The organism is Agrobacterium radiobacter, assembly GCF_040801995.1.
Classification (GTDB): Bacteria; Pseudomonadota; Alphaproteobacteria; order Rhizobiales; family Rhizobiaceae; genus Agrobacterium; species Agrobacterium radiobacter.
The window spans coordinates 907,840-1,087,500 of record NZ_JBEGHX010000002.1 but is presented as its reverse complement, the minus strand read 5'-3'; the positions used below and the strand labels follow the sequence as shown (position 1 = coordinate 1,087,500).

Here is a 179,661-nt window from a genome sequence, read left to right as displayed (position 1 = left end):
GAAACGATCCGGCCCTCGATGTCGCTGAGGATACGCTGGTGCAGGGTTTGCCCGGCCGATGCTTTCGTCACGTCCGCAATGCCTTTCCCCACTGGCTTTTTTCCGTTTCTGCCGAGCCCATATCAGCTATCGAGAAGTTCGGCCATGACCTTGTTGAAACGATCGGATATTTCACGACGGTGGATATGCCGGCCGGCTTGCACGCGCTTTTTGCCGCGCACCCAAACGGAATCGACGCCAACACCACCCGCAAATATCCACTGATCGAGAATCTGGGATATCGGAAGATAAGAAACGGCGGAAACATCAAGAGCGACAAAATCCGCACTTTTCCCGCTTTCCAGACCATTTGGCGACGCCAGAGCCCTGCCGCCGCCTTCGAGCGCCTGCCGGAAGAGTTTTTCTCCCGTGGAATGGCCGGCATCGGCGATGACATTACGTGCCCGATGCGAGAGGCGTTGTGAATATTCGAGGGTTCGCAATTCTTCCGGCACGGAAATCAGAATGTTGGAATCGGATCCGACACCGTAATGGCCGTTTTCGCCAAAGAAAGCCGGAGCCGGGAAGATACCGTCGCCGAGATTGGCCTCGGTGATCGGGCAGAGACCGGCCACGGCACCGCTTTTCGCCATATGCCGCGTTTCGGTTTCCGTCATATGTGTCGCATGGATAAGGCACCAGCGACCATCGACCGGCGCGTTTTCAAGCAGCCATTCCACCGGTCTCGCACCGGAAAAGGCGAGTGAATCCTCCACTTCCTTCGTTTGTTCCGCCACATGAATATGGATCGGCCCACCCTTTGCCAGCGGCTCGATGGCTGCCAGCTCGTCGCCGGTTACGGCACGCAGGCTGTGTGGCGCAATGCCGAGGACCGCACCCGGCAATTTGTCTGCCACCGCCTGTGCACCCTGCATCAGCTTTCCATAACTGTCGAGCGAATGGATGAAGCGTTTCTGCCCATCGATCGGAGCCTGGCCGCCGAAACCGGAATGAGCGTAAAAGACCGGCAGCAAGGTGAGACCGATGCCCGTCTGCGACGCGGCCGCGCCGATGCGTTCGGCCATTTCGGCGATATTGCCGTAATGCGAACCGTCCCTGTCATTATGCAGATAGTGAAATTCGCCGACCCTTCCGAAACCGGCCTCCAGCATTTCCATATAGAGCTGGGCGGCAACGGCCTCGACATGGTCAGGCGTCATGGAGAGCGCGAATTTATACATGACGGTGCGCCAGCTCCAGAAACTGTCATCACCCGGGCCGCGGATTTCGGCAAGCCCCGCCATGGCCCGCTGAAAGGCATGGCTGTGGAGATTGGGCATAGCTGGAACGATGACGGCATGACGCTCATCCTGCGGCTGCGGGGAAACGCCGGTTTCGACGGATGAAACAATGCCGTCATCGCAGATGATGCGAACATCCTTCGCCCATCCGCCCGCCAGAAGCGCTGCGCCCGCGTGAATTGCCGTCATGCCACCCTCTCCTTTGGTTCTGTCCGGCAAGGCCATTTCAAACACGAAATTGCAGCTTGCCAAGCCGATTATTATGTATATACATTTAACTCACAAAGGAAAGGCGAAAAGCAAATGCCAGGGAACAAATCTGCAAACGGAACGGCGACGGGGAACGCCACGGCTTTGTGGCGCAACGCCCGGCTGGCAACCTTCAACCCCGACGTGGATGGCATCGGCGCCGTCGAAAACGCCGTGATTGCCGTGCGTAACGGCCGCATCGCCTTTGCCGGTCCCGAAAGCGATCTGCCTGCCGATCTGGCGACAGCCGATGACACCACCGATTGCGGCGGCCGCTGGATCACCCCTGCCCTGATCGACTGCCACACCCATCTTGTCTTCGGCGGCAATCGCGCCATGGAATTCGAGATGCGGTTGAATGGTGCGACCTATGAGGAGATCGCCAAAGCGGGCGGCGGCATCGTTTCTTCGGTGCGCGATACGCGCGCGCTTTCGGAAGAGGTTCTGCTGGCGCAGGCGCTTCCGCGTCTCGACACCCTTCTTTCCGAAGGCGTTTCCACGGTCGAAATCAAATCCGGTTACGGTCTCGACATCGAAACCGAACTGAAGATGCTGCGCGTTGCGCGCAGGCTTGAGACATTACGGCCGGTGCGCATCGTCACCAGCTATCTCGCCGCGCACGCGACACCTGCAGACTATAAGGGCCGCAACGCCGATTATATTGGCGACATTGTTCTGCCGGGGCTGGAAAAGGCGCATGCGGAAGGACTGGCGGATGCGGTTGACGGCTTCTGCGAAGGCATCGCCTTTTCCGTCGCGGAGATCGACCGGGTTTTCAAGGCCGCTAAACAGCTCGGACTTCCTGTCAAGCTGCATGCGGAGCAGCTTTCCAACCTTGGCGGTTCCGAGCTTGCGGCATCCTATAATGCGCTGTCGGCCGATCACCTGGAATATCTTGATGAAGCCGGTGCGAAGGCGCTGGCGGAAGCAGGAACCGTGGCCGTGCTTCTTCCCGGTGCCTTTTATGCGCTGCGCGAAAAGCAGCTGCCGCCGGTACAGGCACTGCGCGATGCCGGAGCCGACATTGCGCTCGCAACGGACTGCAATCCCGGCACTTCGCCGCTCACCTCCCTGCTGCTGACCATGAATATGGGCGCCACGCTTTTCCGCATGACCGTGGAAGAATGTCTGACGGCGACGACACGCAATGCGGCAAAGGCGCTCGGCCTGCTTGCGGAAACCGGCACGCTGGAGGCCGGAAAATCGGCTGATTTTGCCATCTGGGATATCGAGCGTCCGGCCGAGCTTGTCTATCGCATCGGTTTTAATCCGCTCCATGCCCGTATTTTCAAGGGACAGAAGGTTTCCCCATGACCATAAAAGCCATCACCCTTCATCCAGGCGCCGTGACGCTTGCCGAGCTTTCCACCATATACTGGGAAAACGGTACGGCAAAGCTCGACCGCAGCTTCGATGCCGGCATTGAAAAGGCAGCAGCCCGCATCGCGGAGATTGCTGCCGGCAATGCGCCGGTCTACGGCATCAATACCGGTTTCGGCAAACTTGCCTCCATCAAGATCGACGCGGCCGATGTGGCGACGCTGCAGCGCAATCTCATCCTGTCGCATTGCTGCGGGGTCGGCGCACCGCTTCCTGAAAATATCGTGCGGCTGATCATGGCGCTGAAGCTGGTTTCGCTCGGCCGCGGCGCATCCGGCGTGCGGCTGGAACTGGTGCGGCTGATCGAAGCCATGCTTGAGAAGGGTGTCATTCCCGTCATTCCCGAAAAGGGTTCGGTCGGCGCTTCCGGCGATCTCGCGCCGCTGGCCCATATGGCCGCCGTGATGATGGGCGAAGGCGAGGCCTTTTATGAGGGAGCGCTTCTGCCCGCCGGCCAAGCACTTGCGAAAGCCGGATTGACCCCGGTGGTTCTGGCAGCCAAGGAAGGGCTTGCACTTATCAACGGCACGCAGACCTCGACGGCGCTGGCGCTCGCCGGTCTTTTCCGCGCCCATCGCGCGGCACAGGCGGCGCTTATCACCGGCGCGCTTTCCACCGATGCCGCGATGGGGTCGTCTGCCCCTTTTCATCCCGATATTCACAGCCTGCGCGGCCATAAGGGCCAGATCGACGCGGGAGCGGCGCTTCGTAATCTGCTGGATGGTTCGGAAATCCGCGTCAGCCACATCGAGGGCGACGAGCGGGTGCAGGACCCCTATTGCATCCGTTGCCAACCGCAGGTGGATGGCGCCTGCCTCGATCTTCTGCGGCAGGTGGCCCGCACACTGGAAATCGAAGCCAATGCCGTAACCGACAATCCGCTGGTGCTTTCAGACAATTCCGTCGTCTCCGGCGGCAATTTCCACGCCGAACCGGTTGCATTTGCCGCCGATCAGACGGCGCTTGCCATTTGCGAAATCGGCGCGATCGCCCAGCGTCGTGTGGCGCTTCTGGTCGATCCGGCCCTTTCCTATGGGCTGCCGGCCTTTCTTTCCAAGAAGCCAGGGCTGAATTCGGGCCTGATGATCGCCGAAGTCACCTCCGCCGCGCTGATGAGCGAGAACAAGCAGATGGCGCATCCGGCCTCGGTCGATTCGACGCCGACCTCCGCCAATCAGGAAGACCATGTGTCCATGGCCTGCCACGGTGCACGACGTCTGCTGCCGATGACGGACAATCTCTTCGCCATCCTTGGCATCGAGGCGCTTTCGGCCATTCAGGGTGTGGAGTTGCGTGGGCCGCTGAAAACCAGCCCCGAATTGCAGAAGGTGATTGCCGCGCTACGCGCCACGATCCCGTCGCTGGAAGAAGACCGTTATATGGCGCCGGACCTGAAGGCGGCGGCAGAGCTGATCGCTTCCGGCGCTCTGGTCTCGACGATTTCAGGCGGCATTCTGCCGAAGCTGGAGGTTTGAGATGCGTGTCTTTGACGTCAAGGAAGGTTCATCGCCGATCATTCTCGGGCTACCCCACACCGGCACGGATGTGCCGGCGGATATCTGGCAACGCCTGAACGAAAACGGAAAATTGCTGGCCGATACCGACTGGCATATTCACGAGCTCTATGCGGATCTGATCCCAGAAGCGACGACGGTGCGTGCCACCTTTCATCGGTACGTGATCGACGCCAACCGCGACCCCGCCGGGGTGAGCCTTTATCCGGGCCAGAACACAACAGGGCTTGTTCCGGAGACCGATTTCGACGGCAAGCCGATCTGGAATGAAGGGCAGGAGCCCACTCAGGACGACATCGCATACCGTCTGGAAACCTTTCACGCGCCCTATCACGCAGCGCTTGCGGCGGAAATCGAACGGGTCAAATCCATTCATGGCATTGCCATTCTCTATGATTGCCATTCGATCCGTTCGCATATTCCCTTCCTGTTCGAAGGCAAGCTGCCGGATTTCAACATCGGCACGGATATGGGCGCAACTTGCGACCCCGCGATCGAAAAAATCGCTGTCGAAGCGACCGCCGCTGCAGAGGGTTACGACAGCATCCTGAACGGTCGCTTCAAAGGCGGCTGGACGACGCGCCATTACGGAAAACCGCAGAGCAGCGTGCACGCCATCCAGATGGAGCTGGCGCAGTCCACCCATCTTCAAAGCGAGACGCCGCCTTTCGCCTATGACGCGGGCAAGGCCGACCGGCTTCGCTCCCATCTCAAAACCATTCTCACGCGCATGGAAAAATTTGCGCTCGACACGAAACGATAAGGGGAAAACACATGAACAATCCACGCCATAATATTCGCGATGTCCGCGCGCCGCAGGGCACTGAACTCAATGCCAAGAGCTGGATGACGGAAGCCCCGCTGCGCATGCTGATGAACAATCTCGATCCCGATGTCGCCGAGCGCCCGCATGAGCTGGTGGTTTATGGCGGTATCGGCCGCGCCGCCCGCACCTGGGACGATTTCGACCGCATCGTCGCGACGCTGAAAGATCTGAACGAGGATGAAACCCTCATCGTCCAGTCCGGCAAGCCGGTCGGTGTATTCCGCACCCACAAGGATGCGCCGCGCGTCCTGATCGCCAACTCCAACCTCGTGCCACACTGGGCGAACTGGGATCACTTCAACGAGCTGGATAAGAAGGGTCTTGCCATGTACGGCCAGATGACGGCCGGTTCGTGGATCTACATCGGTACGCAGGGCATCGTGCAGGGCACCTATGAAACCTTCGTCGAGGCCGGCCGCCAGCATTATGACGGCAACCTGAAGGGCAAGTGGATACTGACCGGCGGTCTCGGCGGCATGGGCGGCGCACAGCCGCTGGCCGCCGTCATGGCCGGCGCCTGCTGCCTTGCCGTCGAATGCGATGAAACCCGCGTCGATTTCCGTCTGCGTACCCGTTATGTCGATGCGAAGGCGCATACGCTCGATGAGGCGCTGGCGCTGATCGACCAATGGACCAAGGCGGGCGAGGCGAAATCCGTCGGCCTGATCGGCAATGCGGCGGAAATCTTCCCGGAACTCGTCCGTCGCGGCGTTCGTCCCGATATCGTCACCGACCAGACCTCGGCGCATGATCCCGTCCATGGCTATCTTCCGGCCGGATGGACCGTTGCCGAATGGCGCGCCAAACAGGAAAGCGACCCGAAGGCCGTTGCCGCCGCAGCGCGCGCCTCGATGAAGGTGCATGTGCAAGCCATGGTCGATTTCTGGAACGCCGGCGTTCCGACGCTCGATTACGGCAACAATATCCGCCAGGTCGCCAAGGATGAGGGGCTGGAGAACGCCTTTGCCTTCCCGGGCTTCGTGCCGGCCTATATCCGCCCGCTGTTTTGCCGTGGCATCGGCCCGTTCCGCTGGGCGGCCCTGTCAGGTGATCCGGAAGACATCTACAAGACCGACGCCAAGGTGAAGGAACTGCTGCCTGACAACAAGCATCTGCACAATTGGCTCGACATGGCGCGCGAGCGCATCGCATTCCAGGGCCTGCCGGCACGTATTTGCTGGGTCGGCCTTGGCGACCGCCATCGTCTTGGGCTTGCCTTCAATGAAATGGTCAAGAACGGCGAGCTGAAGGCGCCTGTTGTCATCGGCCGTGACCATCTCGACAGCGGCTCCGTCGCCTCGCCCAACCGCGAGACCGAAGCCATGAAGGACGGCTCGGACGCCGTTTCCGACTGGCCGCTCCTCAATGCGCTGCTCAACACGGCATCCGGCGCGACCTGGGTTTCGCTGCATCACGGCGGCGGCGTCGGCATGGGCTTCTCGCAGCATTCCGGCATGGTCATCTGCGCCGATGGCACCGACGATGCGGCCCGCCGGCTGGAGCGCGTGCTCTGGAACGACCCGGCAACCGGCGTGATGCGCCATGCGGATGCCGGTTACGACATCGCCGTGGAATGCGCCAAGGAACAGGGCCTGCGCCTGCCCGGCATCCTCGGCAATTGATCCTGCCACGGCCGGAAATGGAGAACACCGTTTCCGGCCGATCTTTCAAAAGTGGACAACCATGACCCTGCTGCGCGCAAGCGACTACAAGCGAATGCCCTGGAAAAACGGTGGCGGCGAGACCGTGGAAATCGCCATCTTTCCGCCAGGCTCTTCCGTCGATGATTTCGACTGGCGTATCAGCATGGCGACGGTCGCAAGCGACGGGCCGTTTTCGATCTTTCCCGGAATAGACCGCACCCTGTCCATTCTTGAGGGAAACAGCATGGCGCTGGCAATTGCGGCCGCCGATCCACTGATGCTGACCGTGGAAAGCCAGCCCCTGCCCTTTCCGGCCGATGTTCCCGTCAATGCGATCTTATCCGACGGCGCGATCACCGATCTGAACGTCATGACCCGCCGTTCGACCTTTCGCCATGTCGTCAGGAGGCACTTCGGCCTGTTTGCGGGGAAAGCAGGCGGAAACGCGACACTTATCCTGGCAGTCGATCCACTGACGGTTTCCACCGGTGACGGCAAGGAGCAGCTGGGGAAGCTGGATGGTCTGCTGATCGAAGGCGGCTTACCGTTCACAGTCGAAGCAGGTCAAAACGAAAGCGCGTTTTTCCTGATCACGCTTGAGCGCCTCTGAAGCCTTTCCAGAAAAAGGCTTCAGAGTTCCGTCCCGATAATGCTCGAACGGCTGCCGCTCAATCCAGGCCCAGCGGATCAGCCACCCGTGGCCAAAGCTCGAGGCTCGCCTTGCGATAGGGCGTTTTTGCCGGATCGGTCGGATAGGACGTCGGGGCCGCGATATAAACGATCTCGGAGGCGACCGGCGCAAAGCCGGCATGAAAATGGTTGGTCGACTTGACCAGCAGCACGTCTTTTTTCGCGAAATCGATGCCGAGATTGGAAAAGATATCCGGCTCATAAGTCTGCGTCCGGCTGGTAATGAGGATGATATCGATCTCCGTGCCGAGCGGCCGCACGACAGCGGCGCGGCCGAGTGTTACGCGGCTGTTGCGGAAACTCTGCCAGCCGGCCTCGGCCGTGCGCATCACCTTTATACGGAAATCGAGCGGTTCGCCGCCTTGCGGGCTGGATTTTCCGCCGATGCGCAGGTCAATCTCGGCACCCTCCCCCGCCGCGTGACAGAAAGACACGGCGATCGGGTCCCAGATCGTCGCGACAGCGAAATTGTCCATGCCGCGGTCCACCATGCGCCGCAGAATATGGGTGGCATCACCGGCAACACCGCCACCCGGATTGTCCCAGATGTCCGATACCACGACCGGCTTCTCCTGATTGCCGCTGCGAATGGCGAGAACCCGGTCGAGACCCGTTTCCGTATCCAGCATTGGCATGGCTGTCAGCTTGCGCATGGCATAGAGCTCGCGGCCGAGCTTTTCAGCCAGCGCCTCACCCTTCGCCCTGTTATTATCGGTGACGACAACGATGCGCGTTCCCATATCCGGTACGTCGCCGGCCATGAAACCATGAATGACCGAAATCGACAGGATGCCGTCCCTGCCCTCCATTGCCTTCAGCCGGTCGACATAAGAACGCATCGGTTCGCGGCTGGTGGGATAAATAGTGATCATGCGGCAATCGAAAGTCGAGATGACCGGATTGATCTCTCCCCGAAGCGTGCGCAGCGCCATCTGCACTACATGTTCGCCGCGCTCTTCGAAATCCGTGTGCGGAAACTCCAGAAACGTCGCCATGATGTCGAGATTTTTGACCCGGAGCGCCGTCAGGTGGCTGTGGGGATCGAATTCCGCTGCGATCAGCACTTCCGGTCCAACCATCGCGCGGATGCGGGAGAGGAAATCGCCTTCCGGATCGTCATAACCCTGCGCCACCATGGCTCCATGCAGGCCAAAGACCACGGCATCGACGGGCATGGCGGCGGCGAGTTCGGCAAGAATCGTGTCCCGCAGCGTTTCATAAGTCTGGCGCTGGATAAGTCCCGCCGGTTCCGCCCAGCAGGAGGTTCCCTCAATCACCGTGAACCCTTCCGCCTTGCCGCGACGACGCAGGATCGGCACGGGCGACGAGCAGAGCGTCGGCGTTTCGGGATGCTCGCCCGGCCCGGCATAAAAAGCCGCACGAAAAGCGTCCATATCCGTCGGCACGGGGGAAAACGTGTTGGTTTCAGTGGCGAGCGACGCCGTGAAGATGCGCATATTTCCAGATTCTCGTTGCCGGTATCTGCATTTTCGCAGCTTCCGATTCCAATTTAATTAGCCGGGTAACTTTACCAGACGGTACCGCGCGCTGTGACCTTCTCAACGCGTGTTACGACACCGTTTCGATGGAAAACCATCCTGTCGAAAAGATTGCTGACGACGCAGGTGTGGTTCGGCACGACCTTTACCACATCACCGATTTCAGGCCGCCCGGAAGCGCAGCCGGACAGATCAACGACGGCGTGTTCTTCCGAAAGCGAGACGATTTTTGCGCCCTCATAACCTTCGATCAGCCCATAATCGCTGAAACCCAGGAGATCCGAGGTCAAGGCCTTGGATCCGCTGTCCAGCACCGCCCGATCGGCCGTAGGCCTCGAAACGACGGTGGCGAGAACATGCATGGCGAGATCGCCGGTCGTGCAATGTCCCGCGCGCAGCATGGCGCGATCATTATAGACATAGGTGCCTGCCCGATGTTCGGTCGCGGAAGGAACGAGATGGGCGGAATAAAAATCGGGCGAACCGCCGCTGGAACGGACCGGGCAGTCAATGCCCCTTGCCGCAAGCAACGCCATGGTTTTGCGAAGGAAGTTTTCCACCGTCTCGGCCCCATCCGGTGCCGGATAGGTCAAAATGCCCTTGAATCTGAGGCCCGGGGCCGCAACAATCTTTTCCGCAAGCGCCAATGCCGCTTCCGGCGTCTGCACGCCGCAGCGCTTGCCGCCCGTATCGCATTCGACAAGCACGGCAAGCGGCATTACTGCCTCGAATGTATCGGCAAGACCGGCAATCGTGACCGCGCTATCGGCAACCACGCTCAGCCCGCCGATGCGCGCATTCAACGCCTTCAGCTGCGAAAGCTTTGCTGCACCGAGAATATTGTAGGTGATCAGGATGTCATCGAAACCGGCATCCGCGAAAACTTCCGCCTCACTGACTTTCTGGCAATTAATGCCGATCGCACCAGCCTGCAGCTGCTGTTTTGCGATAGCCGGTATCTTGTGCGTCTTGATATGCGGCCGGAAAGCCTTACCGTGTTCATCCAGATAGGATTGCGCCCTGAGGATATTGGCACTGAGCCTGTCCTCGTCAATGACGGGCATTGGCGTTGAAATCGCATTGAGGGGTGTGCCCGCATCAGGCCAGGGATAGGTCATCATCTACTCTCAAAAATAGGCAAATTGGGCTTCAAGCCAGCGGCTTATAAGCGATAACGTCCATTTCCACCTTGGCATCGACCATCAGCGGTGATTGCACGGTCGAGCGCGCGGGTGGATGATCGATGAAATATTTCTGGAAAACGGCGTTGAAGCTCGAAAAATCCCGCGCATCATCCAGCCAGACATTGATCTTGACCACATCGGCAAGCGTACAATCCGCCAGCGCCAGAACATCCCTGATATTCGCGACCACCTGCTCGGTCTGCGCCACGATGCCGCCGGTCACGACCTCGCCATCAACAGTCGGCACCTGCCCCGAAACATAAACGAAATCACCGGCGCGAACGGCCTTGGCAAATGGCCGACGCTGTCCGCCGGCCTGACTGTCCGCCGTCTCGTATCTTGCCAGTTTCTGTTTCTGCATTGGTCCTCGCAAATTATTTTCATAATTTCAGAAATTTACAGGGTTTATAGCCTCTTTTATGACGAACTTCCATAAGCTATGTAAATTATTTAGCAATCGCGGACATTACCCCGCAAAGACGGTCTCGGTCTTTTACCCCAGTTGATTGCGGGAATACGCACTTTGAAGGCAAAAAGCGGTACTTCACCAAAGAACGTTCGTTGCTATCGTGCGGAAAGCCCACGCGACATTCATCAGCCGCCTCGAATCCGCGAATTCGGCCTCCAATGAATAGTCAGCACATTCATTCAAAGAAAAAGTTTGCCGCGGCTAACATCAAAATCAAGAGGCGCCGAGAATGTCTGTTATGACGGCACCTCTCGCTATGGTCGATTCTTCGGCCGGATCAGCCCTGTGCAGCAACCCGATCATTCGCGGTCACTCTCCGCGTAATCTCCCGCGCGATCTTCTGTGCCTGCACACGAATATCCGGAACAGCGGTTATCTCCCAGAACCGGCCTGCCGTCAGCGCACCCGCGGCGAAAAGACCGGGCCAGCTTCGTCCGTCCGTCCGCAGCAAATGGGAGTGGTCGTCAACCTCGACCCCGAGCCCGAAAGGGTCCAGTGAAATAACACCCTCGCCGCACATGGCTTCAAGAAGCCGCGAATGACCGATGCCGGCCCGCTCCATGCCCGTGCAATTGACGACCCAATCGACCTGAAGTTCCCTCACCACTTGTGTATGTCTGCGGCGGTAGCGCACGGCAATCCCCTCCTCCCCTTCGTCTATGGACCGGAGGTAACCCGCATGAATTTCCAGAATGCCGTCCGAGAGCAACTTCTCGAAAGCACCAGAGACCTCAGGCGCGATGCGGTGCCGATGGATATTCCACCAAGGCAAGGCATGCCGAAGAAACCGGCTGCGCTGCGCAGGTGTAAGGCGTTGCCACAGCAATTGTGTTTTCGGCCGCAAACCATCCATAACGGTGCGCCACGGTGCGCCATCGCTGACCTGTTTGCGTAGAGACTGCAGCAATAGGCTGATCTCCGTCGAGCCATCAGGCAGCTCGGGCTCCGTGGGGGGAGCAGGCGGGCTGACATGCGGATGCGGCACCAGGCCGCGTCGGGAGAGAACATGGATCGGGCCTTGATACCCTTTTCCCCGCAGGGTCAGAACCTGATCGATCATCGTCAGACCCGAACCCAGAATACAGATGCGATCTCCGGCCTTGACTTTGGACAGCCATCCCGGCTGCCAGCAGTGACCGATGATACGTTGTGGCCCCTCTTCTTCCCTCGCGACAGTTTGCACAGGCAAACTCGCCGCGCCGACACCGAGACACAAAACGACATTTTGCGCGCGCAGCTGCTCGCCATTCTCCAGAGCGAAAGAGAATCCACCCTCGCCATCCGGGCGACAGGCCGAAGCCTTGGCCCGAACGAAATCCACCCGCGCCCGTTGCTCCCTACTTCTAAGCAAACCCGCCAGCCTGTCGCGAAGATAAAGACCATAGTCTCCACGCGAGGCGAACAGCAGAGGATCCTCCGCTATCCCATTTTCCGCCAACCAGTCGACAAAATCACCGGGGCGGTCAGGGAAGACACTCATTCGCCCGGCTGGCACATTCAGCCGATGATAGGGAAGTTCGGTACGATAGGCGGTGCCGCGCCCGAAATCCGATTCATCGCCCACGATAGCGATCGAGGCTTCCGCCGGCAGGGACGATAAAAGATGAGCGGCAGTACAAATGGCCGAGAAACCCGACCCGACGAGAGCGACATCATAGGACATTCATTCCTCCAACCTGCGACAGCTTGAACGGCCAGACGACGGGCGTCGAACCCAACGATACTCTAGTCAATGAGTAGAGATTAAACATCCGCGAATGTCCACCCTTCACTTTTTACCGCGGGATGATCGGATGTGCTGTGGGTCAAAACCAAAAAGTTAGCCGCGGCAAACTTCTGCGCGGGCATGCATTCCTTGTGTGAAAAGACGCGATCCGCGCCCGTCTGTCTGATCGTCAGGGCGAAGTTAGCCGCGGCTAACCGTCAAACTGTCACAAAAAACAAAAGTGATTCTTCCACAATGCCTTAGCGGCACTTTCGCACCTGAGAAAAAAGCCTATTGCGCCAAAAAGAGAATCGGCGCTTATATCTCAGTTGCGGAAAAAACCGCCTTTTTCGAAAAAAACCGCTACTGCAATTTCGAGCGAAAGAAGACCGATGACACAGAGTGCCAATTTAAGACGTGCCGCAGGAGCACCCGACCTGACGAGTCTTATACAACAGCATTCGGCTGCGTTGTCAGCCCAATTGCAGGCTCATAATGCAAATACATTTTCACCACACACCGAAAAGAGCATGCGCCATTTCTCACCGGCAGAAACCGCGCGGCTGATCGGTATCGGCGAGGCCTATCTTCGTCAGATCGCCGCCGAACGCCCGGAACTCGATGCGGCCCAAGCCTCCGGCCGCCGTTCCTATTCGGTTGAGGATATGGACGAGATCAGAAAATTCCTTGATCAGGGCGCTCGCGGCACCCGCCGTTATCTGCCACACCGCCGTGATGGCGAAGAGTTGCAGGTCATCGCCGTCATGAACTTCAAGGGCGGTTCTGGAAAAACCACGACGTCTGCACATCTGGCGCAATATCTGGCGCTGCGCGGTTACCGGGTGCTCGCCATCGATCTCGATCCGCAGGCCAGCCTGTCGGCGCTCTTCGGTCATCAGCCGGAGATTGATGTCGGTCCGAATGAAACGCTTTATGGCGCCATCCGTTACGATGACGAACGCAGGCCGATCGCTGAAATCGTTCGCGGCACCTATATTCCTAATCTCCATATCGTTCCGGGCAATCTGGAACTCATGGAATTCGAACATGACACGCCCCGCGCTCTGATGCGCCGCGCGCCCGGCGATACACTGTTTTTCGCCCGCATTGGCCAAGCAATTGCCCAGGCGCAGAACTTCTATGATGTCGTGGTCATCGATTGCCCGCCGCAGCTTGGTTATCTGACGCTTTCGGCGCTGACCGCCGCCACATCCGTCCTCGTCACCGTTCATCCGCAAATGCTGGATGTGATGTCGATGAACCAGTTCCTTGCCATGACCGGCGACCTTCTCGCCGAAATCGGCAGGGCGGGCGCACGTTCCGACTATAACTGGATGCGTTATCTGATCACCCGTTTTGAACCGAGCGACGGACCGCAGAACCAGATGGTCGCCTTCCTGCGCTCGATTTTCGGTGAAAACGTCCTCATCCACCCGATGCTGAAGAGCACGGCCGTCTCGGATGCCGGACTGACCAACCAGACACTTTTCGAAGTGGAAAGAACCCAGTTCACCCGGTCCACCTATGACCGTGCGCTGGAAGCCATGAACAACGTAAACGCTGAAATCGAAGGACTGATTAAAAAAGCGTGGGGTAGGGCAGCATGAGCAGAAAACAGATATTCGCCAATCTTGGTACTCCGGCCGCCGACAGCAATGAGGCCGCATCCGAGCGGTCGCGTCCGCGTATCAGGCCCATCCTTGGCTCTCCGGAACTCGTGACCGATGTTCTGAATTCCCCGGTGGGAATGATCGGCCAGTCGCTCAGCGAGGTATCGGAACGCGCCAAGCGTGCGGAAGAAATCGAAAGGCAGCTCGCAGAAGGTCTCACGATCGTTTCGCTCAATCCTGCCGATATCGATCCTTCCTTCATACCCGATCGCATGCCAGCCTCCGAAGAGGCGGATGCAGGTCTCGTTGAAGCCATTCGTGAACAGGGCCAGCAGGTTCCCATTCTGGTGCGCCCGCATCCCGAGTTCCCCGGCCGTTATCAGGTCGCCTTTGGTCATCGTCGCCTGCGCGCCGTCTCCAGCCTCGGTATTCCGGTCAAGGCCGTCGTACGTGATCTCAGCGATGAGCAGCTCGTCGTTGCCCAGGGACAGGAAAACAACGAGCGTCGGGATCTCACCTATATCGAAAAGGCGCGCTTTGCCCAGAAACTGCAGATACGGTTTCCGCGGGATACGATCATGGCCGCCATGTCGCTGCACAAGGGCGATCTCTCCAACATGCTGTCGGTTGTCGGCCGCATTCCGGAGGATCTTGTCGATCTTATTGGCCCCGCCCCGACTGTTGGCCGTCGTAACTGGATGGACCTCGCCGATCAGCTTTCCTCTTCTCAGGTCAAGGAAGCGGCCCGTGCCTACGTGAGGGATGCCTCGGTTGCTGCCCTGTCGTCGGAAGACCGTTTCAAGTCGCTTCTGGATTTTCTGAAGCCCAAGGCGCAGGCAAAAAAAACCGGTGTCTGGTCATCCGAAACCGGCGGCCGGCTGGCAAAGGTGGTCGAGAGCGACCGCAAGCTGGATATCTCTATCGACAAGAACGAAGCACCGGAATTTGCCGAGTTCGTTCTGGAACATCTTCAAACGCTGTTTGCCGAATACCGGTCCAAGCAGTGAGTTTTAACTCGAACGACTAACAGGAGACGCATCACAAAAGAAAAAAGCCCCCGAACGTTGCCGCGCGGAAGCCTTTCTTTGATTTAAGCACCCGAAGAATCTCATTTCCGCGAATCATAGTCAAGAGTCTTGGCATCGAATTTTTCGGTGAGCGATTTTCTTTTGCCTTGTGAAAGGTGAAAGACATGGACAGCACATGTGTAACGACGCCCTTTGGGCGGCGAGCGATGTCGTTTGGCGTCCTCGCGACCCAGTTTGCCGCGCAGAAAAACAAGAAGATAGAAGCGGTCGATAAATGGAAACTCTATCGTTCGGTCTGTGAAGCCCGGCCTTTGCTTGGCGTGACCGATCGCTCGCTTGCGGTCCTGAACGCGCTTTTGAGTTTTTATCCCAAGAACGAACTTTCCAGCGAAGCCGGTTTGGTCGTCTTCCCGTCGAATGCGCAATTGTCACTCCGTGCCCATGGCATGGCCGAACAGACATTGCGCCGGCATCTTTCGGCTCTTGTCGAAGCCGGCCTCATCATTCGCAAGGACAGCCCGAACGGAAAACGATACGCCCGCAAACACCGGGGAGGGGAAATCAGCGAGGCTTACGGTTTTTCGCTGGCACCGCTTCTTGCCCGCAAAGCGGAAATTGAGGAACTCGCCGAACGCATCGTCAGCGAGCGGCTCGATCTTCAGCGGCTTCGTGAAAGTATCAGCCTTTGCCGCCGCGATATCCAGAAACTCTGCGACATGATTGCTGCGAGCGGTCAGGTCGAAGCCTTCGAAGGGTTTCAGACACGTTACAACGCCATTGCCCGCTCTCTCGGTCGCAATTCCAAGCCCGCGGAACTCAAAGAAATCGGCGGTTTTTTGGCCTCTTTGCGTGCTGAAGTAACCAACTATCTGGAAAATATTGAAAAATCGGAAACTTTGGGCGGCAATGACTGCCAAAATGAGCGCCTCATAAAGAATTCAGAATCCGAATCCATATCTAAACGGCAGGATTTGCACGAGCCGGTAACCACTGCACCTGCCAGCACGGTAAGCGCCCAGCCGGCATATGCGGCACCCGTCAGTGCAAAACCTTCACAGCCATCGCCAAAGCCTGTTCTTCATAAGCAATTTTTTGTTCCTGATATTGTTTTGGTTTTGAAGGCTTGCCCTGACATCACGCTCTATGCCCCAAGCGGAGCGGTTACAGGCTGGCGCGATCTGGAAGTGGCGACATCGGTGATCAAAACCATGTTCAACATCAGCCAGTCCGCCTATCAGGATGCGCTTGCCACATTTGGCCGACAGGGAACCGCAGCCATTCTCGCCTGCCTTCTGCAGAAAGCAGACCAGATAAGTTCGCTTGGCGGGTATCTGCGCAATCTGACCCGTAAGGCGCAGGAAGGCGGCTTCGACATGCAGACAATGCTTCTGGCGCAGTTGAGAGGGCGTAAGGACACTATGGAGGCCAGCATGCCCTGCTGAGTTAACGGAGCGTGGAAAACGGTCTCGGCTTGCGGAAAAAGCAGACCGAAGTTACATTAACGCCGTTTCCGCAAGAAAAAGAGATTCGCATGAGGCTGCTGATATCAACAGTGCAGCCAAGGGGTTTCTATGGTTAATGCAGGGTAATGAAAACTAAGTCCGAATTAGCTTTCGTTTGCGTTTTTCCGTGATTGCTTTCAAACGCTTGAGTCGGGCATACTTTTCGTCGGAAAAGCGCTGGCAAGGGCAGAAAAGTGCAATCTGTATACACCGATCACCTGCCAAAGTGGGCGTGTAGCACCGGATAAAAGGCATGTCCGGCTGCTGTAAAACCCGGGATGAGTTCCACGGGAATGCACATTTGAAAGACGACGGGCCTCGGGTGGAGGCGGGCGACGTTGAACTTTCGGCAAGGTCCCGCGTTTGCGCTTCATTGCTTAAACGGATGGCTGAGCCGATGAATTTTCCGGATGATATGGAACTCTCCGTCGCTCTCTATATGGCGGACAACGCTTTGCCCTGGGACAGGGCCATTGAAAAGCTTCTGAGGGCGGAGCTCGAAAACGCCGGCCATCTTCCCGGCGGTCAAGGTCGGCCGCCCGAAGTCGTCGATGGGCAACCGAGCGCGGACTATGTCCAATATCGCTCCTACCTCGATGAGGACATCTGAAAGGGGCGGAACCAAAGCGGGCGAGGGCTGTTTATGGCGCAAACAATTGTGCCAGGATGCGTCCCATGTTTCCAAGATCATTTTTTCTCGCAGCCGCGCTCGCCACTATGACGGGCTTGCCGGTATTTGCCCAACCTATCGAGGTCAGCACGCTCGAGGTTTCCAGGGCAGATAGCACCCCACTTCCGCCAAAGGTCTTGGCCCCGAACTACATTACCGACGTGTCGGGAAAAAAGGTTCGTCTGGTCGGGCCGCGTTTTTATCCCGACAGTGCGCGGGCGCTGGAGTTTCCCGGTCAAAAATTGAACCCGGTCGAAGCGGGCAGCGAAGAGATTTTTTCCCAACGGTGAGAGGCCATTGGTGAGCGGACGTATCGCGACGACCAATATCTGACGGGGGTGGCATGAGAGCCAAGGGCGAGACTTATTCACGCAAGGCGGATGGGGAAAGCTGGATAAGGCGGGAGGGGCAGGATGCCGGAAAAGCCAGTTTCCCCGAATTGTTCTTCGATCTGGTCTTCGTTTTCGCGCTGATCCAGCTCTCTCACGCCCTCGCCAAAGATTTTGGGCCGACGGCCGCGCTTGAGGCGGGCATCCTGATATTATCGCTTTGGTGGCTATGGATACACACCACCTGGATCACAAACCTGTTGAACACGGAAAAGGAGCCGGTCAGGATTTTGCTGTTTGTCCTGATGTTCGGTGGCGTTTTGCTCGCCATCGCGCTGCCGGAGGCTTTTGCGGAACAGGGCCTTGTCTTCGCCCTGATCTACAGCGCGATGCAGGTGGGGCGAAGCCTCTTTGCGCTGTATGCTTTCAAGGATGAAGACCGGCAGTCTTTTCTGGTATTTGTGCGCGTGACGATCTGGCTCGCGGTATCAAGCCTGTTCTGGCTGGCCGGTGGACTGGTCGATCTGGCGGATCGCATTCTTCTGTGGGGCATCGCGCTTGCAATCGAATATGCCGGCCCCGCCTGCCGTTATGTCGTGCCGGGCTTGGCCTCAAGCGACGAGGACCGGCTGCATCTTTCCGGCGAGCATCTGGCGGAGCGATGTGCGCTTTTCGTCATCATCTGCCTTGGGGAAACGATCCTCACCACGGGGCGCACGGCCACGGAATATATGAATTCGGGTCTGACATTCATCGTCTTCTGCTCGGCTTTCGTCAGCACCGTGGCGATGTGGTGGATCTATTTTCATCACGGGCAGGAGGAGGCTTCGAGAAAAGCCGAGAACGCCGAAGAAAAAGCGAAGATTGCCCATAATCTTTTTAACTACGGGCATTTGCCCATCGTGGCCGGCATTATCCTGACGGCGGTAGGTGAGGATTTCAGCCTCTCCCACGCGCGCGAAGGCGCGACCATGCGGGAGGCGATCGCCATTCTCGGCGGTCCCGTCCTGTTTCTGGCCGGCAATATCGGCGTCAAGATTGCCGCCGCCTATCAGCGGCCGGTTTCGCATTTTGCCGGCGTGGTGGCGCTCTGCCTGCTTTTGCCGGCGCCGGGTATTCCGCTTTTTGTGCTGCAACTGGCAAGCACGGGAATTCTCCTGCTCGTCGCCCTCTGGGAATATTTGGCACTGAAAAAAGCAGGCACCAATGCCTGACTGCTAGTCACGCATTGGTCAGATTACGCGCCCTGTCGTTCCAGAGCCGAAGGCTACGTGCATAAGCTTCCTCAAAGGGCAGAGTCATATCATTGACCAGCATCAGCGCGATGGCGGCGGTGGAAATGATGATGGTTTCGGCTCTTTTGTCCCTCGCCGCCCCCGTCCAGACCGCCCGCCAATATTCGAAGGTGGTGAACATGGTCGGCATTTCGGCGGGCGGCGCCTCGCGGGCGGGAATGAGGAATTCGACATCCCTGCCCTTTGAAAGGCCAAAAATCCGGGTGGTGCGGAAAGGGGTGAATTGCGCAAAATCCCGCGTATTGCCGAGAATGGCGAGGTTTTCCACCGAAAGCAGCCGAGCCGTGTCCCGGTGAAGTTCCTGATAGGATGGCCGGGCCACGCCGATGATAGTGCTTCGGGCGCGAAGCGGGTTGAGAAGATGGACGACCGTGTTGAGCGGCAGGCGCATCTCCAGAATGCCATGCAGGCCGAGCAGGCTCTGAAATTGCAGGGACAGGCCACCGATCGGCAGATAGGCGATGCGCTCTGAGGATGTGGCTTCGGCCGCCTGTGAAAGCGAATGGCAAAGGGGAATGCCGCAGGCCTGTGCGGCAAGTTCAAGCTTGCCGCCATTTTCGCCCTGACCCACATGGCCGTGCAACAGAACGCTGTATCCCGCCATGGAAACCAGGCGGGCTGAATGCAGGAACCACGGTGCATCGCGATGTTTCGGCGACATGTAGGCCGGCCAGTCAAGATCCGCCGCCGCCGGCTGCTGCCGATCTCTTTCGATATGTTGCCACATGGCCTCGATGAAGCCGGCAAGTTCGGCCGCGGTCACGCCGCGATAATGCATGGTGGCGAGCAGTGCGCCGATCTGTATGGGATCGGCATCGCCCTCGAGAATGATCGACAGCGCATCCATTGCCTCGTCTTGGGCGAGCGGACGGCTGTTGCCGATGCCCATTGCCGAGGTCGCGATATATTTGGCAAGCCGGTGCTGCGGATCGGCATTGTGCCCGATGCGGGCGAGACGGTCGGCAATATTTTCCGGTGTCGGCTGGCCTTCCAGAAGAACGCTGGGGCGAAGGGAAAGCGGCGGCGCCTTCATCAATACCGGCTGTTCCCAACCGCTTTTATCGAGGGCGGCCGGCGCCTCCGGTCTGCCCTGCGAATAGTCGATCAGGTTCTCGGCCTCCGCCGCCAGCGATCGAATGCGCAGCCGCATATTCTCCGCAAAGGGGGTAGGGCGCAGGCCCTGGCCAGTACGCAAAAAAAGCTGGTCTCCGTATCTTTCCCGGAGCTGTTGCAGAATGCGGCTCATCGAAGATGTCGGCAGTCCCATGCCCGCCGCAGCCCGGCTTACACTGCCTTCCCGCAACAACGCATCAAAAGCGACAAGTAATTTCAGCTGTCCGAGCCTGTCGGGTTTTGTCGTGGAGGCTGGTTCTTCTTTTCTCTTGCCGGTTGTCATCTTGCGATTTTTTTACTCCGCCGCTCATTCGGGGAGCCCTTTTTGCAATTTCTGGAATTTAGAACTGTTCGAAAACAAACGCGTTGCGCCCGCACCCCCTCCTAAATAAGTGGGGTTAAATTCTCAAGTTAAATGCGGGGGCGTAACATGGAATTGAAGTACCGCGGTCAGAACAGGGCTGCGACAACAATAAAGACCGGTGTTTCTGCAGCAATGGCGGGCACGGCTTTGGGCCTTGCTATGCCGGCTTTCGCGCAGCAGGCCCCCGAGGGAACTACGGTTCTCCAGCAGATTGTGGTCACCGCATCCGGCTTCGAGCAGAATGTGAAGGATGCTCCGGCCAGCATCACGGTTGTCACGCGGGAAGATCTGGAAAAAGGGTCCTATCGCGATCTGACCGATGCATTGCGCGAAGTTCAGGGCGTGTCCGTCACCGGCATTGCCAATGAAAAGGATATTTTCATTCGCGGATTGCCCGGCGCTTACACGCTGGTTCTGGTTGACGGCAAGCGACAGAGCACACGCGATGCCCGCACAAACGGCAATTCCGGCTTCGAACAGAGTTTCGTGCCGCCGGTTTCGGCGATCGAACGCATCGAGGTAGTGCGTGGGCCGATGTCCTCGCTTTACGGTTCGGATGCCATGGGCGGCGTCATCAACATCATCACCCGCAAGGTCGGCGATGTCTGGTCCGGCTCGGTCACGACCGAAGGCACGGTTCAGCAACATTCCAAATTCGGCAATAGCGGTCAGGTCTCCTGGTATGCCAACGGACCGATCCTGAAGGACCAGCTCGGCCTGCAGGTCTGGGGCAGGGGCTTCACGCGCGGCGAAGACGGTATTCTGAACGGCACCACGGGCGCCAAGGAATATGATTTCAACGGCCGCCTGACATTCACGCCGAATGAAGATCATGACATCTATCTCGAAGGCGGCAAGACGCGGCTGCGTCGCGACGCCGAACCCGGCGAGACGCTGGCAGCGACGGATGCCAACGGCACCTACAACACCAATACGCGTGACCATTGGTCGCTGTCGCATACCGGCCGCTGGGGGCCGACCACATCCGAGTTCTCGTTCCAGCAGGAATGGGCGGAGCGCACCAACTTCACCAGAAATATCCGCACGGGCCGCGTGACCGAAAACCCGCGCTCGCCGGAAGTGCGCAATACCGTTCTCGACGGCAAGTTCACCACGCCCTTCGAATTGTTCGGCAACCACACGCTGGTCACAGGCGGACAATATTTCGAGGCGCGGCTGACGGACCAGAATCCGGGACGCCGCACCGGTCGCGATGAGACATTTTCGGCGACGCAATGGGCGCTCTTCCTCGAGGATGAATGGCGCATTGTCGATAATTTCGCGCTGACGGGCGGTCTTCGTCTCGATAATCACGAGAAGTATGGCAATCACTTCAGCCCGCGCCTTTATGGCGTCTGGAGTGCGACCGAAGAGCTGACCATCAAGGGCGGCATTTCCACCGGTTTCCGCGCCCCGGAAATCCGCCAGATCGCGCCGGGTTACGCCTATACGACGGGTGGCGGCGGCTGCAGCTATGGCCCAAGCGGCACCTGCGGCGTGATCATCGGTGATCCCAACCTCGAAGCGGAAAAGAGTACGAGCTACGAAGTCGCCGCCCTCTGGGACAATGGCGACGTCGCCCTCGGCGCTACCTATTTCTATACCGATTTCAAGGACAAGATCTCCAACGCGCTGGTGCTCAATCCGGATGGAACACCGGCCCGCTGGAGCGAAGACCGCAACTATCGTCTCTGGTATAACTACAACATCGACGATGCGGTCATTCAGGGTGTGGAACTGACGGCGACCTGGTATGCGACGCCGGAACTGACGCTGCGCGGCAACTATACCTATACGCATTCCGAACAGAAAACCGGTGACTATGAGGGTTTCCCCCTGGCGCGCACACCTGAGCATATGGCCAATCTGCGCGGCGACTGGGTGACCCCGATTGATGGTCTGGAAGCCTGGGCCTCGCTGAATTACCACGGATCGGAAATCAACACCGGCCCGCGCATCGGCACGAATGGCACGCCGGTGACGATCAATGGCAAGGCCGGTCGCAAATATGACGCCTACACCACGCTGGATATCGGGGCGAAATACGCGGTCGCCGAAAATGTCGACCTCAATGCCGCCATCTACAATGTCTTCGACAAGGATGTCGGCACCGACGATTTCAACACCGTCATGGAAGGCCGACGTTTCTGGATCAGCATGACAGCGAAGTTCTGATCTGGACACAGTCACGAAATTCAGAGGCGCCTTCGGGCGCCTCTTTTTTTGAACGTTCGTCTATTGACCTCAACTATGGTTGAGGAATTATACAGGCTGCTCTTCAGTGTGTTTCCGCGTTTTCCGAGCGGAAATCGTCCGGAAGCAGGAGCCAGAATGGAAAATACCATATTTAAACACAGCCTGACGGTCGGGGAGGTTGCCCGTCGCAGCGGTATTGCCGTCTCCACAATCCATTTTTACGAGGCGAAAGGATTGATCGAGGGCTGGCGCACCGCCGGTAATCAACGTCGTTATCATCGCGCCGTTCTGAGGCGCATCGCCATCATCCGCATCGCGCAGCGGGCCGGTATACAGCTCAGCATCATCAGGGATGCGATGGCCGATCTGCCGCAAGACAGGGTAGCGACGACGGCCGATTGGCGCAGGTTTTCCCAATCCTGGCGGGAAATGCTCCAGCTTCGCATCAACAACCTGATCATGCTGCGCGATCAGCTTACCGGCTGTATCGGTTGCGGGTGCCTTTCGCTGGATGATTGTCCGTTACGCAACCCGAATGATGTTCTGGCCGATGACGGCGCGGGTCCGCGCCGTCTCGTATCCGCAGAGTGAGCAGAATTTTCGGACCGGGACGGTTATTCCTCACTCGGATTCGGCTGGAACCCAAACGCTGACGCTGCCGCCATTGGTGGAAAAGACGCCCTTGCCGCTCTCATCAAGGGTAATCCGTTCTTCACGGTGCCCGAGAAAGTCGCGCCAGACCGCTCCGGCGTGATCGGGACCGAGATCGATCTGCTTTTCCGCCGGCTCGCCATTCGACATCACCACCACGCAGCCCGGCGCGTCGGCAGTGCCGTGGCGAATAAAGGCAATGCAGCTCGGGTCGTCGAAAATATCCGTCTGGGCTCCGTTGGCGAAAAGGCTGCGGGCCTCGATAAGCGCCGGCAGGCATTCGATGGCCGGAATGATGATCTCGTGTTCGTTGCCGTCATTTCCGGTGTCGGTATAACGGGTGCCGAACAGATCGGGATAAAAGACGCAGGGCACGCCATCTTCGCGCAGCAGAATGATAGCGTAGGCAAGAGGCTTGAACCAGGGTTCCACCGGCGCTTCCAGCGATTGCAGCGGCTGGGTGTCGTGATTATCGACCAGCGTGACGGCGTGGTCGGGAACGGCGGAGACAAGCGAGCCATCGAAGATGTTGCGCATGTCGAAATCACCACCCTGTTTCGAGGCGTCATGGAAGCTGTGGTGAAGGGCGACGTCAAAAAGCATGAGCTGCTTGTCGACCAGTTCGAGATAACTTTTCAGCGCCTCGAGATCGGGGTGCCAATATTCCGCCACGACGAAGAGATCCGGATCGACCGTTTCGCGCATATGGCCGACCCAGTCACGGAAGAACCAGGCCGGGATATGTTTTGCGGCGTCCAGGCGGAAGCCATCAACCTGCACCTGCTCGGAGAGCCAGCGGCCCCAATATTTGAGTTCCTCGTAAACCGCCCGGTTCCTGAACTCGACATCCGCACCCATCAGATAGTCGAAATTGCCGTTTTCCTGATCGACTTCCTCATTCCATTCCCCATCGCCATATTCGTTGACGAGGCGGAAAATGCCGTCTTCGGTCGGCTCCTCGATATGGTCGACACCGCTGAAGCACTTCAGGTCCCATATGAATTTGGAATGTTTGCCGTTGCGACCGGGAAAGGTGAAGCGTGTATAGGCAAGCGCCGGAAAGTCTTCATCATCGATCTCGGTACGGTCCTCAGGATTGACGCGGCGAACCCGCACCTTTTCCTTCTCGTCGGCACCCATCTTGTGATTGAGAACAACATCGTGAATGACACGGATGCCGTTTTCCTTCAGCGTTCGTCCGGCATGTTCGAGGGCGGCGCGATCACCATATTTGGTGGCGACGGTGCCCTTCTGGTCAAATTCGCCGAGGTCGAAGAGATCGTAGGTATCATAACCTACAGAATAACCGCCGGCGGCGCCCTTGTAGGCGGGCGGCAGCCAAACGTCGGTGATACCCATTTTCGCAAGGCTTTCGGCCTTTTCGGCCACCTCGCTCCATAATTTCCCTCCGTCCGGATAATACCAATGGAAGAACTGAAGCAAGGTGCGTCCGGCCATATTTCCCTCACAGTAGTTAGCAGGTCGCGCCATAAACGGCCCGGCGGCGAAAGGGTTCCGCCGCCGGGGATGCGCGATCTGCAATTGTGAGGCCCGATGGCCCGTCCGTATATTAGCCGGCTATGTCGAGAAGAGCAGCGCCCGCCTGCAGATAGTCGCCTTCCTTGACGATCAGACGGACTTTGCCGGCCTTGGGGGCGACAATCTGCGTCTCCATCTTCATGGCTTCCATCACGGCCAGAAGATCGCCTTGCGAAACCGTGTCGCCGTCTTCCACCTTGAAGGACTGCAAGGTGCCGGAAACCGGGGCGAGGATTTCACCTTCCTTTTCCTTGGTGGCGGCGGCGCCCGGAACAGCCGCGCTGCTGCCGCTAACCGCACCGAGACTGGAGAGCAGCAGGCTGGGCAGGCCAACCGATACGCGCTTGCCGTCGATTTCCAGAAAAGTGCGAGTAACGGAAGGGTCGTCGGCCGGTGCCGGTCGTTCCATCGCATCCGGCATGGCGGCAAAATCGGTCTCGATCCAGCGGGTATGAACCTTGAACCCATCCGTGCCGATGAAGTCTTCGGTTTCGATCGCTGCGCGATGAAATGGCAGCGCCGTGGCGATGCCTTCGATGCGGAACTCCTTCAGCGCGCGGCGGGCGCGACGCAGGACCTGATCGCGGTCGGCACCGGTGACGATCAGCTTCGCCATCAGCGAGTCGAATACGCCAGGCACGCTGGAGCCGCTGACGACACCGCTATCCACGCGAATCCCGGGACCTGAAGGTGCGTCGAAAACCGAGATCGAGCCGGGTGTGGGCAGGAAACCCCGGCCGGGATCTTCGGCATTGATGCGGAACTCCATGGAGTGGCCACGCGGCTCCGGCGTTTCAAGCACCCGTAGCTTGTGGCCTTCGGCAATGCGGAACTGTTCGATGACGAGATCGATGCCTGTGGTTTCCTCGGTAACCGGATGTTCCACCTGCAGGCGCGTATTGACCTCGAGGAAAGAAATCGTGCCGTCGACGCCGAGAAGGAATTCGACGGTGCCGGCGCCGGAATAACCAGCGGCAGCGCAGATCGCCTTGGCGGCCGCATGGATTTTCTGACGCTGTTCGGCGGACAGGAAGGGGGCAGGGGCTTCTTCGATCAGTTTCTGGTTCCGGCGCTGCAGCGAGCAGTCGCGGGTGCCGAGTACCAGCACATTGCCGTGCTTGTCGGCGAGAACCTGCGCCTCGATATGGCGCGGCCGGTCAAGGAAACGTTCGAGGAAGCACTCGCCGCGGCCGAAGGCGGCCGTCGCCTCGCGCACGGCGGATTCGTAGAGATCGGCGATCTCTTCCATCTTCCAAGCAACTTTCAGGCCGCGACCACCGCCGCCATGCGCTGCCTTGATGGCGACGGGCAGGCCGTGTTCTTCGGCAAAGGCTGTGACTTCGGCGGCGGAAGAGACCGGGCCGTCGCTGCCGGCGACCAGCGGTGCGCCGACGCCGGTGGCGATGCGCCGCGCCTCGACCTTGTCGCCCAATGCTTCGATAACCTGCGGGTCCGGGCCGATCCAGATCAAGCCGGCATCAAGCACGGCCTGCGCGAATTCAGCACGCTCGGACAGGAAGCCGTAGCCGGGATGCACGGCATCCGCGCCGGCACGTTTGGCAATCGCGATCAGCTTGGTGATATCGAGATAGGTCTCGGCCGGGCGCACGCCTTCCAGCGCATAGGCTTCATCCGCCAGCCGGACGAAAAGCGCATCCTGATCGGGATCGGCATAAACGGCGACCGATTGCAGGCCATAATCGCGACATGCGCGGATGATGCGCACCGCGATCTCGCCGCGATTGGCAATCAGCACTTTTTTCATCGCTCTTCTCCTCGGAATTCTATGTTCTTGGCCGCGATTTCGGCGAATAGGCCGATCGGGCGGAATTTGATTTTGGCGTTGACGGGGATCTGCCCGGCAAGATCGAGATGATATTCCGCCACCGCGCCGATGACGGGATAACCGCCGGTCAGCGGGTGATCGGCAAGGAAGAGAACCGGCTGGCCGCTATGCGGTATCTGGATCGCCCCTGTCGCCGTGCCTTCACTCGGCAGTTCGGCGCTGTCCTTGCGTTCCACCGGCACGTCGCCGGCAAGGCGGATGCCGACGCGGTTCGATTGCGGCGTGACCTGCCAGAACTGGCCGGTCAGCGTCTCGATACCCTTCTGCGTGAACCAGTCGGTGCGGGGGCCGAGAACGACGTCCAGTGTCACGACCTCACCGGTTGCCGGAGGTTCGAAGGCCGGAACTTCGTTGATCGATACGCTGGAGAGGCCGGACTTCTCACCCTTGAGCGAAAGGACGGCGCCAGCGCCCACCGGTTCGGGACCGACAACAGCGAGCGTATCGGTTGCGAAACTGCCGAGTACCGGCTCAACATCAAAGCCGCCGCGTACCGCAAGATAACAGCGCATGCCCTTCGGCGGCTGGCCGAAAGTCACGACATCGCCGGGTTCGAGGGATACCGGGCCATCGGTCTTTGCCGCGAAGCTGCCATCCGCCGTGGTAATGGTGACGGGGCAGGGCGCACCGGCAATGCCGATGACAGTGCGGCTTGTGCTCCTGAAGGAAAAACCGCCGAGCGTCAGTTCAAGGCACGGCGTATTAACCGGATTGCCGACGATGCGGTTTGCGGCGTTGAACGCACCGCGATCCAAGGCGCCGGAAGCCGATACACCCTGCCCTGTCTGGCCGAAGCGGCCGAGATCCTGAAAGATGGCGGGCATGGGTGCGGTGAGCACCTCGAAATGTGGGCCGTCCTTTGTCGGTTCTTTTTGCGAACTACGCGGTGCCGAGACGGGAATATCGACCGTCTTGCCGGCCTTGTTCATGTCGAAGAAACGCACCCGGTAACCCGGCTGGAAAAGTGCGCCGGGATCGCGGTCAATATCCCACATTTTCACCGGCGTCGTGCCGATGATCTGCCAGCCGCCGGGGCTGTTTTGCGGATAGACGCCGCTGAAGGCACCAGCCAATGCCACTGAGCCGGCGGGAATGCGGGTGCGCGGGCTTTGCCGGCGCGGCACATGCAGGCCCGGATCGCCGCCGACCAGATAACCGAAACCGGGAGCGAAACCGCAAAAGGCCACGGTGAATTCGCTTTCGGTGTGGCGACGGATGACCTCTTCTATGCTCATGCCGGTCAGTTCGGCAACATCGGCGAGGTCCTCGCCATTATAATGGACTGGGATTTCGACGAGATTGTCCGAAGGTGCAATTTTCGCCGAAAGATCACGGCTTGCGAGCTGCGCGGCCAGCGTCTCCGCACCGATCTTTTCGGGGCGGAAACGGATCATCAACGTGCGGGCCGCCGGCACCGTCTCTTCGATGCCCTCGACCGGATCACTCTGAAGCGAGGCGAAAAGCGCCAGCGTTTCATCGAGATCGGCAAGTTCGACAAGAATGGTGGTGAGGCTGACGGGGAGAAAACGCATCATATCCTCACGCGTGATAGGCGGAATCGGGAATATCGGTGATGAACATGTGGCCCGGCGCATGGGTGATCGCAAAAGGCACGCCGGATGCCATGACCGCGGCCTGAGGGGTCACACCGCAGGCCCAGAAGACCGGAACCTCACCCGGCTCGATCCGCACCGCATCACCGAAGTCGGGTTTGGCAAGATCGATGATGCCGATTTCTTCCGGCGCGCCGACATGCACGGGCGCGCCATGCACCGCCGGAAAACGTCCCGAAATGGTTGCCGCATCGGCAACACGCGACGCCGGGATCGGCCGCATGGAAACGACCATATTGCCCTTCAGCCGACCCGCCGGACGGCAGGGCCGGTTGGTGAGATACATTGGCACATTGCTCTTGTCGGTCATGTGGCGGATTTCGATGCCCGCTTCCACCATCGGCGTTTCGAAGGTGAAGCTGCAGCCGATCAGGAAAGCGACGAGATCGTCACGCTCAGCCCACGCAGCGGTGGCATCAGCCGTTTCCTCGGCAAGCTTGCCGTCCCGCCAGATGCGGTAGAGCGGTAGATCAGTTCTGAGATCGGCACCGGGCGCGAGAAGCGTGGTGGGCGAGCCGGGATCGGAGACATCAAGCACCGGGCAGGGTTTGGGATTGCGCTGCGCATAAAGCAGGAAATCGAAAGCCCAGTCGCGCGGCAGCACGATCATGTTCGCCTGCGTGAAGCCGGGTGCGATGCCAGAGGTTGGGGCGACGAGGCCGTCGCGATAGATGGCGCGGGCCTTTCGCGCGGCGTCCGCGTCCGTGTGGTTGAGATAGGATGTCGGTATCGTCATCGGCTACCCTTTCAGCGATTGGATGCGAAGGAGCGGATGTCGATGCCATCAGCCTCGAAACGGCGGCGGATTTCCTGGGCGATGGCAACCGCGCCGGGGCTGTCGCCATGCACGCAGATGGATTGCGCCTCGATTTTTATGATGCTGCCATCGATTGCCTCCAGCGTGCCTTCGCGGGCGAGCTGCACCATGCGGTCGGCGATCTTTGCCGCATCATGCAGGACGGCACCGGCTTCCCGGCGGGAAACGAGCTGGCCCTGAGGCGTATAGGCACGATCCGCAAAGGCTTCGGCAACGACGGCAAGACCGGACTTGCGGGCGAGATCGAGGATGGGGGCATTGGCAAGGCCCATCAATACCAGCGACGAGTCTATCGCCTTGATGCCGTCGATAACGGCCTGCCCCTGTTTCGCGTCATTGGCGATGCGGTTGTAGAGCGCGCCATGCGGTTTGACGTAACGCACCGTGGTGCCGGCAGCGGCGGCGACGCCTTTCAGCGCGCCGATCTGATAGATGACATCGGCAATCAGCTCTTCCGAGGTCGCGTCCAGATCACGGCGGCCGAAGCCGACGCGGTCCGGATAGGAGACATGGGCGCCGACAACCACGCCTTTTTCGGCAGCGGCCTTGACGGTGCGGTAGATGCCGGCCGGATCACCTGCGTGAAATCCGCAGGCGATGTTGGCGCTGGAGACGATGGCGAGCATCGCCTCGTCGTCACCCATGCGCCACGCGCCGTAACTTTCGCCAAGATCGCTGTTGAGATCGATAGCGGCCATGTTTGCCTCCCTTGAATTTATCAGTAGCCGAGCAGGGCGAAGATCGCGCCCGCCGACTTATAGGCCATATACCAGGTGAGTGCGCAGGTCAGCACGCCAAGCACCAGCAACCAGCGCGGGTAGTGATAACCGTGCATCAGATCGGCGCGTTTCCAGGCTGCATACATGAAGATCGAAAGGCCGATCGGCAGAACGAGACCGTTGAGGCCACCGACGAAGACGAGCATGGCTGCTGGCGGTGTGGTGATGATGACATAGGCAATCAGCGAAATGGCGATGAAGCCGACGGTTGCCAGGTTTCGCTGGCGCTCCGTTATGTCAGGCTTGAAAGCCGTCAGGAACGACACGGAGGTATAGGCCGCACCAATGATGCTGGTCATGGCGGAGGCGAGGAAGACCGCGCCGAACAGGCGGAAGCCGATATCGCCGGCGGCGGCATGGAAAGCCTGGCCGGCGGGGTTTGCCGCCTTGCCGGAGAGATCGATGACCACGCCGCTGGCGACGACACCGAGGATGGCAAGGAACAGGATGTAGCGCAGCACGCCGGTAATCGCGATGCCGCTCAGGGCCGCACGATTGACCGCGTTGATATTTTCAACGCCCACCATGCCCTTGTCCAGCAGGCGATGCGCGCCGGCATAGGTGATATAACCACCGACCGTGCCGCCGACGATGGTGGTGATGGTGACGAAATCGATGGTATCGGGCAGGAAGGTCTGGCGGAAGGCTTCCGCCACGGGCGGGCCGGAGACGTAAGCCGCATAAACGATCAGCGCGAGTTTGACGAAGGCGGCCACGAAAACCACGCGGTCCATGGCGATGCCCGCCCGGCGCGACAGGAAGATGCCGATGGCCGCCAGCGCGCCGATCGCGCCGCCGATCTTCGGGTCGAGATCGATCATGGCGTTGAAGCCGAGGCCAGCGCCGCCGATATTACCGATATTGAAGAACAGGCCGCCGATGATGACGAGAATGGCGAGCAGATAACCCGAGCCCGGAATGGCGGCATTGGCAATCGCCGGCGCGCGCATGCGGGTGATGGTGACGATGCGCCAGATATTGGCCTGCACGACGAAGTCGATCAGTATGGAAATAATGATGGCGAATGCGAATGCGGCGCCCAGTTTCACCGTGAAATTCGCCGTCTGCGTGATGAAGCCCGGTCCGACGGCCGACATCGACATCAGGAACATTGCCGAAAGCAAGGCATAACGCTGATTCTTCGCCTTGCGCGCAACCTCGTTAGGGTCGGCGGGCGAGAGCTTGTTCTGCTCCATGGATTTTCTCCGCTCCAATCGCAATCCGCCCCTCGCGGATGCTTTATGCGGCCGATCTTGTCGTGTTCCGCGAAATTGTCAATATTGTTCAACAATAAATAATAATCGTTCTCTTATTCTGTTCATTTGTTGGACGTTATGCGCAGGAATTCATCACGTTTTTTTCGTGCTTTGCTAATGCTTTGTGCTATGGGCAATCATGCCGTGTCCGAACATGCCTGTCACGGAATTCCCGATGCTGCATTGCTCTTACGGAAAGGAGCGTCATGACGGAAACGATAGAGGGTCTGCCGCTTGCGGATCGATTGGCCAAGGGTATCCGCACCCTGCTGATATCAGGCGAGCTGATGCCGGGGCAGCGCCTTTCAGAGGCAGCCTTCAGTGAACGTTTCGACGTCTCCCGCAATTCGCTGCGCGAAGCTTTCCGGCTGCTGACCAAGGACGGCCTGTTGCGCCACGAGGCCAATCGCGGCGTGTTTGTCGCCGTTCCCACCATGTCTTCGGTCATCGATATCTATCGGGTGCGGCGCATGGTGGAATGTGGCGCGCTGCGCCAGGCCTGGCACAAGCACCCCGCGATCAAGGCGATGCGGGCAGCCGTCGAAGATGCCAAGGTCAAGCGTGACGAGGCCGACTGGCTGGGCGTGGGCAGCGCCAACATGAAGTTTCATGCCGCCGCCGTCGATCTTCTAGACAGCGCCCGTCTCAGCGACTTTTACGAGCGTATCGCTGCTGAGCTCAGGCTTTGTTTCGGTTTGCTGAAGGATCCCGAACAGCTTCATTCCCCCTTTGTGGACATGAACAGCAAGATTTTATCGCTGATGGAAGAAGGAAAGGCGCAAGAGGCTGGCGACGAGATGGAAATCTATCTCAATCTTTCCGAGCGGACGGTTTTGAAGGCGCTCGAACGCGCCGTCGAACACCCATCCTGATATGATGGGCGGCAGGGGAGAAAACGGCCCTTGTCGCTTCATCCATTTTTTGCATCCGCAGCCGATTGCCAAGTTTGCTGCGCTGCGTCATCAATGCTGACATGACGCTTCGCGACCTGACCATTCTCGTTTTAGACGAAAACGCGATCCGCGCCTCCATCATTGAAGAGGGGCTGCGCGAAGCCGGTTATAGTCGCGTCACTGTTATCCATGAGGTGAACGGGGTCGCGCGTACCATCGAGACGCTGCAGCCCGATGTCATCTTCATCGATCTCGAAAATCCCAATCGTGACATGATGGAGCATCTGTTCCAGCTCACCCGCACGGTCGGCCGGCCTATTGCCATGTTCGTCGATCGCTCCGATACGGCCTCCATCGAGGCTGCCGTCGAGGCGGGCGTTTCCGCCTATGTGGTGGACGGGCTGAAGAAGGAGCGGGTCAAGCCCATTCTCGATATGGCGGTCAGCCGCTTCAATGCTTTCAGCCGATTGCAGCGGGAACTCGCCGATGCCAAATCGGCGCTGGAGGAGCGCAAGGTCATCGAGCGCGCCAAGGGCATCCTGATGAAGATGCGCGGCCTTTCCGAAGAGGAGGCCTTCGCGCTTCTGCGCCAGACGGCGATGAATGAGAAAAAGAAGATTTCCGAGATCGCGCAAAGCGTGGTCACCGCGGCCGGTTTGTTGATGTGACGAACCGCCGGTCGGACAGTCAAGGAGTGCATGATATGGCGGCACCGGAAAAAACGGCCGGATCAGACGGCGGAGTAACGAAAGCCCCGGGCGCGCCGGCAATCGTCGGCGGCGACCGGCAGAAAATCCTGCGTGCCGGCTTTATCCCGCTTGTCGATGCATCCGTCCTGATCGCCGCTGCCGAATTCGGTTTTGCCGAACGCGAAGGCCTTTCGCTCGATCTCGTCAAAGATGTCTCCTGGGCGAATGTGCGCGACCGGCTGGCGTTCCGGCAATTCGATATCGCCCATATGCTGTCGCCGATGCCCGTCGCCTCCATGCTCGGGCTCGGTTCCAACCCGTCGCCGACGATCACGCCTTTTTCGCTCGGACGCGGCGGCAATGCGATCACGCTTTCGACCCGCCTGTTTGCCCGGATGAAGGCTTTGACAGGGCTTTCCGAAACGGCGGGCGCACTCGAAAATGCCCAGGCGTTGAAGCGGGTGCTCGATGATATGCGGGCGCGCGGCGAACCGCCGCCGACACTCGGCATGACCTATCCGTTTTCATCGCATAATTACGAATTTCGCTATTGGCTCGCCGCCGGCGGCATTCACCCCGATCACGACGTCAAGCTTGTGGTGGTGCCGCCGCCATTGACGTCGGACGCGTTGGCCGCAGGGGCTATCGATGGTTTCTGCGTCGGAGCGCCTTGGAACATCGTCGCCGCCGAGCGCGGTGTTGGGCGGATCGTTGCCGCCAAGCAGGACCTGTGGCCTTCTGCGCCGGAGAAGGTTATCGGCATGCGACCGGAATGGGCGGAAAACCAGCAGGAAACGGTCGGGCGGCTGCTGACGGCGCTCGATGCGGCCGCGCGCTGGTGTGACCTTGCCGAAAATCACGACCAACTGAGCCGTGCACTCGCCGATCCCCGTTATATCGGCGCGCCTGAGGGTATCATCCGCCGTGTGCTTGCCGGTGAATTCAGCATCGACAGCAAGGGCAACCGCCGGGTGATCGACGATTATTTCATCTTCCACGGCGGTCACGCCAATTATCCGCGCCAGAGCCAGGCATTGTGGATTTACAGCCAGATGATCCGCTGGGGGCAGGCCGAATTTTCGCGAGGGGGCGTGGAAGCCGCCTTGTCTGCCTACCGTCCGGATATCTACCGGGCGGCGCTGGGCGACGCCAATGCACCCGATGATGCCGATATCCGCATCGAAGGGCAGGAAGAGCAGGACCGTTTCGTGGACGGCCTCGTGTTCGATCCCGCCGACATCGAGGGCTATGTGAACGGCTTTTCCGTGCGCACATCAGCGCCTTTTTCTTCGGCTTCAGGAGAGGCATAAGCGGCGTCATGCTTGGCAGGCTGCGCAAATTTCAAGCGCGGAATTCCTCTATTTGCACAAATTGAAGACAAAAAACGCGCTGATTAAAATTTAATCAGCAAATTGGTCTCCCAAAATACCCCTTTATTTTCAGTGTTATGACCCAGTTTCGATAAACTGGCACGCCTCTTGCTTCTCATCTTGTGCACCGGTCAACGGCGATCGGGGCAAGCAGGGCGCGGCATAGGCGCTTTCAAAGACACAGACGTCGCAAGGTTTTGCTGCCCGGAACACCTCCCGTTCCGCCGGTGCAAACACCGAGCGGCGTTTTTTATTTTCAGGTTTTTTCGCAAGCGAAAACGTCACCCGCAGAGGTGGCCCAATAAGGGGAACATGCGAATGAAAAAGATATTCTCCGGCGCTGTCAGCCGCCGCACGATATTGAAGACAACAGCCGCCGCCGCCCTTGTCAGCGCCGTGCGCGTGGCCTTTCCATCGGGTGCTTTCGCAGCCACCGCCGAGCCGGAAGTAAAAGGTGCGAAAATCGGCTTTATCGCGCTGACCGATGCCGCCCCGCTCATCATCGCGGCGGAAAAGGGGCTGTTCGCCAAGCATGGCATGCCTGATGTCGAGGTTCTGAAGCAGGCCTCCTGGGGCGCGACGCGCGACAATCTCGTGCTTGGTGGCGCATCCAACGGCATTGATGGCGCGCATATTCTGACGCCGATGCCCTATCTCATGCACACCGGCAAGGTGACCCAGAATAATGTGCCGGTGCCGATGACCATCCTCGCCCGCCTCAACCTCGACAGCCAGGGCATTTCCGTCGCCAAGGAATATGCCGAAACCGGCGTTCAGCTCGATGCTTCCAAATTGAAGGCTGCTTTCGAGAAGAAGAAGGCCGAAGGCAAGGAAATCAAGGCCGCGATGACCTTCCCCGGTGGCACCCATGATCTCTGGATCCGCTACTGGCTCGCCGCCGGCGGCATCGATCCGGACAAGGACGTCTCCACCATCGTCGTTCCGCCGCCGCAGATGGTTGCCAACATGAAGGTCGGCAATATGGACGTCTTCTGTGTGGGCGAGCCGTGGAATGAACAGCTCGTCAATCAGGGCATCGGCTTTACTGCCTGTACCACCGGAGAGCTCTGGAAGGGCCATCCGGAAAAGGCGCTCGGCATGCGCGCCGACTGGGTGGAAAAGAACCCCAACGCCACCAAGGCGCTGCTGATGGCCGTAATGGAGGCGCAGCAATGGTGCGATGAGATGGCGAACAAGGAGGAAATGTCCACCATCCTCGGCAAGCGCCAATGGTTCAACGTGCCGCCGAAGGACGTTCTTGGACGCCTCAAGGGCAATATCAATTACGGCAACGGCCGCGTGCTCGAAAATACCGGTCTGCAGATGAAGTTCTGGCAGGACCATGCGTCCTATCCCTTCCGCAGCCATGACAGCTGGTTCATCGCGGAAAACATCCGCTGGGGCAAATTCGCGCCCGATACGGACGTGAAAGCGCTGGTGGAGAAGGTAAACCGCGAGGATATCTGGCGCGCGGCGGCCAAGGATCTCGGCGTTGCGGATCTTCCCGCTTCCACCTCGCGCGGTAAGGAAACCTTCTTCGATGGCAAGGTGTTCGATCCTGAAAATCCATCCGCCTATCTCGAAAGTCTGTCCATCAAGGCGGCCTCCTGAGGAGGAGACCCGGGCGTCGCTCCTCATCCGCCAGCAGCTCTGCCCAACCGGCGCTGCTGAAGACCGGATGAGGGGCGAGCCCAGACCGCAACCGAAATCAAGAGGAAATGCCCATGTCCGCATTGGCCCGAAAATTCAACGAAGAGCCGCAGCAGCCGGTGGCGCAGAAGGCAAACGTCGTGGCGCTTGCACCGAAACAGTCGCCGCGGATCGATCTGCGCAAATGGGGTGCTGCGGCGGCTCGTAACATCATACCGCCGCTTGTCGTTCTCGCCATGCTGCTCGGCGTCTGGCAGCTGCTCTGTTCCGCGCCCGGCTCCTCGCTGCCGCCGCCGAGCCAGGTCTTCGAGGAAAGCTACGATCTCATCGTATCGCCGTTTTTCCAGAATGGTTCGCAGGATATCGGCCTTGGGCTGCGCGTTCTGGTCTCGCTTGAGCGTGTGGCCTATGGTTTCGGCCTCGCCGCCGTTGCCGGCATCATCCTTGGCGCGGTGATCGGCCAGTCGGTCTGGGCCATGCGCGGCCTTGATCCGATCTTTCAGGTGCTACGCACCGTGCCGCCGCTCGCCTGGCTGCCGCTTTCGCTGGCTGCCTTTCAGGACAGCAATCCATCGGCCATTTTCGTGATTTTCATCACCTCCATCTGGCCGGTCATCATCAATACGGCGGTTGGCGTACGCAATATTCCGCAGGATTACCGCAATGTCGCGCAGGTGCTGCGGCTCAATCAACTCGAATTTTTCTTCAAAATCATGCTGCCATCAGCCGCTCCTTACATCTTCACCGGCCTGCGCATCGGCATCGGTCTTTCATGGCTCGCCATTGTTGCGGCTGAAATGCTGACCGGTGGCGTCGGCATCGGCTTCTTCATCTGGGATGCGTGGAATTCCTCGCGCCTGCCCGACATTATCGTGGCGCTCGCCTACATCGGCGTTGTCGGCTTCATGCTCGACAAGCTCGTGGCGGCGCTCGGCAAGGTCATCACCCGCGGCGCTGCGGCGAATTGAGAGGGCCAATATTATGAACGCTTATCTGAAGCTCGATCACATCGACAAATATTTCGACAAGGGCGGCTCGCGCGCCGAGGTGCTGAAAGGCATCAATCTCACCATCGAAAAAGGCGAATTCGTCTCCGTCATCGGCCATTCCGGCTGCGGCAAATCCACCATGCTGAACCTCATCGCCGGGCTGACGAAGGTTTCCGCCGGTGCGGTGCTTCTCGAAAACCGGGAGGTCAACGAACCCGGCCCGGAACGCGCCGTCGTGTTCCAGAACCACAGCCTGCTGCCCTGGCTTTCGGTCTATGAAAACGTCAATCTTGCCGTCGAAAAGGTGTTCCGCAACACCAAGACCCGGGCCGAGCGGCATGACTGGGTCATGCGCAATCTCGATCTCGTGCAGATGGCCCATGCCAAGGACAAGAAACCTTCGGAAATTTCCGGCGGCATGAAACAGCGCGTCGGCATTGCCCGCGCGCTCGCCATGGAGCCGAAAATCCTGCTGCTGGATGAGCCCTTCGGCGCGCTGGACGCGCTGACCCGCGCTCATCTTCAGGACGCGGTGATGGAAATTCACGCCCGTCTCGGCAATACCATGGTCATGATCACCCATGATGTGGACGAGGCGGTGCTGCTTTCCGACCGCATCGTGATGATGACCAACGGGCCCGCCGCCCATATCGGCGAGGTGCTTGACGTGCCGCTGGCACGCCCGCGCAACCGCATCGAGCTTGCCTCCGACAAGACCTACCTCAAATGCCGCGAAGCCGTGCTGAAGTTCCTTTACGAACGTCACCGCTTCGTCGAAGCCGCGGAGTAACGACTATGGCGCAAAAACTCGTCATCATCGGCAATGGCATGGCGCCGGGGCGCATGCTGGAGAACCTGTTCGAAACCGCCCCCGGCCTTTACGACGTCACGATTTTCAACGCCGAACCGCGCGTCAATTACGACCGCATCATGCTCTCGCCGGTACTCTCAGGCGAAAAGAGCTATGAGGACATCGTCATTCATAATGACGAATGGTATGCGGCTAATAATGTGACGCTGCACAAGGGCGCGAAAGTCACCGGCATCGACCGTGACAAGAAAACCGTGACCAGCGAAAACGGCATCACGGCCTCTTACGACAGGCTGGTGATCGCCACCGGTTCCCTGCCCTTCATCATTCCCGTTCCCGGTCATCAATTACCCGGCGTGCTCGCCTATCGCGATCTCGACGACGTGACGAAGATGCTGGAAATCGCTGAAGGCAAAGGCCGCGCCATCGTCATCGGTGCGGGTCTTCTCGGGCTGGAGGCGGCTTACGGGCTGAAGCGTCAGGGCATGGATGTCACCGTCATCCATCTGATGCCGACGATCATGGAGCGTCAGCTCGATCCGGCAGCGGCCTATCTCTTAGAAAAGGCGCTGAACGAGCGCGGCATCGACATCATCACCAAGGCCAACACCAAGTGCATTCTCGGTGAGGACAAGGTCGAGGGCATCGAGCTCGAGGACGGCCGGATCATCAAGGGCGATATGGTGGTGATGGCGGTCGGTATCCGCCCGGCCTCGGGTCTCGCCAAGGAAGCCGGCATCGCCGTCAATCGCGGCATCGTGGTGGATGACGGCATGATGACGTCGGACGCCTCGATCTACGCGCTCGGCGAATGCGCCGAGCATCGCGGCATGTGCTATGGCCTCGTTGCGCCGCTTTATGAATCGGCCCGCGTGCTGGCTGACCGGCTTTGCGGCGGTTCGGCCGAATATCACGGCTCTGTCACCAATACGAAGCTGAAGGTGACAGGCATCAACCTGTTTTCCGCCGGCGACTTCGCCGAAGGCGATGACCGCGAGGAAATCGTGCTGCGCGATGCCACCGCCGGCGTCTACAAGCGTCTCATTCTCAAGGAAAACCGCATCATTGGCGCGGTTCTTTATGGCGAGACGGCGGATGGGTCGTGGTTCTTCGACCTGATGAAGAAATCGACCGATATCTCGACCATGCGCGAAACCCTTATCTTCGGCCAGGCCTATCAGGGAGGGTCTCCGCTGGACCCTATGGCGGCCGTTGCAGCCTTGCCGGATGATGCGGAAATCTGCGGCTGCAACGGCGTCTGCAAGGGCAAGATCACTTCGGTTATAACTTCCAAAGGGCTGACCTCGCTGGACGATGTGCGCGCCCACACCAAGGCGTCCGCCTCCTGCGGTAATTGCACCGGTCTTGTCGAGCAGTTGATGACGATAACGCTGGGCGACAGCTACAATCCCGCCGCCGTGCAGCCCATGTGCAAATGCACCGATCTCGGCCATGACGATGTGCGCCGTCTCATCAAGGCCAAGGGCCTGAAGACCATTCCCGCCGTGATGCAGGAGCTGGAATGGAAAACCTCCTGCGGCTGCGCCAAGTGCCGGCCGGCGCTCAATTATTACCTCGTCTGCGACTTTCCGGATGAATATGCCGACGATTATCAGTCGCGTTATATCAATGAGCGCGTTCACGCCAATATCCAGAAGGACGGCACCTATTCCGTCGTCCCGCGCATGTGGGGCGGCGTCACCTCTTCCTCTGAGCTCCGGGCAATTGCGGATGTGGTCGACAAGTTCGAAATCCCGATGGTGAAGGTGACCGGCGGCCAGCGCATCGATCTTCTCGGTATCGAGAAGGAGGATTTGCCGGCGGTCTGGGCCGATCTCGGCAAGGCCGGTTTTATCTCCGGTCAGGCCTATGCCAAGGGGCTGCGTACCGTAAAGACCTGCGTGGGCCAGCAATGGTGCCGTTTCGGCACGCAGGATTCCACCGGTCTCGGCATCCGCATCGAAAAATTCATGTGGGGCTCGTGGACGCCGGCCAAGCTTAAGCTCGCCGTCTCGGGCTGTCCGCGCAACTGTGCGGAGGCCACCTGCAAGGATATCGGCGTCATCTGCGTCGATTCCGGTTTTGAAATCCATTTCGCCGGTGCCGCCGGTCTCGATATCAAGGGCACCGAAGTGCTCGGTCTCGTGAGGACCGAGGATGAGGCGCTGGAGCATATCGTGGCGCTGACCCAGATGTATCGCGAACAGGCGCGTTACCTCGAGCGTATTTACAAATGGGCCAAGCGTATCGGCTACGACGAAGTCCGTCGCCAGATCATGGACGATGCTGAAAAGCGTAAGGGCTATTTCGACCGCTTCGTCTTCAGCCAGAAATTCGCGCAGGTTGATCCATGGTCCGAACGTGTATCCGGACACGACAAGCATGAGTTCAGGCCCATGGCGGCAATCGGTTTCAGTGAAGCGGCGGAGTGAGAACGATGGACAGCAACTGGATTGATATTGGCGACATCTCCGACATCCCGCTGCGCGGCGCACGTTGCGTGAAAACGCCGATGGGCAAGATCGCCGTATTCCGCACGGCGGAAAATCAGGTCTTCGCCATCGAGGATCATTGCCCGCACAAGGGCGGGCCGCTGTCTCAGGGCATCGTGCACGGGGCTTCGGTGACGTGTCCGTTGCACAATTGGGTGATTTCGCTGGAAACCGGCAAGGCCTTGGGGGCGGATGAGGGTGAGGTGAAGACTATCCCCGTCCGCAATCTCGACGGCCGGCTTTCCATCGCGCTTGAAACTCTGATGATTGCGGCGGAGTGAATTGCGATGGCGGCGATTTTACCCCCCTCTGTCCTGCCGGACATCTCCCTCTCAAGGGGGGAGATCAATTGCGGCACGCGCTTCCGTTCCCAGCTGGCCGCGCCGCCCGTCGATATAGAGCGGGGAGCCTTACGCTTGTCGACCTCCCCCCTTGAGGGGGAGATGTCCGGCAGGACAGAGGGGGGAAGCGCCACGCACTGAGAGGGCAAACCCATGCCCGTTGAAACAAAAACCACCTGTCCCTATTGCGGCGTCGGCTGCGGTGTCATCGCCACCGTCAACGACAATGGCGCCGTTTCCGTCAAAGGCGATCAGGACCACCCCGCCAATTTCGGCCGGCTGTGTTCCAAGGGTTCGGCTCTGGCCGAAACCATCGATCTCGATGGCCGCCTTCTCCATCCCGAAATTGACGGCAGACGGGCGACGTGGGACGAAGCCCTTGATCTCGTCGCCACCCGCTTTTCTGAAGCCATAGCCGAGCATGGCCCGGATTCGGTGGCCTTTTACGTCTCCGGCCAATTGCTGACGGAGGATTATTACCTCGCTAACAAGCTGATGAAAGGTTTCATCGGCTCGGCCAATATCGATACGAATTCAAGACTTTGCATGTCGTCTTCGGTCGCCGGCCATCGCCGCGCTTTCGGGGCTGACACGGTGCCCGGCACCTATGAGGATATGGAGCTCGCCGATCTGGTGATTCTCACCGGTTCCAATCTCGCCTGGTGCCACCCGGTTCTCTATCAGCGCCTTGCCGCCGCAAAATCGGCGCGGCCGGAGATGAAGGTCGTCGTCATCGATCCGCGCCGGACGATGAGTGCCGATATTGCCGATATGCATCTCGCCATCCGCCCGGATGGAGATGTGGCGCTGTTTGTCGGCTTGCTGGCGCATCTTGCCGATAGTTCTGCAATCGATCAAGGCTATGTGGAAAACCATACGGTCAGCTTTGGCGCTGCGATGCAGGCAGCAACCGAATACAGCCTGCCCGATATCGCCGAGACCACCGGCCTGACAATCGCCGAACTGATTTCCTTTTACGAATTGTTCGAACGCACGGAAAAAACCGTCACCTGTTACAGCCAGGGCGTCAACCAGTCGCAGAGCGGCACGGACAAGGTCAACGCCATCATCAATTGCCACCTTGCCACCGGCCGCATCGGCCGGCCGGGTATGGGCCCGTTTTCGCTGACCGGGCAGCCGAACGCCATGGGCGGACGCGAGGTCGGCGGACTGGCCAATATGCTGGCCGCCCATATGGCTATCGAAAATGCTGACGACCGTGATCGCGTGCAGCGCTTCTGGACCTCACCCGCCATTGCGCAAAAGCCCGGCCTCAAAGCGGTGGATATGTTCAGGGCGGTGGCCGACGGCCGCATCAAGGCGCTGTGGATCATGGCGACCAATCCGGTGGTTTCCATGCCGGATGCCGGTGCCGTCGAGGCGGCCATCAAGGCCTGTCCTTTCGTTGTGGTCTCCGAGGTCATGGCCAGTACCGATACGGCCCGCCATGCCGATGTCCTCCTGCCCTCGCTCGGCTGGGGCGAAAAGGACGGCACCGTCACCAATTCCGAACGACGGATTTCGCGTCAGCGCGGTTTTCTCGATGCTCCGGGTGAAGCGAAGGCTGACTGGTGGCAAATGGCGGAAGTGGGTCGGCGCATGGGTTTTGACGCAGCCTTCGCCTTTGGCCAGGCATCGGAGATTTTCGCCGAACACGCCGCTCTTTCCGGCTTTGAGAATGCGGGCAGTCGCGATTTCGATATTAGCGGTGTCGAACGGGATTCCTATGATGCGATGACACCCTTTCAATGGCCGAGAGCCGAATCCAGTGACGCCACCGTTACCCGCTTTTTCGCGGATGGCCGGTTTTATCATGGCGATGGCAAGGCGCGGTTCATAGCCACCGCCTTGCCGGACACCCGCAGGACGTCACCCGACTATCCGCTGACACTGAATACCGGCCGCATCCGCGATCAATGGCACACCATGACCCGCACCGGCAAAAGCGCGCGGCTTACCGCCCATATCGCCGAACCCTTCGCCGAGCTTCACCCGCGCGATGCGCAGGCGCTGGGAATTGAAAGCGCCGATCTAGTGGAGCTGGAAAGTCCCCATGGCAAGGTTCTGCTGCGGGCGCTGGTCAGCGAAAGGCAGGCGCGCGGTTCGGTCTTCGTACCGATGCACTGGAACGATCAGTTTGCCTCGCGGGCGCGCATCGATATGGTTGTGGCACCTGTTACGGATCCGCATTCCGGCCAGCCCGCTTCGAAAAACGTGGCGGTGAAGGCAAGGCGTTTTGCGGCGAAGGCCTATGGTTTTGCCATTTCCCGCACCCGGCCCGATGCGCCGGATTGCGCCTACTGGGCCATCGCCAAAGCCGATGGCGGCTATCGCATGGAGCTTGCCTTTGCCGAAGAGCCGCAGGACTGGACGCTCTGGGCGCGGCAGGTTTTCGGCATCGATGCCAGGATCGAGCCGCTGGGTTACAGCGACCGGCAGACGGGCGATCTGCGTCTCGCCTTTTTCGACGGCGAAACACTGCTTGCGGCACTGTTCATTGCCAATGAACCGGTGGCCGTTGCCCGCAACTGGGCGATCTCGCAACTTACTGAGCGCCACGAGGATTTGCGCATGCGCTTTGCGCTGGTCGCCGGGCGTCCCGGTGCGGGCCGGGCTGATCCGGGTGCGACGGTCTGCTCCTGCTTCAATGTCGGGGTGAACCAGATCACGGCCGCTATCCGTGATGGCTGCCACAGTGTCGAAGCCATCGGCAAGGCGTTGAATGCCGGAACCAATTGCGGCTCCTGCCGCGCTGAAATCAGGGGGATCATCGATGGATGCCTTAAAACCGCAGCGGAATGAACCGGCTCGTATGGAGAAGCTCGCCAAGTTGCCTGTCTTCTGGGGACTTGAGGGCAAGCGCGTGGTTTTGGCGGGCGGATCGGATGGGGCGGCCTGGAAGGCGGAACTGCTGCTGGCCTGCGGGGCGGAACTTCATCTTTATTGTGAGGAAAGCGAGCTTTCGGAAAGCTTCGCGACGCTCGTCGCAAAAAGCCCGATGCTGATATGGCATGACCGTTCATGGGGTGCGGATATTTTCAAGGGCGCGGAACTAGCGCTGGCGGATTGCGAGACCGATGAAGAGGCGGAAAGATTTTACCATGCCGCACGAGCGGCTGGCATTCCCGTCAATGTCATCGACAAGCCGGAGTTCTGCCAGTTCCAGTTCGGCTCCATCGTCAATCGCTCGCCGGTGGTGGTGTCGATTTCCACCGATGGCGCCGCACCCATCCTGGCGCAGGCCATCCGCCGGCGCATCGAAACCTTGCTGCCGCTGGCCCTCAAGGACTGGGGCGCGCTTGCCCAGACAATTCGCGAGCGCGTCAATCTGCGACTCGTGCCGGGTCCGGCGCGACGCTCTTTCTGGGAAAAATTCGTCGATCGGGCGTTCACCGAAAGGCTGGATGAAGGCAGCGAAGAACGGCTGCTTGCGGATATCGGAACGCAGGCCGGTCGGGTGGGTTCGCGCGCCGGGCTGGTGACGCTTGTAGGCGCCGGACCGGGCGATGCCGAACTGCTGACTCTGAAAGCGGTGCGCGCTTTGCAGGCGGCCGATGTCATCCTGTTCGACGATCTTGTTTCAGCCGAAGTGCTGGAACTGGCGCGGCGGGAGGCGAAGCGCATGCTGGTTGGCAAACGTGGTGGCCGGGAAAGCTGCAGGCAGGAAGACATCAACGAGATGATGATCCGCCTCGCCAAGGCCGGAAAACGGGTGGTGCGGCTGAAATCCGGCGATCCGATGATTTTCGGGCGCGCCGGCGAGGAGATCGCCGCGCTGGAGGCCGAAAATATCCCGGTCGAAGTCGTGCCCGGCATCACTGCCGCAAGCGCCATGGCCTCGCGCCTAGGCGTGTCCTTGACCCATCGCGACCATGCCCAGTCGGTACGCTTCATCACTGGTCATTCCCGGCAGGGGAAGCTGCCGGAGAATATCGACTGGCAGTCCCTGTCGAACCCCTCCGTCACCACTGTCTTTTATATGGGCGGACGAACCGCCGGCGATATTCAGTCCTGCCTGCTTGCCCAGGGAATGCCCGCATCGACACCCGTGGTGGTGATGATTTCCGTCAGCCGCGCCAATGAGCGACGATGGTGCGGTTCGCTTGCGCAACTGGCTGCCGCGGTCGAGAGACTGGGCGTGAACGAACCTGTGCTGATTGGCATCGGTGATACGTTCCATAACGCCTCCGCGGCATTTTCCGTTACCCGCAACGAGGAAGCCGATGCTGGGCCTGTTCAAAAAGCCGGCTAACAAGATTTTTGATGGTTTCCGCTAACCGGCGATCCTTCTCACCGTAAACCCTCCCTTGACATTGGTTTTTCGTTCGCTCTTCAATAAAACGAAAAAATTGAAAGAGGAGGGAGGGTGAAATGCTGCTCACACCGCGTCAGGATGAAATCGTTGCGCTGGCGAAAGCGAACGGCCGGGTGCTGGTCGATGAACTGGCGGCGCGGTTTTCGGTGACCCCCCAGACGATCCGCAAGGATCTGAACGATCTCTGCGATACGCGGGTGCTGACCCGCATCCACGGCGGCGCGCTCTTTCCAAGCGGCAATGAAAACGTCAAATACGAGGCGCGCCGCGCCATCGCATCCTCCGAAAAACAGGCGATCGGCGCCGCTGCCGCCGCCCTCATCCCCAATAACTCGTCGCTTTTCATCAATATAGGCACGACGACCGAGGCAGTTGGTGAAGCGCTCGCGGATCATCACGAGTTGATGGTTATTACCAACAACATCAATGTTGCCAACAGGTTGAGGGTTTTCCCCGGCATCGAAGTGGTGATTGCCGGCGGTGTCGTGCGCGGTTCCGATGGTGGTATCGTCGGCGAGGCGGCTGTGGATTTCATCCGCCAGTTCAAGGTTGATTTTGCCGTCATCGGCGTTTCGGCCATCGATGAAGACGGGGCTTTGCTCGACTTTGACTTCCGTGAGGTCAAGGTGGCGCAGGCGATCATCTCCAATGCGCGCCATGTCATTCTGGTGTCGGATTCGCTTAAATTCGAGCGCACGGCCCCCGTGCGTATCGGTCATCTTTCCCAGGTGCACACCTTCATTACCGATCATTGTCCTGTTGATTCCATCCGTACCATCTGTGCCGATCACGATGTCCGGCTGATCGAAACCGAGGGTCGCGACGCCTGATTCAAGGGGCTTTTTGATTTCGTTTGACATTCGTTTTGTCTTCGAATTAGATGGCTGTGCTTTCAATATATCGATGAGGAGAGCGTCGATGAAAGCACGGGAGGGTCCATGTCTGACGAGGCAATTCACGATATTTTCGTGATCGGCGGCGGTATCAATGGCTGCGGCATCGCGCGTGACGCCGTTGGCAGGGGCTATTCCGTGGCGCTTGCGGAAATGAACGATTTTGCCTCCGGCACCTCGTCCGCCGCGACCAAACTCATCCATGGCGGTTTGCGTTATCTCGAACATTACGAATTTCGTCTGGTGCGCGAAGCGCTTATGGAGCGTGAGGTGCTGTGGGCCATGGCGCCGCACATCATCTGGCCGATGCGCTTCGTACTACCGTTCCAGAAGGGTGGCGTGCGCCCGGCCTGGCTCGTGCGTCTCGGGTTATTTCTTTACGACCATCTCGGCGGCCGCAAGCTTTTGCCCGCCACACGCTCGCTTGATCTGCGCCGTGATCCCGCCGGAAAGCCGCTGAAGCCGATTTTCGCCCGCGCCTTTGAATATTCGGATGGCTGGGTGGACGATGCCCGTCTTGTGGTGCTGAATGCCCGCGATGCCGCTAATCGCGGTGCTTTGATCCTCAATCGTACGCAGGTGGTTTCGGCCCGGCGCGAAGGCGCCTTCTGGCGGATTGAAACGAAAAATGTCGCCGGAGAAGCCAAGACCCACCGGGCGCGCATGCTGGTGAATGCCGCCGGCCCCTGGGTGGACAAGGTGCTGTCTTCGACATTCGGTAAAAACAATGTCCACAATGTCCGCCTCGTGCAGGGCAGCCACATCATCGTGCGCAAGAAGTTTTCCGATCCGCGCGCCTATTTTTTCCAGAATCCTGATGGCCGCATTATCTTCGCCATCCCTTACGAACAGGACTTTACGCTGATCGGCACGACGGATCGCGACTATACCGCCGACCCCCGTGCTGTTAAGATCAGCGACGAGGAGATCAGCTATCTTTGCAATGCGGCGAGCGAATATTTCGCTGAACCGGTGGGGCCGGCGGATATCGTCTGGACCTATTCCGGCGTGCGGCCCTTGTTCGATGACGGCGCGTCAAAAGCGCAGGAAGCGACCCGCGATTATGTGCTGAAAACCGAAGGGGCGGAAGGCGAAGCGCCGCTTCTCAATATTTTCGGCGGCAAGCTCACCACCTATCGGCGGCTTGCCGAACATGCTCTTGAAAAAATCGGCGATGCGCTGGGTGAAAAGGGTGCGCCATGGACCGCGGGCTCGCATTTGCCGGGTGGAGATTTCGGTGCCGAAGCCTACGTCGCGGAAGTTTCGGCGCTGCGTTCACGTTACCCCTTTCTCGAAGAGCGTCATGCAAAGCGGCTTGTGCGCTGCTACGGAACGGATGCGACGGCGCTGATCGGCAATGCGACTGAGACGGCGGCGATGGGGCGGTTTTTCGGCGGCACGCTCTACGAGGCTGAGGTTCGCTGGCTGATGGCGAGGGAATGGGCGCTGACGGCGGAGGATATTCTGTGGCGCCGCACCAAGCAGGGGCTGTTTTTAACCCCCGAAGAGGTGCGTGGGCTGGAGGATTATATCGAAGATATTGCGGGTGAACGCTTGAAGGCAATCTGACGATCCGATCGAAAAGCGGAGGAGGCTTTGGATCACCATGCTTGAATTGCGAAACGTCTCGAAGATGGTTGGCGGTGAGTATCATATTCACCCGATCGATCTGACGTTGCAGCGCGGAAGCCTGAACGTCCTGCTTGGACCGACACTTTCGGGCAAAACGACGCTGATGCGGCTGATGGCCGGGCTGGACAAGCCGAGCGCCGGCGAGATCTTTTTTAATGGCGAGGACGTGACGGGCTTTCCGGTGCAGAAGCGTAATGTCGCCATGGTCTATCAGCAGTTCATCAACTATCCGGCGCTCTCGGTTTATGAAAATATCGCTTCGCCGATGCGGGTTGCCGGCAAGGATCAGGCGACCATCGACAGGGAGGTCAGGAAGGCGGCCGAGCTTCTGAAGCTGACGCCCTATCTAGACCGCACGCCCCTCAATCTTTCTGGTGGCCAGCAGCAGCGCACCGCGCTTGCAAGAGCCATCGTCAAGAACGCCAATCTGGTGCTGCTCGACGAGCCGCTGGCCAATCTCGATTACAAGCTGCGCGAAGAATTGCGTGAGGAACTGCCGCGCATTTTTGCGGAATCCGGTGCGATCTTCGTTTATGCCACGACCGAACCGTCAGAAGCGCTGCTGCTGGGCGGCAATACCGCGACGCTTAACGAAGGGCGGGTGACGCAGTTTAGCCGCACGATCGAGGTCTACCGGCGTCCGGTGGATATCGTGACCGCGGAAATCTTCGCCGACCCGCCGCTCAACACCATCGAGGTCATCAAGACGGGTGGGGCTTTCACCCGTGCCAATCAGGCCGTTGTCACGGTGCCGGCGCATCTTGCGGCCGTGCCGGACGGACCTTTGACCATTGCTTTCCAGCCGCATCATCTTTTCCCGCATGCGAAGGGTGAGGCGCGGCAATCCATCCGGGCGCGGACGCTGATTTCGGAAATCGCCGGATCGGAGAGCTTCGTGCATGTGGAATTTTCCGGCAGGCGCTGGGTCATGCTGGCGCATGGCATCCACGACATCGAACCGGACAGAGATATCGAGCTCTTTCTCGATACAAAACACCTGATGGCCTTTGACGCGAATGGCCGCGCCATCGGCGAAGCGGCGTAAGGGAGATCGGTCATGGCACGCATCACGCTCGATCATATCCGCCACGCCTATAATGCCAAGGCGCAGGCTGCCGGCGAATATGCCCTGAAGGAAGTTCATCACGAATGGGAGGACGGCGGCGCCTATGCGCTGCTCGGGCCTTCCGGCTGCGGCAAGACCACGCTGCTCAACATCATTTCCGGCCTGCTGCGTCCGTCGGAAGGCCGCATCGCCTTTGACGGAACTGACGTGACCGATTTTGCCACCGAAGACCGCAATATTGCGCAGGTGTTTCAGTTCCCGGTCGTCTACGACACGATGACGGTCTACGACAATCTCGCCTTTCCGCTGCGCAACCGGCATGTGCCGGAGGCCGAGGTGGACCGCCGGGTGCGGGAAATTCTCGAAATGACCGATCTTTCCGGCATGGCCAAACGCCATGCGCGCGGATTGACGGCAGACCAGAAGCAGAAGATTTCGCTGGCGCGCGGCCTGGTACGTTCCGACGTCAATGCCATTCTTTTCGACGAACCGCTGACGGTGATCGATCCGCATATGAAGTGGGTGCTGCGCTCGCAGCTGAAGCGCCTGCATCGCCAGTCCGGTTTCACCATGGTCTATGTGACCCATGACCAGACCGAGGCTTTGACCTTCGCGGACAAGGTGGTCGTCATGTATGACGGGCAGATCGTCCAGATCGGCACGCCCGCCGAGCTTTTCGAACGGCCGGGACACACTTTCGTCGGTTATTTCATCGGCTCACCGGGCATGAACGTGCTGCCCGCCAGCATCGAAGGGGCGACGGCGGTTGTCGGCGGCCTCGGCGTGCCGCTGGCAGGTGCGCCGAAGGTTGATGGAAAGCAGCGGATCGAGATCGGCATCCGCCCGGAATTCGTCCGGCTGGAACGGGGCGGTATGCCCATCACTGTTGACAAGGTCGAGGATATCGGCCGGCAGAAGATCGTGCGCGCCCGGTTTGCCGGCCAGAAGCTCGCGATCGTCGTTGCGGAAGACGAGGAAATTCCGGCGGAAGCGGGTGTTCGCTTCGATCCGGCCGCGATCGGTGTCTTTGCCGATTCCTGGCGCGTGAAGATGGGAGCCTGACCATGGAAAAGAGCTGGAACAACAAGGCGTGGTTCATGGTGCTGCCGGTGCTGGTGCTGGTCGCCTTTTCTGCCGTCATTCCGCTGATGACCGTCGTGAACTATTCGGTGCAGGATACGTTCGGCAATAACCAGTTCTTCTGGGCGGGAACGCAATGGTTCGAGGAAATCCTCAGTTCCGATCGCTTCTGGAACGCTCTCGGACGCAACCTGGTGTTTTCCGGCATCATATTGGCGATCGAAATTCCGCTCGGCATATTCATCGCGCTCAAGATGCCCAAATCCGGCATCGGCGTGCCGGTCTGCCTCGTGACGATGGCGCTGCCGCTGCTGGTGCCTTGGAATGTTGTCGGCACGATCTGGCAGGTGTTCGGCCGCAGCGATATCGGACTGCTCGGTTATTACGCCAATCAGCTTGGTCTTGACTATAACTACGTCAACGATCCGGTTGACGCATGGATTACGGTCATCATCATGGATGTGTGGCACTGGACAAGCCTTGTCGTGCTGTTGTGCTACGCCAGCCTTGTCTCCATTCCGGACGCCTATTATCAGGCGGCAAGGATCGATGGCGCGTCACGTTTTGCGGTGTTCCGGTACATCCAGCTGCCGAAGATGAAGCGGGTGCTGCTGATCGCCTTCCTGCTACGCTTCATGGACAGTTTCATGATCTATACCGAGCCTTTCGTCGTCACCGGCGGCGGCCCCGGCAATTCCACGACCTTCCTGTCCATCGATCTCGTGAAGGTCGCGCTCGGCCAGTTTGACCTCGGGCCTGCGGCAGCCATGTCGCTGATCTACTTCCTCATCATCCTGCTGCTGTCCTGGGTGTTCTACACCGTCATGACCAGCCACGACGCGGAGACTTGAGACATGAGTGCTTCGAACGTCACGACCGGTGTGGAACGTAATGGCATGGGTACTGGTTCTGCGGCAGTTGCTGCCTCGGTACGGCCTGGTTTTGCCGCAACGGCAAGGTCACGCCGTCACCATGGGCCGTCCAGGTTTTCCTGGCTGGTGCCGACGATCTATATCGTGCTGTTGCTCGTGCCAATCTACTGGCTCATCAATATGAGCTTCAAGACGAATTCGGAAATCGTGTCGTCCATGACGCTTTATCCGCACCAGCCAACGTTGCAGAACTACAGGACGATCTTCACGGATTCATCCTGGTATTCGGGTTACATCAATTCGATTACTTACGTCGTGATGAATATGGTGATTTCGGTCGCGGCGGCGCTTCCAGCGGCTTATGCCTTCTCACGTTACCGTTTTCTGGGCGACAAGCACCTGTTCTTCTGGCTGCTGACAAACCGTATGGCGCCGCCCGCCGTCTTCGCGCTGCCTTTCTTCCAGCTTTATTCGGCATTCGGTCTGATCGACACACATATCGCGGTGGCGCTGGCGCACTGCCTGTTCAACGTGCCGCTGGCGGTGTGGATTCTCGAAGGTTTCATGTCCGGTGTGCCGAAGGAAATCGACGAGACCGCCTATATTGACGGCTATTCCTTCCCGAAATTCTTCGTGAAGATCTTCATGCCGCTCATCGCTTCCGGCATCGGTGTCGCCTGCTTCTTCAGCTTCATGTTCTCGTGGGTCGAGCTTCTGATCGCCCGCACGCTGACGACGACGGACGCCAAGCCGATTGCCGCGACCATGACGCGAACCGTTTCCGCCGCCGGCATGGACTGGGGCCTGCTTGCCGCCGCCGGCGTGTTGACACTGATCCCCGGCGCGCTGGTGATCTGGTTCGTGCGTAATTACATCGCCAAGGGCTTTGCGCTGGGGAGGGTTTGACCATGACGAAGATGCCCGATTTTACCTGGATGGCCTGGACCTGGCAGACGGCTGCGTTTTTCGGCGCCATTGCCGTGCTGCTCGTCGGCATGTGGTTCTGGGAATATCTCTCGCCCGGCGGCAATCCCCGCTTCGGCATCTTGCGCTTCGAGACCACGCGCGGCGACCGGTTGTTCATCTCGCTGCTCGGCAGCGCCTTCATTCATCTCGCATGGCTCGGGCTGGTCGGCCCGAACCTGTGGTGGGCTCTCGCTCTGTCTGCGGTCTACGCCATCGGCGTTTTCCGTTTTGTCTAGAGCAGGAAAAAGGTGCGGCGGAGGAAAACCGCACCAGCAGACTTCATGCAATCGCAAACCCTTGGGAGGACTGATATGCGACGGCATCTGATGACGACGACGGCGGCCATGCTGCTGGCAATGACGGGTTCCGCTTTCGCCGGAATGGAGGAAGCAAAGCAGTTTCTGGACAAGGAAATCGGCGATCTCTCGTCGCTTTCGCGTGGCGATCAGGAAAAGGAGCTGCAATGGTTTGTCGATGCCGCGAAACCTTTCGCGGGCATGGAGATCAAGGTCGTTTCCGAATCGCTCACGACCCATGAGTATGAATCCAAGGTTCTGGCTCCGGCCTTCACCGCCATTACCGGTATCAAGGTCACGCACGACCTGATCCAGGAAGGTGATGTGGTCGAAAAGATCCAGACCCAGATGCAGACCGGTCAGAACCTCTATGACGGCTGGGTCAATGACAGTGACCTCATCGGCACCCATTGGCGTTACCAGCAGGTGCGCAACCTGACCGACTTCATGGCCAATGAAGGCAAGGACGTCACCAATCCCGGTCTCGACCTCAAGGATTTCATCGGCAGCGCCTTTACGACGGCGCCGGACAAGAAGCTCTACCAGCTTCCCGACCAGCAATTCGCGAACCTCTACTGGTTCCGTTATGACTGGTTCAACAACGAAAAGAACAAGGCCGATTTCAAGGCCAAATATGGTTATGACCTCGGCGTGCCCGTCAACTGGTCGGCCTATGAGGATATTGCCGAATTCTTCACCGGCCGCGATGTCGATGGCAAGAAGGTCTTTGGCCATATGGACTATGGCAAGAAGGACCCGTCGCTCGGCTGGCGCTTCACCGATGCCTGGCTTTCCATGGCCGGCAACGGCGACAAGGGCCTGCCAAACGGTCTGCCGGTCGATGAATGGGGCATCAAGGTCAACGACAAGTCGCAGCCGGTCGGTTCCTGCGTGGCGCGCGGCGGCGATACCAATGGTCCGGCTTCCGTCTATTCCATCGAGAAATATCTCGAATGGCTGAAGAAATATGCGCCGCCCGAAGCGCAGGGCATGACCTTCTCCGAATCCGGCCCGGTGCCGGCGCAGGGCAACATCGCCCAGCAGATCTTCTGGTACACGGCCTTCACGGCAGATATGGCCAAGCCCGGCCTGCCTGTGGTGAACGAGGACGGTTCGCCGAAATGGCGCGTCGCACCTTCGCCGCATGGCGTCTACTGGAAGGACGGCATGAAACTCGGTTATCAGGATGTGGGTTCGTGGACGCTGATGAAATCCACCCCCGACGACCGCGCCAAGGCCGCCTGGCTTTACGCGCAGTTCGTGACCTCCAAGACCGTGGATGTGAAAAAGAGCCATGTGGGTCTGACCTTCATTCGCGACACCACCATCCACCACAAGAGCTTCACGGACCGGGCCACCAAGCTCGGTGGTCTCATCGAGTTCTATCGTTCACCGGCCCGCGTGCAGTGGTCGCCAACCGGCACCAACGTTCCTGACTATCCGAAGCTGGCACAGCTGTGGTGGCAGGCGATCGGCGATGCGTCTTCGGGCGCAAAGACGGCTCAGGCCGCAATGGACTCTCTCTGCGCCGAGCAGGAAAAAGTCATGAGCCGTCTGGAACGTGCCGGCGTGCAGGGCGATATCGGTCCGAAACTGGCGGAAGAGCACGATATCGAATACTGGAACAAGGATGCCGTTTCGAAGGGCAATCTGGCGCCGCAGTTGAAGATCGCCAACGAAAAGGAAAAGCCGGTCACCGTCAATTACGACGAACTGGTCAAAAGCTGGCAGAAGTAATTTCTGCATGAAATCTTAAACCGGGGCGGCTTTGCCGCCCCGTCATTGCGTCTGAAAGGGAGTAGCATAATGGGCGGTTATATTCTGGCGATCGATCAGGGAACGACATCGACAAGGTCGATGGTCTTTGATCGCGACATGCGGGTCATCGGTGTCGGGCAGCGAGAATTTCCGCAACATTTCCCGGCCTCCGGCTGGGTCGAACACGATGCAGAGGATATCTGGAAAAGTGTGCTGGAAACCATCCGGTTGGCGCTTGCCGATGCCGGCATCGCCGCATCCGATATCGCGGCGATCGGCATCACCAACCAGCGCGAAACGACCGTGCTTTGGGACCGTAATACCGGTGAGGCCGTGCATCGCGCCGTCGTCTGGCAGGATCGGCGCGCCGCGCCTGTCTGCGAGGATCTGAAACGCCGGGGACTCGAGCCGCTTTTTTCGAAAAAGACCGGGCTGCTGCTCGATCCCTATTTTTCCGGCACGAAGTTGAAATGGCTTCTCGACAGCGTCAGCGGCCTTCGCGAAAAAGCCGTGAAGGGGGAAATCTGCTTCGGCACGGTCGACAGTTTCCTGATCTACCGTCTCACCGGTGGCCGCCGCCATGTGACCGACGCCACCAATGCCTCGCGAACGCTGATCTACAATATCGAAGACAACGCCTGGGATGATGAACTCCTGTCGATCCTCGATATTCCGCGCGCCATGCTGCCGGAAGTGCTGGATTGCGCCGCCGATTTCGGCGAGACGGACAGGTCGCTGCTGGGTGCGGAAATCCCGATCCTTGGCGTCGCCGGCGATCAGCAGGCGGCCGTGATCGGCAACGCCTGCTTCGAGCCGGGCATGATGAAATCCACCTATGGCACCGGCTGCTTTGCGCTTCTCAACACCGGCACTGATCGCGTCGCCTCCACCAATCGCCTGCTGACGACGATCGCTTACCGCCTCGATGGCGTCACGACCTATGCGCTCGAAGGCTCGATCTTCATCGCAGGTGCCGCCGTGCAATGGCTGCGTGACGAGCTTGGCTTCATCTCGGTTGCATCAGAAGTCAGTGCGCTTGCCGAAAAGGCCGATCCAAGGCAGCGTGTTTATCTCGTACCGGCCTTTACCGGTCTTGGCGCGCCTTACTGGGACGCCGAGGCGCGGGGTGCGATCTTTGGCCTGACACGCGGCACCGGCCCGGCGGAATTTGCGCGCGCGGCGCTGGAAAGCGTGGCCTACCAGACCTTTGATCTGCTGGACGCCATGCGCAAGGACTGGGCGGGTGATAATGGCAAGACGGTGCTGAGGGTCGATGGCGGCATGGTCGCTTCCGATTGGACCATGCAGCGGCTGGCGGATATTCTTGCAGCACCCGTCGATCGTCCTGTCTTTCTCGAGACGACCATTCTCGGTGCCGCATGGCTCGCAGCATCGCGCGCTGGTATCTGGCCGGACCGCAAGGCCTTTGCCGACCATTGGCGGCGTGATCGCCGTTTCAGCCCGGATATGGAAGAGGGCGAGCGGAAAAACGCTATTGCCGGCTGGCGCGACAGCGTCGGCCGCTGCCTCTCGAAACGGGAAAACTAGAGTATTTCCAGCAAAAGTGTGAAGCGGTTTTGCTTTCGGAAATGCGCTAGGAAATCTATACGAAGCTGCCAGGTGCGATGCTCTTGCTCGACACAAGATCGGAAAGGGCGCGCACCAGCTTCGTATCCGCGCCCTTGCTGGGCTGAAGCACGAATTCCACATCCTCCAGAGCCGGCAGCACACCCGCCGCAATCTCCTTGAGGCCTGCCGGCGCCATGCTGCGTGGCTGCACCAGAATGCCCATGCCCGCTCTTGCAGCAGCGGTAAGTCCGCTGAGGCTGCCGCAGGTGCAGACGATCCGCCAGGAGAGGCCGGCCCGGTCCAATGCTTCCTGCGCCGCCTTTCGGGTGATGCTGGGCGGCGGAAAGGCGATCAGCGGCAGGGCGTCCGGCTGGTTCAGCATGCGTTCCGGGTCGCGCGCCAGCCAGACCAGCGGTTCGCGGTAAAGGAAGTGACCCAGCTTGTCGCCGAGGCGGCGTTTGGCGAGCACCACATCCAGCTCACCATTATCCTGCATCTGGTAAAGCACGCCGCTCAGCGAGACCGTCAATTCGAGATCCACCAACGGATAAAGGCGGATGAATTCCTCCAGAATGGCCGTCAGCCGGCTGGCGACGAAATCCTCCGAGACGCCGAGCCGCAGCCGCCCGCGCAGACGGTTTTCGCTGAAGAGCGATGAGACCTTGCTGTCGATCTCCAGCATGTTGCGGGCATAACCAAGCAGCGCCTCGCCCTCGCCAGTCAGTTTCACCTGATGGGTGCTACGGGCGATCAGCCGGCGGCCAAGGGCTGCCTCAAGCCTTTGAATATGCTGGCTGACGGTGGATTGGCCAATACCCAGCCGATCGGCAGCAAGCGTGAAACTGCCGGTTTGCTGAAGCATGACGAAGCTGGCAAGATGTTGAAGGTTCAGCATTATCTCAAATCGTGATAACTGTTAATCTTTGCATCCGAAATCATGATGAGCGATAGTGACGCCCGTTTCAAGCAAAACCGATGCCGGAAAGACTCCCATGACCCGCTTCCTGCCCGATCGTTTCACCATGATGCTGGTGGCCACCGTGATTTTGGCCTCCATCTTGCCGATTAGCGGCGAGCCGGCGGAGTATTTCGGCCTTGCGACGAAACTGGCGATCGCGCTTCTCTTCTTTCTGCATGGTGCGCGGCTTTCGCGGGATGTGGTGATTGCGGGCATCCTGCACTGGCGCCTGCATCTGGCGATCCTGCTCGTCACCTTCGGCCTTTTCCCGCTTCTCGGCGTGGCAATCGGTTTCATTCCCGAAAGCATCCTGCCGGCGCCGCTTTATATGGGTGTGCTGTTTCTCTGCGTGCTGCCATCCACCGTACAGTCTTCCATCGCCTTCACCTCCATGGCGGGCGGAAACGTGCCAGCGGCGATCTGTTCGGCCTCGGCCTCGAATATCTTCGGCATGTTCCTCACGCCATTGCTGGTTGGCCTGCTGTTTACGGTGGGCGGCCATGGCGGCGGCTTTTCGCTGGACGCGTTCCTGCAAATCTTCCTGCAGCTTCTGTTGCCGTTCATCGTCGGGCAGGCTCTGCAGCCCTGGATCGGCGACTGGATCCGGGCGCGCAAGAAGCTGCTGTCCCCGGTCGATCGCGGTTCGATCCTGATGGTGGTCTATCTCGCATTCTCCGACGCTGTCATCGAGGGCATCTGGCACACGTTTTCGCTCAGGGATATCGGCGTTGTCATCCTCATCAACATCGTGCTTCTGGCGCTTGTTCTGTGCGTAACCATGTTCGGCAGCCGTCTGCTCGGTTTCGAGAAGGCCGATGAAATCACCATCACCTTCTGCGGATCGAAGAAGAGCCTCGCAAGTGGTGTTCCCATGGCGGGCGCGATTTTCGCCGGCCAGAGCATTGGCGCGATCGTTCTGCCGATCATGCTCTTCCATCAGATACAGCTGATGGTCTGCGCGGTTCTTGCTCAGCGTTATGCCCGCAAGGCGCATGAAAAGGCAGCGATCGCGGAAACGGCTGCTGCAGAGGGTGCGGCGGCATCCGCTCGCTGACAGGATTTCCGCAAACAAAAACGGCCCCCTAAGGGGCCGTTCTTTTTGCATGTCAGAAAAGCTTAGTTGACCTGAGCCGGGGAAATCTGGGCTTCGATCGTCTTCGGCGCGTCGGCGCTGTCGGACGAGATCGCGATGCGGCGCGGCTTCATCGCTTCCGGAATATTGCGGACAAGGTCGATATGAAGCAGGCCGTTCTTCAAGGAAGCGGTCTGGACTTCGACGTGGTCGGCAAGCTGGAAGCGGCGTTCGAAAGCGCGCGTGGCGATGCCGCGATACAGGAATTCTCCCTCGGTGGTTTTTTCATCCGTGGCCTTCTCGGCCTTCACCATCAGCGCATTGGCGCGGGATTCGATGCTGAGTTCGTTCTCATCGAAACCGGCAACGGCCATGGTGATGCGATAGGTGTTTTCGCCGGTCCGCTCGATATTGTAGGGCGGATAGGACTGGGCCTGTTCGGGCTGGCCGAGGCCGTCAAGCATCGAAAAAAGACGGTCGAAGCCGACGGTGGAACGATAGAGGGGGGAAAAATCAACGTGACGCATGGTGTCCTCCTTAAGAAGCGACTGTTTGCGGTTAAGTCCGGCGTCCCGTTCTGGCTACGGCCGGACATATGGCGCGGTCCCGTTCTGGCGACCGCATGAATGAGATGGGAATGGCTTGCCGCCGCGTCAAGGGGCGTGAAAAGGTGAAAGCAATATGAACCATGGCTGAACGTCAGGTTCCGGCATCGTTCAGTTTGAGAGCCATAAAACATCGGTCATCGGAGACATTCTCCGTGGACAGAAGCAATAACGTCCCTTCTTCTTCTGTCTTATTCGCCGGAACCGCGACTGCTTTAACCGACGGTTCCGGCAATTTTTTCTTTGACCTTCCCGCGCCGCCGACCTATCCCGAAAAGGCACAAAAGCCGGAAAAGACCGATGATCGAAGCCACATTGCGCGCCAGTGAAGACAACCCGGTTCCCGGCAACCATACCGTCGGATATTTTACCGGCCATGGCGGCAAACAGCTTCGATATGCGATCTTCCGCACCAGCCGCCATATTGCCCGCGGAACCGTGGTTCTGCTGCATGGCAGGAACGAATGTATCGAGAAATATTTCGAAACGGTTGGCGATCTTACCGCCATGGGTTTCTGGGTTGCGACCTTCGATACACGCGGGCAGGGCGGTTCCGAGAGGCTGTTGAAGAAGCCGGGTGCCGGGCATGTGCGGCGGTTCTCCGACTACCAGCATGACATCAGCCTTTTTCTTGAGCAGGTGGTGCTGCCGGATACGCGGCTGCCATTCTTCATGATCGCGCATTCCACCGGCGCGCTTGCAGCACTTGCAGCTGCTCCCGGCCTGTCGAACCGCATTGACCGTCTGGCCCTTTGTTCGCCCTTCATCGAGCTGGATAGCCAGCAATCGGTTCCCTCACCCGTGATCCGGATTGTTGCTACGGTCTTGAGTCTTGTCGGTCTCGGCAGGGTTCAGCTCGGAAGAGACCAGCGCGAGCGGGATTTCGACGGCAATCCGCTGACCTCGGACGCCAGGCGTTTTGCCAGAAATCTGACCCTGCACCGGCAGTTTTCGGAATTGTTCATCGGCGCGCCGACGGCGCGCTGGGTCTATGAAGCGCTGAAGACCATGGGCCGGGTGAAACGCCAGGATCACCTGACGAATATTACCGTACCGACGCTTATTCTGGCGCCGATGCTGGATACGATCACGCCCTATAAGGCGCAGGAAGAACTCTCACGCAATTTCCGGGCGGCGCAGCTTCTCCCGATAACCGGCGCGCGCCACGAATTGCTGCATGAGCGCGATGTTTTCCGCAAACAGGTGCTGGCGGCCGTCGACGCGTTTTTCGCGCCGGAGTGATGGCCGCTCAAGCGGGTTGCCTAGAGTTTGGACAGAATGGCGAGCGCTTGTTCGTGCACCGCTTTTGAGCCGGCTGCGAGAATGCGGCCACCATTTTCCGGGCGCCCGCCATCCCAGGTGGTCATGATGCCGCCGGCCTGTTCGATGACGGGGATCAACGCGCCGACATCATAGGGCTTCAGGCCGGATTCGATCACCAGATCGACATGGCCGGCCGCAAGCAGGCAATAGGCGTAACAATCCACGCCGTAGCGGAAAAGGCGGACCTGATCCTGCACTTCTTCGTAAAGGGGCTTTTCTTCCGCAGTAAAGATGTGGGGAGTCGTGGTGAACAAAACGGCGTCCGATAGCGAAGCGCAATTGCGCGTGCGGATCTTCCGCTCGCCATCCGGCCCGAAATACCACGCCGCCTCACCATCGGCGAAATAACGCTCTTTGGTGAAGGGCTGGTCCATGATGCCCATCGTGGCGCGGCCGGCCGACTGGAAGCCGATCAGCGTGCCCCAGACAGGCACGCCCGAAATGAAGGCGCGGGTGCCGTCGATCGGGTCGATGACCCAGATATGGTCGCGGTCGAGACCGACATTGCCGTGTTCTTCGCCGAGAATACCATGCTGCGGAAAATGTGCTTCAATCAGGGTGCGAATGGCGGTTTCTGCTGCCTGATCGCCTTCCGTCACCGGGTCGTAGCCACCATCCTGCTTATTGGTGACGGCAATGCCCGTGCGGAAGCGGGGAAGCGTCTCGGCGCTGGCGGCATCGGCAAGTTTGAAGAAGAAATCCCGGTCGGGCAGCATGCGAAACCTCATCGCCTGAATATTGGGTCTGAATTCTGTGGCGCAATGCATAGACCGGAATCACATCCGCCGTCCACTGATACGGATGACGGGACCGGTGTTTCCATATTTTCAGCAGAAGCCTAAAAAATATGCATAAAATAAAATGATTGACAATTGTGCAGATACTGCGTAGCGTGACCCTGCAGTCTTTGACTGTAAATACCCTCCTTGGGTGTTTCCTCCCTAGACTTGACCGCGCCAAGGCGCGGTTTTTTTTGCCCGGCAAGCCGCCAGGTGATCCGGGATAAAGATTGAATTAGTGGGTGATTCGAGCTGCTACTCGGCAGCGAGCGACGTTTCGATTGCGTATTCGGAAACGAAGACGCCGAGCTGGCGCATGAAGATTTCAAGCGATGCCTGAATGGCCGGAAAATCGGCTTTTTTCAGAAGCGTCTTCTCATCGACGTAAAGTGCGCGATTGACCTCTATCTGCAGCGCATGCAGCGAGCGGATCGGCCGGCCATAATGTTCGGTGATGAAGCCGCCGGCATAGGGTTTGTTACAGACCGCGACAAAACCCAGTTCCTCGAGAAAATGCAGGGCGGCGCGGGAGACTTCCTGGGATGCGCTGGTGCCGTAGCGATCGCCGATGATCACATCTGGCCTGAGATTTGAACCGGCGACACGGATATTGCCCGGCATGGAATGGCAATCGATCAGCACCGCCATTCCGAAATTGGCGTGGGTGCGTGACAGCAGGCGGCGCAGGCAGGCATGGTAGGGCTTGTAGATCGTCTCGATCCGCGAAAGCGCCTCGTCGACCGGCAGGCGATGGGCATAGATATCCATATTCTCGGCGACGATGCGCGGCACCGTTCCCAGACCGCCGGCGACCCGCATGGAGCCAATATTGGCGTAAGGCGGCAACGTGCCTTCGAACATGCGAGGATCGAGTTCGTAGGGTTCGCGATTGACGTCCAGATAGGCGCGCGGGAAATTCGCCTTCAGAAGCGGTGCGCCGATCTCCGGTGCTGCCGCGAACAGCTCGTCGACGAAGTGATCTTCGGAGCGGCGGATCTCGTGCGAATCGAGCCGTGCCGATTCCAGGAAGGAAATGGGGTAGCAGCGGCCGCTATGGGGGGAATTATAGACAAATGGCAGGGTTTGAACGGCAGGTTCCGTTACCTCAAAAAGCTCATATTCACCCGTTACCCAGTCCATTCAGTGCCATTTACCATGTCGCAAACAATCGGGATGTTCATGTTGCCAGTTACGGTGCGGCAAGTCCATACTATCGCCTAAGCAGCGCTATACCGATTCACGTGTTCACAGGATATTTACCGTGAAAATCCTATAATCGGGCTAGGGTATTTCAAACATTGAGTAGTTACGGTCACTTATGATGAATCAGAAAATTCTTCTCGCTGAAGACGACAACGATATGCGCCGCTTTCTCGTCAAGGCGCTGGAAAAAGCCGGTTACAAGGTTTCTTCCTTCGACAACGGCGCCAGCGCCTATGACCGGCTTCGCGAAGAGCCCTTTTCGCTCCTGCTGACCGATATCGTCATGCCCGAAATGGATGGCATCGAGCTTGCACGGCGCGCGACCGAACTCGACCCGGACCTGAAAGTCATGTTCATCACCGGCTTTGCAGCCGTTGCACTGAACGCCGATTCGAAGGCTCCGAAGGACGCCAAGGTGCTTTCCAAGCCGTTCCATCTGCGCGATCTGGTGGATGAGGTCAACAAACTCCTTGTGGCGTAAGGCCTCTCAAAAAACCTTCACAAAACCGAAAAAAAGCAGTTGACGCATCAACCGGTTTTGTGGTCTATCCGCCGCCACGGAGGGCGTGTAGCTCAGCGGGAGAGCACTACGTTGACATCGTAGGGGTCACAGGTTCAATCCCTGTCACGCCCACCATCCGAATTCATGAAAAGGGTTTCTGAGCAATCAGAAACCCTTTTTTCGTTTCTGGCCTGCGCTTACCGCAACCTCCTTTCTCAAGCTTAAGAATTCTTCGGGACCTGGTCGACATCAGGAAATCGACAAGGCGGGAATCGTTTGCGCTGGTTTCAATCTTGGCCGCAATCGTGTCTCGCAATAAATTTCACGATACAAAATAAAATTCAAACCACGTTGACGTGACCTCGGTTTCCGGCTATCTCAAGTGACATGCAATAAATTACATCATATAAAATTTATTGCGGACTAAGTCATTGTCCTTGGGAGGGGAATATGTTGGCTTTTCTGAAATCGACCGCTGCCGCGGGTGTTTTAGCCGTGGCGATTTCCGCTGGTGCCGGTTCTCAGGCCGTCGCTGCGGGCAAATTCGCCTGCGAGCCGGGCGAGACCTATGTGATGAACGTCATGGTTTCCAGCCACCCCTATTGGGTGCCGGTCTTTGAGGGCTTCAAGCAGGCAGCAAAGGCGCTCGGCTGCGAGGCCGTTTTTACCGGTACGCCGGAATATGACATCACCAAGCAGATCGCGTCCTTCGAGCAGGAACTCGTGAAGAAGCCGAAAGGCATCCTGCTGCACCCGATGCAGGCCGATCCATTTATCGAACCCATCAACAAGGCGATTGGCTCCGGCGTTTCGGTGACGACTTTTGCGGCGGATTCTCCGAAGTCGAAGCGCACCGCCTACATCACCTCTGATAATGTCGCCGAGGCGAAATTCGCGGCTGACGAAATCGTCAAGAAGCTTGGTGAAAAAGGCGAATATGCCGTTCTGGAAAATCCGGGACAGAGCAATCACGATCTGCGCGTCACCGCCCTCATCGACTATATGGGGCGCACCTATCCAGGAATGAAGCTGGTCGGCCGCCAGGCGACCAACCAGGATGCGAATGTCGCCTATCAGGCAGTTGGCGCCCTGCTGCAGGCCAATCCAAATCTCGGCGCATTATGGATACCCGAGGCCGGTTCGGCTGAAGGCGCGACCACCGCTGTTCTCGAGGCAAAAAAGAAGGTCCTGATCCTGCATGCGGATATCACGCCTGCAACGCTGGAACATATCAAGCAGGGCAATATCTACATGTCCATCAATCCCAATCAGGGCGTTCAGGGTTTCATGGGTTTCATGAATACCTTTCTCGGCGCCCATTCGGACCTGATCGACCCATTCAACGACTACAAGGTTTCCGGCTTCAACCCGATGCAGGTTCCTTCGATGGACAATGGTTTCGCCGTCATCACCAAGGCGAACGCCGCTTCCTTCGATCTCAACGACTATATGAAGGGGCGCTGACGCGTCGCTCTGGACCCGGCGAGGTTTGCGCCTCGCCGGCCATAAGGGAAGCAGGTTCGGGAGGGCGTTATGGGTGAGGTCATCCTCAGCATGACGAATATTCACAAGGCGTTCGGCCCCGTGCGGGCGCTGCGCAATGCGGCATTTGAGCTGCGGCGTGGCGAAATCCACGCACTGGCGGGTGAAAACGGCGCCGGCAAATCAACGCTGATGCATATCATCGACGGCATTCTGCAGCCGGATGGTGGGGAAATCCTGCTGGATGGAAAACCGGTCAAGATATCCTCGCCCAATGCGGCGAACCGGCTTGGCATCGGCTTCGTGCATCAGGAGATCGCGCTCTGCCCGGAGATTTCGGTCGCCGAAAACATGTTCATGTCGCAGACCGGCCAAAGCCGTTCCTGGTTCATGAACTATCGCGACCTCGAAAGGCAGGCGGCAATCGTGCTGCGGGAAATCGGCGATATCGATCCCACCCGCCGCGCCGGCGACCTTTCGATTTCGCAACAGCAGATCGTTGAGATCGCCAAGGCGCTGACGCTGGATTGCCGCATCCTGATCCTTGACGAGCCGACGGCGGCTTTGACCGAGACCGAAGCCCAGACGCTTTTCAGGATCATGCACCGGCTGGCGGAACGGGGCATTGCCATCATCTATATCTCGCATCGCATGGCGGAGATTTTCGACCATTGCGACCGCATCACCGTCATGCGCGACGGCTGCCATATCAGGACGGAGAATATTGCCGACATTTCCCCCGAGGAGGTCGTCAACAGCATGGTCGGACGGGTGCTCGACAAGCTCTACCCGCCAAAGCTTTCGGACGACGAGAAATCCGATGACATCATTCTTTCGGTTCGGGGCTTGAATGAAGGAAAGCGCGTTTTCGATGTCAATTTCGATCTGCGTCGGGGCGAAATCCTGGGGTTGGCAGGGCTGATCGGTGCGGGAAGAAGCGAGATCGCCCGGGCGGTCTGCCGGTTGGAGGGAAAACCGAGAGGCGAGGTTACGCTGCGTGGCCGGCCGCTGAGGCTGAAAGACTACCGTGACAGCATCCGCGAGGGGCTGGTCTATCTGTCCGAGGACCGCAAGGGGGACGGGCTGTTCCTCAATATGTCCATCGCCTCGAATGTCTCCGCGCTCGATATCGGCAGGGTATCGAACGGCATGGGCTTCATCGAACGGCGCAAGGAGATGAAGCGGGCCGATGAGCTGGGACGTCGGCTGAAATTGCGGGCGAACAGTGTTGGCGATGCGGTGTCGACCTTGAGCGGCGGCAACCAGCAGAAGGTAGCGCTGGCGAAGATGCTGTCGGTAGAGCCGGAGGTCATCTTTCTGGATGAGCCGACACGCGGGGTGGATGTGGGCGCGAAGGCGGAAATCCACCGCCAGATCCGGGAACTGGCGCGTGAGGGGGTCGGCGTGGTCGTCATTTCCTCGGAACTGCCGGAACTCATCGGCGTCAGCGACCGCGTGCTGGTGGTGCGCGAGGGGCGGATCACGGGTGAGGTCGAGGGCGAAGACATGACGGAGGAAAAGATCATGCAGCTTGCATCGATCAATATTGTGCATAGCCCGGAAAGGGCCTGAGGGAGCGGGAAAATGGCAACATCGGAAACACCTTCAAGCCTTGCCGAAACGGCGGTTCGCCGCACCGCCTGGTGGGAGCCGGCGCTCAAGGCGCGGGAAACCGGGCTGATCGTCATCATCCTTGCGCTTTTTGCAGTGATGTCCTTCATATCTCCCTATTTCCTGACCGTGGACAATCTGCGGGCCATGGCCATGGTCTTCGCCATTGAAAGCATTGTCGTGGTTGGCATGACGATCCTCTTGATCTCGGGCGGCATCGATCTTTCGGTCGGCTCCGTCACCGCACTGGCGATGGTGGCGGCCGGCTGGCTTTTCCTTAATGGCGTCGATCCCTGGGTGGCGGCGGGGCTGGCGATCTGCCTGACGACATTGGTCGGCATGGCGATGGGATTTCTGACCACGGTCATCGGCCTGCATCATTTCATCGTGTCGCTGGGCGTCATGGTGATTGCGCGCGGTGTTTGCCTGCTGGCAACCGGCGGGCGGCCACTGGGGCTCTATTCCCTGCCGCCCGAATTCAAATTCATCGGTCAGGGTGTGATTGGCGGCATTCCGCTGGTGCTGATCATATTTGCGGTGGTGGTCGTCTCTTTCGATCTGCTGCTGCGGCGCACGACCGCCTTCCGTAAGGTGTTCTATACCGGCAGCAATCCCAAGGCCGCAGCCTATTCCGGCATCCGCGTCGGCCGGGTCGTGTTTGCCACCACCACGCTTTGTTCGATGCTGTGCGGTGTGGCAGGCGTTATCTACATGGCCCGCTTCGGTTCTGCCCAGCCGAGCTTTGGCGTCGGCATGGAACTCAACGTTATTGCGGCGGCGGTTATCGGCGGCGCGAGCCTTTCGGGCGGCTCGGGCACCATTCTCGGTGCAATCCTTGGGGCGATCCTTCTCTCGGTCGTTTCCAGTTCGCTTGCCTTGCTCAATGTGTCTGTCTACTGGCAGGACATCATCAGGGGAAGCATATTGCTGACTGCGGTTCTGTTCGACCACTATCTGGTCAGGCGTCGCCGCTGAGCGCCCATTGAACGCCCATGGGTAACTGGAGAAAGACGATCATGCTGGATATCAAGGACGATTTCGATCAACAGAGACAGATGTATTCCGTCCTGGTGCTGCATTTCATCGAGGGGGTGAAGCAGTCAGAGATCGCCGAGCGGCTCAATCTTTCCCATACCAAGGTGAACCGCATGATTGCGGCCGGCCGTAAGGCGGGCATGGTGAAGATCACCATCGCCAGCCCCTATCAGAGGCTGGTGGATCTTGAGAGCGAGATCACCCGCCGTTTCGGCCTCAGGCAGTCGGTGGTCACACCAACGGTATCCGATAATCCGGAAACCGCCTTGCAGATGGTGGGTCGGGTGGCCGCCAACCATTTGCTGGAGACCATCCGTGACGGCGACGTGATTGCGATTACGGGCGGCAAGGCGGTGAGCGCGGTTGTCGACAATCTGCAGGCGGAGCGTCGTTTCGATGTGCGGGTGGTGCCTTTGACGGGCGGCGTGCAGGGCAAGCACTATACGGATGTCAATCATCTCGCCACGCAGCTGGCGGAGAAACTCGGCGGCAGCGCCTCGCTCGTGCATGCGCCGCTGTTTGCCGAGGATGAGGAACAGCGCGATTTGCTGATGAACGTCGCATCGATCCGCGAGGTCTTCGATCTGGCGCGGCAGGCGCAGGTGGCGCTGGTCGGCATCGGTTCGGTGGAGGCGCCGGGCTCAGGCTATTACGATCTTCTGCCGGATGCGGCCCGTGGCGGGCAGGCGCTGGTGGATGCGGGCATTGCCGGGGAATTTCTTGCCCACCTCACCATGGCGGACGGGCAGCTGGCGCGGATCGATCTCAACTCGCGCGTGGTGGCGCTGGACCCCGGGCAGCTTGCCCGGTGCCCGAATATCATTGGCGTGGCGGCAGGCGCCATCAAGGCTGGACCGGTGGCTGCCACGCTTGCCGGCCGTTATCTGACCTCGCTCGTCGTGGACGAGGCAATAGCCGGCTATTTACTGGATCATGAAGGAGGGGAAACCTCGTGACGGACAATTCAATATTGACCCGGACGATCGGCGGCAGCGCCATCAGCGCATCCGCCGTGGGGCTTGGCACCTGGGCCATCGGCGGCTGGATGTGGGGCGGCACCGACGAACGGCAGTCCATCGCCGCTATCCAGGCCTCCATCGATGCGGGCATTTCCCTCATCGACACCGCGCCGGCCTATGGCATGGGGCTTGCAGAAACCATCGTTGGCAAGGCAATTGCCGGCAGGCGTGACAAGGTGGTGCTGGTCACCAAATGCGGGCTTGTCTGGCATGTGAATGAGGGCTCTTATTTCTTCCATCAGGATGGCAAGCCGGTTCACCGTTATCTCGGTGCAGCATCCATAAGGCACGAGGTCGAAGAGAGCCTGAAACGGCTCGGAACCGACTATATCGACCATTACGTCACCCATTGGCAGGACGCCACGACACCGATTGCCGAGACGGTCGGGGCTTTGGTGCGGCTGAAGGAGGAGGGAAAGATCCGTTCCATCGGGGCAAGCAACGTTTCGCCGGACGATCTCGAAGCCTATATCGCAACCGGCGCGCTGGATGCCATTCAGGAAGAATATTCCATGGTGAAGCGCGGTATCGAGACGACGCTCCTGCCGCTTTGCCTGGAGAATGCCGTCTCGGTTCTCAGCTATTCGTCGCTGGCGCTCGGTCTCCTCTCGGGCAAGGTTGGGCCGGAGCGGGTTTTTGCGGAAGACGACCAGCGTCACGGCAACCCGCGCTTCAGTCAGGCGAACCGCCAGAAAATCGCGCGGTTGATCGACGTGCTGAAACCGGTGGCGGCCACCCATGGAGCTTCGGTCGCGCAGGTGGTGATTGCCTGGACGATTGCGCAGCCGGGCATAACATTTTCGCTGTGCGGCGCGCGTGATCCGGCTCAGGCGGTTGAAAATGCCGCGGCGGCGCGTCTTCGCCTCACGGAGAGTGAGCTGGCGCTCATCAGTGCCGGCGTCGCGGAGCATCTTGTGGGGCTCGATACCTGATTATGTAAGCTGAGACGGGACTTCAGGCGAACAGCGTATCATTTTCGTCCCGTCTCTCACGTCGCTTTAAACGGTCAACAACATTGGGACGCTGGTCATCAGCCAGCGAACGGTATTTCTATGCCCAGTTTTCGCGAGGACGCTCTGCGCCGCATCCGGCACGATGGTGATTTTGATGCCGTCGTTATCGGCGGCGGCATCAACGGAATTGCCGCCTATCGCGATCTCGCCTTGCAGGGGCTGCGGGTGCTGCTGGTCGAGCGCAACGATTTCTCCTCAGGCTGCAGCGCCGCACCCTCGCGCATGATCCATGGCGGCCTGCGTTATCTCGAAAACGGTGAATTCAGCCTCGTGGCAGAGTCTTTGCGGGAGCGGGACGCACTTCTGAGGCTCGCGCCGCATATGGTTCGTCCGCTGCCGACCACGATCCCGATTTTCTCGACTTTCAGCGGCCTTTTCAACGCGGCAGCAACCTTTGCCGGCTCAGGCGGAAAACCCGCAAGCCGGGGCGCTCTCGCCATCAAGGCGGGTCTCATGCTCTATGATTTTGTCACCCGCAAAAACCGTATTCTGCCCCGTCACGCGTTTCGTGGAGCGCCCGGGACTTTGCAGCATTGGCCGGATCTGACGCCGGAAATCAGATACTCCGCCACTTACTACGATGCGTGGATAAGCCAGCCCGAACGGCTTGCGCTGGAGCTTCTGATCGACACCCGTACCGATGCGCCGCAAAGCATTGCGCTCAACTATGCCGAACTTGTCCGTCTTGGCGATGAGTACCGTCTTCGGGTGGAGGGCGCGGATGAAACCCTACCCATCCGCCCAAGGATCATCGTCAATGCGACCGGCGCATGGATCGACGAGACGATTGGCACGCTGACCGCCGGGCCAGTGGCGGAGAAAGCAAAGCCGACCGTCTCCGGAACCAAGGGATCACATCTGATCATCGCCAACGACGCGCTTCTCAACGCCCTGAACGGCCATATGATCTTTTTCGAGAATGCCGATAATCGCGTTTGTATCCTCTTTCCCTATCTCGGCCGGGTTCTCGCTGGCTCGACCGACATCAAGGTGGATCGTCCCGAGCGGGTGCGCTGCGAGCCCGAGGAGCGGGACTATATTCTGGACGCGATCCGGCAGGTCTTTCCGCAGATTGACATCGACCATTCCGACATCGTCTTCAGTTTCAGCGGCATACGCCCGCTGCCGCGCAGCGATGCCGCCTTTACCGGAAAAATATCCCGCAGCCATTTCATCCACCGCGTTGCGGGCGATCCGCCACAGCTCTGCATGATCGGCGGTAAGTGGACCACCTTCAGAGCCTTTGGTGAGCAGGTGACCGACGAGGTTCTGGCCTTTCTTGGACGCAGACGACTGACCGGCACCATGGATCGCCCAATCGGCGGCGGCAGGAATTTTCCCACCGGCGCAGGCAGCCTGCCGGCCTTGCTGTCGGAGGAGTTCTCGATCGCCGGAGACCGGGCGGAGCATCTGGCTCTGGCTTACGGCTCCCGCGCCTTCGATCTGATGGGCTTTTGCCGGGACCGTGCAGATGATGCACCGCTTTCAGAAAAATCGCCGATAACGGCCGCGGAGGTGATCTGGCTGATCCGCTGTGAACACGTGCGACACCTGACCGATCTCGTGTTGCGGCGTACGACGCTCGCCATCACCGGCGTCATCGATGCCGAACTGATCGACGCGATCTTGAACGTCGCGGCACGCGAGCTGGGCTGGCCGACCACCCAGGCGGCAGCGGAACGGCAGCGGCTTACCGATGAGCTGGAGACTTTTTACGGCGTCACGCCGGCAATGCTTCAACACAGATGCAAGGAGAATGCATGATGATGCGGATTTCGAAAAAGGCGCGCATGAACCGGCTGTTTCGCAATGGCGGCTGCCTCGATGTGGCCATTGATCACGGGGTTTGCAACGAGCCGAGCTTCCTTGTCGGGCTGGAGGATATGGCGCAGACCGTGGGCAGGCTGGTCGAGGCCGGTCCCGATGCTATCCAGATGGCCTATGGGCAGGCCGATCTGCTGCAGCAGCGGCCGGAGCGCGACAAGCCGGCCCTCGTCATGCGTATCGACATGGGCAATCCCTATAATTCCACGCGCCACAGAACGATGTGGTCGCAGTTACAGAACCATCACGATCCGATCATCGGTGCGCTGGAAATGGATGCCGCCTGCGTCGTCGTGAACCTGTTCATGCTGCCGGACGAGCCGGACCTGTTTCGTCAATGCGTCGAAAACATCAGTCGCGTGCGGGCAGATTGCCATCGTTTCGGCATGCCGCTGATGATCGAACCTCTGGTGATGCTGCCCAATGATATCAGGGGCGGTTATCAGGTGGATGGCGATGCCGAAAAGATCGTCACGCTGGTGCGTCTTGCCTCGGAAATGGGAGCCGATATCATCAAGGCCGATCCGACCAGCGATCCGCGCGATTTTCACAAGGTGATCGAAGCCGCGCGGTGCCCGGTGCTGGTGCGGGGCGGGGGACGTGAGGACTTGCGCAATGTACTGGCAAAATCGGCGGCTCTGGTGGCCGAAGGCGCGAACGGCATGGTCTATGGGCGCAATATCTATCAGCACGACAATCCCAAGGCCGTCGTTGCGGCGTTGATGGCCATCATCCATCAGGGTGCAGGTGGTGAGGAAGCATGGGATATCTATAATCGTGGCTGACAAAAATTACATATTGGGTCTCGATGTCGGCAACACGGTCATCAAGGCCGTGCTGTTCGACACGGCGGGCCGGCAGATCGCGCAACACGCCATCGATGGACATTCGACGTTCCCCCAGCCCGGCTATGTCGAGCGCGATCTCGAGGAATTATGGCGGAACGGCTGCGAGGCGATCCGCCAGCTTCTGGTAAAATCCTCTGTCGATCCCCGCAGTATTCTGGCGGTGGGCTGCGCCGGCCACGGCAATGGTCTTTACCTTCTGGACAAGAACCAGAAGCCCCTGATCGGCATCCAGTCGCTCGACAGCCGCGCCGCCGATGTGGCGGCCGAGCTTGACCGGAAAAGCGGAGCGCAGTTGCAGGCTCGTTGCCTGCAGCGGCCATGGCCTGCGCAAACACCCAGCCTGCTTGCCTGGGTCAAACGGCATGCGCCCAATCTATACGGGCAGATCGGCACGGTCCTGTTCTGCAAGGATTTCGTCAATTTCCGCCTGACGGGTTGCCTTGCCAATGATATTTCCGACCTCAGCGGCGCGGGGCTGCTGGCCTTGCCGGAAGCGCACCTCGACCGCGAGCTTCTGTCACTTTACGATCTTGAGGACGCGTTCGCGTTTTTCCCCCGTCTCGTGGAATCGGCCGACATCGTCGGCCATGTGACAAGCGAGGCTGCTGACATCACGGGGCTGCCCGAAGGCACGCCCGTCATTGGCGGTTTCTTCGATGTGGTCTCCAGCGCCATGGGGTCGGGCGTCATCAATGCCGGGGAGGCTTCCATCATCGCTGGCACCTGGAGCATTAACCAGGTTTTCGCAGACAAGCCGGTCATCAGCCCCGATGTCTTCATGGTCACGGCCTTTGGCCGTGACCGCTATGTCAATATCGAATCCAGCGCCACTTCCGCTGCCAATCTCGAATGGTACGTGCATCGTGTTCGCGGCGACCATGGTGACCATGCCTTCGAGCGCTGCAACGAATTGGTCGGTTCCGTCACACCGCGCGCCGACGATCCGTTTTTTCATCCGTTCATTTTCGGATCGAGGCTGGGTGCGGAATTTCGGGGCGGCTTTTATGGCCTCGCCGGATGGCATGGCGAGGGCCATATGTTGCGTGCCCTGTTCGAAGGTGTGTGTTTCGAACATCGTCGCCATATCGGTGTCCTGCGCGAAGCGGGATTGCCGGTGGAAAGCGCCGTGATGTCTGGCGGCGGTTCCCGCAGCCAGCATTGGCCGCAGATCATGGCTGATGTTCTGGAAATTCCGCTGCGTGTCGCGGAGGCGCGCGAGACGGGCGCACTCGGCGCGGCCATTGGCGCGGCCGTGGCGATTAGGCTTTATCCTGATTATGAGGAGGCGGTTGCGGCGATGACACGGGTTGCGAATGCTTATCAGCCGGATGCTGCGCAAGTCTCGCACTATGGGCGGCGTTATGGTCTCTATGCAGAATTGACCGCACAGTTGCGTGGCTTCTGGAGCGCCTTGAGGTTACCGCAATAGTCTCCGGCTTCGGCAGAGCGCAATTCCGCGCTGCATCAAGCAGAGCCCCTGCGCAGTGAAGTATCTGTGCAGGGGATAAAATATCGCGTAATAGTTTGTATATACTTAAATATTGCAACTTTATAAAGTATTGATGTTTTTTAATTGCGCGTGAAAAATAGAATTGAAAGTAAATCTTAAGCTTAACTTCTTAAGCTCACTCTCCAGCCCGGTCGCCAACAGTTGCGCACGCACCCGTAACTCCCGCTACCGTCGCAGCATAGTTTTGAGGGATGGGACATGCTTTTTAAATCGACAACGGGCCGGAATATTTTTGCGGTCGCCGCATGTGGTGTCTTTGCGACGATCGCGGCTTCGGCCGTGCTGTTTTATCGGTCCATGGAGGATACCAGGGCCAACAATCTCGAGCGTATGCGGCAGATCGCCCATGCCGAAGCGCTAGTGACCGAAAAGAATATCGGCGGTACCATTCACATCGTCAACAGCCTCGCCTCGGTTCTGGAATCGATGAAACAGTCAGGTGATGCCGACCGGGGCAAGGCCGATCAGATCATTCACCAGATGCTGGCCAATAACCCCGATATCCTTGGCCTCTGGACCGGATGGGAGCCCAATGCGTTTGACGGTAAGGACGCGGATTTCGCTAACAGGGAAGGCCATGACGCGACCGGCCGGTACATACCCTATTGGGTGCGCAGCGGCGGCAAAATAAGCAATACCGCTTTGACCGACTATGCCACCGCAGGCCCGGGCGATTATTATCAATTGCCCTTTACCCTGAAGAAAACGGTCGTCATCGAACCCTATTCTTATGCAATCGACGGCAAGGAGGTTCTGATCACCTCGATCGCCAAGCCGGTTATGGTCGATGGCAAACCTCTGGGCGTTGCTGGCCTCGACCTGTCGCTTGATGAAACAGGCAAGGCGCTTTCGACCGTGCGGCCCATGGGAACGGGTTTCGTCAGTCTCGTCAGCGGCGGCGGCAAGATCATCAGCCATCCGGATGCGGCGATCATGGGAAAAAGCCTTGCGGATGGCGGTGCGCAGACCGCTGGCTGGGATCAGCTGATTGCAAATCCCGGTGCGGAGCGGGAGATTACCACACAGGACGGAACGAAGTCCTTCGCCATCGCCTTGCCCGTCATGCTTACCCAGGACATGAAATGGTACGCAATCATCTCGGTGCCGGAAGAAACAGTGCTTGCGCAGCTGCATGCCATGATGCGTGACGCCGCTGTGACGATCGTGACGGCCACCGTGCTGCTGGCGCTGGCGGGATGGTTCATCGCGCGGCGGTTCATCGGGCGCATCGCCAATATCATCGATGAGACCGCCCAGATTGCGCAGGGAAATCTTCAGCTGACACTGAAGGATATCGAGACAAGGGACGAGATCGGCGATCTTGCCCGCTCGCTTGACGTTCTGCGCGAAAACAATCGACAAAAGGCCTCGCTGGAACAGCAGGCGGAGAGCAACCGCGCGCTTGGCGAAGAAGAGCGCACGGTCCGGGAACGCAGGGCCGCCGATGAGGCGAGCAGCATCCGCTTTGCCGTCGACAGCCTGGCCTATGCGCTGGCAAAGCTCGCCGACGGCGATGTGTCCTGTCGAATAGACGATCCCTTTGTCGAGCAGCTCGATGCGGTGCGGAGCGACTTCAACGGCTCGGCCGGGAAATTGCAGGACGCGCTTCTGCGGGTATCGGAAAATGCCTCTGGCATCGATGCCGGCGCCAATGAAATCAAGGCGGCGTCCGATGATCTGGCGCGGCGAACGGAGCAGCAGGCGGCGGCCGTTGAAGAAACCGCTGCCGCCCTTGAGGAGATCACGATAACGGTAAAGGATGCCGCGAACCGTGCACATGAGGCGGGCCGGCTCGTTTCCCGCACGCGCATCGGCGCGGAACGGTCGGGTGAGGTCGTACGGCAGGCCGTGCTGGCGATGGAGCGGATAGAGAAATCGTCAAACGAGATTTCCAGCATCATCGGCGTGATCGACGAGATCGCGTTCCAGACGAATTTGCTGGCGTTGAATGCCGGGGTGGAAGCGGCGCGTGCCGGCGAGGCGGGCAAGGGTTTTGCCGTGGTGGCGCAGGAAGTGCGTGAGCTTGCCCAACGCTCCGCCGCCGCGGCGAAGGAAATCAAGTCGCTGATCACAAAGTCGAACCAGCAGGTCGAAGACGGCGTGCATCTTGTCGGCGACACCGGCAAGGCGCTCGATGTCATCGTTGCCGAAGTGCAGGAGATCAACCAGCACGTCGCCGCGATCGTGGAATCCGCGCAGGAACAGTCGTCCGGCCTCCAGCAGATCAACGTTGCCGTCAACCAGATGGATCAGGACACGCAGAAAAATGCGGCAATGGTCGAGGAGATGACTGCCGCAAGCCACACCCTGGCAACAGAGGTCGATGCGCTGAACCGGCTGCTCGGCCAGTTCGAACTCGGTCAGGGAACGGGTGTCCATCGGGGTTCTCTCAGGGCGGCCTGATTGGACGCCTTCGCCATCGGCGCTGTTGGGGCCGGCGGGGAAATGGAAGATGGACTTTGTCTGCAAATTGAGCATCTTATTCCTGCAAGCAGTAATGGGATGATCAACAGCAGATGGATATCAGGCGCCTGAAATCGTTTATCACGATTGTCGACATGGGTAGCATAACCAGGGCGGCCGATGTGCTGCATATTGCCCAGCCGGCGCTTAGCCAGCAACTGGCGAGTATCGAGGAGCATTTCCGCCAGAAACTGCTGACACGAAGCCAGCAGGGCGTGGTCATGACCGATGCCGGCAAGGTCGTCTACAGGCATGCGCAGGTCATTCTGCGACAGATGGAGCAGGCGCAGGCGGAGGCGCTGGAAGCGGGCGCGGTGCTTTCCGGCAAGGTGTCGGTGGGGCTTGCGCCTTTCAGCAGCGCCGCCACGCTCTCGCTGCGTCTGATGGAAGAAACCAAGCGGCTTCATCCCGGCATTCTGCTGCACATCACGGAAAGCGTCAGCCAGCCCTATAGTCAGATGATCATGAATGGCCGTTTGGAAATGGGCCTGATTCACGGCACCGGGCCGATCAGGGGCGTCAAGTTCACGCCGCTATTGCGTGAGGAATTCGTGCTGGTCGTGCATCGCAGCTTCGGCGTGGAACCGGGCGATGCGCCGATCACGGTTGCTGATCTGGCGTTTCTCCCTTTCCTTCTACCGCCGACCTATAATTTCGTACGCCGCGCCATCAATCTCGCTTTCACCCGCAGCCGCAAGGATCTGATCGTCATGGCGGAGCTGGAATCGGTAAGGACCATCGCGCGCGGCGTGGATGCCGGGCTTGGCGCGACCATAACGCCCAAGGCCATCGCTGACCGTATCGTGGCGGAATCCAATGAAGAAATCGTCGTCAGGCAGATCGCCAGCCCGATGATCGAGGAAACGCTGTCCTTCTGCGTATCGGACAATACGCCGCTCTCCGAGCCTGCGCTGGCCGTCAAGGAGATATTGCTGCAACTGGCGGAGACCCTGAAATAAAAGGATCAGGCCGAGTTTAAAACTACGCGCGGCACAGTCATTCTGTACCGCGCGCAGAAAAGATTAAAGCATTGATTCCTTGCGGCAATTCACCAGTAGTTCGGCCACCGAAAGGTTGTTCGGCAGGCAAAGCAGGGTTTCCACCATTTCAGCGAGATCCTCCGGCTGGGTCATATCCTCGCGGCTGACTTCCGTTTCGCCTGCTGTCATGTCGGTTGCGATATAACCGGGGCAGAGGGCGGTGGCGCGCACGCCGCTGTCCCACAACTCCTGGCGGATTCCGTGGGTGAGGGCGACGACGGCGAATTTCGTCATTGCATAACCGACATTGGAGCCAACGCGGCGTCCCGCCAGCGAGGCGACATTTATGACCCTGCCCTTTCCGGACTTGACGAGATGGGGAATGGCGGCGCGTGTTACCCTCAGGGGCCCCTTGACGTTGATGCGCCACATCTGGTCGAGGCTTTCTTCGCCCGCATCCATGACCCGGACCTTCGGGTTGATGCCGGCGCAATTTACCAGACCATCGATTCGGCCATATCTTGTTGCGACGGCTTCAACCCAGGCCTCGGCCGAGCCCGTCTCTTCCGCATCGTATCGATCAGCTGAAAGCCGGTCCTTTACCGCAACAGCGGCCGGATTTCGCGCTCCCGCCGCGACGGTGAAACCGGCTTCGTGAAGCCTCTTGGCGATCGCAAGGCCAAGGCCTCGCGATGCGCCGGAAACCATGATGACACGGCCACTTCCTCCCAACATGCTGCTCTCCCTATTTCATTCCATTGCAGAATTCGGCGATGCGGGCGCAGCCTTCGGCCAGGTTCTCCATGCTGGTGGCATAAGAAAGCCGGAAGAAGGGGCTCAAGCCATAGGCCGCACCCTGCACAGTCGCAACGTGATGTTCGGCGAGAAGCGCCATGACGAAATCGGTGTCGTTCTCGATCTTCTTGCCGCCCTTTGTCGTCTTGCCGATCAGCGCCCCAATGTTCGGGAAGATATAGAAGGCGCCTTCCGGCTTGTGGCAGCGGATGCCGTCGATTTCGGCGAGCTTGTCGAGCACGAAATCGCGGCGCGTCTTGTAGATATCGGCGCGTTCCTTCAGCAGATCCTGCGGGCCGTCGAGAACCGCGACGGCGGCAGCCTGTACGATGGTTGCGACACCGCCGCTGTTCTGGGTGTTGACGTTGCTGATGGCCTTGATGAGGTCCTTCGGGCCGCCGCAGAAGCCGAGACGCCAGCCGGTCATGGCATAGGCTTTCGATGCGCCGTTGACGGTCAGAACCCGATCATAGAGCCGCGGTTCGACTTCGGCGATGGTGCAGAATTCGAAGTCGTCATAGATCAGATGCTCATACATGTCGTCGGTCATGATCCAGACATGCGGATGCCGCAGCATGACTTCGGCGATCTCTTTCATTTCCGCTCGCGAGCAGGCGGCGCCGGTGGGGTTGTTTGGGAAGTTGAAAAGCAGCCATTTGGTTTTCGGGGTGATGGCGGCTTCGAGATCTTCGGCCCGCAGGCGGAAACCGTTATTTTCGGGGCAAACCACCGGCACCGGCACGGCGCCCGAGAACTTGACGATATCGGCATAGCTGATCCAGGACGGCGCGGGGATGACGACTTCGTCGCCTGGGTCGCAGGTGGCCATGATGGCGTTGAAGATGATCTGCTTGCCGCCGCCCGCCACCAGAATCTGGCTTGGATCGTAGTCGAGATTGTTATCACGCTTGAACTTCCGCTGGATGGCGGCGCGCAGGGCAGGCGTTCCGTCGGCGGGCGGATATTTCGTATCGCCGGCAAGGGCCGCCGCATGCGCTGCTTCCACCGCGTGGGCAGGGGTCGGGAAATCCGGCTCGCCGGACGACAGGCTGATGACCTTGATGCCCTGAGCCGCGAGGTCGCGGGCTTTCTGGGTCATGGCAAGCGAGGCTGAAACGGTGACGTTGTTAAGGCGTTGGGCGATAGCGGGCATGGATCATTTCCGATTGTAACGGTGAAGGCAGGCATCTTCGTGGTGCCAGTGCATGACAAAGAGGTTACGGGAAATTTCCGCCGTTTCCCCAATACGACTTCGATGTGAGGTCATACGGGATTTTGATGCATCGCTCTGAGAGGGCGCAGGTCCATACTCGTATGCGATGACCTAAGAGCAATAAACTATTATGCAGCGCGTCGGCTTAGCCCCTAAGCTCCTGACAACAACAAGGGAACGACGCATCGGACAATATTACCCAAAGAGGTAACCGGCGCGAAAATGCAGAAACATGCGACAGGGGCCGGCAAAAGACCGGATACCTCGACAGGGAGCACACCCAGCAAATTCTAGTCATAGGGCCTGGACGATTTCGTTCGGCTCAACGCGATGCCTCGTGCCGTATTCAACGCGACGGGAGTATAGATGTCGGATATTGCGATCATGGAACCACATGCCCCGCCACGCCGTGGAGTTTCCGGCTGGAAAGCCATCGAGCGCCGGCTGTTTTCGCCCGGCATACTCATCCTGCCGCTTCTGATCTTTCTCACGATCTTTTTCTTCTGGCCGGCAATTCGGTTGATGACCTTCAGCGTCATGACGCAGAATTCGCAAGGGTTGATCGGTGCGCCCTTCACGCTTGCCCACTATGTGAGGTTTTTCGAGGTCGATCTTTACCAGAAAGTGCTCTGGGCGACGATCCGCATCAGCCTGATCACTTCGGCTCTCGCGGCTATACTCGCCTATCCGGTCGCGACCGTTCTCGTGCGCGGCAATATCGTCACGACCCGCATCATCACGCTGATCGTCATCGCACCGCTGGCCGTCAGCGTCGTGGTTCGCGCTTACGGCTGGCAGCTCATTCTGGGCAATGGTCCGACCGGTCTCTTGAACTACATCCTGATGAATCTGGGCATCATAGATAGCCCGTTGACGCTGCTTTTTTCGGACGCCGCCGTCATCATCGGCTCTCTGCACATCTTCTTCCCGATGATGGTGCTGCCGCTGTCGTCCGCGCTTGGCAAGATCGATCCCAATCTGCAGCAGGCCGCGCGCACGCTCGGCGCGCCAGCGTGGAAAGTTTTCCTGCGGATCACTTTCCCGCTCAGCCTTCCCGGCCTCGTGGCGGGTTTCACGCTGGTGTTCTCACTCGCCTCCGCATCCTATGTCATTCCTGCTTTGATCGGCGGTCCCGGCTCGCAAATGCTCGGCAACATGGTCGAACAGCAGGTTCTCGCGGTCTATGACTGGCCGTTCGGCGCCACCATCGCCACCATCCTCGTCTTCATCGTCATTCTGATCAACGCCGTCTCGATGAGGTTGCTCGGCGGGCGTCGTATCAAGGCAAGTGCATCATGAACAACAAGCTGACCGGCACACCCGCCATCGTCCTTTATGCGATCACCGCTGCCATGATGGTCTTCATTCTGGCTCCGATCGTCCTTGTCGTCGCCATCTCGTTTTCCGACAGCTATTTCGTCACCTTCCCGCCGCAGGGTTTCACCTTCCGCTGGTATGCGGCGGTAATGCAGAACGAGGAATTCACCGCCGGCCTCACCTTCAGTGCGGCGCTTGCGGTGGCGACCACCATTCTGTCGCTGGCACTTGGCGTTCCCGCAGCCTTCGCGCTCTCCCGGGGTAAATTCATCGGCCGCTCGCTGATGAAGGGGCTACTGCTTTCGCCGCTGATCTTTCCCGTGCTGGTGACCGGCCTTGCGCTGCTGCAGCTCTTTTCCGGCTACGGCTGGATGGATACCAAGCTGAAGCTTCTCATCGCCCATACCGTGGTGACGTCGCCCTATGTGATCCGCACGGTGCTGACCAGCCTCCAGCTCGTCAATGTCAGCCTCGAGGAAGCGGCGCGCACGCTTGGCGCCACCCGCTGGAAAACCTTCACGCGGGTGATCTTTCCGCAGATCGCGCCCGGTGTCGCCTCCGGCTCGATCTTCTGCTTCATGGTTTCTTTTGACAATTATCCCGTTTCGATGTGGCTGGCCGATTCCGCGAACCTGCCCGTGCCCATCGTTCTCTATCGCCAGATCGGTACGGTCTTTGATCCTTCGGTCGCGACCATGTCCACCATCATCATCGTTCTGGCGGTTACCGTCGTGCTCGTCCTCGACAGGCTGGTTGGTCTGCGCCGGGCAATGGCAATGTAAATCAACAACAAGAGGGGTACCGGAAATGACAGACAAGACCATCATCATGAAACGGCGCAGTTTCCTCACAGTCACCGCAGGCGCGCTCGCCACACCCTATTTTTATACCGCGGCTTCCGCGCAGGACCGCACCATGTATGTCGGCGTCTATAATTCGGCACAGGGCGGGCTGATCAAGAAGGAAGTGATCCCGGCCTTCGAAAAGGAATATAAGTGCCGGGTCCTGACGACTGAAGGCGCAACGCTTGCCAATATCGCCACGCTGCGCGCCACCCGCGAAAATCCGCAATATAGCGTGATGTCGATGGACGATGTCGGCGTTCCCCAGGCCAAGGAGGAAGGCCTGATCGAGCAATTGCCGATCGATGAAATCCCCAACCTCAAGAACGTCTATTCCCGTTATCTTTTCGAAGACAATTTCGGCGTCGGTTTTGCAATTTCGATTGCCGGCCTGTTCTACAATCCGACAACGGGCAAGCCGTTCGAAAGTTACGAACAGATGTTCGACAAGAAATATGCCCGCCGGATGCTTCTGAATACGCCGAAGAATACCCAGAGCGTTCTGATGCTGATGGTGGCGGCCGCACTTGCGACCGGCAAACCGCTGAAAGAAGCGCAATATGCCACCGATGCAGGCTGGGCGAAACTTGCCGACCTGAAGCCGAACGTCCTTTCCATCTATGATGCGGAAGCGCAGACCATGATGGTTGCGCAGGGCCAGGCGGATTTCGGCGGCATCGAATATTCCAAGGCCGTTTATCCACACACCAAAAAGGGCGTGCCGCTGGACATGACCTTCCCGAAGGAAGGCGCTTTCACCGGCATCAACTCCATCGCGCTGGTCAAGGGCGGGCCGCACCGCGATCTCGCTCTCGCCTATATCAACCGCATCCTCGACCCCGGCGTGCAGAAGATGCTGTCTGAAGCCACGCTCAGCGCCCCCTCCGTCAAGGGCATCGAGTTCGGCGCGGATACGGCGAAATTCCTTGCCTATCCGGAAGCGAAGATGGAATCGCTGAACCTCTTCACGCCGGACTGGAAATACATCATTCCGCGCCGCGCGCAGTGGCTCGAAAAATACAACCAGACCTTTAACGGCTGAGGAACGCAGATGAAATCCGTAGAAGTCCGCCTGGAAAGACTGACCAAGCATTACAGCGGTCAGGTCGTTGCCGTCGATGATGTTTCGCTTACCGTCAAGGCAGGGGAAATCCTGGCGCTTCTCGGTCCGAGCGGATGCGGGAAAACGACCTGCCTTCGCATGATTGCGGGGCTCGTCGATCCCACCTCGGGTGAAATCGTGGTCGGCGGCAAGCCGACCACGCGCACCCCGGTTCATCGCCGCAATGTCGGTATGCTGTTTCAGAACTACGCCCTGTTTCCCCATATGACCGTTGCCGAAAACGTCGCCTTCGGTCTCGAGATGCGGGGCGTTTCCAAGGCCGATCGGGAAGGGCGTGTGAAGCAGGCGCTCGATCTCGTTCAGCTGCACGCCTTCGGCGACCGGCTGCCGGCGCAGCTTTCCGGCGGCCAGCAGCAGCGTGTCGCACTGGCGCGCGCTCTGGTGATCGAGCCTTCGATGCTGCTGCTGGACGAGCCGCTTGGCGCACTCGACAAGGGCCTTCGGGAAAGCATGCAGGTTGAAATCCGCAGCCTGCAGCAGCGGCTTGGCCTCACCACCATCATGGTGACGCATGATCAGGACGAGGCCCTGACCATGGCGGACCAGATCGCCGTGATGCGGGACGGCAATCTCGAGCAGATCGCGCCGGCAGGTGAAATCTACCAGAAGCCGCTGACGCGCTTCGTCGCTGGTTTCATCGGCGCCTCGAACTTCTTCGAGGCGAGTGTGGTGGAACGCAACGGCCGCGCCGCACGGCTTGTGACCGGTGCCGGGGTGCGGCTGGATGTGGATGACATGGGTACGGTCCAGGGCGACAAGGTTGTTGTCACGGTTCGCCCGGAGGCGATCTCGGTTTCGCCGCTTGCGGCCGACGCGGGTGAAAACGCCAGCAATTCCACGACGGCAAAAGTGGAGCAGGTCGTCTATCGCGGTTTTATGCTGCACTACTACCTGCGGCTGGATAGTGGCGAGCCGATGATCGCCTACAGGCAGACCCAGACGGAAGGGTTCACCAATGCCGTCAGCGTGGCCGGCGACCGGGTGAAACTGAGCTGGACAAACGACAGCAATCACGTGATCCAGCTGAATTGATACTTCCTCTGCCGGATCGGTTCACCGTTCGGCCGACGAAAAATACCTGAAAATGTAATGGCACCGTGCTCCAGAAATGATGCACGGTGCCGTAATTGTTTGATTGTCAATGATAAGGGGAAAGCGGGCCGCCCTCAGACGACTACTTCGCGGGCCGGAACGACGCTGCCCCCGCAGGCTTCCACTTCGCTGCGCACCGTGCGAGCAAGCTCCAGCGAACCGGGTGTATCGCTGTGAACGAGGATCGATCTGGCGCGAATGGGGATGATCTCGCCCTCGATTGTCGTGACGGTGCCTTTTTCCAGAAACTGGCGCACGCGCGCGCGCACTTTCGTCTCTTCCTTGATGACGGAATTGGGCAGCTTGCGCGGCACGAGCTGCCCCTTCACATCATAGGCCCGGTCGGCGAGGAAAAGATTGAGCACCTTCAGCCCGCAATCCAGCGCGGCCTTTTCGATCAGCATGTCCGGCATCGAAAAGACGATGAGATTGGGATCGACCGCTTTGATCTTTTTCATAATCCGTTCGGCAAGGGCCGCGTCGCGGTTGATCATGTTGCCCATGGCAGCATGGAAGCTGATGTGAGAAAGCGCGACATCCTGCGCCCTCGCAATCGCCGATAGCGCGCCGAGCTGGTAGAGAACCTGCTGTTCCATTTCTTCCGCGTCGACGGGAATTTCGCGGCGGCCAAAGCCGAGACGGTCGGCAAGGCCCGGATGCGCGCCGACGCCGACGCCGTTCTGTTTGGCCAGACGCACCATGCGCGCCATCATTTCCGGATCGCCCGCATGGAATCCGCAGGCGATATTTGCCGAAGAGACGACTTCCATAAGTTTCTCGTCGTCGCAGACCTTATAGACGCCGAAACCTTCGCCCATATCGGAATTAACATCGATCTTCATGGTTCCCTCTCCTTGTTTTTCAGGATTATCGTTTTGTGAACGTGCCGAGTGCGGCGGTAACCAGCGGCAGGGTCTTGCGGATATCCGCGAAATAGGCGTCGATCGCCTGTTCGACTTCCAACGCCTCGCGCACCGTCGCCTGCACGAAGCGGATGCGACTGCCGATGCGCGCCTGTCCGAGCCGCCACAGATCGCTGTCGATGATGCCAGCCATCTTGGGATAACCGCCGGCCGTATTGGCGTCGCTCATCTGGATGATCGGCTCGCCGCTTGGCGGCACCTGAACCACACCGGGAATGACGCCGTAAGAACGCAGCTCCACCGGGGCCGAAAGTGTCATCGGCGTTCCGGCAAGCCGGTAACCGGTGCGGTCGCTCTGTGAGGTGATTTTCCAGGCCTCCGACCAGAAACGTTCGGCGCCTTCGCCGAAAAGATCGTGCTCGGCGGCCGGAATGGCTCTCAGCAGCAATTCGCCATTGTCAGACACCGGAAACATGTCCGGCATCGCATCGGCAAGCGCCATGACACCAAGACCGTTTGAGGGCAGTGGCGAGGCCTCGGATGGCAGAACGGCAAGCCTGTCGCCGGTCGCGAGATGGCGTCCTTCGTGGCCGCCGAAGGAACCGCGAAGCGAGGTGCTGCGCGATCCCATCACCACCGGAACGTCGATGCCGCCCTGAAGGCAGAGATAGGCACGCGCATTCTTCTGCGGTGTCGAAAGCTCGAGTATTTGACCTTTTTCAGCCCGAGTGCACCAGTAGGGTGGCAGGTCCGCACCATCAAGCCGTGCCGCGCAATCTGCGCCGGTCACGGCGAAGGTCAGGGCCTCTTCGAACTCGATGCGGAAAGGGAAGGTCTGGATTTCAATCGCGGCGGCGTCTTCGCCGTTGCCGACGAGGATATTGCCGACCCTGAGCGCAATGGGATCCATCGCGCCCGTGGCGGTGATGCCGATATTGCGGTAACCCGCGCGGCCGAGATCCTGGACGGTGTTCAGCGGTCCGCAGGCAAGAATATGGATCATAGTTCGATCCTTTCAGGAAGGAAACGAACCCGGTCGCCGGGCGCAAGCACCGCCGGCTGCTCGGCCGCGGCGTCGAACATGGTGATTTCGGTGAAACCCAGCGAATTCCAGCCATTAGGCCCGGTCAGGACCGAGATGCCAGACTGCATACCGCCGATCGTCACCATGCCTTTCAGCATGCGCAGCGACGGGACTTTCTTGCGTGGCATGAAAATGCGTGGATCGAGACCGCCGAGATAACCAAAGCCCGGCGCGCTGCCGACGGCGAAAACCGTATAGGTCTGCTCGAAGTGCAGGCGCACGACTTCCTTGTCCGGCAGACCCGAATAATCGCAGATCGCGGCAAGGTCGATGGCGTGCTCGCCGCCATAGGTCGTCGGCACCTCGATGGTCTTGCCCAGAAGATCGAGTTCGGTGGTGCGTTGCCAGATGTCGAGAAGCTCGTCCTGCAAACGCCCGGCATCTTCAGGCGTACCACGCAGCACGATCAGGAGGTTGGTCATGCCGGGTATCAGTTCCAGCACATCGGGGCGGTCCTTCAGCGCGCGTGTCAGCGCCCAGATGCGCCGCTGTGCAGGCAGGTCCAGCTCGCCGGGCGCTTCGATCAGAAAGGTCTTGTTGCCGATCATCGAGATTTTCGGCAGGCCCAGATGGGCGGGGGAAAGGTGGGGCGTTTTCAGCGGGAGGTTGCTCATTGACGTCACCATCATGCTTCGGTCTTGAGAAGGGTGGAGCCATATCCGACAAGCGCACCGGCTTCTGCCACCACTTCGGTGACGGTGCCGGCTTTGTCGGCGATCACCGGAACGATCACGGGTCCGACTGTCACGAATGCAACGATTTCGCCCTTCACTACCGATTTTCCAGTCTGGATCGGGCGGTCGGGGCGCTGCGGATACGCTGGGGTGAAGATGCCGGCAATCGGTGCGCGGGCAAGGATGTCTCCGGTCTTTGCCGGCGCCTTGGCCGTCTCGGCGGGGCGCGGTGCGGCAGGAGCCTGGCCCCCTGCCATGGCGACGATCTTCAGTGACCCATCCGGCGTCTCTATTTCGATGGCGGATACGTTGTTGCGCTCAAGGTAAGCGGCAAGATCGGCAATGATGTCGGGCTCGCTATAGCGGGATATCGAAACAGACTGTCGCTTCATTTTGACCTCCGCGCTGCAAGCCAGTGTTCGAGGTAATGGATGTCAGTGCCGCCTTCGGAGAAGGCCGGGTCTTCCAATATTTCCCGATGCAGCGGCAGGTTGGTGGAGACGCCTTCTATGCGCATTTCGCCAAGCGCGCGGCGCATGCGCATGATCGCCTGCTCGCGCGTCGACGCATGGACGATGAGCTTGGCGATCAGGGAATCGTAATGGGCGGAAACCCGATAGCCCGCTGTTACATGGGTATCGACCCGCACGCCGGGGCCGCCCGGCAGGTGGAGAGCCGTGATCAGACCGGGGCAGGGAACGAAGCTGTAGGGATCTTCGGCATTGATGCGGCACTCGATCGAGCGTCCCTCGCAGACGATGTCCTCCTGCGAAATTTCCAGCGGATGGCCGAGAGCGACGAGAAGCTGCTGGCGCACCAGATCCACGCCCGAGGTCATTTCCGTGACCGGATGTTCGACCTGCAGACGGGTGTTCATCTCGATGAAGTAGAATTCACCGTTTTCGTAGAGAAACTCGAAGGTGCCGACGCCGCGATAACCGATCTGGCGGCAGGCTTCCACGCAGCGATTGCCGACAAAGGCGGCAACATCAGGCGGGATGCCGATGGCCGGACCTTCCTCGACAACTTTCTGGTGCCGGCGCTGCATCGAGCAATCGCGCAGGCCAACCCAGACGCCGCCGCCCTGACCATCGCAGAGAACCTGAATTTCGACATGGCGCGGATGTTCGAGGAATTTTTCGATATAGAGTTCCGGCGTTCCGAAGGCACGGCTTGCCTCTTCGCGCGTAACGAGAACGGCGTCGTGAAGGGTGGAGGCATCATGAACGACGCGCATGCCACGTCCGCCGCCGCCGCCGGCTGCCTTGACGATGACGGGATAGCCGATCTCAGTGGCGATTTTCGAAACCTCCGCCATGTCATCCGGCAGGGCGGAATCGGGGCCGGGAACGCAGGGCACGCCGGCCTCCATCATCGCCCGTTTTGCCGCGATCTTGTCGCCCATGGTGCGGATGGCGTCGGCACGTGGGCCGATGAAAACCGCACCCGCTTCCTCAACCGCTTCCGAAAACGATGCCCTTTCGGAGAGAAAACCATAACCGGGGTGAACAGCGCCTGCGCCCGTCAGCTTCATGGCAAGCAGGATAGCCGGCACGTTGAGATAGCTCTGGCCGGGAGAAGCCGGGCCGATGCAGATGGCGGTATCGGCCGCCTTCAGATAATCCGCATCCTTGTCCGCTTCCGAATAGACCATGATGGTCTTCAGGCCGAGTTCACGGCAGGCGCGCTGCACGCGGAGTGCGATTTCGCCGCGATTGGCGATGAGGACGCTGTCGAATGCCCTTTGCCCGGCTGCTTCCTTTGGAAGTGTTGCATCCATCATTCGAACTCCAGCACTGGCTGTCCAAGTTCGACGTCTTCGCCGTCATTGGCGATGAATCTGGCGATCCTGCCGCTTCGTTCGGCTCTCACGGTGTTGAACACTTTCATCGCTTCGATGATGAAGAGTTCCTGCCCTTCCCTAACCTCGTCTCCGGCTTCAGCGAAAGCTGCCAAGCCCGGGCTCGGAGCGCGATGGAAAAGACCGAATGAGGGTGCCGCGACGATGCCGGAGGGCGCCGGTGCCGCTGTGGCGGATGCCGGTGCCTGTTCTTCGGCGCGGGGTGCCTCGTCGGGTGCCGCTTCCGCCACCGGAACGGTGCGGGGCTGCGATGATGTCGCGTGCTGTGAAACGGCATTGTTTTCGCGAATGATCCGGACCGTGGTTCCCGCCTGGCTCACGGTCAATTCGGACACTCGCGAAGAGCCGACAAACTCGATCAGTTTCTTGATCTTTTCCAGATCCATATTGGTTTCCAACGTCTTTTTTGTCCCCACGGCGGCGGGCAAGCGGAGCGGAATCCGCACCCTGTCCATCAGCAACAGCTACCATGGAGGCGGGATTGATGGGGTCAGACGAAGTTTCTATGGACACGGGTTTGAGGTTTGATATCCCGCCGCCGCGTGGTGAAACGGTTCGAAGACGTCCGAAGGAACGAACCATGGATTCCCGCAAAGGCATTCTCCTCAAAATCTCTGCAGCGCTCGCTCTTGTGCTGATGGGCGCCTGCATCAGCGGTCTCAGGGGTGAAATACCCATCGGGCAGGTCGTTTTTTTCAGGTCGGCGGTGGCCATGCTGCCGCTCTGTCTGTGGATGGCCGTGCAGGGAGGATTTCGGAAACAGGTGGCGACCAGCCACATTGGCGGGCATCTGGTGAGGAGTTTTTCCGGAACCGGCGGCATGGTCTTCAGCTATCTGGCGCTGGCTTACATTCCGCTCGCTGATGCGATGGCCATCAGCTATGCCACGCCGCTTTTTACCGTCATTCTGGCGGTCTTTCTTCTGAAGGAGGTCGTGAGGATTTATCGCTGGACGGCGGTGGTCTTCGGGCTGTGCGGCATCGTGCTTATCCTGTCGCCGCATTTTTCCTTCGATGTTTCGGATGTCGCCTCCGGGTCGGGTGTTGCCATGCTCGGTGGTCTGTTCGGTCTGGCAGCGGCTTTTTTCTCCGCCATATCGATGATCCAGATCCGGCATCTGACGCAGACGGAAAATACCGGTGCGATCATTTTCTATTTCACACTGCTCACAACGGTCATCGGTTTTGCCAGTATCGGCATGGGCTGGACAATGCCGACCGCGTGGCAATGGACCCTGCTGATCGGTACCGGTCTCATTGGTGGGATCGCGCAGATACTGGTGACGCTGAGCCTGCGTTATGCCGAGGCTTCGCTGCTGGCTCCGTTCGATTACACGACGATGATCTGGGCGCTATTGATTGGTTATGCCTTCATGGATCAGGTGCCCGCACTGACGACCATTCTCGGAGCCTCGATCGTGGTTGCCGCCGGCTTGTTCACGTTGTGGCGGGAAAGGCGGCTGCACAAAAAGCGCGTCACGGAACAGCTTACGCTGTCGGCTCCCTGACGGCCTGTTTCGTCAGCCGGTTTTCGCGCCACATGGCGAACAGCCCGGCGGCGATGACCGTCAAAGCGCCAATGATGGTCGCACCTGTCGGCACTTCGGCCATGAAGAGATAACCGAGGGCGATCGCCCAGATCATCGTCGTGTAATCGAACGGCGCCAGCAGGGAGGCCTGGGCATGGCGCAGGCTGAGCGTCATGGTGATCTGGCCGATGCCGCCGGCAAGCCCGCCGCCGGCGAGCAGCAGAAACTGGTTGAAATCCGGCATCTTCCATCCAAATCCAAGCGTGGCGAAGCCGGCGACGACACCCGTCAGCGTATAGATGAGCACGATGCGCGACGGCTTTTCGATGCTGTTCAGGTGGCGGACGGCGATGGAGGAAAAGGCCGCGCAAAGCGCGCCGGTCAGCGCCAGCGCCGTTCCGATCATCGCAATGCTGTCGATCTGCGCGGGGCCTGACACGGCGTCAAACACCAGGTTGGGCGAGAGCGTTATGAAGACGCCGATGAAGCCCGTCAGTACGGCGGACCAGCGATATATCCGCAATTTTTCGCGCAAAAGCAGCGCGGCCAGCATGATGGTGAAAAGCGGTGTCGTGTAGCTCAGCACCGTGACATTCACCAGCGGCAGATAGGCGAGCGCCAGAAAACCGAAGAACATGCCGCCCAATCCAGCCGAGCTGCCCGCAAGCAGGCGGCCGATATTTTTCGCGGCCGGCACGGTTATTCGCTCGGAGGAGGCGATGAACCAGAGACAGAGGGGAATGAGGGCAAAAAATCCCCGGCAGAAGACGACTTCGCCGACCGGAATCGCCCCCTCCAAACCCTTCACGCAGGCGGACATGACTGTGAATGCCAGCATGGCCGCCAGCTTGAGCAAAATACCGGTCTTAGGATCCATCCCGCTCCCCATCGCAGCAAAGACCGTGTCATGGGGAAGAGGCGGAGAAAAGCGATGGTCGCTGGCCATAAGAATCTTGTCTTACCCCATCATGCGCAGTCGGGTCCTTTGAAAACCGGTGGAACCACTTGACGGTGCTTTTGCTCTAGGCCCCGGCGGCGATTTGGTGTCATGATCGCATCTCGAACCGGTGGGAGGTTTAAGCCGACATGTTGGATTTGCGCAGGCTGCGATATCTGGTCGCGATTGCTGATTGCGGCTCCATGTCGGCGGCGGCGCGGCAATTGGGGATCGCCCAGCCGGCGCTCAGTCACCACATCACGGAACTGGAGCGGCTGGTGGGTTTCCCCGTGCTGCACAGGCTGGCGCGCGGCGTGAAGGCGACGGAGAAGGGTGAAATACTCCTTATTCATGCCCGGGAGATTACCGAGAGGGTCCGGCAGGCGGAGGCGGAAATCCGGGCCATGGCCTATCTGGATGAACGGGTGATCCGGCTGAGCCTTATTCCCTCCTGGGCCACGGCCTTTGCGCCGAACATCATCAGTGAGGTTGCCGCTTCTATGCCAAAGGTTTCGCTGCGGCTGATAGAGGCGCGCAATGACGAATCTCTGCGCCTCATTCGTCTCGGCAAGGTGGATATGGCTGTCGCGCTGGTCGGCGCGGAGGACAAGGCCGATGATCTTATCATCAAGGAGAGCCTTTTTGCGGTGTCTTCCCGACCCATCGGTCGGTCGATGCCGCTCGAGGCTGTGGCGGGGCTCAACCTTATCCTGCCGCCGAAGGACAACCCGCTGCGCGTATCGATCGACGAGGCCGCCGCCCGCGCCGGCATCACGCTGAACGTGACCATGGAGATCGACGGGCAGGATACAATCAAACGCGCCGTCAGCGCCGGTATTGGCGCGACGATTCTGTCATGGAATTCGGTGCAGCAGGAACAGGAGGCCGGTCAGCTTCAGGCCGCTCATATTACCGATCCCGTCATTTATCGCTCCATCCATTTGCTGAGGAACAGGGAGGTGGACGAGCGGACGTTCAGGCTGTTCCGAGACCTGTTGCGGGCCGTCGCAAGACGCGAGTCGGCATTCAACCCATAAACGATTTGTATGGGTAAGTTGAAAACTCGGTATTTGTATTGTTGATGGCTTCTTCCTAGCCTCCCCGGTGAAAGTATATCGGGGAGGAAAAGATATGCGTTTGAAGACATCTCTGTTCGGCATGCTGGCGGCTGCGGGAGTTCTGGCTGCCGGAGGGGCGGCGGCGGAATATCCGGAGCGGCCGGTGACGCTCGTCATCGGTTATCCGGCCGGCGGCGGCACCGATATACAGTCGCGGGCGCTGGTGCCCTATCTCGAAAAATATCTCGGCACATCGGTCGTGGTGGAAAACCGCGAAGGTGCTGGCGGGCTGATCGGCGCGACCTATATCGCCAATGCGAAACCAGACGGATACACGATCGGGGCGTTGAATTTCCCGTCCATGTATTCGCCGATCGTGCAGGGCAATGCCAGCTATAAGCAGGACGCCTTCACGCCGCTCGCCAACCAGATCGGCGGCGATCTGGCGTTGACGGTCAACAAGGTATCGCCGATCAAGACAGCCAAGGAATTCGTTGAAGCGGCCAAGGCGAACCCGGTCGTCGTTGGCGTGACGGGTATCGGCCATCCAAGCCAGATCACCGCCCTGCTGTTCGAGGAAGCGGCGGGCGTGAAGCTCAATTTCGTCCCCTTTAATGGGGGCGGACCAGCACGGCTCGCCATGCTCGGTAACCACGTCACACTCGGTTTCATGAACTTGAACGAGGTTTTTGCCGACAATCGTTCGGGTGCACTTCGTGTTCTGGCGACATCAGGCACTGAGCGTTCGCCGCTCTCGCCAGATGTGCCGACCTTCAAGGAAGCCGGTTACGACGTTCAGTTCAGCCTTCTTGCAGGTTTTGGTGCACCGAAAGGCCTGCCGGCGGATGTCGAGGCCAGGCTGGTCGATGCATTCCAGAAGGCGCTGAAGGACCCGGATTATCTTGCCGAGGCCAAAAAGCGCGAACTGACCATGCTGCCGCTGACCCAGGCGGAATTTGCCGAGGCACTCAAGAAGGGCAACGCCAATCTGGCCGAGCTCTGGAAAAGCAAGCCCTGGACGAAATAAGCGGCGCTTCTCTCACCACTAACCGAAATGACGCTTGGGCCTGTGCGTGGCCCGGGCATGACCCACTGTTGAAAGGAATCCGGCCAATGGCCCATGTCATCCGCAATTTCCAGCGCCCCTCAAGGGCTGATATTGAGGCGATCAGCAAATTCAGCCCCGCAACCATTCACGAGGCGCAGGGCAAGCTTGGCGCTCTCGATTATCGCATCAAGCCGATCAAGCCCGGCCTGAAAATCTGCGGCCCGGCAATCACCGCAAAATGCCATATCGGCGATAATCTGATGATTTTCGAAGCCATTAATCTCGCAAAGCCCGGCGACGTGCTGGTCATCGATGGCGGTGACAATCCAAATCAGGGCGGCTTTGGCGATGTGCTGGCCGCCGCCTGTATCGGCAAGGGCATTGTCGGCTTCGTGGTCAGCGCCGCGGTGCGTGACGGCAAGGGGCTGCGCGAAATCGGTTTTCCGGTTTTCTCGCTCGGGCTTTGCATGAAGGGCACGTCCAAGGACACGCTCGGCACCATCAACCATCCGGTCGTGGTGGGCGGTGAACTGATCAGCCCCGGCGATATCGTCTGCGGCGACGATGACGGCGTTGTCGTCGTGCGTGAGAAGGATATCGCGAAACTCGTCAAGGCCTGCCAGGAGCGCGACGACCACGAGAACCACATGATGGAACTGCACCGTCAGGGCAAGATGGATATCGAGGATCGTTACGACATGATGCGCTCGAAGGGGTGCGTCTGGGCGGATTGAGCCGGATATTCGATATTTGGATACGCCGTGTCGGGAGGCACGGCGTATTCCTCAATGAGGAGGGGAGAAAAACATGGCCGAACACAAAAATAGCTCGAAACTGACGGCGAATATTCTGTCCGGGGTCTTCTTTCTGGTGGCCGCCGCCGGGCTTTATTACGGCGCGCGGCCGCTGAGCATGGGCACCAATTTCCAGCCCGGGCCGGGCTACATGCCAACGGTCATCGCGGCATTGATGTTCGCGCTCGGTATCGCACTGCTCTTGCAGGATCTGTTGGGAAAGACACCGTCCGAAGCCTGGGCGGCTCCGAAGATGCGTCCGTTTCTGGCAGTGGCCGGCATTGCCGCTTTTGCGCTGCTGATCGAGCCATTGGGCTTCATCGCTGCCGCTTTTGTGCTGATCCTGCTCGCCTGCATCGCCTATGGCAGAATCCGGCCGGTTGAGGTGCTGCTGCTTTCCGCGGTGCTCATCCTCGCCTGCATCCTCATTTTCGTCGTCGGCCTCGGACAGAGGATATCCCTGCTGCCATGACCGATCTTCTTGCCAATATCGCCCTCGGTTTCGGTGTTGCTGTCACGCCGGTCAACCTTTTCTATTGTCTGCTGGGCGTCACGCTCGGCACGATGATCGGCATCCTGCCGGGCATCGGCCCTTCCGCGACCGTCGCGCTGCTTTTGCCCATCACCTATACGATGCCGGACACGGCGGCGTTGATCATGCTTGCGGGCATTTTCTATGGTGCACAATATGGCGGTTCGACTACGGCGATCCTCGTCAATCTGCCGGGCGAATCCTCATCCGTCGTCACCTGCATCGATGGTTATGCTATGGCCCGACAGGGCAGGGCGGGGGTGGCGCTGGCCACTGCGGCGCTGGGGTCGTTTTTTGCCGGCACGGTGGCGACCATTCTGATCGTCGTGGTCGCAAAGCCACTCTCCGCCATTGCGCTTGCCTTCGGGCCGGCTGACTATTTCAGTCTGGTGATCTTCGGGCTTCTGTTTGCCGTGTTTTTATCCAGCGGATCGCCGGTCAAGGCGGTCGGCATGGTCGCCTTCGGCATTGCGCTGAGCCTCGTCGGCATCGATCCGACATCGGGTGAGCAGCGTTTCACCTTCGGCATGGCGGAACTGTTCGATGGCATCGATTTCGTCGTGCTGGCCATCGGGCTGCTCGGTGTCAGCGAAATCCTTTTTAACCTGCAGCAGGGTGTGGAGCGTGATACAGGAACAACAAAGACCGGATCGCTGATGCCGACCCGGCAGGATTTCAAACAGGCATTTCCGGCCGTCCTGCGCGGCACGGCGCTCGGCTCCTTCCTCGGCGTATTGCCCGGCGGCGGTGCAATCATGAGTTCTTTCGCCAGCTACGCGCTGGAGCGCAAGATCGCCAAGGATCCATCCCGGTTCGGCAAGGGTGCGATCGAAGGGCTGGCGGGGCCGGAAAGCGCCAATAATGCCGGCGCGCAGACCTCTTTCATTCCGCTCCTGACGCTTGGCATTCCCGCCAACGGCCTGATGGCGCTGATGGTCGGGGCGATGATGATCCAGGGCATCACCCCGGGACCGGAGGTCATGCAGTCGCGGCCCGATCTCTTCTGGGGGCTGATCGCCAGCATGTGGGTGGGCAATCTGCTGCTCCTGGTCCTGAACCTGCCGCTGATCGGCATCTGGGTTCGGCTTCTCGGCATTCCATACCGCTTCTTGTGCCCCGCCATTCTGATGTTTTGCGCCATCGGGGCCTATGGGCTTTCCTACAGCGTTGTGGACGTTCTGTTCTGCGCGGTCTTCGGCATCGTCGGCTTCTTTCTGCGCAAGATCGGCTGCGAGCCGGCGCCTCTGGTTTTGGGCTTCGTTCTCGGTCCGCTTCTGGAACAGAACATGCGCCTCGGGCTGCTGATTTCGCAGGGCAGTTTCTCAACATTCGTCACCCATCCGATCAGCGCAACGCTGCTCGCGCTGTCCGGCATGGTCGTCATCATGATGGCGATGCCCGCGATCATGCGTCGCCGCGAGGTCGTGTTTCAGGGTGATGACGATTGACAATCAATCGAGCCGGTCTCACCGGCCAAGCAAAGGTGAAATAATGCATATTCTGATAATCGGCGCGGCCGGAATGATCGGCCGCAAATTGACACAACGTCTCGCTTCCGACGGAACGCTTGATGGTGCGAAGATTACCGAAATGACGCTGACGGATGTTTTCGAACCGGCCGCGCCGAAAGGCTTCGGCGGTGCACTGACCATCGAGCGCAGTGATCTGTCGAATGCCGGCGTGGCCGAAAAGCTGATCGCAAAACGGCCGGATGTGATCTTCAACCTCGCCGCCGTGGTTTCGGGCGAGGCGGAAGCGGATTTCGAGAAAGGTTATCGCATCAATCTCGATGGCGGGCGCTCGCTGTTCGAAGCCATTCGTCTGGAGCACGAAAAGGACGGATATCGGCCGCGCATGGTCTTCTGCTCATCGCTTGCCGTGTTCGGTTCGCCATTCCCCAAGGTGATCGGCGACGAGTTCCTGACGGCGCCATTGACCAGCTATGGCACGCAGAAGGCGATCGTGGAGCTGTTGCTTTCGGACTATAGTCGCCGCGGTTTCTTTGATGGCGTCAGCATCCGTCTCCCCACCATCTGCATCCGCCCCGGCAAACCGAATGCGGCCGCCTCCGGCTTCTTCTCCAATATCCTGCGCGAACCGCTGGTGGGTCAGGAAGCGGTGCTGCCAGTTGCCGATACCGTGCGTCACTGGTTCGCCAGCCCGCGCTCGGCGGTCGCCTTCCTGCTGCGCGCCGCGACGGTGGATCTCTCCGGGCTTGGCGTTCGCCGCAATCTCATCATGCCGGGGCTGTCGGCCACGGTTGCGGATGAAATCGAGGCGCTGCGCGCCTTTGCCGGGCAAAAGGCTGTAGCGCTTATCAAACGCGTTCCCGACGAGCGGATCATCCGGATCGTCGACGGCTGGGCCGAGGATTACGATCCGCAACTAGCGCTGTCGCTCGGCTTCAGGGCGGAAACCTCCTTTGCCGAAATCATTCAAGCGCATGTGGAAGATGAGCTGGAGGGGAAAGCAGCATGAGTGATGGAAAGATCGCGCTCGTCACGGGTGGAGGAACAGGGGTCGGCAAGGCGATTGCCAAAGCGCTTCTGGAAGATGGTTACAAGGTCGCGATAACGGGCCGGCGGCGGGAGGTTCTCGACACTGCCGCCGCCGAATGGAGCGAACATAAAGACTGTGTTCTGGCCGTCGCGGCTGATATTTCCGCTCCGGCCGATGTCGAGCGGCTGTTTGCGGAAATCATCGGGCGTTTCGGTCGCCTCGATCTTCTGGTCAATAATGCCGGCATGTCCGCACCGGCGGTGTATATCGAAGATGTGCCGTTCGAAACCTGGAATGCCGTGGTCGGGGCTAACCTCACAGGGGCTTTTCTCTGCACCCAGGCGGCGTTTCGCCAGATGAAGACGCAGTCGCCGCAGGGTGGCCGCATCATCAACAATGGCTCGATTTCCGCCACCACGCCGCGGCCGCGGTCTGCGCCATATACCGCGACCAAACATGCGATCACCGGACTTACAAAATCGGCCGCGCTGGATGGCCGGCGGTTCAACATCGCCTGCGGACAGATCGATATCGGCAATGCCAGCACCGAAATGACGCGCGCCATGGCAACCGGCGTGCTGCAGGCGGATGGCAGCACCGCCATCGAACCGACCATCGATGCCGGCATCGTTGCCAAGGCCGTGGTGCATATGGCCTCGCTGCCGCTCGAGGCGAACGTGCTGACCATGACGGTGATGGCGAGCGGCATGCCTTTCGTCGGTCGCGGGTAAGGAGCGCGCATGAAGCCCGATCTTCTGCAAACCTATCCGCTTCAGCCGCAGATCGAAGCCGAACTGCAAAAGCGCTTCAGGGTCCATCGCTGGCACGAAATATCCGACAAGCAGGCGTTTCTCCAGGCGGAGGCGGCGTCGATAAAGGCTGTCGTCACCGGCGGCCATATCGGGGTTGCTCCTGAACTCGCTGCCGGTCTGCCCGCTCTCGAAATCGTTGCCATCAATGGCGTCGGCTTCGACAAGGTCGATCTCGACCAGGCCCGCGCGCGCGGTTTCAGGGTGACGAACACGCCTGACGTGCTGACCGAGGATGTGGCCGATCTTGCCATCGGTCTCTCCGTCATGCTGCTGCGCCAGCTTGTGCGCGCCGATCATCATGTCCGCTCCGGGGAGTGGAAAAGAGGCGAAATGCCGCTGGGTAACAAGGCCTCGCGGCGGCGTTACGGCATTTACGGGCTTGGCCGCATAGGCCGCGCCATTGCGGTGCGGCTGGAAGCTTTCGATGCGGAGATTTCCTATTTCAGCCGGCAGAAACAGGACGTGGTCTATGAGTATCATTCGACGGCCATGTCGCTCGCGAGGGACTGCGACGTCCTGATTGTCGCGGCGGCGGCAACGCCGGAGACAAAACACGCGATCAACCGCGAGGTGCTGGAGGCGCTGGGACCGGACGGTGTTCTCGTCAACGTCGCCAGAGGGTCTCTGGTGGATGAAAAGGCGCTGGTTGATGTTCTTGTGGCAGGCGGGCTGAAGGGTGCAGCGCTCGATGTCTTCGAGAACGAACCGCATGTTCCCGAGGCGCTGATCGGCATGCGCAATGTCGTTCTCGCTCCGCATATCGGCGCTGCGACGCATGAGACGCGGCTTGAGATGGGCGCTCTGGTTCTCGCCAATCTGGATGCACATTTCGCGGGACGGGACCTGCCGACCGCAGTGGTCTAGAATGTGCTGGTGGCTGGCATCGGCAACGTACGCCCCATCGGCCGGGTTGCCGCATCGCCGAATTTGGCGCATTCGCCATCCATACAAGTTGCTTATTACTCCAAAAAAAATCGGTCTTAGGCAAGCGATGAAAGCTTCACTACTGTTTGCTCAACGATAGGGGACAAACATGCCATTCTCAGACTACAAGACCGCACTCGTAACCGGCGCATCTTCCGGAATTGGCGCCGCTGTCGTCGAGCGACTTTGCCGTGAAGGGCTGGAAGTGCATGCGGTTGCCAGAAGTGTGGGCGCTCTCAACCAGCTGGCGAAGCGCACGGGCTGCTTCGCACATGCCATAGATGTGACAGACCGGGCGGCGCTCGCGAAGCTCACCAGTGAGGTGGCGTTCGATGTCCTCGTGAACAATGCCGGTGTCGACCGCCCGAAGAAATTTCTGGAAGCGGATGAGAGTGACATCGATCTCCTGATCGACGTCAACCTGCGCGCCGTGCTGCATCTCTGCCGCATGGTGGTGCCGGGCATGGTGGCGCGCGATCGCGGCCATGTCATCAACATCTCCTCCATTGCCGGCAATTATAATTTCGGTGGCAATTCCACCTATCACGCCAGCAAGGCAGGCGTGGCGATGCTGTCCAACCAGCTGCGCATCGATGCTTTCGGCAAACGCGTGCGGGTGACGGAAATCTGCCCCGGCCGCGTCGCAACCGACATCTTCAACCATGTTCATGGCGATGATCCGAGCATTCGCGAACGTTTCATCGATGGTTTCGAGCTGCCGCAGGCCTCCGATATCGCCGATGCGATCGCGTTTGCCATCGCTGCGCCCGTGGCCATGAATATTGGCCACATGGAAATTACCCCGACGCTTCAGGTCATGGGCGGTCTGCAGACGGCCAAGCCCCAAACGGTTGAAAATCGACCGACTGAAAATAAGGCTGCGGCGGGTGGAGCCGGAGGAAGAGTCGCGTGAGCGGTTTTGACCTCTGGGCAATTCTGAACAATGCGGACTACGTCTCGATGTTTTTGCATGGCATCCAGATGACGTTCATCATCTATGCCGGCTCATGGCTGCTTGCCATGTCGCTCGCCATCGTGCTGCTTGCCATCCGCCTGTCGCCTTTCCGCTTCGGTGATCCGCTGGTGGCGGCCTATGTGTCCTATCACCGCAACGTGCCGACGCTGGTGCAGCTGATGCTGTGGTATTTCGGCGTGTTCACGCTGCTGCCGAGCGGACTGGCCAGCTGGCTTTCGAGCCATAATGCCGAAGCGATCTTCGCCATTATCGGTCTCGGTCTTTGTCAGGCTGCATATTTCAGCGAGGATCTGCGCTCCGGCGTTCGTTCGATCAATCCCGGCCAGATGGAGGCCGCACGTGCGCTCGGGCATAGCTATGTCTCGGCCATGCGTTTCGTCATCATGCCGCAGGGCGTTCGCAATGCGCTGCCGCCGCTGATCAATCACAGCACGTCCCTCTTCAAGAACAGCAGTCTCGGCGTTCTGATCGGTGCACCGGAACTGACCCATGCCGTCAAGGAAGTCGAGAATCTGAGTTTCCGGACATTTGAGGTCTATCTGGTCGCCACCGTGCTTTATCTGTTCTTCTCGCTGCTGATCATGGGTCTTGGAGCCTATATCTCCATGCGCGCCGATCCTCTCCGGAGGGCACGGGCATGATCCACGACATGATCGCAATCATCCAGGATTACTGGCTGCTGCTCCTCATCGGCCAATATCCCAACGGGCCGCTCGGCGGGCTTGCCAACACGCTTATCCTGTCGGCGCTCAGCATCGCGCTCGCCTTTCCCGTCAGCATCCTGATGGCGCTCGCACGGCTGTCGAAATGGCGGCTCCTGCGCTGGCCGGTCACTGCCGTGGTCTATTTCACCCGCGGCGTGCCGCTGCTGATGCTCATTCTCTGGAGCTATTTTCTCGTTCCGCTCTGGACCGGCGCCGACGTGCCGAGCTTTGTCACCATGCTGACCACGCTCGTCATCTATCAGGGCGCTTTCATGAGCGAAGTCGTGCGCGCCGGCATCGTATCGCTGGGCACGGGGCAGATGGATGCGGCGCGGGCGCTCGGCCACGGTTATTTCAGCGCGATGCGTTACATCATCCTGCCGCAGGCGCTCTACAACATGATCCCGAGCCTGATCTCGACCTTCGTATCCACCATCAAGGACACGACCCTCGGCTACGTCATCAATGTGCCTGACCTGACCTTTGCGGCGAACCAGGTGAACAACCAGCTCCTGACCCAGCCCTTCCAGGTCTTCCTCATTCTGGCGCTGGTCTATTACATCATCTGCTGGTCGCTCACCCAAGTCGCCAATCTTCTCGAGCGCCGCATCGCCCGCCGGCGCGCCGGCCCGCGCGGCAAGCTTGCCGTTGACACCGCACCGGCCCCCGCCAATATCGTTACGGAGCAGCTATGACCGCGCCAGTTTCCGCCACTCAGGACTACACCATCACGCTTTCGCAGGTCTGCAAAAGCTATGGCGATTATCAGGTGCTCAAGGATGTCAACGAAAACGTCACCCGTGGCGAGGTCGTGGTCATCTGTGGGCCGTCGGGTTCCGGCAAGTCCACCCTTATCCGCACGATCAACCGTCTGGAGGAGATCAGCAGCGGCTCGATCATGCTGGATGGCAGGAACATCCATGCCCAGATGCGCGCCAAGGAGCTGAATGCGCTGCGCAGCCGGGTGGGCTTCGTCTTCCAGAGCTTCAACCTCTTCCCGCATCTTTCGGTGGTGGAAAATGTCTCCATGTCGCCGATCCGGGTGAAGGGTGTTTCCCCGGCGGTTGCGCATGAAAAGGCGCTGAAGCTTCTCGATCGCGTCGGCCTTGCCGACAAGGCCGGTTCCTATCCCGCCCAGCTTTCCGGCGGCCAGCAGCAGCGCGTCGCCATTGCGCGGGCGCTCGCCATGGAGCCGCCGGTCATGCTGTTCGACGAGCCGACCTCAGCGCTCGATCCGGAAATGGTCGGTGAGGTGCTCGCCGTCATGAAGAGCCTCGCTGCCGAAGGCATGACCATGCTCTGCGTCACCCATGAAATGGGCTTTGCCCGTGAAGTGGCCGACCGCATCTGGTTCATCGATGCCGGGCGCATTCTCGAAACCGCGAAACCGGACGAGTTTTTCAAAAATCCGCAACATCCGCGTGCCCAGCGGTTTCTTGCCGATCTGAGACACTAGGACCCAACCTCTATAATAACAGGGAGAACTGAAATGAACTGGAAGTGCATTACTCTTACCGCCATATTGGCGACCTCGGCTGCGGTCATTCCGGCCAAGGCGGATCAACTCGATACGATCATTGCAAACAAGACGCTGCGTTGCGCGACATTCGCCGACGTCCCGCCTTTCGCCTCGCCGGACCCGAAGACGCGTGAAATGGCAGGCTTCGACGTCGATTTGTGCGGCGCTATCGCCAAGGAACTGGGCGTCAAGGCCGAGATCAAGCCGGTGTCGGTCGAAGCGCGCGTTCCAGAAGTCAAGCTCGGCCGCGTCGATCTCTCGGTGGCGAACCTTGCCTATACCCAGAGCCGCGCGGAACAGATCCAGTTCAGCGATCCCTATTATCTGGCTAAGGAAATGCTGATCGTTCCGGTCGACGACCCCGGCACCAAGAAGTCCGATTTCGTCGGCCAGCGCATCGCTTCCAGCAAGGGCTCGACGTCGGAACTCTCCGTCAAGCTCAACAAGTCCGAGCCGCTGACGTTCCAGGATACGGCGTCCGCCTATCTCGCCGTGCAGCAGGGCAAGGCGCGCGGCATCGTTGGCAACACCATGACGATGACCAAGTTCGTCAACGAATCCAAGACCAAGGGCAAGCAGATGCGCATGATCGAAGAGCCGATGCTCTTCCAGCCGATCGGCATTGGCATGGCCAAGGACAATCCGGCGCTGACGGCCAAGATCAACGAGATTCTCCGCAAGCTCGATGCGGATGGCGAGATCAACCGTATCTGGGACAAGTGGCTCGGCCCGAACACCGAATACAAGATGACGCGCACCGACAAGGTCGTGCCTCTGTCCGAACTGAAGTTCGATCCGATCCCCTGAGCCTCGGCTCAGCCTCGGCCATCATTCCATCCATTCAACACCATCATCGGTCGGCGAGACGTTCTCGCCGACGGTTTCAACGTGGGAGGTTTTCATGATCCACATTAAAGATATCGCGCAGCGTCCGGCCAAGGCGGATGTCGAAGCCCTAGCCAAATTCTCTCCCGCCACGATTCATGAGGCGCAGGGACGTCGCGGCGCATTGTCATCCCGGCTGAAGCCGGTCGATTATCGCATGAAGCTCTGCGGTCCGGCCTTCACGGTCAAATGTGCGCCGCGCGACAACATCATGCTGCAGCTTGCCATCAACTATGCCAAGCCGGGCGACATCATCGTCGTTTCCGCCGGCGAATATGAAGAAGCCGGTTCGTTCGGCGACGTTCTCGCCAATGCCTGCCTCGCAAAGGGTATTGGCGGCCTGGTGACCGATACCGGCGTGCGCGACACGCTGCAGCTGCGAGACCTCGGTTTCCCGGTCTTCTCGCTCAGCGTCTGCATCAAGGGCACGGTCAAGGAGACCATTGCCGCGGTCAATGATCAGGTGATCGTCGGCGGCGAGATCATCAATCCGGGCGATATTATCGTCGGTGATGCCGATGGGCTGGTGGTCGTCAGACGCGATGAAGCGCAGGAAGCGGCCAAGCTTTCGCAGGCGCGCGAAGATGCCGAAGCCGGTTACATCGAAGCCTACAAGCAGGGCAAGTCAGTGATTGAGGTCAGCAAGCTCGAGGCTGTGCTGAAAGCCAAGGGCCTTGTGGTCGATATCTGAGAAATCCGGGGAATGGCCTGGCGGCATTAGCCGCCATGCCGAACCCTCATGGGAGGAGAGACTATGAAAGCGGTTGTCATCCACGCGGCGAAGGATCTGCGGATCGAGGAACGGCCGGACGAACAGCCCGGCCCGGGACAGGTCGAGGTCGCCATCGAGGCGGGCGGCATCTGCGGCTCCGACCTGCATTATTACAATCACGGCGGTTTCGGCACCGTGCGCGTGCGTGAGCCGATGATCCTTGGCCATGAGGTGGCCGGTACCATCAAGGCTTTGGGAGAGGGGGTTTCCGGTCTGGCTGTTGGCGACCGTGTTGCCGTATCGCCGAGCCGGCCCTGCAACCATTGCGAATTCTGCCTGAAGGGTCAGCAGAACCAGTGCCTGAACATGCGCTTTTATGGCTCCGCCATGCCCATGCCGCATATTCAGGGTGCATTCCGCCAGCGCCTCGTCGCCGAAGCATACCAGTGCCACAAGGTGCGGGATGGCGTCTCCATCCATGAAGCGGCCATGGCCGAACCCTTCGCGGTAACGCTGCACGGCGTCAACCGCGCTGGCGCATTGACCGACAGACGTGTTCTGGTCACCGGCTGTGGGCCGATCGGTGCGTTGGCGATCATTGCCGCCCGTGCTCATGGCGCCCGGGAAATCGTCGCGACCGACATCATGGATGCGGTTCTGCAAAAGGCGCTCGCCATCGGCGCCGACCGCGTCATCAATGTCGCCAGCGACCCGGATGGGCTCTCCGCCTATTCGGCGAACAAGGGTTATTTCGACGTTCAGTTCGAGGCGTCCGGAAATGAAAGAGCCGTCCGTTCGGGTCTCGAAGCGCTGAAACCCCGCTCTACCGTGGTTCAGCTTGGCCTCGGCGGCGATGTGTCCATTCCGCAGAATATGGTGGTTGCCAAGGAAATCGAGATGAAGGGCACGTTCCGGTTCCATGAGGAATTCGGACTTGCCGTCGATTTCATCAATCAGCGCCGTGTCGACCTGAAGCCCCTGCTGACTGGAACCTTTCCATTGGAAGAAGCGGTTGCGGCATTTGAAGCCGCCGGTGACAGAAGCAGGTCGATGAAGGTTCAACTCGCCTTTTAACGGGCGCCGTTCCCTGGTTTCGAAACGGTCGCAGGAAGATTTCGATTGCGGCCGTTTACGCGCGGTTGAAAGATCATTCGGGCCGTGGCCGGACGAAGCGCTGTTCTAGCACCTCGCTTCCCCATTGGCTGCCCGGATGTTCCTCAACACATGCGAAACCATGGGCTTCGTAAAGGTGTCGCGCGGCCAAAAGGCCGTTGAATGTCCAGAGGTGGGTCTCGGCAAACCCTCTTTCATCAACGAAGGCCAACGCAGCCTCCAGCAGCCTGCGTCCCACACCGCCACCGCGTACGCCGTCATCAACGATGAACCAGCGCAGATGCGCAATATCCGCTCCGAGATCTTCACCATCGATAGCGACGGAGCCGATGATCTCCTGTCCGCGCATTGCGACCCAGATCGCATTCTTCGGGCTTTCGAGCCGGTTGCAGAAAGCCGCGAGGCCTTCGGCCACGACGGATTCGAAACGCTGGCCGAAACCGGATGTCCGGGCGTAATAAAGCGCATGCATCTGCGTGATACGGGCAATGATACCCGGCCTGTACCCCTCCTGGATCTCTATGGAGGGAGCAACGGTATCGGTCCGGTCTCCCAGCGCATCGGCATAAAGACGGAGCCCTTGGAGGATCGTGTGGGCATCCGCCGACGTAAGCTGCGTCAGGGCGTCGGAGACCTGCCGGTTCGCAAAGCCGTGAATGGCGCCCACCTTCTCCTGCCCTTTCCCCGTCAGACGCAACCGCTTGATACGGCTATCCTCCTCATCCGTTTCTTCGCGAACATCGCCGGACAGCACGAGCTTGCGCAGCATGCGGCTGACACTCGATTTTTCAAGCCGCAGCAGCTTTCCCAGATCCCGCGCCGTGATGTTGGGGCATGTCTCGATCTCGATCAGTGCATGCACGGCGGAGGGCGGCAGATCGGTGCCGGCAAAATCTCCGCCCATGAAGCCGAGTTCGCGGACGAGCCGGCGCGAGGTGGAGCGGATATCGCTTACGGGGAAAGGTTGCTGGGACACGGTCGATCCATTATGGTTGCATCATGCAACCATAATCACATTCTGCTTCGCTTGCCAAGATTGCTGCCAACGTAAAAGGCTGGCTTTCTCAGCAAAAGCGGGCAATCTGCTCTCCCGGCCGCCGACAATGGTGGCTAAACCGATATCATCGGCAAGATGGATGGTCGCTGAGACCGTACGGTGGAATTTCCCGGCCGCGTTCGCGGCAGTTGATTATCCGGCTATGGAGCAGGCATGCCCGACACGCCCCGATTTTTCCGTTATGCGGTTTTAGCCGCCATGTTTCCCGTGGCCGTCCTCGGCCTGGTGGCGACTCCGAACGAATATCGCGCCATCGGCATGAAGGCTGTCGATTGCGATGGCCCCATATCCGTTCTGATTGCCGCCGTGCCGGCGCTTGCGGTCTATGCAATTATCGGCTGGATGTTTCTCTCCGGAGCCAAACGCCATCGGTCGCTGATTTCAGCCTGTTTTTGTGGACTTGTTTGCCTGGCGCTCGTCTGGAATATCGGCATGGCGCTTCAGGAGCAGCGACGAAACGCGGCTGAAATGGCATGCGGTTTCAGTGGTCGATTGTGACCGCGCTCCGCTCAAGTCCTTCTGTAACCGTCCTGCCTGCTCAACGGAACCGAAGGTTTCGGCGTGTGAGCTGATCGACGGAGGTGCAACCCATCAGCTTCATGCCGCGCTCGATTTCGATACGCATCAGCTCAAGCGCCCGTTCCACGCCCGGTTGTCCGGCGGCGGCAAGGGGGAAAAGGTAATAGCGGCCGAGCCCCACGGCTTTCGCGCCGAGAGACAGTGCTTTCAGAACATGGGTGCCGCGCTGCACGCCGCCATCCATCATCACGTCGATCCGGTCGCCGACCGCATCGACGATCTCGGCCAGTTGATCGAAGGCGCTGCGGGAGCCATCGAGCTGGCGCCCGCCGTGATTGGAAAGCACAATGCCGCTGCAGCCGATTTCCACGGCGCGTCTGGCGTCATCCACCGACATGATGCCTTTAAGGCAGAACGGCCCGCCCCATTCGCGCACCATCTGCGCCACATCGTCCCAGTTCATCGAAGGGTCGAGTATGTCGGTGAAATAGCGGCTGATGGAAAGAGCGCCGCCGTCCATTTTGATGTGGTCATCGAGCTGCGGCAGGCTGAAGCGCTCATGTGTCAGGTAATTGATGCCCCAAGCCGGCTTGATGGCGAATTGCGCGATGCCGGAAAGATTGAGCTTGAACGGAATGGCAAAGCCGGTGCGCTTGTCGCGCTCGCGGTTGCCGCCGGTGATGCTGTCGACGGTCAGCATCATCGTCTCGACACCGGCGCTCTTGGCGCGCGCCATCATATCGCGGTTGAGGCCGCGGTCCTTGTGGAAATAGAACTGATAGACCTGTGGGCCGCCGCTGATCCGGCGCGCTTCTTCCAGGCTCGTGGTGCCGAGCGAAGAGACGCCGAACATCGTGCCGTATTTCCCTGCCGCTGCCGCAACCGCCCGTTCCCCTTGATGATGGAAAAGGCGTTGCAGCGCCGTCGGGGAACAATAGACCGGCATGGAGAGCTTCTGCCCCATGACGGTGACCGACATATCCACATCGGCCACGCCCCGCAGCACATCGGGAACGAGATCGCATTTTTCGAAGGCGGTCGTGTTTCGCCGATACGTCACCTCGTCATCGGCAGCACCGTCTATGTAATTGAAGATCGGTCCGGGAAGACGCTGTTTGGCCATGCGGCGAAAATCGTGGAAATTATAGCAGTCTTTGAGTTGCATCTGTTACCCGACCGGTCCGGTTTGAAAGCTTTCAAAAGAGTATCGGAAACCTATACCGGAGATTTAGGGCGGGCAATCATGCCATGGACGATTTCCGCAGGCTCAAAGCGATGGATGCCGCGAGGTCGGAACGGCAAGAGCTGTTCTGCACCGAGAAGCTTCGCTGAAAGCCAGAGAACCGACATCCACATTTCCGTGCCCTGCAGCCCGGCCGGGTGCCCCTCTGCGAAGGCAAAGCCCTTGCCTCTTTGCCAGCGCCCCTCATTTCGGCGCAGAATTTCCCGGGCTATCTCCTTTGCCTCATCTTGCCGGTGATCCGTCTGTTTCAGGCAGAGAAGAAGGGGATGGATCGTATCGAGCAGGTTGCAGGCATTAAAATTCCCGCCATGAAAACCGCCATAGGCATGATAATTGGCGATGACGGAGTCTATTGCTGCTGCCGGATAGGGAACGGGCAGGCCGAACTGGGCATGGGAGCCGCGGGTAAGTCGGTAAAAGCCGTTGACCGGTTGCAGTAGGCCCTGTGTGGAGGTCGGCTCACCCCAAAGCCCGGTGGTTTTCTCCACGTTCATGGCCAGCCAGCCGAAGAGAACGGTGAGATTGTCGCCGGATGTGAAATAGCGCCTGTTGAAATAAAGCGCGGTGGCGATGGCGTCTATGGTGGCGCCGCAATGCCATGCCCGGCTTTGCCACGGCAGTTTTTCCAGCAACAGGATGAGTTCGTCGGCACGGAGATGCTCGACGAAAGCGATCGGCTGTTTCGGCGCGGCGCTGAAACATTCAAGCGCATATCCGACCGCCAGAATATTGTAGAGGACGGCAGGGTCCTTCTCGGGCGGCGTTAACGGGCGGTGGTCACCGGCGAAAAACAGTCCGGTTTCCTGATCCTGCAGGGCCTGAAGGCTGGCCACGGTTTCTCCGGCATCGAAAGCGATATCCTCCTGTCCGAAGGCCGCCGCGATCTCGATCGCATCGCACAGATGCCTGACGCTTTCGACCTCATGTCCGGATGCATCGGCGGAACGATAGATGCCATCTTCGCCATAGGAGCGGATGGCGGCAAGCCAGTCGCCGGCAATCTCCTTGCCGAGTTCTTGCAGCAGATGATCGGGCAGCTTCGGTGCGGCCGCTTTTCCTCCGCGGTATCGCAGAACCCGGGCGGGAACGCCGCCTGCAATGGCCATGGCGGGAATGTTTTTCGCCACCACCGCGCCTGCGGCGATAACAGCGCCGCGTCCTATCTTCACGCCATCAAGCACAACCGCATTGGCGCCGATCCAGACGTCGTCACCAATCTCTATCCCGAGCGAGGTCAGCGGTTGGCGATAGATCGGAGTTTCAATGTCGTCGAAACCATGGTTGAAGCCGACGATGCTGACATGTGAGGCGATACGCACGCCGTTGCCGATCGTCACCTTGCCGGAAAGACAGGCATAGGGATTGATCGAGACATTTTCACCCAGTTCGATATTGCCGCGCACGATTGCATAACCGGCGACCCACGACTGCGCACCCATCAATAACCTGTCCGTATGCACCTCGGCCTTGTCGGCAATGTAAACGCCCTGCCCGAAAACGGCGTTGGCGGAGCGCTCAAGGCCGCGCAGCCGCGCCTGATGGTCGGGGCTGTCGATATCCTCCTGCTTCCGCTCCCAGGTCAGGATGTTCAGCCGATCCGGCCTCTGGGAGACACCCGGTGTGTCGTGGGTCATCTCCGTCAGCCTGCGCGGTTTTCATCGAGAGCATGGGCGGGAACGCGCCGTCCTTTCCGCTTGAACATCTTTTCCAGCCCTGCGAGATCAGGAATATCGGGAAGGGCAGCCAATGCGGCCTCGGCCTCTTTGCCAGCCGGCAGTGCCATGGCCGCCGTCACCAGCAGCGTTTCGCCGGAGGCGATGGTGCCGCGCAATTGCGGAACAAGGGTTCTGGCGTGGATAAGGTTGGTATTGGCGATTGCCTGATGGCATAGGCCTTCGCGCCGAATACCGGCCGAAAGATCGGCGATGATGCTGGTGTCAGTCTGTCCGTAACAGACGGCGCGACCTTCGCCCGCCTCGGTGCGGTCGCTATTGAAATCGGCCCGCTCTATGGCAAATCCGCCTTCTGATGTTTGCAAGGGGCGTGGGGTGCGGATGCGGTGCAGCCTTATGTGCCAGGGGTTTTGCGGCACGAGCCAGGTCTCGATCTCGACATCCGCCCATGGCCGCCAGCGGGAATAGAGGCAGTCTTTGGCAATCAACGCCTCTTCCATCGTCTCGCGGGTGCGGAAGTGCACCCCATCGTCGGAAAGGCCGAGCATGCCGTCGAAACTCGCGGCGGCAAAATGCCGGTCATCCGCTTCGATATTGAAGGCATAACGGGTGGAATAGACGAATTTCGAGTATTTTTCCTGCGCGCCGCGCATCCTCTCGTGCTGTTGCCCGGAGGACAGGACCACGATGTTGCCCGGCGTATGAAAGGCCACCATGCCGGGCTCTGCTAGGGGAACCGGTTCGGCAAACTCCTGCGGTTCGGCCTCTTCCGCGGCCCAGAAGGGGTGATCGGCGGGCAGCGCCAGCGGCAGGAAAAATTTAAGCGCCCAATAGGGCGAACAGGGAGAATTATAGCTCTCGCTCATCAGAAGGTTCGGATAGGCGTATCCAACTGACAGGACGCCATCGCGATCGGCGATAGGCCGCTTCGACCACCAGCGGATATGGCGCATGTAATAACCCTTGATTTCCGGCCACGGCAGGGCCTTGAGACCGGAAAAGGCAAGAGCGCCCCAGAAGCCGCCCGCCGCAAACCGGTAGGTCTGGCTGCGCCCGAAGGCGAGCGATGCCCCGTCGGGCCCGAACCAGTGGCGCATGTCGCGAGCGAAAATGCGCGAGCGTTCGAGGAACCGCGCTTTTCGTGCCCCGTCCCCTTTCGCCAGCGCCGTATAGATCAGACCGTAAAAATGCATGGCGAAGGGAATATAATGATCGACCCGGCGCACCGGCCCGTCTCGATACCAGCCATTGCCGATATCGAAAGCCTCGAGCTCATCGAGATAGGCCTGGGTTTTGGTCCGGTCGAATTCCACATCCACCCGCTCCAGCCCGAGATCGATCAGGACTCGAAAGAATTTCCAGTTATTGTCGACGAATTCCCGCTCGCGGGCGGCCAGAAGATAGGCGGCGACAATCTGTTTGTCCGTTTCGGCGAGTGGCTCCCAGATATGCTCGGGAACCATGGCAAGCGCAAATCCTATGGCCGCCAGTTCGACCAGCCGTTGGTGACGGTCGGCGGTATCGCCCCAATATTCGGGGTGAGCCGGGTTGGCGCCATTGGCCAGTCCACGTCTGTAGAGATCCCAGTGCGGAAAGTCATAACCACCGGCGGCAAGCGGGACGATGCCCCATAATGGCCGGGCAAAACCCTCCAGTTCCGCCGCAGGAAAATCGAAAATCGCCCCGGTTGCACCGAGCCGTACACGCGCGCCGCCGGGCGAAAAATAGGCAAGCAGCGGGTTGAAGAGATCGATCACCGCCTTTGCGAGATCGTCCCTGCTGCGAAGCGGGTTGTGAAAGAGTGGATTTGCTTTGGCGGTCTCGTGAGGCACGGTTACGAATGTCCGGAATTCATGATCAAAGGAAAGGGCCGCGGGCTTATCGCCCGCGGCCCCCGCGATAATTATTTGATGGCTTTGACGCCGTCATTCATGTCCTTGATGCCGTCATCGATGGAGATATTGTCGGTCATCAGCGCGTCATGCACGCGGTTCAGAACGACCTCGATCTTGGCTGCATTCGGGTTGACCGCCATTTCCAGATAGGCCTTGCCCGCCTGCAGCGCGTCCTTGCTGTTCTGATCCTGCGGAAAGCCCGGCAGCGCTGCGATCTTCTGAGCCACATCGTCGGTTCTGAGTGCAGGGAAAGTGCCGGTGGAGGCGATGATCGCCGCACCCTCAGGTCCGGTGACGAAGTGGATGAAATCCAGCGCCGCTTCCTTGTGGCCGGAATTGGCATTCACCGACAATCCGGCAATCTGCGCGGCCGTCGCGCCTGCCGCGACCCCATCCGGATGGGGGAATTTCACGATGCCCCAGTTGGCGCTTTTCGACTCGCCGGATTTTACCTTGGCGATCTGGGTTCCGACGAACCATGTGCCCATGGGCAACATGCCGATCGTTCCGTTGAAGAACAGGGCGGAATAGTGGGTGTTGGATGTTTTCAGCGAGGCATAGGACGGTATCGCGCCGCTTTTCTGCAGGGCAAGCGCACGCTCATACCAGGGTTTCAGGAATTCATAATTGCCGTCCACCAGCGTGTGTTTGCCATCCTGAATGCCCGGCAGCTGCACCGTCGAACGCCAGGTGTGCAGCAGCGCGCCATAGGTGCGGTTGGCACCCATGCCGCTCTTCAGCTTGCCGGCGATTTCATCGAATTGCGCCCAGCTCATGTCATTGCTGGGGTAAGGCACGCCCGCCTTGTCGAAAATATCCTTGTTGTAATAGACCACCCAGAAATCCGAGCGGAACGGCAAAGCATAAATCTTGCCATCGATGGTCAGTTCCTCGATCAGGCCGCCATAGGGGGCCGTCTCGATCTTCTGGTCCTTGATGAAGCCGCTGAGATCGGTGATGTTGCCGGCGCGCACCAGATTGGCGTAGCCGGGCACATCCTTGATGGTGACGACGTCGATATCCTTGGAGCCGCCGGTCAGCTGCGTGGATATCATCTGCGTATAGTCCTGCGAGCCGAGGTCCACCACCTCGAACGTCACATTCGGATGCTTCTGCTTGTAGGCCTCCATCAAGGGCTTGAAATAAGCGCCCTTGTCCAAATCCCACAACGCCCATTTAAGCGTGACGGGTGCATCACCCGCAGCGTGTGCCGTTACTCCCATTCCCATGGCAATGCCGAGACCGGCGGTTGCGAGAGCAAATGCACGTCTGGTTGTCTTAAACTCCATAGCCCGTTTCTCCTTCCCTGACTGATGTCGTTTTGATTTTGGTCTGCCTTAAGTGCCGCTCCCCGCCGGTTCGGGCATCCGCACGCGCGTTTTCGCGGCGGCGTTTCTCGCCGCGAAACACAGGGCGAACATGCCGAGCGAAAAATTGATGGTGGCCGGCATGAACACGGATACTGGATAAAAGAGGATATGTGTGAGCCAGAGCGCTGCGACGAAACCCAGCGCCGCCAGCATCGGCAACGGTTTCGTGAGTGCAAGAAATGCCGCCTGTCGCAGGGTTTCCGAAAGCGGCAGGTCCTGCCTGGCCAGAATAACACTGGCATAGGCGCTGAGGAGGATAAGGAATAACGTTACCGCCAGGCTGATCGCAAAAGGCAGGCTGTAAGCGAGCTGAAGCCGGGCGGCCCCGGCATAGCTGACAGTCGTATAAGTACCAGCGCTCACCAGCAATGCGCTTAAGACCACAAGCGTGGTGCCGCGCAGGGCGAATTTTGGCAGGGCTTCGAGAAAGTCGCGCAGCAAATAGGTATTTTTGTCGTCCGCGAAGGAAACACAGATGCGGGCCACGGCGAACATCGCCGCCGGCATCGTCACCACTGGCAGACTGGCGATGAGGAACAGGAGATTGAGCTTCACCATCTCCCACCATTCGCGTTTGAGGATATCCAGGAAGAGCGCAAGGCCGGTCAGCGGCGGGGCGTTCTTGTCGATCCCGGCTCCTTCCTTCGTCCATAACCCTGCCAGCCATTGCATCGCGTTTCTCCCGGCCGCGTCAGTAAAGGATCGATCGTTCGGTGACAGGATCGAAGAGCTGCGCATTCGTCAGATCGGCCACCAGGTCGACGGGATCGCCGATCTTGGCCCTGAAACGCGGTGAGACGCGCGCAACGAGGTTTCTGCCGCCGGAGACGAGATTGAGATGCACTTCCGATCCCATTGGCTCCGCCAGTTCCACCGTCGCACTGAAGGGCGCGACGTTGGCGGCATCGATATCTGCGGGGGCGAATTCGTGGAAATTTTCCGGTCGGATGCCGAGAATGATGTCCTTTCCCTCGTAAGGTCGCAGACGCCCGGCATCGATATCGGCTGGCAGCGGCAGGGGAGTGCCGTCGAACAGGGCGGTGAAACGGTCGCCGTCACGGCGCAGCGTCACGGGGAGCATGTTCATCTGCGGCGCGCCGATGAAGCCCGCGACGAACGTGTTGATTGGCCGGTCGTAGAGGTTCTGCGGCGTATCCACCTGCTGGATATGGCCGTCCTTCATCACCACGATGCGATCCGCCATGGTCATGGCTTCCACCTGATCATGGGTCACGTAAATGAAGGTGGCGTCCAGCCGCTTGTGCAGCTTGGAAATTTCCGACCGCATGGTGCCGCGCAGCTTGGCGTCCAGATTGGAAAGCGGTTCGTCGAGCAGGAAAACTTCCGGATTGCGCACCATCGCCCGGCCGAGAGCGACACGCTGTCGCTGACCGCCGGAGAGCGCCTTGGGCTTGCGGTTCAGCAGATGGGTGATGTCGAGAATTTTCGCCGCTTCCTTGACCTTGGTATCGATGATCTCGCGCGGCGCTTTCCTAAGTTCCAGACCGAAGGCCATGTTCTTGTAGACGGTCATATGCGGATAAAGCGCATAATTCTGGAACACCATGGCGATGTCGCGGTCCTTGGAGGGCACGTCATTCATAACGTCTTCGCCGATGCGCAATTCGCCACCGGAGATTTCCTCCAGCCCGGCAATCATCCTGAGCGTCGTGGATTTGCCGCATCCGGAAGGGCCGACCAGAATGATGAATTCCTTGTCGGCAATATCCAGATCGATATCGTGAACGACCTTGAGTGCACCGAAGGTTTTGTTGAGTTTTTTCAGGGAAATACTAGCCATCTGTTCCTCGCGCTCACCAATAGGAAGACCAGTTGCGCGAAAGCCGGATCAGCGCTTCCAGATAATAATAATCGCCCCAGGAGACGCATTCATCGACGCCTTCGCCCCGGCAGGTGTTATGGGGCGTCTTCTTGGAATAGGTGCCGTGCAGAAGCTGCCCGTTGGAGGTCGCGGGATCGCGAACCGAATAGATATCGGCGAGGCTTTTCACCATGCGCCTCGCCAGATTGCGGTATTCTTCTGCCTTTTCCGGCGTCTCCAGCTCCGCCATCTCCAACAGGCCACAGGCGACGATGGCGGCTGCCGAGCTGTCGCGCGGTTCACCGTCGCCATCGACAAAGATCAGGTCCCAATAGGGCACGAGATCGTCGGGCAGATGTTTGAGATAGAAGGCCAGAAGCCGCTCGAAAGTGTCACGATAGGCAGGCAGGCGCTCATAGCGATAGGAGATGGCCATGCCGGCGATGCCCCAGGCCTGTCCGCGCGCCCAGTAGCTCTCATCGCTGTAACCCTGCTTGGTGACGCCCCGCACAGGCGCGCCGGTTTCCGGGTCCATGTAGAATGTATGATAGGTGGAATCGTCAGGCCGGATGGAATGGGCAAGTGTGGTGCGGGCATGGGCGAGTGCGACGGTCCGGTAGTCTTCCCGGCCCGTTTCGCGGCTAGCCCAATAAAGCAGCGGCAGGTTCAAAAGGCAGTCGATGATGTAGCGATATTCGTTGGGGTTGTCCCTGCGGCCCCAGGCCTGAATGAATTGCCCGACGGGCTGGAACCGCTCCATCAGCTGATCGGCCGCCATAAGCGCCGCGCGCCTGCCGTCTTCGTCTCCCACCAGTTTCCATGCGGCGATGCAGGAGGGCGAATAGAGAAAACCCATATCGTGATGGTCGGTCTCGATGCGGTTTTCGATACGGTGCAGAAAGCTCTGCACCTGTATTTGCGCCGCATGCTGAAAGGTCCTGTCGCCGGTATGTTCGAAGGCGAGCCATATCTGGCCTGGCCAGAAACCGGCGGTCCATTGGTCGTTGGCGACTGCGGGGTAAAAATTCTTCACGCTCGAATGGTTCTGCGCCGCGTAGGTGAATTGCGGCAGATTGCGCCTGACCTGCGCGATGGCGGCCGTCAGCGCAGCATCGATTTCCGCTATGGTGATCGGGGTTGGAAGGGACGTGGTCAAATCGAGCATGAAATCAACCCTTGAGGCCAGTGGAAGCGACGCCTTCGACGAAGAAGCGCTGCAATGCCAGGAAAACGACGAGAACCGGGATGAGGGCGACGACCGAGGCGGCCATGATCAACCCGTATTCGGCCGAATATTGCGAAATGAACATGCGCAGGCCGATCTGGATGGTCTTCAGCTCGGTTTTGGTGAGATAGATCATCGGCCCGAGAAAATCGTTCCAGGTTGTGACGAAGGTGAAGATCGTCAATGTGGAAAGCGCCGGTTTGGAAAGCGGCAGCATGATCTTCGCCCAGATCTGGTACTCGTTCATGCCGTCGATGCGGGCCGCTTCGCATAGCTCGTTCGGGATCGACATGTAGAACTGCCGCATCAGGAAAACGCCGAAGGCGGTGAAGGCTTGCAGGAAAATCAGGGCGAGATGGGTGTTGTTGAGCCCGAATTCTCGCATCAGCAGGAATTGCGGCACCATATAGACCTGCCAGGGCATGGCGATGGTGGCGATATAGCCGAGAAACAACGTGTTCTTGTAGGGAAAATGCAGCTTGGCAAAGGCATAGGCCGCAAAGCTCGATGTCAGCAATTGCAGCAGCGTGACGATGATCGTCAGCTTCGACGTGTTGTAGATGAACAGCGCCAGCGGGATCTTCGTCCAGATTTCCACGTAGTTCTCCCAGCGCGGCTGAGAGGGTATCCATTCGATCGGGAAGGCGAAGACATCACGGCTGAGCTTCAGCGATGCCGACAGCATCCATGCGAAGGGCAAAAGCATGACGATGGTGACGACGATGACGGTCAGATAGATGCCGATCGTCGCGGTGGGGATTTTACGGTCCATGATGCGCATGGATCAATCCTCCCGCTGCCGTTTGAACTGGACGATGGTGACGACAAGGACCAGGAAAAACAGGACGAGGGCGATCATGCTGGAATAGCCGAGATCCCAGGAAATGAAGGCCTCATTGTAGATGTGGTAGACGAGAACGAGCGTCGAGGTGCCGGGGCCGCCCTGCGTGATCATGTAGACCTGATCGAAAACCTTGAAGGACTGGATCGTCAGCATGACGGTGACGAAAAAGGTCGTCGGCGCGAGTTGCGGCAGGGTGACGTGGATGAATTTCTGCCAGGCATTGGCGCCATCCAGCCCTGCGGCTTCATAAAGCTCCGAATTGATGCCCTGCAACCCGGCGAGATAGATGACCATGTAATAGCCCATGCTCTTCCACACGCCGAAGAGAATGACCGTGACCATGGCCCAATGCCGGTCGGCCGCCCATCCCGGCATGTCGGCGGGATCGAGGCCGAGCGTATAGAGCAGCATGTTGACCGGACCCATTTCCGGATTGAAAATCATGTTCCAGACGACGGCCACGGCGACCAGCGATGCGACATAGGGAAAGAACATCGCGGTACGAAAGAAATTGCGGCCGCGGATTTTCTGGTTGAGCAGGATCGCAAGCCCCAGCGCACAGGCGAGCGTCGCCGGCACCGATGCGACCGTGTAGATGACCGTGTTCCAGAAGGCAGCGATGAAGGCCCTGTCTTCGAAAAGCCGCCAGAAGTTATCGAGGCCGGCGAAACGCATTGCATTGGAGCCATCCCAATGCATGAAGGCCAGCGCAAAGGCGAAGAGGATCGGCCCGAGCGTGAAAATCGCAAAGCCGATAAAATTGGGTGCAATGAAGGAATAGGCGACGAGCGCATTTTCAATCCTGCGCCGCCGCTTGGAGACGACCCGGACTTTCTTCTTCCCATACGGAACCGCCTGCTTGTCGGACATGGTCGCGGTTGCGATTGCCACAGCCTACCTCCCATTGCTGCCGTTTCACCGCGTCATCGGTGTCGGCTGCTGCGTTTTCCATTACGGCCGGGGTCTTCACCCTGCCGCCTCCCGCGCTCTGGATAACACAATATCAATATTGGTCAAACAACTTTGCATTAAGTCAGACAAATTTCTGGTTTTCTAGAAATACGTATGATAGGAGCCGCATATCGGATTGCGGAACGCGCGGGAGGTTTGAGGGCGTGTTTGTCGAAATGATGCGGCTCCTGCCCGAACGGCTCGCCGATTTCGGTGTGGAACTGACGGTGGAAAAAATACGGTCTTCAGCGCCCGATACGGTCTACCGCGGCCTCGTCGAGGCGGCGGAAAAGGCGCTTGGCGAGCCATGGTCCGTCATTCTGGCGGGCGATTACCGGGAATATAGCCGCACCGGCAATCGCGATCGTTTCGAGGCGCTTTATTTTTCCCGACGACTTAAGCTGAACGCGCTGGTTCTGGGGGAATGCGCCGAAGGGCAGGGCCGTTTTCTCGATGCCATCATCGATGGTCTCTGGCTGATATGTGAGGAAAGCGGCTGGCAGTTGCCCGCCCATAACTCCCATATTCGCGGCGGTCCACGCGACCCGCTGCCCGACCCGGAAAATCCTGTCATCGATCTGTTTGCAGCTGAAACGGGCGCCAGTCTGGCGCTGTGTCTGCACCTGCTGGCACCGGAGCTGGAGCGGGCAAATACAAATCTCGTTTCGTGGGTCCGCGCCGAGATCGATCAGCGTATAACAAAACCCTATCTCGCCCGGCATTTCTGGTGGATGGGGAATGGCGACGAGCGGATGAACAACTGGACGGCCTGGATCACCCAGAATGTTCTTCTCTCGACCATGCTATCTCCCATTGACCAGCCGACGAGACGTTCGGTCGTCGAAAAGGCGCTCAAGAGTCTAGATGCCTTTCAGAAGGATTATGCAGAAGACGGTGCCTGCGAAGAGGGTGTTCTTTATTACGGTCATGCGGCACTTTGTATGTTCGGGGCGATGAGCATTCTCGAAACCTCCGCGCCCGGCTCCATGGCGCCGCTCTTTCATGCGCCGAAGCTTCGCAACATGGCCGAATTCATCGTCAACATGCATGTGGCGGGGGACAGGTTTTTCAACTTCGCTGATGCGCCGGCGAAGATCGAGACATCCGGCGTGCGGGAATATCTTTTCGGCAAGGCCGTTTCTTCGCCGTCACTCCAGACTTTCGCTACCGCCTGCTGGGACCGCTCGCCGGACCGGCTTATGCACAAGGAGTGGAACCTCTGGTATCGTGTCCAGGCGGTTCTGGCCACACAGGAATTGTCTGCGCTCACTGCTGCCGACCCCGCAAAGACCGACATCGCCTATCCCGGCATCGGTCTGGCGATTGCCCGCGACGGGGTTTTTGATCTTGCCGTGAAGGCGGGCAATAATGGCGAGAGCCATAACCACAACGATGTCGGCAGCTTCACGCTTTATAAGAACGGCAGGTCGTTCATCATCGATGTCGGGGTGGAAACCTACACTGCAAAAACCTTCTCGCCGCAGCGCTATGACATCTGGACGATGCAGTCGGCCTTTCACAATCTGCCGACTTTCGGCGGCGTCATGCAGGTCGCCGGGGCAGAGTTTGCAGCTGCAGATTTTGTGACCAGGTTTTCTGAAGAAGAGGCGGAATTTTCTCTCGATATGGCCGGGGCTTATCCCAGCGTCGCGGGTGTTGAACATTATCGTCGCCGTGTCCGACTGCTGCGCGGCCGCCATGTGGAAGTCCTTGACGATTATCAGGGTGGCCGGGAGGCGGTTCTGTCGCTGATGGTCGCCGAAAAACCTGCCCTCATGCCGGGTGGCCTGGTCTTTGCGGGGCTGGGAGAGATAGCCTGCGAAGGCGCAGGAGAGCCTGTCATCGAAGCCATAACAATCAACGATGCCCGCCTTCGCCAGTCCTGGTCGCCGGAAATCTATCGCGTTCTCATTCCCATCAAAGCCAAACGTCTGTGCCTGACGATCAGTTAAGGAAGTGCCGATGAAGCTCACACTCAAGGTCGTCAATGCGGCGGGAGATGTTCTGGCGGAAGCCGGAGCGGAGGATGAAGCTTTGCTGGTCTATCGCGCAGAATATTGCGAGGGAGACAGGCTTATCGTCGCGGTTTCGCAGCCAGGCCACATCTGGCTCGCGCTCGATGCCGGCATGCCGCCGACGCTGGTTTTCTTGCACGGGAACGAGTTCATCCTGCCTGTTCCTTCCGCTGCAAAGCGCAAATCCTATCCGCCGCAGGCCTTCAGCGGTAACCTTCACCGGATCGCTGCCCGCCGCACACTTGCCGGCGAGATTGGAGTTCGCAGGAATCTGGCCCTGAACCCGTTTGATGATCATGAAAACACCTCGCTGTTTCCGCATGTCTATGCGAGCACCGAAACGCGTGGGGAGGCGGCCTTTGCAGCCCGCAACGTCATTGATGGCGAAAAGGCAAGCGCTGGTCATGGTTTCTGGCCCTATACCAGCTGGGGCATCAACCGCGATCCCGAAGCCTCGTTGACGCTCGTATTCGGCCGCGCAGTCCTCATCGACCAGCTGACCTTTTATCTGAGAGCGGATTTCCCCCATGATGCCTGGTGGGAGAAGGCGAGCGTCACCTTTTCTGACGGTGAAAGCGCGAGCTTTTCCCTGCAAAAAACCGGGGCTGCCCAGAGTTTTCCGGTCGTGCCGCGCCGGGTGGAGTGGATCCGTCTGCACGATCTCAAGAAAGCGGACGATCCTTCGCCCTTTCCCGCACTGACGCAGATCGAGGTCTGGGGTGCGGATCTGCGGGAAGCGCCGTAGTTCCTGATCGCGCCCTTCAGAGCATAGAGCGACGACGCAGTTTACCGGAAATCCCTTAGCTGTGCGCGATGCCGCGCAGGTCTCGCATCATGTCGCGGTAGCGGTGCTGGCTGCCCCGCAGATGCGCCTGCATCGCCAGCTTCGCGGCCTGTTCGTTTCGGTCGGATATGGCGATGACGATGGCTTCATGCTCCTTGTGGATCAATCGCCGGTAAGCTGTCTGGTCGTTCTCCGCGGTTTCGGAAACCACGCGCGATTGTGGAATCACGGCCTGGCCGTGCAGTTCGAGAAACTGTGTGAAGAGCGGATTGTTGGTGGCGGCCGCAATGGCCAGATGCAGCGCGAGATCGGCTTCGCGAATGGAGCGGTTTTCTTCGATACATTGCAGAAGCCGGGCGTGACAGTCGAAAATCGCCTCCTCCTGCGATGGCGAGCGGCGAAGGGCGGCGAGCCCCGCCGCTTCGATTTCGAGCGGCGTCCTGATTTCCAGCACTTCCAGATCGGAAGAGAGGCGGGCGCGGTCGATACCGGGCGTGGGTGACGCTTCCTTTTCACGCTTCAGCACGAAAATGCCTGCCCCCTGGCGAACTTCTACCAGCCCGTCGCAGCGTAGCGCCGTGACCGCCTCGCGCACGACGGTGCGGCTGACACCATGGGTTTCCGTCATCTCGATTTCGCTGGGCAAGCGGTCACCGGGTCCGTATTGCCCTGAGGCAATCGCGTTTCTCAGGCTGAGGCTAACTCTGCTGACCAGAGAACCGGAGGATTTGCTGCGCTGTTTTTGCTGTTCAGGCACGTCGGTCACCATGCATTAAAATCGAGGCAGGCGTGGAGCCTGTCAAATATGTATGATGAATTTCAATAAAACTCAATGATCATACCAATTTTACCCGCTTTCCTGCAGAAGTCGGGCAGGATGGCATTAAAATCTTCCCGACTCTGGCAGGAGATACTAGGCTGGGCCGGCAAACTGTTCCGTGGAAACGGCATGCAACGCCCTGCCGGTTCTGAAAAAGCTCTCGATATTGCCGATCGTGGTGTCCGCGATGTTCGTGAGGGCTTCCTGCGTGAAGAAGCCCTGATGGCCGGTCACCAGGACATTGGGGAAGGTCAGCAATCGGGCGAAAACGTCATCGCGCAGCACGTCATTGGAAAGGTCCTCGAAAAAGAGATCGGCTTCTTCTTCATAGACATCGATGCCGAGGCTGCCGATCGTGCCGTCTTTCAGACCCGCAATCGCGGCCTGCGTGTTGATGATGGCGCCGCGGCTGGTATTGACGAGCATCACGCCCTTTTTTAGCAGCGGCAGTGTCTCCCTGCGAATGAGGTGACGGGTCTCCGGTGTGAGTGGGCACATCAGCGCCAGAATGTCCGATGTCTGGAACAGTTCCTCGCGCGTGACATATTCCATGCCCAGCGCCTCGCAATCGGGATTTGGCCGGAGATCGTGGCCGACGAGACGGCAGCAGAAACCGGCCACAATGCGCGCGAAAATCGCCCCAATCTTCCCCGTACCCACAATGCCGACGGTCTTGCCGTGAAGATCGAAGCCAAGCAGCCCATCAAGGGCGAAGTTTCCTTCACGGACACGGTTATAGGCGCGGTGAATCTTGCGGTTGAGCGACAGGATGAGCGCCATGGTGTGTTCGGCAACCGCATAGGGCGAATAGGCCGGGACGCGCGCAACGGTCAGGCCGAGCTTTTCGGCAGTGGCGAGGTCGACCTGATTGAAACCGGCGCAACGTAGAGCAATGAGCCGAACACCCATTTCCGCCAGCTTCTCAAGCACCGGTCGCGACAGGTCGTCATTCACGAAGGCGCAGATCGCCGTCGCTCCCTCCGCCAGCGCCACGGTCTCGGGAGACAGGCGTGCTTCGCAATATTGCATCCGCATGCCAGGGCGGGCGGCGGCGTCAAGGAACTGCCTGTCATAGGGTTTGGCGCTGTAGACCACGATCCGCATCTGTTTCTCCAGTCTCCAAACGAAAGCTGCCGTTACAGGGCGGTGGGTCCGGCAGGTGGCTTAGCTGCGAAGGCCCGGCGCTTCCTGTCCCGTGCTTTCGACATATTCGGTATAGCCGCCGCCATATTGGTGGATACCATCAGGCGTCAGTTCTAGCACCCTGTTCGAGAGCGCAGCCAGGAAATGGCGATCGTGCGAAACGAAGAGCATCGTGCCTTCATAACCCGACAGGGCCTTGATCAGCATTTCCTTGGTGTCGAGATCAAGGTGGTTCGTCGGCTCGTCCAGCACGAGGAAGTTCGGCGGATCGAACAGCATGGCGGCCATGACGAGACGGGCTTTTTCACCGCCGGAAAGAACACGGCAGCGTTTTTCCACGTCGTCGCCGGAAAAGCCGAAACAGCCAGCAAGGGCGCGCAACGGCGCTTGACCCGCCTTCGGAAAACGCTCCTCCAGCCATTCGAGAATGGTGCTGTCGCCATCCAGCACATCCATGGCATGCTGGGCGAAATAGCCAAGCTTGACGCTGGCGCCGAGGGTGACATTGCCGGAATCCGGTTCCGCCGTGCCGGTCACCAGTTTCAGCAGCGTCGACTTTCCAGCGCCGTTGACGCCCATGATGCACCAGCGCTCCTTGCGCCGCACCATGAAGTCCAGCTCACCATAGATCGTGCGGCTGCCATAGGCCTTGTTGACCTTCTTCAGCGCCACGACATCCTCGCCGGAGCGAGGCGCCGGCGCGAATTCGAAAGCAACTGTCTGACGCCGTTTTGGCGGCTCGACGCGGTCGATCTTCTCGAGTTTCTTCACACGGCTCTGCACCTGCGAAGCGTGAGAAGCGCGGGCCTTGAAGCGTTCGATGAACTTGATTTCCTTGGCGAGCATGGCCTGCTGGCGTTCGAACTGCGCCTGCTGCTGCTTTTCGTTCTGCGCGCGCTGCTGTTCGTAAAAGCCGTAATCACCGGAATAGGTGGTGAGGTTGCCGGCATCGATTTCGATGATCTTGGTGACGATGCGGTTCATGAATTCGCGGTCATGCGAGGTCATCAGCAGCGCGCCGTCATAATTCTTCAGGAAGTCCTCGAGCCAGATCAGGCTTTCAAGATCGAGATGGTTCGAGGGTTCGTCGAGCAGCATCACATCCGGGCGCATCAGAAGAATGCGGGCAAGCGCCACGCGCATCTTCCAGCCGCCGGAAAGCTTGGAAACATCGCCGTCCATCATCTCCTGGCTGAAGCTCAGCCCGTCCAGCACCTCGCGGGCGCGGCCTTCCAGTGCGTAGCCGTCCAGCTCCTCATAACGCGCCTGCACTTCGCCGTAGCGTTCGATGATGGCGTCCATCTCGTCCATCCGGTCGGGATCGGACATGGCTGCTTCCAATTCGCGAAGTTCGGCTGCCACTTCACTGACCGGGCCTGCGCCTTCCATGACTTCGGCGACGGCAGAGCGGCCGGACATTTCACCGACATCCTGATCGAAATAACCGACCGTCATGCCCTTCTCGACAACGACCTGGCCCTCATCGGGCTGCTCTTCACCCGTTATCATCCGGAACAGCGTGGTCTTTCCGGCGCCGTTCGGACCGACAAGACCGATCTTCTCGCCGCGATTGAGCGCGGCGGAGGCCTCGATGTAGAGAATGCGGTGACTGTTCGACTTGCTGATATTTTCGATGCGGATCATGACAGGGCCTGTGAATGGGAGCGGCCCTCCTATGCCACGGGCCGCCGCCGCTGTCACCTGCCGTGCGTGTCTTGCCAGCCATGCAGTCTGGCAACATCAGCCCCGAAGCAATATCGCCCCGGGGATTTCCTTGTGCGCTTGTCAGTTGGTCAGCGTGGCCATGCTGCCGGCTGCCTTGCGGGCGATTTCACCAAATGCGGTGACGATCTGCTCCATGTTTTCAGGGGCGTAATAATTGTCGATGCTGGATGCGCAATATTGCAGCAGCGACTTACCCTTGTCCGGCGCCATGAAAGCGACGCTGAAAATCTTGATCCCATCTTTCTTGGCAGTCTCGCAGGTGGTGCGTACCGACTGGTCGATGCTCGAATTCCACGCGGCGCTGTTTCCCGTCATTTCACCGTCGGTCATGAGAACGATATAGCGCTCGAAGGATTCACTCCCCTTCGTTTTATGTGCTTTCGCTTCATCCGGGTTGGCTTTTTTAAGGGCGTTATATGCGGCGTTCAGGCTGCTGCGGGCGTCGGTGCCGCCGGACGGAAATTCCGGGATTTGTTTGTCGACATAGCTGGCAACGCTGCTGGTGCCCCAGCTGATGGTCTGCGCGGCATAGGTCTCATGTGTATAGACCGACGCACCCGTGCGAACGAGCTCGGAACCGCCGTTGGCGGTATAGGTCGGATCGGCCTTGTTCAACGTCGCGACCAGAAACCCGACGGCGGTTTTGAGCGACGTGGCCTTGTTGACATAGCAGGGCGATGTCTTGCCCAGATTGGGATATTTATTCCAGTTGTCAGCCGTATAGTTCTGGCATGACGTTTTTTTCGTATCGATGGTATCCGTCTTGAATGACATCGAACCGGAACGGTCAAGTGCCAGATACATGGAGATCGGTGCGCCCTTGTTGACGGTGCTCTTTGCGGTACCGGTTACCGAAAGATCGAGTGTTTTGGCGCCAATGAACCCCAGCAGTGGGTTGAGCTGTACCCGGTGGTTGATCGTCGTCTCGACGGTGTAGGTCTTGCCGCGGGCATTTTCCGTCGTCGTGATAGCGGTTGGAGAGTTCTGCTCCAGTTCCTTTTTCTCTTCCACGGTCAGGTTCTTTTCCATCTGGGCCGCAATGAAGTTCTTGGCGATTGCCCTGATCTGCTCGTCCGTCAGGTCGCCCATTTTCAAACGGGCCTCGGTCGCCGCCGCAAGGGCTGCAGAATCCGCGGTATTCTGCAGATCGGCTTTCACCTGCATCACATTCGCCAACTCCATGCCGGCGCCGGCAAAACCCAGCAGGACCGGCAGCAGAATGGCCGTCATCATGCCGAAATTGCCGCTCTTATCGGCAAGGAAACGGCGCTTCAATTTGTGAGGTGCGGAGGCGGTCATAGTGGTGCTCACCGATTAGAATATTCGATTGAGCGCAGGAAACCCGCAAACGATGTAGAATCCGCTAACGTGATCGGTTCAATTTTACGCAGCGTTCAATTTGGTGCAGTTTTCAAAGTATTTTCAAGAATTGTTTCGCGCGATGGCCGCAATAATACACATCGTATCATTACTGGACGGGGATGACGTCGACGGCCTGTTTTATCTGCTGGTTGCCATAGCTCTTCAAGACACCGATGACCGGGGCGACATCGGAATAATCCCGGCCATAACCGACGACGATGTGGTCGCTTCCCGCGACGATATCATTGGTGGGATCGAGCTCCAGATAACCGGCTGCCTCGCCGCACCAGATGCGAACCCAGGCATGCATGGCATCGGCGCCTTCCAGCCGTTCCTTGCCCGGTGGAGGAATGGTACGCAGGAAGCCGCTGACATATCCGGCGGGAATGCCGAGGCTGCGCAGCGCCATGATCATGATATGCGAAAAATCCTGACACACGCCGCGCTTCAGCTTGAAGGCTTCCGATGGCGTCGTATCCACCGTCGTCGCCTCGCCATCATAGGTGAAATCCCTGTGGATGCGTTTGCACAGAGAGCGCGCGATTTCGCGAATGGTCATTCCGGGTTTCAGCAACTCCCGGGCATAGGCGGATATCGCCGCGTCCATTCCAATCCTCGGGCTTGCGCCAATGAAATGGTGCGGCGACTGGGAATCGAGCGACCAGACATCGGCAAGCTCCTGCGGCAGGCGGTAAAGCTCCGGAGAGAAATCCGCCGTCAGCGCCGGTGCCTCCACCATCACGCGGGCCTGCATGCGGATGTCGAGTTTTTCATGCGGCGCGCGCAGATGCACCGAGGTCGCCGATTGATGAAAGAAATCATCGAAGGCGACACGTTCTTCCGGCGTCGGCGAAACATCGATGGAACCGGCGACAAGCCGCTGCCGGCCGGGAATGGAGAGCGGCAGAACGCGGATGATGTGGCGCGCGCCGTGGGCCGGTGTGTCGTAGGTGTAACCCATATGCAGGGAAAGGTCGTAGAGCATAGGATTATCCGAGATAGGTTCGGGCAAGAACATCGGAGAGATGTTCCATATCGGTTTCGAGCTGACGATAGATCGCGCCGTTCATGTTTTCAGGCGTCATGACCGCCAGCCCGGAATGCAGGCGCATCGCCTCGCGGTAGAAGGGCGACATCTGGCCATTGACGAAGGCGTTCGGAAGCTGCTCCACCTCGGTGCGGATCTCGTTCAACTGGAACAGGATCGAACGGGGATTGAGCGGGTCGAGCGCCAGAAGATCGGTCACGGTCAGGCCGGCCGTGCTGACATTGTAGCGGCGGCGATGGGTCATGACGCTGTCACCGATTTCGAGCAGCATGTCATAGGAACCGTCAGGCGCATCCGGGCCGGTCATATGGCCGAGAAGACGTGTCATATGCAGGCCGCGTTCGAGATAGCGGCCGATCGACAGGAAACGCCAGCCGGTGAAGCGATACATGTTTTCGTGCACGAGACCGGCAAAGCCCGCAAGTTTGCGCAAGAGGATCGTCATGGCATGGGTGGCGTCGTCGCCCGGCGCGACTTTCGCGTGGAAGCGGCGGGCGGTCTTGGCAAGGTCGTTCAGTGCCAGCCATCCGTCAGGCGAAAAGCGGTCGCGGATATTGCTGGCGGAATAAAGCGCGCTGTTGATGTTGTTCAGCAGGCTTTCCGGCACGGCATCGTTCATCTCCACGTCCAGCGCTTCGAGATAATGCGTCACATGGGCGAGCAGCGGCTGGCGCGGATCAGCGGATTCGGCATAACGCCCATGCCAGGCGCGCAGGATGCGCAGGGCGCCTTCCGAGCGTTCGATATAACGGCCGAGCCAGAAGAGATTGTCCGCCGCACGGCTTGGCAGGCTTCCCGGCATGTTGCGGGTGAAGCTCTCCTCTGCGGGCAGAAGCGTGGTGCGTTCCACCGGCTTGTCGCTGACGATCCAAACATCCGCCGCACTCCCGCCAGATTGCATGGCGATTGCGGAAACGTCGTCGCCGCTTCCAATCCGTGCGAAGCCACCCGGCATGATCTGCCAGCCATCCTGAGTGCGGGCGGCAAAAACGCGTAGGCTCATCGGGCGCGGCACGAGCTTGTTCTCGATATAGGCCGGGGTGGTTGAAAGCTTCACCACTTCCTGACCCACCAGCCTGTGGCCGTCAGAGGCAAGCCAGTCGCTTATCGATTCCTTTGCCGTTTCACGCAGCGAAGAGCCGAGTACGGATTGGCCGTTATCGTCAAAGAAAGGCATCCGCGAATAGGCCGGGCCGATGACCATGCCTTCAATATTGCCGGCAACATGGCGACGCTCGGCTTCCTGCCCGCACCACCAGGTGGCGATGGAGGGCAGCTTCAGTTCTTCACCGAGAATGTGGCGGCAGATGCGCGGCATGAAGGCGAGCAGCGCCCGCGTTTCGAGAATGCCGCTGCCAAGCGCGTTGACGATGGTCAGCGCTTCATTACGCAGCGCCTGCACCATGCCCGGCGTGCCGATATGGGATTGCTGGTTGAGTTCCAGCGGATCGGAATAGGAAGCGTCCAGACGCCGCCAGAGAACGCCGACGGGTTTGAGCCCCGCCACGGTTCTGACCATGACGCGGCCGTTGACGACGGTCAGGTCCTCGCCCTCCAGCAGCATGAAGCCGAGATAACGGGCGATATAGGCGTGTTCGAAATAGGTCTCGTTGGCGGGGCCGGGCGTCAGCACCGCGATGCGGTCGTCAGGGTGTTTCCGGTGCGCCTGCAGCGTATCGCGGAAAGCGCCGAAAAACGACGCCAGACGGTGCACATGGGTTTCCGCGTAGATGTCGGACAGTGCGCGGGTGGTCGCCACCCGGTTTTCAAGCGCGAAACCCGCACCGGAAGGCGCCTGCGTCCGGTCGGCCAGCACCCACCAGTTTCCATCGGGGCCGCGGCCGATTTCAAACGAGCAGAAATGCAGATAATGGCCGCTTGCCGGTTTTACGCCGACCATGGGCCGCAGATATTCCGGATTGGAAGCGATCAGTGCCGGCGGCACGTAACCTTCCTTCACCAACCGGTTTTCGCCGTAGAAATCGGCGACCATGGCTTCCAGAAGATCGGCGCGTTGTTTCAGCCCTTCGGAAAGGACGGCCCATTCCCTGTCGTCGATCAGCACGGGAATATGGGAGATCGGCCAGTTTCTTTCGCTGCTGCCCTTGCCGTAATCGCGGTAGAACACGCCGGCATCGCGCAGATAACGGTCTGTGCGGGCAAAACGCTCGTGTAGTTCCCGTTCAGACATGCGCGACAGGGCATCGAGCAGGTTTTTCCAGACCGGCCTCACCTTGCCGTTGGTATCGAGCATTTCGTCAGCGACGCCCGGCAAGGGGGAATATTCAAGCCCGCGCGGTTGCGCGCTCGTTTCCGTTTTGCGTTCCGTTGCCGGGGCTTTGGACAATTTACACTCCGTAAGGCCGACGCAGATCGAGCGTCAGCGGAAATTCTGGCGACACGGTTTCCGCCTGTAGCGGATATTGCCCTGCCGTATGCCCCCATGGTTCGAAACGGGCGAGGCGGCGTGCCTCGGCCTCATTGCCGTTGACGGGAAAGGTCTCGTAATTGCGCCCGCCCGGATGAGCAACATGGTAGATGCATCCGCCGATCGATCGCCTCGACCATGTATCATAAATGTCAAAGGTCAAGGGTGAATTGACGGGCAGAACGGGATGCAGGCCGGAGGCGGGCTGCCATGCCTTGAAGCGGACGCCGGCCACCGCAACGCTGCGGTTTTCCGTCGGCGTCAGCGGAACGGCGCGGCCGTTGCACGCCACGGTGTAGCGGGCGGGATTGGAGGTCTCCAGCCGCACCTGCAGGCGCTCGACGGAGCTGTCGACAAAACGCACGGTGCCGCCAATGGCGCCCTGTTCGCCCATCACATGCCAGGGTTCCAGCGCCTGGCGCAGTTCCAGCTTCGCGCCCTCATATTCCACCTCGCCGAAGAAGGGGAAACGGAACTCCTGCTGGGCGGTGAACCATTCCGGTTTCACGTCGAAGCCGTTTTCCCTGAGATCGGCGAGCACATCCAGAAAATCCGCCCAGATATGATGCGGCAGCATGAAACGATCGGCGAGCGCTGTGCCCCAGCGCACGAATTTGCCGGCGACCGGGTTTTTCCAGAAGCGGGCAATGAGGGCACGCACCAGCAATTGCTGGGCAAGCGACATGCGTGCGTTCGGCGGCATTTCAAAGCCGCGGAATTCCACAAGGCCGAGGCGGCCGGTCGGCCCGTCAGGCGAAAACAGCTTGTCGATGCAGATTTCGGCGCGGTGAGTATTGCCCGTCACGTCTGTCAGCAGGTTGCGGAACAGGCGGTCGACCAGCCACGGCAGCGGCGGCACGCCCTCGCCGGGTGCGGGCACCTGCGCAATCGCGATTTCCAGCTCGTAGAGACTGTCATGGCGCGCCTCGTCGATGCGCGGTGCCTGGCTTGTAGGGCCGATGAACAGGCCGGAAAAGAGGTAGGAGAGCGACGGATGTCGCTGCCAGTGCAGGACGAGACTCTTCAGAAGGTCAGGACGGCGCAGGAAAGGGCTGTCATTGGGGTTAGCGCCGCCCACGACCACATGGTTGCCACCGCCGGTGCCGGTGTGGCGGCCGTCGATCATGAATTTGTCGGCGCCGAGACGCGACTGGCGCGCTTCTTCATAAACGGCGGTGGTGATATCGACACAGTCCTTCCAGCCCGCGGCGGGGTGGATGTTGACTTCGATGACACCGGGATCGGGCGCGACGCGGATGACATTGATACGCTCGTCATGGGGCGGCGCATAACCTTCGATATGGACGGGTAAGCCAAGATTGGCTGCTGCCGCTTCCGCAGCGGCGATCAGTTCCAGATAATCCTCGATGCGCTCGACCGGTGGCATGAAGACGCACAGCCGGCCATCGCGCGGCTCGACGGACAGGGCAGTGCGCACCGCGCCGCCGATTTCGCCGAGCGTCTGCTCTATGCGCTCCTGTCCCGCCCCCTCGCTCGCCTGGAAGGAAGCCTCAGGCATGGCGCGGCCCGATGGTGTCAGGACATCGGGAAGCGGACCTCTCGGGATCGAAGGGTCGGCCTCATGAATATAGGGATAGGCGGATGGCGGCACATGAGGCAGGGTGCCGAGCGGCAGGCGGTAACCCACCGGGCTATCACCGGGAACGAGGAATATTTTACCGCGTCGCGTTTTCCATTTTTCGCTGATCCAGCGCTTGCCGGCGGCGCGTGCATTCCACGCCTGAACGGGAAGAATATAGCCGGTCGGTGTCGTCAGTCCCCGCTCGAAGACGCGGGCAATGCGGTTTCGCTCTTCCGGGTCTTTCAGTCTGGAATTGGACGGGTCGACATTGTCGGGAAGGCTGCCTTCCTTGATGATCCATTCGGCCGGATCCTCATAGGCCGGCAGCACCAGCTCCGGCTCGATGCCGAGGTGGCTGGCTATGCCGTCCAGCAGTTTCTGCGCATCCTCCGCCCTGACGCCCGTATTGGCGCCCTCTTCGGCGATCAGCGCCGGGTTCTGCCAGATCGGCAGGCCGTCCTTTCGCCAATAGAGCGAGAAGGTCCAGCGGGGCAGACTTTCGCCCGGATACCATTTTCCCTGTCCGTAATGCAAAAAGCCGCCCGGTGCGAAACGCTCACGCAGGCGGCGGATCAGGGCGTCAGCCTTTTCACGCTTTGTCGGCCCGACCGCGCCGGTGTTCCACTCTTCGGATTCGAAATCGTCGATGGAAACAAAGGTCGGCTCGCCGCCCATCGTCAGCCGGACATCATGTCTATTCAGAACCTCGTCGACCTCCTGGCCGAGCGCATTGAGTTCCTCCCAGCTTTCATCCGAAAAAGGCTTGGTGATGCGCGGCGTTTCGGCAACCCGGCGGACCTGCATGTCGAAGGCGAATTCCGTGTTGGCATGGCCGTAATAGCCGCCGGAAATCGGTGCGGCATTGCGATAATGTGGCGTTGCCGCCAGCGGAATATGGCTTTCGCCGGTCAGAAGACCTGAGGTGGGGTCGAGGCCGATCCAGCCTGCGCCGGGCATATAGACTTCCGCCCAGGCGTGAAGATCGGTGAAATCCACCTCGGTGCCGGATGGGCCGTCCAGCGCCTTGAGGTCTGGCGTCAGCTGGATGAGGTATCCCGACACGAAGCGGGCGGCGAGGCCAAGATGCCTCAGAACCTGAACGAGCAGCCAGCTTGTATCGCGGCACGACCCCTTGCCGGAGGCAAGCGTTTCCTCAGGCGTCTGGACGCCGGGTTCCATGCGGATGACGTAGCCGATCTCCTGTTGCAGTCGGGCATTGAGGCCAACAACCATGTCCACAGTCGGTTGCCCCGATGTGCGGTCGACGGTGGCCATGAAGGCGGCGAGCAGCGGGCCGGTCGGTTCCGGCTTCATGTAGATGGAGAGATCGTCACGCAATTCCTGCGGATAATCGAAGGGCCACTTTGTCGCTTCTTCCTCCACGAAGAAATCAAACGGATTGTAAACCGTCATATCGGCGACAAGATCGACCTCGATCTTAAACTCCGTGGCCGGTTCGGGAAAAACGAAACGGGCGAGGTAATTGCCGTAGGGGTCCTGCTGAAGGTTCACGAAGTGATTGGAGGGTGAAACCTTGAGCGAATGGCTGATGACGCGGGTTCTGGAGTGCGAGGCGGGCTTTAGTCTTATGATCTGTGGTCCAAGGCGAACCGGGTTGTCGTATTTATAATGCGTCAGATGATAAATGCTCGCTTTGATCGCCATTAATCTGCCTTGCCCGGTTTTTCCGGTTTATGCGGTTTGTCCGCCCCTCTGAAATTATTCGGATTTTGTGCAATGCAGGAAAAGAAAGCAAGGATCATTTCCGGGGGCAATCGCATTGTTGGTTGAGACCACGATGTTTGCCCGAACGAAGAATTGCCCGGGCTTTTCAATCACCGTCGCGGAGATTTCGCCGGGATTGTGGACAAGGTTAAACAGCATGTTATTGCTTGGCATCGCAAGGCGCAGAATCGCGATCCGCTTTCTTTGCCGACTGACGTTTCGGAATGGAATGAATGGCAACAACCGTGACCGACGATCAGCGCAAGAGCGCGGCTAATCTTTCGGGTTTCGATCTCGATTTTCCCGCCCAGCTGCGGATGATGGGGCGTGCCTTCTGGACATCGCCGGTGCGCACCCGGCTGATATTGCTGTCGATCGCGCTGCTCACGGTGATATTGCTCACCGCCTATGGGCAGATCAGGCTCAATGAATGGAATGCGCCGTTTTACAATGCCCTGGAACGGCGCGATCTTGATGCATTCATTCATCAGCTCGAGGTCTTCGCCATCATCGCGGGACTGCTGCTGCTGCTCAACGTCATCCAGACCTGGCTGAACCAGATGACGGCGCTGAACATGCGCGAAGGTCTTGCCAAGGATATGGTGGATCAATGGCTGAAACCGGGTCGCGCCGCCCGTCTTGCCGGTTTCGGCACGATCGCCATCAACCCCGACCAGCGCCTGCATGACGATGTCCGCAACCTTGCGGAAAGCAGTACGGCGCTTTCTATCGGTCTCGTGAACGCGACGATCCTGCTCGTCAGCTTTATCGGCGTCCTCTGGTCGCTCTCGGCCGGTTTTACCATCACCATCAGCGGCGATACCTATGCTATCCCCGGCTATATGGTCTGGGCGGCGATCTTTTATGCCGGTTCCGCCTCGCTTCTCAGCAATCTCGTCGGTTATCGGCTGGTCGGGCTGAATGCCGAACGTTATTCCAAAGAAGCGGAACTGCGTTTTTCATTGATGCGGGCGAGCGAAAATCTTGCCGCCATTGCCCTTGCGCGCGGTGAGAAGAACGAAAGGCGTCGGATCGGTATCGATATTGACGCGGTGCTCGGCGTCATCCGGGGCCTTGCCATGGCGCTGACGCATCTCACATGGGTCTCGGCAGGGTATGGCTGGCTGGCGGTGGTGGCGCCGATCCTGATCGCGGCGCCGGTTTATTTTTCCGGCAACCTCACCTTCGGTGGGCTGATGATGGCCGTCGGCGCCTTCAACCAGGTCAATACGGCGCTGCGCTGGTATATCGACAATTTCGGCCCTATCGCCAGCTGGAAGGCGACATTGCAGCGCGTTTCCGTCTTCCGGAATGCCCTTATCCAGATGGACAGCGTTGAACAGCACGGCCTGACGATTGATCTGCAACGCAGCGCGGAGAATGAGAGGGTTCGTTTGCAGTCGGTCACGATCTGCCGTGATGCGGGCGGACAGGATATGGAGCGTGGGTTCAGGTTGCGCGAGGCCGAGATCGAGGTCGGGCCGGGCGGACGGCTGATGATAAACGGCGAGCAGGGCGTGAACAGGCGGCTGCTGTTTGCGGCCATGGCGGGGCTCTGGCCCTGGGGGCAGGGCAGGATCGAGATGCCCGAACAATCCGACACGCTTTTCATCGCCCAGCACGGCTATCTGCCGTCGGGTTCACTGCGCGAAATCCTCGCCTATCCGCGCGCGCCGCACCGGTTTACGGATGCGGATTATCTCGCGGTGCTCACCGCATGCGGGCTTGGAGAAATGGCCTCGTGTCTCGATGAGAATATCCGTTGGGACAAGAAACTCGATTCGGATGAGCAGGCCAGCATCCGTGTTGCCAATGCCCTGCTTTTGAAGCCGAAATTCCTCGTGATCGACGATTTGCTGGAAGGGCTGGAAAAACAGACGCAGGATACGCTGGCGGAGGTTTTGAACGGGATCGACGGCGCGGCGATCATCTATATCGGCCGGTCGGAAACATTCCTGTCGATCCTCACGCCTCAAGTGGCCCATCTCGACCACACCTTTCCGAAGGAAAATACTTCCAGGCCCGATAGTGCTCCGCAGTAAATCGTCGGGCCCTGAGCCTGATGGGAGCGGATCAGAGCCGCAAATGCCAGCTGTCTGAAGCGAGCCGTTGCTGTTTGACGAGGCTTATCGCGGATTCCGGCTCCACCTGCGAGCGCAGGGCAAGTGTGCCCGTCGCCAGGCTGATGGCGACGACGCTTGCGACCGCCAGAACAATACGGTCGTAGCGCTGCTGTATTGTGTTGTTTCCACTCCAGTCATAGGCCATTCGCACGCCCTCGCGTTTTTTGGAATCGTGCCCCATCATGGTTAACCGAAGCTTACGATGGCCCTGTGATTCCTTGCTGTTTTGGAAGGGCTGCCGCGAAAAATCGGCTATTGGCGGATAGGGCGCGGTTGTTTAAGTCCGGCAGCGGGAGGTTTGTGAAAGGATTTTGAGACATGGACCAGCAACCGCCCGCCGACATGGAACTCACGCTCAGAACGCTTGCAATGCCCGCCGACGCCAACCCGGCCGGTGATATTTTCGGCGGCTGGGTCATGTCGCAGATGGACCTTGCCGCTTTCGTTCGCGCCAATGATGTGGCCGGCGGCCGCACCGTCACCGTGGCAGTCAATGAGATCGTCTTCAAGAAGCCGGTCAAGATCGGCGATACATTGTGCGTCTATACCAGGATCGAAAAGATCGGCCGCACCTCCGTCACGCTCAAGATCGAAGCCTGGACCCGCAGGCATTATCAGGATTCACGCGAAAAGGTGACGGAGGCCGTCTTCATCATGGTCGCGGTGGATGACAATGGTGAGCCGCGCCCCGTCCGCAAAGAGGCTTGAAGGTCGCCGTCTTTTCAAAGCAACGACAAAGCGCCTGCCAAAGGAATAAAGAGCACAGGCGCTTTGGCCTTCCGCGCCATTCGATATCTCTCCGCTCAATACTTTCGAAATATCGAATTTATTTATCAATTTTTGCGATCAAGATATGGAATAGGACGGGGATCAGGCTTTGACCATTCCAGGTGTTGTTATTGTCGGCGGCGCTCACGGCACGCTAGCCCTTGCGCGCAGCCTCGGCGTCCTGAATGTGCCCGTCTATTATCTCACCCACGATTCCCCCTTGCCGGGCTGGTCGCGCTTCGTGCGGGAAACAATTCGCTGGGCTGGCCCGCATGATGCCGGGGCGATCGTGTTCCTGCGTCAAATGGCCGAGAAGCACGGTTTGAAGGGCTGTCTGCTGGTGCCGTCCGGCGATGGTGAGGTCCAGCTCATTTCGCAGCACCGTGAGGAGCTTTCCGCTCTTTACAAAATCGTTCTGCCGGATTGGGCGGCTCTGCAATGGCTGTGTGAAAAACCGCTGCTTTACAAGCGTGCGGCGGAGCTTGGTGTCAGCATTCCCCGGACCTATGCATTGACATCGGACGCCGATATCGATGCGATGGATGTGATGTTTCCCGTCATTCTCAAGCCCAACATGGGGGGCGGTGATACCACGATTGCCCGGGCGAAGGTGATCCGGGCGGATGATCGCCAGGCGCTGAAGACCGCTTTCGCCGATGCGAGTGGAGAGATCGGCGCTGGCAATGTCGTTGTGCAGGAACTCATTCCCAGCGGCGGAGAAAGTCAGTTTTCCTACGCGGCACTGTGGCTCAATGGAGAGCCGGTGGCCGAATTCACGGCCCGGCGCGCCCGGCAATACCCCGTCGATTTCGGTTATACCAGCACCCGTGTCGAGGTTGTCGATAACGGGCAAGCGATCGATGCGGCCCGAAAAATGCTGAAATCCGCGGGCCATAGCGGGCTTGTCGAGGTCGAGTTCAAGCTCGACGGCCGGGATGGCGAGTTGAAACTTCTCGATGTCAATCCGCGCCCATGGTCGTGGTTCGGCCTCTGTTCGGCCGCAGGCGTCGATCTTGGTGCTTTGCTGTGGCGGGTCGCGAATGACGAACAGACTGGCCAGCCCGTCAGCGCGCGGCAGGGCGTTTCCTGGTCTTATCTTGTCCGCGATACCGTTGCGGCTTTCACCCTGGCCCGGAGGGGTCAGACGAGGATTGGAGACTATTTCGCCTCTTTGGGCAAAATCCGCAGCTGGGCCTCTTTCGCGCTGAACGATCCCTTGCCGGGCCTGATCGATCTGCCATTGACGGTCTTGCGGGTCATAAAAAAACGCATCCTTCCCGGTCTGGCGTCAGGGCAATCGAAAACGGGATTTTTACCGCCGCTCAAACGCCTCGGAAAATATGGGGCCATAAGGGCGGGGCTGGAAGTGAGTTCTTTCCCGCCTGTCCGGTCGGCGTTTCCGTCCTTGGCGGGGCGTGGTGTGATTTTTACACTTCACCATGTGCGCCCGGGCAGGGCTGTTTCGGCCTTTGCACCGAACGTTCAATTGTCAGTTACGCCGCAATTTCTGGAAGAGGCGATACAGGCCGCGCTCGAATGTGGCCTCGTTCCGGTCCATCTGCACGATCTGCCGGCTCTGCTTGCCGATAACCACGAAGGTCGGTCGTTCTGCGCCTTCACGCTTGATGATGGCTATCGCAACAATGCCGATCATGCAGCGCCGATCTTCCGCAAATATGCCGTGCCTTACACGATTTTCATCACGCCGGGTTTTGTCGAGCGAACACGCAGCCTTTGGTGGGAAACCGCCGCTGCCCTGACGCAGAAGGCCGCGTCTTTCGAATTCGATTTCGGGGCGGGGCCGGTGCAGGTGGCATGCGCCAACCCTTCGCAGAAAGCGGAGGCATTCACGCGGCTTGAAGATTTCGTCCAGAACTTTTCGGAAGACGAGGCGGTGGAAAGAATCGACCGTGCCGCGAGGCAACATGGCGTCGATCCCATCGCGATCGTGGACGAACTCGTCATGGATACGGATGAGCTCAGGACGCTGTCGGAAGATCCTCTGGTTCATTTTGGTGCCCATACCATGACGCATGTGAATATGCGCAAGGTCGATGCGGCGCGCCTGGCTTATGAGATCGCAGAATCGGCACGCCGGGTGGAAGCCTATGTCGGCCATCGGCCACGGTCCTTTTCCTATCCCTATGGCTGGGTAAGGGCGGTGGGAGAACGCGAAGCGAAAGCCGTTCACGACGCAGGATTTTCTGCGGCCGTGACCACGCAGGCCGGCGTTATTGGTCCCCACAGCCTCGAAAAGCCGACGCAGTTGCCGCGGGTATCGCTGAACGGACGCTTTCAGAAAAAACGTTTTGTCAAAGCGCTCATCTCGGGCCTGCCCTTCCGGTTCATCTAGCAACCTCGGCGGTTTGTCATCTTTGCCCCGTCCAGCCATGTGTGGCTGCGGTCCCCTGCCACTATTTCCGAATTCTGCCGTCGCTCTGCGGGCCTCTTCGCAACCGTTTGGTCAATTCGAAATGGCGTGTTACAATTTTTGTTATTCACATCCCATTATCTATTGATTATAAATCAATTTATCGACGTAAAACATTACAACTTTTATGAAGGCTTCGTTCGTGCTGCTGATTTTTGCCGATGATCTGACCGGAGCGCTCGACGCCGCCGCCCCCTTTGCCGGGCGCGGGCTGGCGACCGAGGTTGCGATCGGGCTTGACGGTGTGCGTGCAGCGCTCGCGGATGCGCCTGCCGTCCTCAGCCTCAATCTCGGCTGTCGCGATGGCGAGGCAGATGAAGCCCGCCGCCGCACGCAGGAACTGTTGGCGCTGGTTCCGGCCGGTACAATTTTGTTCAAGAAGATCGATTCCCGCCTGAAGGGGCATATTGCAGCGGAAATGGATGCGATTTCCTATCGCCACGCGCTTGTCGCGCCCGCCATTCCGGACTTTGACCGTGTCGTTGTTGACGGAGCCGTTTCCGGCTTTGGCGTCGAAATTGCCATTCCTGTTCATGACAGACTGGGCGGACACGCCGGCCGCTGCACGGTACCCGATACGCGATCGAAGGGCGATATCAGGGAAGCTCTCGCCGCCGCGCAGGCGGAGGGGGCAGATCTTCTGGTCGGCGCGCGTGGGCTTGCCGAGGCGCTGGCTGAGGCGATGACGGGCCAGACTGTCCCTGAGGCGGCGGCCGTTCCAGCCGGCAAGGGGCTTTTTGTCATCGGGTCCCGCGATCCGATCACGGTGGAGCAGATTGACGTACTTGGGAGTGTTGGGCCTGTCTCGATCGTTGAGGCGCCGAATGGTATCGTGCCCAGTCATGCAGATGGGGGTGCCGGCCTGACGCTGGTTCAAGCAACGCAGGGTGCGGAAAATCTGTCGCCGCTTGCGGTTTCAGACCGGCTGGCGGAAGGCGTCGTGCCGCATTTTACCGACAGGGCGGCAAGACTGCTGTTATCGGGGGGAGCCACGGCCGAAGCCGTGCTGCGAGCCATGGGCATTTCGCGCTTGCGTCTTGCCGGCGAATGCCTGCCGGGTCTCGGCGTCGGCTGGTCCGGAGACCAATGCATCATTGCGAAGTCCGGCGGTTTTGGGCAAGCTGACACGTTGAAACGGATCGCGAAAATGATGCTTGGCGACAATGACGCTGGAGAGAGCTGACCAGATGGGGCTGATGAAAGAAACGGCGCGCAAGGCACTTCCGGACATTATTTTCGAGAGAATGCACCGGGCGATCAAATCCGGCGCCTACAAGCCGGATGAGCGGCTGCCGACCGAACATGAACTCGCCATGGAATTCGAAGTATCGCGACCGGTGGTGCGTGAAGCACTCCGGCGGCTGCGCGAGCAGGGTTTCATCTATTCCCGCAGAGGCTCCGGCAGCTATGTCAGGGCCTTTGGTCTGCGTGAACCGCTCGGCTTCGGGCAGCTCGAAAACGTTGCTGATCTTCTCAACTGTTACGAATTCAGGCTGACGCTGGAGCCGGCGGCGGCCGCAGCAGCGGCATTGCGGCACGATGGCGAAAGGCTTGCGGCGATCAGGAAGGCGCTCGAACTGATGCGGGACGCGACCAATCGCCAGTCTCACCGCGAGGATGCCGATTATCAGTTCCACCTTGCCATCGCGCGGGCGGCGCGAAACAGTTATTTCTCCACCGCGATGGAAGCGCTGAAAGACCATATTGCAGTGGGAATGAAGTTCCACGGCATGTCGGTGAAGCGGGAGGCATCCGGTCTGACGCGTGTTTTTGCCGAGCATGAGGCAATCGCTAAGGCGATCGCCGATGGGGATGCAGAGGCGGCACGCCAGCTTATGCTCCAGCACCTGACCGGATCGCGCGACCGCCTGTTTGAGTCTTCGCATACGGATTAAGCGGAAGGCCGATGCGCGTGTCCGCGTACCGGATTTTTGCTCAGAAGGCGTGGCGGTAAATCCCGAGCACGTCTTCGACGCTCATATCGACGGGGTTATTGTCCATCAGCCGGCGGATGGCGTGCGCATCCTCAGCGTAGCGGGGAAGATCGGCTTCAGTCGCGCCGTGCCGTGCGAGCGACATTTCGATGCCGAGCTCGGCACAGAAATCCGTTGCCGCCTTGCGCAGATCATCCGGCGAAAGATGTTCGCGAAGCCCGAGCGCTCCCGCCACTTCCGCCGTCTTCGCAGAAACCGCAGGCTGGTTGAAGGCCAGAACATGCGGGAAGACGATGGCGTTCGCCAGCCCGTGCGGCAGGTTGAGAAGCGTGCCGAGCGGATAGGCAATGGCGTGACCGGCCGCCGTATTGACCGGGCCGAGACAGATGCCGCCATAATAGGAAGCGAGCATCATGCCTTCTCGCGCTTCGGTATCCGCGCCATCGCGGACGGCGCGCGCCAGATATTTGCCGACCAATGCAAACCCCATGCGAGCGAAACCGTCGATCATCGGATGGGCCTTGCGGTTGGTGAAGGCTTCAACGCAATGGGCCATGGCATCCACCCCCGTTGCCGCCGTAACCGCTGAAGGCACGGAATAGGTCAGCTCCGGATCGAGCACGGCGAAATCCGCGATAAGATAAGGGCTTTCGACCGCGATCTTGTTGCCTTTGACGGGATCTGTGATGAGCGAACGGATGCCAGCCTCCGAACCGGTGCCGGCGGTGGTGGCGATCTGTACCAAGCGCGTGTCGCGCCCGGCAACCCTGTTCGGCCCCGCCACACCCTCAAGCCTCTGGTCGGAATTCCAGAGCGCCGCGACCAGCTTTGCCACATCCATCACCGAACCGCCGCCGAGGCCGATGACGAGATCCGGTTTGGCGGCGCGGGCCGCGGCAAGGGCGGCATCGAGCGTTGTGGTGTCCGGCTCGCCGGGAATGGCATCGAATATGGTGAAAGGGCCTTGCAATTGCAGCCGGTCGGCAAATTTCGCCGTCAGCGGTGTGGCGATAACCAAGGTGGATGCGGTTTTTCCTGCCCAGGCGCCGACCTGTGAAATGGCGCCTGCGCCAACGGCGAGCCGGCGTGGCTGGTGGATGAGAATGGGAGCTGTAGACATGGTACTCATCCCTTCGGTTCTTTGCCCGCCACGAGCTTGCGCGCATAGGCAATGGCCGCATTCATGTTGCCGTGATTGGCGATGCCTTTGCCGGCGATATCGAAAGCCGTGCCGTGATCGACGGAGGTGCGGTCTATCGGCAGATCGACGGAAACGTTGACGGCGGTATCGAAAGCAACAAGCTTGATCGGGATATGGCCCTGATCGTGATATTGCGCGACGACAAGATCGAAAGCGCCGGAATAAGCCCGGTGAAACACGGTATCGGCGGAAATCGGTCCCTGCACCTCGATGCCTTCGGCGCGGGCAGCGGCGACCGCAGGTGCGATCTGGTCGTCATCCTCGGTGCCGAACAGCCCGTTTTCACCACAATGCGGATTGATGCCGGCAACCGCGATGCGCGGCCGCTCGTAACCGATGCGCTTCAGATGCGCGTTGCCGGCGCGGATGGTCGCCAGTACCCGCTCCGTCGTTGCCCGGCGAATGGCCTCCTGCAGGGAAACATGGGTCGAGACGTGAATGACTTTCAGCCGTTCCGAGGCGAGGAGCATATAGGCCGCCGAGGAGCCGGTCAGGCTGCGCAACATGCCGGTGTGCCCATCATAATGGTGGCCGGCGAGATTCAAGGCTTCCTTGTTGATCGGCGCGGTGACGATGCAGCCGATTGCGCCCGCTTCGGCATCGCGAACCGCCTTTTCGATGAAACGGAAAGCGGCGTCTCCAGCCACCGGCGACAATGTACCCCAGGGCAGTGGCGCGCCTTCCACGGCCAAGTCGACGACATGCTGAGAGAGATCGATATCAACGCCAAGCGCATCCCGCGCCGCTTCCAGCGTGGCGAGATTTCCGTAAATCCGCGTCGCCGCGCGATCCGGCGCGGACATGTCCGCCAGCGCCCGCACCGTGATTTCTGGGCCGACGCCGCAGGGGTCACCCATGGTGATGCCAATGATATTGCTCATCTTTGTCTCCCGTCGTTCTCGTCAGCCCAGCCGGGCGCCAGCCGGACATATTTGATTGCGCGGCGATGATAGGTGTAGCTCGCATGCAGCGTACCGTCCGGCGCTTCCAGAAGCCATGGATAGGACATTTCCTGATTGCGGCCATCCGTCGAATCGTTCGACAGGCAGGTGCCCGGCCCGTCTTCGATCAGAATCCGGGTGGCAAAACTGCGCCCGTCATCATTGGAGAGGCAGATCGAAACCGGCGCGCGCGGCACGCCCCAGACCGGCACACAGCCACCGCTCGGATCGGCATCCGGCCTGTCGTCTTCCTCTCCCAGCTCGTCATAAAGCGAGGCGCGGCGATCACTCGACTGCGCGGCGTTGATGGGGTTGCAGATCATTGCCAGCCTGCCATCGCCGAGCCTGATCACGGCAATGGAGGAATTATTGTTTGGCACATCGGTCGGCTGCGGCTTTGACCATGAGCGGCCGCCATCGGCGCTTTCCGTGCGGTAAACGAAATCGGCCTGACGACGGCGGAAGAAGGCGGCGTAGTGGCCATTGGTCACCGCGACCGGGCTCATATGCACACACCCGGTCGATTCCTCCAGCTCCTGCAATTGCCAAGTCGCGCCATTGTCTGTGGATATGCCGAGCGCCGCCGTATCGTGGCTGCCGTTCCATTTCTGGCCGGGACGCTGGACGCAGCGGAAGATTGGCAGCAGCCATGCGCCGTCATCGCGAATACGCAGCGGCGCGCGGATGAAGCAGCCCTGCGGGAGATCGAGAAACCGTCCTGCCTCGGAGGCAAGCTTTTCCGGTGCTGTCGGGTCGCGTGTGACCCGCGCCATGCGAATGCGGCACTCATCCTGGTTGCCGGAGGGCTGGGCTGTGTGAAACAGCCAGAGAACGCCATCCGGCGCGGTGAAGAGAACCGGGTTCTGTTCGGAGTGGGCGGGGTCATGGCTCAGGCGCTGCGGCGGCCCCCAGCGGGTCGCACCTGCCGTCAACACGGATGCGAAGATCGAAATATCCGATTTTCCCTCCAATGTGCCGCCAAACCAGGCGCAGAGCAGGGTGCCGTCATCCAGAAGGTGCAGGAAGCTCGCATGGTTCTGGATCATGGGTGATGGCAGAAATGCTTCCTGCCGGTTTTCCGACGAGGCATGCATGGCTCCGGTCATGGCGTGAGCGATGTCATCAGGGGTCATCGTGGTCTCCTCTTGTCCTGATGAAAATGGCATATTCAAAAAGTTGTCAAGTTTATTTGATGATAAAAGATGCGCAGTCGGTTTTGATTTACGCAATTAACTGCATGTTTTTAAATGATAAAAATAAAAGATTTGACCTGAATAAAAACTGCTTCTGAAAAATAAATTGACAAAAAATTCGATAACGTCGATGCTCTGTTTACGGGTGGAGGAGACGATCATCCGCACGCCATGCTCCTCAATGCAGGAGATGGGGCTTTTAGAACGTCCCTTGCGGTGCGCCGCCATGTTGCTGAATTTCTGATCTGGGAGGAGAACGGAATGAAGAAGTCATTGATTGCGGGCGCCCTTGTCTTGGGTTCCCTCAGCGCCGCGGTTTCGCCGGCGCTTGCGGCATCGGGGCCGATCAAGATCGTGCTGGCGGAAGAAGCTGATCTGCTTGAGCCCTGCATGGCGACCCGCTCCAATATCGGCCGCATCATCATGGAAAATGTCAGCGAGACGCTGACCGAGCTCGATGTGCGCAGCAAGAAGGGTGTTCAGCCGCGCCTTGCCGAGAAGTGGGAGCAGAATGCCGATGGCAGCTGGCGTTTCCACCTGCGTGAAGGCGTGAAGTTTTCCGACGGCACGGCATTCGATGCCAAGGACGTCAAGCACAGCTTCGAACGCATCATGAGCGACAAGAACGCCTGCGAGTCCCGCCGTTATTTCGGTGGCATGACCGTGACCCCGTCGATCGTCGACGACCACACGATCGACTTCAAGACCGAACCGGCGCAGCCCATTCTGCCGTTGTTGATGTCGCTCGTTACCATCGTTCCCGAAGAAACCAAGATGGAATTCATTCGCGAACCTGTGGGCACAGGGCCCTACAAGCTGACCAACTGGACGCCGGGCCAGCAGATTGTTCTCACCGCGCGCGACGATTATTGGGGCTCCAAGCCGCAGGTGACGGAAGCGACCTATCTTTTCCGCGCCGATCCTTCGGTTCGCGCCGCCATGGTGCAAACCGGCGAAGCCGATCTTTCGCCTTCCATTTCCCAGCTCGACGCCACCAATGCAAAGACCGACTTTTCCTATCTCGACAGCGAGACGGTCTATATGCGTCTCGATCACAATATAGCGCCGCTGAACGATGTGCGGGTGCGCCGCGCGCTCAACCTTGCCATCGACCGACAGGCCTTCCTCGGTACGCTGGTTCCGGAAGGTGCCGTGCTGGCCACCGCGCTCGTTCCGCCGACCACGCTTGGCTGGAACCCTGATGTCAAGGTCTTCCCTTATGACCCCGATGGCGCAAAGAAGCTGCTCGAGGAAGCCAAGGCTGCCGGCGTTAAGGTGGATACGCCGATCACCATCATCGCGCGCACCGCGAATTTCCCTAATGTCACCGAGATCATGGAGGCGATCCAGCAGCAATTGCAGGAAGTCGGCTTCAAGATAGACCTGAAATTCGTGGAAGTGGCCGAGCACGAAAGCTATTATTCCAAGCCCTTCAAGGAAGGCCGCGGTCCGCAGATTGTCGCCGCCATGCACGACAATTCAAAGGGCGACCCGTCCTTCACCATGTTCTTCAAATATGCCACCAAGGGCACGCAGTCTGGCTTCTCGGACAAGAAGGTGGATGATCTGATCGAACGTGCATCCGCAGCCGTGGGTGACGAACGCGCCAAGCTCTGGTCGGAACTCATCACTTATCTGCACGACGACGTGGTGGCTGATGTGCTGCTGTTCCACATGGTCGGCTTCTCCCGCGTCTCGGAACGGCTGGACTTCAAGCCCACCATTGCAACGAACTCGATGCTGCAGCTTTCGGAAATTGGCATCAAATAAGACCCCGCGTCTTGTCAATTGAGAAGCGGCGGCGCAGCGAAAGCTTCGCCGCCGCATTGAAAAACCGGAGGCAACCATGCTGAGCTTCATCCGAAAACGTTCCGTTGCGAGCCTGATCTCCCTGATCGGCCTCATCGTTATGGTTTTCTTCCTGTCCCGCCTGACGGGGGACCCGGCCGCGCTGTTTCTGCCGGTGGAGGCTTCGGAGGAGTTGAAGCAGCAGTTTCGGGCGCTGCACGGGCTGAATGATCCGCTGATGGTGCAGTTTCTGCGTTATGCGGGCGATGTGATGACGGGGGATCTGGGAGAATCGCTCAGAAAAGCCCGCCCGGCACTGGATGTTGTGCTGGAGGCTTTCGTCTGGACGCTGTGGCTTGCGGTCATCACCATGTCGCTGGTCACAACCGCCGCAATCGTCGTGGGTTCGCTTGCGGCTTTCCGCTCCGGTGGCTTCTTCGACCGTATGGCCTCGAGCATCTCGCTCATCGGTGCATCCGTGCCGGATTTCTGGCTGGCGATTGTGGCGATCGTGGTTTTTTCCGTCAATCTCGCCTGGCTGCCCACGTCAGGCACGGGCTCCGTGCTGCACTGGATATTGCCGATCTCGGTCCTGTTCGTGCGCCCCTTCGGTATTATCGTGCAGGTGGTGCGCGGTTCGATGATCGGTGCGCTGTCTTCGGCCTATGTCAAGACGGCGCGCGCCAAGGGCGTGAAATCGGGTCCCATCATCTTCATTCACGCCTTGCGAAACGCCATGCTGCCGGTCATCACCGTCATTGGCGACCAGGCGGCAAGCCTTCTCAACGGTGCGGTCATCGTCGAAACCATCTTCGGCTTTCCCGGTGTCGGCAAGCTGATGATCGATTCCATTCTTCAGCGCGATTTCAACGTCGTTTTGGCCGCCATTCTCGTGACCGCGCTGGCGATCTTCCTGATGAATCTTCTGATCGATATCGCCTATGCGCTCCTCGATCCGCGTATCCGGCACTGAGGAGGCCCTTCAGCCATGAGCCTTTCCAACGCCGACATCGAGATCATAGCCGAACCCTCCTTCGCAACGCGCATGCTGCGCATGTTGTGGGCGGATAAATTCGCGCTCTGTGCCGCGGTCTTCCTTATCATCGTCGTTATCCTCGCTTTTGTCGGCCCGGCATGGCTCGGTGATCTCGCGACGAAACAGAACCTGCGCGGACGCAATCTCGCCCCGTTCGACTGGCAGCGCGAGTGGTATTTCTGGCTGGGGGCGGATGCGCTCGGCCGTTCGCTTCTCGCGCGCATCGTCGCCGCCACGCAAAATACGATGATGATTGCGGCCGGCGCAGTGCTTCTTTCCGCCATAACCGGCACCGTGCTCGGCCTGATTGCCGGTTTTTCCTCAAACCGTGTCGGCCAGATCATCATGCGGCTCGCGGATGTGATCATGTCGTTCCCGTCGCTCTTGATCGCGGTCATCGTGCTTTATCTGCTCGGCTCCTCCATCCTCAATCTGATGCTGGTTCTCGCCATCACCCGCATTCCCGTTTACATCCGCACCACAAGGGCCGAGGTGCTGGAGGTGCGCGAACGCATGTTCGTGCAGGCAGCGCGCGTGATGGGTGCATCGGGCAAGCGCATCCTGTTCCGCCACATATTGCCCGTGGTGCTGCCAACACTGACGACGCTCGCAACGCTGGATTTCGCCTATGTGATGCTGGCGGAAAGTGCTCTCTCCTTTCTCGGAATTGGCATTCAGCCGCCGGAAATCACCTGGGGCCTGATGATTTCGCAGGGGCGGCAATATCTCACCAATGCCTGGTGGCTCTCTTTCTGGCCGGGGCTCGCCATCATCCTCACCACCCTGTCGCTCAACCTGCTTTCCAACTGGCTGCGTATCGCGCTTGATCCCGTGCAGCGCTGGCGGCTGGAAATGAAAGGCCGCAAGCATGGCTGACCATCTTCTCGACGTGCGCAACCTTTCCGTGGAGTTCCACACCGCAAGCGGTATCGTCCATGCGGTGAAGGATGTCTCCTACCATATCGACCGCGGCGAAACGCTGGCTATCCTCGGCGAAAGCGGTTCGGGCAAGTCGGTATCATCGTCAGCCATCATGAACCTCATCGACATGCCGCCCGGGCATATCAGCAGCGGCCAGATACTGCTCGACGGTCAGGACCTTCTGACAATGCCGGTTGAAGCGCGCCGCGAGATTAACGGCCGGCGTATCGCCATGATCTTTCAGGACCCGCTCAGCCATCTCAATCCCGTCTATACCGTCGGCTGGCAGATCCGCGAGGCGATGACCACCCATGGCATGGACAAGGCAAAGGCCGAAGCGGAGGCGAGGCGGCTGGTCGCGCGCGTCGGCATTCCCGATCCCGACCGGGCGCTCAAGAAATATCCGCACGAATTTTCCGGCGGCCAGCGTCAGCGCGTGATGATCGCCATGGCGCTTGCGCTTCGGCCTGATCTCCTGATCGCCGACGAGCCGACCACCGCGCTTGACGTGACGGTGCAGGCAGAAGTGCTTTCGCTGCTCAAGGAATTGCAGCGGGAGACCGGCATGGCCGTGCTCATCATCACCCATGATCTCGGCGTTGTCGCCGAAATTGCTGATCGGGTGGTAGTGATGGAAAAGGGCGTTCTGGTTGAGGCCGGCACGGTTCGTGAGGTCTATCGCAATCCGCAGCACCCCTATACCCGCAAGCTCATCAGCGCCACACCCGGCAGGGGTGAAATGCATACGCCGCAGGCAGTGGGCGAACCGCTCCTTCGTGTGCGCGATGTGCGCAAACGTTATGGGGCATTCGAGGCGCTGAAAGGCGTTTCCTTCGACCTTATGGCGGGCGAAACCATCGCCGTCGTCGGCGAAAGCGGCTCCGGCAAATCGACGCTCGCGCGCATTCTCCTTCGGCTCGATGAGCCCGATGCGGGCAGTGCTTTGTGGAGGGGGCGGGACCTCTTCCAGCTCTCGCCTGCGGAACTCTTCGCGCTCAGGCGCGATCTGCAGATGGTGTTTCAGGACCCCACCCAGTCGCTCAATCCCCGAATGACGGTGTTCCAGCTTATTTCCGAAGCCTGGGTCATCCATCCCGATATATCGCCCAAAGCGAAATGGCGCGAACGGGTCGCGGAATTGCTGCATCAGGTCGGCCTTTCGCCGGAACATATGCGCCGTTATCCGCATCAGTTCTCCGGCGGCCAGCGGCAGAGGATTGCCATTGCCCGTGCGCTGGCGCTGGAGCCGAAGCTCATCATCTGCGACGAGGCGGTCTCGGCGCTCGACGTTTCGGTTCAGGCGCAGGTTATTGCGCTTCTGGACAAGCTTCGCCGCGAGATGGGCCTTTCTTTCATCTTCATCGCTCATGACCTGCCCGTGGTCCGGGATTTTGCCGATCACGTCATGGTCATGCAGCGGGGAGAGGTGGTGGAGTTCGGCACGGTTCGGCAGGTTTTCGAGGCGCCGCGCGAGGCCTATACGCGTGCGCTCCTTTCGGCCAGCCTCGATCCCGACCCCGATATGCAGCCTACGCGTCGTCCGGCCGGCGCCGATTACACTATTGGAAATCCAAGCGGAGTTCTTTCATGACCAAACAAGCCTTCGTCGCGCTCGTCACCTGTTTCAACGAAGACGAAACCATCAATTACGAGGCGACACGCGCGCAGGTGCGCCGCCAGGTGGCGGCCGGCAACAACATCATGTGCGCCGGTACCAATGGCGATTTCACCGCGCTGACGCATGAGGAGAAGATCCGGCTGACCGAAGAGGTGGTGGACGAAGTGGCAGGCCGCGCCCGGGTTATTGTCAATGCCGGCATGCCCGCCACTTACGAAACCCTGCAGCTCGCCGAGGCCTTCGACCGCATCGGCGTCGACGGTATCGCCGTCATCACACCCTTCTTCATCGCCTGCACGCAGGACGGATTGATCCGCCATTTCTCAACGGTGGCCGACGCCGTTGAAACGCCGATCTATCTCTACGACATTCCCGCCCGAACCCAAAACCACATAGAGCCGGAAACCGCCCGCAAACTCGCGGCCCATGGCAATATCGCCGGTATCAAGGATTCCGGCGGTGCACAGCAGACGCTGGAGGCCTATCTTCAGGTGGCAAAGGAGATGCCCGGTTTCGAGGTCTATTCCGGCCCGGACCACCTCGTTCTCTGGTCATTGCAGAACGGTGCCGCAGGCTGCATTTCCGGCCTCGGCAACGCATTGCCGGATGTGCTCGCCGGCATTCTCAGTGCTTTCAACGCCGGTGACATCGCTGAGGCCGAACGCCAGCAGGCAATCTACGCCGACTTCCGCACCGATCTCTACGCACTCGGTTTCGCACCGGCCATGGTCAAACGCTCGCTTTATCTTCAGGACTCTTCCGTCGGCGCCAGCCGCCAACCGGCCCTTCTGCCGGATAAAGAGCAGGATGCCAGAATCGTGGAAATCTTGCGGCTTTATCGACGGCTCTGACGCCGCTATCGAATATGACGCGCACCGCCGCAGTTCGTGCGTGTCACCCCCAAAACATCCGCCAAAACGGCCACAAGCCTAAGCATTTCCCCAACCTCATCCATGACGAATAATTTGTGACACAAACACGAAATTCCCCTTGTCAGTCACGCCATTGATGTTTAAGAGGAGCGCGCAACGCAAGCGTTCGCGCATGCGGAGAGGTGGCAGAGTGGTCGAATGCACCGCACTCGAAATGCGGCATACCTGCAAGGGTATCGTGGGTTCGAATCCCACCCTCTCCGCCATAGGACGCTTCGTTTCGAAGGTCTTTCACTGAGAAAACAAGCTCGCCAGTTATTGCTGGCTCGCCGCACCGGGATAATCATTGGGACAGCTCAACGGTCTATCTTGTGTCCGTTTCAGAACCCATTCTCAGCGAGAAACGCCCTGCTGGCCGCCAGATCATCCAGAATGCCGCCGGCATTGCGCGGATCGCGCTCCTGTTCGATGGTGATATAGCCGCCATAGCCGAGTTCCGTCAAAAGGCTGCGGATGGCCGGATAATCGATTGAGCCGCGACCGATCGGGCACATGACGCCTTTGGCGCAGGCGTCGAAGAAGCGGATACGTTCTCCCATAACCGCATCAAAAACCGTGGCGTCGATATCCTTGAAATGAATATAGTCGACACGATCCCAATAGCGGCGAAGCGTGGCGACGGGATCCATGCCGGAATAGGCCATATGGCCGGTATCGAGGCAGAGGCCGGCCAGATCTGCGGGAATGTCCTCAACGATCTGCTGCAACTCATCGGCAAATTCGATGTAGCCGCCGGCATGGGGATGGATGGTGGCGCGCACGCCGTATTTTTCACGGGCGAGCGTTGCGATGGCGCGGATGTTTTCCACCATGCCGTTCCAGGCGTTTCCATCGAGGCGCGGCGCGCGGTCGGAATGGCCGGCGGCATAGTCCCGCTCGTCATGTCCCCAGTCCATCACCGTCAGATAGGGGGCGGGAAAACGCTGGCCGGCATGGGTTTCGGGTTTTGGCAGGCGGGTGATCAACGCACAGATCTCGTCGGTCTGGCGCAACAGGTTGCGGCGGTTTTCCGGTGAGACCAGATCGTCGAAGATCGTACCGGCGACGATCTTCAGGTCGCGCTCATTGAGCGCCTGTGAAACCCGCTTGAGATCGAGCGGCAGATACCCGTAGGGGCCGAGTTCCAGACCGCCGAAACCGGCGGCCTTCGCCTCGCCCAGCACCTTTTCCCAATGGGGTAGATGGGGATTTTTGACGTCGTCGACGCCCCAGCAGCAGGGAGCGGTGGTGATGGTGATCTGGTTGGTCATGGCATCCTCGTGGCGCAATTGACGCCGGGCCGCCTTCTGCGGCCCGGAGCAGGTTTCAGCGGCTGATGGTGGCTTGCAGGGCGTCGATGGAGGACTGGATGCCTGCCTCGGTGGACATGGTGAAATCTTCCATTTCGAGGCTCACCCAGCCATTGTAACCGGCCATGCGCACGACGGAGAAGAACTCCTTCCACCATTGCAGGTCGCGGCCGGCGCCTACCGCCACATAGTTCCAGCTGCGGTTGGCGACGTCAGTCACCTCCTTCAGCTCCAGCAGACCGTTCACATCCGCCAGGCCGCGTTCGATGCGGGTGTCCTTGCCATGGCAATGGTGGATTGCACCGCCCAGCGCACGGGCTGACGTGATGGGATCAGCCCCCATCCACATCAGATGCGACGGATCGAGATTCATGCCCACCGTCGGGCCGACTTCGTTGCGCAGGCGGAACAGGGTTTCCGGGTTCCAGACAAGCATGGCCGAGAAATTCTCGAGCGCATATTTTTCGACGCCAGCTTCTTTCGCGAGCTTCACGAGCCCATGCCAGAGGGGGAAAGCGCGATCTTCCCACTGGTAACGGTCGCGCTCTGGCATCTCGTTCGGCCAGCTCTTGGTGTAGACGAGCCAGTTCGGCACGGTATCGCCGGGCGCCGCCTCCGGCAGGCCGGACATGGTGACGATCTTTGTCACGCCGATTTCACCGGCGAGCCGAACGGTGTCCTGCATTTCCTTCAGGTGGCGCTTGCCCATATCGCCGGGATCGAGCGGGTTGGCGGAGCAATTGAGGGCGGCGATTTCGAGGCCGCGGGCCTCGATTTCCTTGAGCTTGGATTTGAGAAGCCCCTTGTTCGCTAGAAGTTCGTCCGCCCGGAAATGCGGGCCACTGGACCATCCGCCTCCGGTCATCTCGATGCCTTCGACGCCAAGCGCGACGCATTTGTCGAGCATATCTGTGAAGGACAGGTTCGCCATGACATCAGTACAAATCGCGAGTTTCATTGTGTTATCTTTCCGAAAAATATGGGGACGCGCGTGAGGAGGAGGACGGGAGAGTGGTCCGGCGCGCCCCCGAACTGGTTATGCGAAGTCGACCCAGGCGGCGCCGGCATCGGCCGAGCGGACGCAGTTTTCCAGCCAGCGAACGCCTTCGGTGCCGGCCGTGATGCCGGGATAATGGTGGGTTTTCAGAAAGGCCCTGTCACCGCGATTTGCTGCGTCGATCGCCTGGGCGATCCAGAGGTAGATGTTCGACCAGCTGTCACCGAGGCCTTCGGTATGCAGCGCGCCCATACGATCGATGGCGAGGCTTTCCTGTTCCAGATAAGGCATGCCGTGGTGCAGGATGCGGCCGGGTTCGCCCTGAACCTCGTAGATCAGTTGGTCGGGGTGGGAATCAGACCATTCAAGCGAGGCCTTGGAGCCAACGAAGCGGTAACGCTGCGATCCCATATTGCCGGCATTGACGGAGGAGACCCAGAGGCGGCCGCGTGCGCCATTGTCATAGTGCATCAGAACGGTGGCGTGGTCTTCCAGCGGGGCGCGGGTGGGGATGAAGGCCTTACGGTCGCAGAGCAGCCGTTCCACCTTCATATGCGGCAGCACGACTTCCGAGAGATAATAAAGATGCGTGCCGATATCGCCCAGCACGAAGGTCGGGCCGGCGGTACGGGGATTGGTGCGCCATTTGACGGCCTCGCCCGCGCCCACATCGTCACCGGCATTGAAGCCGTGGGTATATTGCAGGTCAACGATACGGATGTCGCCCAGCATTCCCTTTTTGACCATGGCCGCCATCTGGTGGACGAGTGGATGGCCGGTAAAGCCATAGGTGACGCCGACAATCAGCCCCTTCTGTTCGGCGAGCCGCGCGACCTCGTCGCATTCGGTCACGGTGAAGAATAGCGGCTTTTCGCAGATGACATGCAGCCCGGCTTCAAGGCAGGCCTTGGTGATCTCGTAGTGGGTGAAATTGGGGGTGGCGATGGAGACGACATCAACACCGTCTTCACGCGCAGTCTCGCCGGCAATCAGCGCCTTGTAATCCGCATAGCAGCGTTCCGCCGCTACGCCGAGATTGACGCCGAAGTCTCTGCCCCTTTCGGCATCGAGGTCGAAGGCGCCCGCGACGAGCTGGTAGTTGCCGTCGCGCAGGGCGCCGGTGCGGTGTTTGTAACCTACCTGTCCCGTGCGTCCGCCGCCCACCATGGCCCAGCGCAGCGGGCGTGAAATCAGTCTTTCTCCGTTGATCATGTCAATCGCCTTTCAAAGTGATGTTCCGAATGGTCTGTCGCTTGAGGCAAGGCCTGCCTCGTCATCAGCGCCGGTATGCCGCGTTATTTCTTGAAATAGAGGTCGATATAGTCCTGCATCTTGGCTCGCATGAACTTGCTCGATTCATCCGCCCTGTCCTCCCAGGCGAAGACGCAGGAGGTCATGATGCCGTCGAAACCGATTTCGGAGAGCGTGCCGAAGAAGTCGTCCCACGGCACTTCGCCCTGGCCGATATTCAGATGCTGATGCACTCGCGCCTGCGTGCCGGGCGGGTTGAGAATGTAGCGAAGCCCGGAACTGGCCTTGTGGTTGAAGGTATCGCCAACATGCACATGCGCCAGCACATCCTTGGCTTCCCGCAGCATCGCCCTGGTGTCGTCGCCGAAATAGAAGGTATGCGGCGCGCAATAGAGGAATTTGACGTTCTTCGAATTGACGGTGCGGATGATGTCGAGCGCCGGCTGCAGCGTCTCGCACCAGTCTTCCGGATGCGGTTCGACATGCAGGCTGATGCCTTCGCGTTCGAAGATCGGCACCAGCTCTTCCATCGAGCGCCACCAGGCATCCTCGCAGGCCTCGATCATCGAGCCGGTATGGCAGCAATAACAGGAGCCCTTGTCGGGATGCGGACCGCGGCCGAATTCGGAGTTCATCGTGTCGACCTCCAGTTCGATGGCGATCTCGATGGCGCGTTTCCAGTGTTTGACCGCCGCCTGCCGTTCGGTCTCGTCATTGGAGGCCCAGCGATACATTGGCAGCAGCGAGGCGATACCGACATCGGCCTCCTTCAAAGCCTTCTTGAAGGACCTTATGCGTTCAGGAAAGACGCGCGGCGCCTTGAACCATTCGAGGAAATCGGCGCGCGGGCTGAGCTCGATCCAGTCGAAGCCGAGTTCCTTTACTTTGGCCGGGAGGGCTTCGAGGCTGCTAAAACGGTGCATGTGGGGGTCGATGGCGATTTTCATCGGTCTTGATCCTTCTCAATGTTTCAATTGGATGGCGGCGGCGGATGGTCGTCATGACCGGCCATGTAATTTTCCACCTCTGCGCTTAGATCGGCGAGCGCTTCACCACCGGCCATCAGATCAGTGATTTCCTCGCGGGATTTCTCGCCCTTGCGGAAGTTGGCGGCGACCGCGCCACGGATGAGCACGGCGAAATGGTCGCCGACTGCGATTGCGTGGGTGACCTGATGGGTGATGAAGATCACCGCGACCCCCCGCTTGCGTGCTTCCAGCACGATGCGCAGAACGTGGGACGCCTGTTTCACGCCCAGCGCTGCCGTCGGCTCGTCAAGGATGAGAACACGTGCGCCAAAATGCACCGCGCGGGCGATGGCGAGCGATTGCCGTTCGCCGCCGGAGAGCCCGCCGATCAGGCGGTCGCCGTCATCGATGCGGGTGATACCGAATTCCTGCACGGCCTTGACGGCGATTTCATTGGCTTTCTTGCGGTCGTAAATCCGGAAGGGCCAGAAACCTTTGGTCGGTTCGGCGCCAACGAAGAAGGAGCGGCCGATGCTCATCAACGGAAAGGTTCCGCCGAACTGATGAACAGTGGAAATCCCCATGCGCTGTGCGTCGCGCGGCCCGTCGAAATTGATCGGCTTTCCATCCATCAACAATTCGCCTGAGCTGGGCTGGTATACGCCAGCCAGCGTCTTGATCAGCGTGGATTTTCCAGCGCCATTGTCTCCCAGCAGGCAGAGCACTTCGCCCGCCCGCACCTTCAGCGAGATATCGTGCAGAACATCGATGGGGCCGAAGGATTTATTGACATTCTTAAGTTCGAGAATGGGTGTCGTCATCGTCCGTCCTCACTTCTTCTTCGGTGAATAGGTGAGCGCCATGACGCGGAAGGTGTTATTCATCAGCACCGCCAAGAGCAGCATGACGCCGATGATGAGGCTTGACCAGTTGCGGTCGAAGGCGGTGAAATAAATGCCCTGATTGACGATGGCGAAGGTGATGGTGCCGAGAAAAATGCCAATCACCGAACCGAAGCCGCCGGTCAGCAACACCCCGCCCACGACGACCGCGATGATGGAGTTGAAGATGAAGGTCATGCCCGCCGAGACTTGGGCGACATTGAACAATATGGCCTGACAGACGCCGACGAAGGAGGCGCTGACAGAGGAAAGGACGAAAAGCGTCACCGTCAACTTGTCGGTGGGAATGCCGGCGTTGCGAGCGCTCACCCGGTCTCCGCCCATGGCGAAAATCCAGTTTCCGAAAGGCGAATAATGGACATAGAAGACATAGATCGCCGTCAGCAGCAGCCACCAGATGATACTGACCTGAAAACTGCCGCCGATGAACTGTCCGAACAGGAATTTGGCGATTGGGCCGGATTGGGCCGGACTTAGCGCCACACTGGTCGTTCCAGTCAGCAGCACCGAAAAACCGAGGATCAGACCCTGCACGGCAAAGAGCGTGCCGAGCGTCACGATCAAGGATGGCACCACGGTTCTTATGACCAGAAAGCCATTGATCAGCCCGACAAGTACACCAAGGCAAAGCGCGCCGATGATGCCGAGCCAGATCGGCATGCCGTAATAACCGGAGATAATGGCGACCGTCAGCGCGCCGGCCGGGATCATTGCGCCGATGGAAATATCCAGCTCGCCGGAAATCATCAGCAACCCGACGGGAATGGCGACGATACCAAGATTGGCAGCGACATTCAGCCAGCTTGCGGCGCCGGCGGGTTTCAGAAATTCGATGCTGCCGAAGACAACAAAAAAGGCAAGAACAAAAACAAGGCCGAGAAAGGCGCCCGATTCCGGACGGCGCAAAAGGTCGCCCAACGAGAGATTTTTCACGTCGTTCACTCCACTATTAGTCAAAGGTTTCGAGGCGGTGTCCTTTGCCCGTCAGGTCCCGATCCCCGGTACGGCGGGGGTCGGGGCAGGGCGTGTCTCACCGCTCAGCGCGCACCCTTGGCGACGCCGGCAAGCGTGGCTTCGATGTTGGATTTGTCGACGATGCTCGGTCCGGTCAGCAGTGGGGCGGTCGGCAGATCGGTGCCGAAATCGATGGCCGAGGCCAGAAGCGTCACCGCCAGCAGCGATTGCAGGTAGGGCTGCTGGTCGATTGCGAAACCCTGCGTTCCGTCCTTGATCCGGTCGAGGCCGGACTGGTTGAGATCGAAAGTGCCGAGCAGGGCGGTTTCGGTTTTGCCGGCCTGCATGACGCCGATGGCGGCCGAATCCGCGTCACCTGCCGAAATGGTAAGGACGCCGTCGATCTTGCCGTCCTGAAGCAGCGTGGCCTTGATCGCTTCGGCGACGGCGGTGGCATCGCCGAAGCTGGTGGCGGGAAGCGGCAGCTGCTTGCCGGTGCCGCCGGCCTTGGTGATGCCGTCAAGGACCCCTTTGCATCGTGCTTCGAGATTGGCGGCGCCAGGAACGGTGTTGACACAGATAACGTTCTTTTTGCCCTGCCTGGCGAAATATTCGCCGCCGGCCACACCGGCCAGATATTCATCGGAGCCGACATAATTGATCGCGCCAAGTTCCCTGGCCTTCTCGTGCCCCCCGGCATTCATGAGAATGACCTTGATGCCGGCATTGATGGCTTCCCGGATCGCTGGGTCCTCGCCTTCCGGAACCCAGTTCGGAATGACGAGGCCGTCGACCTTCTGACTGATGGCGGTCTGGATCAGCTGCACCACATCGGGTGCAAAGTTGTCGTAGGTTTGCAGGCGGAGATAGTTGACCTTGCCACCATTCGCCTCGACCACGAGGCGTGCGTCGTCGACACCTTTTTTGATGAGGTTCCAGAACGCATCGTCATTCTTGCCGCCGACAACGGCGATATTGGCCGCAAACGCACCGGATGCCATCACAAGCGACGCAGCGCCCGCGACCAGAAATTTCCTGAAAAATGCCATTGTTTCCTCCCTGCCCATTCTCCCAACGGGCTCTCATGATGGGATGATTTATATCTTTCATTTTCATAAGAATGGAATTTATATTTCATTTAATGTTGAATTTCGTATCATTATATGTCATTCAGGAATGATAGGATTGTGAGGCGCCATGAACCGACCGACCATCACCGATCTTGCGAAGGCCGCGGGCGTCAGCATCTCCACGGTGAACCGGCTGCTGCACGGTTCGACCGCCGTGCGACAGGATACGATCGACCAGATTCTCAAGGCGGCGGAGGAAATCGGTTTTTATGGTCTCGGCACCATCAAGGACCGTCGTCGCGAGGCTATGCCTCACCACAGGCTCGGCTTTCTGATGCAGCAATCCCACCGGCCGCTCTATCGGCTTTGGGCGGAAGGGATCATTGCCGCCGCACGCCAGCGGCCGGATAGCATTATCGAGCCGGACGTTGTTTTCGAGGACGATCTTTCGCCGGAGGCCGTCTCCGCCAATCTCCTGAAGATGGGGCAATCCTGCAGCGCAATCGCGGTGGTGACGGCCGACCACCCGCTTGTCAGCCAGGCGATCGACGAACTGCGGGGCAGGGGCGTTCCCGTGGTGACTTATGTGTCCGATCTGTCCGCGGCGAGCCGGGCGGGCTTTGTCGGGACCGATAGCTGGAAACGCGGCCGCACGGCGGCGTGGTTCCTTAGCCAGACGGTGAAGGGCGAGGGAACGGTCGTGCCGCTGATTGGCAGCAATCGTTACCAGTGTCAGGATGTTTCTGATGCGAGTTTTCGCTCCTATATGCGGGAGAACACCCCCGAACTTCAGGTTGCGGAAACGCTGCTGACCCACGAGGAGCCGGAAAATGCCTATGTCATCGTTCGGGACATGATTGCTGCCGAACACGGGCTCAGGGGGATTTATGTCAATGGCGGCGGCATATCTGGTGTTCTGCGCGCGCTTCGAGAACTGCCTCTCGAGCGGCAGCGCGGCATAAAAATCATCTGTAACGATATCGGCCCGGAAACGCGCAAGGGCCTCAACGAAGGGCTGATCACCGCATCGCTGCCGCTTCCCCTCGACAGGATGCCGCAGCAGTTGATCGACGTAATGTTACGGCGCATCGAAAACGGTGGTTCGTCCTCCGTCGAACAGCGGATTGTGCCCTTCGAAATACTGACACCCGAAAGCATCTGGACCTAGCTCGGCATGCTCACCGGAATTTGAGGCTCATCCGGGCAAGATCGTCCACGGGCTTTCGGCAAAAGCGCACAGCATGATGACTGGACGGAGCGTCGCCTCGAGGCGGCTCCGCACCACGTCGCCAGCGCGATTGCGGAAACCGTTCTCATCGCCCACAAGACCGGCAGAGAGTAACCTCTTCCACATCCTGTTCAGCCAGATTTCTACCGCAGCAGTCAACCCGCGTCGGCGCGTATCCCTGCATGCGTGGTCTGCAGTATTTCCCGCGCAGCAGCCACCAAGTTGTTGAGCGGCCGGTCGTCACGGTAAAAGGGCACTGTCGTCCGGATACGCTGGTGGAGCGTATCGGTGCCGGGTGCACGGCCGGCTTTGTCTGGTTGCATGTCGTAAGCCTGCGCCGCGCTCATGATCTCGATCGCCAGAATGGTTTCCAGATTGCCGATAATCGAAAGTGTCTTGTCGGCAGCGGCGGTGGCATGAGTGAGTATGTCCTCCTGCAGAGCGGAGGTGATGCCGCCATCGAGGCTGGCGGGGGCGGCAAGGCGGCGATTTTCTGCGGCAAGCGCTGCGGCCGTGTACTGGATGATCATGAAACCGGAACAGACACCGTCACTTTCCGCCAGAAAGGCAGGCAGCCCGCTGACAAGCGGGTTGACGAGCCGGTCGATACGGCGCTCGGAAATCGCGGCAAGTTCGGCTGCGGCCGTTGCCAGCCCATCCATGGCGAGCCCGAGTGCCGCGCCAACTGCATGGGCCTGGGAATGGACCTCGGGCGCCTGCGGCGTGCCGGTGACAACAGGATTATCCGTGACGCTCGCAAGCTCGCGGTTCACGACGTCGGCGATCTGCGCGACGCTATCCCGAACGGCGCCGTGCACCTGCGGCACGGCGCGCAGGCTGAGCGGATCCTGCGTGCGCGATCCGGCCGACCGGGCAAGAAGCGGGCTTCCGGCCAGGAGTTGGCGCAGGTTCGCGCCGACGGTCTGGATGCCGGGCGAGGCGCGTAGCGCAAGCGGCTCTGCGGCGAAGGGGTCCGCCTGTGCGCCAAGATTTTCATAGCTCATAGCAGCTGCCGCATCGGCCCAGTCGATAAGGGAAGTGGTGCGGGCAAGTGCGAGGCTGGCGAGACCGGTGGCGCAGGGTGTGCCGTTGACGAGACTCAGCCCTTCCTTTGCCTGCAGGACCATGGGTTCGAGGCCGAGCTTTTCCAGCCCTTGTCTGCCGCTGATCAATTCGCTCCCGTGGCGGGCCTGGCCCTCGCCGATCAGCAGGAGGCCTATGGCCGCGGCATGGGTGAGGTAACCCACCGACCCCTTCGAGGGAATGACGGGAAGAATATCGCCATTCAGCAGGGCCAGCAGCGCTTCAACCGTTTTGACCTGCACGCCGGAGTAACCATGCGCGAAGTTGTTGATCTGGGCAGCCATGATGGCGCGCGTTTCTTCGCGCCCGAGCGGTTCTCCGACGCCGCAGGAATGGCTGAGCAGGATGTTTCGGGAGAGGGCCTGCTGTTGCGGAATATCCACGATCACATCGCAGAGCGCACCGACACCCGTATTGATGCCATAACCGCGCACGCGTTTTTCAACGAGCGCATCGACGATGGCGCGGGCCTTGGCGATGCGCCGCCACGCCGTATCCGACAGGGAAAGCGTCGCACCCTTTGCGACGGCGGCGATCTCTTGCCAGGTAAGGGGACGATCAATGGTGACCGTATCAGCCATGCTGGGCTTCCCCCGCACCTGCGCGGCGCTCCACGAAACGGGCGACATAGTCGTTTGCGGGGCTGTTGAGGATCTGGTCCGGTGTTCCCACCTGCACCAGTTTTCCGTCCTTCAGGATCGCGATCTGCGCCCCGATGCGGAGCGCCTCGTCAAGATCGTGGGTGATGAAGACGATGGTCTTGTGCAGGTTCTTTTCGAGCTGCAGCAACTGGTCCTGCATGTCGGCGCGGATCAGCGGATCGAGCGCCGAAAAGGCCTCGTCCATCAGGATGACGTCGGTATCGGCCGCCAGCGCGCGGGCGAGACCCACGCGCTGTTTCATGCCGCCGGAAAGCTGGTGGGGAAACTTGTCCTCGTAGCCTGAAAGGCCGACAGTCTCGATCCACTTCATGCCGATGGGTCGTGCGTCGGCCTTGGTCAGCCCGCGCACGCGCTGGCCATAAACGACGTTCTGCAAGACGGTGCGGTGCGGCATCAGGCCGAAATTCTGGAACACCATGCTGACGCGCCGGTTGCGGAAATCCCGCAGCTCCTTCGCCTTGAGGGCGAGAACATTGTCGTCGCCGACGAGAATCTCGCCGCTCGTCGGCTCGATAAGACGGTTGATGTGGCGCACCAGCGTCGACTTGCCGGAGCCGGAGAGGCCCATGATCACGAAAATGCGGCCGCCCGCTATATCGAGGCTGACATTGTCGAGGCCGACGCTGCATCCCGTCTTCGCCAGGATTTCGCTCTTTTCCGCGCCCTGCTGCGCCATGGCGAGCGCAGCCTTCCAGTTGCCGCCGAAAATCTTGGACACGTTGCGGATATGGATATCAGTCATTGCCCATTTCCTTCCGGCTGGATCGGCCAAAACCCTGGGTGATACGATCGAGCACGATTGCGAGAATAACGATGCCGAGACCCGCTTCGAGGCCCTTGCCGACATCAAGCGTCTGGATGCCGTTCAACACCTGTTCGCCAAGACCGCGCGCACCGATCATCGAGGCGACGACGACCATGGAAAGCGCCATCATGATCGTCTGGTTAAGACCGGCCATGATCGTGGGTGTGGCAAGCGGCAATTCGACGCCGAAAAGGATCTGTCTCGGGCTGCCGCCAAAGGCGGTCGCTGCCTCCACCACTTCCCGGTCCACCTGCCGGATGCCGAGATCGGTCAGGCGGATCAACGGCGGCACGGCATAAACGATGGTGGCAAGTACGGCCGGGACTTTGCCGAGGCCGAACAGCATGATGGCGGGGATGAGATACACGAAGCTCGGCATGGTCTGCATGACATCGAGGATCGGTAGGGTGATACGCCGGGCCCATTCGCTTTTGGCAAGCAGGATACCCATTGGCACGCCGATGACGATGGAGATGACGCTGGCAATCAGCATCAGCGCCAGCGTCTGCATCGTCAGGTCCCAGAGACCGAGCGCACCGACGATGAAAAGCATCACCGCCACCATGATGACGAGCGAAATCTTTTTCGCCGCGAACCAGGCGAGCACCAGGAAGACCAGAAAAATGACCCACCACGGCAGACCGCGCAGCGCCCATTCCACGAAGAGGATCGCCTGCAGGATCGTCTGTGAGATCGCCTTGAAAAGGTAGCCGTAGTTTACCACCAGCGAGCGCACGATCTCATTGATCGGGCCGCGGATGGAAATATGGAAAACTTCAGGAAACATTGGTGTCGTCCTCGCGCCTGCCGACCCCATTTCCGGGAGCCGGCCCCTGTCCTGACGGGAAAATGCGCGCCGGAAGTCCGGCGCGCCTGCGATGTTTACTTAACGGCGGCTTCGATACGCGCCTTGGCATCCGCAGAAACCCAGCTGCTCCAGATATCGGCCTTGGTCTGAAGGAAGGTCTTGGCGGCGGCTGTCGCATCGACCTGCTTGTCCGTCATGTAGGCGAGGCTGGCGTTGATTTCCGTCAGCGGGAAGGTCGCTTTTTCAAGGATCGCGATGATCTCAGGCGCTTCCTTGGCAAAGGTGCTGTTCACGCCATAGGCCACCTCGACGGAGGGGAAGGCGCAACCGGCGTCGCGCTTTCCATCCGCGCTTGTCAGTTCCTTCCAGCAGGCGTCGCTATAGGCCGGCTCCTGCAGCTGGACGAGCTTGTATTTGCCCATGATTGCCGTGGGGCTCCAGTAGTAGAACAGCATCGGCTCGCCCTGGAGATAAGCGGCGGCAATTGCGGCATCGAGCGCAGTGCCGGTGCCGGGGCGGAAGTTCACATAGTTTGCTTCCAGCTTGTATGCCTGCAGCTTGGCGGTGTTGACGCCTTCGCAGGTCCAGCCCGACGGGCAATTGAGGAAGCGGCCCTTGGTAGGCTCTTCCGGGTCCTTGAACAGTTCGACGATCTTCGGATCGGAAAGCTGGTCGACGCTCTTCAGGTCCGGAGCCTTGGCTTCGATGCCTTTTGCGGGGTCGCCCTTGATCAGATATTCCGGCACGAACCAGCCTTCGGCGGCGCCGACGAAGGTCTTGCCAACTGACGTGACCTGGCCTGCTTCCGCAGCCTTGTTCCAGACGTCGGAGCGGCCGATCCATTCTTCAGCGAAGATCTGCACGTCATTATTGGCGGTTGCCTGTTCCAGCGTCACGGAGTTGCCGGGAATGGAATCGACCTTGCAATCATAGCCCTTGGAAAGGATTTCCTTCATGACTTCGGTGATGAAAGCGCCGCTTTCCCAGTCGATGCCGGCGAAGGTGATGGTCTTTCCTGCGCTGCAATAGCCCTCCGCCTTGGCCGCGCCTGCGGACGCTCCCACGATGAGCGCGGTGGTGGCCAGCGCGATTTTCAGTTTTGAATTCAGCATTGCATTCCCCTTTTGGTTTGATGATTGGCAATTTGCTGGCATGCGTGAGACGGGCGCGCCCTGGGCAGGTGTTTGCCCCTGAGCCCGGTGGTCATTGGTGCATTTCATATCCCGTCGAAATCGGCGGCCGGGCGCTCATCGAATCAATATGGAATTCGATGTTCACCTTGAAGCGGCATGCCGAAAGTTCACTATACAACTTTGAAAAATTCGTATGGGACGCGCGTATCGGCGACGTTGGGTCGAACGCGCCTGCGGCTGGCCGGTTCTGAAAAGGGTGAGCTTTCAGCGCATAATGCCCAAGCGAGCCATCAAATACAGCTTTGGCCGCGGCATGGCAGCCGCTGCCCTTGCGCTGGGCGGGCATTTGAATATCGCCCCGACCATCGGCGGGAGACCTGCTGCTGCCAGAGATCGAGTCTTCGCTCGCCATTATTTTCCCCTCAAGTTGTATATGTAACTTCACACATTTGCGAAAGACAAGCAAGATAGGATGTGATAATTTTGTGCTTGCGCGGATTCTGGCTGCGTTTTGTGCAGTCGCCCGATTTTTAGGAGTTTTAATGCTGCCCATCATCGAAAGCGAGTTTTCTGTCTCGGGCGATCGCTCCTCCCTGCCGCTGTATGAGCGGGTGAAAGAACAGATCAAGGAAAAGATCGCCAGCGGAGAGTGGTTGACGAACCACAGGATACCCTCAGAAAACGAGATGGTCGACATGCTGGGTGTCAGCCGCATGACGGCAAACCGCGCCTTGCGGGAGCTGGCAACCGAGGGGGTGATTGTTCGCGTGCAGGGGCGCGGGTCTTTCGTCGCTCCTAAAAAGCGAAGCGCCGGCATGATGGGCGTGCGTAACATCGCCGACGAGATCAAGGAGCGCGGTTCAACCCATCGGCCAAGCCTGATCCTCGCCCAGACGGAAGTTTGCGGTCCGGATCTCGCAACGGCGCTCGAGATCACCGTGGGAGCGAAAGTTTTTCACTCCATCATCGTGCACCATGAAGATGACGTGCCGATCCAGCTCGAAGATCGCTTCGTCAATGCGGAGATCGCTCCGGATTATCTGATGCAGGATTTCAATACGCTCACGCCGAATGCCTATCTGACGGCGGCGGCACCCATTTCCCGGACCGAGCAATTCATCGAGGCGGCGTCGCCCCAGCCGTGGGAATGCAAGCTGATGGCCATCAGCCGAAACGAGCCCTGCCTTCTCGTGCGCCGCAGAACCTGGTCGTCGAGCCGTGCCGTCACCTCCGTGCGGCTGCTCTATCCCGGTTCCCGATACCGGCTTGAAAGTCAGGAATAGAGGTCCGCGGCCGCGTGCAGTGATGCCTATGCCAGCAGCCCGCGCATGATCAGTTCGAGATGAATCTTCAGAACGGCCTGCCTGTCCAGAATGCGCCGGTCGTTGAAAATCAGCCGAAACACCAATGTTCCAACCATGGGCGACATCACGACCTTGGCGAGTTCTGGGGGATTGGCCCTGAACCTTTTTTTCGCCACGCCTTCCTCGAGGATCGTATTGATGCGCTCGAAGACCGGCGCCATCAACGTGTCATGATGTTGGTCGATGAGATCGGGGAATTTTGCGCCTTCCGCAAGGATGAGGCGGAACAGTTCGCGCATTTTCTTGTTGTCGACGAGTGCGTCGAACATGAATTCCAGTAACAGGCGCAGCTCCTCGACGGGGTCGTCGGATGTATGCGCATAGGCCTTGAACGCTTCCTGGAATGGCTGGGAGGCGTGCTTGACCATTGCCTCGAAGAGCGCCTCCTTGGTTTCGAAATAGACGTAAACCGTCCCTTTCGTCACACCCACCCGTTCCGCGATGTCTTCTACCCGTGTCGCGGTAAATCCCCTTTTAGTGAATTCCTCGAATGCGGCATCGAGAATTTGCAACGGACGTTGTATCTTCTGTTCAGCACGTGTCAGTTTTGCTTTCGCCATGGCCCCGGATCCCTTTGTTTTTTCGGCGCGTGCCCTTCTGTCCGTCGCGATAGGCGGAAATGAGAGATGGTTTGCCTATAGCACCGGCGCAAAAACCGGAATGGATTTTTGTGAAGGCGCGCATGCTTCAATATGCCGGAACATTGCCGATGCGCCCGCAAGGATATGCCGGACGAAGTGGAATGATCATTCGGGAGGCTGGCCCGATGTTCCGGACAGATCCCCGATCGGCGGCATAAGAATTTCATTGACTATTCAGTCAGTCAAATATTATAGGATGAGGCGAAGATCAAGAGGTCACCATGAAAACCATCCTTATCGCGGCGGCGCTTGGCGGCATTTTCGCCCTGTCGTCCTGCAGCAATGAAGAGCCGCCTGCCGAAAAGCCGCTGCGCACCGTCGGCGTGGTCGCGGCTGAGAAGAAGCCCGTCGATCGCGGCAGCGTCATAACGGGTGAAGTGAGGGCAAGGGTCCAGACGGACCTGTCTTTCCGAGTCAGCGGCAAGATCACCGAGCGGCTGGTGGATGTGGGTACACGGGTCAAGACCGGGCAATTGCTTGCCCGCATGGATCCTGAAGAGCAAAAGGCCGATCTCGATGTTGCGCTCGCCAACCTGCAATCCGCAGAAGCGCAGCAGACGCAGGCGCAATTGACGTTCGACCGTCAGCAAAGCCTGTTCAGGACGCAGGTGACCTCGCGTTCGGCAGTCGACAAGGCCCAGGAAACCCTGCTCACCACGCAGGGCGCGGTGAGATCGGCGCAGGCGCAGCTCGACACGGCGCGGGATGCCCTGTCCTACACCGAACTCAGGGCCGATGCGGACGGCGTGATCACGGCGCGCAATGTCGAAGTCGGCCAGGTGGCGCAGGCCGCCCAGCTTGTCTTCACGCTGGCGCATGACGGGCCGCGCGATGCGGTCTTCGATGTCTATGAATCCCTGTTTCTCGAGCGCGACATCGACAATCTCGTCAATGTCAGCCTCCTGTCGGATCCCACCCGCAGCGTTGCGGCGCCGGTGCGGGAGATTTCTCCGACGATCGACCCCGACAATGGAACGATCAGGGTCAAGGTGGGTCTGAACGGTGATCTGACCATGCCGCTCGGGGCGCCTGTATCCGGCCATTTCCGCTTCAAGCAGGTCGATGCGATTGAGCTTCCGTGGTCGGCGATGACGTCGCAGGACGGCTTTCCCGCCGTCTGGGTGGTCGATCCGCAATCCTCGGAAATCGCCATGCGGCGCGTCGAGGTCGCTGACTACGAGACCGGTCAGTTCGTCATCGCGCAAGGACTTAATCCCGGCGATCTCGTTGTCACCGTCGGGACCAAATTTCTCCGCACCGGTGAAAAAGTCGCCTATGAAAAGGGGCAGGCACAATAATGTCCAGTATATACAGAAGCTTGTTTTTGGTGGCTGTGGCGATTGCGGTCTCCTCCTGCGAGGAGAAGCAGGAAGCCGCCGCCGAGGCGCCGCGTCCGGTACTTTCCGTCGTCGTGGAAGAGAAGCCCGCCGATGCGCTGCGGCTGACCGGCACGGTGGAATCGCGTATTCAGACCGATCTCGGTTTTCGTGTTCTCGGTCGGATCATCGCCCGCAATGTCGATGTGGCCGATCTGGTCAAGAAAGGCGATGTGGTCGCGTCGATCGATCCGCTGGCGCTCGAGCTTGCGGTGAAGAGTGCGCAATCCGATCTTTCCAATGCGGAAGCGCAGCTGGCCAACGCGGTCACGACGGAACAGCGTCAGCGCGTGCTGGCTGAAGCCCGCAGCGGCACGGAAGCCGCACTGGAAGAAGCCGAACAGGCAACACGCACCGCCAACGCCGCCGTCGCCAAGGCCCGCGCCAATCTGGACAAGGCCGAGGAGCAGCTGGGTTATGCGCAGCTGCATGCGGAATTTGACGGCGTGGTGACGGCAACCTCAGGCGAAATCGGTCAGGTTGTTTCGGCCGGCCAAACGGTCGTGACGATTGCCCGGCCGGAAGTGCGCGATGTGGTGGTCGATGTTCCGCAATTTGCGGCGCAGCGGCTCGAGATCGGTTCCGCCTTCGAGATCGCCCTGCAGCTTGACCCGAAAATCCGCACCACCGGCGTGGTGCGCGAGATCGCTCCGGAAGCCGAAACGGCAACGCGCACGCGCCGCACGAAGATCAGCCTGCAGGATGCGCCGCCGGCATTCAGGCTGGGTTCCGTCGTCACGGCCTCGGTGCTTGCCGCATCCGAACCGCAGATCATGCTTCCCGCATCAGCCCTGCTGAAAACAGATAGTGGGTGGGGTGTCTGGATCGTCAATGCCGACAAGGCAACGGTGACGTTGCGCCCTGTCACGATAGAAGGTGAGCCGACTGAGGGCGGCAGCGTGCGTATCACCGACGGCGTCAAGCCCGGCGAGCGCGTCGCTAGCGCCGGTGTTCACAAGCTCAAGGATGGACAGGCCATCAGGATCGATCAGGAGGTCCGTCAGTGAAGAAATTCAATCTCTCCGACTGGGCGCTCGAACACCGTTCGCTCGTCTGGTACTTCATGCTGGTCTTCGTTCTCGCCGGCGTTTTCTCCTATCTCAACCTCGGCCGTGAGGAAGATCCGAACTTCACCATCAAGACGATGGTGATCAGCGCGCAATGGCCCGGTGCTTCCGCGGAGGAAGTGGCCCGGCAGGTGACGGACCGGATCGAAAAGAAGCTCGAGGAGCTCGACAATCTCGACCATCTGCGCAGCCAGACGGTGGCTGGCCGCACCACAATCTTCGTGGAACTGGTGCCGGAAACCAAGGCACGCAATGTCGAACCGACCTGGGTGCGGGTGCGCAACATGATCGGCGACATCAAGGGGGAGTTTCCCTCCGGCGTGGTCGGCCCCTTCTTCAATGACCGTTTCGGCGATGTCTATGGCAATATCTACGCCTTCACCAGCGATGGTCTCAGCCAGCGGCAATTGCGCGACCTGGTGGAGGATGCCCGTGCAAAGGTGCTGACCGTCGACAATATCGGCAAGGTCGATGTCATCGGCGCGCAGGACGAGACGATCTATCTGGAGTTCTCCACGCGGCAGATCGCAGCCCTCGGCATCGATCAACAGTCGATCATCAAGACGCTGCAATCCCAGAACGCCGTCACGCAATCCGGCTTCGTTAATGCCGGGCCTGAGCGTGTGGCGCTGCGCGTCAGCGGCCAGTTCACTTCTGAAGACAGCCTGCGGTCCATCAATCTGCGGGTCAACAACCGGTTCTTCCCGCTGACGGAAGTGGCGACGATCAGGCGCGGTTATGTCGATCCGCCGTCATCGCTGTTCCGTTTTAACGGCCAGCCGGCTATCGGCCTTGCGATCGGCATGAAAACCGGCGCGAACCTGCTACATTTCGGCGAGGCGCTGGATGCACAGATGAAGCGTGTGGTGGCGGATCTGCCTGTTGGTGTCGATGTGCATCGTGTATCCGATCAGCCGGCCGTGGTCGATGAAGCGGTCTCCGGCTTCACTTCGGCGCTGTTCGAGGCGATTGCAATCGTTCTCGTCATAAGCTTCATCAGCCTTGGCCTCAGAGCCGGCATGGTGGTTGCCGTTTCCATTCCGCTCGTGCTGGCGATCACCTTCGTCTACATGGAATACACAGGCATTTCGCTGCAACGTATCTCGCTCGGCGCCCTTATCATTGCGCTCGGGCTTCTCGTCGACGATGCGATGATTGCAGTCGAGATGATGGTCGCGCGGCTCGAGGTCGGAGACGATCTCAGAAAAGCGGCGACCTATGTTTACACCTCCACCGCTTTCCCGATGCTGACGGGCACGCTGGTCACCGTGGCAGGCTTCATTCCGGTCGGTCTCAACAACTCCGCGGCGGGTGAATTCACCTTCACGCTTTTTGTGGTGATCGCCGTTTCGCTCATCGTATCGTGGATCGTCGCCGTCCTGTTCACGCCGCTTCTCGGCGTCACGATCCTGCCGAAGACGATGAAATCGCACCATGAAAAGAAGGGCCGGTTCGCCTCCGCCTTTTCCTGGCTCCTCGGGCGGGCGCTGCGCTGGCGCTGGGTGACGATCATCCTCACCATTGCCCTCTTCGGCCTTTCCGTCGGCGGCATGAGCCTCGTGCAGCAGCAGTTCTTCCCGTCATCCGACCGTGTGGAGTTGATCGTCGACTGGAACCTGCCGCAGAACAGCTCGATTGCCGAAACCAACCGGCAGATGGCGCAGTTCGAGCAGGAAATGCTGGCGAAAAATACGGATATCGACCATTGGACGACCTATGTCGGCGAAGGCGCACCGCGTTTCATCCTGTCCTTCGACGTGCAGACACCTGACGTCACCTTCGGCCAGACGGTCATCGTCACCAAGGGGCTGGATGTGCGCGACAAGGTGCGTGCCGAGCTGCAGGATTATCTGGACCGGACATTCATCGGCACCGACGCCTTCGTGAAATTGCTCGATATCGGTCCTCCCGTCGGGAAACCGGTCCAATATCGCCTGAGCGGTCCTGATATCCAGAAGGTCCGCGAACTCGGTCAGCAATTGTCCGGTATCGTCGGTGAACATCAGCTGCTCTCGAACCTCGTGATGGACTGGAACGAGCCGACGCGCGTGGTGAAGGTCGATGTCATCCAGGACAAGGCCCGGCAGCTCGGCGTCTCCTCGGAAGATATCGCCAATGCCATGAACAGCATTGTCGAGGGTTCTACCGTGACCCAGGTCAGGGACGATATTTACCTCGTCAACGTGGTGGCGCGCGCGCAACTGGCAGAGCGGGGGTCCATCGAGACGTTGCAGAACCTGCAATTGCCGGCGACGAACGGCAAGGCCGTGCCGCTCTCGGCGATTGCCAATTTCCGCTACGAACTGGAGCAGCCGACCATCTGGCGTCGTGACAGGATCCCGACAGTCACCGTCAAGGCCGCGATTATCGGCCCAACACAGCCAGCCACGATCGTGGAGCAGCTGAAGCCGAAACTCGAGGCTTTCGAGAAGACGCTTCCCGTCGGTTACAAGATGGAAGTCGGTGGCTCCGTGGAATCCAGCGCGGATTCGCAGGCTCCGATCGTTGCCGTGGTGCCCTTGATGCTGTTTGCGATGGCGACGATCCTGATGGTTCAGCTGCAAAGCTTCAGCCGGCTGTTCCTGGTCTTCGCCGTTGCGCCGACGGCCTTGATCGGCGTCGTGGTGGCGCTGCTCTTCTCCAATGCGCCGATGGGCTTTGTCGCCATTCTCGGCGTGCTGGCGCTGATCGGTATCCTGATCCGCAACTCGGTCATTCTGGTGGTGCAGATCGAGCATCTGAGAAGCGAAGGGGTCTCGGCATGGCATGCCGTCATCGAGGCGACCGAGCACCGCATGCGGCCGATCATGCTGACGGCGGCGGCCGCCACCCTTGCCCTCATCCCCATCTCCCGGGAGATATTCTGGGGTCCGATGGCCTATGCGATGATGGGCGGCATCGTGGTGGGTACGGCGCTCACGCTGCTTTTCCTCCCCGCGCTCTATGTCGCTTGGTTCCGCATTCCGCGTGAGGATGACAAGCCGGAGGGAACAGAAATCAAGGCGTGACATCGGTGCGGGGCGAGGGTACGGCGTCGTTGTCCCCTCGCTCCAACAAAAATATCCACCGTCGTTGTTCCCGCGGTCAGGATAATGTTAGGAAGGTCGGCTTAGCTGCGAGAGCGGCGGCCGTCCTTTTGCGTTTGGACGGTTGTCTGGTTTTGCGTTGATATTGCGGACATATTGAGAGTGCGGAGGGTTTAAAGATGGGCGGGTTGTCGGATTGGCTTGCGGATGGGCAGCCGATCAATCGCAAGAATGCCGCAGAAGCGGTGTTCGATGATATCCGTTCGGCCATCACCTCGGGGCAGCTTGCGGTCGGCATCCGGCTGCCTTCGGAAGCCCATCTGGCAGCGCGATATGGCGTCAGCCGGCCGATCATTCGCGAGGCGCTGCGCTCGCTCCAGACCCTGGGGTTGACGCAGACCCGCACTGGAAGCGGCACCTATGTGATGACGCCGACGCCACCTTCCGAATTAAATTACGGCGCCTATTCCGCCCGCGATCTGATCGAGGCCCGCCCCTTCATCGAGGTGCCGGCAGCCGGTTGGGCGGCGTTGAGGCGGACCGATGCCCAGCTGGAGGTCTTGCTTGACCTCTGTGATCGGATGGAAGCCGAAGAAAGGCCGCATCCCTGGGTGCTGCTGGATGGGCAGTTTCATTGCGCCATTGCGGAAGCCTCGGCCAACAGGCTGTTCGCCAAGGTGGTGGCCGATGCGCGCGAAGCCCTATCCCAGCAATCCGAGATGGTGAACCTGATGGCCGGCCGCCGCGTCGCGTCGAATTTCGAGCACCGCCGGATCGTCGAGGCGATCCGGCGGGGTTCAGCGCCAGAGGCGCGGGAGGCGATGGAGCTTCACCTTGGGCAGGTGAAGCAGGTGGTGACGACGATCATTGGCGAAGATCGGCTTCGCCAGCCGTGACGGCAGGCAGGTTGGCAAGGTGTCGCGGGCTCAGCGCCTGCTGCAATTGCGCATCGGTGAGATAACCGCGCTCCAGAACCACCTGTGGCACCGTGCGGCCGCTGGCAAGCGCTTCCTTGGCTACTTCCGTTGCCGCATAATAACCGATCAGCGGGTTGAGCGCGGTGGCGAGACCGATCGATTCTTCCACGCGCTGCGCCATGATGGCCGGATTGGCCACGATGCCGTCGACGCAGCGTTCCGCCAAGGTGCGGCAGGCGGCGCTGAGCTGGCTGATGCTCTGTGAAAGCGCGCGCACGATGATCGGCTCGAAGGCGTTGAGCTGCAGCTGCCCGGCTTCGGCGGCCATGGTGATGGTGATGTCGTTGCCGATCACCGCATAGGCCACCTGGTTGACCACTTCGGGAATGACCGGGTTGATCTTGCCCGGCATGATGCTGGAACCCGCCTGAACCGAGGGCAGGGTGATTTCGCCGATCCCGGCGCGCGGGCCGGAAGAGAGCAGGCGAAGGTCGTTGCAGGTTTTCGACAGCTTCACGGCGACGCGCTTCAGCACGCCGGAGAGATGCACGAAGGCGCCGGGGTCCTGTGTGGCCTCGATCAGGTCGGCGGCCGTTACCAGCGGTCGTCCGGTCAGTTCCGCCAGATGCTGGCAGGCGAGCGCCGCATAACCGCGCGGTGCATTCAGCCCGGTGCCGATGGCGGTGGCGCCGAGATTGATCTCGTGCAGCAATGCCGCGGATTCGATCAGGCGCGCCTGATCTTCGCCGAGCATCACCACGAAAGTGCGGAACTCCTGGCCGAGCGTCATCGGCACGGCATCCTGCAATTGCGTGCGTCCGATCTTGATGAAGCCGGCAAATTCCTGCGCCTTGCGGTCGAAAGCGTCCTTCAGAACGCCCATGGAAGCCGCCAGATCGTCGATCGCCTCGATCAGTCCGACATTGATTGCGGTCGGATAGGCGTCGTTGGTCGATTGGCTGAGATTGACATGATCATTCGGGTGAAGGCGGGCATAGTCGCCTTTTTCGTGGCCAAGCAGTTCCAACGCGCGGTTGGCGATGACCTCATTGGCATTCATGTTGGTGGAGGTGCCGGCTCCGCCCTGAATTTCATCCACCACGAATTGCTCATGCAACGCGCCGGCGCGGATTTCGCGGCAGGCCTCGGCGATGGCTTCCATTCGTTCGGTGTCGAGCAGGCCGAGCTCGTGATTTGCGCGTGCCGCCGCCTCCTTCACATAGGCCAGTCCCCGGACGAGATAGGGGTTGTGGCCAATGGTCACCCCGGTGATCTTGAAGTTTTCCACAGCGCGCGCGGTGTGCACGCCCCAATAGACATCCGCGGGAATTTCCTTCGTTCCGAGCAAATCATGCTCCCTGCGCGTCACGCTCACTGTGTCCTCCACTGGCTTTAAGCGTTGCAAAATCTGTAAAGCTGTCTTACAGATTTGATGACCATATTCCCAAGGAGGGGGAAGGTCAATATTGCCCGGTGGCTCTTGACGAAAGCCAGTCTCTGCAATTAAGAGGGCAAAAATCTGTCATGCAGCTTTACAGCATGCGCGCATTCGCTGGCCATATTTCCAGCCTTGGGGACGACGCCAGTTCCACTTTGATTTCCGGCTTATTGCCGATTACAAGCGTTTTATCGGGAGGATAAATCCATGCATTCTGGAAAAACGGCACCCGCCGAACGTGAGGTCTTCATCGAAGAGGACCTCGGTTACCATAAGGCCTTGAAGCCGCGCCAGATCCAGATGATCGCCATCGGCGGCGCTATCGGCACGGGCCTCTTTCTGGGTGCGGGCGGGCGTCTAGCGCAGGCCGGTCCGGCGCTGGTTTTCGTTTACGCGCTCTGCGGTTTCTTTGCATTTCTGGTGCTGCGCGCGCTAGGCGAGCTTATCATGCATCGCCCGAGTTCCGGTTCCTTCGTCTCCTACGCCCGCGAGTTCTACGGCGAGAAGATGGCCTTCGCGGCCGGCTGGATGTATTGGCTGAACTGGGCCATGACCTCTGTGGCCGATGTGACCGCCGTCGCCCTCTACATGAATTTCTTCAAGCAATACGTACCGTGGCTGGCGGGTATCGATCAGTGGGTGTTCGCGATGACGGCACTGGTCGTCGTGCTGGCGATGAACATGCTGTCGGTGAAGGTCTTCGGCGAGCTGGAATTCTGGTTCAGCCTGATCAAGGTGCTCGCGCTTGCCATTTTCCTCGTCGTTGGCGTCTATTTCGTCATTTTCGGCACACCCATCGAAGGCCACGTTACCGGCTTCAGCCTCATTACGGATAATGGCGGCTTCTTCCCGAATGGCATTCTTCCAGCCTTCGTCATCATACAGGGCGTGGTGTTCGCCTATGCCTCGATTGAGCTGATCGGCACGGCGGCGGGCGAAACTGAAGACCCGCGCAAGGTCATGCCGCGCGCCATCCGCGCCGTGGTCCTGCGTCTCGTCGTGTTTTATGTCGGCTCGGTACTGCTGTTCACGCTGCTTCTGCCCTACACCGCTTACAAGGCCGGCGAGAGCCCGTTCGTCACCTTCTTCGGTTCCATCGGCGTTGAGGGTGCCGATGTGATCATGAACCTCGTCGTTCTGACCGCCGTGCTGTCCTCGCTCAATGCCGGTCTTTATTCCACCGGCCGCATCCTGCATTCCATGGCGGTTTCCGGCTCTGCTCCGGCGGCGCTGGCGAAGATGAACAAGAATGGCGTGCCCTATGGCGGCATTGCGGTCACGGCCGTCGTCACCGTTCTCGGCGTGGCCCTGAATGCGGTCGTTCCCTCCGCCGCTTTCGAAATCGCGCTCAACCTGTCGGCGCTCGGCATCATCTGCGCATGGGCGGTCATCGTGCTTTGCCAGCTGAAGCTCTGGCAGCTTTCCAGGCGTGGCGAGCTTGCACGTCCGGATTTCCGCATGTTCGGCGCGCCCTACACCGGCATTCTCACGCTCATCTTCCTGTTCGGCGTGCTGGTTCTGATGGCCTTCGACTATCCCGTCGGCTCCTGGACCATCGCCTCGCTGTTCGTCATCATCCCGGCGCTCGTCATTGGCTGGTATCTCTTGCGTGAGCGCATCCACCGTCTGGCGGCCGAGCGTGCCGGTGCAGGAGCGTCGCATTGAGCGGGCAGGGCGCAACGCCTCTGGTGGCGGTCATCGCCACCGGCGGCACCATCGCCAGCCGGCGTAGCGCCGATGGCGTCAGCACGCCCAGCCTTTCGGGTGAGGACCTGCTGACGCTGGTTCCGCAAATCAGCGCCCGGCTGAAGCCGGTCGATCTGATGGCGAAGGATTCCTCCAGCCTGACATTGGCAGACATGCAGCGCATCAGCGATGCGGTGGGGGCAGAGCTTGATGATCCCGCCGTTGCCGGCATCGTGGTTCTGCATGGCACCGACGCCATGGAAGAATCCTCGCTGCTCGTGCATTTGCAGCAGGCCATCACAAAGCCGGTGGTCTTCACCGGCGCGCAGTTTACGGCAGACCATAAGGACGCGGACGGGCCGGCCAATCTGGCCCGGGCCATAGAAACAGCGCTCGATCAGGCGAATGCCGGGAAGGGCGTGCTTCTCTCCTTCGGCGGCCGCTGTCTGCCTGCCTGGGGACTTTACAAGCTGAGCGCGGACGAGGCGGACGCCTTCCGCTCGGCCAGGCCGCTGACTGCTGTTGCAACGCTGCGGCTTTCCGCCCCGGTAACCGATCAGCGCGTCGATATCGTCGCCATTCATCCCGGCTGTGATGCCACCCATATTGATGCAAGCCTGCAGGCGGGAGCGAAAGGTATCGTTCTTGCGGCGCTTGGTTCCGGCAACGCCAATCCGCGTATCGCTGAAGCCGTGAAGCGCTGCGCCGAACGCAACGTTCCCGTCATCGTTTCCAGCCGCGTGCCCGAAGGGCGGCTCGTGGCAAGTTACGGCGGCGGCGGCGGCGGGCATGATCTTGTCGCGGCGGGCGCCGTACATTCATCCACGCTTCGTCCGGGACAGGCCCGCATTTTGCTGGCCGCGCTGCTGGCCGATAAAAGTCCGGCGGAAACCATCATGTCCGCTTTCAGCGACAGCCCGCTCTCTTAAGTAGCGGCAGCGATGTCCGCGACCGGCGGGCGTCGAAATTCCTATAGGATTCCTATTTTATTGCCTCTGTGGCCGTCTCGAACCTTTATGCGGTTCGGGTGCATTCTTCTGTGCGGGAAGGGATGGTGTTCCCTTCTCAGCCAGAAAGATTGAAAAGCGACGTCCCACATGACGGCGCTTTTCTTCCTGTCCGGCTCCTCGAATAAAAAGGAGTCCCATCGATGATGGATGTTGTTCTGATCGGTGCAGCCACGGTGTTTTTCGCCCTCTGCTTTGCCTATACGCGCGCCTGCGACCGGCTTTAGACGGGAGGCTGCGATGACATTCGACTATATCTTGAGCGGCGCCGTCACGGTCTTTATCGCCGCCTATCTCACCTATGCTCTCATTCGCCCCGAACGTTTCTGATCGGGAAACGACGGCTATTGAAAGTTCAATACCATGACCCTCAATGGATGGTTTCAGGTCCTGCTTTTCTGCGGGATCATTTTTGCGCTGGTGAAGCCGCTCGGCTTCTATATGGCGCGTGTCTTTAATGGCGAACGCACCCTGTTGTCGCCGGTTCTCGCACCCGTCGAGCGCGGCCTTTATGCCCTTGCCGGGACAAGCGAGCGCGAGGAGCAGCACTGGACGACCTATGCCTTCTCCATGCTTCTCTTCAACCTCCTCGGTTTTGCCCTGCTCTATGCCCTGATGCGTTTTCAGGCCGTGCTGCCTTATAATCCGCAGGGAATGGCGGCGGTTGGGCCGGAACTCTCCTTCAATACGGCGGTCAGCTTCGTCACCAACACCAACTGGCAAAATTATGGCGGCGAAAGCACGCTGTCCTATCTGACCCAGATGGCCGGTCTCACCGTGCAGAACTTCGTTTCCGCGGCGACCGGCATGGCAATCGCCATCGGCCTCATCCGCGCTTTTTCACGCGCCTCCGGCAAGGCGATCGGCAATTTCTGGGTGGATATGGTCCGCTCAACGCTCTACGTGCTTTTGCCCCTCTGCATCGTGCTGACCCTCATCTATGTGTGGCTCGGCGTGCCGCAGACCCTTGGCGCCTATGTGAATGCGCAGACGCTGGAAGGCGTGCAGCAGACGATTGCCGTCGGTCCCGTGGCGTCGCAGCTGGCGATCAAGATGCTGGGCACCAATGGCGGTGGTTTCTTCAACGCCAATTCCGCGCATCCCTTTGAAAACCCCGACGCCATTTCCAACATGATCCAGATGGTGTCGATCTTCGCGATCGGCGCCGCCTTCACCAATGTTTTCGGCCGCATGGTTGGCAACCAGCGCCAGGGCTGGGCGATCCTCGCCGCCATGGGCGTTCTGTTCATCGCCGGCGTCGCCGTTACCTATTGGGCGGAAGCGGCCGGAAATCCGCTGATGCACAGCTTCGGCCTTGCTGGCGGCAATATGGAAGGCAAGGAAGTCCGTTTCGGCGTGGCGCTCTCGTCGCTCTTCGCGGTCATCACCACAGCTGCGTCCTGCGGCGCGGTCAATGCCATGCATGGCAGCTTCACGGCGCTGGGCGGTCTTGTTCCCCTCATCAACATGCAGTTGGGTGAGGTGATCGTCGGCGGTGTCGGCGCGGGCTTTTACGGCATCCTGCTCTTCATCGTCATCGCCATCTTCGTGGCGGGTCTGATGGTCGGACGCACGCCGGAATATCTCGGCAAGAAGATCGAGGCCAAGGAAATGAAAATGGCGGTTCTGGCCATTCTCTGCCTGCCGCTCGCCATGCTGGCTTTCACGGCAACGGCCACCGTCCTTCCCTCGGCCGTGGCGTCGATCGGTACGGCGGGACCGCACGGCTTCTCCGAAATCCTCTATGCCTATACCTCCGCCGCCGCCAATAACGGCTCCGCTTTCGGCGGGCTGACGGGTAATACCACCTGGTACAACATCACGCTTGGCCTTGGCATGCTGATGGGTCGTTTTCTGGTGATCATTCCGGCGCTCGCCATTGCCGGTTCGCTGGTCGCCAAGAAGACCGTTCCGGCCTCAGCCGGCACCTTCCCGACGGATGGTCCGCTCTTCGTCGGCCTGCTTGCCGGCACGATCCTGATTGTCGGTGGTCTCACCTTCCTGCCAGCGCTCGCACTCGGCCCCGTTGCCGAACATCTTGTCATGGCGGCGGGCCAGCTCTTCTGAGGTGATGCCATGAATGACGAAAAGTCTCGAAGTAACCGCATCGTCTCCGCCCGCAAGGGCGCTCCCGGCAAGGGGAGCGCCACGCCCGGCGGCTGGTGCGCCTCCAATCTCATTCTTGCGATGATGGCGGCTCTGTTCGCCGCCGTCGTCGCTCTCGAAGTTATCACGGGCTGATCGACCCTTATCGGTCGCCCCGTTTCAAACGCTGGAGCCTCTTCATGAGCCAGTCCAAACAAGCGAGCATCCTTGATTCTCGCATTCTCGTGCCGGCCATTGCCGCCGCATTCAAAAAGCTCAACCCGCGCACATTGGCGCGCAACCCGGTCATGTTCGTGGTGGCGACAGTGTCGGTGCTGACGACAGTGCTGTTCATCCGCGATCTCATCACCGGTGGCGCCAATCTCGGCTTTTCCTTCCAGATCAATCTCTGGCTCTGGTTTACCGTGTTGTTCGCCAATTTCGCGGAAGCCGTCGCCGAAGGGCGCGGCAAGGCGCAGGCGGATTCGTTGCGCCGGACCCGCACGGAGACCCAGGCGAAACTGCTGACCGGCGATGACCGCAGCCAATATAAAATGGTGGCGGGCACCAGCCTGAAGGTGAACGATGTCGTTCTCGTCGAGGCGGGCGATATCATCCCCTCCGACGGTGAGGTCATCGAAGGTGTCGCCTCCGTCAACGAGGCGGCCATCACTGGCGAATCCGCCCCCGTCATCCGCGAATCCGGTGGCGACCGCTCGGCGGTTACCGGCGGCACGCAGGTGCTGTCGGACTGGATCAGGGTTCGCATCACTGCCGCTGCCGGTTCCACCTTTCTCGACCGGATGATTTCGCTAGTCGAAGGCGCTGAACGCCAGAAGACGCCGAACGAGATCGCGCTCAATATCCTGCTGGCCGGCATGACGCTGATCTTCGTTCTGGCCACAGCCACCATTCCGAGTTTCGCGGCCTATGCCGGAGGTTCGATCCCGATTATCGTGCTGGTGGCACTGTTCGTGACGCTCATCCCGACCACCATCGGTGCGCTTCTGTCCGCCATCGGCATCGCCGGCATGGACAGGCTAGTGCGTTTCAATGTGCTGGCCATGTCCGGCCGCGCCGTCGAGGCGGCCGGCGATGTGGATACGCTGCTGCTCGACAAGACCGGCACCATCACCCTTGGCAACCGTCAGGCGACCGAGTTTCGTCCCGTTGCCGGCGTTTCCGAGCAGGAACTGGCCGATGCGGCGCAGCTTGCCTCCCTTGCCGACGAAACGCCGGAAGGCCGCTCGATCGTGGTTCTGGCCAAGGAAAAATACGGCATCCGCGCCCGTGACATGCAGAAACTCCATGCGAATTTCGTACCTTTCACCGCCCAGACCCGAATGAGCGGTGTCGATTTCGAAGGTTCCTCCATTCGCAAGGGCGCAGTCGATGCCGTTCTTGCCTATGTTGATGGCGGCGCTCCGCAACAGGGCAATGTGGCGCTTGCCGTCAAAACCGAAACGGACGCCACGCGCGGCATCCGGGCAATTGCGGAAGAGATCGCCAAGACCGGCGGCACGCCGCTCGCCGTTGTGCGCGATGGAAAATTGCTCGGCGTTGTGCAGCTGAAGGACATCGTCAAGGGTGGCATTCGCGAGCGTTTTGCGGAGCTTCGCCGCATGGGCATCCGCACGGTGATGATCACCGGCGACAATCCCATGACGGCCGCGGCAATAGCGGCGGAAGCAGGGGTGGATGATTTCCTCGCCCAGGCGACGCCGGAAAACAAGCTGGAGCTTATCCGCGAGGAACAGGCCAAGGGCAAGCTCGTCGCCATGTGCGGCGACGGCACCAATGATGCTCCCGCGCTGGCGCAGGCCGATGTCGGCGTTGCCATGAACACCGGCACGGTGGCGGCCCGCGAGGCCGGCAATATGGTCGATCTCGACAGCGATCCGACCAAGCTCATAGAGATCGTCGAAATCGGCAAGCAATTGCTGATGACGCGCGGTGCGCTGACGACGTTCTCCATTGCCAACGACATCGCCAAATATTTCGCCATCATCCCGGCAATGTTCCTGGCGCTCTATCCGCAGCTTGGCGTTCTGAACGTGATGGGGCTTTCGACACCCCAGAGCGCCATCCTGTCAGCCATCATCTTCAACGCGCTCATCATCATCGCGCTGATCCCCCTGTCGCTGAAGGGCGTTAAATATCGTCCGATTGGCGCCGGCGCGCTGCTGTCGCGCAATCTGGTCATCTATGGCCTCGGCGGCATCATCGTTCCCTTCATCGGCATCAAGGCCATTGACCTCGCTATTACGGCGCTCGGTCTCGCCTGAGGAGTAAAGACAATGTTTAAACAGCTTCGTCCCGCACTGGTGCTCATCCTCGCCACCACCGCCATCACCGGCCTTGCCTATCCCTTGGGCATGACAGGTCTCGCGCAGGCGATCTTCCCCTTTCAGGCAAATGGCAGCCTGGTAGAAAAAGGTGGTGCCGTGGTGGGTTCGCAATTGATAGGGCAGGCCTTCACCGGTGAGAAATATTTCCACGGAAGGCCGTCCGCTGCCGGCGATGGTTATAATGCCGCTTCGTCTTCCGGCTCCAATCTCGGGCCGACGAGCGCCAAGCTCATCGACCGGGTGAAACAGGATTACGAGGCCGCAAAAGCCGAAAATCCGGAGGCCGAGGTTCCCGCCGATCTGGTAACGGCTTCGGGCAGCGGCCTTGATCCACATGTTTCGCCTGAATCCGCCTATTTTCAGGTTCCCCGCGTGGCCAAGGCGAGGGGCATGGATGAGGCGTCCCTGCGTAGCATCATCGAGCGCCATGTCGAAGGACCGGAACTCGGCTTCATGGGAGAGCCTGTCGTGAATGTGCTGGCACTCAACATGGCCCTTGACGCAGCCGGCTCATGAATTGAAATGGCTATGGCTTGTTCGCAAGCCATAGCCTCGACCACTGGTGGGTTAAATGCCTGACGACAATCGTGATATGCCGAGCCGACCATCGCCCGATGCGCTGCTGGAAAACGCCCGGCGCGAGGCGCGGGGCCGGTTGAAGATTTTTCTGGGCGCAGCGCCCGGCGTCGGCAAGACCTATGAAATGCTGATGTCCGGCCGGGCGAAGCTGGCGGATGGTGTGGATGCCGTCATCGGCGTCGTTGAAACCCATGGCCGCCGGGAAACCGAAACGCTGGTGCAGGGTTTCGAGATCATCCACCGCCGTCGCATCGATTATCGGGGTCAGGTGCTGGAGGAGATGGATCTCGATGCCATTCTGGCCCGTCGTCCCGCTCTGGTTCTGGTCGATGAACTGGCTCACACCAATGCCACCGGCAGCCGCCATCCCAAGCGTTACATGGATGTTCAGGAGATTCTGGCGCGGGGCATCAACGTCTATACGACGCTGAATATCCAGCATGTCGAAAGCCTGAACGACATCGTTGCGCAGATCACCCGCATCCGTGTTCGTGAAACGGTGCCTGACAGCATCATCGACCGGGCCGACGATGTCGAAATCATCGATATTACCCCTGACGATCTGATCAAACGCCTGCAGGATGGCAAGGTGTACCTGCCCCGCACCGCCCGGCGCGCCATCGAGAATTATTTTTCGCGCGGTAACCTGACGGCCCTGCGAGAGCTTGCCCTCCGGCGCACTGCCCAACGGGTGGATGAGCAATTGCTCAACCACATGCAGTCCCATGCCATTTCCGGCCCCTGGGCGGCGGGAGACAGGGTTCTGGTCTGTCTCGACCATGGCGGCAATGGTCCGGGGCTGGTGCGTTACGCCCGCCGACAGGCGGATCGCCTGCGTGCACCCTGGACGGCGCTGCATCTCGATACGCCGCGTTCGCAACAATTGTCGGAGGCGGAAAAAGACCGGCTGGCGGGCACCATGCGGCTCGCGCAGCAGCTTGGCGGCGAGACGGTGACCCTGCCGGCACTGGACCTGACCCGTGAGATCATCTCCTACGCCAATGCCAATAATTTCACGCACATCATCATCGGCCGCCCGCGAAAATCCTGGTGGCAGCGAATTTTCCAGCGTTCGCTGACGCATGATCTGATCGACCACGCGGGCGATATCAGCGTGCATGTCATTTCCGGCGACAAGAGGGAAGAAAAGCAGGGTCAAGCCGTAAAGCCCGCACCGGCGCGGTCACGCCAGTCCTTCCGGTCCTATCTCAACAGCACCCTGTTTGTCGGGCTGGCGATCGTGGTCGGCATCGTGCTCGATCAGACGCTCGATGTGCAGAACCTCGCGCTTGTTTTCCTGATGGCCGTTCTGGCGGCCGCCGTGCGCGGCGGTTTGGGCCCGGCGCTTTATGCTTCGCTGCTTGGCGCGGTCGCCTTCAACTTCTTCTTTCTGGAGCCCCGTTACACGCTGACGGTCAGTTCTCCGGACAGCCTTGTCGCTCTTTTGTTTTATTTCGGCGTGGCGCTCGTCGCCTCCAACCTCACCGTCGCGGTGCAGCGGCAGGCGGCCTCCGCGCGGGCAAGGGCGCGAACGACGGAAGATTTGTATCTGTTCTCCAAGAAGCTTTCGGTGACAGGAACGCTGGACGACGTGTTGTGGGCAGCCGCTTTCCAGATGGCCTCGATGCTGAAGGTTCGGATCGTTCTGCTTCTGCCGGAAAACAATACGATAGCGGTCAAGGCGGGATATCCGCCTGATGATACGCTTGTCGACGCCGATATTGCCGCCGCCCAGTGGGCCTGGGAACACAACAAGGCTGCGGGCAGGGGCGCAGATACGCTTCCCGGCGCCAAACGTCTTTATCTGCCCTTGCGCACTGGCAGTGGCGCCGTCGGCGTGGTGGGGCTGGACGATGACCGGCTCGGCCCGCTTCTGACGCCGGAGCAGCAACGGCTGTTTGACGCATTGGCGGATCAGGCGGCACTCGCCATCGAGCGGATTCAGCTCGTCTCTGACGTCGACCGGGCAAGGCTTGCTGCGGAAACCGACCGGCTGCGCACCGCGCTGCTGACATCCATTTCCCATGACCTCAAGACGCCGCTTGCGGCTATCCTGGGTTCGGCCGGAACACTGAAGGATTTCGGCGAGGACATCCCGCCGGATGCGCGCGGCGAACTGCTTTCGACGATCATCGAGGAATCCGAGCGGCTGAACCGGTTCATCTCCAATCTTCTCGATATGACGCGGATCGGTTCGGGCGCCATGGAGCCGAATTATGGTCTGCATTTCCTGGGCGATATGGTCGGAACCGCGCTGTCGCGCGCGGCAAAAATCGTCGTCAGGCATGAGATCGTTCTGGATATTCCATCCGACCTGCCGATGCTGAAGGTCGACCCCGTGCTTTTCGAACAGGTCCTGTTCAATCTCATCGACAATGCCGCCAAATACGCTCCCGAACATACGACCATCGAGATTCGCGGCTGGCGACATGGCAAGAATATCTTCCTGTCTGTAGCCGATGCGGGGCCGGGTATTCCACCCGATGATACCGAGCGGGTGTTTGACAGTTTCTACCGGGTGCGCAAGGCGGACCATGTGCAGGCCGGAACGGGTCTCGGACTGTCCATCTGCAAGGGGTTTATCGAGGCCATGGGCGGGTCGATCCGCGCGGAAAACAGGCCGGGTCGCACCGGTGCGCAGTTTACCGTCAGTCTGCCGGTTCCTGCCGATGCGCCTGTAATAGATCATGATTAAGGCACGATTGCCGGCGACAAGCGGCTATGCCGCTGAAGGAGATCGGGAATGACCAATTCCGCCGTTCGTATTCTGATCATCGACGACGAACCGCCGATCCGCAAGCTTTTGCGCGTGGGGCTGTCGACTCAGGGATATTCGGTGAGCGAAGCGATGAATGCGAAGGTCGCCATGGAGCTGGTCAGTGAGGACAAGCCGGATCTCGTCGTTCTCGATCTCGGCCTGCCGGACATGTCGGGGCATGATCTCTTGGCGAAATGGCGCGGCGAGGGCCTGGCGCTGCCGGTTATCATTCTCTCCAGCC

At 59.6% G+C, this 179,661-nt stretch carries 155 protein-coding genes and 2 tRNA genes (2 of these 157 cut by a window edge); 96 read left to right on the top strand and 61 right to left on the bottom strand.

All coding sequences use genetic code 11. From position 1 onward, the window contains the following. Positions 1 to 71: the 5' portion of a histidine utilization transcriptional repressor HutC gene (gene hutC, locus MRBLRC7O_RS18865; protein ID WP_183212908.1), read on the bottom strand. Its footprint begins 655 nt before the window's first position; the window shows 71 of its 726 coding nt (coding positions 1-71); its start codon is at positions 69 to 71; its stop codon lies beyond the left edge, outside the window. A gap of 51 nt (positions 72 to 122) precedes the next feature. After that, positions 123 to 1,469, bottom strand: coding sequence for a formimidoylglutamate deiminase (locus tag MRBLRC7O_RS18860; RefSeq protein WP_080864658.1), 1,347 nt, complete (start codon positions 1,467 to 1,469; stop codon positions 123 to 125). A 114-nt stretch (positions 1,470 to 1,583) separates the two neighbouring features. Between MRBLRC7O_RS18860 and hutI the strand changes: the two genes are divergently transcribed. From hutI to MRBLRC7O_RS18835, 5 genes are all read left to right on the top strand, one after another. Beyond that, positions 1,584 to 2,843 carry an imidazolonepropionase gene (hutI, locus tag MRBLRC7O_RS18855; RefSeq protein WP_077998620.1) on the top strand — a complete coding sequence of 420 codons (1,260 nt, stop codon included), beginning with the start codon at positions 1,584 to 1,586 and terminating at the stop codon, positions 2,841 to 2,843. Continuing rightward, positions 2,840 to 4,384 (top strand): histidine ammonia-lyase, encoded by a 1,545-nt coding sequence (hutH, locus tag MRBLRC7O_RS18850; protein ID WP_060723042.1) that lies wholly within the window; start codon positions 2,840 to 2,842, stop codon positions 4,382 to 4,384. Before hutI ends, hutH begins: the two co-directional genes overlap by 4 nt. A 1-nt stretch (position 4,385) precedes the next feature. Further along, positions 4,386 to 5,186, top strand: coding sequence for an N-formylglutamate deformylase (hutG, locus tag MRBLRC7O_RS18845; RefSeq protein ID WP_060726988.1), 801 nt, complete (start codon positions 4,386 to 4,388; stop codon positions 5,184 to 5,186). A gap of 11 nt (positions 5,187 to 5,197) precedes the next feature. Further along, complete coding sequence (hutU, locus tag MRBLRC7O_RS18840; protein ID WP_060726987.1) at positions 5,198 to 6,871, top strand: urocanate hydratase; 1,674 nt, start codon at positions 5,198 to 5,200, stop codon at positions 6,869 to 6,871. A 61-nt stretch (positions 6,872 to 6,932) separates the two neighbouring features. Beyond that, entirely contained in the window at positions 6,933 to 7,502 is a 570-nt protein-coding gene (locus tag MRBLRC7O_RS18835; RefSeq protein ID WP_060726986.1) for a HutD/Ves family protein, read from the top strand. Between the two features lie 58 nt (positions 7,503 to 7,560). Here the strand turns inward: MRBLRC7O_RS18835 and MRBLRC7O_RS18830 are convergent, their stop codons facing one another. The 4 genes from MRBLRC7O_RS18830 to MRBLRC7O_RS18815 all read right to left on the bottom strand — a co-directional run bounded on the left by MRBLRC7O_RS18830 (position 7,561) and on the right by MRBLRC7O_RS18815 (position 12,397). Beyond that, positions 7,561 to 9,039 (bottom strand): M81 family metallopeptidase, encoded by a 1,479-nt coding sequence (locus tag MRBLRC7O_RS18830; protein WP_003505812.1) that lies wholly within the window; start codon positions 9,037 to 9,039, stop codon positions 7,561 to 7,563. A 71-nt stretch (positions 9,040 to 9,110) separates the two neighbouring features. Next, positions 9,111 to 10,199 carry a D-TA family PLP-dependent enzyme gene (locus tag MRBLRC7O_RS18825; protein ID WP_060727000.1) on the bottom strand — a complete coding sequence of 363 codons (1,089 nt, stop codon included), beginning with the start codon at positions 10,197 to 10,199 and terminating at the stop codon, positions 9,111 to 9,113. A 31-nt stretch (positions 10,200 to 10,230) separates the two neighbouring features. After that, positions 10,231 to 10,626: a RidA family protein gene (locus tag MRBLRC7O_RS18820; RefSeq protein ID WP_111820644.1), complete on the bottom strand. Its 396-nt coding sequence runs from the start codon at positions 10,624 to 10,626 to the stop codon at positions 10,231 to 10,233. A 385-nt stretch (positions 10,627 to 11,011) separates the two neighbouring features. After that, positions 11,012 to 12,397 carry an FAD/NAD(P)-binding protein gene (locus MRBLRC7O_RS18815; protein ID WP_060726985.1) on the bottom strand — a complete coding sequence of 462 codons (1,386 nt, stop codon included), beginning with the start codon at positions 12,395 to 12,397 and terminating at the stop codon, positions 11,012 to 11,014. A gap of 434 nt (positions 12,398 to 12,831) precedes the next feature. Here MRBLRC7O_RS18815 and repA point away from each other — a divergent pair, with 434 nt between their 5' ends. The 6 genes from repA to MRBLRC7O_RS18785 all read left to right on the top strand — a co-directional run bounded on the left by repA (position 12,832) and on the right by MRBLRC7O_RS18785 (position 18,792). Continuing rightward, complete coding sequence (gene repA / locus MRBLRC7O_RS18810; protein ID WP_111820643.1) at positions 12,832 to 14,046, top strand: plasmid partitioning protein RepA; 1,215 nt, start codon at positions 12,832 to 12,834, stop codon at positions 14,044 to 14,046. Then, positions 14,043 to 15,056, top strand: coding sequence for a plasmid partitioning protein RepB (gene repB, locus MRBLRC7O_RS18805; protein WP_111820642.1), 1,014 nt, complete (start codon positions 14,043 to 14,045; stop codon positions 15,054 to 15,056). The genes repA and repB overlap by 4 nt, the downstream gene beginning before the upstream one ends. A gap of 185 nt (positions 15,057 to 15,241) precedes the next feature. Continuing rightward, entirely contained in the window at positions 15,242 to 16,519 is a 1,278-nt protein-coding gene (gene repC, locus MRBLRC7O_RS18800) for a plasmid replication protein RepC (protein ID WP_077998621.1), read from the top strand. Between the two features lie 457 nt (positions 16,520 to 16,976). Next, the gene (locus tag MRBLRC7O_RS18795) at positions 16,977 to 17,189 is read left to right on the top strand and encodes a hypothetical protein (protein WP_031234382.1); all 213 of its coding nucleotides are present in this window, start codon (positions 16,977 to 16,979) and stop codon (positions 17,187 to 17,189) included. Between the two features lie 65 nt (positions 17,190 to 17,254). Continuing rightward, positions 17,255 to 17,539: a hypothetical protein gene (locus MRBLRC7O_RS18790; protein ID WP_031234381.1), complete on the top strand. Its 285-nt coding sequence runs from the start codon at positions 17,255 to 17,257 to the stop codon at positions 17,537 to 17,539. 53 nt (positions 17,540 to 17,592) lie between these two features. Then, the gene (locus MRBLRC7O_RS18785; RefSeq protein ID WP_020812601.1) at positions 17,593 to 18,792 is read left to right on the top strand and encodes a low temperature requirement protein A; all 1,200 of its coding nucleotides are present in this window, start codon (positions 17,593 to 17,595) and stop codon (positions 18,790 to 18,792) included. 7 nt (positions 18,793 to 18,799) lie between these two features. Here the strand turns inward: MRBLRC7O_RS18785 and MRBLRC7O_RS18780 are convergent, their stop codons facing one another. After that, complete coding sequence (locus MRBLRC7O_RS18780) at positions 18,800 to 20,269, bottom strand: glycosyl transferase family protein (protein WP_111820640.1); 1,470 nt, start codon at positions 20,267 to 20,269, stop codon at positions 18,800 to 18,802. A gap of 147 nt (positions 20,270 to 20,416) precedes the next feature. Here MRBLRC7O_RS18780 and MRBLRC7O_RS18775 point away from each other — a divergent pair, with 147 nt between their 5' ends. Then, complete coding sequence (locus MRBLRC7O_RS18775; protein ID WP_111820639.1) at positions 20,417 to 22,525, top strand: TonB-dependent receptor domain-containing protein; 2,109 nt, start codon at positions 20,417 to 20,419, stop codon at positions 22,523 to 22,525. 156 nt (positions 22,526 to 22,681) lie between these two features. After that, on the top strand, positions 22,682 to 23,137 hold the full coding sequence (soxR, locus tag MRBLRC7O_RS18770) for a redox-sensitive transcriptional activator SoxR (RefSeq protein ID WP_003505833.1): 456 nt from the start codon (positions 22,682 to 22,684) through the stop codon (positions 23,135 to 23,137). Positions 23,138 to 23,167: 30 nt separating this feature from the next. Here soxR and amyA read toward each other — a convergent pair whose 3' ends face one another. From amyA to MRBLRC7O_RS18740, 6 genes are all read right to left on the bottom strand, one after another. Beyond that, positions 23,168 to 24,655, bottom strand: a complete 1,488-nt coding sequence (gene amyA / locus MRBLRC7O_RS18765; RefSeq protein ID WP_111820638.1) for an alpha-amylase — start codon at positions 24,653 to 24,655, stop codon at positions 23,168 to 23,170. Positions 24,656 to 24,767: 112 nt separating this feature from the next. After that, positions 24,768 to 26,501 (bottom strand): acetyl/propionyl/methylcrotonyl-CoA carboxylase subunit alpha, encoded by a 1,734-nt coding sequence (locus MRBLRC7O_RS18760; RefSeq protein ID WP_111820637.1) that lies wholly within the window; start codon positions 26,499 to 26,501, stop codon positions 24,768 to 24,770. Continuing rightward, the gene (locus MRBLRC7O_RS18755; protein ID WP_111820650.1) at positions 26,498 to 28,114 is read right to left on the bottom strand and encodes a 5-oxoprolinase subunit B/C family protein; all 1,617 of its coding nucleotides are present in this window, start codon (positions 28,112 to 28,114) and stop codon (positions 26,498 to 26,500) included. The genes MRBLRC7O_RS18760 and MRBLRC7O_RS18755 overlap by 4 nt, the downstream gene beginning before the upstream one ends. Before the next feature lie 7 nt (positions 28,115 to 28,121). Next, positions 28,122 to 28,931: a putative hydro-lyase gene (locus tag MRBLRC7O_RS18750; RefSeq protein WP_003505842.1), complete on the bottom strand. Its 810-nt coding sequence runs from the start codon at positions 28,929 to 28,931 to the stop codon at positions 28,122 to 28,124. An 11-nt stretch (positions 28,932 to 28,942) separates the two neighbouring features. Continuing rightward, on the bottom strand, positions 28,943 to 29,710 hold the full coding sequence (locus MRBLRC7O_RS18745) for a LamB/YcsF family protein (RefSeq protein ID WP_003505845.1): 768 nt from the start codon (positions 29,708 to 29,710) through the stop codon (positions 28,943 to 28,945). Between the two features lie 20 nt (positions 29,711 to 29,730). Continuing rightward, a complete protein-coding gene (locus MRBLRC7O_RS18740; protein ID WP_003505852.1) occupies positions 29,731 to 30,987 on the bottom strand; it encodes an NRAMP family divalent metal transporter in 1,257 nt (418 codons plus the stop codon). A gap of 266 nt (positions 30,988 to 31,253) precedes the next feature. Here MRBLRC7O_RS18740 and MRBLRC7O_RS18735 point away from each other — a divergent pair, with 266 nt between their 5' ends. The 19 genes from MRBLRC7O_RS18735 to glpK all read left to right on the top strand — a co-directional run bounded on the left by MRBLRC7O_RS18735 (position 31,254) and on the right by glpK (position 54,708). Then, complete coding sequence (locus MRBLRC7O_RS18735; RefSeq protein ID WP_111820636.1) at positions 31,254 to 31,919, top strand: GntR family transcriptional regulator; 666 nt, start codon at positions 31,254 to 31,256, stop codon at positions 31,917 to 31,919. A 101-nt stretch (positions 31,920 to 32,020) separates the two neighbouring features. Further along, entirely contained in the window at positions 32,021 to 32,608 is a 588-nt protein-coding gene (locus tag MRBLRC7O_RS18730) for an ANTAR domain-containing response regulator (protein WP_003505855.1), read from the top strand. Between the two features lie 35 nt (positions 32,609 to 32,643). After that, positions 32,644 to 33,939, top strand: a complete 1,296-nt coding sequence (locus MRBLRC7O_RS18725; protein WP_111820635.1) for a CmpA/NrtA family ABC transporter substrate-binding protein — start codon at positions 32,644 to 32,646, stop codon at positions 33,937 to 33,939. A gap of 378 nt (positions 33,940 to 34,317) precedes the next feature. Further along, positions 34,318 to 35,610: a CmpA/NrtA family ABC transporter substrate-binding protein gene (locus tag MRBLRC7O_RS18720; protein WP_111820634.1), complete on the top strand. Its 1,293-nt coding sequence runs from the start codon at positions 34,318 to 34,320 to the stop codon at positions 35,608 to 35,610. A gap of 113 nt (positions 35,611 to 35,723) precedes the next feature. Beyond that, positions 35,724 to 36,617: a nitrate ABC transporter permease gene (gene ntrB, locus MRBLRC7O_RS18715; protein ID WP_111820633.1), complete on the top strand. Its 894-nt coding sequence runs from the start codon at positions 35,724 to 35,726 to the stop codon at positions 36,615 to 36,617. Between the two features lie 13 nt (positions 36,618 to 36,630). Further along, positions 36,631 to 37,428: an ABC transporter ATP-binding protein gene (locus MRBLRC7O_RS18710; protein WP_035225183.1), complete on the top strand. Its 798-nt coding sequence runs from the start codon at positions 36,631 to 36,633 to the stop codon at positions 37,426 to 37,428. 5 nt (positions 37,429 to 37,433) lie between these two features. Further along, entirely contained in the window at positions 37,434 to 39,881 is a 2,448-nt protein-coding gene (nirB, locus tag MRBLRC7O_RS18705; RefSeq protein WP_020812588.1) for a nitrite reductase large subunit NirB, read from the top strand. Positions 39,882 to 39,886: 5 nt separating this feature from the next. Next, a complete protein-coding gene (gene nirD, locus MRBLRC7O_RS18700) occupies positions 39,887 to 40,222 on the top strand; it encodes a nitrite reductase small subunit NirD (RefSeq protein ID WP_003505867.1) in 336 nt (111 codons plus the stop codon). A 213-nt stretch (positions 40,223 to 40,435) separates the two neighbouring features. Continuing rightward, a complete protein-coding gene (locus MRBLRC7O_RS18695) occupies positions 40,436 to 43,084 on the top strand; it encodes a nitrate reductase (protein ID WP_111820632.1) in 2,649 nt (882 codons plus the stop codon). After that, positions 43,056 to 44,534, top strand: coding sequence for a siroheme synthase CysG (cysG, locus tag MRBLRC7O_RS18690; protein ID WP_020812586.1), 1,479 nt, complete (start codon positions 43,056 to 43,058; stop codon positions 44,532 to 44,534). The genes MRBLRC7O_RS18695 and cysG overlap by 29 nt, the downstream gene beginning before the upstream one ends. Before the next feature lie 119 nt (positions 44,535 to 44,653). Further along, on the top strand, positions 44,654 to 45,427 hold the full coding sequence (locus MRBLRC7O_RS18685; RefSeq protein WP_003505873.1) for a DeoR/GlpR family DNA-binding transcription regulator: 774 nt from the start codon (positions 44,654 to 44,656) through the stop codon (positions 45,425 to 45,427). A 108-nt stretch (positions 45,428 to 45,535) separates the two neighbouring features. Next, positions 45,536 to 47,059 (top strand): glycerol-3-phosphate dehydrogenase, encoded by a 1,524-nt coding sequence (locus MRBLRC7O_RS18680; protein ID WP_003505883.1) that lies wholly within the window; start codon positions 45,536 to 45,538, stop codon positions 47,057 to 47,059. A gap of 37 nt (positions 47,060 to 47,096) precedes the next feature. Next, entirely contained in the window at positions 47,097 to 48,167 is a 1,071-nt protein-coding gene (locus MRBLRC7O_RS18675; RefSeq protein WP_080864677.1) for an ABC transporter ATP-binding protein, read from the top strand. Positions 48,168 to 48,179: 12 nt separating this feature from the next. Continuing rightward, complete coding sequence (locus MRBLRC7O_RS18670; RefSeq protein WP_003505886.1) at positions 48,180 to 49,250, top strand: ABC transporter ATP-binding protein; 1,071 nt, start codon at positions 48,180 to 48,182, stop codon at positions 49,248 to 49,250. A 2-nt stretch (positions 49,251 to 49,252) separates the two neighbouring features. Next, complete coding sequence (locus MRBLRC7O_RS18665; RefSeq protein WP_003505888.1) at positions 49,253 to 50,119, top strand: carbohydrate ABC transporter permease; 867 nt, start codon at positions 49,253 to 49,255, stop codon at positions 50,117 to 50,119. Positions 50,120 to 50,122: 3 nt separating this feature from the next. Beyond that, positions 50,123 to 51,046 (top strand): carbohydrate ABC transporter permease, encoded by a 924-nt coding sequence (locus MRBLRC7O_RS18660; RefSeq protein ID WP_003505890.1) that lies wholly within the window; start codon positions 50,123 to 50,125, stop codon positions 51,044 to 51,046. 2 nt (positions 51,047 to 51,048) lie between these two features. Beyond that, entirely contained in the window at positions 51,049 to 51,342 is a 294-nt protein-coding gene (locus tag MRBLRC7O_RS18655) for a DUF2160 domain-containing protein (RefSeq protein ID WP_003505892.1), read from the top strand. A 75-nt stretch (positions 51,343 to 51,417) separates the two neighbouring features. After that, positions 51,418 to 53,139, top strand: coding sequence for an ABC transporter substrate-binding protein (locus tag MRBLRC7O_RS18650; protein ID WP_003505894.1), 1,722 nt, complete (start codon positions 51,418 to 51,420; stop codon positions 53,137 to 53,139). 69 nt (positions 53,140 to 53,208) lie between these two features. Then, positions 53,209 to 54,708, top strand: coding sequence for a glycerol kinase GlpK (glpK, locus tag MRBLRC7O_RS18645; RefSeq protein WP_080867022.1), 1,500 nt, complete (start codon positions 53,209 to 53,211; stop codon positions 54,706 to 54,708). A gap of 55 nt (positions 54,709 to 54,763) precedes the next feature. Here the strand turns inward: glpK and MRBLRC7O_RS18640 are convergent, their stop codons facing one another. Next, a complete protein-coding gene (locus MRBLRC7O_RS18640) occupies positions 54,764 to 55,624 on the bottom strand; it encodes a LysR family transcriptional regulator (protein ID WP_003505897.1) in 861 nt (286 codons plus the stop codon). 97 nt (positions 55,625 to 55,721) lie between these two features. Here MRBLRC7O_RS18640 and MRBLRC7O_RS18635 point away from each other — a divergent pair, with 97 nt between their 5' ends. After that, positions 55,722 to 56,741: a bile acid:sodium symporter family protein gene (locus MRBLRC7O_RS18635; RefSeq protein ID WP_003505904.1), complete on the top strand. Its 1,020-nt coding sequence runs from the start codon at positions 55,722 to 55,724 to the stop codon at positions 56,739 to 56,741. Between the two features lie 62 nt (positions 56,742 to 56,803). Here MRBLRC7O_RS18635 and hspL read toward each other — a convergent pair whose 3' ends face one another. Continuing rightward, on the bottom strand, positions 56,804 to 57,286 hold the full coding sequence (gene hspL, locus MRBLRC7O_RS18630) for a heat shock protein HspL (protein WP_111820631.1): 483 nt from the start codon (positions 57,284 to 57,286) through the stop codon (positions 56,804 to 56,806). Between the two features lie 161 nt (positions 57,287 to 57,447). On the opposite strand from hspL, the gene MRBLRC7O_RS18625 reads away from it, so the two are divergent. Continuing rightward, entirely contained in the window at positions 57,448 to 57,693 is a 246-nt protein-coding gene (locus tag MRBLRC7O_RS18625) for a hypothetical protein (RefSeq protein WP_020810333.1), read from the top strand. Beyond that, complete coding sequence (locus MRBLRC7O_RS18620; protein WP_080867021.1) at positions 57,665 to 58,606, top strand: alpha/beta fold hydrolase; 942 nt, start codon at positions 57,665 to 57,667, stop codon at positions 58,604 to 58,606. The genes MRBLRC7O_RS18625 and MRBLRC7O_RS18620 overlap by 29 nt, the downstream gene beginning before the upstream one ends. 20 nt (positions 58,607 to 58,626) lie before the next feature. On the opposite strand, the gene hisN is transcribed toward MRBLRC7O_RS18620, so the two are convergent. Together hisN and MRBLRC7O_RS18610 are read right to left on the bottom strand one after the other, a co-directional pair. Continuing rightward, on the bottom strand, positions 58,627 to 59,403 hold the full coding sequence (gene hisN, locus MRBLRC7O_RS18615; RefSeq protein ID WP_020810332.1) for a histidinol-phosphatase: 777 nt from the start codon (positions 59,401 to 59,403) through the stop codon (positions 58,627 to 58,629). A gap of 318 nt (positions 59,404 to 59,721) precedes the next feature. After that, a complete protein-coding gene (locus MRBLRC7O_RS18610) occupies positions 59,722 to 60,606 on the bottom strand; it encodes an N-formylglutamate amidohydrolase (protein WP_003505913.1) in 885 nt (294 codons plus the stop codon). A 181-nt stretch (positions 60,607 to 60,787) separates the two neighbouring features. Here MRBLRC7O_RS18610 and cpdR point away from each other — a divergent pair, with 181 nt between their 5' ends. The 12 genes from cpdR to MRBLRC7O_RS18550 all read left to right on the top strand — a co-directional run bounded on the left by cpdR (position 60,788) and on the right by MRBLRC7O_RS18550 (position 74,935). Further along, the gene (gene cpdR / locus MRBLRC7O_RS18605) at positions 60,788 to 61,150 is read left to right on the top strand and encodes a cell cycle two-component system response regulator CpdR (protein WP_003497910.1); all 363 of its coding nucleotides are present in this window, start codon (positions 60,788 to 60,790) and stop codon (positions 61,148 to 61,150) included. Positions 61,151 to 61,231: 81 nt separating this feature from the next. After that, positions 61,232 to 61,306: transfer RNA gene (locus MRBLRC7O_RS18600), tRNA-Val, on the top strand. Between the two features lie 315 nt (positions 61,307 to 61,621). Next, complete coding sequence (locus MRBLRC7O_RS18595) at positions 61,622 to 62,635, top strand: substrate-binding domain-containing protein (RefSeq protein WP_020810725.1); 1,014 nt, start codon at positions 61,622 to 61,624, stop codon at positions 62,633 to 62,635. A 69-nt stretch (positions 62,636 to 62,704) separates the two neighbouring features. Next, a complete protein-coding gene (locus MRBLRC7O_RS18590) occupies positions 62,705 to 64,225 on the top strand; it encodes a sugar ABC transporter ATP-binding protein (protein WP_003505917.1) in 1,521 nt (506 codons plus the stop codon). A 12-nt stretch (positions 64,226 to 64,237) separates the two neighbouring features. Then, a complete protein-coding gene (locus MRBLRC7O_RS18585) occupies positions 64,238 to 65,239 on the top strand; it encodes an ABC transporter permease (RefSeq protein WP_003505919.1) in 1,002 nt (333 codons plus the stop codon). 41 nt (positions 65,240 to 65,280) lie between these two features. Next, positions 65,281 to 66,255, top strand: a complete 975-nt coding sequence (locus MRBLRC7O_RS18580; RefSeq protein WP_003505921.1) for a sugar-binding transcriptional regulator — start codon at positions 65,281 to 65,283, stop codon at positions 66,253 to 66,255. Beyond that, the gene (locus tag MRBLRC7O_RS18575) at positions 66,252 to 67,250 is read left to right on the top strand and encodes an aldo/keto reductase (RefSeq protein ID WP_111820630.1); all 999 of its coding nucleotides are present in this window, start codon (positions 66,252 to 66,254) and stop codon (positions 67,248 to 67,250) included. The genes MRBLRC7O_RS18580 and MRBLRC7O_RS18575 overlap by 4 nt, the downstream gene beginning before the upstream one ends. 120 nt (positions 67,251 to 67,370) lie before the next feature. Further along, positions 67,371 to 69,095, top strand: coding sequence for a glycerol-3-phosphate dehydrogenase/oxidase (locus MRBLRC7O_RS18570; protein ID WP_111820629.1), 1,725 nt, complete (start codon positions 67,371 to 67,373; stop codon positions 69,093 to 69,095). A gap of 2 nt (positions 69,096 to 69,097) precedes the next feature. Then, a complete protein-coding gene (locus MRBLRC7O_RS18565; RefSeq protein WP_003505929.1) occupies positions 69,098 to 69,940 on the top strand; it encodes a class I fructose-bisphosphate aldolase in 843 nt (280 codons plus the stop codon). Then, on the top strand, positions 69,933 to 71,432 hold the full coding sequence (locus MRBLRC7O_RS18560; RefSeq protein WP_162690782.1) for an FGGY family carbohydrate kinase: 1,500 nt from the start codon (positions 69,933 to 69,935) through the stop codon (positions 71,430 to 71,432). Before MRBLRC7O_RS18565 ends, MRBLRC7O_RS18560 begins: the two co-directional genes overlap by 8 nt. 279 nt (positions 71,433 to 71,711) lie before the next feature. Then, positions 71,712 to 73,916, top strand: a complete 2,205-nt coding sequence (locus MRBLRC7O_RS18555) for a methyl-accepting chemotaxis protein (protein ID WP_003505933.1) — start codon at positions 71,712 to 71,714, stop codon at positions 73,914 to 73,916. Positions 73,917 to 74,029: 113 nt separating this feature from the next. Beyond that, positions 74,030 to 74,935 carry a LysR substrate-binding domain-containing protein gene (locus tag MRBLRC7O_RS18550; RefSeq protein ID WP_003505935.1) on the top strand — a complete coding sequence of 302 codons (906 nt, stop codon included), beginning with the start codon at positions 74,030 to 74,032 and terminating at the stop codon, positions 74,933 to 74,935. A gap of 63 nt (positions 74,936 to 74,998) precedes the next feature. Here MRBLRC7O_RS18550 and MRBLRC7O_RS18545 read toward each other — a convergent pair whose 3' ends face one another. Continuing rightward, complete coding sequence (locus tag MRBLRC7O_RS18545) at positions 74,999 to 75,691, bottom strand: SDR family NAD(P)-dependent oxidoreductase (RefSeq protein WP_111820628.1); 693 nt, start codon at positions 75,689 to 75,691, stop codon at positions 74,999 to 75,001. 10 nt (positions 75,692 to 75,701) lie between these two features. After that, positions 75,702 to 76,904 (bottom strand): pyridoxal phosphate-dependent aminotransferase, encoded by a 1,203-nt coding sequence (locus MRBLRC7O_RS18540; RefSeq protein WP_003505938.1) that lies wholly within the window; start codon positions 76,902 to 76,904, stop codon positions 75,702 to 75,704. A gap of 426 nt (positions 76,905 to 77,330) precedes the next feature. Here MRBLRC7O_RS18540 and MRBLRC7O_RS18535 point away from each other — a divergent pair, with 426 nt between their 5' ends. The 4 genes from MRBLRC7O_RS18535 to MRBLRC7O_RS18520 are packed head-to-tail and all read left to right on the top strand — an operon-like array spanning position 77,331 to position 81,278. Beyond that, the gene (locus tag MRBLRC7O_RS18535) at positions 77,331 to 78,263 is read left to right on the top strand and encodes an ABC transporter permease (RefSeq protein ID WP_020810717.1); all 933 of its coding nucleotides are present in this window, start codon (positions 77,331 to 77,333) and stop codon (positions 78,261 to 78,263) included. Next, positions 78,260 to 79,063 carry an ABC transporter permease gene (locus tag MRBLRC7O_RS18530; protein WP_003505942.1) on the top strand — a complete coding sequence of 268 codons (804 nt, stop codon included), beginning with the start codon at positions 78,260 to 78,262 and terminating at the stop codon, positions 79,061 to 79,063. Before MRBLRC7O_RS18535 ends, MRBLRC7O_RS18530 begins: the two co-directional genes overlap by 4 nt. A gap of 25 nt (positions 79,064 to 79,088) precedes the next feature. Continuing rightward, on the top strand, positions 79,089 to 80,165 hold the full coding sequence (locus MRBLRC7O_RS18525; protein WP_003505945.1) for an ABC transporter substrate-binding protein: 1,077 nt from the start codon (positions 79,089 to 79,091) through the stop codon (positions 80,163 to 80,165). A 9-nt stretch (positions 80,166 to 80,174) separates the two neighbouring features. Beyond that, positions 80,175 to 81,278: an ABC transporter ATP-binding protein gene (locus tag MRBLRC7O_RS18520; protein ID WP_020810713.1), complete on the top strand. Its 1,104-nt coding sequence runs from the start codon at positions 80,175 to 80,177 to the stop codon at positions 81,276 to 81,278. Positions 81,279 to 81,412: 134 nt separating this feature from the next. Here MRBLRC7O_RS18520 and MRBLRC7O_RS18515 read toward each other — a convergent pair whose 3' ends face one another. From MRBLRC7O_RS18515 to MRBLRC7O_RS18490, 6 genes are read right to left on the bottom strand one after another with little or no spacing between them, the layout of a single operon-like run. After that, positions 81,413 to 82,180, bottom strand: coding sequence for a 5-oxoprolinase subunit PxpA (locus MRBLRC7O_RS18515; protein WP_080867015.1), 768 nt, complete (start codon positions 82,178 to 82,180; stop codon positions 81,413 to 81,415). A 25-nt stretch (positions 82,181 to 82,205) separates the two neighbouring features. Then, on the bottom strand, positions 82,206 to 83,204 hold the full coding sequence (locus MRBLRC7O_RS18510; RefSeq protein WP_111820626.1) for a 5-oxoprolinase subunit C family protein: 999 nt from the start codon (positions 83,202 to 83,204) through the stop codon (positions 82,206 to 82,208). Further along, positions 83,201 to 83,914, bottom strand: coding sequence for a 5-oxoprolinase subunit PxpB (pxpB, locus tag MRBLRC7O_RS18505; protein ID WP_107676686.1), 714 nt, complete (start codon positions 83,912 to 83,914; stop codon positions 83,201 to 83,203). Before pxpB ends, MRBLRC7O_RS18510 begins: the two co-directional genes overlap by 4 nt. Beyond that, a complete protein-coding gene (locus MRBLRC7O_RS18500) occupies positions 83,911 to 84,351 on the bottom strand; it encodes an acetyl-CoA carboxylase biotin carboxyl carrier protein (protein WP_111820625.1) in 441 nt (146 codons plus the stop codon). Before MRBLRC7O_RS18500 ends, pxpB begins: the two co-directional genes overlap by 4 nt. After that, on the bottom strand, positions 84,348 to 85,742 hold the full coding sequence (accC, locus tag MRBLRC7O_RS18495; RefSeq protein ID WP_111820624.1) for an acetyl-CoA carboxylase biotin carboxylase subunit: 1,395 nt from the start codon (positions 85,740 to 85,742) through the stop codon (positions 84,348 to 84,350). The genes MRBLRC7O_RS18500 and accC overlap by 4 nt, the downstream gene beginning before the upstream one ends. Then, positions 85,739 to 86,206 (bottom strand): acetyl-CoA carboxylase biotin carboxyl carrier protein, encoded by a 468-nt coding sequence (locus tag MRBLRC7O_RS18490; RefSeq protein ID WP_111820623.1) that lies wholly within the window; start codon positions 86,204 to 86,206, stop codon positions 85,739 to 85,741. Before MRBLRC7O_RS18490 ends, accC begins: the two co-directional genes overlap by 4 nt. A 194-nt stretch (positions 86,207 to 86,400) precedes the next feature. Between MRBLRC7O_RS18490 and MRBLRC7O_RS18485 the strand changes: the two genes are divergently transcribed. Next, a complete protein-coding gene (locus MRBLRC7O_RS18485; RefSeq protein ID WP_111820622.1) occupies positions 86,401 to 87,327 on the top strand; it encodes a DMT family transporter in 927 nt (308 codons plus the stop codon). Here the strand turns inward: MRBLRC7O_RS18485 and MRBLRC7O_RS18480 are convergent. Next, complete coding sequence (locus MRBLRC7O_RS18480) at positions 87,308 to 88,225, bottom strand: DMT family transporter (RefSeq protein WP_111820621.1); 918 nt, start codon at positions 88,223 to 88,225, stop codon at positions 87,308 to 87,310. The two genes, MRBLRC7O_RS18485 and MRBLRC7O_RS18480, sit on opposite strands and share 20 nt — an antisense overlap. A gap of 209 nt (positions 88,226 to 88,434) precedes the next feature. On the opposite strand from MRBLRC7O_RS18480, the gene MRBLRC7O_RS18475 reads away from it, so the two are divergent. The 15 genes from MRBLRC7O_RS18475 to MRBLRC7O_RS18405 all read left to right on the top strand — a co-directional run bounded on the left by MRBLRC7O_RS18475 (position 88,435) and on the right by MRBLRC7O_RS18405 (position 101,822). Continuing rightward, a complete protein-coding gene (locus MRBLRC7O_RS18475; protein ID WP_111820620.1) occupies positions 88,435 to 89,322 on the top strand; it encodes a LysR family transcriptional regulator in 888 nt (295 codons plus the stop codon). A gap of 94 nt (positions 89,323 to 89,416) precedes the next feature. Next, on the top strand, positions 89,417 to 90,370 hold the full coding sequence (locus MRBLRC7O_RS18470; RefSeq protein WP_111820619.1) for a tripartite tricarboxylate transporter substrate binding protein: 954 nt from the start codon (positions 89,417 to 89,419) through the stop codon (positions 90,368 to 90,370). 86 nt (positions 90,371 to 90,456) lie between these two features. Continuing rightward, a complete protein-coding gene (locus MRBLRC7O_RS18465; RefSeq protein WP_003505971.1) occupies positions 90,457 to 91,125 on the top strand; it encodes a 4-carboxy-4-hydroxy-2-oxoadipate aldolase/oxaloacetate decarboxylase in 669 nt (222 codons plus the stop codon). 73 nt (positions 91,126 to 91,198) lie between these two features. Then, on the top strand, positions 91,199 to 91,657 hold the full coding sequence (locus MRBLRC7O_RS18460; RefSeq protein WP_111820618.1) for a tripartite tricarboxylate transporter TctB family protein: 459 nt from the start codon (positions 91,199 to 91,201) through the stop codon (positions 91,655 to 91,657). Next, positions 91,654 to 93,165, top strand: a complete 1,512-nt coding sequence (locus MRBLRC7O_RS18455) for a tripartite tricarboxylate transporter permease (RefSeq protein WP_111820617.1) — start codon at positions 91,654 to 91,656, stop codon at positions 93,163 to 93,165. Before MRBLRC7O_RS18460 ends, MRBLRC7O_RS18455 begins: the two co-directional genes overlap by 4 nt. A 43-nt stretch (positions 93,166 to 93,208) precedes the next feature. After that, positions 93,209 to 94,195, top strand: coding sequence for a D-erythronate dehydrogenase (denD, locus tag MRBLRC7O_RS18450; RefSeq protein WP_060723083.1), 987 nt, complete (start codon positions 93,209 to 93,211; stop codon positions 94,193 to 94,195). Continuing rightward, complete coding sequence (locus MRBLRC7O_RS18445) at positions 94,192 to 94,947, top strand: SDR family oxidoreductase (RefSeq protein ID WP_111820616.1); 756 nt, start codon at positions 94,192 to 94,194, stop codon at positions 94,945 to 94,947. Before denD ends, MRBLRC7O_RS18445 begins: the two co-directional genes overlap by 4 nt. 9 nt (positions 94,948 to 94,956) lie before the next feature. After that, the gene (locus tag MRBLRC7O_RS18440; protein ID WP_080864693.1) at positions 94,957 to 95,892 is read left to right on the top strand and encodes a 2-hydroxyacid dehydrogenase; all 936 of its coding nucleotides are present in this window, start codon (positions 94,957 to 94,959) and stop codon (positions 95,890 to 95,892) included. Between the two features lie 169 nt (positions 95,893 to 96,061). Then, positions 96,062 to 96,865, top strand: a complete 804-nt coding sequence (locus MRBLRC7O_RS18435; RefSeq protein WP_111820615.1) for an SDR family oxidoreductase — start codon at positions 96,062 to 96,064, stop codon at positions 96,863 to 96,865. Continuing rightward, positions 96,862 to 97,569: an amino acid ABC transporter permease gene (locus tag MRBLRC7O_RS18430; RefSeq protein WP_003505985.1), complete on the top strand. Its 708-nt coding sequence runs from the start codon at positions 96,862 to 96,864 to the stop codon at positions 97,567 to 97,569. Before MRBLRC7O_RS18435 ends, MRBLRC7O_RS18430 begins: the two co-directional genes overlap by 4 nt. Next, positions 97,566 to 98,327, top strand: a complete 762-nt coding sequence (locus tag MRBLRC7O_RS18425; protein WP_003505987.1) for an amino acid ABC transporter permease — start codon at positions 97,566 to 97,568, stop codon at positions 98,325 to 98,327. Before MRBLRC7O_RS18430 ends, MRBLRC7O_RS18425 begins: the two co-directional genes overlap by 4 nt. Continuing rightward, positions 98,324 to 99,088 (top strand): amino acid ABC transporter ATP-binding protein, encoded by a 765-nt coding sequence (locus MRBLRC7O_RS18420; protein ID WP_003505989.1) that lies wholly within the window; start codon positions 98,324 to 98,326, stop codon positions 99,086 to 99,088. Before MRBLRC7O_RS18425 ends, MRBLRC7O_RS18420 begins: the two co-directional genes overlap by 4 nt. A 33-nt stretch (positions 99,089 to 99,121) precedes the next feature. Then, positions 99,122 to 99,958 (top strand): ABC transporter substrate-binding protein, encoded by an 837-nt coding sequence (locus MRBLRC7O_RS18415; protein ID WP_026363393.1) that lies wholly within the window; start codon positions 99,122 to 99,124, stop codon positions 99,956 to 99,958. Between the two features lie 94 nt (positions 99,959 to 100,052). After that, positions 100,053 to 100,727: a 4-carboxy-4-hydroxy-2-oxoadipate aldolase/oxaloacetate decarboxylase gene (locus MRBLRC7O_RS18410; protein WP_003505993.1), complete on the top strand. Its 675-nt coding sequence runs from the start codon at positions 100,053 to 100,055 to the stop codon at positions 100,725 to 100,727. Positions 100,728 to 100,790: 63 nt separating this feature from the next. Then, positions 100,791 to 101,822 (top strand): L-idonate 5-dehydrogenase, encoded by a 1,032-nt coding sequence (locus tag MRBLRC7O_RS18405; protein WP_111820614.1) that lies wholly within the window; start codon positions 100,791 to 100,793, stop codon positions 101,820 to 101,822. Positions 101,823 to 101,895: 73 nt separating this feature from the next. Here MRBLRC7O_RS18405 and MRBLRC7O_RS18400 read toward each other — a convergent pair whose 3' ends face one another. Beyond that, positions 101,896 to 102,837, bottom strand: coding sequence for a GNAT family N-acetyltransferase (locus MRBLRC7O_RS18400; RefSeq protein WP_111820613.1), 942 nt, complete (start codon positions 102,835 to 102,837; stop codon positions 101,896 to 101,898). Positions 102,838 to 103,071: 234 nt separating this feature from the next. Between MRBLRC7O_RS18400 and MRBLRC7O_RS18395 the strand changes: the two genes are divergently transcribed. Next, the gene (locus MRBLRC7O_RS18395; RefSeq protein ID WP_020810695.1) at positions 103,072 to 103,416 is read left to right on the top strand and encodes a hypothetical protein; all 345 of its coding nucleotides are present in this window, start codon (positions 103,072 to 103,074) and stop codon (positions 103,414 to 103,416) included. 40 nt (positions 103,417 to 103,456) lie between these two features. On the opposite strand, the gene MRBLRC7O_RS18390 is transcribed toward MRBLRC7O_RS18395, so the two are convergent. The 9 genes from MRBLRC7O_RS18390 to MRBLRC7O_RS18350 form a co-directional block, all read right to left on the bottom strand. Further along, positions 103,457 to 104,602, bottom strand: a complete 1,146-nt coding sequence (locus MRBLRC7O_RS18390; RefSeq protein WP_111820612.1) for an alpha-hydroxy acid oxidase — start codon at positions 104,600 to 104,602, stop codon at positions 103,457 to 103,459. A gap of 50 nt (positions 104,603 to 104,652) precedes the next feature. Next, positions 104,653 to 106,314: an acyltransferase gene (locus tag MRBLRC7O_RS18385; RefSeq protein WP_111820611.1), complete on the bottom strand. Its 1,662-nt coding sequence runs from the start codon at positions 106,312 to 106,314 to the stop codon at positions 104,653 to 104,655. Positions 106,315 to 106,319: 5 nt separating this feature from the next. After that, on the bottom strand, positions 106,320 to 108,185 hold the full coding sequence (locus tag MRBLRC7O_RS18380) for a DUF2264 domain-containing protein (protein WP_111820610.1): 1,866 nt from the start codon (positions 108,183 to 108,185) through the stop codon (positions 106,320 to 106,322). Positions 108,186 to 108,256: 71 nt separating this feature from the next. Beyond that, on the bottom strand, positions 108,257 to 109,537 hold the full coding sequence (locus tag MRBLRC7O_RS18375; RefSeq protein ID WP_111820609.1) for an ABC transporter substrate-binding protein: 1,281 nt from the start codon (positions 109,535 to 109,537) through the stop codon (positions 108,257 to 108,259). A 48-nt stretch (positions 109,538 to 109,585) separates the two neighbouring features. Next, the gene (locus MRBLRC7O_RS18370) at positions 109,586 to 110,290 is read right to left on the bottom strand and encodes a YesL family protein (protein ID WP_111820608.1); all 705 of its coding nucleotides are present in this window, start codon (positions 110,288 to 110,290) and stop codon (positions 109,586 to 109,588) included. Between the two features lie 19 nt (positions 110,291 to 110,309). Then, the gene (locus MRBLRC7O_RS18365; RefSeq protein ID WP_111820607.1) at positions 110,310 to 111,419 is read right to left on the bottom strand and encodes an ABC transporter ATP-binding protein; all 1,110 of its coding nucleotides are present in this window, start codon (positions 111,417 to 111,419) and stop codon (positions 110,310 to 110,312) included. Between the two features lie 13 nt (positions 111,420 to 111,432). Further along, a complete protein-coding gene (locus tag MRBLRC7O_RS18360) occupies positions 111,433 to 112,605 on the bottom strand; it encodes a glycoside hydrolase family 88 protein (RefSeq protein WP_111820606.1) in 1,173 nt (390 codons plus the stop codon). 4 nt (positions 112,606 to 112,609) lie between these two features. Then, positions 112,610 to 113,446: a carbohydrate ABC transporter permease gene (locus MRBLRC7O_RS18355; RefSeq protein ID WP_111820605.1), complete on the bottom strand. Its 837-nt coding sequence runs from the start codon at positions 113,444 to 113,446 to the stop codon at positions 112,610 to 112,612. 3 nt (positions 113,447 to 113,449) lie between these two features. Then, positions 113,450 to 114,379, bottom strand: coding sequence for a carbohydrate ABC transporter permease (locus tag MRBLRC7O_RS18350; RefSeq protein WP_112357198.1), 930 nt, complete (start codon positions 114,377 to 114,379; stop codon positions 113,450 to 113,452). 245 nt (positions 114,380 to 114,624) lie between these two features. On the opposite strand from MRBLRC7O_RS18350, the gene MRBLRC7O_RS18345 reads away from it, so the two are divergent. Together MRBLRC7O_RS18345 and MRBLRC7O_RS18340 are read left to right on the top strand one after the other, a co-directional pair. Continuing rightward, positions 114,625 to 116,412, top strand: coding sequence for a heparinase II/III domain-containing protein (locus MRBLRC7O_RS18345; protein ID WP_111820604.1), 1,788 nt, complete (start codon positions 114,625 to 114,627; stop codon positions 116,410 to 116,412). Between the two features lie 10 nt (positions 116,413 to 116,422). Beyond that, positions 116,423 to 117,220, top strand: a complete 798-nt coding sequence (locus MRBLRC7O_RS18340; RefSeq protein WP_111820603.1) for a carbohydrate-binding protein — start codon at positions 116,423 to 116,425, stop codon at positions 117,218 to 117,220. A gap of 55 nt (positions 117,221 to 117,275) precedes the next feature. On the opposite strand, the gene MRBLRC7O_RS18335 is transcribed toward MRBLRC7O_RS18340, so the two are convergent. The 7 genes from MRBLRC7O_RS18335 to MRBLRC7O_RS18305 all read right to left on the bottom strand — a co-directional run bounded on the left by MRBLRC7O_RS18335 (position 117,276) and on the right by MRBLRC7O_RS18305 (position 129,032). Further along, positions 117,276 to 118,028: a FadR/GntR family transcriptional regulator gene (locus MRBLRC7O_RS18335; protein WP_111792399.1), complete on the bottom strand. Its 753-nt coding sequence runs from the start codon at positions 118,026 to 118,028 to the stop codon at positions 117,276 to 117,278. Between the two features lie 144 nt (positions 118,029 to 118,172). After that, positions 118,173 to 119,183 (bottom strand): 2-hydroxyacid dehydrogenase, encoded by a 1,011-nt coding sequence (locus MRBLRC7O_RS18330; protein WP_112539536.1) that lies wholly within the window; start codon positions 119,181 to 119,183, stop codon positions 118,173 to 118,175. Positions 119,184 to 119,243: 60 nt separating this feature from the next. After that, positions 119,244 to 120,866 (bottom strand): ABC-F family ATP-binding cassette domain-containing protein, encoded by a 1,623-nt coding sequence (locus MRBLRC7O_RS18325; protein ID WP_003506023.1) that lies wholly within the window; start codon positions 120,864 to 120,866, stop codon positions 119,244 to 119,246. Positions 120,867 to 121,007: 141 nt separating this feature from the next. Continuing rightward, positions 121,008 to 122,246, bottom strand: a complete 1,239-nt coding sequence (locus MRBLRC7O_RS18320; protein ID WP_003506025.1) for a vWA domain-containing protein — start codon at positions 122,244 to 122,246, stop codon at positions 121,008 to 121,010. 169 nt (positions 122,247 to 122,415) lie between these two features. Then, positions 122,416 to 123,294: a transglutaminase family protein gene (locus tag MRBLRC7O_RS18315; RefSeq protein WP_060723102.1), complete on the bottom strand. Its 879-nt coding sequence runs from the start codon at positions 123,292 to 123,294 to the stop codon at positions 122,416 to 122,418. Between the two features lie 4 nt (positions 123,295 to 123,298). Next, positions 123,299 to 125,704, bottom strand: coding sequence for a circularly permuted type 2 ATP-grasp protein (locus tag MRBLRC7O_RS18310; RefSeq protein WP_065695011.1), 2,406 nt, complete (start codon positions 125,702 to 125,704; stop codon positions 123,299 to 123,301). Between the two features lies 1 nt (position 125,705). Beyond that, positions 125,706 to 129,032 (bottom strand): transglutaminase family protein, encoded by a 3,327-nt coding sequence (locus MRBLRC7O_RS18305; RefSeq protein WP_087746133.1) that lies wholly within the window; start codon positions 129,030 to 129,032, stop codon positions 125,706 to 125,708. Positions 129,033 to 129,325: 293 nt separating this feature from the next. On the opposite strand from MRBLRC7O_RS18305, the gene MRBLRC7O_RS18300 reads away from it, so the two are divergent. Continuing rightward, entirely contained in the window at positions 129,326 to 131,134 is a 1,809-nt protein-coding gene (locus tag MRBLRC7O_RS18300) for an ABC transporter ATP-binding protein/permease (protein WP_367727522.1), read from the top strand. Between the two features lie 31 nt (positions 131,135 to 131,165). Here MRBLRC7O_RS18300 and MRBLRC7O_RS18295 read toward each other — a convergent pair whose 3' ends face one another. After that, positions 131,166 to 131,399: a hypothetical protein gene (locus MRBLRC7O_RS18295; protein ID WP_080570294.1), complete on the bottom strand. Its 234-nt coding sequence runs from the start codon at positions 131,397 to 131,399 to the stop codon at positions 131,166 to 131,168. A gap of 134 nt (positions 131,400 to 131,533) precedes the next feature. On the opposite strand from MRBLRC7O_RS18295, the gene MRBLRC7O_RS18290 reads away from it, so the two are divergent. The 4 genes from MRBLRC7O_RS18290 (at position 131,534) to MRBLRC7O_RS18275 (ending at position 136,309) form a co-directional block, all read left to right on the top strand. Then, a complete protein-coding gene (locus MRBLRC7O_RS18290) occupies positions 131,534 to 131,923 on the top strand; it encodes an acyl-CoA thioesterase (protein ID WP_003506036.1) in 390 nt (129 codons plus the stop codon). A 169-nt stretch (positions 131,924 to 132,092) separates the two neighbouring features. Further along, complete coding sequence (locus tag MRBLRC7O_RS18285) at positions 132,093 to 134,336, top strand: polysaccharide deacetylase family protein (protein WP_111820601.1); 2,244 nt, start codon at positions 132,093 to 132,095, stop codon at positions 134,334 to 134,336. 220 nt (positions 134,337 to 134,556) lie between these two features. After that, positions 134,557 to 135,597: a four-carbon acid sugar kinase family protein gene (locus tag MRBLRC7O_RS18280; RefSeq protein ID WP_111820648.1), complete on the top strand. Its 1,041-nt coding sequence runs from the start codon at positions 134,557 to 134,559 to the stop codon at positions 135,595 to 135,597. Positions 135,598 to 135,601: 4 nt separating this feature from the next. Beyond that, positions 135,602 to 136,309, top strand: coding sequence for a FadR/GntR family transcriptional regulator (locus MRBLRC7O_RS18275; protein ID WP_003506041.1), 708 nt, complete (start codon positions 135,602 to 135,604; stop codon positions 136,307 to 136,309). A gap of 40 nt (positions 136,310 to 136,349) precedes the next feature. Here the strand turns inward: MRBLRC7O_RS18275 and MRBLRC7O_RS18270 are convergent, their stop codons facing one another. From MRBLRC7O_RS18270 to MRBLRC7O_RS18260, 3 genes are read right to left on the bottom strand one after another with little or no spacing between them, the layout of a single operon-like run. Continuing rightward, positions 136,350 to 137,477, bottom strand: coding sequence for an iron-containing alcohol dehydrogenase (locus MRBLRC7O_RS18270; protein ID WP_111820600.1), 1,128 nt, complete (start codon positions 137,475 to 137,477; stop codon positions 136,350 to 136,352). Beyond that, on the bottom strand, positions 137,474 to 138,430 hold the full coding sequence (gene pdxA, locus MRBLRC7O_RS18265; RefSeq protein WP_060726974.1) for a 4-hydroxythreonine-4-phosphate dehydrogenase PdxA: 957 nt from the start codon (positions 138,428 to 138,430) through the stop codon (positions 137,474 to 137,476). The genes MRBLRC7O_RS18270 and pdxA overlap by 4 nt, the downstream gene beginning before the upstream one ends. Further along, positions 138,427 to 139,623, bottom strand: coding sequence for a sialidase family protein (locus MRBLRC7O_RS18260; protein ID WP_111820599.1), 1,197 nt, complete (start codon positions 139,621 to 139,623; stop codon positions 138,427 to 138,429). Before MRBLRC7O_RS18260 ends, pdxA begins: the two co-directional genes overlap by 4 nt. A gap of 321 nt (positions 139,624 to 139,944) precedes the next feature. Between MRBLRC7O_RS18260 and MRBLRC7O_RS18255 the strand changes: the two genes are divergently transcribed. The 6 genes from MRBLRC7O_RS18255 to MRBLRC7O_RS18230 all read left to right on the top strand — a co-directional run bounded on the left by MRBLRC7O_RS18255 (position 139,945) and on the right by MRBLRC7O_RS18230 (position 146,184). Further along, the gene (locus MRBLRC7O_RS18255; RefSeq protein ID WP_111820597.1) at positions 139,945 to 141,453 is read left to right on the top strand and encodes an ABC transporter substrate-binding protein; all 1,509 of its coding nucleotides are present in this window, start codon (positions 139,945 to 139,947) and stop codon (positions 141,451 to 141,453) included. 76 nt (positions 141,454 to 141,529) lie between these two features. Then, positions 141,530 to 142,444 (top strand): ABC transporter permease, encoded by a 915-nt coding sequence (locus MRBLRC7O_RS18250; protein WP_080864712.1) that lies wholly within the window; start codon positions 141,530 to 141,532, stop codon positions 142,442 to 142,444. Positions 142,445 to 142,459: 15 nt separating this feature from the next. Further along, positions 142,460 to 143,383, top strand: coding sequence for an ABC transporter permease (locus MRBLRC7O_RS18245; RefSeq protein ID WP_111820596.1), 924 nt, complete (start codon positions 142,460 to 142,462; stop codon positions 143,381 to 143,383). Then, positions 143,376 to 145,019 (top strand): ABC transporter ATP-binding protein, encoded by a 1,644-nt coding sequence (locus MRBLRC7O_RS18240; protein ID WP_111820595.1) that lies wholly within the window; start codon positions 143,376 to 143,378, stop codon positions 145,017 to 145,019. Before MRBLRC7O_RS18245 ends, MRBLRC7O_RS18240 begins: the two co-directional genes overlap by 8 nt. After that, the gene (locus tag MRBLRC7O_RS18235; RefSeq protein ID WP_003506058.1) at positions 145,016 to 145,897 is read left to right on the top strand and encodes a dihydrodipicolinate synthase family protein; all 882 of its coding nucleotides are present in this window, start codon (positions 145,016 to 145,018) and stop codon (positions 145,895 to 145,897) included. The genes MRBLRC7O_RS18240 and MRBLRC7O_RS18235 overlap by 4 nt, the downstream gene beginning before the upstream one ends. Before the next feature lie 197 nt (positions 145,898 to 146,094). Beyond that, positions 146,095 to 146,184: transfer RNA gene (locus tag MRBLRC7O_RS18230), tRNA-Ser, on the top strand. A gap of 114 nt (positions 146,185 to 146,298) precedes the next feature. Here MRBLRC7O_RS18230 and MRBLRC7O_RS18225 read toward each other — a convergent pair. From MRBLRC7O_RS18225 to MRBLRC7O_RS18195, 7 genes are all read right to left on the bottom strand, one after another. After that, on the bottom strand, positions 146,299 to 147,228 hold the full coding sequence (locus MRBLRC7O_RS18225) for a sugar phosphate isomerase/epimerase family protein (RefSeq protein WP_003506059.1): 930 nt from the start codon (positions 147,226 to 147,228) through the stop codon (positions 146,299 to 146,301). A gap of 55 nt (positions 147,229 to 147,283) precedes the next feature. Beyond that, positions 147,284 to 148,225: a sugar phosphate isomerase/epimerase family protein gene (locus tag MRBLRC7O_RS18220; RefSeq protein WP_003506060.1), complete on the bottom strand. Its 942-nt coding sequence runs from the start codon at positions 148,223 to 148,225 to the stop codon at positions 147,284 to 147,286. 78 nt (positions 148,226 to 148,303) lie between these two features. After that, positions 148,304 to 149,476, bottom strand: a complete 1,173-nt coding sequence (locus tag MRBLRC7O_RS18215; protein WP_003506062.1) for a Gfo/Idh/MocA family protein — start codon at positions 149,474 to 149,476, stop codon at positions 148,304 to 148,306. 83 nt (positions 149,477 to 149,559) lie between these two features. Beyond that, positions 149,560 to 150,462 carry a sugar phosphate isomerase/epimerase family protein gene (locus tag MRBLRC7O_RS18210; protein ID WP_003506063.1) on the bottom strand — a complete coding sequence of 301 codons (903 nt, stop codon included), beginning with the start codon at positions 150,460 to 150,462 and terminating at the stop codon, positions 149,560 to 149,562. A 23-nt stretch (positions 150,463 to 150,485) separates the two neighbouring features. Next, positions 150,486 to 151,304, bottom strand: a complete 819-nt coding sequence (locus tag MRBLRC7O_RS18205; RefSeq protein ID WP_080867001.1) for an ATP-binding cassette domain-containing protein — start codon at positions 151,302 to 151,304, stop codon at positions 150,486 to 150,488. 9 nt (positions 151,305 to 151,313) lie between these two features. After that, on the bottom strand, positions 151,314 to 152,318 hold the full coding sequence (locus tag MRBLRC7O_RS18200) for an ABC transporter permease (RefSeq protein WP_003506066.1): 1,005 nt from the start codon (positions 152,316 to 152,318) through the stop codon (positions 151,314 to 151,316). A gap of 104 nt (positions 152,319 to 152,422) precedes the next feature. Then, positions 152,423 to 153,388: a substrate-binding domain-containing protein gene (locus tag MRBLRC7O_RS18195; protein ID WP_060723116.1), complete on the bottom strand. Its 966-nt coding sequence runs from the start codon at positions 153,386 to 153,388 to the stop codon at positions 152,423 to 152,425. 148 nt (positions 153,389 to 153,536) lie between these two features. On the opposite strand from MRBLRC7O_RS18195, the gene MRBLRC7O_RS18190 reads away from it, so the two are divergent. Continuing rightward, on the top strand, positions 153,537 to 154,577 hold the full coding sequence (locus MRBLRC7O_RS18190) for a LacI family DNA-binding transcriptional regulator (RefSeq protein WP_087746094.1): 1,041 nt from the start codon (positions 153,537 to 153,539) through the stop codon (positions 154,575 to 154,577). Between the two features lie 215 nt (positions 154,578 to 154,792). Here MRBLRC7O_RS18190 and MRBLRC7O_RS18185 read toward each other — a convergent pair whose 3' ends face one another. The 5 genes from MRBLRC7O_RS18185 to MRBLRC7O_RS18165 form a co-directional block, all read right to left on the bottom strand. After that, complete coding sequence (locus MRBLRC7O_RS18185; RefSeq protein WP_111820594.1) at positions 154,793 to 156,301, bottom strand: HAL/PAL/TAL family ammonia-lyase; 1,509 nt, start codon at positions 156,299 to 156,301, stop codon at positions 154,793 to 154,795. Continuing rightward, positions 156,294 to 157,124 (bottom strand): quaternary amine ABC transporter ATP-binding protein, encoded by an 831-nt coding sequence (locus MRBLRC7O_RS18180; protein WP_003506071.1) that lies wholly within the window; start codon positions 157,122 to 157,124, stop codon positions 156,294 to 156,296. The genes MRBLRC7O_RS18185 and MRBLRC7O_RS18180 overlap by 8 nt, the downstream gene beginning before the upstream one ends. Continuing rightward, positions 157,117 to 157,974, bottom strand: coding sequence for an ABC transporter permease (locus tag MRBLRC7O_RS18175; protein WP_060723119.1), 858 nt, complete (start codon positions 157,972 to 157,974; stop codon positions 157,117 to 157,119). Before MRBLRC7O_RS18175 ends, MRBLRC7O_RS18180 begins: the two co-directional genes overlap by 8 nt. Before the next feature lie 95 nt (positions 157,975 to 158,069). Then, positions 158,070 to 159,107 (bottom strand): ABC transporter substrate-binding protein, encoded by a 1,038-nt coding sequence (locus MRBLRC7O_RS18170; protein WP_111820593.1) that lies wholly within the window; start codon positions 159,105 to 159,107, stop codon positions 158,070 to 158,072. Positions 159,108 to 159,198: 91 nt separating this feature from the next. Beyond that, entirely contained in the window at positions 159,199 to 159,540 is a 342-nt protein-coding gene (locus MRBLRC7O_RS18165; protein ID WP_003506074.1) for a hypothetical protein, read from the bottom strand. A 130-nt stretch (positions 159,541 to 159,670) separates the two neighbouring features. Between MRBLRC7O_RS18165 and hutC (MRBLRC7O_RS18160) the strand changes: the two genes are divergently transcribed. Continuing rightward, a complete protein-coding gene (gene hutC / locus MRBLRC7O_RS18160) occupies positions 159,671 to 160,411 on the top strand; it encodes a histidine utilization transcriptional repressor HutC (protein WP_003506075.1) in 741 nt (246 codons plus the stop codon). A 26-nt stretch (positions 160,412 to 160,437) separates the two neighbouring features. On the opposite strand, the gene MRBLRC7O_RS18155 is transcribed toward hutC (MRBLRC7O_RS18160), so the two are convergent. Continuing rightward, positions 160,438 to 161,052 carry a TetR/AcrR family transcriptional regulator gene (locus MRBLRC7O_RS18155; RefSeq protein WP_003506076.1) on the bottom strand — a complete coding sequence of 205 codons (615 nt, stop codon included), beginning with the start codon at positions 161,050 to 161,052 and terminating at the stop codon, positions 160,438 to 160,440. Positions 161,053 to 161,354: 302 nt separating this feature from the next. On the opposite strand from MRBLRC7O_RS18155, the gene MRBLRC7O_RS18150 reads away from it, so the two are divergent. The 4 genes from MRBLRC7O_RS18150 (at position 161,355) to MRBLRC7O_RS18135 (ending at position 167,498) form a co-directional block, all read left to right on the top strand. Continuing rightward, the gene (locus MRBLRC7O_RS18150) at positions 161,355 to 162,431 is read left to right on the top strand and encodes an efflux RND transporter periplasmic adaptor subunit (RefSeq protein WP_003506077.1); all 1,077 of its coding nucleotides are present in this window, start codon (positions 161,355 to 161,357) and stop codon (positions 162,429 to 162,431) included. After that, entirely contained in the window at positions 162,431 to 163,516 is a 1,086-nt protein-coding gene (locus tag MRBLRC7O_RS18145) for an efflux RND transporter periplasmic adaptor subunit (protein WP_020808556.1), read from the top strand. Before MRBLRC7O_RS18150 ends, MRBLRC7O_RS18145 begins: the two co-directional genes overlap by 1 nt. After that, on the top strand, positions 163,513 to 166,584 hold the full coding sequence (locus tag MRBLRC7O_RS18140; RefSeq protein WP_020808555.1) for an efflux RND transporter permease subunit: 3,072 nt from the start codon (positions 163,513 to 163,515) through the stop codon (positions 166,582 to 166,584). The genes MRBLRC7O_RS18145 and MRBLRC7O_RS18140 overlap by 4 nt, the downstream gene beginning before the upstream one ends. A gap of 197 nt (positions 166,585 to 166,781) precedes the next feature. After that, entirely contained in the window at positions 166,782 to 167,498 is a 717-nt protein-coding gene (locus MRBLRC7O_RS18135) for a FadR/GntR family transcriptional regulator (protein WP_003506080.1), read from the top strand. Here MRBLRC7O_RS18135 and MRBLRC7O_RS18130 read toward each other — a convergent pair. Further along, positions 167,467 to 168,894, bottom strand: coding sequence for an aspartate ammonia-lyase (locus MRBLRC7O_RS18130; RefSeq protein ID WP_223567300.1), 1,428 nt, complete (start codon positions 168,892 to 168,894; stop codon positions 167,467 to 167,469). The genes MRBLRC7O_RS18135 and MRBLRC7O_RS18130 overlap by 32 nt on opposite strands. A gap of 270 nt (positions 168,895 to 169,164) precedes the next feature. Here MRBLRC7O_RS18130 and MRBLRC7O_RS18125 point away from each other — a divergent pair, with 270 nt between their 5' ends. The 9 genes from MRBLRC7O_RS18125 to MRBLRC7O_RS18085 form a co-directional block, all read left to right on the top strand. After that, the gene (locus MRBLRC7O_RS18125) at positions 169,165 to 170,622 is read left to right on the top strand and encodes an amino acid permease (RefSeq protein ID WP_060723123.1); all 1,458 of its coding nucleotides are present in this window, start codon (positions 169,165 to 169,167) and stop codon (positions 170,620 to 170,622) included. Beyond that, entirely contained in the window at positions 170,619 to 171,572 is a 954-nt protein-coding gene (locus MRBLRC7O_RS18120; RefSeq protein ID WP_060723124.1) for an asparaginase, read from the top strand. Before MRBLRC7O_RS18125 ends, MRBLRC7O_RS18120 begins: the two co-directional genes overlap by 4 nt. A 318-nt stretch (positions 171,573 to 171,890) precedes the next feature. Then, positions 171,891 to 171,980, top strand: a complete 90-nt coding sequence (gene kdpF, locus MRBLRC7O_RS18115) for a K(+)-transporting ATPase subunit F (protein ID WP_003506089.1) — start codon at positions 171,891 to 171,893, stop codon at positions 171,978 to 171,980. Positions 171,981 to 172,013: 33 nt separating this feature from the next. Then, positions 172,014 to 173,717 carry a potassium-transporting ATPase subunit KdpA gene (gene kdpA, locus MRBLRC7O_RS18110; protein WP_060723125.1) on the top strand — a complete coding sequence of 568 codons (1,704 nt, stop codon included), beginning with the start codon at positions 172,014 to 172,016 and terminating at the stop codon, positions 173,715 to 173,717. Between the two features lie 9 nt (positions 173,718 to 173,726). Continuing rightward, positions 173,727 to 173,891 carry a hypothetical protein gene (locus MRBLRC7O_RS18105; RefSeq protein ID WP_020012266.1) on the top strand — a complete coding sequence of 55 codons (165 nt, stop codon included), beginning with the start codon at positions 173,727 to 173,729 and terminating at the stop codon, positions 173,889 to 173,891. Between the two features lie 44 nt (positions 173,892 to 173,935). Beyond that, positions 173,936 to 176,020 carry a potassium-transporting ATPase subunit KdpB gene (gene kdpB, locus MRBLRC7O_RS18100; protein ID WP_060723126.1) on the top strand — a complete coding sequence of 695 codons (2,085 nt, stop codon included), beginning with the start codon at positions 173,936 to 173,938 and terminating at the stop codon, positions 176,018 to 176,020. Between the two features lie 12 nt (positions 176,021 to 176,032). Next, complete coding sequence (gene kdpC / locus MRBLRC7O_RS18095; RefSeq protein ID WP_003506097.1) at positions 176,033 to 176,599, top strand: potassium-transporting ATPase subunit KdpC; 567 nt, start codon at positions 176,033 to 176,035, stop codon at positions 176,597 to 176,599. A gap of 55 nt (positions 176,600 to 176,654) precedes the next feature. After that, a complete protein-coding gene (locus MRBLRC7O_RS18090) occupies positions 176,655 to 179,357 on the top strand; it encodes a DUF4118 domain-containing protein (protein WP_065695121.1) in 2,703 nt (900 codons plus the stop codon). Positions 179,358 to 179,405: 48 nt separating this feature from the next. Next, positions 179,406 to 179,661 carry the 5' portion of a response regulator transcription factor gene (locus MRBLRC7O_RS18085; protein ID WP_003506100.1) on the top strand. 434 nt of this gene lie beyond the right edge of the window, so 256 of the gene's 690 nt are visible here — the first part of the coding sequence; the start codon lies at positions 179,406 to 179,408; the stop codon falls past the right edge of the window.

Coding starts and splice junctions, on each gene's coding strand:
- MRBLRC7O_RS18610 (WP_003505913.1), bottom strand. CDS start 60,606: ATGGACTGGGTAACGGGTGAATATGAGCTTTTTGAGGTAACGGAACCT.
- soxR (WP_003505833.1), top strand. CDS start 22,682: ATGGAAAATACCATATTTAAACACAGCCTGACGGTCGGGGAGGTTGCC.
- MRBLRC7O_RS18355 (WP_111820605.1), bottom strand. CDS start 113,446: ATGCGCATCATGGACCGTAAAATCCCCACCGCGACGATCGGCATCTAT.
- MRBLRC7O_RS18305 (WP_087746133.1), bottom strand. CDS start 129,032: ATGGCGATCAAAGCGAGCATTTATCATCTGACGCATTATAAATACGAC.
- MRBLRC7O_RS18580 (WP_003505921.1), top strand. CDS start 65,281: ATGCTGGATATCAAGGACGATTTCGATCAACAGAGACAGATGTATTCC.
- MRBLRC7O_RS18300 (WP_367727522.1), top strand. CDS start 129,326: ATGGCAACAACCGTGACCGACGATCAGCGCAAGAGCGCGGCTAATCTT.
- pdxA (WP_060726974.1), bottom strand. CDS start 138,430: ATGAGCAATATCATTGGCATCACCATGGGTGACCCCTGCGGCGTCGGC.
- MRBLRC7O_RS18685 (WP_003505873.1), top strand. CDS start 44,654: ATGCTGCTCACACCGCGTCAGGATGAAATCGTTGCGCTGGCGAAAGCG.
- pxpB (WP_107676686.1), bottom strand. CDS start 83,914: ATGATGGTGACGTCAATGAGCAACCTCCCGCTGAAAACGCCCCACCTT.
- MRBLRC7O_RS18225 (WP_003506059.1), bottom strand. CDS start 147,228: ATGACCAACCAGATCACCATCACCACCGCTCCCTGCTGCTGGGGCGTC.
- MRBLRC7O_RS18540 (WP_003505938.1), bottom strand. CDS start 76,904: ATGCCCGCTATCGCCCAACGCCTTAACAACGTCACCGTTTCAGCCTCG.
- MRBLRC7O_RS18675 (WP_080864677.1), top strand. CDS start 47,097: ATGCTTGAATTGCGAAACGTCTCGAAGATGGTTGGCGGTGAGTATCAT.
- MRBLRC7O_RS18320 (WP_003506025.1), bottom strand. CDS start 122,246: ATGACCGCCTCCGCACCTCACAAATTGAAGCGCCGTTTCCTTGCCGAT.
- nirD (WP_003505867.1), top strand. CDS start 39,887: ATGGACAGCAACTGGATTGATATTGGCGACATCTCCGACATCCCGCTG.
- MRBLRC7O_RS18475 (WP_111820620.1), top strand. CDS start 88,435: ATGTTGGATTTGCGCAGGCTGCGATATCTGGTCGCGATTGCTGATTGC.
- MRBLRC7O_RS18490 (WP_111820623.1), bottom strand. CDS start 86,206: ATGGATCTGGAAAAGATCAAGAAACTGATCGAGTTTGTCGGCTCTTCG.
- MRBLRC7O_RS18795 (WP_031234382.1), top strand. CDS start 16,977: ATGAATTTTCCGGATGATATGGAACTCTCCGTCGCTCTCTATATGGCG.
- MRBLRC7O_RS18150 (WP_003506077.1), top strand. CDS start 161,355: ATGAAAACCATCCTTATCGCGGCGGCGCTTGGCGGCATTTTCGCCCTG.
- MRBLRC7O_RS18735 (WP_111820636.1), top strand. CDS start 31,254: ATGACGGAAACGATAGAGGGTCTGCCGCTTGCGGATCGATTGGCCAAG.
- MRBLRC7O_RS18315 (WP_060723102.1), bottom strand. CDS start 123,294: ATGCTCTACGACCTTTCCCTGCATATGGGTTACACCTACGACACACCG.
- MRBLRC7O_RS18755 (WP_111820650.1), bottom strand. CDS start 28,114: ATGCGTTTTCTCCCCGTCAGCCTCACCACCATTCTTGTCGAACTTGCC.
- MRBLRC7O_RS18625 (WP_020810333.1), top strand. CDS start 57,448: ATGGCTGAACGTCAGGTTCCGGCATCGTTCAGTTTGAGAGCCATAAAA.
- MRBLRC7O_RS18525 (WP_003505945.1), top strand. CDS start 79,089: ATGACAGACAAGACCATCATCATGAAACGGCGCAGTTTCCTCACAGTC.
- MRBLRC7O_RS18365 (WP_111820607.1), bottom strand. CDS start 111,419: ATGGCTAGTATTTCCCTGAAAAAACTCAACAAAACCTTCGGTGCACTC.
- kdpC (WP_003506097.1), top strand. CDS start 176,033: ATGTTTAAACAGCTTCGTCCCGCACTGGTGCTCATCCTCGCCACCACC.
- MRBLRC7O_RS18595 (WP_020810725.1), top strand. CDS start 61,622: ATGTTGGCTTTTCTGAAATCGACCGCTGCCGCGGGTGTTTTAGCCGTG.
- MRBLRC7O_RS18745 (WP_003505845.1), bottom strand. CDS start 29,710: ATGGCCGCTATCGATCTCAACAGCGATCTTGGCGAAAGTTACGGCGCG.
- MRBLRC7O_RS18350 (WP_112357198.1), bottom strand. CDS start 114,379: ATGTCCGACAAGCAGGCGGTTCCGTATGGGAAGAAGAAAGTCCGGGTC.
- hutC (WP_003506075.1), top strand. CDS start 159,671: ATGCTGCCCATCATCGAAAGCGAGTTTTCTGTCTCGGGCGATCGCTCC.
- MRBLRC7O_RS18360 (WP_111820606.1), bottom strand. CDS start 112,605: ATGCTCGATTTGACCACGTCCCTTCCAACCCCGATCACCATAGCGGAA.
- MRBLRC7O_RS18190 (WP_087746094.1), top strand. CDS start 153,537: ATGAACCGACCGACCATCACCGATCTTGCGAAGGCCGCGGGCGTCAGC.
- MRBLRC7O_RS18545 (WP_111820628.1), bottom strand. CDS start 75,691: ATGTTGGGAGGAAGTGGCCGTGTCATCATGGTTTCCGGCGCATCGCGA.
- MRBLRC7O_RS18750 (WP_003505842.1), bottom strand. CDS start 28,931: ATGACGATACCGACATCCTATCTCAACCACACGGACGCGGACGCCGCG.
- MRBLRC7O_RS18395 (WP_020810695.1), top strand. CDS start 103,072: ATGCCCGACACGCCCCGATTTTTCCGTTATGCGGTTTTAGCCGCCATG.
- hutU (WP_060726987.1), top strand. CDS start 5,198: ATGAACAATCCACGCCATAATATTCGCGATGTCCGCGCGCCGCAGGGC.
- MRBLRC7O_RS18460 (WP_111820618.1), top strand. CDS start 91,199: ATGGCCGAACACAAAAATAGCTCGAAACTGACGGCGAATATTCTGTCC.
- kdpA (WP_060723125.1), top strand. CDS start 172,014: ATGACCCTCAATGGATGGTTTCAGGTCCTGCTTTTCTGCGGGATCATT.
- MRBLRC7O_RS18210 (WP_003506063.1), bottom strand. CDS start 150,462: ATGAAAATCGCCATCGACCCCCACATGCACCGTTTTAGCAGCCTCGAA.
- ntrB (WP_111820633.1), top strand. CDS start 35,724: ATGTCCGCATTGGCCCGAAAATTCAACGAAGAGCCGCAGCAGCCGGTG.
- MRBLRC7O_RS18650 (WP_003505894.1), top strand. CDS start 51,418: ATGCGACGGCATCTGATGACGACGACGGCGGCCATGCTGCTGGCAATG.
- MRBLRC7O_RS18425 (WP_003505987.1), top strand. CDS start 97,566: ATGATCCACGACATGATCGCAATCATCCAGGATTACTGGCTGCTGCTC.
- MRBLRC7O_RS18255 (WP_111820597.1), top strand. CDS start 139,945: ATGAAGAAGTCATTGATTGCGGGCGCCCTTGTCTTGGGTTCCCTCAGC.
- MRBLRC7O_RS18485 (WP_111820622.1), top strand. CDS start 86,401: ATGGATTCCCGCAAAGGCATTCTCCTCAAAATCTCTGCAGCGCTCGCT.
- kdpB (WP_060723126.1), top strand. CDS start 173,936: ATGAGCCAGTCCAAACAAGCGAGCATCCTTGATTCTCGCATTCTCGTG.
- MRBLRC7O_RS18455 (WP_111820617.1), top strand. CDS start 91,654: ATGACCGATCTTCTTGCCAATATCGCCCTCGGTTTCGGTGTTGCTGTC.
- MRBLRC7O_RS18290 (WP_003506036.1), top strand. CDS start 131,534: ATGGACCAGCAACCGCCCGCCGACATGGAACTCACGCTCAGAACGCTT.
- MRBLRC7O_RS18390 (WP_111820612.1), bottom strand. CDS start 104,602: ATGCAACTCAAAGACTGCTATAATTTCCACGATTTTCGCCGCATGGCC.
- MRBLRC7O_RS18730 (WP_003505855.1), top strand. CDS start 32,021: ATGACGCTTCGCGACCTGACCATTCTCGTTTTAGACGAAAACGCGATC.
- cpdR (WP_003497910.1), top strand. CDS start 60,788: ATGAATCAGAAAATTCTTCTCGCTGAAGACGACAACGATATGCGCCGC.
- MRBLRC7O_RS18655 (WP_003505892.1), top strand. CDS start 51,049: ATGACGAAGATGCCCGATTTTACCTGGATGGCCTGGACCTGGCAGACG.
- nirB (WP_020812588.1), top strand. CDS start 37,434: ATGGCGCAAAAACTCGTCATCATCGGCAATGGCATGGCGCCGGGGCGC.
- glpK (WP_080867022.1), top strand. CDS start 53,209: ATGGGCGGTTATATTCTGGCGATCGATCAGGGAACGACATCGACAAGG.
- MRBLRC7O_RS18535 (WP_020810717.1), top strand. CDS start 77,331: ATGTCGGATATTGCGATCATGGAACCACATGCCCCGCCACGCCGTGGA.
- MRBLRC7O_RS18740 (WP_003505852.1), bottom strand. CDS start 30,987: ATGGAGCAGAACAAGCTCTCGCCCGCCGACCCTAACGAGGTTGCGCGC.
- hspL (WP_111820631.1), bottom strand. CDS start 57,286: ATGCGTCACGTTGATTTTTCCCCCCTCTATCGTTCCACCGTCGGCTTC.
- MRBLRC7O_RS18135 (WP_003506080.1), top strand. CDS start 166,782: ATGGGCGGGTTGTCGGATTGGCTTGCGGATGGGCAGCCGATCAATCGC.
- MRBLRC7O_RS18830 (WP_003505812.1), bottom strand. CDS start 9,039: ATGCGCATCTTCACGGCGTCGCTCGCCACTGAAACCAACACGTTTTCC.
- MRBLRC7O_RS18530 (WP_003505942.1), top strand. CDS start 78,260: ATGAACAACAAGCTGACCGGCACACCCGCCATCGTCCTTTATGCGATC.
- MRBLRC7O_RS18335 (WP_111792399.1), bottom strand. CDS start 118,028: ATGGTGACCGACGTGCCTGAACAGCAAAAACAGCGCAGCAAATCCTCC.
- MRBLRC7O_RS18640 (WP_003505897.1), bottom strand. CDS start 55,624: ATGCTGAACCTTCAACATCTTGCCAGCTTCGTCATGCTTCAGCAAACC.
- hutI (WP_077998620.1), top strand. CDS start 1,584: ATGCCAGGGAACAAATCTGCAAACGGAACGGCGACGGGGAACGCCACG.
- MRBLRC7O_RS18780 (WP_111820640.1), bottom strand. CDS start 20,269: ATGACAACCGGCAAGAGAAAAGAAGAACCAGCCTCCACGACAAAACCC.
- MRBLRC7O_RS18720 (WP_111820634.1), top strand. CDS start 34,318: ATGAAAAAGATATTCTCCGGCGCTGTCAGCCGCCGCACGATATTGAAG.
- MRBLRC7O_RS18340 (WP_111820603.1), top strand. CDS start 116,423: ATGAAGCTCACACTCAAGGTCGTCAATGCGGCGGGAGATGTTCTGGCG.
- MRBLRC7O_RS18555 (WP_003505933.1), top strand. CDS start 71,712: ATGCTTTTTAAATCGACAACGGGCCGGAATATTTTTGCGGTCGCCGCA.
- MRBLRC7O_RS18270 (WP_111820600.1), bottom strand. CDS start 137,477: ATGAGTACCATGTCTACAGCTCCCATTCTCATCCACCAGCCACGCCGG.
- MRBLRC7O_RS18440 (WP_080864693.1), top strand. CDS start 94,957: ATGAAGCCCGATCTTCTGCAAACCTATCCGCTTCAGCCGCAGATCGAA.
- MRBLRC7O_RS18665 (WP_003505888.1), top strand. CDS start 49,253: ATGGAAAAGAGCTGGAACAACAAGGCGTGGTTCATGGTGCTGCCGGTG.
- MRBLRC7O_RS18570 (WP_111820629.1), top strand. CDS start 67,371: ATGCCCAGTTTTCGCGAGGACGCTCTGCGCCGCATCCGGCACGATGGT.
- MRBLRC7O_RS18180 (WP_003506071.1), bottom strand. CDS start 157,124: ATGACTGATATCCATATCCGCAACGTGTCCAAGATTTTCGGCGGCAAC.
- MRBLRC7O_RS18420 (WP_003505989.1), top strand. CDS start 98,324: ATGACCGCGCCAGTTTCCGCCACTCAGGACTACACCATCACGCTTTCG.
- MRBLRC7O_RS18790 (WP_031234381.1), top strand. CDS start 17,255: ATGTTTCCAAGATCATTTTTTCTCGCAGCCGCGCTCGCCACTATGACG.
- MRBLRC7O_RS18825 (WP_060727000.1), bottom strand. CDS start 10,199: ATGACCTATCCCTGGCCTGATGCGGGCACACCCCTCAATGCGATTTCA.
- MRBLRC7O_RS18275 (WP_003506041.1), top strand. CDS start 135,602: ATGGGGCTGATGAAAGAAACGGCGCGCAAGGCACTTCCGGACATTATT.
- MRBLRC7O_RS18635 (WP_003505904.1), top strand. CDS start 55,722: ATGACCCGCTTCCTGCCCGATCGTTTCACCATGATGCTGGTGGCCACC.
- MRBLRC7O_RS18245 (WP_111820596.1), top strand. CDS start 142,460: ATGAGCCTTTCCAACGCCGACATCGAGATCATAGCCGAACCCTCCTTC.
- cysG (WP_020812586.1), top strand. CDS start 43,056: ATGGATGCCTTAAAACCGCAGCGGAATGAACCGGCTCGTATGGAGAAG.
- MRBLRC7O_RS18670 (WP_003505886.1), top strand. CDS start 48,180: ATGGCACGCATCACGCTCGATCATATCCGCCACGCCTATAATGCCAAG.
- MRBLRC7O_RS18410 (WP_003505993.1), top strand. CDS start 100,053: ATGATCCACATTAAAGATATCGCGCAGCGTCCGGCCAAGGCGGATGTC.
- MRBLRC7O_RS18725 (WP_111820635.1), top strand. CDS start 32,644: ATGGCGGCACCGGAAAAAACGGCCGGATCAGACGGCGGAGTAACGAAA.
- MRBLRC7O_RS18620 (WP_080867021.1), top strand. CDS start 57,665: ATGATCGAAGCCACATTGCGCGCCAGTGAAGACAACCCGGTTCCCGGC.
- MRBLRC7O_RS18445 (WP_111820616.1), top strand. CDS start 94,192: ATGAGTGATGGAAAGATCGCGCTCGTCACGGGTGGAGGAACAGGGGTC.
- MRBLRC7O_RS18785 (WP_020812601.1), top strand. CDS start 17,593: ATGAGAGCCAAGGGCGAGACTTATTCACGCAAGGCGGATGGGGAAAGC.
- MRBLRC7O_RS18480 (WP_111820621.1), bottom strand. CDS start 88,225: ATGGATCCTAAGACCGGTATTTTGCTCAAGCTGGCGGCCATGCTGGCA.
- MRBLRC7O_RS18775 (WP_111820639.1), top strand. CDS start 20,417: ATGGAATTGAAGTACCGCGGTCAGAACAGGGCTGCGACAACAATAAAG.
- MRBLRC7O_RS18235 (WP_003506058.1), top strand. CDS start 145,016: ATGACCAAACAAGCCTTCGTCGCGCTCGTCACCTGTTTCAACGAAGAC.
- MRBLRC7O_RS18175 (WP_060723119.1), bottom strand. CDS start 157,974: ATGTTTCCTGAAGTTTTCCATATTTCCATCCGCGGCCCGATCAATGAG.
- hutH (WP_060723042.1), top strand. CDS start 2,840: ATGACCATAAAAGCCATCACCCTTCATCCAGGCGCCGTGACGCTTGCC.
- hutG (WP_060726988.1), top strand. CDS start 4,386: ATGCGTGTCTTTGACGTCAAGGAAGGTTCATCGCCGATCATTCTCGGG.
- repB (WP_111820642.1), top strand. CDS start 14,043: ATGAGCAGAAAACAGATATTCGCCAATCTTGGTACTCCGGCCGCCGAC.
- MRBLRC7O_RS18295 (WP_080570294.1), bottom strand. CDS start 131,399: ATGATGGGGCACGATTCCAAAAAACGCGAGGGCGTGCGAATGGCCTAT.
- MRBLRC7O_RS18205 (WP_080867001.1), bottom strand. CDS start 151,304: ATGACGACACCCATTCTCGAACTTAAGAATGTCAATAAATCCTTCGGC.
- MRBLRC7O_RS18565 (WP_003505929.1), top strand. CDS start 69,098: ATGCGGATTTCGAAAAAGGCGCGCATGAACCGGCTGTTTCGCAATGGC.
- MRBLRC7O_RS18170 (WP_111820593.1), bottom strand. CDS start 159,107: ATGCTGAATTCAAAACTGAAAATCGCGCTGGCCACCACCGCGCTCATC.
- MRBLRC7O_RS18470 (WP_111820619.1), top strand. CDS start 89,417: ATGCGTTTGAAGACATCTCTGTTCGGCATGCTGGCGGCTGCGGGAGTT.
- kdpF (WP_003506089.1), top strand. CDS start 171,891: ATGACATTCGACTATATCTTGAGCGGCGCCGTCACGGTCTTTATCGCC.
- MRBLRC7O_RS18515 (WP_080867015.1), bottom strand. CDS start 82,180: ATGAAGATCGATGTTAATTCCGATATGGGCGAAGGTTTCGGCGTCTAT.
- hisN (WP_020810332.1), bottom strand. CDS start 59,403: ATGCTGCCCGACCGGGATTTCTTCTTCAAACTTGCCGATGCCGCCAGC.
- MRBLRC7O_RS18215 (WP_003506062.1), bottom strand. CDS start 149,476: ATGATCAACGGAGAAAGACTGATTTCACGCCCGCTGCGCTGGGCCATG.
- MRBLRC7O_RS18220 (WP_003506060.1), bottom strand. CDS start 148,225: ATGAAACTCGCGATTTGTACTGATGTCATGGCGAACCTGTCCTTCACA.
- MRBLRC7O_RS18385 (WP_111820611.1), bottom strand. CDS start 106,314: ATGACCCACGACACACCGGGTGTCTCCCAGAGGCCGGATCGGCTGAAC.
- MRBLRC7O_RS18090 (WP_065695121.1), top strand. CDS start 176,655: ATGCCTGACGACAATCGTGATATGCCGAGCCGACCATCGCCCGATGCG.
- MRBLRC7O_RS18550 (WP_003505935.1), top strand. CDS start 74,030: ATGGATATCAGGCGCCTGAAATCGTTTATCACGATTGTCGACATGGGT.
- MRBLRC7O_RS18835 (WP_060726986.1), top strand. CDS start 6,933: ATGACCCTGCTGCGCGCAAGCGACTACAAGCGAATGCCCTGGAAAAAC.
- MRBLRC7O_RS18325 (WP_003506023.1), bottom strand. CDS start 120,866: ATGATCCGCATCGAAAATATCAGCAAGTCGAACAGTCACCGCATTCTC.
- MRBLRC7O_RS18520 (WP_020810713.1), top strand. CDS start 80,175: ATGAAATCCGTAGAAGTCCGCCTGGAAAGACTGACCAAGCATTACAGC.
- MRBLRC7O_RS18370 (WP_111820608.1), bottom strand. CDS start 110,290: ATGCAATGGCTGGCAGGGTTATGGACGAAGGAAGGAGCCGGGATCGAC.
- MRBLRC7O_RS18680 (WP_003505883.1), top strand. CDS start 45,536: ATGTCTGACGAGGCAATTCACGATATTTTCGTGATCGGCGGCGGTATC.
- MRBLRC7O_RS18660 (WP_003505890.1), top strand. CDS start 50,123: ATGAGTGCTTCGAACGTCACGACCGGTGTGGAACGTAATGGCATGGGT.
- MRBLRC7O_RS18500 (WP_111820625.1), bottom strand. CDS start 84,351: ATGAAGCGACAGTCTGTTTCGATATCCCGCTATAGCGAGCCCGACATC.
- MRBLRC7O_RS18435 (WP_111820615.1), top strand. CDS start 96,062: ATGCCATTCTCAGACTACAAGACCGCACTCGTAACCGGCGCATCTTCC.
- MRBLRC7O_RS18510 (WP_111820626.1), bottom strand. CDS start 83,204: ATGATCCATATTCTTGCCTGCGGACCGCTGAACACCGTCCAGGATCTC.
- MRBLRC7O_RS18185 (WP_111820594.1), bottom strand. CDS start 156,301: ATGGCTGATACGGTCACCATTGATCGTCCCCTTACCTGGCAAGAGATC.
- MRBLRC7O_RS18145 (WP_020808556.1), top strand. CDS start 162,431: ATGTCCAGTATATACAGAAGCTTGTTTTTGGTGGCTGTGGCGATTGCG.
- MRBLRC7O_RS18585 (WP_003505919.1), top strand. CDS start 64,238: ATGGCAACATCGGAAACACCTTCAAGCCTTGCCGAAACGGCGGTTCGC.
- MRBLRC7O_RS18165 (WP_003506074.1), bottom strand. CDS start 159,540: ATGGCGAGCGAAGACTCGATCTCTGGCAGCAGCAGGTCTCCCGCCGAT.
- accC (WP_111820624.1), bottom strand. CDS start 85,742: ATGATGGATGCAACACTTCCAAAGGAAGCAGCCGGGCAAAGGGCATTC.
- MRBLRC7O_RS18260 (WP_111820599.1), bottom strand. CDS start 139,623: ATGACCCCTGATGACATCGCTCACGCCATGACCGGAGCCATGCATGCC.
- MRBLRC7O_RS18710 (WP_035225183.1), top strand. CDS start 36,631: ATGAACGCTTATCTGAAGCTCGATCACATCGACAAATATTTCGACAAG.
- MRBLRC7O_RS18860 (WP_080864658.1), bottom strand. CDS start 1,469: ATGACGGCAATTCACGCGGGCGCAGCGCTTCTGGCGGGCGGATGGGCG.
- MRBLRC7O_RS18820 (WP_111820644.1), bottom strand. CDS start 10,626: ATGCAGAAACAGAAACTGGCAAGATACGAGACGGCGGACAGTCAGGCC.
- MRBLRC7O_RS18465 (WP_003505971.1), top strand. CDS start 90,457: ATGGCCCATGTCATCCGCAATTTCCAGCGCCCCTCAAGGGCTGATATT.
- MRBLRC7O_RS18815 (WP_060726985.1), bottom strand. CDS start 12,397: ATGTCCTATGATGTCGCTCTCGTCGGGTCGGGTTTCTCGGCCATTTGT.
- MRBLRC7O_RS18695 (WP_111820632.1), top strand. CDS start 40,436: ATGCCCGTTGAAACAAAAACCACCTGTCCCTATTGCGGCGTCGGCTGC.
- MRBLRC7O_RS18375 (WP_111820609.1), bottom strand. CDS start 109,537: ATGGAGTTTAAGACAACCAGACGTGCATTTGCTCTCGCAACCGCCGGT.
- denD (WP_060723083.1), top strand. CDS start 93,209: ATGCATATTCTGATAATCGGCGCGGCCGGAATGATCGGCCGCAAATTG.
- MRBLRC7O_RS18330 (WP_112539536.1), bottom strand. CDS start 119,183: ATGCGGATCGTGGTCTACAGCGCCAAACCCTATGACAGGCAGTTCCTT.
- MRBLRC7O_RS18155 (WP_003506076.1), bottom strand. CDS start 161,052: ATGGCGAAAGCAAAACTGACACGTGCTGAACAGAAGATACAACGTCCG.
- MRBLRC7O_RS18105 (WP_020012266.1), top strand. CDS start 173,727: ATGAATGACGAAAAGTCTCGAAGTAACCGCATCGTCTCCGCCCGCAAG.
- amyA (WP_111820638.1), bottom strand. CDS start 24,655: ATGGCCGGACGCACCTTGCTTCAGTTCTTCCATTGGTATTATCCGGAC.
- repC (WP_077998621.1), top strand. CDS start 15,242: ATGGACAGCACATGTGTAACGACGCCCTTTGGGCGGCGAGCGATGTCG.
- MRBLRC7O_RS18240 (WP_111820595.1), top strand. CDS start 143,376: ATGGCTGACCATCTTCTCGACGTGCGCAACCTTTCCGTGGAGTTCCAC.
- MRBLRC7O_RS18195 (WP_060723116.1), bottom strand. CDS start 153,388: ATGGCATTTTTCAGGAAATTTCTGGTCGCGGGCGCTGCGTCGCTTGTG.
- MRBLRC7O_RS18415 (WP_026363393.1), top strand. CDS start 99,122: ATGAACTGGAAGTGCATTACTCTTACCGCCATATTGGCGACCTCGGCT.
- MRBLRC7O_RS18250 (WP_080864712.1), top strand. CDS start 141,530: ATGCTGAGCTTCATCCGAAAACGTTCCGTTGCGAGCCTGATCTCCCTG.
- MRBLRC7O_RS18125 (WP_060723123.1), top strand. CDS start 169,165: ATGCATTCTGGAAAAACGGCACCCGCCGAACGTGAGGTCTTCATCGAA.
- MRBLRC7O_RS18405 (WP_111820614.1), top strand. CDS start 100,791: ATGAAAGCGGTTGTCATCCACGCGGCGAAGGATCTGCGGATCGAGGAA.
- MRBLRC7O_RS18590 (WP_003505917.1), top strand. CDS start 62,705: ATGGGTGAGGTCATCCTCAGCATGACGAATATTCACAAGGCGTTCGGC.
- repA (WP_111820643.1), top strand. CDS start 12,832: ATGACACAGAGTGCCAATTTAAGACGTGCCGCAGGAGCACCCGACCTG.
- MRBLRC7O_RS18760 (WP_111820637.1), bottom strand. CDS start 26,501: ATGAAAAAAGTGCTGATTGCCAATCGCGGCGAGATCGCGGTGCGCATC.